The following is a 230,686-nucleotide window of genomic DNA, read 5'->3' as shown; positions in this document are numbered from 1 at the left end:
TGAAATCTTGCGTGAAAGACTCAAGCTCAGAAAACTGACTTCTGGCGGCTTTGACTTGTTTGCTGTCTTTGGCCGAACGCTCCAGCGCTTTAGGATCTGGCGTCATGATCTTTTTACTGATCCCGTTCACCCTGTCTATCTTGTATTCTTTGGTCTTAATACTTAACGGCTTTATCTGAGTCAGGCCATCTGGATAAATAAGTTTTAACTCTTGCTTTAGCTCGGCCTCGCGGGAAAAACCAAATGCGAAGGCGCCTTCTGGGGTCACCTTAATAGCTTTTCCGTTGAGATATACTTGAGTACCAGGCTCGACCATAGCTCGGATCAAGGCGCCCTGCTCCATCTTACCCGTCAGCTGAATTTGCGCAGATGCATTAAAGGTAAATAAGAGTGTTAGCGCAGCCAGAGGTGCGACTATCTTAGGTAATAAAGACATTTAATTTCCAGTTATATGTGATTGGACTCGTCGTGATCATTAATATACAGACATTAGCCTCAGTAAAAACAGCTCTTGAATATTCGCTATCGAAGATCTAGATGCTAGGTACGCGTTCTCCCTAAACCAATAAGCCTAAACTTAGGCAGCCCAATTAATGGCTGCCGAATTCAGCAGAGCCTTAACTTAAACCGGTTCACTTTAATCCAGTCTAAATCGAGTTGCCTTTTACTGAGATAGCCCCTTTGCCCACACCTTCATAAGCGATCACTTTAAATTCACTCTTAGGCGTTTTTTCAATCAAAGTATTAGCGATAAATTCAGCCAGAAGCTCAACCGTAGTGTCATGTGGAATGATTTCACATCGAGATTTCGGCATGGCGAGTTGGAACTCCCCCTGTGGTGCCTGATAACAGAAACCATAATGAGTATCTTCACTCACCTTTGCCTGGGGAGAAAGTGTTAACGAACTTAAGTTAACCACATCTTCTTTGGTACCCAGATAGATGTCTTTCCAACGCTTAGCCCAATATTCATCCCACTTAGGTGCCGCAATACCGTTTTCGAAAATATTGATTGGGCTACGGTGACCATGAGCTATACGTTGGCAGTTACCATCGTGCTTTTTAAGACCATGGGAGTAGTGATAAAATGGCGTTTCATGCATCTCATTACGCAGCGTTAATGTAATACCTTCGACATTATCCGGTAATACAGCTCTCAATGCTTTCTGCAAGAAGGCATTCACACTATCAAAATCGATAATTTCACTGGGGATCAAGGCGAAAGCTTGAGCCGGACATGCAAGGTGAATATCGCCCTGCAGGCTGCTAAAGTCCATCCAGACTTTGTCGCCTTGCTGTTGCCAGCGCACTTCACTGCAAGCCGTTGGGATAAGTAAGCGGTGATCGGCAACTTCATCGATTGTATTCTTGATGGTGCGTTTAACTTTAGAAAAGTCTAACACCATATTTTGCTCATCTAAGCCACCATCGAGCAAAACATCGACTATCCAGCTCTCCCCAACCATACCGCGAATAGGACATAGGTAAGAAAAATCGATTACGGTTAAATCTCTAACAAAAAGTTGCATTTAGGCTCCTAGATGGAAAAACAGTCCACCTTTTTTACGTCCATTCGGCAATGGCCAAAGGACTAAAATAGTGTCTCAAGACAAATTCACATTATCTTGGAGGTTTCTGCAAGTTTACATGTGATAACGCCAATTTTCGACCCGTTTATTACGACTAAGTGTAAACTTGGCGAGTATGCTTGATTTGTCATCAACATAAGCCTAATAATTCACTTCGAATCACTCGGTTTACTATTAACTTGCTCTTATAGTTTTTGTAAATAGCTTGTGAATATGGTTTTCGGTATATAGTTTTCCTGTTGTATTAACTTTTCGTGAGCTTATACCTGATTGATATTACTGCTAACTACACAGGAGGTGTATATGCCCGATTCGTTACTCAATCCCAGCGATACTCATCTGAGTCTCTTACAGCAAATAGACGCAGATATTTGGTACTACGATGGCCCTACAGTGTCATTCTATGGCATGCCCTATACCACTCGAATGACAATAATTCGCCTCGGTAATGGTAAGTTATGGGTACATTCTCCCTGTAAGTTGACGGATTCGCTACAACAAGAGGTCGACAGTTTAGGTGAGGTCTGCTATCTCATCGCCCCAAATAAGATCCATTATCTCTTTATTCAACAGTGGATATCCAGCTATCCAGATGCAAGTTCCTATGCGGCGCCAGGCCTATTAAAGAAATGCCCGGACATCCCATTTTCCAGCGAACTAATATCAACACCCAATGATGCCTGGCGTGATCAGATAGACCAGCTAATCTTTAGCGGGAGCCCTGCAATGGAAGAGGTCGTCTTCTTTCATAAAGCCAGTGGCACACTCATCTTGACCGATCTCATAGAAAACTTTCCAACTTCACACTTTAAACCTTGGCAAAACCACATAGCCAAGTTAGTAGGTATCTTAGCTCCGGACGGTCAGACACCCGCCGACTGGCGTATCAGTTTTATATTTGGTAAAGACAAGGCCAGAACATGCTTGAAAAAAATCCAAGCATGGCAACCTAAAAAAATAGTGATAGCCCATGGTGAGTGTATCTGGCAAGACGTACCAGCCTTCCTAAAGCGATCATTTCGCTGGCTGGATTAGCTACTCAGGAATTGCTCAGTTAATCCGTAAAGTCCAAGTGGCGATTAAATTCAGTCAACAAAAAAGGCGCTTAATAGCGCCTTTATCATTCATGGTGTCTGAAAATATGGAATCATACATTCACCATTTTTCAGCTAAAATATGAAAATTACTGGCCGCCTTTAGAACCTAAAAATTACTGACCGCCTTTCAAACGACGATCGAGTTGATCTTTAAGGTTAGCCGGTACGCCCTTTATCATTATTGTGTCTGAGAATGTTGAATCCTACATTCACCATTTTTCAACTAAAATATGAAAATTACTGACCGCCTTTCAAACGACGATCGAGTTAATCTTTAAGGTTAGCCGGTACGCCCTTTATCATTATTGTGTCTGAAAATATTGAATCATACATTCACCATTTTCCAACTAAAATATGAAAATTACTGACCGCCTTTCAAACGACGATCGAGTTGATCTTTAAGGTTAGCCGGTACGCCCTTTATCATTATGGTGTCTGAGATGGGATCATACATAACTCGCTCACCTAAGTGTGCTCCATCGAAACTCAGGGTCACGCCACCACCAGTACCGGAAAACTTCTTCAGTTGGCGTAAGGTTGGCTTGTCTCCAGGGAACTCATCTTCAAGTTCATAGTCGCCACCCTTGGCAAAATCGTAGAAAGATTCCATGCCACTATCGGCTAGCTCATCGGCAAGATCTTTTATCTCAATATCGGCACCGACATCACAACGCTCGGTACAGTAATTGAATACTTTCTCACGGCACTGCTGACCTTCATCTTTAGTCAATTCACTGCTGGAGACGAAGTCTTCGACGGCATTCATCAACTGCTTATTCTGAGCCTTAGTGTTAACGCCTTCTACACAACCCATAAAATCGAGGAAGAAGTCGGCAACCTTTCTGCCCGCGCGTCCACGAATAAATGAAATATATTTACGTGAACCTTCATCCGCCTGCCATTCGGTCAGATCGATACGCGCCGCAAGTTGTACATCTTTAAGATCTAAATGAGTATTTTGTGATAATTCCATATCATCGAGCACAGTCATAGACGACTTGGCATTCAGCAAAGAAACATACAGGAAGTCACTAGTCATATGGGTGTAACAAGCCAAAAGTAAGTAACCACCTTGGCTGAAATCGTATTTAGACAACTCTTCTTGCAATAACTTACCCGCTAAACCGGAAAATTCGACGAAGCCAAGTTGACCATCTCTGTACTCAGTTAACGCCTCCATAAACTTAGGGTTAGCCTCGCCATCTTCACCTGAGATGCCGAAATGTCCAAAACCTTTACCCGCCTTAGTGGTGTAAGTTTGATGTAATTCATCCAACATGGCTTCAACGGCTTCGCCGTTCAATAAAGGTTGGGGACGTAATCGACAGCTTAGCTGTCCGTCACTGTCTTGAATAATGGCATGGATGATGGCTTGTTCGACGTTTATGCTCATAGGTCTCGATAAAGATAATGGTTAAAAATGTGGTATCACCGATAGTAAGGTCACTGATCGCGCGACTCGAACCGCTTAAACAGTGCCTCATTTTCGGCTCAATCTTAATGAGCCTATATTGCCCCAATTGAAATCTTGCTTCAAGAATAAGATGATTAAGATGATTAGAACTCACAAGCTAATTCTCATAAAAAGAGTCATTAACCGTATTTGAACAAGTATAAGATGAATATTGCTATCAAAATAAGCCTAAGCAGTGCTTAGATATCGTGCTTAGGCTGAATTTCGGTTATCATAAGCGCCAAATATCTCGGTAAATGAAACACTTTTTTAATATGGCTATAAAATCAAAATATTCAAACACTCAAGTTGAATCTCTTATTGCTGAAATCAGTGCTGTGATGGATAAGCATCAAGCACCGACAGACCTAAGACTTATGGTATTAGGCAACTGCGTGACAGACCTTCTTGCACGTAAAGTGCCTCAGGAAGCCAGGACACAGGTAGCAGAGCAGTTTTCAAAAGCCCTAGCTCAGTCTGTTAAACGCTAATATAAGCCTTCATTCGTTGAAAATTAGCTGCATTTAATAAAAAATACATAAGATACTTTAGTATCTAATAAATAAGCACTTAAACCGTAAGCGGAGCCACATGGTCGAGCGTAAAAAAGAAATGGGGCGTGATCGCGTATCACGCTTAGTGAGTTGGGGACATTGGTTCGCCTTCTTCAACGGCTTTCTTGCCATGATTGTGGGCTTACGGTATCTCGATACGGTAGGTTATCCAGAGACTTGGATTGGCTGGGGTTACCTGGCCACCAGCACCTTAGGTCACTTTAGTTTCTTGGGCTTTATCGTTTATTTGGTGCTGGTATTCCCCGTCACCTTGTTGCTGCCCTATTCCAAGATTTTACGTGGCTATGCAGCAAGCGTTGCCACCTTAAGTTTATGTATCTTACTCTATGACACCATCATTTATGATGATTATGGTCTACACCTGAGTCCATTTGTGTTCGACTTGGCATGGGCCGACCTCAATGCCCTGCTTCGCGGTACCTCTTATATCATTACCCCCTTAGGGATCTTAGCCATTGAGCTCACTGTGGCCAACTTCCTTTGGAAACGGATCGAAAAAATCCACAAGGCACGTTGTGGTAATAAGGTCGTCGCCTTCGTGGGTCTATGTTTTATCAGCAGCCATCTGATCCATATCTGGGCCGATGCCGCAGATATCACGGAGATCACCCGTCTCGATGATGCTTACCCGCTCTCCTATCCAGCAACGGCCCGATCATTTATGGAAAGCCATGGCATAGACAGCTCGACTCAGACTAAAGTCAGCTCGTCACTGAGAAGTAATTTAAATTACCCCAAACAGCCTCTGCAATGTACTAAGACCAATGAAGTGCAGCCTAATATCTTGTTATTAACCATAGACAGTCTTAGAGCCGATATGGTCAATAGCAAGACCATGCCCTTCTTCAGTCAGTATGCTGATAACAACCAAGAGTTCCTTCACCACATAAGTGGCGGAAATCAGTTCAACAGCGGCATGTTCTCCATTCTTTATGGACTTCAAGGCAGTTATATCAACTCGAGTCGGTTGTCACAGGTCTCTCCACTATTGACTCAAGTATTGAAGCGACAGGGCTACCAACTTGGCCTATTCTCTGGCGAACATAGCAGTCAGATGCCTAAAGCCATATATAATGATTTTGAGCAGGTGATTTCGGCGCCAAATAGTAGCGATGCGGCTCAAGACATTGAAACTATCGCAGGATTTCAAACTTGGAAACAGGCACAGAAAAGCCCTTGGTTTGGCCTAATCAACCTCAGAGCTCCTGACAGCTATGATACCCCTATCGGATTTATGGGGATTGAAACCGTCCAGTCTGAACGAAAAATAACCCCTGCCCAACGAGTATTGTTCAATCAATATCGTCAGTCGTTATATTTTATTGATCAAGAAATTGAAAAAATCATCACTAATCTGCCGACTGATACCTTGGTCATTATCACTGGAGTCAGTGGTAAGTTATTCACCAGTAGTCTGGATGAGGCTAGAGGTGATCTCTCTCCTGCCAATGTTCAGGTTCCCTTAGTGATCCACTGGCCACAGTCACCTGCAAAAGACGTCAATTATCGTACCAGCCACTACGGCATAGTCCCTACCTTGATGACTCAAGTACTTGGCTGTACGAATCCAGCAACCGATTACAGTGCAGGTAGAAGCCTATTGCAACCCGATGCAGAGTCTTGGGTATATGTTGGCGATAATCGTATATTTGGCATCTATCAAAAATCTGAAATAACCGTGATCGACAGACACGGTAAATACCGTATCTATGATGAAAATTACCAGCAGCGCCTGCGCAAGAAGATGAGCGCACCTGAGCTAATCGAAGTCATGCGTGAAAGTCGTAGGATGTATAACAACTAAATATACACAGTCAGTGCAGTTTATAATCAGCTATTTGAGCCAGTAATGAGTGTTAATCGAATCATTACTGGCTAAAGAGCTTGCAAACTAAGCAGTTAGAACCAGATTATTGACGAATAGCTTGCAGAATCTTAAATGACTTGCTAAAGTTCTGCCTCACCTAAATAGCCCCTTTAAAAAAGATGTTTAGGTGTTCTTAGAAGCAGTATTAATTCTAAGAAAATCTCGGGATATGGCCTAGTCCGGTAAGGCGCTTGTCTGGGGGACAAGAGATCGCAGGTTCAAATCCTGCTATCCCGACCACATTAGAAAAGCCAGACTCAGCAATGGGTCTGGCTTTTTGCTGTCTTACAGATACACATAGTTTACTCTCACCTCGTTATCTCCTTCGCCTCCCCCAAAAAATATCCAAAGCCAACAACAAATATAGCTGGATAACACCTTTTTCAGAGCCATGAGTCAGATAAAAACGTCATTTTATGCATAGCAGATTGGTATAAGTCTTAGACCATGATATTTTACTGACAAAATTACTTATTGAGATGTAAATCATGCCAAAGGCAAGCGACGTTAAAAAAAATACCGCTATCGAATTCAACAATAGTGTTTATCTCATCAGAGATATTGAACGTTCTGTACCACAGGGACGCTCGGGAGGTAGCCTATACCGCATGCGTATGTACGATGTCGCTTCAGGTTCTAAACTCGATCAAACCTTCAAGGCCGATGACATGATTAGCCTTGCTGATCTGAGCCATCACGATGTCACCTTCTCTTATATCGATGGTGATGAGTATGTCTTCATGGATGTAGAAGATTACACCCCTTACCATTTTAACAAAGACACCATAGCCAATGAGTTGCTCTATATCACTGAAGACACTCAAGGCTTGCATGTGCTAACTGTCGATGGTTCACCCGTTGCCATCGAACTGCCTTCTCATGTCGACCTGGTCATTGTTGAAACTGACCCTTCTATCAAGGGAGCTTCTGCCAGTGCCCGCACTAAGCCAGCGACTCTCTCAACCGGACTAACGGTACAGGTTCCCGAATATATCGCCAATGGTGAGAAGATTAAGATCAACACCGCCGAACAGAAGTTTATGAGTCGCTCCGACTCTAAAGCTTAATGGGCCTAGATTAACAACATATGGACCTGCTATTTGACGCCAAATAACAGGTCTACTTGATTAACAATCAATGCTGGAGGAGTCGATTAATCGAGCTACTTATTAAACACTTCATTGAACACTTCATTAAAAAATTCATTCAGCATGGGTCAGAAATAGCTATCTACGCCAACAGCAAGACTCATGCATCAGCCCAGGTTTATACGGCTTAAACCTTGTATTCCCCCTCAGTTTCTAACGGCGTTATAAGCCACAAATCATTCGTTATCCCATCACGCGATCAGCATCAAAACAGCAATCATGTATTGATTTAAATACATCAGCTTGTTGCTATCATCTTCTATCAGGCATACAAAGATGAGCTTAAAGATAAAAACAGACTTAATTTAATGCATGTAGTTTTAATACCAGTAGTTTCAATGCCTGTTTCTATCTCAGTAGTTTCAAAGCTGGCAGCTTACGGTTCTAATCCTTCAATAAACTTATCTGTTCTAGAGATAAGATAGGGAAAGAATGGATTCCATTTCTGCCTTAATATCTCATCGGCCGATACACCAAGCACACCACGCTCGCCTCTAGTTGATGCAGCGCCTATCTGAACTCGCTTAACATAATCCACTCCTTGTGGACCATACAAGCTGTCTTCAATAGGAAAAGGTAGCGCAACATGAGACAGAGAATAGACATTCCTCGGCCAGCTCAAATTTAGAGCTTCAATTACAGGCTCGCCTTGAGAAAAATGGGTCTCAGCCACCACGTCCCGAATCAAATCTGCTGTCTCGAAATTATTGTGTACTAAGGTCAAGTCGTATTTAAGGTGTTTGGTATTAAATAAGCCATCGAAGTGCAACATAGGATCTTGTGCAATGAGCCCCATATTGATCTGAGTACGATTGATATCGAAGATAACCAGTTGATGATTATCCTGAGGTAGCTTTTGAAATAAACCCGAGAATACCGCCTGGGTCGAAACGGTATCATCAGCCAAGGATTGAAATGCCAACACAGATGGCAGAGACTTAAGTTGCTGCATTGACGTTTGATCTAACAGCAGCTGATTACGTTCTGCGAGTTGATAGACAAGATCGCCGGCGTTTACCGCAAAAGAGTTGTACTTAAAGGGATCATACTCTGTCTGAATACTGTTCCAGCTCAGCTTCTCTAATCCCAATAAGGTGCCTAATGTCGCCTGCCACTGTGCGCCCGCAGCCACAGGGGGTAGACCTATAGCCGGAGAGAGAAACACCATACCAGCATATTCAGCCGCCTCGTTCTTGGCCAATCGTTCTAGCTCATGATTCAATGCCAGTGCTGCCCCTGTTGAAAAGCCTATCACATACAGAGGCTTACCCTTTAGCTCACGTTTAAGATGTTCTGTGGCCAAGGAAACGGCCGCGGCCATGTCTTGCCATTGGATATTAACTAAGCCTGAGGGTATGGTGCCGTGACCGGGCAACCTCAAACCTAAGACATATGCCTTGTCCTTAAAATGCTTTGCGACATGGGATAAGGCGTATGGGGAATCAGACATACCGTGAAGCAATAACACACCGAAGTCAGCATCTGCTTTTGGCCACTCATAAGTGCGATTCCAGTCATGACGCCACTTTTGCGGGTCCGCCAAACTGCCGCGGACATAACGATTTAAGATTGACGGATGAGGTGCCTGCGTCTGATCATAGATCTTCTGTTCGACCTCTTCGAAAAGCGTATCTTCAAGAGCTAGGTAGTCAGAGAAGGTCTCTAGGCCCTGGGTACGTTTAAATTCGGACTTTAATTCTATTGTGTGCCAGATATCGAGTTCAGGTCTCGCGTTAAGGAACCAGACCCCTGCCACCAGCAAGGCAGCAAAAATCCCAAGTGATGCATAAAAAAGCGCCATGAGCAGGTGTTTCGTAGAGCCTATAACGATCGTTCTCATATCTGTTCCAGTATGCCTCGACACAAATAACCGGCACCAATAACCATAAAGGTGACAGCTTAAGTTGAATTTTATTTAATTTCGTTAACTTACACGGATTAACTAGGTAATATCCACCCATTCTAGTTTTGAACATAGGCAGCGCAGATAATGTCCAAATCCGTGTCTAGTATGCTTATCGGCAATGCCGACGCTCAGACCTGTTATTACCTTCCAAACGCCCCTACTCTACCCCAAGGGTGGAGTTACCGCCAAGAAGACGCCACGGCAACACTCATCGCGCTTAATGGCAATCATTGGCGCAAGATATTAACCATCATGGCCAAATTGTCCAGTCTAGATGCCGATTGGAAAAACTATCGGGATACTCAGCTACTCAAAGATGACGAGCAAATAATGATAGCTGCATCTGAGCTGTCATTAACAGCCAAGCGGCACATCATAGTCGGCGCTGAGTCAGCTGCTAAGTTAAACATTCATTACACAAGTACGTCGTTTAACAGCCTTGACGAGCAAGATAAACTACACGGGAATGGCTCAGGGGTTTTTATCTCGCCTTACCTGGACTACCGCCAATTTCCTAATAGCCTGATTGAACAGTTAAAACCTTATCTAAACAAATAATACCTAGGGATATAAATTGGCGAGTCTGTGACGATAAAATGAATGCCAATGAAAAAGGCGCTAGCGCGCCTTTTCGTTAAATAGAGCCCTATAGACGGTTTCATTTAGTCGTAAATACTCGGAATAGGTTTCCGCTTATGCTGGGTCGCCTTATAAATTCCAATGAGTCTGTCATCCACCAAGCTATCGACAGGTTTACCTTCCAAGAAGTCATCTATCTGATCGTAGGTCAAGCCCAGTGCAACTTCGTCTTCAAGTTGTGGCTTATCATCTTCAAGATCTGCCGTTGGCGCTTTATGCACTAATACATCCGGCGCTCCTAAGAAAGCAGCAAGCTTGCGTACCTGACGTTTATTCAGACCAAATAGCGGCGCTAAATCACAAGCACCGTCGCCCCACTTAGTATAAAAACCGGTAATATTCTCTGCACTATGATCGGTGCCAACCACTAGTCCACCCGTTAAGCCGGCGATTTCATATTGTGCAATCATGCGCATTCTCGCCTTTACGTTGCCTTTAACGAAATCGACCTTATTTTTATCACTAAGCTCAATTCCTGCAGCCTCAAGACCGGCTAAAGTATGAGTATGAACGCCGGCGACACCTTCATGTATATTGACCGTGACTTGCTTTGAAGGAGAGATAAATTGACAGGCTAATTGAGCCTCATCTTCATCTTGCTGGACATTGTAAGGAAGACGTACGGCAATAAACTGATAAACGCTCTGCTCTGCCTCATGGTTTAGTTCATCGACTGAGATCTGGCATAAACGGCCGGCGAGTGATGAATCCACCCCACCACTGATCCCAAGCACTAAGCTCTTACAATGGGACTCTTTGAGTTTCAATTTGATAAAAGCTACGCGCCTTTGCACTTCATATTCAGGTTCTATCGCAGCTTGAACCTTCATTTCACGTAAAATCTGTCCCTTCACAATCTGAACTCCAATCGAATAAGTGTATAGCAGATGAGTTTGATATTATGGGCCAAAATGCTGATTAATACAGTGTTATATTGCAACATATTTTGTTAATGCAATTTTTTACTAGCCTAGATTAATGCCCTGCAGCTAATATAAGATCAGGGCAGCGATATGCAGCCCCATGATCACCACAAGTGTGCTGAATATCCAATGCTCATGTACTTGTACTTGTACTTGTACTTGTACTTGTACTGGATAACAAATGACTAAAAAAGAGTGGCTAAGCTAAGTGACAGAAGAGAAAATTGAATATTGGCGTAACCCGATAGTGCCTGAAATGGAGCTGAGTACAGCCAGTTTCCGCCATTTTGAATTTGCTCAACATGTTCATCTCGACTATCACATAGGGGTCGTGACCCAAGGTGGTCAAAAATATCAGCACAAGGGAGAGAGTTATCATCTAGGTAAAGGCTGCATCTCCACCTTAAATCCCGATGAGGCTCATAATGGCCAAAGCCTTGCTGACGAAGGTTATCAAGCCAATGTCATGTCCATCCCGGTCGAATATGTCGCTCAGATCACCTCAGAGCTTAATATCAGCGAACAATTTTTTTCATCTCCTCTCTCATGGGCCCCGGATCTTTATCGTGCTTTTTTACATCTACATAAAAATCTCACCAGCCCCCATGCTATACAAGCCCAATTACAGCTAGAAACCAGCTTGATAGCTTTCGCCACTGAGCTTTTTGAGCGCTACGGCTCAGTTCAAGTCACGAGCCAGAAACGTCAAGCATTGTCCTATCGACAGATTACTGATATTAAAGCTCAATTTCATGACGAGATACATAATGTATTTCAACTCGAAGGCTTAGCCACTTCCGTCGGCTTAAGTAAATTTCAGTTTCTACGTCAATTTAAAACCGCCACAGGTATGACACCCCACGCCTATTTAAAACGCGTACGCTTAGAATATGCCAAGAAAGCCTTGGCAAAAGGCGAAGCTGTGATAGATATCGCCCAGCAAGTTGGCTTCTTCGATCAAAGCCATCTTAACAAGGCCTTTAAGCAAGCCTTTCTGGTGACTCCCTCCCACTTCCAGAAACGCGTCATCTAAATCACGTCCTATTTTTTATCTGAGTGCAATAATTTACAATACCTGAGTTCCTCAATCCCCCATGATAGCCACAAGTTATAAAATCGGATCTTAATATGGAACTGCATCTTCTTATCTCACTTGCCATTATTCACTCTGTCGCCTTGGCAAGCCCAGGCCCGGACTTCGCCCTAGTGGTAAAGATGGCTAGCCAGGAAAGTCGGCCTACGGCTATCGCATCAGCGGTGGGAATATCCGTGGCTATCTTGCTGCACAGTTTACTCAGCGTCACCGGGGTGAGTTTACTCATCAAGAGCTCAGACCTGCTTTTTGTCGCCGTACAATTAATAGGAGCGAGTTATCTTGGCTGGATGGGTATAGGTGCCATTCGCAGCACAGTCTCTCAATGGCGAAGCAAAGCGAGTTCACAACATCTAGATAATGATAATCACCTGGGATTATCCATCAAACAAGGGTTTTTCCAGGGACTGTACACTAACCTATTAAACCCAAAAGCTATGGTGTTCTTTATCACGCTGTTTTCCGCCATGATCACGCCTGATATTAACTTTATCACTAAGGTCAGCGCCGTGTTCATCATGCTAACCTTATCGTTAATATGGTTTATATTTATTGCCTTAGTCTTATCTAAACCCCTTATTCAACTGCGAGTAAAAAGAGCTAGCCCTGTCATTAATCTCGTCACAGGCATAGTGTTTATTACTATCGCAATTATCATAGTATCAGGCGTGATTTAAGCTTGTTTCGAGCAAGATGAAGAGCTCGACACTTTCATGGATAGCCTGCCGATGATGTCTCACACTTAATCGAGTCAATTCATCCAAGCTGAGCGAACCTAAGCGCAGAGACAGGTCATAAGTGATGTATTTGACAAATAAAACTGCATCTTAGAGTAGAAATGTGAACACCACCAAGGTTTTAGTATCCACAAATAGACTAGTCTCTGGGTATAAATTTCTTGTTCCTAGGAAGCTCACATGTGGTGGCGTATCATTATCATCTCTCTGGCTTTTTTATTGATCGGCGCTCACTTCATGCGTTATGGCTATATTCTTGCTTGCTCACTATTCGCATTGGCTCCCCTACTGCTTTTCATCAGACATAAATTAGCGACTCGCCTGTTACAAGTGACCCTGTTAATTAGCACCTTACTGGTATGGGGAGTGAGCGGATATGAATTAGTACAGATGCGATTAATTCTTGAACAACCTTGGCTCCGTTTAAGCGTGATTATATCCGCAGTGGCAGGTTTCACCTTGATCGCGGCAGCTTGTTGTAATGGCATTATCGCTAAACGTTTGAGGGCCAAAACACTATTCAACACCTCAAACATCATTAATTAGAATGCGTTGACTAAGTGTTTAAAACTAACTTAGCTACTTATTGCCACTGCAGGTCATCTGCTGATTCATATTCGCGGTTAATAAACGCCGGCTGACTATATCGACGACTATGTTGAGCATGGCGGTACACATCAACAGAAATAATGCCGAGCTGTAGCGGATCTCTGCAAAGCCACTGTCTATATAAAAACCTAAGGTCGCAACTCCTAACATGCCCAGTATCGCTGTCTCACGTAAGATAACTTCGAAACGATAAAACACCAGTCCCATAAGGTTGGGGTATATCTGAGGCAAGACCTCATAACAATATCCATCGAGCCTAGCATTATAATCTGCCGAGACCTCGAGGGTATCCGACTGCCGCACGGTTAAATAAGCGATCAAAGCCCCATTGTGAAGCGCCAGAGCTAGCATAGCCGGTAGCATAGATGGACCCAATAACATCATAAAAACAAAGGCAAAAATATACTCAGGCACAGACCGTAACACGAGCAAACAAAACTTAGTACAGTTCGAAAGTAAGGGGCCACTCAACCTTCTGGATGAAAGCGCTGAGCTCAACAAGGCTATGATGTGGGCCATGGCCAATGCAGATAATGCCAGCAGCAAGGTAATGGCTAAACCCGGTAAGGCTTGAGAGAAAAATAATCTATGTCCCCAGCTCAGCAGCTGATTGACTAGCTTGAGATCAATTTGACCCCAATGTTCAATATTCTGCAAGGCGGGAGGTAAGATATCTAGTGTAATGAAGCGCCATAGCAGCATGCCATCGACACTGGGGATATTAGGCAGAGTATATAAACTGGCCACAATATAAATTAAAATGAGCTTAGGTCGGCACCAATACTTTATGGTACCAATCAAGGCAATAAACAGCATTAGCAGGGCCGCACCTTCATGGTAATTACCCTGTCTGAAAGCCGTTTCCAGATAAAAACCTATGGTCGGCATGCCGATAAATCCCAGTACAGCGCTACTTCTCAGGGCACATTCGAATCGATAACGCACATAAGCTAACATTGAGGGCAATACATGGCTGATGCGGCCATAAAAGTATCGGCTAATGCTATCTGTATTGGCTGGCAAAGTTTGAGTCGTGGTTTGGGGGGCTTGTAACAAGATATCGTTAAATACCCTGGCAAAAGTTGCGCCGTAGGGTAAGGCAATAGCCAATACTCCCGTTATAGGCGACAAGCCAAATACCTGCAAAAACAGCAGAGCCCAAAATATTTCATGAATGGAACGTGTGACCGCACATAAGGCCGCAACCAAGCGGTTGGAATACAGGAAAGATAATGGCCCCCCGAAGAGCAAGCCAGCGACCACACCTAACAGAGCAAAAGATACCGTTTGCCACAGAGACTCCAGTAAGTACTCAGTGGCAAAAAAATCTGGGGTAATAAAACCCTCAGCCATTCTCAGCAGCTCACTCCAAGGGTCGAGAGAGATAACCTGAGTATCGGACAAGGAAAAACATAAGCCAGCAACGAGCCATAACAGCAAGGTGACCTTCTGCCAATAACTAAAAAATGAATAATGTCTGCTTGTATCCGCAGCCATATATTTTGGCTGGGGGTTAGGCATGGTTTAATCTATCTGACACTGAGCTAGAAACCGAGCCAGAGTAAAGTTCATCGATATGATTCGAGGTTATTTCTCCGTGGGCAATATCCAGTTTTAGTTGGCCCTGGCTCAGGCCGATAACACGATCGAAATGTGTTAACGCAGCTGACTTATCATGCAGCACCATGATCACAGTTTCATGACGGGCAAACACGAGATCCAATAGACGTTTGCCCATAATAGGATCTAAAGCCGAAAAGGGCTCATCACCAATAAAGATAGATTGCTCTTGGTATAAGGCTCTGGCTAATGCGACGCGTTGTCTTTGACCACCTGACAGTGTTGCAAGCTTCTTACTCATATGAAAATCGAGTTCGAGCTCCCGGCATAAATCATTGACTTCACTTAAGGGCTTCTTGAATGGGGCAATCAAATTGGCGAGGTTGTAAAGCCAGTGATGCCTAGCTAATGACCCCATAAAGACATTATGATACGTACTTAGGCTATCAACCAGCCCTTGTTTTTGTGAACAATAAGCGGCCTTATCTTTGAGCAACAGATAGAGGTGAGCCAACAGCGTCGACTTACCTGCCCCAGAGCTGCCTATGATAGCCACCTTCTCTCCGGCCTCGATAGTCAAAGAGAGTCTATCGATAGCCAGTTTGTCAGCATATTTAAGGGTCAAGTTTTCAAATGTGATCATAGCGAATAAAACTAGTCGATAAGCCCTATGGTTTTAGCAATATTTTCGATAGGTTGATAATCTGCATTATCAGCTGCTACAAAAGACGTTCTTGGAAAGCTTGCGAGAAGGTCCGGATCTTTCATATCAAGCAGGGCTTGTGTCAGCTTTGTCTTAAAGTCTTTACCAAATGTCTTATCCACCCCTTCCCTTACCGTCCACTGATAATCTGGGTACACAGGACTCTGCCAGATAACATCGACCTTATCCAGATCGACAATGCCTTTTGCCAATGCCATCTCCCACACCTTGTAGTTAACCGCGCCAACCTGATACGCGCCAGCCTGAACTTGAGCTATGGTGCGGCTATGATCACCGGAGAAGCCTATGCGGGTGAACACATCTTCGGCCTTTTTACCAAGATTTCTCTCGATAAAAAATTGTGGCATAAGACGGCCCGATGTTGAGCCTTTTGAGCCATAGGTAAAAGTATAACCATTTAAATTAGGAAAACTGTCAGATGGCATAATATCGACGGAATGATGTGCAATAAAGTAACTCTTAAAGAACTGATCTTCATAGCCCTGAGCAATCGCTTCGGAGCCAGGAACCAGACGGCGAGCCTGGACACCAGACAAACCACCAAACCAAGCAAGCTGAACTTGGTTATTTCTAAATGCGGTCACAGCAGCAGAATAAGATTTAACCGGAATATATTTCACTTCTACGCCTAATTTGTTCTCAAGATATTCAGCAACCTTGTCGAATCGTGTACGAAGCCGACTCTCATCTTCATCGGGAATGGCGGTGAAAGTAAATACAGTCGCAAGAGCACCGGAAGANAGTGTGCTTAAGAGAAGTAGAGCGACTATGTTTATTAGCCTCATTAGATGTTTCCTATCAGTAAAAATTGTGCGGAATTCTAACGATAATGGCCTAAGAAACAAAGTCATTTATTACAAAAATAAGGGACATAGGTTATTTACCTCCGTTTATCTAGCAAACAAGTCAGCTCTTATTAAGTTAGCATCGAGTAAAATATTGATAAATAAAGATATTGGAAATACACCTTTATCTGAGTAAACTGTTGTAAATAATTATAAAGGCATAAGATTATGAGAATTTTGGTTGTAGAAGACGATCCTATCTTGTCTCACCATTTAAAAGTGCAATTGAGTGAGTTGGGAAATCAAGTTCAGGTCGCATTGACCGCAAAAGAAGGATTTTATCAAGCTACCAATTACCCCATAGACGTTGCCATTATAGACTTAGGCTTACCAGACCAAGATGGTATGACCTTGATTAAAAACCTACGCGATAATGAGTTAAAGGCACCGATCCTTATCTTAACCGCCAGAGTCAATTGGCAAGATAAGGTCGAGGGGCTCAATGCAGGGGCCGATGATTACCTGGTCAAGCCATTCCAGAAAGAGGAGTTGGTTGCCCGCCTCGATGCTTTAGTCAGACGCAGTTCAGGATTTGTTAGACCCAAGATCAACTCTGGTGCCCTAGAATTGGATCTCGCTGCTAAGCAAGTCTCCATGAACAGTGTTCCCATGGAGATCACGGCCTTTGAATATCTTATACTCGAGTATCTGATGCGTCATTGCCATGAGGTTGTCGCTAAGCAACGTCTGTTAGATGTGATCTATGGCGATAAAGAGGGTGATCCAAACACCATAGAAGTCATGGTATCTAGGCTAAGAAAGAAACTCACTAAAGAGGGGCTGGATAATCCTATTGCCACAATTCGCGGTCAAGGCTACAAATTTGATTTACCATGCAGTTAAGGTTTAAATTTAAGAAACGTCTGCTAACTAGGATGTTTCTCACTTCCCTGTCAATTATTGCCTTAGTTGGATTCGGTTTAGCCTGGCTAGTCAATATCCTACATGCACAAGACAACTACAACGAAGAGACAGCTCAACTCATCGCTGAACTTCCTAGAGTCGCCGCCGAACTAAGAGTTAGTGGTCTACTCCCTGCAAGTAGTGACGACTGGCTAGAAGAAAACAATATCCCAGAAAGCTATATCATAGCCAGTTGTGATATCAAGTATAAACAAATTTGGACCTCATCCCAGGCCGTCAATAAAGGACTTTTCGACACCTGCGAACGCTTCAACGAAATTCGTCATGACTCCCCGCCCTACTATCTCAATCTTGCAGATAATAAGGGGTATTTTATCTATTTACTCTCATTAGACATATCTGGCAATCAATACAACCTACTGGTGATGAAAGATGCTGAAAAGCTCGAGAAGGAGTTAGACACATTTAGCCGACGCACTTATTTCAGACTCGCCATGGTATTTGCTCTGGCCCTAGTGTTGTTAATCAGTGCCGGTTACTGGGGAATGCGCCCTTTAACTCGAATGAGAGACGAATTAGACAGTGTCAGTAGCGGCAAGACTAAAGCATTATCACAAGATTATCCCGTTGAGCTCGAAGGTGTCACTCAAGCACTCAACCAGCTGTTATCTCAATCCAGTGCGCAACAGCAGAGGTATCAGAATGCGATGAACGATCTTGCCCATAGCCTGAAGACACGCCTTGCAGCTGTACACGCTATTACAGATGATGCCTCATTAAATAAACAAGAGGCAAGCGAGCGGATCATGCAGCAGGTCAGTCAGATGGATTTGCTGGTTAAGTATCAGCTAAAGCGTGCCATGCTGGGTCGTAAAGGACTGAAAAATGAGCAAACCTTAATTGCCCCTCTGGTCAATCAACTTTCGCAGATGCTATTTAAGGTTTACCGTGATAAGCAGGTACAATTTACTGCTTATATTCCTCAGGAACATGCTTTCCCCGGTGATAAGGGCGATTTAATGGAGCTGTGCGGTAACTTGATGGAGAACGCATTCAAACTGTGTATCAGTCAGGTGAGAGTCACAGCCAGTTATAGCGACGCCGGAGAGTTTGAGTTAATTGTCGAAGATGATGGGCCTGGCATCGAGGAAAGTTTGCGCCAAAGGATCATCGAACGAGGTGTCAGAGCCGACACACAAAAAGCGGGACAAGGAATAGGTCTTGCCGTATGTAATGAGATAGTCATCAGTTACAACGGTAAGTTGAGCATAGAAGCCTCTGAACTCGAAGGCGCTAAGTTTAGGATAACTATTCCGATTTAACTGCAGAAGTATTATCAATCACTAGACAGCTAGTGACTATGGATCTAGACGCGGGGGCTGGTACACGGCCCCCGTATTCATAGGCTAGCCTATAGGCGCATATAATTGTTCTGCCCGATTAAACATCACCCAAGAAGTCGCAATATATTTATCACCACTGATAGGCTTGTTGCCTCGATGTGAGTGGGTAAATCCCGCTGGCGCTATGACCATGGTGCCCTTCTTAGGTTTAAGTTTTCTATTTTGATAGAAAAACTCGGTTTCGCCTCCTTCCTCTACATCATTAAGATAAAACATATAAAGCACCACGCGATGCAAGGCTTCATTATACCCCTCCTGGGGAAACTGCTCCGAGTGCCAGTGAGGATAACCCCCTAGCCCCTTCTGATATTTCTGAACATTGATGGTGCCACTGCGATAAAGGTATTTAACTAATGCCTCGGATCTAGGCTCACCTAGACTCTGATAGTTGTCTGGCGTCAGCGCAACACCTTGCCCTTTATCATCAGAGACTTGCACCGACACCGCCCCCATCAATGCCAAGGAGTATTGATTGAAATACTTGGTAGAGAATTTCAATGTATAAGTTAGTAATTCATTTCTTATACCCTGTAAGTCCTCAAAACTGTCTAGAGTAAGGTCACGACTTATTTTCTTTTCTAGATCGACCCCCTGGCCGGTTCTGCCATCTGTGACCCCCTTGTGTTGTTCGAAACACGCCATCAGGCGGTCACATAAATCATCAGGAATAGCATTGGGGTATACTTCAATGAAGTCCATTTTTTTAAACTTTGTCTATTCAGTATTAAGTCTATGCTGACACATGGGTTAAGCGATTGTAAAGCGATTGAGTTAAATTGAAATATTACTATAACAATCAAGCGAGTTCTGGAATAATTGCCCTACAGGCATGGGGAATCGAATAAGAAGAATATGAACAAAAGCCGTAAAGTTGCAGTCAATCAATTACAAGTCGGTAATTTCATCCGCCTGCCAATTTCTTGGAAAGATCACCCCTTTCTATTCAGTAGTTTCAGACTCAAGCAGCAGGCACAAATCGAGCTCATAAAAAAATTGGCTATCGAATTTGTTTATGTGGATCTAGAGCGAAGTGATATTCCCCCTCTCACCGAAGAAGTCGCCAGAACGAAAGTACAGACACCACAGAAAGAAGATCTAGATTCGCTCACTATCGAAATGCAAAAAACCAAAACTGAGCGTATCGAAAAACTCAAACAAATGCGCAGGGACCTGCAGAAAACCGAGCAGGATTTTGACCGTTCCATCGCAAAAATGCGTAACTTGGTAGCCAAATTACGCAATCGTCCGCTAAATGCCATAGATGATGCCAAAGAGTTGATTAATGAAATGAGTGAGAAATTACTTAATTCGGATAACTTGGTTCTACATCTGATGGGCGAAGCCAAAGATGACGAATCGATTTATTATCACTCTCTTAATGTCGCCGTACTCTCCATGTTAATGGCAAAAGAGCTGGGCTGGGATAAAACCGACATAGAATTAGTCGGCATGGGCTCCTTGTTTCATGATACAGGCAAATTGAAAATCCCTACACAATTAGTCAGGAAGAAGACGCCATTAACGCCGCCTGAAGTTAACTTTATGAAGCAACACCCCGTCATGGGGGCCGACTTATTGAAACTCGCTGAAAACTTTCCCTCCGGCGCCATGCCGATCGTACTCAATCATCATGAATACCTAGACGGTTCTGGCTATCCAAGAGGACTGAAAGAGAATAACATCGATAAGTTGTGCCAGCTCGTGGCCGTTGTTAATTTATATGACTCTCTGTGTCACCCTGATACACAGATGAAGGCACGTACTCCTTATGCGGCACTGGGTCATATCTATAAAAATTTCAAGACTCAACTAAACCAAGAAGTAACAGGCAAGATGATTAAGATGTTGGGCATCTATCCACCAGGCAGTATTGTAGAGTTATCATCAGGACAATTTGCCATGGTCATGTCAGTCAACCTAGACAAGATATTGTTCCCCAGGATACTGGTCTACGATGCCATGGTTCCCAAAGATCAGGCCCCCATTGTAGACCTTGAAGTTGAAGGTCTTAGCATAGTGCGCTGTATACAACCTATGGCGTTACCCGAGAAGATATTCAAATATTTAAACCCCAGAGAGCGTGTCAGTTACTATATAGGTTCAGATAAGTAAGTTATTTTTCGATTTAAATGTCAAAAGATGGGATGGAGATGAAAGATACTGAATGTCTATGAAAAGAAGACTTAAGTCCTCCTATTGAACAAAATACTGGCATTATTATAATTAAAACCCAACACATTCCCCCTTGTTATTCGCAAGTTTTCTTGCCGAATACTAAACTATTCACTAATTTAAAGGTAACGCTATCTTCTGGGGGAGAAGCTATGACTGAATTACCTGACTTCGATAAACTCAGGTGGCTGGCAGAAAATGAGCCAGATGAACTCGAAGAACTTCAACAAACACTCTGTAAAGAAGCCATAGACAGCTGTCCGGAATCGAATAAAGAACAACTGATATCCATGCAGTTTCATTTGAAACAACAACTGTCACTCTGTAGCAATCCTTACCACAGATGCTATTTAGCCATTAAGATCATGAATGACAAGTTTATTGCCCTAAACACCATAATGAATAGCCCCGAAGAATTTCGACAACAAAATGCCAAAATTCTGATACTGCCGGCTAAAAAGGCTATCGACTAACAGACTAGAGCCAACCTTTCCGCTTGAAGAATGCATATGTTCCACCGGCACTGGCCAACATCATCAAAATGGCCATAGGGTAACCAAACTGCCATGCAAGCTCTGGCATATTAGTGAAGTTCATTCCATAAGCACTGGCTATCACAGTTGGCGGAAGGAAAATGACTGCGGCAACAGAAAATATTTTGATAATCTTATTCTGTTGCAATCCACTGAATCCCATAGCGGCATCAAGCAGAAAATTTAACTTATCAAAGATAAACTGACTGTGGGGCATCAAGGATTCGATATCTAGCAACATCTCACGCAAATCTTTAAGGTTATCGTCTGTGAGCTCGCCACGATAATATCTTTGCATGTAACGCAGTGAGCGTTGAGTATCCAGCAGACTCAATCGAATCTTACCATTTGAGTCTTCCTGCAAGGTAATGAGTTTAAATACCTCATCTAATTCATTATTTTCAAATACCTGCTCACTAACCCCATCAACAACCGAATAAATATCTTCAATAAGATCTGATAAGTAATCGACTTTAAGGTTAAACAACTCAAGGAACAGCCCTTGAGGTGTAGTGACTTTGATACGCCCCAGCCTTAGATAGTTTCTAAGCAAACGAATCAGGCCAACATCATCTTCTCTAATCGTAAGCAGGAAATCTTTACGTAAGTTAAATGAGACGTTAACGCCTTTTACGTCTTGGCCAACTCGAAGCGGGAACAAGGAATTAATATGCAAACCGTCGTTGTTTTGATAAAAACGTGCAGAAGCTTCAATTTCATTGATATCTTCTTCCTCTGGTACCTCTTCAACAGAGTATTTACTCAGCCATTCGCGTTCTTGGTCACTGGGTTTGAAAAGGTCTAGCCAGAGCGTATCCGGAGGTACAACATCCTGTATGTTCAATTCAGTAATCGCTAGTTCACGATTTTTATAGACATAAGCAGTTATCATGGTACCTCCTGAAAAACACTATATCGGATTTTTTTATGACATAGGGCAGGGTAAAAAACGAGACTATTCTACCTTAATCGACAAGATAAAAAAGCATTATAAACAATAATCTAGTCAAAAATCCCGTTACATAGAGTTTGCAATAATGACACGATCTTGATCCGATAAACGAATGTGGATACCCTCGACTGTGGTGAGCTTATTATTAAATATATCTTTCTTTCTCACATGATAAACACTTGTGCTGTCTTTTATCGGCGATACTATAGTCACTGTCACGACTTGGTTACCGTCTTGCCAATTCCAATACCAATACCCGGTGCTTCCGAGCATAGACACGGCTATCAAGCCCATAAAAATATAACGCAGCATAATGGACTTACCTTCAGCTTCGATTTCGGTTTGAGCAGGTAGTCGAGCAGGTTTTCTTAAGTAGAAAAAAGCGCCGACAATGACTAAGGCAGTGATCAGTATTTTCGTGAGCACGGCAACTCCAATAGTGAAATAGTCTGAGATTATAACGCCTTTTTGATACTGGAACTGATACAAATTACTAGCCGAACACCAGGAAATAGCGAATACGAATCCAACAATGGCATCTTCTGCGATAGCGATTACATTAATCGACTTAAAAGTGATATATATTTAGCCAATAGATCTAACCTCGGGACTCCCTATGAAGCACACTTTAGCCCTCGCAGTCATGTTAACTGCGGCCTGTTCACTGCCAGCATATGCAAACATTAGCCTTACTTTACCTAAGTCCGCGCAACTCCTAGTGGTTAATGGTGTCGTGATGGAAGACAAAACCTCACTTGATCTAAATGACGGTAATAATCAGATAGTGTTTAAATATAACACCAGCTTCTGGCAACAAGGTCAGCAACGCAGGTTTGCATCCGAAGCTGTTGTGCTCACCTTCTCAGGAACTAACCAGGAGTACAGTCTATCCCTGCCCAAGTTAAGATCCAGTGCACAAGCCGACAGGTTTAATAAGCAACCACAAATTATCTTAGAAGATGATAATGGCAAGAGTGTCGACCACAACAGCCATGTGTTACTCAAGGTAGGGTTACAATTAGGCCGTGACTATGCTCAAGAAGTCGCAAGCTATAACCAAACAGGTGCTATAGCCGCATTAACAGCATTGGTACCAACAGCAGATATAACCAGCCTGCCAGCTCCACAAACGACCTCTGTAGCAACAGCTGCAATACTCAATTCAGCAAGCGCTAACACCACAAATAATATAAAAATACACAAGGACCAGATCAATGTCGGTCAAATGCTGGATTTTTGGTACAGTCAAGCCGATGAAGAGACCCGCAAGGCCTTTAAAGACCGCATAAAACAAAACTAACAGCAGAGCTCATAGCCTAAAGCCAGTGGTCTTCTCTCTCTGGCTTGAAGCTGGTCATCACCATTCTACTAGCAGTAGTGAACCCGCTTAACTCTCGTATTGGATCGCGCCAAACTATCCTGAAAATGAAGCGAATGAGCAGGTGATAAATCTAATGCCGGATTGTCCTCGATAAAACCTAAACCTGCACGTTTTCCCATTAGATAATCATGCTCAAGCTGGGCATCTGCACTGCCTAAGATATGGCTGGTAAGTCTGGACTCTGGGAATATTTGTACTACCTCAACATCATCCGGTGGTGATGCGATAAACTGTAAAGAGTGCTTATAAGCGGCTTCATGGTGAACGAAATAATCCAGTGCCTTAGGGCAACGATTAGACGAGCAAATCCAGGATTTAAGCCGATTAACCCAAGGTGTATGAGCCGTGTACTCTTTGGGCATAGTACGGATAACCACTATCTTTCTCGCCCCTCGTTTGTAAGCTTCCTCCACGGGTAAAGGGGCCGACAAACCACCATCCACATGATAATCCCCCTCAATCTTGACTCCCTTACGATAAAGGTAAGGCAGAGCACTCGATGCCTTGAGCAAGGTTAACCAATTTGTGGCATTAGGCGTTGAGAACTCAGCCCGATAACTGGAACTATTTGTGGTGGAGATAAGTAAGTTGCGACTCTCTAGTTTAGTCAGACCATACTCGGTATTTAAACGAAATTGTGCATCACTAACCTGATCGAAATACCAGTCAAGGTCGACAGTATTGGCGCCTTTTAAGCCCCGTTTTATATTAAAGAACTGCGACTGTTTCGACAAATGAGCAATAGATGCCTGAGCAAACCCAACTTGCCCGGTCAGATAACTCGATAGGTTCTGCGCCCCAGCAGAGGTGCCTATCAGTAACTCAAATGGATTATATCCACTCTCTAACCAGCTATCGAGTACACCTGCGGTAAATATCCCTCTCTGGCCGCCGCCTTCGGCTATCAAAGCTGTATGTGCAATAGGTTCAGGCGTGTTATAGCGCTGAACAATACCTTCGTTTAAGGATGGATCATCGGCAAGTACAGGATCAATAAATGGCTTGAAATTGGAATTGGAAGCAATGGATAACGGCATAAGAAGACCTGAAAGTTAATTCCCCCACGGAACCCCATCAAATCTATAGATCTAGGCCTAACTTGTATAATTGATTATTTAAATCACCCACATAGAAGAACCCAATTAAGATTAACCAACGCTAAACAAGTTTGGATCTAAGGCTTGCCCAACTAGTTTATTATCCCTAAGGTCAATGCTGAAGAAAGAAGTATTGAAGCACTAAGAACAGCGATTTAGATATGTAAAACTGGACTAGCTTGGAACAATAAAAGAAGGCCTTCCAATGGCCTAGCTTAGAGCCTTTACACTCCCACCATTGCGGAGGTCGAACATATGGGGCGGAGAAATAAAGCTTTGGATACACAACATTAGTTATTTGGAACAAAGAGCGGAGCTGCCTTCCAATTCCAATGGTCCAGCTTTTTTCAGTTTGCATGACTTAGTCTCACATGGGGGTGAAATTACGGTGCTTTGAACACACAGTATTCAGCCATAATTGAACGCGGAGAAACTTGGTTTCGTAGCGGGGGAGCAAGCCACAGGGATGTGGTGAATGTCAGAAATGCATGGATGCAATTGCTGACCAAGCTCAGCGGCGGGGCGACCGCCATGGATGGCGGAAGTGTCGATATTGAAGGAGCATTTATCGACCGACATCGGGGGTAGGCATTCATGCCTTCCTAAGTCGATAAGTCACCTGCCTAAATTGACGTGGATATGGGTACCGGTAAGTTCGAGCTAAACAGCCAAAACTTTATTAAATCCCAGACGCAAAAAAGCCACCTTATTCAGGTGGCTTAGTTACTGTTAAATCAGGAGTGCGCCTGTTATAGAACAAAAGGTGGAGGCGCCTTCCAATGGTCCGGCTTCGAGCAAGCCCTCCGCGTTGACTCACAAGGATGTGAGGAATGTAGAAAATGTCTGGAACGTTTTTCTACCAACCCAGCATCAAGCTACGCTTGATAAGCGCAAGGACTTCACCCTACGACCCACAGGGACGTGGGAAGTGTCGAGATTGCAGGAGCAAATCTCTACCTAGCACATAAAAGGAAGCATGCTTCGCATACGCTATTTATGTCCCCATGTGAGAAGGTCATCTTTCCAGGCTAAAACGAAAAAATCCCCAACACAAAGTGCTGGGGATTTATCGACTCTCTTTAAGAGAAATTAGACGCCTGGAAATGGCCTAGGCTCACATGGGGGCGAAAAAGTAGCGCTTTGAATGCATAGCATTCTGCTGCTTTGTAGCGCGTAATGACGTAGTCATGAAGCTGGGGACCCCGCTCAGCGGCGGGGCGACCGCCATGGATGGCGGAAGTGTCGAGATTGCAGGAGCAAATATCTACCTATCACATGGAATGAACCTCACTGCGTTCGGGCTTTTACATTCCCCATGTGAGAAGGTTATTTCAAAAGCTGTTAAACGAAAAAATCCCCAACACAAAGTGCTGGGGATTTATCGACTCTCTTTACGAGAAATTAGGCGCCTGGAAATGACCTACTCTCACATGGGGGCGAAAAAGTAGCGCTTTGAATACACAGTATTCTGCTGCTTTGTAGCGCGTAATGACGTAGTCATGAAGCTGGGGACCCCGCTCAGCGGCGGGGCGACATAGGGGGTAGGCATTGCACGTACGTGCTTAAGTGGATAAGCCACCTGCCTACATTGACGTTGGATATGGGTAATAAAATCTATATTTAAAAACATCCAGACGCAAAAAAGCCACCTTAATAAGGTGGCTTAGTTACTTAATTAGGCGCCTGGAAATGACCTACTCTCACATGGGGAGACCCCACACTACCATCGGCGCGATTGCGTTTCACTTCTGAGTTCGAGATGGGTTCAGGTGGTGCCACAATGCTATGGTTTCCAGACTAATTTGGTAAATTTGAAAAGCTGTCTATTCAGAATCTTTTAAAATATTCTAAATAGCTTTAAATAAAGTAATAATTGGTTCGACTTAAATCAAGTTCGTATTCTTTTGTGCTTGTAAAGTAATCATCATTAACGCTACAAACCCATCTGGGTTGTATGGTTAAGCCTCACGAGTCATTAGTACAGGTTAGCTCAACGCCTCACAACGCTTACACACCCTGCCTATCAACGTCCTAGTCTCGAACGGCTCTTTAGAGGAATTAAATTCCTAGGGATGACTCATCTTAGGACTCGCTTCCCGCTTAGATGCTTTCAGCGGTTATCGATTCCGAACGTAGCTACCGGGCAATGCTATTGGCATAACAACCCGAACACCAGCGGTTCGTCCACTCCGGTCCTCTCGTACTAGGAGCAGCTTCCTTCAATCATCCAACGCCCACGGCAGATAGGGACCGAACTGTCTCACGACGTTCTGAACCCAGCTCGCGTACCACTTTAAATGGCGAACAGCCATACCCTTGGGACCGACTTCAGCCCCAGGATGTGATGAGCCGACATCGAGGTGCCAAACACCGCCGTCGATATGAACTCTTGGGCGGTATCAGCCTGTTATCCCCGGCGTACCTTTTATCCGTTGAGCGATGGCCCTTCCATACAGAACCACCGGATCACTATGACCTACTTTCGTACCTGCTCGACGTGTATGTCTCGCAGTTAAGCTGGCTTATGCCATTGCACTAACCGTACGATGTCCGACCGTACTTAGCCAACCTTCGTGCTCCTCCGTTACTCTTTGGGAGGAGACCGCCCCAGTCAAACTACCCACCAGACACTGTCCTCAACCCCGATTCAGGGGCCTAAGTTAGAACATCAAAACTACAAGGGTGGTATTTCAAGGTTGACTCCACAAAAACTAGCGTCTCTGCTTCAAAGTCTCCCACCTATCCTACACATGTAGGTTCAATGTTCAGTGCCAAGCTATAGTAAAGGTGCACGGGGTCTTTCCGTCTAGCCGCGGGTATACGGCATCTTCACCGCAATTTCAACTTCACTGAGTCTCGGCTGGAGACAGCGTGGCCATCATTACGCCATTCGTGCAGGTCGGAACTTACCCGACAAGGAATTTCGCTACCTTAGGACCGTTATAGTTACGGCCGCCGTTTACCGGGGCTTCGATCATGAGCTTCTCCGAAGATAACCCAATCAATTAACCTTCCGGCACCGGGCAGGCGTCATACCGTATACTTCCTCTTGCGAGTTTGCACAGTACTGTGTTTTTGATAAACAGTTGCAGCCACCTGGTATCTGCGACTCCCGGCAGCTTAGAGAGCAAGTCTCATCACCGCTGGGAGCGTACCTTCTCCCGAAGTTACGGTACCATTTTGCCTAGTTCCTTCAGCCGAGTTCTCTCAAGCGCCTTGGTATTCTCTACCCAACCACCTGTGTCGGTTTGGGGTACGATTCCTACTAACCTGAAGCTTAGAAGATTTTCCTGGAAGCATGGCATCAACTACTTCATCACCTTAGTGACTCGTCATCAGTCCTCAGTCTTGCAATTTAATGCGTATTCCCGGATTTGCCTAAGAATACAACCTACAACCTTAAACGCGGACAACCAACGCCGCGCTAGCCTAGCCTTCTCCGTCTCTCCATCGCAGTTAGTAGAAGTACAGGAATATTAACCTGTTTCCCATCGATTACGCCTTTCGGCCTCACCTTAGGGGTCGACTTACCCTGCCCTGATTAACATTGGACAGGAAACCTTGGTCTTTCGGCGAGGGAGTTTTTCACTCCCTTTATCGTTACTCATGTCAGCATTCGCACTTCTGATACCTCCAGGATGGGTTACCCCTTTCCCTTCAACGGCTTACAGAACGCTCCTCTACCGCTTGCTAGTAAACTAGCAAACCCATAGCTTCGGTGTATTGCTTAGCCCCGTTAAATCTTCCGCGCAGGCCGACTCGACTAGTGAGCTATTACGCTTTCTTTAAAAGATGGCTGCTTCTAAGCCAACTTCCTAGCTGTCTAAGCCTTCCCACATCGTTTCCCACTTAGCAATAACTTTGGGACCTTAGCTGATGGTCTGGGTTGTTTCCCTTTTCACGACGGACGTTAGCACCCGCCGTGTGTCTCCCGAGTAGTACTCATTGGTATTCGGAGTTTGCAAAGGGTTGGTAAGTCGGGATGACCCCCTAGCCTTAACAGTGCTCTACCCCCAATGGTATTCGCTCGAGGCGCTACCTAAATAGCTTTCGAGGAGAACCAGATATCTCCCGGTTTGATTGGCCTTTCACCCCCATCCACAAGTCATCCGCTCATTTTTCAACATAAGTCGGTTCGGTCCTCCAGTTGATGTTACTCAACCTTCAACCTGCCCATGGATAGATCACCGGGTTTCGGGTCTACACCTTGCAACTAAACGCGCAGTTAACACTCGGTTTCCCTACGGCTCCGCTATTCGCTTAACCTCGCTACAAAATGTAAGTCGCTGACCCATTATACAAAAGGTACGCAGTCACGGTCTCAAGAACCGCTCCCACTGCTTGTACGTATACGGTTTCAGGTTCTATTTCACTCCCCTCACAGGGGTTCTTTTCGCCTTTCCCTCACGGTACTGGTTCACTATCGGTCAGTCAGGAGTATTTAGCCTTGGAGGATGGTCCCCCCATGTTCAGACAAGATGTCACGTGTCCCGTCCTACTCGTTTTCATCTATGGTTAGTTTTCATGTACGGGGCTATCACCCTGTGCCGCTGAGCTTTCCAACTCATTCCACTAACACCCCATAGACTTAAGGGCTAATCCCCGTTCGCTCGCCGCTACTAGGGGAATCTCGGTTGATTTCTTTTCCTCCGGGTACTTAGATGTTTCAGTTCCCCGGGTTTGCCTCACATACCTATGTATTCAGTATGTGATACTCACTTATGTGAGTGGGTTTCCCCATTCGGATATCGTTAGCTCAAATGCTTGTTACTAGCTCGCCAACGCTTTTCGCAAGTTACTACGTCCTTCATCGCCTCTGACTGCCAAGGCATCCACCGTATACGCTTAGTCACTTAACCATACAACCCACATAGGTCTTTATCCGCTTGCCACTGAGCCACTATGCTGCGTTCATAAGTCGCACTTGTCAGTTATGTAGTAAACTACACGCCTTCCTCGTTTGCCTTATCGCCTTGCCTAGTACCACATTGACTGCGCTAATCTTATCTATTGCTCTCTGCTGGTAAGCAGGGAACGAGATGTATCGCAACTAATGGTGTTTACTTTCGCCAAAAGAATACTCTTGAATTGCATCACTGCAATTCGGCACTTAATTTAAGTGTTTGAGAACTCAATTATTTATTTATTTTTCGCGCTAATGCTATTAACCACTGTAATCGCCATCTCTTACGAGATATCTTTCACAATAGTCCCTTTCGCATTAACACTATCAGCTTTCCAAATTTTTAAAGAACGGGCTTAAAAAAGCCAAAGATAATTTTTCATTATCTTTGGCATCTCTATCCATGTTGCATGCCTTACTTTCTGCTGGAAAAGTAAGTCTACTTTGTTAATCAGAACCTTTCTGACAACAAGCAAAGTAAATGGTGTATCTACAAGAGAGCTGTTGAACCTAGGTTCTTCACAATCGAGTAAATGGTGGAGCTATGCGGGATCGAACCGCAGACCTCCTGCGTGCAAGGCAGGCGCTCTCCCAGCTGAGCTATAGCCCCATTTACATGCAGTTGAGAAAATATAACGTGACCAAATCGAGTAAGCCAAGGCTTAAAAAGATTTGGCGAAGCCAATTCGAGTGAGACAAGGCTTGTAGCGAGGACGTTTAGCCTGCTAAACGACGAACTACATAACGCAGTATCACGAAGAATTGGTGGGTCAGAGTGGACTTGAACCACCGACCTCACCCTTATCAGGGGTGCGCTCTAACCAGCTGAGCTACAGACCCATTTATACTTGCAACCTTATTTATCGCTTATTGCTTTAAACAAGAGTACGTCGTCTAAATAGACACGTATATTTCTCTTTCTTCTATCAAGTAATCTGTGTGAACACTCAAACGTATTTTCATACTTCATGTATTGAGTTAGTCGTATAGGTAAGGAGGTGATCCAGCCCCAGGTTCCCCTAGGGCTACCTTGTTACGACTTCACCCCAGTCATGAACCACACCGTGGTAAACGCCCTCCATTCTCTCCGAGGAAAGACCGGTTAAGCTATCTACTTCTGGTGCAGCCCACTCCCATGGTGTGACGGGCGGTGTGTACAAGGCCCGGGAACGTATTCACCGTGACATTCTGATTCACGATTACTAGCGATTCCGACTTCACGGAGTCGAGTTGCAGACTCCGATCCGGACTACGACCGGCTTTGTGGGATTAGCTTGACCTCGCGGCGTTGCGACCCTCTGTACCGACCATTGTAGCACGTGTGTAGCCCTACTCGTAAGGGCCATGATGACTTGACGTCGTCCCCACCTTCCTCCGGTTTATCACCGGCAGTCTCCCTAAAGTTCCCACCATTACGTGCTGGCAAATAAGGATAAGGGTTGCGCTCGTTGCGGGACTTAACCCAACATTTCACAACACGAGCTGACGACAGCCATGCAGCACCTGTCTCATAGTTCCCGAAGGCACCAAGCTATCTCTAGCGAGTTCTATGGATGTCAAGAGTAGGTAAGGTTCTTCGCGTTGCATCGAATTAAACCACATGCTCCACCGCTTGTGCGGGCCCCCGTCAATTCATTTGAGTTTTAACCTTGCGGCCGTACTCCCCAGGCGGTCTACTTAATGCGTTAGCTTGGGAACCCAGTGTTCAAGACACCAAATTCCGAGTAGACATCGTTTACGGCGTGGACTACCAGGGTATCTAATCCTGTTTGCTCCCCACGCTTTCGTACCTGAGCGTCAGTCTTTGTCCAGGGGGCCGCCTTCGCCACCGGTATTCCTTCAGATCTCTACGCATTTCACCGCTACACCTGAAATTCTACCCCCCTCTACAAGACTCTAGTTTGCCAGTTCAAAATGCAATTCCCAGGTTGAGCCCGGGGCTTTCACATCTTGCTTAACAAACCGCCTGCGTACGCTTTACGCCCAGTAATTCCGATTAACGCTTGCACCCCTCGTATTACCGCGGCTGCTGGCACGAAGTTAGCCGGTGCTTCTTCTGCGAGTAACGTCACAGTAAGCAGTTATTAACTACCTACCTTTCCTCCTCGCTGAAAGTGCTTTACAACCCGAAGGCCTTCTTCACACACGCGGCATGGCTGCATCAGGCTTTCGCCCATTGTGCAATATTCCCCACTGCTGCCTCCCGTAGGAGTCTGGACCGTGTCTCAGTTCCAGTGTGGCTGATCATCCTCTCAGACCAGCTAGGGATCGTCGCCTTGGTAAGCCATTACCTTACCAACTAGCTAATCCCACCTAGGTACATCCAATCGCGAAAGGCCCGAAGGTCCCCTCCTTTCCCCCGTAGGGCGTATGCGGTATTAGCAGTCGTTTCCAACTGTTATCCCCCTCGACTGGGCAGTTCCCTAGGCATTACTCACCCGTCCGCCGCTCGACAGCAAAGTAGCAAGCTACTTTCTGTTTCCGCTCGACTTGCATGTGTTAGGCCTGCCGCCAGCGTTCAATCTGAGCCATGATCAAACTCTTCAATTAAAGTTCTTTTGATGCATCCTCTTTCGAAGATGACATCGGCTCAATGAATTATACTGTTTTTCAAAAGTCACTCTCTATTGCTAGGTAGTACTTTCGAAGTTACATATTGCTATGGTCACTCAGTGGTTCATTGAGTTAAATTTTTGATTGCTCATCCTTTACTAGAAAGAGTGAAGCAATTTCGAATAACTCAACACCTGTGAGTGCCCACACAGATTACTTGATAAATTGTTAAAGAGCTTTTGCATCATCTTTCATATGCTGCCGTGACGCTAGGTCGTTGGCTTTCATTTACCTTGCAAGACGTTTCGCCTTGGCTTGGGCTGCGTATTCTACTGATTTCGGTTTTATCGTCAACCCCTTTAATCCGATAGTTTTCAAAAAACCGCTCAAGCGCTCACATATCAAACAATACGTTCAAATCCCGACCTAATAACATGGCTAACCCCAGTTTTAAAACAGTAAAGCCCCAGTAAAACACGTGGTTTTACTGGGGCTTTAGTTAGCTTGTGCTTAATACCCAGCTCTATTTCTCGGTAAATATCACCATGGCTCTTCTGTTCAGTGCATTAGCCTGGAGGGTGTGCGACTCGATAATGGGTTGCAACTCGCCAAAATGCTCTACAGAATATTCATACTCGCCTTGGGTTAATTGCCCTTCGAGATAATCTTGAATAGTTCTAGCTCTTCGCATGGACAGGTTTTCATTATAAGCATTGCTGCCTTGGTAATCCGTATGTCCCTTGATCACCAATTTCCCGTCCAGTGAGTTCACCAGAGCAATAAGCTTATCCAGCTCCATCTTATCTTCATCTTTGAGCAGACTTGAATCAAAGTCAAAATGGGAGATAAGCGAAATAAAGACCTTCTTATTTGGCGGCAGTATCTGTTTAATCTCGGTCACAATTTCTGCTATCAAAAACTTCTCTACGTTGATCCCGGCAAACTTATCTAGGTTTTCCTCACTGACATAAGTCTGAGTCGAGCAAGCAACCAGACTTAAGCCTGTTATCAATACCAAAGCCGTTTTCTGCATTGATGCTTTTGAGACTAACTTTTTCGACAAAGTACTCAGTGAAGAGATGCTTAATGTCGACATTAAATGGTTGAATATTGGCATAACGGATCCTCCTTAGATCTTACCGACAAGATTGATAAACACGCCCTTTGCGTCATAATCATCTTCATGGACCAGGTCATCTTCAAAATTAGAGAAGTTATAGCCAATGCCAACCTTAAAGTTGTCACTAAGCTCTTTATTCACCGAGACTAAAGCACCTTGCTCTAAAGCATCCATAGAATCATCTTTCTTCCAATGATATTCCCCAGTTACATCCCAGTCCTTCATCACAGAGTATGATGCCGAAAGCCCGGTCAGATAGATTTTAGATTCAACGGGGAAGAGTTCGCCTGACTCACGCTTAAACTTCTCTTTTTTATGCTTATAGGCAACTTTGGCACCGACATCGACTCTTGCATTGACAGAATATATGCCTTCAGCTTCAACGATATGACTCTCTTCATCTGTATAGGATACATCTCTATCTAAACTGTCAAAATCTTCCAGGTATGTATAACGACTCAAGAAATTCAACTTATCGTTATAGACAGGGCGGTATGCCAGACCCACATAACTTTCAACAAACTTAGCAACCTGCTGCTTAGTGGTCTTATTCTTAGTTCGTGAATAATTCACCTTGGCGTACAAGGTGTATTCATCGGTAAGGTGATGAGTATAGTGGTTGGTCGTCACATACTGCTCTATCTCCTCTTCGCCCTTATCCACACGGTATTCAAACTTAGTACCCAGCTGATAGTTATCCTGATCAAAGTCGATATAGGCCGTATAGCCAGTACGCTTTACATCTGTTTCATCGCGGTAATCGATATAGCCTTGCTGATAGCCTATGCCTGCACGAATGTCTTGGTTCACATCATAGTCCAGACCTGTTGAGTCGATGCGGCCCTTGCCGTTATTCTCATCGACAAACTTATTCTCCAGATAACCGTCCAGATTACTTGTCAGGCTGGCCCTCTGCCCTATGATGATATTATTACTGTCTTCATAATCATCTTTTACTAAGGTCAAATAAGTGGAGTGATCATCATTGATATCATAGTTGATTGTGGCCTGAGCCGAATCTCCACGATCACCTGTGGTGTACTCACCTAGTAGTGACAAGTCTTCGGTTATCTTGGCCTCACCACCGATAGAAGCACTGTCGTTTTCATCGAAGCCATCGCTGCTATCTATGGTTTTCTGCGCCTTGATGTAGATATTATTACTATCATCGAATACATATTCTAGGCGGGCACCTAGCAAGCTAGCATCACTTTCTTCATCATTCTGATTCAGCTCTTGGATCTGTTGACCAGCAATACCTAGCTTAATATGATCAGTCAACATGACCTGAGCTTCTAGCTTCACATCTTGAGTATCTGTGACCTTTTTACCCGTTTGGTCAGTCTCCTCTATCGTTTGGAAACTGGCCAGCAGTTGCGACTCCTCTCCAGTCTGTAATCTTAACTCTGTGCCTAGGGAAGTCTGGGCTAAGTCGTCATTCTGACTTGCATAGGAGTAACCACCATCCTTGTCCTTATACCAGACACGCAGATCGTTACCCACGGCGCCGAAGGTTTCTGGCATAAAGTCATACAAGTTAGCGACACCGGATATGGAGATAGCATCGCCCTTACGAGTCTTACCGACCCGGCTAATCTCTTCGAATGTCAGGCCACCATCATCGGAAACGAAGTTACTGTCGGCCTGAGTGCCTTCACTGTGACTAAATTCCGCCTTTAGAAAGCTTCCTTCGGTGAGTTTAAAGGTCAGATCCGCCGAGCTTAACTGATAATCCTGATTTTCCTTCTCCTCCTCCACATAACTGGCACCTATACCAATATGATCGTTAACCCAACCTTTTGCCCTGCCGCCCATGGCCATCTTTTCCAGCGCTTCAGTGCCTCTAGGAATATATTCATAATCCACAGCCAGATAGTTTTTCAGATCCCCTGAAGGTGTATTCGAGATAACGCTACCAAAGCTGTCACCAGCAATGGCTGATAGCGGGCGTGTCAGGAGTATTCGTCCTTGATAGGCATCAAACTCGTAATCACGCCCCTCTTGAAGTATGACCTCATTGACGATTCGGTTGTTGCGGTCATCCACCTGACGTACCACAACCTTGTCACTACCTGGGAGTACCTCTCCGTGGCGTAGGAAATAGAGACTCAGGCCTGTGCTACGAAACTCATCGTGGGAATATAGACTGTCTGCCTGTGAGGCAAATCCAACTAGGTTGAATCTGTCATCACCAAATTCTGTGGTGCTTCGTGTACGGTAATCCCCTCTGAAACCATAGAGACTACGATTGTATTGAGCATTCTCGGTACCCGAGATCCCGGTATTATAGTTACCCCACAAGACGCTGGATTTATCGTATTGCACATCCAGATAGACCTTGCCCTTGGTATTGACCACCTTCTGAATATTGGCATTGTCACCATAGTTACCGTAATAAAGCTCATCATCGTCCTCGAGAATATCGAAAACTGTGGTGGTATCCGAGGCGAAAGGATTCTTGAACATATCTTTCAGTTCTTGATCTTTGGTATCCACATGGGCCACCACTCTCAGCTTGTCACCAAACTTACCTTCGCCGAAATAGGCCAGGCGCCCTCGATTATAGATGTCCCCTTTATATTGGTCGTTAACACCCAACACATCTTTATTGCCCGAGACACGATTCTTACCGACATACAGATCAGCCAGAGCCGTTTGAGCATAATAGGTATCGGGAATACGAACAAACAGCTTATAGTTTCTCTCATGACCATCGTCATACTTCACCTTGACCGGAAACATATAGGCATCCGTTGGCAGATACTGTTCCACATAGAGGCGATTATCTTCGATGGTGTACTCATCTTCGCCAATAAAGACGCGATCGACTCCCTTAAGGCCCGTGCCCATCAATTTTGCCATGCCTGCCGAGGTGGGAATATTATGGCGCAGTAATTTCGCTACGCCGTAACTGCGTGAGCCTTTATCCGTGTCAGTATCACCAGAGCCAGTTCCTGTGGTGGTGGCTTGCTGATGATCAAACTTATCCATCTCCACCTCTTGTGAACCACGGATAAGATCTGTCACCCCTATTGAAGTCACATCCATGTTGCCATCCTTGTCCCACAATTTTAGGCGGTACAGGAGTTGTTGACCCTTCTTCATCTCATAGGGAATATCTGTAACACCATCCCACTGAACATCGAATTCATTACTTAAGGTATCACCGGTTAATACCTTGAGTGGCTCGCTCAAGTGAATGTCCTTACCGCGATACACTTCAAGCTGCCAACGTTTGATGTAATAGCTATAGTTAGTCACTAGATTAAAACTAACCGAGTCACTTATCTTGCCCTGATCGACTTCGATGGCATCGCTGACAGACAATTCGAGTTGTGGGTCGACCTTAGTGATGTCACGGCTAGCCCAGATGGCACCTTCATCCAGATAGATACGTGAATTATCTGTCTGCTCATGAATGGTCTGTTTAAGATCTGTGGACTCAGATTGAATCAATTCCAGAGCCAGATCCTCTGGCTGAGCTTGTTTATCCGACTCAGGCGCTTTAACCCGTTGAGGCTCTGTACCTGGCTGAATCACCTCTGTGTACACAAAGTTGGCAGGAGTGTTAATGTCCGAAATTTGCTTAGCCGGAGCTTGCTTACCCGAAACTTGACGGTAGGAAGTTCGACTAACCGAAGTTTGACTCGCCGGAGTTGGCTTAGCCAAAACTTGACGGTAGGAAATTCGACTATCCGGTACTTGATTGTCCGAAGCTTGCTTAGCCGGAGTTTGACTGTCTGGAGTTTGATTAGCCGACACTTGATTGTTCGAGTCGACTCCTGCTTGTGCCATCAAGGGCAGGCAAGTGATGATCATTAACGATAAATGATTTAATTTAAATTTTTTCACGCATATATTCCTTTAGCTTTCCACCCACAAACTCGGCAGGCTTCCAAGCCTAAATCCGGGGGCGCTTAACAACAAAGAGCCGATGGAAGTGATCCCATCGGCATACTTGATGTTGGGGTGGTTACTTATTCCGTATCTTGGCTTTTCGTGGCTGATGCCTTAGAAGCCGAGTTGTCAGTGGTTTTAACACTGGCTGCTTGCACGCTGAAATTGAATTTAGCTAATCCATAAGGCGAAATACGTTTAACCTTAGGATTCTCGCTTATCACCTTCATGCCTGTAGGCAGTGAATCACTATCAAGTTTTACCAGGAAGTTGCGACCCTTCTTGTCCGTTACCCACTGATCTGGTACATGGTAACGACCAAACTCATCTGTCTCTATCTTAATACCTTCAGTAGTGATCAGACGTGCTCCTGGAATACCATCTTCATAGACACCTATGTTATCTATGACTATCTCCCACAGGTAACGCGGCTCTACAGCCTTGATGCGATACAAGTTACGGGTAACATTGATAACTTCCGCCGACAAGCCAGTCTTCACGTCTCCGTTTAGGCTACGAGTCACTTGTCCCTCAGACGAAAACTCGATTCGTGTTCCCTCTCCAGTGGTGAGAGTTAACGGGAATGAATCAGGCGTTCTGGTCTGGAAACGAATTACCGCAAGATGAGATTCATCTAAAGTGCGATTGCGTGACTGTCCCATCAATTTATCTATTTCGATTCCAGATTGAATCGGCGCCAAGATCTTAGCACTAGCATCATCTAAGTCATCGACAGGCTCAAACTTATCCGTCAGCTTTAACTTGGTCGAGTCGGCCACATAAGCGTCTCTTGGTAAGTCGGCCATCACCTTGATGTCGAACGCACCTGCATCGGCTTGATATCCATCACCATTAATATCCTCGAACACCTTACCTATAATAGAGGCGGTATCGAAGAGTTTATCACCCTGAATCTCAACCGTCGCAGTGGCAATATCAGAGACATTAACGCCCTTGATCTTCGCCTGAGCCGTGTTGATATATTTACCGAAGGTCACTCCAACTGAGACCTTAAGCAGATAACGGATCCGCAACTTTTCGAACGGTTCAAAATCGACATTGGCAAACCTGAGTTGACCTGACAGTGTTGGTTGTTTAGTGAGAACCACATCGTCTTGAGTATCGAACTTGCCATCTATACCACTCAGGGTCATCTCTGTGGTATCGAGCTGATAACGGAAACCAGCGGGCAACTTATCGAACACGGCCACATCCTTGAAGTAGGATTCATTGTCGTTATCTATGATGATTTCATATTCTATCACCTCACCAACCTGAGCCGTGTTTTTCGAAGCCTGCTTAGTTATCTTAAGCTCGCCCTGATTGTCCGGGATCTTCTTGATATGTGTGGTCGCATCATCTTGAGTCACTGTGCCGTTTTGCTCAGTCACCACAAAGGTGTTAGTCACATCATCATCCAGATGCTTGGCAATGGTCGCGCTGATCACCAACTCAATCCGACTTCTTCCCTTAGACTTAAAGTTTCTCTGAATATTCAGATTATGCTTGTTGAGCTGATCACCCTTGAGAGTAAACTGGTCAACCACACTGCTGCCCTCATACTCAGTTCCCTCTATGCTCCAATCGGTGAAGACATCGATTCCCTTTGGACTATTCAAACCAGCAATATCATCGAACAAGTTAACCAAAGGCGCGTTGCCCTCACCAATATTGACAGCACTCAAGTGATAGATAACTTGGGTATCGCTGTCGATATAGTTGGTTTTCTCTACGGTTTTCTCTACCTGCATCTTGGCACCTACCGGCGGAAGATCCAGATATGATAATTTGTCTGCACCTCCAATCCCATCAATACTCTGATTCACTTTAAGAGACTTATGATAAGTTGAGCCGAGGAAGAAACCATATACGTCGATATTGGTCAACATATCCAGATCCACTGTGGTCGTGATGGTGAAATCCACACTGCCACCCGGGGCGATATTGAGCTTAGTCGCGATATCCTCGTTATCGGTAAATTCACCGCTTGTGGTGTTATTACCGCTTGTTGCTGCACTTATGGTCCAACTGTCGAATGCCAATCCCTGTTCTTGATTAATCCAAGTGCCCGTAGATTTAGCAAACTGGGTCAAGAGATAGACATCTTTCGCCACGCCCTGACCTTCGTTTTTCAACACCAGGTGATATTCAACTGGCTCGCCGGGTACATAATATTGCGCACGAGTGAACAGCTCTCCCACGACATTAGCCACAGCGGTTGGAACCAGATTACTTTCAACCTCTTCGCCATCTACCTGGGCGATATTTTGAATATCTCCCACGGCATTCTCATTCACAATGCCACTGACATTGAAAATAATCTCACTGCCAGGTGCGATATCCACCTCATATTCACTGTTTGAGGTAGGTTTAGCACTGCTGCCCTTGCCTATCTCGCTCGGGGTGAAACTCAAACTTCCTGGTACGAATGCCGCACCCAGAGTTGAATCGGCGTACTCAACTTGTATCGCCGACATATCGTCAGACACTAGCGTATCGAAGATATAGTTATTAGAGGTGTTCTTCATGGTAAGAGTGAAGTTGAGAGTCTCGCCGGGTACATATTCAGTTTCCACACTGACTTTTTCCGACTCAAGCACTGCAACATCTGGGTTAATGACAACATTTGATTCCTGATGAGCACCATCGAACTTGATATCTGCCGTGTTGCTTATCTCGCCAACGGCATCGTCTCGTACGACTGCGTCTACGGTGAACACTAAAGTATCTTTCGGTGCCAAATCGATCATGACCTCGATATTAGTATTGTTCGCACTATCACTTCTCTTACGTGATTGGCTCACCACGCTGGTATTACTATCACCAGACTGGTAACTATATTCCCATGACTTAAACGCTCTCTCCTCGACGCCATCTATGGTCAGCACCTTAATCTCTTTGATCATATCTTTGAGATTAACTTGATGAGCGAAAGCATCGGTTTGGTTGGTTAATGTCAGGTGATAGGTCACCTTGCCACCATCTTGATAAACGGGAGAATCTACGGTTTTGACTAAGGTAACAGTCGCCTTAGAAGGAATCGATAATGCCTCATCATTGAGGTCATTAGCCGATGCCTTGTTGAGCACCTCGCCTAGGGCTGTATCTTTAAGCTGCGCCTTAATGACAAAGGTCAAACTGCTATTGGCGGCAATATCGGCATGCGCCACTAATACACCACCGTCTAGAGCCATCTGTACCAATTCATCAGTGCTATCGTGAGTGACTTCCAAAGAACCAGGCACAAAAGCCTGGCCATTGAGGCCACCGGCTAGATCGGTATTGATACCGGCAATAGCATCTTGGATCAGTACATCATTGGCCCAACCTAAGCCTCTGTTTTCGATAACTAAGGTATAAGTCAGCAGATCACCAGGTAAATAGTTTTCCTTATCCACCGACTTGGTGAAGATAAGATCTGCATCCTCGGGCAATATGCTCACGCCCGCAGTTTCCTCGTCCGCCGTTACCGTGTTGACCACTTCTCCTAGAGCCGAAGACTTCATCTTGGCTGTCAAGGTGAACACCACCTGACTGTGAGGGGCTATATCCAGACGTGCACTGAGTTTATTGGGCTCAGTACCCAGTACAATCAGTTCAGGTTTACTGGTATGGCTGACCACTAGGCTAGCATCGACAAATGGCGTGCCCATCTCTCCACCAGCAAGCTCTGTGGTGATAGCATTGAGGTCATCTTCAAGCTGGACATCATGAGCCCAAGCGTCGCCGGCATTGATTAGCGTTACCGTATAAACCACATCTTCATCCACCAAATAGGTAGGTTTAGATACCGTTTTAGTCAGGCTTAGAATCGGATTAGCCACAGGGGTTATCATCACATCTGAGGTTTTACCATCGGCAGATGCCTGGTTAATTACCGGACCCAGAGCAGTATCCACGAGCAAAGCCTTAATGGTAAAGACCAGATCCGTCATTGGCGCGATATCGGCACTGGCTTGGAGCTTATTATTCGCCACCGACATAGTAACCAATTCAGGTCTAGTATCATGGTTTGCCACCATAGAATTCGCCACGAATGCCAAACCTGAACTACCAGGAATACCGCCAGCAAGCTGAGTGGTTATCGCGGACATGTCATCTACAATGCTGACATCGTTGGCCCAAGCCTCTGTCGTGTTACTCACAGTCACCTGATAAGTCACCATTCCACCAGGTATGTACCTCACATGACTGACGGTTTTCTTTATCTCCACCTCACTCGGAGCCGGATTAATCTTAGCTTCGGCTTCATTGCCATCGGCGATGGCTGTATTGACTATCTCTCCTAGCACTGTGTTATTAAGCTTGGCGCGAATGGTGAAATTCACTTCAGATTTAGGCGCGATATCGACCTGAGCCGTGAGCTTATTATCTAAGATTGTCATCTCGATAAGATTAGGCTTACTGTCACTGGTCACGCTCAGGCTATCTTTGACAAACGCGTCAAAAGTCACGCCACTGGCATGCTCTGTGGTTATCTTGCCCAGATCGTCAGACACCTGAACATCATTGGCCCAAGTATCGGCGTTATTTTTTACCGTAACTGTATAGGTAACTAGCCCTCCAGGTAGATAGATAGGGTTATTGGCCAGCTTAGTTATCTGCACCTTAGGGGTATCTTGAGGTGTTATCACGGCCGAGGCATCTTGATCTCCAAGATTGGCTATGTTGGTCACTTCTCCTAAAATGGTGTCTTGCAACTTAGCTTCTAGGGTAAAGCTCACTTCACTCATGGGAGCTATGTCCATGGTCGCGCTGAGGCGATTATCCTTAACCTGCATCTTCACCAATTCAACAGTACTGGTATTGGTCGCCGTTAATGTGCCTGGAACAAATGCATTGACCATGGCGCCACCCGCCTGTTCGGTCATGATACCGGCGAGATCGTCAACCAATTCCACATCATTTGCCCATGTCTGGCTGGTATTAGCCACTGTCACGGTATAAGTGATGAGTTCACCTGGCATATAAGTAGGCTTGCCAACGGTTTTGCTCAACTTAACTGTTGCCACAGGTGGATTAATCGCAATCTCAGAGCTAAGCTCATTTGCCTTGGCGATATTGACTATCTCCCCAAGAGCCGTGTCCTTAACCTCGGCGCTAAAACGGATGTTGATGACCTGGTGCGGAGCGATATCGGCGGTGCCGATAAGCTGGTTATCTACAACTTTTATATCACCTAAGTCTCCTGGTACCAATGGCGTCGAAACTACAGAGTCCAGCACCATGCTCGACGGCACAAATGCCTTGTCGGTAATGCCGCCAGCAAGTTCCGTTTCGATATCGGACAACAAATCAGATATCTTCACATCATTTAACCAACCGTCACCACGGTTCTCTAGTTTGATGTTATAGCCGACCCTGTTTCCAGGAAGATAAGTAGGACTATCTGCGGTTTTCAAGATGAGCAACTCACCTTCAACCGGCGTATAAATCGCGTCATCCATTAAGATATTATTACCCTGAGTGACCTGGGTCATATTATCTATGTCGCCTAATATCTCTGGCTTAACGGTACCAAATAACTGCAAGGTCACAGAGTCGCCAGGGTGGATATTGAACTCATTGAAATAGCCTTCACTATTATTGAGCTCCTTACCGGCAATAATAGTGGTCAGGCTAGAGCTGCTTGTTACAGTTACCTTGTCCCACTTATCAAATACCCGCACCTTGTCAGTGCTTCCCGCGGCAAAAGCTGTGGTTTTGTCCAGAAGGTTAGCCAGCTCAGTATTGAGCGCATATCCTGAACCTATATTCTTGATGACAACTTCAAAACCTATGCTCTCCCCTGGTGCATAGACAGCGGGTACCTTGATGGCATGTTCATCTAAGCTGATTTTTGCAGGCAAGGGCTTGATGTTACCTTCGATAAGCCCAAAGTCTTTGTCATCTATGCTTGCGGTATTGGTGAATTCTCCTACAGCGCTGTCGTTAACCTTGGCGCTGATATCGAAAATGATGCTGGTATTCACCGGCGTCGCAGACGAATCTCTGGCGGCAATTCTTATCTCAGTATTGAGCTTACCCGGTGTGCCTAAGCTAGCTGGTATTTGTGAGTTAACCTTATCGCCCACCACTCTGGCACTGATCACTATATCGGTCAGTGCAGGCTGCATGGTGCCATCGGCCGTCATGACCATGATGGCATTAAGATCATCCTCCACCGGCACGATAGCGATAGAATCTGAGGTGTTAGTGATCTCGATTTGAAATCTGACCTCACTTCCCGGCGTATAATTTGGCGTATCTGTATGCTTGCTTGAGGTGATACTCATCACCCCAGAGTTGAGATCCACATGGGCAACATCTGCATCGTTAACAAACAGAGTATTGCGCACTAAACCCGTTACATCTCCAGCCACTTTACCTGTGACAAAAAAGCTCAAGGTTTCTCCCGGCGCGATATCCCCATGGGCATTAAGAGGCACATTGCCACTGATATCACCAGTCACAACGGACAGGACAGGAGCAAACTTTGGATCTTGCTCTACAGACCATGCAGTAAAGGCCTTCTGGCCATCGGCGGAAACGATTTTGTCGATAGGGTCAGTGATTAGCAGATCATGGGCAAAACCTTCACCACTATTACTCACCCATACGCGATACTTCACCTCACCCTTAGGCGCATATTCGGTTTTATCATTTCCATCGGCCGAGGTCTTGATGACTTCCTTGCCATAGGTCAACTTAGGCGCAAAAGGTGGGATCACTTGAGTGGCGTCGGTGTTACCGTCCACCAGCAGATGGTTACTGTCTACATCACCGGTTGCCGTGTCTTTGATCACAGCTGTGATGCGTATGGTTATCTCATCTAAAGGTCCGATATCTGTGATGAAATCGATATCGCTATCGGCTGAATTTACAGGTACCTGAGTGTCGGTACGGCTATCGCTACCAGAGGCAACTTCATACTCGACACGCCAGCTGCTAAACGCCTGACCACGACTACCACCGGCAAGCAAGGTCTTGATGTCGCCAATCTTGTCCTTAATAGCCACATTGTTGGCCCAGGCATTGTGATTGTTGGTGATCTTGATGGTATATACCACCTCATCGCCGGGGCGATAATGGCTATTGGCCTGATAAGGCTTACCACCAATACTGGTGATAACCTTGCTGTGGCTGATATCTTTTACCTGAGCCTTAAGCGTTGCATTCTTCTTTTCGCTGGCTGCTTCCACATGGTTCCTGACCTCGCCCAGCACGACATAATCCAACTTAGCCTCGACGCTGAACTCGATAGCTTCATTGGGTGCCAGATCAAAATCCGTGTCGATATTTATGTTGTCACCATCACTGAAACCGCCAATGTTAGTGACTCGGCCCGGAGTATAATGCGCCGTGACCTTCCACTCAGTGAACGGCTCCGCCGTAACCCAAGATCCAGCTGGTAAGGTGTCTTCCGCTATTTCCGATTTAATATTTTTGAGCATATCTCTAATATGCACCGCATAAACCGTGCCCCAGCCCTTGTTTTCCAGCTTAATCTGGTAAAAGACCTTATCTTCGGGGGCATAATCGCTCTTTCGACTAGTGAACAAGGCATCCGAATAGGCAATTTTACTCAAGCTAAATTGAGCTTGCTGCATCACAGATATTTCACTGTTTTTAGTGGTTCTTCCCGCGGTTACACTATTATGAAAATCACCAACTACCTCTTGATTGATCTTGGCCGAGATGTAGTACTCGACATAGCCACCGGTGCCAATATCCACTAAGGTATCGATATTATTATTGGCAGTGAATACGCCATAATTGGACACCATACCACCATCGGTTTTAGCCTTAATAGTCCAACTCTCGAACACAGGACCTGTATTGCCGTCGAACCAAGCAGCTGTCACGCCTTCAAGATCATCAACGACCTTTAGCTGTTGTATGCTGCCCTTACCACTGTTTTCCACGCGGATCTTATAGGCCACATAGCCACCGGGAGTGTATCCCTCACCGCTGAGCTTGTTGTGACTTGCATCGAAATAGCCAATGACTTGCTTAGTCAGCTTATAGTTTTCTGTGCTCTGGGAGTGACTGACACTGGTAGTATCGTTATTAACTTTAAGTACGTTGGTTATCTCACCTTCGGCTCTGTCTATGACTTTAGCCACCACGGTATAAACAATCTCACCGCCAATTGGCAAGTTAATCTCGGTATCAAGATCGTTATTATCACTATAAGAACCAGCATTGTAATACAGTTCAAACTCAGGCTTTGCCCCAGTCGCGGAATTTGTCGCGATTGGCTTTTGCTTAACCTTAGTGAAAGACCAAGATTCATAGGCCTTCACCGAACGCCCCTTGATATCATCGACCATCACCTCGCTCAGCAAATCCTGAACCTTGATGCCTACTGCATGTCCCTTACCCGTGTTCTTGATCGACAGGCGATAGGTCAGAGTCTGACCCGGCTGATAGTTTTTATTGTCCGACTCTTTACTGTAATCCCAGTTAGGTTTAAAGGGCTTAACCACTAGCTCGCCATTGATGATGTCACCGGCGGCGTCATCTCGTACCACACCAGTAATGGTATAAACCACCTTGTCACCTGGGCCAACATCTATCGTGGTATCTAAGTTTTTGTTGTTTTCCACCTGACCGTCTAATGTGCCATCGGTCGTGCCATCGCCATTGAGAGTGGTTTTGGTGACATCAACATTAAACTTGTCATTGAAAGGATGGCCTTGTGTGTGTTTGCCGTCTTTATCTATCAGATCGACACTGAGATTTTCCAGCTCATCCAGAATGTGGATGTTGTTGTAATAACCTAACTTGGAACTTGCGGTGATCTTATAGGTAATGGTATCTCCTGGCTTATACTTAGCCGGGAAGACTTCACGCACCACTTCTCCACCTGACATTTCTCTGTGGTTTTCTGCCTCGGCGCAACCGGCATCATCACCATTCTCGCGGAACAGACACACACGGTTAGTCACAGTTTCATCAACCACGTTATCTTTGATGATGGCTTTTATGGTGTAGACCTTAGATGAATTAGGTGCCAGCGTTATCACCTCGTCGAGATCGGCACTTGTGCTGTTTTTCGCTAAGGTTTTACTCGTTGACTCTATGGTCCAGCTTTCGAACGGGCTACCGACAATATCGGCAAAATGATTATCTTTATCGTTCGCTAAGGTCGACTCGATTGCAGACATCCCATCGAATACCCGCAAGTTTTCAACCAGAACATCGCTGTCGTTTCTCACCGTGATGGTATAGGTCTGAACTCCCCCAGGCCTATAATGCAACGGTGATGACTCCTTGTGTATATCGACACTAGGCAGTTCTGGATCTGTGATAGGAAAAATATCCGCCGATGACTCACTGTCTCTGTTATCCAGAGGCTCATGAACCTTTACCGTGTTTGTCACCTGACCGTGTATGTTATTAACCACGACTCCTGTGATGACGAAGACAATTCTTCCCCCTGGGGCGATATCCACCTTGGTATCGATATTTTTATCATCCGCAACCTTACCGCCCACGATGCGACTACCTATACCAAAGGACTCATCTTTTACAGTCCAGTGGTTGAACAGGCCTAGGGCGGCTATATCATCTTTTACATCTGTGTTATTAGCATATCCTGCACCGATATTCTTCACGGTTATCGTGTATGAGACTGTATCTCCAGGCGTATAGTTTGTCTCAGAAACCTGCTTATCTACCACTAGATTGGGTAATCTATAATAACTTTCTGCCGATGCAGTCTCAGTTTTATCTACGACCACATTATTGACTATGTGCCCCCAGACGATATGGTCCTGAGTACGTTCAGGTATTTTGGCCTCTATGGTGTAGGTGAGCGTGCCCCCCGCCGCGAGACTGAACTTGGTGTCTAGATTAACATTGCTTGAGACATTACCTGGTAAGCCCGAGTCTTGATTGGGCCTACCGTCAAGGGCGGCCGTGATGGTCCATGACTCGAACGCTGGCGCCATCTCCCCCTTCTGATGCAGAAGTTCGGCCTGAATGCCGGCAATATCATCGAATACCGGGATATCTTTAGCGTAACCGGCAATATCGGCATTGCTTATTACTATGGTATACCTAAGAGTATCGTCGCCTTGTGTGTAGCGAATTTTATCCACGGTTTTTTCCACGGAAAGATCGTACTTGTAAGGTTCGGCGCCAACATCAGAATAGGCACTGCCGTCAACCATTACCTTGTTTCTGACTATACTTGTGATGGTGTTCTTGGTGGTGGCCACTATGGTATAAGTGATGGTGTCACCGGGGAACACATTGGCATGGGTATCGAGATCATTATCTGCAGCAATGCTTCCGTCAAGATCTGGGTTACTGTGGCTTGATGGTGCGCCACTGCTGTCGGTGACGCTGGTAGTGATAGTCCAACTTGTAAATGCCGAACCTGTGACGCCATCTGCTGTGATGGCCGAAATTGCATCGACTACAGGTACATTATGCAGGTAACCTTTACCCGAGTTTTTAATGGTTATTGTGTAGGTTAAGTCATCACCGGGAGCAAACTCACGTTGATCAACCAGCTTCTTCACCTCAACCTTACCATCTGGCATATTGATACCAGAGCCGTCTTCGGGAACGGTATCATCACAACTTGGGTTATCTATTATGGTTCCGATAGCATCAGGATTAACTAACACATCCAGTTGATAAACCACCTTACCTTTTGGCGCTAAGTCTAATACTAGATCGATATCACCTGTTTTTTCGACGCCAAAGGCGAAACTGCCGGGATCGCTGCCCTCCACATCGACACTCTTGACGCTGAGCTTCCACTTCTCAAACGGTGAACCAGTAGAGCCATCCACAAGTTCTGTGGTGTTACAGGTCGCAATCTTATCAGTTAAACTAATATTATCCGCGAACTGAGTCGCGTTAGTGTTACTCACCTCAATGGTGTAGCTTACCCAATCGCCCGGCATATATTCAGTGCCATTGGGTGACTTGTGGGCGGTGAAATCTTTGATGGTAGCCAATGCGGTCACTGTGGCACTCGCCGTTTTCTCGACAGTAGAATCTGAGTTTACAGAGGCTGTATTTGTAATATCAGATATGGCCACGGCCTTAGATGTGGCAGTGATAATATAAGTCACCGACTCATTCGGGTAGAGGCTGATCAGATCGTTAAGGTCATTATTCGATGATGTGCCGCCTGAGGCCATAAATTCAGACAGACTGTGAGAGCCAAGATCCTTCACCTCTATCTGCCAAGTCTCAAATGGACTAGCAGTAACATTAATGTGGTTATATTCAGCCAAATCGTTATTAGCCAGATCGACGACTATGTCATTTATCTTGTCTTCTACCTGATAATGATTCGCTATACCTAAGCCAGTGTTTTCAAGCTTTATCGTATATGTGAGTGTATCTCCGACCTGATAGTCTGCGGTTGGGCTTACCTGCTTGGTGATAACCACATTAGCTTCTTCAGGCTCAATAACGACTGGATTCGAAAGTGTTGAGTCATCATGGGCCGTAGCCTCGGCGTAGTTAAGAATATCGCCAATTAATGTGTCTGCGACTGTGGCCGTAATTCGATATTCGACCCAGCCTCCCTTAGCGACAACTACGTCCTTAGCCTGTAAATCTGGGCCATGGGCATCAAATACCCCGCCACTAGAACCCTTACCTTGAGTCGTCGCCGTAATATTATCGATAGAGCTAAAGGCCGGTATAGTATTGCCTTCCATGTCTTCGGCTGTGATACCAGATAAGTTATCCTCAACAAGGGCATGACGAATCTTCCATTGACCCGTGTTACTCACCTTGATGGTAAAACTGACCTTACCGCCGGGGGAGTAAAGCAAATTGTCTGCACTCTTAATCACGTCGAGCTCATAAGGTGCTCTCGGGGTCGTGACCGAATTGGATTCAAGGGAGAGAAAACTTGATGTTAATTGAGCGGTCACCTCTATCTCTTGTGCGGCCGTGGGGCTTACTTTAGCCTTTATGTGGTAAGTCACCACTCCACCTTCGGCTAACGTGACCTGCTTAGCATTCAAGTCTCCGTGGGAATTGAACTCCCCGGCTTGAGAGCCTACCGTTGCCGTCGCATCGACAGACACACTCGTAAAGGCATCAACAGGGTTGCCATTGATGTCAGACGTCTTGATATCAAGCAGTCCGGCTGTCACCGAGAGTCCCTTCACCAGCTTGCCGCCGTTATTAGTGACGACTAAGTCATATTTCATTATTAACTCGTTATCATAAACCTTGGAGCCGGTCGATAACTCGAATGTAACGAGATCACTTGCACTTGCCACTGCGGGTATTAACCCGAGCGATATCAGCAGAGATCCAATAAATAAAATTCGCATCCTTGAAAACATAAATTAAATCACCACCAATAAAATAGATAAGTTTAAGATGTTAAAAACACCGAAAGAGATACACCAAGAATATGAGACAGAGTAATTATTAATGGCTCGGTACTCAAACCTAGCTAATCTCAATAAAAGCCAAATAACATTAAAGAGGGAAAAGTAAAGATACGCAGATCACACTTTACGTTTAATCAAGAAGAGGTGGTTGCGCACTTGTTACTATTCAGATAACAAAAACGAATTAAATCCACTTCCAATCAGTTTTACCGATTGGGGATAATCTAACATTCCGATTAAGTGGAAGTGGACCTAACTTGCCAAACAACAACCACCGCAACACGCAGACCCTTAGGCGCAACAAAAACGCAGCACTCCCAAACAAAGAAGATCAAAGATTGACAATTCAAGGGCGTATGCCTGCCAATTTTAAACAAAACGCAACAATAAAATCGGGTGTAATATTGAGATACAAATATCCAGCATATGTTATTGCTTTGCTACTCAGACATATGAAAGTTTATAAACTAAAATTTCATCAACAACAGGAATAAAGCACTGTTTAAATTAACAAAAAACCAGTTACCCCCAAATGTTAAATTTCAACACCACATAACGATTATTCAATACACTTATCACTTCCGGTTAAACAAGTAGCACAATAGATAATGCCGGTGAATATAGATAATTAAGCAGACTTATGTGAGCGCTTACATGTTAACCTTTAGTCTACAAGTGCCTGTAGAAAATATATTGAATGCAGGTTTAGTTAGAGGAATTGAACCACTTGTTTGATAAATATATAAGCAAAAGACATAGAATAAATTAGACAGAGCGTTAGCCATAAGTGTTGAAGATAAGGGCAAGCTAGAGGGGAGACAGAAGTAAAGCCATTAGTAGAGCTAGAGGGAAAGCCAGAGAATAGTAATCCGCCACAGCTAATCACTATACTCAAACAAAAATGTTGGGCTAATATCCAGACCTCAAGCTCCTAAGGTTCGCAGGAACTTGAAGTCATCAATTACCGAGTCGATGATGCCATTGACTCGATGCACCAGCCAAACTAACAGCTTTTAAGGTATGCAGGTACATCGGCTATAGAGTCGAGCACTATCGTCGCGGCGGCAATGGCTTCATCTGTGACTGACTTGCCGGTGCGAACCAGAATTCGAGTGGGGATACCAGCCGCTTTAGCTGCCAACATATCATCTCGCTTATCTCCGACCATAACTGACTGACTCAGATCTATACTAAGAAATTCAGCCGCGGTTAACATCATGCCGGGTTTTGGTTTACGACAATCACAATCTTGCTTGTAATCACCTAAGCCCTTCTCGGCGTGATGGGGGCAATAATAAATGCCATCGAGTTCGACGCCTTTATCGGCGAAGTTCCAATCCATCCATTCGGTTAGGCTATGAAATTGATCTTCACTATACATGCCACGCGCAATACCCGATTGATTGGTTACCACAGCCAGCTTATACCCCATCTCTTTAAGAGAGCGACACGCATCGAATACACCTTCTACGTACTCAAAGTCATCAACCTGATGCACATAACCATGATCGATATTGATCACACCATCTCTGTCTAAAAAAACTGCTGGGCTCACGTGTTTAACTCCTAAGTCTGATTCCAGACATTATCCCATCCATTGCAGCAGATTGCACCGCGAACTTATCTATTTATCTTAAGAATATTTACACTGAATAAAATATACAAACATGCTAACTTCACTTATATGTTACAACCTGGAGCAGCCAAGAAACACTCAAGACTCATGGCAGGCTCAAGTAAGCTACCAGAGGCTGTTTACAGAGAGCTTATCCCAAGGTGAATTCACATAAACACACCAATGAAGAGACAAATAAAATGAGCTGTGATTTATACCAAACAAGAAGAAAAGCCCTATACGACCAACTGCCCGAAGGCAGTTTTGTCATTCTTGCTGGCTATAGCCAGAAAGTTCGCAGTAAGAACATCAAGTATCATTTCAGGCAAGACAATGACTTTCTCTATCTGACCGGCTTTGCCGAACCCGATGCCGTAGCCCTACTCTGCTCCGATAAGACTAAAGATTCAGGCTTTAATTACAGCTTATTTTGCCGCCCTAAAGATAAAGCCCAGGAAGTCAGTTTCGGAGAACGCGCCGGCATCCATGGAGCCATCACGGATTTTAATGCCGATGAGGCTTATGATATTGCCGAATTAGAGGCTGTACTGCTCTCACAGCTTGCATCCCATCAACACATTTTCATCTGCGATGAGCTGGGCCGCTTCTCAAGTCGAGTCATGGACTGGATGAATCATCAAAGAAACACAGCCTCATTCGATACCATAAAACAGCACCTCAGCGTGACTCCCCTGGCCAAAGTGCTTCATCCGATGAGAGTAATAAAGAGCCCAGATGAGATAGCTAAGATCAAAGCCGCAGTCAAAGCGTCTACCGACGCTCATATGACCGTGATGAAAGCCTGTAAACCTGGGATAAATGAAGCGGAACTCGCAGCCACCTTTAACTTTACCATAGCCAAATATGGCGCTACCGATGTGGCTTATCCCAATATCGTCGCCTCGGGCAACAATGCCTGTTGTCTGCATTATGAAGAAAACTGCTGCACAGTCGAAGACGGTCAGATACTGCTTATTGATGCCGGCGCCGAACTCGCTCACTATGCATCTGATATCACCCGCAGTTATCCGGTAAATGGCACGTTCACAAGGGAACAAAAAGCCATTTATAGTCTGGTATTAACCGCCCTAGATTCAGCCATAGCACAAGTTAAACCCGGCGCTAGCTGGAACCGCCTCCATGAAACTTGCATGGAAGTGATGGCCAAAGGTTTACTGGAACTTGGTCTGTTAAGCGGTAATATTGATGACATAATGAAAAATGAAACCTATAAACGTTTCACTGTTCACAAGACAGGTCATTGGCTTGGCATGGATGTTCATGATGTGGGTCCCTATCACGATGAACAAGCCCAGTGGCGAAAACTTGAGCCTGGTATGACATTTACCATAGAGCCAGGGATCTATATCCCCCTATCGGCAACCGATGTCCCCGAGGGCTACCGTGGCATGGGAATACGCATCGAAGATGATATATTAGTCACCCAAACAGGCCATGAAAACCTATCGGTAAAGGTGCCACGCACCATTGCCGAAATAGAAAATATTATGGCAAAGTAACTTATTATCATCGAGCGGAACAAAAATATTTCCGCTCGATGCCGAATTCATACATATATAAGACAAACGCTCTCAGTTATCCAGGTTACAAGGTGTAGCCAAGTTCAAACCACCACTTTTGTGTGCCCTAGCTTATTATTTGGTTATTTGGTTATTTGGTTATTTGGTAGCTTATATTTACGACGGATTTCATTTACCAATCTATGCCTTGAACTTTTAAGTCGTTCATGTGGTGCAAATAATGAACTCACTGAATCTAAGAGATTAACAGCTAGAGTTAGCTTATTCATCTGTTGAGAGGTTAACTCATTGAACTCTGAAATCTCGTTAATTTCAAGGATTGAAAACTCTTTAGCTGCAATATCTTCAGGTAAGCCTGTTTGGGTACATAAACCATAAATACCATTCAAAAAGTTATTCCACTCTTCTTTAATGTGCTCATCCAGTCCACTTTTTAGTTTATAACTAATAGAATAGTGACCTTGTTCTTTAAGGTTTTCAATTGCTATCTTATAACGATTATAAAATATAGCGTAAATAGATTCAGGGGATTTTAATGATTGAACAATCGCTAACCAAGAAGCATAACCTTTAGCATAATACTCAATTTCTTGCTCATCATTATGAACACCGAAGAATGAATCACTTTTTACATTTAGCGTTAACTTATAAGAGCACTTTGGCATTAGCCTATCATTTTGATAGCTTAATAATTCTAGTTCGGTAACTTTTGAAACATCGAGCAATTCCTTTTTGGTGAAGAAATTATCATTCAGATATTTTATAAGTTCCATTAAATCTTACCTCCATTAGATGTTACCTCCATTAAATAACACCGAAATTCAATATAACTAAAATTGAATTCCCTGCGGCTCATTATTAATCAATGGCTCACCGTCTTTGAAAATACATTAATAACAAGGACACCCGCTAATATTAATACCATACCGATTATGGCGGGAGCATCTGGTATTTGTTTGTAAATTACAGCACTGATTGATGCTATTAAGACTATTCCCATGCCTGCCCAAATGGCATAAGCGATACCCACAGGCACAGTTTTTAATACCAAGGATAAGAAGTAAAATGCAACTGCATACCCAATAACACAAACCGTACTAGAGGTTGAATGAGAAAAACCATCTGATGCTTTAAGTGCTAATGTTGCGATAACTTCTGCACCTATAGCTATAGCCAAATACCAGTAACCCATACTCTTAACCTCAATAAAATTATAACGCCAAGCTAACCGGCGGCATATTGGCGCCGTTATTTTTGCGCTTCAGCCTTCAAAAAATCGACAGTAAATCCGTTCAATTGAAGTTTTTAATAGCATTGTTTGATCAGTTAAATTTCTTTTGTAATTCTTGCATAAATTTACCAATCAAGACGATAACTAGCGCACCGATTAGAACAGGTGTAACTAGAAAAAACCAGCCCAAACTTTGACCGGATAGCATAATTAATAATGGATTAGCGCCAGCAGGTGGATGAGTTGTTTTTGACATTAACATTGCACTCACACCTATTCCCGTAGCTAAACCTAAGGTTAACGGCGACACCTCAATAAAATGCACAAAAAACAAACCTATAAATGCAGTGATCAAGTGACCAAATACTACATTTTTGGGCTGCGCTAAAGGACTGTCAGGCAAACCAAAAACAAGCACTGCAGTGGCCCCAAATGGAGCCATAATCAGTACAACATTTGTCAGATTTGTATCCAGAAATGAGAGTAGACCAATCGCAATAGAGGCCCCAAGTCCAGCGATTAAATGTGGTATAAGTTTGTTCATATAAATTCTCCCTCCTACAAAGTAGACAGACCTGTCTACCGCCATCATAGTAGACAAATCTGTCTACACTTGTCAATATAGTTAAATAACGGAGGTATGTATGAGTAAAAAACGCCAACTATTAATCGATACAGCTTTAGACCTTTTCTACATGTATGGAATAAATTCCATCGGGATAAACGAAATACTCAAAGTTTCAGGCGTAGCAAAAAAAACACTTTATAGTCACTTTGAAAGTAAAGACGCATTAATACTGGCTGCACTTGAACAAAGACATTTGATTTTTATTGACTGGCTAGAAGATAAACTTCAAAGAGCAAATACAGATGAAGACCTTGTATCTAGGTTATTTATAGCATTAGAAGCTTGGATAGCTAATACAGACCCTAAACTTGGTAGCTTTCGTGGCTGTTTCTTTATTAATACATCAGCGGAGTTTAGTGAACCAAGTAGTGATATCTCACTTTATTGCCGTGATCATAAACGGCAGGTTCATCAAGTTATCACTAAATTTATGCCCAATAGCGATCCTCTTTTTATTGATGCCGTTTGTATTATGCAAGAAGGCGTTATTACTGCAGCTTATGTTGCTAATGATCATACAGCAGCGAAGAAGAGCATTGAAATCCTTAAAAAGCTAAGGCAGAGTTTTTAGTACTCACACGTTAATAATCGGCGCTAAGCCTAGTTCAACATGTCAGTGCCCCAATACAAAACGCCCTACTAATTTCAACGAATGAGTAGGGCGAATGATGGGCTGTGAATTGGTAATAAGTTACAGCTAACACCTAATTAAATTTAAGGGTATTTACAATTGTGCACCTAGTTTATGGTGACAAATAAAGCGGTAGGTTTTATTTGGGTCGGCTTCGATTGGTGTTTCTTCAAACGCATCTGCAGCCCATGTACCATACTCAACAGGCTTACCTCTTTCGCTGATCACCAGCCATTCAGCACTCTCGAAACTTGACCAATTTCGAATGATACTATCTTCACTGTTACTAAAAAATGCAGCTTTAAGCACTTTATTAGGTACAACACCTCCCGATGTTCTTTGGCAATACTTAATAGCTTCATTAGGTGTTAACTTGATCCCTCTCGCAGCATCAGTTTCTTTACCAAGGAAGGTATCGTATATAACAGACTCTGCAGATAGAAATTCTCCTCCAGAGATAATAGTAAACTCGCTTGCCAGAATCGGACGATATAAACGATATTTGTTGCCATCAACATCGACGTTATATTCCTTCATGGGTTCAAAAGCGACCTTGTTGCCGCCTAGAGGAGCACCCGAGACATTCTCGTATTTTTCATCATAAGTCACTTCTTTACAGATATCCTGCTCATCACCATCTATATCCGTCGCTTTAACACAGAACTGAACAGGTCTATACCGAGTAAAGACAATAGAGTCATAGAACACGCTTCCTTTCCAGGAATTGAAAAAATTGCTCTTAAATGACATGGAATACTGAAACTCACTACCTTTTGCTTGCCACCATGACTGCGTAAATTCAGGGTAGTAAAAATTTTCAATAGCCAACTCACCACCTGGCGTCAATGAACCTTTAAAGCTGATTGTAGCCAAACGTTGCGCTTCACAAGCTGTTTTGCCTTTTGTGCCTAGTTCGTCATATGGCGTTACACAGAAGTAAATCGACGGTGTTGCCTTATTGATTAGACTCGCTTGTTCAACAATACTTGCACTGAGGCGGATTGTATCTCCTTCTGTCAGCGCAGGGCTATGGTCAGCATCAAGCTTCCACTCCAGAAGGCTTTTTCCTTCTGTATCATTGTTACCATCAAAGTACCTGTATTCACCTTTCAGCCTATAGCCTTCAATGTTAATCCCTCGAATGGAGACACCTGAGACAATAGGTGCAACGGGATCTTTCTCTATAACGTATACATCTTTTGAACACGTTTGCTCACTGGCTTTGGGACTTCCTGTTTTAGCATACACAGTGACACAGGCTTTAATTGATTGATTAACAACCTGGGGAGAAACAAGCAAGGATTTGGCATTTCCAACAATTGACTCCTTACTGTACCAGCGATATTGCCGACGAACAGAGTCTTCTTTATCATCATCAATATCGATGTAAACAGCTTCAACTGTGATCGTTTCACCGACTTTTATTTCATCTGCGCCGAAATTTAAAGAGAGCGAATCCACTGTTGGGGCACTGCCCATTGCCGCACGAATTGGTGCTGTTTTTTCAGAACAAGATTTATCATTGCTACTAGAATCATAAGTGGTGCAAACGTGAATACGTAAACCTTCGTATTTTTTTGTTAAAGCCAGAGTGCCCACTCTAATATCAGGGATCTGTACATCGTCTTTATACCAGTGATACGTCAATTCTTGGATACTGCCATCAACAAGTACGGTAAGCTCATGCCCTACTCTGCTTGCTTCTGATACGAAAAGAAAAGAGACCGTGGGAATGTGTATGATTACTCGACTATCAACGTAGGCAGATTGGCTACATACAAGATCACCTTTCAGTCGATTACCTGCATTGATAGGCAGTACACAAAACTTAACTTCACCTCCTTCAAGGGATGTATCATCAAGAAGTAATCTATCACCATCGGAAATTTTAGTGCCATCACCTTTTAGCCAGTAAGTGGTAGAGGCATCACTTTCACTCTTGTCATTGGCTTCAAACTCATATTGACCTCGCACTAGTTCACCAATTCTAGTATTGCCATCGATTGTTACATTGTAGGCAAAAGGAAGAATTGTGGGTTTTTTCTCTCCGCCACTGCCGCCACCACAGCCAAATAAGATAAAGCTCAACAATGAGCACAAAATCATTTTGTTATACATAGTATTTGTCATTAATTTGTATTTTTTGGTATATGTCGTAACTGCAGTTTCAGAATATAGTGACTATTGAAATGCACACTATATATTCTATAAACGAGTAAAACAGAAATAAACATCGTGAATAATGGCGAGACGATAACCTATCAACCACATCATTAACAGAACATTAAACTATACAAGCGTTTGATAACGATTAAATAATGCGCCGCGATAACCATAACCGATTGAAATGACTACTTGCCTGCGTGCAGTCTTTATTAGGTTTTTCTTTATGAAATAAGCTAAAAAACGAGCAGCACATTTTAATCAACTCACATACCTTCCCTATTGGGAACAAGTTATCAATGTGCTACTCGCCTATAAGCACAACCAATAAGATAATTAGCAGCTCTGAAGTTAGTAAAATGGTGAAACTGAGTGGTTTTAAGAGAAGTTAATGACATCTAGGCAGTGCTAAACGACTCAATGTATATTGAGCCTTTGTTAGCAGAAGAAATGATTGAGACTATCAACTAGCTTGAAGATATTGACAAATTTTAGAGATATTCCGTCGTCGTTTATCTAAAAGATAATTAAGAATGGATAGCTTGAAAATTTAAGGATGAGTGGCTTGATTAATTGGCTTTAATAACTTCCTGTGTATTTTTTGAGGACAAATATCTCATCATTAATCAATATAGCGGCCCTGTCATTGGCAATTAACTGAGCCGAATAACCACTTCTGCCAACATTAACAACCGATGACGGAAATTGAAACTTACTCGATTCTCCACTCTCTATTATCTCTAAATAAAAATCGTTAGTATCGAGTTCGCCATGCTGTATCAGCACCCTGTCGTCTACACTGTCTAAGATAAAGCATACCGACAAATCGTCTAAGATATGGGATAGCGGACAGTATCTGGTGTTAGTACCGCTGAGATAAAGCCAGAAAAATATCGCAAAAAATAAAACACTACTTATTACAGCTGCAAATAGGTATTTAACAATTATCATAGGTCATCTCGCATATTAAACTGTACGCCTTTAACTTAAGACATGTTACTCAGCATGATTTCTTACTGGCAAATTCCAATAAGTATGGGTGGATTAGATATTCTATACCACTTCGTAGGTGCGGAAATCATTTGGCCCTGCCCACGTTATTGCTGGGAAAGACCGGTGAAGTAACCTTTTATCTTTAAGGCTTTGTACTATTGCAGCTGGAGTCCGGGCGGCTCATCAGTAAATGCATACCCGTTCTCAATGAGACCAATGATAATACTCACCAGTTCTTCGTCTGTAGAATATGGCAATGAAGCATCTTGGTCAGAAACACTAACCTTGCCATTTACGATTTGAGTTACGTAGTTAATATCCATGCATCCCAAAGAGTGCTAACACCCCATTAAGAGGCTTTTGATAGTTGGCTAAAATGTGTAGCGAAGCGCAACCCAACTAACTGTTAAAAGTCCTGCTTGAATGGCTTATGATGTAATCACTCCGACCAAACTGCGAACTCATTGCCATTTGGATCACTAAAGTGAAACCTTCTCCCACCAGGAAAAGAAAATATAGGTTTAACTATCTTACCACCTGCTTTCTCAATATTATCTTGGGTCGTTTCAAGTAAGTTACTATACAGAACTATTAGGGGACTTCCATTTTTAGTAGAAACAACTAAATCGGATTTAAAAAAACCGCCATCAACGCCTTGAGCAGCAAAACTACTATAATCTGGGCCATAGTCCACAAATGACCAGCCGAACACGTCACTAAAGAAAGTCTTTGTAGCTTCAATATTCTTTGCTGGAATCTCAATATAATTTATTTGATTGTTTTTAGTCATTTCAGTGCTTCCATCCTTAATATCAGCTAAGTTATTTGCACTTGTGCTAGAGATAAATAAAGATAGCACTAGTGCTAGAATATATTTCATAAATCTTCCTGATTACATAACGCCCTCGTTAATGGGCAAAATATTGTTGGTTAAAATGATGATGAACGAAATACAGTAAACTGTATGCGATCCTGATTTAACAGCTTGTAATACTTCCGTTTAATACAAGTGAAAGCCATCGTATGGGTTTGCTTTTAAAAATTCAAGCCGCATGGCTAAATTACCCACGTGTAATTCCAATTTATGCCCGTTAGGATCTAAAATATAGAGCGAGTCACCCTCACTTTTATTCTGTTTCCATTGCTTAATTCCAGCGGACATCAATTGTGATTTTAATTTGGGGAAGTTTGAGGCTGAAATATCAAAGGCAATATGAGTGTAATCTTGGTTGGGTATAGGTTCATCGCAAGATAAACAAAACCAAAGTTTACCTAATGATAGATAGGCACCTTTGTTCCATCTTGCGTGAGGTTTCATACCAAGAAGATCCACATAAAAGGCAAAGGATTTATCTAAATCATTTACTGCCATTGTGATGTGATTTAGTCCGTTTAGCACCAGCTAGCCTCAGTCAACAAACGCCCCAATAAGGGGCTAAGTAATAGTTGGCTAAAATGAGCGAGGAACGAAGCGCAGCCAACTGTTGCGTGTTCCGTCTTAATTAGCTTGTTTACATAACTATTTAGATATAAAAGACTTAGCGTAACCAAATAAGCGGTTTTTAACTTGAACAGTTAAACCTAAACTTATGAGGGCTGATGAAAAAACTGAGATAAACATAATACTTTTGAAAATTTTAGCGCCTGTGAACAATGCAAAAAGTATAAGTAATGCCACATATCCTATGCCTATTAAACCTAATAAAAGACACATACCTTTAATATCGTTATTCATAACATTCCCTTGTCGATTCATATAAATTCTATGAAGATATAAACCTAAACTTAAAAACACACTCATAATATTGAGTATTGCTAACGCTTTTCTAATCGGATAAAATGATTGGCTATAATCGCGAACCGATGACCAACTGTTTAGTTCCGTTTAAGCAATTTGTTATACAACATATTTATTGAACAGAAAAACCATTCAAGAGATTATTAATCTCTGTTTTGTATTTATTTACTAAACTTGCGCCAGTGTATACTACAAACTGAGTAGAGCCAGAAGAGTCCGAAAAGTAGTAACCCATATATTTAAATTTGATTCCTTTCATTGTGCCAATCATTTCCATGTATATAAGTTTCATTCCATTTACAACTCTATATTCTTTCTTTACTACTTTGGTATCAGGGGCTGCTTCTCTAGCGTTGTCGAAAGCAATTTCAACCAATTTTTCCAGCTCAATTTCAATACGTTCTGTTATAGCCATTCCATATAAATCTCCAGCTTTAAGACCTAAATTATATTCAATAGCGGCATCATCACTTTTACTTTTAACAAATGCCCACTCTTTAGTATTTAGAGCAAAAGCTGAGTTATTTTTCTTACTTTTCAGAACAAATTTTGAGTTAGTCGGCTTATTGAAAACAGTAGGGTTTGTGTTTATTTCGATATCACGAGAGGCTTTGTCATCTTCATAAAGCCAAGTTCCATCGCCATTTAGAATCACAATATCGCCTTCTTCTGTTACTGCTTTTTGAACAGCACTAACATTAAAAGCAAAAAAACATAATAATAACGTAATAGATAATTTCATAACGAACCTTTTTTTGCATAATATCTGTATAATATTTATGTGCACGCCTTGCGCATTTACCCGCTTGGACCAGTGAACACGCGCATAGCTAATCATCTAATTATTAATGGCTTTTAGCCATTGACCCTAAAACACTTTCTGCAAAAACGAGAATGCACATTTCACTTGCCTCGCATTGAATTGAATAGCCAGCAAAACAAGTAAGTTAATGCTTTATCCCATTGAAGTTACATGCTTTAACATTTTTTAACAATAGAAAAGCGTGCATAAAGGCCAGTTCAGCATCCTGCTTCTCGTTCGTTAGCTTGAACCTATGCTTCACTCACCGACTCACGAACCTTCTAAAATAAAGAGTGCATATACCCAGCACGCCAGCCAATAGGTAACATGGAAGAAGCGAGCTTAGATCACATACCCCAACAGCAAAAATCACTGAATTCCGGCTCAAAAGTTCTGCCGGAATGACGCAGAGTATCGACCAAAACAACATGAAACGAAATGAACCAAGAGAAACCAAGAGAAACCAAGAGAAACCAAGAGAAACCAAGAGAAAAATAGCACTCGTCTTCATGGGAAGACGAGCACACTTTATTGAAAAACACCTGACTTTCAATGCTAAATACAAGCAGATTTAGTTAAACCTATCGATGCGATAATCACTCAAATCAATTTCGGTTTGCTTACCAGCCATCTCTTGGCTGACCAACTTAGCTGTGATTGCTGACCAGGTCAGTCCCATGTGCTGATGACCAAAAGAGAAGAATACATTCTTGTGTTTATCACTGCGACCAAGCACTGGAAGGCTGTCTGGCATAGAAGGTCTAAATCCCATCCAACGTTCACCATCTGTAGCAGTTGCATCGGCAAACAGCTCAGGCAGTAAGGCCTTACCGTGAGGAAATAAGCAGTCTGCACGAGCCTCAACTAAGGGGGCTTTAAGCCCTCCAAACTCAACCGTACCGGCGAGTCGAGTGCCATCAAGCATAGGTGTGATGATAAATTTTCGATTATAGGATGCCACCGGCCGAGACAGGGAACTCTTCTGCGGCATCATCAGGTGATAACCTCGCTCGGTTTCCAGGGGCACGTTGTGACCTAACTGCTTGGCAAAAGGTTTGGACCAGGCACCAGAGGCTATCACCAGCTTATCGACCCAGTGCTGCTCGCCCGAGCTTAAGCGGATTGAAACATTGACCTCATTCATGGGAGAACAATCGATAGCAACCAACTCATCTGTGATGATCTCTCCACCAAGGGCGATAAACTTATCGGCAAAGGCTTTACATAAACGATATGGATCTTGGGTGTGGCCCACATGGGTGAAATACAGGCCATGACTAATATTACTGCTCAAGCTAGGTTCTAGCTGCCTGACCTCCTCTCCCGAGAGTAAACGCACGTGTACCCCAGCATCTGCATAGTGATGATATTCCTTGGTGACTTCATCGAGAGGAGTACCTTCAAAAACCAGTAAACTGCCATTGAGTGTCACTAAGTCTGAGCAGTCACAAAAATCGGTTAATTCTACTAACGCCGCAATAGATGCCTGATTTAATCGCTTAATGGCTTGGCCATTGTGCGCCCTCTTACCCGGCAACATGTTCACTATAAATCGCATAAACCAAGGTAACGCTTTGAAGAAATAGGCAGGTTGAATGCGAAATGGCCCAAGGGGGTCAAGTAACATGCCAGGCAACTTAGGTAACATGCCTGGATCGGCTAAAGGAAAAACCTGCTCACTGGCAAAATGACCGGCATTACCTTTAGATGCGCCGGCGGCAATGCCCTCTTTATCTAAAATTCGGACCTTGTGCCCAGCTCGCTGTAACTCAATGCCAGTCGCTAAGCCTATTATCCCAGCGCCTACAATAGTCACGGTTCTTGTTACTAAGCTATTTGTGTTATCACTCATTTTTAATCTCTTATCAGCGTGTCTATTATAAGCAGCATCATTTAACGTAACATAAATCCATTTTGAAACTGATCATCAGGATCTATGATGAACTGATGGCGGCCGGTGATATATGAACGGCCTGATACTTGTGGTATCACAGCACGCTTGCCAAAATATTCATTTTCTACAGTGGCACTTACGATCATCCTACCATCGACAATACTTTCTATCATCAGCTCTTGATTGAGCTCAACCTCTCCCTTGGCATACAGGAGTGCTATGCGGCCAGCAACCCCGGTACCAGTGGGCGATCTGTCCACTTCACCGTCGGCAAAAATACACACATGACGGGAATGAGCTTGTTTATCTGTGACCTTTTTAGAGGTAAAAATAGTGCCATAGAGAAAACTTAAATCCTCTTCGATTGGGTGTACTAAGGGATGAGCAGCCATCACAGCTTGCTTTATCCGCCTACCCATATCGATGAGTTGCGCCACATTTTCTTGACCACATGAGATCCCATGGGCATCTGCATCCACATAGGCATAATAAGCCCCCCCGAAACCTATATCATAGTTAACACTACCGAAACCATCCACCATCACAGTGCACGCTAAAGACTCAGCCCAAGAAGAGACATTTAAAAAGCTCACATGGATCTTGCCCTGACTATCTCGGATAGCCTTGGCGGTGATCAGTCCAGCAGGTGCATCGATTTTAATCAGTTTTGATTCAACGCCTAAACTGATAGCGCCCATTTCACAGGCAACCTTAACTAGAGCAAGAATGCCATGACCGCACATGCTGCTATAGCCTTCATTATGTAGAAACAATACGCCGAAATCGGCACCTGGCGTAACTGGCCGGGTAATCAGCGCCCCATACATGTCCGCATGCCCTCTTGGTTCATGCATGAGTAAAGTGCGGTACCTGTCCAGATGACGTGTTACATATTGACGCATCTCAAGTATGGTTTCGCCTTTGATCTCAGGATAACCTGAGATAATTATCCGCAAAGGCTCCCCTTCGGTATGAGCATCGATTGTTATGAATTGTTGACACTTTTCTAATAATTCAGCAGGGAGATAATTCAAATTCAAGGCCTACTCCTTCCTTATATTTTGCATGCAATATATAGTATTTATCGACAGCAAGGATAATTAAAATCTAATAGGGGCTTTTATTCCCCTTAAAATTGTATACAATATACTATAACTTCTCGGAACAAGCCAAATTAAGCATACGTTTTTCCGGTTAATTACATCTTTTATATGAAGCATTAATAGCTCAAGAGGTCTTAAACATGAAAGTAAATTGGCAAGGTGTTTTTCCAGCAATCTCAACTCAATTCAACGATGATGGTTCAATTAACTATGAATCCAATGCCCGCATGCTTGAAGATCTCATCAGAGACGGTATCGACGGCATCATTGCTTTAGGCACTATTGGTGAAAATGCCTCATTGAGCCCTGAAGAGAAGCGTGAATTTATTAAGCACACAGTTGAAACAGTGAATGGCCGAATCTTGGTACTCACAGGCTGTACTGAAAACACGGCAGAACAAGCTAGCCTTTATGCTCAAGATGTTGAGAAACTAGGTGTAGATGGTTTAATGCTACTTCCAGCTATGGTTTATCGTGGTACTGACCGTGAAGTTGTAGCTCATTTTCAGACAGTGGCTCGCTCGACTAAATTGCCTATCATGATCTACAACAACCCTGTTGGTTATGGCATAGACATCAACTTAGAAATGACAGCGATTCTTGCAGAAGAAGAGAACATAGTTGCCATTAAAGAATCCACAACAGATACACGCCGCCTAACTGAGCTGCAGAGCCGCTTCGGTGATCGTTTCAGCATACTTTGTGGCGTCGATGACATCGCCCTAGAAAGCATATTCTTAGGTGCAACTGGCTGGATTTCTGGCCTGACCAACGTATTCCCACGTGAATCGGTCACCCTATTTAAGCTTGCTCGCGCCGGTCGCATCGAAGAGGCCCGCGAGATCTACCGTTGGTTTATGCCTCTACTTAGATTAGACACAATCCCGACGTTAGTGCAGTGCATCAAGTTTGCAGAACAACTACTTGGCCGTGGCAGTGAAAATGTCCGTATGCCACGCATGACCTTGATTGGTGATGAGCGTGCCATGGTAGAGAAAGTGATTAAAGAAGCGATGGACACTCGCATCAATCTAGACAAGTACAACCTGGATTAATTTTACACCTTAGTATTCTTATACTAGAAATCGCTAAATGTTGATGACCCCTGGTGACTTTGATTGACTCGAGTCAAGCTTAGTCACCATTATCAAATAAAAATTAAGGGTCAGAAACCACGATTGAAGCAAACGGAGTAAAGTAAAGATGTTAAAAGGCACTTACTTTTGCGTCGATGCTCATACATGCGGAAATCCTGTACGCTTGGTCACCAGTGGCCATCCGGATCTCAAGGGCCGCACTATGAGTGAGAAGCGCCAGCACTTTCTCAAAGAATATGATTGGATCCGTAAAGGATTAATGTTCGAACCAAGAGGCCACGATATGATGTCGGGGGCTTTTTTGTATCCGCCATGCAGTGACAACGCCGACGCATCAATCTTGTTTATCGAAACCAGTGGCTGCCTGCCCATGTGTGGACACGGCACCATAGGTACCATCACAGCGGCTATCGAATCAGGCCTGTTGACGGCCAAAGAGCCAGGTAAACTCGTTATAGATGTACCTGCGGGCCAGATCCGTATCGAATATAAGCAGACAGGAGAAAAAGTCGATTGGGTCAAGATCTACAACGTCCCAGCTTACCTTGCTCATCAAGATGTTATCTTAGATATCCCGGAACTTGGCACCCTAAAAATAGATGTATCTTATGGCGGTAACTATTATGTCATCGTCGAGCCCCAAGCCAACTTCCCCGGATTAAGAGAGTGGACCGCTGCCGATATTCTCAGGTGGAGCCCTATCGTCCGCCAGATTGCCCATGAGCAGTTAACCTGTGTGCATCCTGATGACCCAACAGTATCTGGTATCACCCATGTTCTCTGGACCGGCGAAACGATCAGTGAAGGATCCGATGGTGCCAATGCAGTATTTTATGGCGACAAGGCCATAGACCGCTCTCCTTGCGGGACAGGTACCAGCGCTCGCTTGGCTCAGTTATATGCCAAGGGAACGTTAAACGTTGGCGATAAATACACCCATGAAAGCATCATAGGCAGTCAATTTATCGGCTGCATCGAATCAGCCACTCTTGTTGGTGAACACAAGGGGATCATGCCGAGTATTCAAGGCTGGGCCAGAATCACCGGCCAAAACTCAATAACCATAGATGACAGTGACCCATACGCCTTTGGCTTTCAAGTTACTTAACCCCATAACTTAACATCAGTTTGTTTCTGGACACCATCTAAGAAGCAAACCAAATAGGGAATAATATGACAGATTTAGTTACTTCAAAAATTACTGGCCAACACTTTATTAACGGCGCTTGGACTGGTGATGCCAATGCATTTACTAGCTTTGATCCAGTAACAAACCTCAAGCTAGACTGGCAGTTTGCCAATGCGAGTAAAAATGATATAGATAGTGCTGCTAAAGCGGCCAAGTCGGCATTTGTTCAATATCGAGCCAAGACTCCAGTGCAAAGAGCCGATTTTCTGGATGCCATCGCCAGTGAACTGGAAGCAGATATAGAAGCCATCACCATGGCGGCAAACCGTGAGTCAGGACTGCCTATGGCACGAGTCCAAGGCGAAACTGGCAGAACCTGTAATCAACTGAGACTGTTTGCCGGCACATTGCGTGAGCCACTGGATCCTAAATTTATCGATTTAGCCAAGCCTGACAGAGCTCCGCTACCAAAAGCCGACAGCCGTCTGAGCGTATTGCCAATTGGACCGGTTGCCGTATTTGGTGCATCAAACTTTCCATTAGCATTCTCAACCGCAGGTGGTGACACAGCATCGGCATTAGCCGCAGGTTGTCCGGTGATCGTTAAGGGCCACCCCGCTCACCCAGCAACCAGTGAACTTGTTACCCGCGCTATCGAAAAAGCCATCATAGCCTGTGATATGCCTGCCGGAGTATTTAATCTGGTTCAAGGCGCTATGCCACAAGTCTCAACTGATCTCGTCACCCACAGTGCCATTAAAGCCGTTGGTTTTACTGGTTCACTCAAGGTGGGACGCATTTTAGCGGATCTCTGCGCCGCACGTCCCGAGCCGATTCCATTTTATGGCGAATTAGGCTCGACTAACCCACAATTCTTGCTCAACAATATATTGACTGCAACCGCAGAGCAGATGGCACAGACCCAAGTCCAATCTATGATGATGGGTCATGGTCAGTTTTGTACCAGCCCAGGCGTTGTTGTTGCAGTTAAAGGTGAAGCACTTAACCGTTATCTCGCGACTATGTCTGAGACCATAGCTGCACTGCCGGCGGCGGCCATGCTCACCCCAGGCATAGCCTCAACCTATCAAGCCCAAGTTGAAGCCTTGCTTAAAGACACCAGTGTTGAGTTAGTTGCTCAAGGTCAATCGGCTCAAGCGAGCCATTTAACTAGACCTACGGCAGTACGCGTCAATGCCGACGATTACCTGACAACGCCAGAGCTTCAGCAAGAGATCTTCGGCCCTTGTGTAGTAATAGTCGAATGTGAAGATACAGCTCAGATGCTCAATATAGCGACTGAATTGGAAGGTCAGCTCACGGCGACTATTCACGGGGATGAAGCTGAGCTTGCAGACAATCAGTCATTAATTGAGGCGGTGGCTTTTAATGTTGGCCGTATCATCTTCAATCAAATGCCCACGGGAGTCGAAGTCTGTCACTCGATGAATCACGGCGGTCCTTACCCTGCAAGCACGGATAGCCGCACAACGTCCGTAGGCAGTCAGGCCATGAAACGCTTTGAGCGTCCAATATGTTATCAGAATATGCCCGCCTCATTACTCCCCGATGAGTTAAAAAACAGCTCAACTAAAGTCATCAGCTTTTAATACTTGCTTGAAATCTGAAAATAAATAACGGGAAACACAGTTTCCCTTTATTTTAACCCGCTTTAGCGGTAATCTTAGATGGACGAATATAGAATAACGAAAAGATTTAAACGGGAATTATGAGCCGATCTACACCAATTATCCATAAAACACGTACGCAAGTCGTTGTTGAGGTGCTTAGGGAAAAAATTCTTTCTGGCGATATAGCTGCCGGAGAGCCCCTTAGACAAAGTGCACTAGCCGATGAATTAAATGTCAGTCGGATCCCGGTTCGTGAAGCCCTATTGCAACTTGAAGCCGAAGGTTTGGTCAAATTTGAGGCGCATAAAGGTGCAACAGCCACCGAACTTTCTGTCGAGCAAGTCACTGAGTTATTCGAGCTTAGAGCCCTGATTGAAACCGATCTGTTGGCTAAAGCTATTCCAAACTTACAAGATGAGCACCTGCTTCAGGCCGAAAAAGTACTCGATGAACTCGAGTCAGCATTCAAAAAAGAAGATGCTGTAGCGAGTTGGAGTGAGCTCAATACTCAATTCCATACTTGCCTTTATCAGGCTGCAGAACGCCCACACACACTAGATGTGGTTCACGGACTCAATACCAATTGCGATCGTTATATCCGATTGCAACTCTTACTCGCTGGCGGAATACCGCGTGCGGAGCAAGATCACCGAGAACTGCTTACCCATTGTAAAAACAAAGACATCGACAAGGCCGTCCAGCTTTTGCGCGCGCATATTTTGCATGCGGCTGAAGCAATACGCGAGCTCGTCGCACAACAAGTGGCATAAGTCACAGTTGTAGAGATTAAGAAGCGCTAAGCTAAGTTAATTATGTTTGATGAGGCAGAGCTCAGGTTCTGCCTTTTTATTTGAGAGAAAGCACATGCAGTACGCAACGATTACAGGTTGGGGAAAATGCGTTCCACCAGCCACATTAACCAACGATGACCTATCCACTTTCATCGAGACTTCAGATGAGTGGATCAAATCACGTACCGGCATAAGCCAACGTCATATCAGTCACGTGAATACCTCTGCGCTGGCTTCAGTTGCTGCCCAGCATGCACTTGCTGCTGCAGGCATAGAGGGTAGCGAGCTGGATATGATTATTCTTGCTACTGCCAGCCCAGATACCTTGATTCCAAATATTGCCTCTACGGTTCAAGCCGATGTAGGTGCGACCTGTGCGGCGTTTGATATCAATGCCGCATGCAGTGGCTTCTTGTATGGCATAGGTCTGGCGAGTTCTCAGATTAAAAGTGGCCAGTGCAAGAAGGTATTGGTTATCGGTGCCGAGCGCTTGTCATTCTATTTAGATTGGGCACGTCGTGATACAGCCGTGCTGTTCGGTGATGGTGCCGGTGCCGTCGTATTAGAAGCGACAAATGAAGCTATCGGTGTCTTAGGCTACGAGCTGAGCAACGACCCTGCCGGACGCGACATACTCAAGTCACAATTTGGCACGGCTATGGACAGATTCGAAGCTTCATCATTAGACTTCTACATCGAGTTTAATGGTCAGGAGATCTTCAAACGTGCCATCGCTGGTATGAGTAAGCTAAGTACTAAGGTACTGGAGAAGTGCGAGATATCTAAAGATGATATCGATTTGGTTATTCCTCATCAGGCTAACGAGCGTATTATCGATACCCTCATCAACCGCATGAAGATCCCGAAAGAGAAAGCCTTCATAAACATAGCTAACTATGGTAATACCTCGGCAGCAACCATACCTATCGCCATCTGTGATGCTTTAGAACAAGGTAAGATTAAGCCAGGCCAGACGATTCTATCTTGTGCCTTCGGCGCTGGACTCACCTCGGCTGCAGCGTTAATCAAATGGGGTGACAGAGTCACACCTATCAAGCAAAGCGACGCAGACTTGCCACCTTGTGATAAAACAGGTATCGAACTGGTCAGCAAAGCCGTTAAACACTTCTGTGGCTAACCGCTAACTAATATTGTCAATATTAGTGCGCAATATCAGCTTCAACGAAAAACACCAGCCTAGGCTGGTGTTTTTGTGTATAAGGACTTCACTAATAAAGAATTATCCCCGCCAGTCAGAGTCAGGGGATATCGATCGGCAGCAACTGCTAGTTCCCTACTAATACCTAATAAAATAAGGCCTAGTTATAACCACGCACATAGTTCCAGGTCACATCGTCGCTCATGTTAGACTCGGCATTATATGCTTGGTATTCTTTCTTATTGGCACTCGCCATTGAAAACTCACCAAAACCTTCTATCTGATCATTCAGGTGATTATTTTGATCATTCTTTAAGACTATTTTTTTTGAATTATTCATAATACATCCTTTAAATACCCAGGTGTTTGACCACGAAGTCAGCTTGAGGAAAATTTAGCGTTTCTCTCTTATACCAATAGGTACCAGGTACTAAATAATTCCAACTGATAAAATAATTAGACAATAAACTCAGTGTTTGTAAGTATCTAACAATAAAACTTAAGTGTTAGTACCTAACCAACAATACATTATCGTATAAAATATTCAATAGTCCATTTTAAAAGTTTGTATTTGAGTATTTGAATAGTCACTCGAGCCAAGCTTCAACATCTAATGCAAATAGGCATAAGGCGATGGGTAATGGGCATGAGCCATGAGTAATCTGCCATGAGCCATAAGTAGTGACTCATGGCACTGAGTAATCAACCAAGATAAATAATCTGAAATGCGGAAGTTAATGTCAGCAATTAGAGGCAATGGCAGTGACACCTTGCCACCACCACTGGCTTTTACTATGAAGGGTTACAAGTTTACAGCGCTCTTTAACGCTATAAGCCAAGCTTCCACTCAAATGCGTTAAACACCAATCTCACCGCCATCATCTTTACGTATGAACACAGTGGCCGAGCGCGGCCTAATAATCTGCCCCTCTGGGGTCTCAGCTGTAGCGTCCATGTTATAAGGCCAATTTCCAGGATGCTGAATATTCAAGAAGCAATTTTTCTGATCTGGGGTAAAGGTAAGCCCTGTGATCTCACAAGCATTTGGTCCCACGAAGAAACGTCTCAGCTCAGCTTGGTTATCACCATGTATGATGTCAGCCTTACCGTCCTTATCGACGAGTTTACTTGGGATCACAGCCAACATCTGATCATTGGTCTTATCTTTAACTTCCATCGAGCCACTGTTATCGGTTTGTACCCAGAGTATGCCACGAGCATCGAATGACAGACCGTCAGGACATGCGAACTCATTAGACTCGGTCAGGCCAGACAGGTTGATATCATTCGCGCCATCCGATGGTGCGCCAAATACAAATATATCCCAACTAAACTCATCACTGCCATCGACATCATTCCAGCGAATGATATGACCAAAATCATTGGGTGCTCTCGGATTTGCAATATTGGGCTCTTCTCGTGCCTTGTTATTGGTTAAGGACAAATAAACGCTACCTGTAATAGGATCCACTGTGGTCCACTCGGGGCGATCCATGGGAGTAGCTCCCACTCTATCGGCCGCACCGGCCGTATTGAGTATGATATCGGCCAAAGAGTCGAAATCATCCCCTAGCGTGCCTCCCTCTTGCTTCGGACTATCTAAAGTCAAAGGCAACCATACACCTTTACCTTCTTCATCGAATCGAGCCACATACAAGGTTCCCGTATCCATGTACTTTTGGCCCACAGTCAACCTGTCTGTCCGTTCGGCATCCGCCGGATCCCATAAAGCTTCGGAAACAAATTTATAGAGATACTCATTGTTGGTATCGTGTCCCATATAACAGCTTAAGCTATGGCCCTCTTTTAACTTGCCATAGGCGATACCTTCATGACGAAAGCGACCCAGTGCCGTACGTTTAACGGCGACAGACTGAGGATCGTGAGGGTCTATCTCGACGATATAGCCGTAACCATTGGCTTCATTTCGATAATCTTCCAGCGAGTTATTCCCCGTTGGCGTAATATTGAACCGAGAAAACTCACTTTCTTGCTCACTTTCATCTCCGGCAAGATCTTCCCAAGAATACTTGGTGTGCTTATCATCCTTTTTCTTGATCCCGATTCTTATCTGCTGCTCAGACCGCGTATCCCTATTGATAAAGTAACCAGGCCAGTTCTCTTCACAGGTCAGATAGGTTCCCCAAGGGGTAAAACCATTACCGCAATTGTTAGAAGTACCCCGAGCCCTCTTTCCTTTTGGAGAGAAAGGCGTGATTAGGGATGCATGACCAGACAAAGGTCCCGCTATTTGCAACTCAGTGGCGGCAGTAATGCGGCGATTGTGGGGATCATTTTTTATCACTCGCCACTCACCAGCAAGCAAACTGATACGTACAACTGTGATGCCATGGGCATTTATCTCTTTTCTTATCTCTTCGGCGCTGTTTCTTAAACCTGAGATTGGATCTACACTCGCTCCATTCGGGTGCAGTGCTTCTTGCTGAATATACTCATGGTTAATACACATGAGACCATCGGTTGAAGATCCATTCAGGGGATAGAAATGCATACCATCATGGTTCTGTCCGACAGAGTTAGCCTGATCTAACGCTGTATTACTGCCATCACTCAGCCACTCCTGAGCCATATCGTTGAGCGGTGTCCCCCATGGTGCCAACACCTGAGCCGAGTACCCTTTTGCAACCACAACACTGTCTTTCTTAGCGCAGGCAATGGAGCTAAAACCTAATTTAAGTTCAGGTATCGGATCAGGCTTAGTATCACTGCTAAAACACCCAGTGAGGCCGACACTGCTAAAGAGTGAAAAACCAGCGGTGCCTAAACCGGTTTTTAACATACTTCTTCTCGAAATATGCTTATCTAAGATCCTTGAAAAGGCTTCATTATTGCTTTTGTTATATACAGTACTATTGTGGGTTGCTTTACTCATAATATCCTCAGTACGACTAATTGCTGACATATTTTGAGCTGAACTCTAACGAGAATAGATGACACTAACATGACGGATAGAAAACAGACTTATGACCATGGCGCGATTTTAAGCCAAACTGAATAGATGTCACATGAAGAGGATTATGGTTTAACAGGTACAAAAATGCCGGTTCAAACTGAACCGGCACTTTCATTTAACAAGAGTATTTAACAAGCGTATTTAACACGCCTAGGCTAACTAACCTTAGCGAGCTCGATGCCATTACGTTTAGCGATCACTTCGGCCATGATTGAAATCGCAATTTCCACCGGCGTTTTACTGCCTATGTCTAAACCTATGGGGGCATGCAAGCGTGATATATCTTGCTCGCTGTATTCACCTATGCGCTTTAAGCGTTCAATTCGCGTCGCCGTGGTACGTTTTGAGCCCATAGCACCTATGTAGAATGCATTGGACTCCAGCGCCGCCATCAAGCCTAAATCATCCACCCTAGGATCGTGTGCTAAGGCTAGCACCACTGAGCAGGAATTCACATTTTGCTCAACAAACTGATCCGGTGATTGCCAGCTAACGTCTACGCCGCCGTTGGCTGAAGAATATTCCCAGTCGCCGGCAAGTTGTTTACGAATATCACATATCTTGACTGTGTAACCCGCAAGGCGTGCGAGTTGAGCCACATGCTGACTCACCAGACTTATCCCCAATAGCAAGACATTCCAGGCTTGAGAATAGTGCAATAATACTGAGTTATCTTCCACTGACACGGCTTGGTTTGAAGACTGATCTTCAGCTTCAATACGGCTTATACCAGACACAAGATCCACCCGCCGGCAATAGCTTAGGCTAGATTGCTCGGCCTTAAGCCAAACCAACAGCTGATTTATCGAATCTTGATTAGGCTCCAGCTTCTCAATCAACAGACGAATAGTGCCACCGCAAGGAAGCTCGAATACACTGCCCTCTTTGTTATGGTGTTTGCCATAATCGAATAAGCAGGCAGGCCCGTTAAACTCACCTTGGTTAATCATCTCGAGGAATGCCTCTTCGAGACAGCCCCCAGAGATAGAACCGGCGCGAAACTGGCCGTCGGTCGCAAACAAGGACCCTATGGGTCTTGGCGCAGACCCATAAGTGCTCACAACGGTGCAGAGCCATACCTGACGGCGCTCATTGAGCCAGTCAGATATTGTGTCTAATACCGAAATATCAGTGAGCTGCATCGGCAATGCTGTCCTCAATCTGATCCACCCACTCCTGAACCTGAGACTCAGTTAAATCCGATGGCTGCTTAGTCCATACCTTACGTATGTAGTTAGTCAGCTCAGTTAACTGCTTAACACTCAATGTGTCACGATAAGATGGCATGGCATAAAAACCATGAGTATAGCTGTATCTCTGCTCCTCTACGCCATTGAGCATCACAGACAGGGTATTGATTGGTACTGCCTTGTCTATGGTGGCATTAGCAATCAATGCCGGACTCACATTGGGCTTACCTTCACCATCGATACCATGACAACCGGCGCAATAACCTTTATAAAGATCATATCCTGGATCTGATTTATCATGGCCATTAAAGGTATCGCTCTTAGCAGTAATTTCACCGTCATTATCCAATAAATAGCTGGTCACAGCCGACATATCATCGTTAGTTAGGTGACTAAAGCTATGGAAAACCACGGGATACATGCCAGCAAACACAGTACCTTTTCTCGAATAACCTTTACGCAGCACGTCATCGAGATCTTGCTTAGTCCAGCCCTGACGGTTTAGCTCTTTCGGGGTAATATTGGATGCCAACGCACCACCGATAAGCTCACCCTCAAAGTGCCTGGACTGATCCATGGCGAACATAGCATCTCTTGGAGTATGGCACTCACCACAGTGACCCAGGCCATTAACTATATAACTGCCTCGATTCCACTTCTCGCTCTTATCAGCATCTGCCTCGAAGACCTTCGAGTCATGGTTAACTAAGTTCCATGCCTTAAGCCCCATTCGAATATTCGTTGGGAACATCAGGTCATTATCCCTGTTTTCCTGTTTGACCGGCTTAGTGCTCATAAAGTAACGGTATAGGGCCTCTATATCTTGATCTGTCAGCAGATGATAAGAGGTGTAAGGCATGGCAGGATAGAGATTTCCCTTAGGCGCTACACCGCCACGCATCGCATCGGTGAAATCTTCCAGGCTGTAATGACCTATGCCAAACTCTTTGTTTGAGCTGATATTGGTGGAATAGACGATACCAAATGGGGTCGTAAATGGCAGGCCGCCACCATTGGCCTGACCTTCATCTATGGTATGACAAGCGGTACAGTCACCAAGTTTAGCAAGATACTTACCCTGCTCAACGAGGTCATTCTGCGTGGCATTGGCTGTTAGAGGCAAGGCCAAACACAGGGCCGATAATTTGAGTATATTGACATTCATCTTCATGGGCGTGTGAGTCCTTCTGTCGATAAGATTAACTCTTTCACTGCCTTGTAGTATTTAACATACCCGGTGCAGCGACAGACGTGATCGCCTAAGGCTTTCTCGATAACGGTTTCAATCTCAGACACTCGAATTGGCATGAGTTTTAATCGCTCTACCAAGACAGTGGTTTCATTGACGAAGCCTGAGGTACACCAACCACACTGGAAGGAGAAATTCTCAATAAAAGTCTCCTGTACCGGAGACAGCTTAATGATCTCACCAAATTCATTCGCCTTGGCGTGACCTTCGACAGTTCTTATCTTCTTGCCATTGAATCTCGACACACCATTGATACAGGTACGCACGGATTCACTGGTGCCATCTTGGTTATCTATGATCACAGTACAAGCATGACAGACACCCACACCACAACCGAATTTGGTGCCAGTCATATTCAGATGTTCATGAAGAAATTCAATCATCATGACATCGTCACTGGTCTCAATTGGACCTATAGCCTTGTTGTTAATACTCAGTGAAATTATGCTCATGATAATGCCTTCTTAATCTCTTTCTTACTGATAGGTAAATGATAAAAACGTGTACCTATTGCCTGATAAACGGCTTCCACAACGGCCGGAACTATGGGGATCATCACCACTTCAGCCATACCTTTGGTTGGATCTGATTCCGACAAGGGCGGCAATATAGTATGGGTTAAATTCCATACCCCTACATGCTTAGCCAGAGGAACCTGATAACGGTTAAGGTTCCAGGTGCCGTTACCTGCGCCCTCCTCACCCAATGGCAAATACTCATGCAGCACATGACCAAGTCCCATGACTAGGCCACCTTCTATCTGGCCTTCTACCAGTTTTTCAACGATAACCCGGCCACATTCCAGCCAAGTATGGGTCGCTAATATCTCGACCTCGCCACTGCCTTCCTGTACGGCTATTTCACATAGAGTGGCACACGGCGCGTAGTAAGTGACCATGGCATTATTCATGGTGGTGCTCGGGTAGTTCACTCTGCTTCTGTCGAGTAAGTGATAGCCTGTATCACCCATCAAGGCTTGCTTAGCTTTACTCGCACCACTGCCGTATTGGAGCGCTAAGGCATCGATGGAAAGCTTGTTGCTTTTTCCTGCGATAACGAATTCACTCTCGGCCCAAGACCAGCGATTGAATGCATGGACCATCACTCCAGTCACAAGTCCCATGGTGTGGGCTTTATGAGCCAGAATATCGATAGACAGTGGTGGGTAACCTGCCGCCGTTAATTTACCGTCAATCCAATGGGCATTGTTAACATCGGTAAAGTCAGCAGGCGCGTGGTCATTATTGAAAAATTGTGTTCGCCAGATCTCAATTGCTGCGGGCCATAAGCCCTGCTCTAAGATGATCTTAGCGGCAATATTTGTGGTGTGACTCTGAAAGTATGAAGATTGAGATGCCGAAGAGGCCATCGCGATAGATGGCGTCCAACGAGGATCTTTCTCCATCACATCTTGCTTATCTTGCGAGATTAAATAGGGAGAATCTGTCTCTTTAAGCTTCATCACATCCCAAAGCGTCACCTCACCGAGGAAGACTTCATCGGCCATGTTACCCAGATACTGCTGAACAAGGGTTCCTTGAGAGGTGTCAGTGCCGGTTCCCATCTCCATGGAAGCGAGACGAACGACAATCTTGCCTTCTTTAGTGATAGAAATCTGAGTCGAAGGTGCATTGGCCCCGGTACCATAATCTTTGGTCACTATGCCAAAACCTACGCCATATTTTTTACCCGGATTACTTGCTTCAAACTCTTGTTTTTTCTGTTCGCGGTTAACCCAAATATCGTGCTTTTGCGCCAGTTCCAACATCTCCTGATAACGCAGTGCCCCATTGGGAATTGCGCCCTGAGTGTTACGATAACCAGGCTGCATGATGTTGGCGAGCCTGAGGTCGAATGGGTCGACATTAAGTTTCTCTGCCGACTCGTTGACCATCATCTCCATGGCAGACATAGCTTGTAAGGTGCCATAGCCTCGCATCGAACCACAATCAGGATTCTGTGAAGCATAAGCCACGGCTGTGATATCGTTTTGTGGCAGATAGTACACACCTTGCAGTGCACTGGCCCCCACCATAGTCACAGAGCCGGTAAAGTTTAAGCGTCCACCGCCATCAATCACCATATCTGAGATTAATGCCTTAAATTTAAGGGTTTTCTTATCGATGGCCAGCTTATGATGCATCTTAAACGGATGACGTTTTAGACCCGCCTGAAATTGCTCAAATCTATCGTTGGCGATATGCACTGGCTTATCACTTAACAGAGATGCCATCAGGCCATAATAAGGAAATATGGAATGATCCTTTGCGCCGAAGCCACCACCTATGAAGGGCGAATGCACGACTAGCTTAGTGATCTGATGTTTATACTTACTGTGTTCAATCATCTCACCGGCTTGCAGATAAAAATCATGGGGAGATTGTATGGTGAGCACAGTATGTAGAGTGCCACTGGCGCGGTCGAACCAACCGTTGAATGCTTCTGGCTCCATCATCATGGGCTCGATAGACTGAGTCTGATAATCTTGCTCAAAGATAAACCAGTCCTCTTCATCCATCTGCTTCGCCATATCATCGGCATAATAGATGGCGCGCTGGGCCGTTGAACCAGATTTGTCACTATCTGTAGGCCAGACTGCCTGATGGTCGACATAATTAGGGAAGAAGAGTCCATCGCTCAAGGTACTGTAATTATCCACGCCATTGGCACCATTTTTCCCCTCAGAGCGAACGATACGCCAACTGGCTAAGGGATCTTTACTCTCGCTGGTTAATGACGTTTTCTCACCATAAATAATGGCGCTCTCGCTAAACTGCAGCCTGAGCTTAGCGGCTTTAAAGGAAGTAAAATCACTAAATATCAACAGGGCAACCGCGTGACCTAAGTAATCAGGCGTTTGACCTTTGGCTAACAACATCTTATCGCCGAAAAAGCCCGGTAATTTAATGCCAGCCTCTTTAAGTGTTGTAGATGTGATCACCAGACTTGGTTTAGCACTTTCCGGGATTGCTGAAAGGTTTATGCCTTCGAAACGGTGATCGGCTTTATTAGCACGTAAAATAAATCCATAGTGCTGAGTATCGGGCCAGCCATCCATGTCCATGGCGCGGTAATCGCGGCCATAAATCTTCTGCCCGGTGACTTTAGCGATACCGTCTAGACGAAATTTAGGTTTACCCGTCCCTTTCCACTGCTCCATCAAAGCATCAGAAACCATTGCTGCATTCGCCTTGCCTGCGTTAAACAGCATAGGCGCACTGTACACGGCGACTCCGCCCACCACACATTGCTTTATAAATGACCGACGCGAAAGATCGAATCTAGACATAGTCTTTCCTTTTGTATTTATTTTTTTCAGGCGTGCCGAATCCATCGAATTAACTGTAAAAATTAAAAACGGAAAAATCTTTATTCGGAAAAGTTCATCATGAAACTGACGGTTAATTTTCTATAGGATTGGCATCGTACATACTCATGCTTAACATTAGGGATCTAAGTTAGAAAACATCGAGTACTAATTCAGTATATTGATATAAATCACATTTGCCAGTAAAAGGGCGACATAAAACCAACATCACTCAATCAAGATGAATAACACTCATCAACTTTGCATTGATTTACATCAAGTTTTAATGATTTAGTTAACAAAATGATTATCAGTTTTATTGCATAAAAAAATGCCAGTCATTTCTGACTGGCATTCAGCGGTAACACTCAGACTGCCCTTGGGCATAGAGGCTTAGATGCTGGCTAAAATCTTAGATACAGAATCCTTAGCATCGCCAAAGAGCATCTCGGTATTCTCTTTGAAGAATAATGGGTTCTGAACTCCGGCATAACCAGTCGCCATAGAGCGCTTGAAGACCACTACGTTATCGGCATTCCACACTTCGAGAACCGGCATTCCTGCAATCGGACTTCCAGGCTCTTTCGCAGCGGGGTTGACCGTATCGTTAGCACCGATAACCAGCACCACATCGGTATTGGCAAAATCATCATTGATCTCATCCATCTCCATCACTATGTCATAGGGAAGTTTTGCTTCGGCCAACAAGACATTCATGTGACCAGGTAGACGACCCGCGACAGGGTGGATAGCAAAACGCACTTTGACACCACGGTCACGCAATTTTTTGGTGATCTCTGCAACCGGATACTGAGCCTGAGCCACCGCCATACCATAACCTGGGGCTATGATAACTGTGCGCGCATTTTTCAGCAGCTCAGCCACATCTGCAGCTTGAGTCTCACGATGTTCACCTAGCTCACCGTCACCGATAACCACAGTTCCGCCAGAGGTACCAAAACCGCCTAAGATAACTGAGATAAATGAACGGTTCATCGCCTTACACATGATGTAGGACAGAATGGCGCCCGAGCTACCCACCAAGGCACCCGTGATGATCAGCAGATCATTACCTAACATGAAACCAGCTGCAGCCGCGGCCCAGCCAGAATAGGAGTTAAGCATGGAGACAACCACTGGCATATCCGCGCCGCCGATGGCCGATACCAGGTTATAACCGAATACAAACGAGATAGCCGTCATCAATACTAAAGCTGATATGGCATCTGTTTGCATGTAGTAGATACCCAATACCACTGAGGCAACTAGCATGGCCAGATTAAGCCAATGGGCTCCAGGCAGAGATTTAGGGGTACTCTTCACTAAGCCACGAAGTTTAGCAAAGGCGACGATTGAACCAGTAAAGGTGACACCACCGATAAAGATACCCAGGAAGACTTCCACATCGTGAATAGTCTTAGCCACGGGATCTATGTTCCCAGTAACCGCATCCATCAAGATACTGTGATCTAAGGCGCTGGAAAAACCTACCAATACGGCAGCCAGACCCACGAAACTGTGCAAGATAGCCACAAGCTCTGGCATCTCAGTCATCTCGACTTTTAATGCTAAACGGATACCTATCCCGGCACCTATAGCCATGGCAACAGTAATGATCCAACTATTACCACCAACTTGAGTACTCGCCAGGGTCGCCACTACAGCGATAACCATACCGATAATACCCAAGAGGTTACCGCGCTGTGCGGTTTCTTGTTTACTTAAGCCTGCGAGACTAAAGATAAACAGGACTGCTGCGATAAGATAGGCAGCACTTAATAATCCTATAGACATTTTGATCTTTTCCCTTAGTCTTTACGGAACATTTTCAGCATGCGCTGAGTGACGGTGAAACCACCGGCAATGTTGATTGAGGCGATCAATATCGCAATCCCCGACAATACCAATACAGCGGTATTGTCACTGTTCATCTGCACTAATGCACCTACCACTATGATGCCACTAATGGCGTTGGTCACACTCATCAATGGTGTATGTAGTGAATGGCTTACGTTCCACACCACGTAGTAACCCACGATGCAGGAAAGCACGAATACGCTGAAGTGCTGAATAAACTCAATCGGGGCCGCGTTGGCAATCATACCAAACAAGCCAGCAGCAACTAGGGCAAGTCCAGGCTTTACCCAAGGGTTCTTAGGCTTAGGCTCAATCACTTCGGCTACGGCTTCTTCCTTAGCTTTGGGCTGAGCGCTGACTTGGATAACTGGTGGCGGAAAAGTGATCTCCCCTTCCTTCACGGCAGTCAAGCCGCGGATAACTTCGTCATCGAAGTTAATCTCATAGTTACCGTCTTTCTCAGGCACCATGATTTTAAGCAGGTTAACTAGGTTAGTACCATATAGCTGACTGGCTTGAGTCGGAAGACGACGGGATAGCTCGGTATAACCGATAATGGTCACATTGTTAACCACTGTGACTTCACCCGGTACCGTGAGTTCACAGTTACCGCCGTTAGCCGCAGCAAGATCGACAATCACACTGCCAGGCTTCATCAGGTAGACCATGTCTTCAAGAATAAGCTTGGGAGCGGGCTTACCAGGGATCAGTGCCGTAGTGATAATAATATCGACATCTTTGGCCTGCTCGCGGAAGAGTTCCATCTCGGCATCGATAAATGCCTTGCTCATCACCTTGGCATAACCATCACCAGATCCAGACTCCTCTTCGAAATCCAGCTCCAGAAATTCGGCGCCCATGGAGTTAATCTGCTCTTTCACTTCGGGACGAGTATCGAAGGCTCGCACTATGGCGCCCATACTCCCCGCGGCACCTAAGGCTGAAAGACCAGCAACACCGGCACCGATAATCAAGACTTTTGCCGGCGGAACTTTACCCGCGGCGGTGATTTGTCCAGTGAAGAAACGTCCAAAATGATTCGCAGCTTCGATAACGGCGCGATAACCATCGACGTTGGCTAAAGAGCTACGGGCATCGAGAGATTGTGCACGTGAAATACGTGGCACCATATCCATAGCCAGTAGATTAATACCTTTAGCCTTAAATTTTTCTAACAGGTCAGGGTTCTGAGCCGGCCATACAAAACTTGCTACCGTAGCACCAGGTTTTAATAAATCTGCCTCGTCAACACCCGTATCACTATTGATAGTCGGTGCATTAACTTTCAGTATAAGATCGGCTTGAAATGCATCTTCAAGGCTAACAATCTCGGCGCCAGCTTCTCGATACGCCTCATCTTTGAAATTAGCTAGTTCTCCGGCACCGCTTTGTACCACAACACTGAAGCCTAATTTCTTAAGCTGTATCACAGTGGCTGGTGTCGCGGCTACCCGGCTCTCCTGCGCGAGGATCTCCCTTGGTATTCCGATTATCATAGTGTCTTCCTGGTATCAATAGTGATGTTTTCTAATGCTGATCCCTAAGATATAAACTCAGTCATGGAATAGCGAATATTTTTAGTTCGTTTTAGGTATAACAAATAACGCATAGGGTTAATTTCTGCTCGCAAGGGCTTAAAACTCACAATCAGGCGTTTTGCTAATGTTCACAAAAACAATCAACAATACCAAGATATTGGGCTTGTGGGTCAATAAATTTGCAGAATTGCAGCTGAGGTCAATTAAATTATTCAGAACCCTTGAGGCTACAGGGCCGCTTATCTCTATCGGATATTAGTTATTTACATTAGTTATCAACTTCATCCACATGTAGCGAATACTTTTAAAGTATTCAACCTTAGACCCTTCGACTAATACTTAGATGATTAACATCTAGATGATGATTGTTTCAATATTAAAACAATGCATAGGTTCACTGAATTTCTTTATCGAATTGACCCTATTCCTGATAGCTAAAAATAAACCCGTTCCAGTTGATAATCTTGCTCTCTTTCATTGAACCAGGCTAAAAGCCCAGCCCACTGGCTAGCAAGAGAAGAGATTAATTCATATCAGGCCTGCTTAGATCTCAAGATTAGATTTCAAGATTAGATTTAATTTCTACCTGTGGTGAGTATTCAAAATTAACAAAACATCCTACTTGATAAACACTAACTCTCCTACCGTCAATCCTTCACCCTGGGCAATGGCGCAGATCTGAGCCAATAGGAGTTCACCGCAGGCTAAAGCATCGACCAAGGCATCATGAGCCCCATAAATAGGTAAGCCATATCGAATACGGCAAGCGCCTAATCTAAGAGAGCCTGTTTGCAACACCTCTTGTTTACGCAGTAAACGTCTGCGCTCGACGGCCAAGGTATCGATAGCCAGTAATGTCACCGGTTCCCCTTTGACTCTGGAGATGGCATCTTGCAGGAAGCTTATATCCAGAGGAGCATGATGTGCCACCAGCACCTTTCCTCTGGTTTGAGCCAGAAACCAGCTGATGCCATCTTCTATCTCAATCGCATCTTGCAGATGCCTATCTAAGATCCCGTGTATTGTCGCACTCTGGCCCACGCTACCATGGACTCGAATGAGTTTATGCTGGGCTCTGTCTAGCTTGAGCATGCCAGCCTCTATTGGAATTATCCCTATGCTTAATATCTGATCATGATTAGGGTCCAGACCTGTCATCTCCAGATCCAGTGCCATCAAATTCGCCCGATAAACATCTTGACCCATTAACGGCATAAGCTCGCGGTAATACCCCTGCATCTCCTGTGAACGGCTTTTAAAAGCACGCCAACATAGCCTGGACCTTAACCAGCAGTTTAATAACTTAGCCATTGGCACTTAAAAAACTCCGAGTACATTTACGTTTAATATCAGATTCAACATCATCAACTACTTCATTAATCACCTCATCAATCACCTTAAAAACTCCGGGTAAATTTAAGTTTAATGCCAGATTGGGCGTCATAGACCACCTTAAAAGCATCCCTAAGCTGATGGCGCACCAGAGAAGACAGATGCTGAGGCTTAAGATAGTTAGTGATCTCTTGTGAGTGCTTATCTTGATAGCCTTGATTAGATAGGCGCATATGGGCGATGAACTCATGGGCATCGGCCAGATTAAGGCCATCTTTGGGATTAATGATATTGAGTTCCATCAATAGACGGATCCTTTTTGCCGTATTCACCTCCTTGATCCCGGCCGACAAGGCATAGACTCGGGCGATATCATTAATAAGCGCATTGCCCTTATGCTTCAGATCTATGCCCTTGACCTCACGGCCATCACGCTCTAAAACAAACTGTTTGAAGAAGCCCAAGGGCGGTGACTCAGTAAGGGCATTCCCCGCCATCCCGGCAAGGAAGATATCATTGCCCTTAGTATTCGATAGCACAGTATCTTGCAGGTTATCGAATAAGGATTTTGGGCCGTAGACAGGACGCATATCGAAGAAGATGCTGGCGTGCATCAACGCCTTGGGATCCGGTGTATTAACCCAAGTTTCAAATTTATGTTGCCACTGGCTCAAGGTGAGACGCCACTGCGGATTTTGCGCCATTATCTCCCCAGGGCAATAAACATAACCACACAGATCAAGTCCAGTGCAGACAGATTTAGCCAAGGCCTCAAAATAGGCCGCTGCGGCCTCATCGGGTTCATGGGCGAGTAACAGACCATTGTCCTGATCGGAACAAGCAGCCTGATCTTGTCGCCCCTGAGAACCAAACGCCAACCAACAAAATGCCATGGGCGCCTCACCCAGTAACTGCTGATTCAGCACAATAAGGCGCCTGGTCAGAGCATCCGTCACCGACGTCAGTATCCGGCCAATCTCTTCGGCTCTAGCATCGGCACTGATCAGGTTTTGCAGCAACAAGGAGATCTTTTTGCTCACCTTAATAAGACTCTCGACTGTATCTTGTCTCTTTATCTCACCGATAAGCAGTAAAGGTTGAGAGCTTTGGCCACGCAATATATCTGTGCTGGTGAGGATCCCTATGGGGACGCCCTCCTCCACTATAGGCAAGTGATGAATGCTCTGCTCACTCATGAGTAGCATGGCTTCAAATACTAGCGAGCTCGATATCAATGTTATCGGCCCAGGGGTCATGGCCTGATGCACAGGTAGATGAACACCTTGCCCTTCGGCCAGCACGCGATTTCTCAAGTCTCTGTCGGTCAAGATCCCCACCAGGCGGTGATTATCCATGACCAGCACCGAGGAGACCCGCGCCAAGCGCATCTTTTTAGCGGCGTCACCCACCGAAGCTTTACTATCGATCACCAGAGGCTGCGTCGACATCAAGGTGTTTACCCGACTCGTGGTCGCCAGCTCTTTTGCCTTTAATCTGTCTTGATGACGAAGTCGTTTCGCGAAGGCCCGATTGAAAAAACGATCGATAAAGAAACGATCGAAGTGGCGATTTTCACCACGCAGGTCATTGAACGTATCGGGATCTAAGTGATAGACCAGGCCATCTTCTAATATTTGTACCCGATTACAGATTTTCTCACCGGACAGCAGCGAAAGAAAACCAAAATAATCCCCTTCACCGAGCCTGTCGACTAACTCGCCATCATCATCTCGCACCTCAAATGCCCCACTGCGCACGATATAAAGCTGGGGATGGCTTGCATCTAAGGGAACTATCATCGATGCCTTGCTGTAATAGCCAATAGTTAAGCTTCTACAGCAACGCTCGAGGGCGGCTTCTGTTAAGCAATCAAACGGCGCCAGGGCCTTAATAAACTGAGATATTGGCTGTAGCTCACTTGCATCCATAAACTGTCACCAGAAAACCGAAAGAGACTGATAACAAAACTATACCCAGATCAAAAAAATATGGGTATTCGACCAATGGCGACAACGAAGGTTTTCAAGCAGTATTCATCTGGGGGAATTTATAAAAGAAATTAATTTAACAGCTTAGCTTCGAGTTGGTTTCTTAAAGCCTCTACTGCCGAGGTTAAACGTCTATGCTCCGGCATGTTATTTATTCTGTTTAGGCCCTTTTTATAGGCTGTTTCGGCATCAAGATATTGTTTCTGCTCTTGATAGATATCTCCTTTCTTAAGTTGCCAACGAGGCAAGCTATTAATGTCACGGGGTAATAGCTCGATAACCCTCAACGCCTCTTTATGCTTACCTTGTGCAAGATAACTGTCGACCAATAAGTCCACTAGACTTACGATAGGACCTAGCCGATTAACACCTTCATTGAGCCCCTCTATGACCAAGCTTTGGCCATCACTTTCTATCTGCCTTGCCATATTCGCACGCTCTATATATTGATCCGGCGTGGGACGCGGTAACAAACTCATGAAAATATCCATCTCATCCATCGCCGCCCTATAATCACTAAGTTCTATATAAGTGCGCGCCAGATTGAGCCTGGCCGACTCATAGCTGGGGTCGAGTTTAATCACCTTAGAGAGTAACCTATAGGCCTCATCTGGCATCCCGGACTGCAGCCTCATTCTCCCCATGTAATACCAGATATCCATACGCAAATTGGCATCATGTGTATTTTCCATGGCACCTTGATAATCTTGCCAGGCTAAATCCCAGTGTTGACTCTCACTATGAAGCTCTCCGCGCTGCAGTAATAGCTGGGCAGTATGAGTCTGAGAGGCTAATTGGCTATTTAAATCAGCAGCTAGCAAGTCGTTTATATGCTGCACTCGAACATCTAGCTGGACATGGGCACACACAAGTGCCGAACAAAACAGGCTGTAACTGAGACATAAGCAAGTTAATATCTTCATCACTCATTTTTCCATCAACTAATTTTCATTACTTAAGTTTTCATCATTAAGGCCTTCATCATTAAGGCACAGTCACAGAGTTTGAGGTCATTACACCGTTGAAACTATCTGAGCCTCGCTCAATATCTGACACGGTAAAAAAGAACATATCGCCGCTCAGGGCCGACTCTTTCGTCAACTTGAGAATTAAGGTTCCAGCTGAGCTTGTTGTACCAGAATCAGCCAGATTTGAGCCATCGGCTAAGGTCCAGTGGCCGCTCACCAAGGCTTGTGATGCATCATTTCCTAAATCATCTTTCACACTGATTTGGGCGATAACATCATAAGTTCGCCCTTTTTTCTTAAGAGACAAAGACACATCATCGGCGGCTAACACTGTGGGGGGAGAGATAATCGTTGTCACCGACACTTCTACTGACCAAGCAGATTCATCTACGCCATCGCTTGCCGAAATGCTGTAGTAATAAGTGGTATCTGGAGTAATTTCGTTGTCTTGATAACTGGTTATAGATGATTGACCTAAGAAGCTATAGCCACTACCTGAGCTTTGCGAGCGGTAGATAAAATAGTGAGTTGCTTGAACCACAGTATTCCAATTAAGTAATATCTGGCTGGCATCGAAACTGCCTGAAAGCTCCGTAGGCGCACTCAGTCCGTCACAAGGATTAGCATCTGAGCCGATACAGTCACTGGTCTCAATGTTGTCAGCTTCTTGATAACCATACCCAGTGAGGCTAACTGAGTTTACCGAGAAGATAAATTGCCCGCTTTGGCTCTTGCTCACGTTACTTGAGCCAAAGCTTGCCTTGCCCCCACTCGTTGTTACGCCTGTCACAGATAAATTAGACAGACCCGACCAAGTGCCCGACACACTGACATTGTTAACTGGTATACCCAAAGCATCTTCCACTAACACGTCCACCCTTGCCCTGAGTTTCTTCTTGTTAACGAATTCTATCGCCAAACCAATGTCTTCCACGTGAAGTGAAGCAGCCACAGCTTGAGTCGTCACATCTAGCCCTATGCTAGGTTCAGACTCATTGTTGGCACCATCAAATGCGATAACCTTATAAATGTAACTTGTCGAAGGAGTTAGACCACTGTCATTAAAACTGGTAATAATCGGTGTCGCTATCATCACATCATCACGGAAAACCTTGTATCCGCTAACGGCTAGATTATCACTCGATGCATCCCAGATAATCGACGCGGTATCTGTACCGAGCGACATCAACAACAAGTTTTCAACTTGAGTGGGTGGCACTGTATCTCCTTCAGGCTCAGGAAGTGAATAAACCAAGGTGAGTTTCGGATGAAAGTTGCTCGATTCTCTGGAATAAAAGTCGGCGCCATCGCTGGACGAAGTATTGGCTATGATAAAACCATGATTACTCGATGAGCCATCGACCCAGGACTCGATAACATCAAGCCCCGCCTCATTTAAATTAACGATGAATAGCCCGGTTGCTGGGCTAATAGAAGCCAGAGACATTGGGGTGCGATCTCCTCCCCCTTGCCCACCGGCAAGCTGCCAAACATTGCCAGCAGAATACTGAGACCAAGTCACTTCGGCTTCACTCCAAGGCACAGAAAGAGCAAAAATATCATAGCCACTGGATGTTGGATTAAACACATCTAAGCTAATCGCTGCCGACTCTATGTTGGCATTAGCTGGGATCAGATCTACATCCCAGCTAATCAGAGTCGACAAGTCTTTACCGTTACCATCATCACCGTCTATATAGAGATTGGTGTTGGCACCATAGTTAGTCGTTATGTTCAGCTCGCTGATATAGGCATCACGAGTACCGCTATAACCAGGTTCTGGGCTAACGCCATCCTGAAACTCTATGGTGATCAAGTTAATATAGGTAAACATCTGCTGAGTATTGGTGACAATAGTGTTGAGAGAGAGGTCTTGAATGCCATTCATGGTCAAGGTGTAGACTTGTGATGCCACCAGCGCCGATGTCGTTAGAGTCACTTGGCGTTTATTGGCACTCAATTGTGCCGATATAACACTTGCCCCCTTATCCAGTTGGTAATGGGAAATATCAGTCGCGCTCCCTTGGGTCAGATTTTCAGAAAAATTCAGTTTCACAGTCATAGAATCTAGCGTCTGAATTGACGTCACTGTTGGCGGTAAGACATCCGGCCCCTTAGTCAGGGTAAACTCATCCTGAATGGCATTTGTATTGTCGATAAAGGTGGCCGTCATCTCATTATCCAAGACCTCTAAAATAACCGAGCCCAGCAGATTGATCGAAGCGTACATGGCAGGATGATTGAGCGCACCTCCAGAAATCTTACCCGAGCTGCCCGCAACCAGATAAACGGCGCCATTATTGGCTTGCTGGATCTGGGCTATTTTTTGATAACTGCCATCTCCCGTTTTATTACCATCACCCGCGTCTAGCTTCATCGCTTCGGTGAAACTAGACGAATGACCATAGTGATTGTCGATAAGGTATGAGCGCTCATAGGAATGGCTGTGTCCGGATAACACAAGATCGACGCCGTATGATTCAAGAATTGGCAGAGCATTTTCCCGCATCTCGATTAAACGGCTCTCTGAGTCTGAATCATGGGAGCCTTTGGTATAAGGCGGATGATGCCAGTAAGCCACTATCCAGGGCTGACTAGTGGCCTCCAAATCGTTAACCAACCAGGTCAACATGGCGCCATTACTGGATCTGTCCGTCTCATATGACTCTAAACAGACAAAGTGGATCTGACCATAATCGAATGAGTAATAGGCCTCGGTGCCCGAAGGTACACCGCCCGCCTCACCATTAGTGGGCAAGGTAAAAATATCATAGTAAGGCCCTTGCTGACTGGCAGAGTCGGCAGTGGCACCATCATGGTTTCCCAAAGTTGACCAGAGCGGAGATTGTTTTAACAATTCAGGATAGATATCGAACACAGCTGCCTGATACTCACTATCAGTACCCGTTGAATAGGCATTATCCCCCAGCATGATCCACAGATCCGTATAGCTGCTGCCAGTGCGGGTCTTATAAGCATCCCGCACGGCTCTGGCATTGCTATTGGCCGTGCCTGAGTCACCGATGATCCACACCCGAGTGAGCCCAGTGTTACCGACACTTGGCGAGGTAAAGAAAAAGTGTGTGCTGTCGCCACCAGTGAGAACGCCGCCTTGATTATCCAGCACCGCATAATAGTAGCGAGTATTGGGCGCTAGGCCACTTAAGGTGACACTGTGATCGGTTTCATCTAGACCTGTAGCATTACCGGCTAAATTACTGAGTTCGGTGCCGAATTTGACAACCGATGGCCCAAGAATATCTGTCCTCCACTTGACCGTCATTGTGTGTTCAGTCCCTAGCTGAAGGTAGGGACCTCGGGTTAGCGTCTCTGCCATCACGCCAGATGTGAGGCTGATAAGCAGTAAGCAGAGGCATACTAGGCCATTAGCGCAATGCCTGTTAGTAAGAGAGGGAGTAAACAAAAATAGGACAAACATACCAGACCACCAAATCTTGCTGACTTGTAGCATTTTACTTTCAGCTATAAACGGCAGCAGTGCTATGAGCAATGTGGTAAGTATATGCCTTAATATCAGGCACTGCCTGAAGTCGCGGGGATTTTAAAACCTGAAACAATCACATGACTAGGGATAAATGAAGCAATAAGACGGGGTTATTTACTGAAGAGTAAAAAGAAAAAAGAGTGAAACCGCAACCGATTTCACTCTTTTTATCACTATTTAGTATTTTTAGAAAAAGTACTAAATATTAGTCCGACTAACGCTTTAGATTAGCAGACTTGTTGACGTGAATTTTACCGTGGAAAACCGTACCTAAGATAACGATATCTTTGATCTTCATAGTATCAATTTTAAGCGGATTAGATTTTAATACAGTAAAGTTAGCAGCCTTACCTTCTTTGATTGATCCAATCTTGGTCTCTAGGTTTAGTGTTCTCGCCGCAGTGATGGTGATCGCCTTCATCGCAGTATATGCATCGATACGTTGATCTTGAGATACCTTGCGATTTTCAGCTGTCACTCGGTTTACCGCAGTCCAGGCTAATGTCAGAGGTTCAACTGGAGCCATGGCAAAATCAGAGTGGAAAGATACAGGAATATCTCTGTCAACTAACTTCTTCACCGAAACCAAAGAATTGGCACGCTCGGCTCCGAGTCCATTCTCGGCATACTTATCCGCTAATGCCCATAAATAGAATGGGTTAACCGAAGCTTCCATGCCCAATCTCTTCATCTCATCGGCTTGTTCATCGGTAAAGTAGCCCATGTGATGTAAAGTGAAGCGGTGATCCTTTCTCGGATATGCCTTCTGATCAAGCTCGTTAAAGTCCATTACCTGCTGAATGCCTAAATCACCATTAGCATGTACATGAATTTTATAATCGTTATTCCAATACATGCTCAACTGCTCTTTAAGCAGATCAAGCGGCGTCATCCACTCACCAGTATGGCCATCAGGATAACCATCTTCCATCTGCATTAACAGTGAGTATATTGCACCATCGGCATACAATTTTACCTGCTTAGGTAGGAACTCAATATTCTCAGTATTGTAGTTAGCGGGCAGAGTTTCCATCACCTCCATCGCCTTCTTATTATCGTTACCAGCCATCAGAAATATCTGAGTACCATTAGGGATCAGATAAACATCATAGGGAGGCTTCTTGTCCATTTCATTCTTCAGTAGCCCATACTCCATCTTGAAGTCTGAACTTGGAAATCCTGGCTCGGCTATGGTAGTGATACCATTCTTCTGAATAAGTTGAGTCATTTTCGCCAAGCCTAATTTATAGGACTCGGGAGCAAGCAAGAAACTACTGATTTTAGGCACTAAGGCTAACCAACCGCCCTCATAGAAGTGACCTTCTTTCCAATTAACCTGAGGATTGCCCTTAAAATCTGATTCCTTGATGCCGAACATCTCAATGGCTTTGTCATTGAGGAAGATCTCATGGAATGAACGATGAATAACCGCAACTGGCTTATCGGGAGATAGCTTATTAAGTATGTCGCGATTCAACTCTCCATGCCATAACTGATGATAACCCCAGACAAAATACATCTTGTCGGCCTTAGCATTGTCTTTGATAGACTGACCAAGACGCTTAATATACGCCTCTGGAGTCTTAACACCTTTTTTCACACCATCTGGAAGCACCCAGTCATGGGGCGCTATGACTTCATTGGGTAACATAATTGCCGCAATTGAAGGATGAAGATGAGGTTCGACGAAGCCTGGCATCAAGGTATTACCCTTAAGATCGTGAAGCTCAGCCTTGCCTTCGAAACGCTTGAAGGCCTCGGCTTTAGTGCCGACGAAAATAATTTTTCCTTCGCGCTCAACCACGGCCTCGGCGTACTCAGGCTTATCACCATTCATGGTCAGTATATCACCGCCGAAGAAGATGGTCTGATGTAGCTCATAAGGTAATGTGACAGCAGTTTGCTGCTCAGTGGCCGCCTGCTGAGTGGCTTTTGGAGATGCATCTTCCTGATTGTTACAGCCGGATATGACCATAACTAAGGCTAATGCCAAAATACTTTTATACATAAGTGTCTTCCCTTACGTTTGGGTAACTTCTGATTTGAGTAAGAATAACGATGCCACTATTGTTGGCAATATCCTTACTCACTATTTGACGACTTGTCTATTTACATAGCATTTGCTTATTAGCTTCCAGGCCGTAACCTTAGGAAAGCAATAACCCAACATAAGCAATAGCTTAAGTAAGGCGGTTCGCATAATAGCACCAGATATAGGTGCTGTAGAGCACCACAACTCAAAATTGAGTGGCCGATCAAAGTTTAGTTTTTGCTAAGTGTAGTCGAGTCTCTATGATTTAAACTTGGGGTAGCAATAAAAAAGAGCGCCTAAGCGCTCTTCTTTATTGATGTGAAAACCAGAATTATATTAACACCTTACTAGTGATCTTGCGCCTCACCTGCCCCCTTAGGGAAACGGATAGACTCAACCATACTGACCACCTCTGCTGGTACTTCTCTTGTTACCTTGCTGACGGCGAAGGCCACGGCGAAGTTAATCATCATACCTAGCATACCTATACCTTCAGGAGATATACCCAGGAACCAATGCTCTGCATTGTTCATCTCAGGATTCATAAACTTGAAGAAGGCGATATAGCCAGCGGTAAATAACAGACCCACAACCATACCTGTGATTGCACCTTCTTTATTCATGGTCTTAGAGAAGATACCCATGATGATTGCAGGGAAGAGTGACGATGCCGCCAGTCCAAAGGCGATGGCCACTACTGCTGCGACAAAACCAGGTGGATTAATGCCGAAGTAACCCGCCATCACAATACCCAGCGCCGCCGCAATACGGGCAAACATCAACTCCTTCTTATCTGAGATATGCGGCATCAGGTTCTTCTTGAGTAAATCATGGGAAACCGATGTGGAGATAACCAACAAGAGACCCGCTGATGTCGAGAGTGCAGCCGCTAAGCCACCCGCAGCCACAAGGGCGATAACCCAAGCGGGTAAGTTAGCAATTTCAGGTGTCGCCAGAACCATGATGTCACGGTCAATCTTCATCTCATTTTCAGCACCCTTGGCATAATATATTTTACCATCTTGGTTCTTATCATCCCAGGTAATGAGACCTGTCTTTTCCCAGTTCTTAATCCACTCGGGAGCCGTTTCATAGGCAACACCGCTAGACTCAGGACCGTTAATGGTTTCAATCATGTTCACACGAGAGAACGCCGCCAGAGCAGGAATAGTAGTGTACATAATGGCGATAAAAACCAGCGCCCAACCCGCAGATACCCGTGCATCTTTCACTCTAGGTACGGTAAAGAAGCGCACTATCACATGGGGCAGACCCGCAGTACCAAACATCAGAGCGCCAGTAATAAAGAACACATCAATCATGCTCTTAGAGCCTTCGGTATATTGCCCAAATCCGAGTTCTGTGGACAATCCATCGAGTTTATCTAACAGATACACCCCAGTGCCATTACCCGCGGCGTCTATAAGCTCAGATCCGAAACCAATTTGAGGAATAATATGACCTGTCATCATCACAGAGATGAAGATAGCCGGCACCATAAAGGCGAAGATAAGTACGCAATATTGCGCAACTTGGGTGTAGGTTATGCCTTTCATACCACCGAGTACGGCGTAGAAGAAGACCACGGCCATGCCTATGTAGACGCCGGTTTCAACTTCCACCTCTAAAAAGCGGGAGAACACCACGCCCACACCGCGCATTTGACCCGCTATATAGGTGAAACAGATGAAGATGGCACACACAACCGCCACGGTACGTGCAGTTTGTGAGTAATAACGGTCACCGATAAAGTCAGGCACGGTAAACTTACCGAACTTTCTCAGGTAAGGGGCCATACACAATGCCAGCAGCACATAACCACCGGTCCAGCCCATCAGATACACTGAGCCGTCATAACCAGTAAATGACACAATACCCGCAAGCGAAATAAATGAGGCTGCCGACATCCAATCTGCCGCCGTTGCCATGCCGTTCATGACAGGGTGAACCCCGCCCCCTGCAACATAAAATTCTTTTGTCGAACCAGCTCTCGCCCAGATCGCAATTCCGATATAAAGGGCGAATGTTGTGCCCACAATCAAATAAGTTAACGTTTGTACGTCCATCTCATGGCTCCTTATCTTGGTCCGGTTATCTCGATCCAGTATTAGTCTTCGTGAACATTGTATTTTTTATCTAATGCATTGGCTTTCGCCACATAGACAAAAATCAACGCCACGAACACATACATGGCACCTTGTTGTGCAAACCAGAATCCCAACTTGAATCCCATGAAATGAATTTCATTTAGTACATCCACCAGTAAAATGCCGCATCCAAAAGATACTGCAGCCCATATAGCTAATAATTTGAGTACTAGGCGTAAATTCTCGCGCCAATATCCCTCTGCCTTGTCTTTGCTTTCAAAACTCATAGCGACTCCCCTGTGCTGATTTCTTATGTAAAGTCACAGTTAATCTATCAAGGCAGAGCACAACAACAATCGCGACCTTAGTCTAACGCTAACGGCAACTAAGTAAGCGACAAATGTTAAAACACTTAGTAAACAAATAGATAAAAGTTTACGCGCACGTAAACCAGGGCTCATTTCAAGGCTAAACCTTAGACTAAGGTAGGAGAGTTTTTGATTGAGAATACTTAAATCAATGAGTAGCACACCGGCTCAAATGAGATACCTAACCAAAATTATTGGCAGTCTGCTTGTTAACTGAATTCTCAACTTTAGTGACTCAGATTCGCTATGGATAAGAGCACTGACTAGAAAGTTTAGTATTCTTCCCTCCCCTTTGAACAGCAATTCACTACGACCACTTTATTGTTTATTTCCTTTATTTCGTGATGCCCGTCTATGTTTATTGGCATCATGCGTAGTACTTTAGTCTCAAGCATACCTATTTATAGGTACAAGACGCTACGGGAAGGGCATATTTATTTGCTCCCTGAGCGGGCCTTGATGATCAACAAGACTGAGACTAAGAAGCAAGACGAAATAGGATCATAGGTTAGCGCCAAAGTTTCGAACAACTTCGACCTCTCATTTAAAACTGGGCTCCGCGGGCGACAATTTGCTTATTAACGTCCGCACCTCTTTCCGTAAAAATTTTGTCACTACTTATCCATATTTCAGAGACTATTGAATCAAGAGTCTCTTTGAACAGAGGTACATCATGCAAACTTTATTTACAGCTAAAAAAGTCTATGCCGTCGACGAACAGTTCATAGTTCACAATGCCATAGTCATCGAAGACGACAAGATTCTAGCCGTTGGCAACTTCGAGCAGCTTTCAACCCAATTCCCTGCTGCCACAGTCAACACAGATTTTGCTGAGCAGTACATCTATCCAGGCTTTATCGAACCTCACCTACATTTCGTTTCAACCGCAGCTATGCTGGGCGGTGTTGTACCACTAAGCTTCACCGAATGGACCGTGGGCGGCAAGGTCTATCCAGGCGTGCGCGATCCTGAGACTTATCGCAACAAATTAATAGAGATCATCGCCCAAGAAGCCGACCGCGAACTACTCGTTGTCTGGGGCCACTACGAGCCACTGCACGGCGAAGTCACCATGGCTATGCTCGACGCTATCTGCCCTAGCCAACCCTTGTGCATCTGGGGTGGATCTATACACAAGGTCACTATGAACAGCGCCTGTGTTGAAAAGTTTAAGGTTAACGAACTTGACGACAAAATGTTCGGTAAGCTAGTCGATGACAAGGACCAATCGACCGGAATTCTCATCGAACAGGCGATGATGTACATCTGTAAGACACAGATGTTCCCTATCATTGCAACTCAAGAGAGTCTTTTTAAAGGGCTAAACGACGTATTGACAATGGGCCGCCGTAAAGGTGTTACCACGGCGATGGACATGGGTATAGGCTTCACCGGTCTAGAGACCGAGCTGGCCATCCTCAACGCCGCAGATAGTATTCCAGGTATGCCACGCTGTCGTAAGGCCTATATGATGAACTTCCAGAGCGCCTATACGTTCAACGACTGCGATCATGACAAGGCCTTTGCCTTCGTCGATGAGCATTACCGCAGCAACCAAAACAACCCTATGGTCATCCCGCTTCGAGCTATCAAATTCTTCGCCGACGGCGCCGTTTCGGATTACGAAATCATGCTGAAAGAACCATTCAAAGACGGTCGTAGTACTGGTCTATTGTACGATTTTGAAGACTGTAATGCCGATACTATGCGTGCCGATATGCAGCGTTACTGGAACAAAGACTACAACATCTGTGTTCACACCCAAGGTAACCTCGCCCACTCTATGATGCTCGACAACATGTTCGCAATGCAGGAAATTAAGCCTGGTCGTGATGGTCAGATGTTTATCCAGCATCTAGGTCTCACCGACAACGATTTTTATGAGCGTATCGACAAAGGTGCTGTTAAACCTTGCGCCTCAGTCACCCCTTACTATAGCTACCACTTCTACACCTCGTGGAAGAAGGAAGATATCCTACCTGATAGCTGCTACCCAATGATGCAGCGTGCCCGCACGGCAATCGATCACGGTATGATGGTCAGCACCAACAGCGATATCCCGCTAATGCCGACTAACCCTATTTTAGCCACATTCATCTTGATGACTCGCCTCAATAAAGAAGGCGATGTGGTACTTGGCGAAGAGGCTATTACCCGGGAGGAAGGCCTACGCGCCATCACTTCTGTATCGGCCAAGCAACACTTGTTGGATGACCGTATTGGTTCACTAGAAGTCGGTAAACTCGCCGATTTCACCGTTCTCGACTTCGACTGGATGGAAGACGATCTTCGCCTACTTGAAGAACTAGACGCCCATGCTGTTTTTGTTGGCGGTCTACCGGCCTAAGTGATATCGCAGCTAACCTAGTCGATATCGATTAAAACATAAAAGGGACGCTTATCGCGTCCCTTTTATCTGTGTAAAACCAAGAAATAATAAAAAATATAACCAAGACATCCATTATAGATATATAACCAAGACATCCATTATTATTCCCCGATTAGATATATAACCAAGACATCCATATAACCAAGACATCCATAATTATTCTCCGTTAGATGGCCTGCCCTTGTTCAAAGTAGAAGTGCCATTAACTATGACTATGCCAGTCTATATTGATTTCCATAAAGTCACGCCGATACTGGCTTACACCTCAAACAATACATCACTGCGGATGATGTATTTAACCCCTTGAGTAATCGCCACTGAGCTATGTATACAGTGCAATGGATGCATACCATGAGGAAAACACAATATGCTACCCGCTGGAGTTCGAACGTCGATATTAGTAACGGGATCACCTGCTTTGGCAGGTTGACTCGTATCTCTAGCATTGACTAGTATAACCAAGACATCCATTATTATTCCCCGATTAGATATATAACCAAGACATCCATATAACCAAGACATCCATAATTATTCTCCGTTAGATGGCCTGCCCTTGTTCAAAGTAGAAGTGCCATTAACTATGACTATGCCAGTCTATATTGATTTCCATAAAGTCACGCCGATACTGGCTTACACCTCAAACAATACATCACTGCGGATGATGTATTTAACCCCTTGAGTAATCGCCACTGAGCTATGTATACAGTGCAATGGATGCATACCATGAGGAAAACACAATATGCTACCCGCTGGAGTTCGAACGTCGATATTGGTAACGGGATCACCTGCTTTGGCAGGTTGACTCATATCCCTGCCATTGACTAGAAAACAATATAACCTATAACCAAGACACCCAATAACCTATAACCAAGACACCCAAAATTATTCCTGTCAGTTCGATTGCTACCGCTAGGCTTTTCAGCCCAGCGTCTTCCGATGCGCTCATTTGTTACCTTAAAAAAAGAAAATAAATGGTCATGAATCCGACGAAAAACGCACCCATAATCCAGAAAATAAGCCATTCAGATTGTAAAAACCTCTTCATTTTTCTACCCTTTTAAGTTATGGGGCTGCTACCCCCTGTGTTAGTGTTTACAGAAATTTAGGCTCTACGCGTGGAATGCTTAAAAATCTGCCACTTCAGGAGCAAAGCGAGTCATACCCGTGGTATCCACGAGTAATCGTTGAAATAGCTTAGCAAGAATATAACCAAGAAAGATATAATCAAGACACCGAAATTATTCTCCGTTAGATGGCCTGTACCTACTACGGCCAGATAAATTCAAAGCTGCATCAACTTTAATATGCAACTAAACCCACTTATTACGCCAAACGATACTCAAATACTCCATCATGAGTGAAATTTTGACTACCCCTTTGAAAATAAAACATCAAAAATCCCAAACAAGGGTTTGGTTATGTATGAAAAGATGACTTTAAATTGGGTATTTGGGTCTTGATTAAGCGCTATCTAGCCATCGATGACAGTTGGCAGCACCTTGCCGGCGCTTGCGCTCAAGATGTTCACAATACGCTGTTAACTCTTGAGTGTTGCCCACTGGCCCTTTGAAAATTTTGGTAAACTCTGTGGTCAGTTTTATCCAGTTTTCTTGTGGAATATTCAGTCTATTTAAAATATTAGCCGATTCTTGGCTCATAGAGCCTCGCTTGTCGGCGCTGACTATTCGTCCAGTATCATCAACAAGTAGCAGATAATCTTTAACACTGAACATGAGCCCTTTGGGCATGCCTTTACTCTCATTACCCATAAATGGCAGCAGTGATGTTGGCTGCTCGCCTTTCATGGCAGCGTGGATGCGTTTTTGAATACTAGTGAAGTCTGAGGTTTCCGGTGTTTTAGCCATCTTGGCGCGGATAGGGTTCAAATCTACATAAGCCATACAGGCAAGTACTGCAGCTTCATCAAGCAGAGCCTGGGACTTAAACCTTCCCTCCCAGAAACGGCCTTTACACTTGTCCTCTGCATTAGCTCTACGAGCGATAGGTTCGTTGAGTGCCCGCATAAACCAAGAGATATCCATCAGCCTTAAGCGGTACTCTTTTACTCGTTTATTGATAATGTTTTGTTGATAGGATTCAAGTGCTTCACCTTTAACAAAGTCGTGATTAAGGCTATCGCCTTTAAACAGCTTTTGCCATTGAGTGACCACTTCTATATCTGACCAATGCTTAGCTAACTCCACATCAATACGTAACACCAGATGTAAATGATTACTCATCACAACGTAAGCACAGATATCAATGGCAAACACAGATGCCAACTCCAGTAGTCGACTTTCAACCCAAGCGCGTCTATGCTCATAGGATTGACCAGTATAATGATCAATTCCACACAAAAAAGCCTTTCTAACACAACGAGATATGCAATGATAGAATAGCGTATCCTCTAAACTGACTAACGCTTTTCTTGGTGTAGGCATAACAATCCCTCCTCAACAACTCTGACTTAAGTTTAGTCAAGGGATCTTAATCAGACAATCTTGGGTGTCTTGGTTGTTCGCCTCGAATATGGACTTGCATCATTTGTGAATCGATATCGCCGACACGCAAAGACACCGCCTCCCCGAGCCGTAATCCCATACTGTAAAGGGTCAAAAAGCAGACTTGATAACGCAGTTGGCGGGTGAGACTAATCACGATAGCGACTTCTGCTGGAGTCAGAATATCGGGCAAGCGCTTCACTTGGGGCGGTTTGACGATGTTGAGCCACTCCCAACTGTGGTTAAGCACGTAACGATAAAAAAACTGTAAGCCATTACGGTCTAACTTCACGGTGCTCCAGGAGTGTGAATCGATTAAAGAAGCAAAATAGCGCTTCAAATCATCGGTTGTGAGATTATCGGGACAGCAGTCAAAGAATGCTGCAATGCGCCTTACAGCACGACTGTATGCGTCGATGGTTGCGGGTCGCTTGCCTTGCAGGGTTAAGTTGGTAAGATGTTGTTCATAAAGAAAATCAAAGCGTTGTTGTTCGGATGTGTTCATGACAATACTCCTAGTATTAATGGCCTAACAAGGCCTGCACTAGTAAGTATTTAGGATGAGAGGATAGAGATGGTTTTATCTTTCTGCCGCATAGCGGCTTCGTTCAACAAGTTACTCAAACGGACGCTAAACAGTTGGCTAGCACTCGTTCCTCGTACATTTTAGCCAACAATTTTAGCCCCTTATTGGGGCGTTATGAGTCTAAAGGAATAAAATGAGCGCTGGCATTCCCTTATTTCTATCGACAATATTATCTATGTTGATTTTGATTGTATGGACATTGAAAGGTAGTGGCTCGAAGAAGGTGCGCGTATTAACATCAGGATTGGTGTTTGTATTACTTATATCTTGTTGGGTTGTACTTTTAAGTTATGGTGTCTTTCACCCTGCTGGTTCTTGGGGAATGGCATTAGGTTTCTTAATTGCGCTATTCTCGCTTCTCATTCCTGCAATTGGGAACCGGCTAGTCCGTGATAGCAACTCATAACAATACGCTTAAATGCGTTCCGGCCAAAAAGACGGCCTCCACTGGACGTGCTAGACGCACGCCTTTTAGCTAAAGCGTTAGTGTTACCAATCATGAATACAGAAGTAGAATTCTTAGCAATTAAATACGCTGCAGGATTGCTGCATACAAATGACATACTCGAGTATGTAAATGCTCAACTCGATAATGGTGTCTGGTCGGATGTCTTCCTTGAAATATTGGATTGTGATCCAAAAGGTTGGGGAGATATTTCAGAGCTATTTGAAAAATACCTAAAGGAGATAGGCAAAGTCGTTCCAAATTTAGAAGACGCGGTTCGAAGCCTCGTTGAGCATCATGTAGAGTTGATTGCATCAGGCACTGTAATTCCCTACGAGCAGTTCAGAAAATTACTCGATGATATCGACAGCTATGATTACTACGGTAAAACGCTAGAATATGTAGGTGATAATCTAGGTATTCACCATATGTATGGTTGGTATCATGAAGATTACAGTACAGCTGATCAAATCAATGAAGGAATACTTAAAGAAAGTAGAGTTTGGGTCGCAAAGTATGAAATTAATTCCTTACGATAAATTTAAAATTGACACACTTAATTCACCGGGAAAGGTGCTTTTAATAATCTCTGAGAATATCGGGCCTAGAAACCTTTTTAGTTTAGTAAGCGCTAGAGAATATAATGGTTCAGTAACAAAAAACGGATTCTTAATAAGTAAAAACATATATTATAGAAATTCATTTCTTCCATTAATAGAAGGCAAAGTTAAGCCTTCAATTAATGGTTCACATATTATTGTTACTATGAGGCTACACGCATTAGTCTTGTGCTTCATGTTTGTTTGGTTTTGCGGTGTTGGTATTGGATGTGTAGCTGTTTTATCTCATTTAGATAACTTTTCATTTCCCTTGTTAATACCATTCATTATGCTGTTTTCTGGCATAATTATAGTGTCGGGTGGCTTTTGGTTTGAGGCATCTAAACAAAAAACTAAGCTTGTTGAATTGTTAACCAAAAACTAATCGGGTAGCCGGAGGTATCTAGCTTCCAGCCCCCACACCACCCTGCATGCGGCTCCGCACAGTATAATACACCGAAATTATTCTCCGTTAGATGGCCTGCACCGACTACAGCCAGATAAATTCATCGCTGTATCAACTTTTATTTGCAACTAAACCCACTTATTACGCCAAACGATACTCAAATATTCCTTATGATATAACCAAGACATCCATAATTATTCTCCGTTCGATAGCCTGCCCTTGTTCAAAGTAGAAGTGCCATTAACTATGACTATGCCAGTCTATATTGATTTCCATAAAGTCACGCCGATACTGGCTTACACCTCAAACAATACATCACTGCGGATGATGTATTTAACCCCTTGAGTAATCGCCACTGAGCTATGTATACAGTGCAATGGATGCATACCATGAGGAAAACACAATATGCTACCCGCTGGAGTTCGAACGTCGATATTGGTAACGGGATCACCTGCTTTGGCAGGTTGACTCGTATCTCTAGCATTGACTAGAAAACGAGTAGCACCGCCCTCAAAGTCTTCACTGAGCAAGATTAACAAGGTCATTTGGCTAAATCGGTCGGGGAAAGCATTAGCAACAAGCTCATTATCTATGATCCGGCTACCAGGCCAAGAACCGTCTGAGTGTGGTTTAAAAAAGTCATCTTGGCTATAACGATAAAAACGAAAACGAGCGTTAATGCCTAGGGCTTTGCTGCCGCCGAAAATGCCCTGTTTATCATGCATTAAATGTTCAATACGCTGCCAAATAGTGCCATCTGTTTGCTCGTCTACGATCCAAGTTAGGCTATCGTTATGGCGTACGCTGCGAGGCAAGGACACAGCAGCATCGGGAAGATATCCAAGTTGCTCACTGATATTTATTAGTCTTTGGCATTCCACTTTAGACAAGACATTAAATAGCTGAAATGCACCGGGTACGTTCGCTAGTTCGCGGCGCTCAACCTGGCTAATATCGAAATCATGACTCAAATTTGCAGGATTTTGATCTTGGTTCCCCCAGGCTGGTAATGATGGGTGCTCGGCTCCCGGCTCTAACGCTGCAACAAAAAAATTAGCGTTTGTATCGTTATCTTGATTCATATTTATCTCTTATGGCCTATGGCTTATGGATAGTGCTTTAGCTCAAGTGAATGCCTGATGGCGGTCCACTTGAATTAATGAGTGGCCTTACTTACTGATGACGCGTACCTGAGCAAATTGTCGATGACCTGCGCTAGTGCCGTGAAAGCCAAAACCACTTTGCTTGGCACCGACCCAAGGCCCTGCCCCACCTGCACCTTGGTTAACTCCCACCATGCCCGCTTCCATTTGTTCGGCAACGGCGGCCGCTCCTGCACCACCAAATACCGCCGCACCTAAGCCGTAGGGGCTAGCATTCGCACGCTCAACCGCCTCTGATATATGCTTATAACGGCTAATCGCGACTATCGGGCCAAAGGTTTCGTCACGCTCTAAGCACATGTCAGGTGTGATATCTGCAACAACAGTAGGCTGTATAAAAGGCGGCTCATAGTCGGCTGCGCCTAACAGGAATCTAGCGCCTTTTGCCTCTGCATCTTTAAGCTGAGAAATGACAGCTTGATGCTGTTTCTGGTTCACAATCGGACCTATATTGACGTTATTTTGATCCCACGCGCCGACTCGATAACGTCTGGCAAGTGCGACTACCTTCTGCTCAAACTCATCTGCAATGCGTGTATCGACATATACCCGCTCAGTTGAAGTGCACATCTGGCCTGCATTTTCAAACGAACTGGCTACCGCAAACTGCACCGCTTCATCAATATCTGCGCTAGCCATAACAATCATAGGATCGTTACCTCCTAGCTCCATGACTAAGCGTTTTAGTGATGACGCGGCGCTGGCCATTATGTGTTTTCCAGCTGCGAGCGAACCAGTAAATGCCACCATATTGATATCGGCATTGACTAGCGCTTTGCCGGTAACGGCGTCGCCATGGGCAACTTGTAACACTCCTTCAGGTAAGATCTCATTGAGTGTTTTTACAAAAAGATCCGCCACCAAGGGGGTTTCTTCTGACGGTTTCAACACCACACTGTTACCAGCCATTAATGCCGGAAGCAGCAAATTATTTGCCATTGCCAGCGGATAATTCCAAGGAGAAATAACCGCGACGACACCTAAGGGGCGATATTGCACCTGAGCCCCATGTCCCTGGGGCTCAGGTGCAAGTGCGTGGGCTATCTCTTGGCAAAAGTAATCGCTATTTTGAATAGTGCCACCGACCTCATAACTGGCTCTGCGATAGTCTTTTCCCATCTCTTTACTGATCAAAAGTGTAAGTGCCTCTTGAGCTTTAACTAGATGTTCATATGCCAAGGTCACTTTCTGTTGACGCTCATTTAGGGACAAGGCAGCCCATGCCTTTTGGGCATTCTTCGCGTGTTTAACCACAGAGGGAATTTGTTCGGCGGTAGTTATCGGCACTTCACCCAGTGCTATTCGATTAATTGGATCGTAAGAGATGAGCATTGACATCAATTGGCTTCCTTAAAGATGCATTACCTTGGGCTAATGCATAACAATTTATCATTGGTTCTTGTACTACATTTTGCTAGAGTGGAGAATTAAAGCAACCAGTATACTTTTAGTAACCAGGCTAGCTAGATTGGGATAAACATGGAAAATACTTTAAAAACAAACAACAAGATTAAAAAAATAAATCTAGAAAGTTGCGAACAGCCCTGCCTGATTGAACGAGGTATGCGAATATTAGGCGGAAAGTGGAAGGCTTCAATTCTGTGGCACGTGAAAGATGGGCCAGTGCGTTTTAATGAACTGTCTCGAATGTTAGGGGGTGCGAGTAAGAAAATGGTCGATCAGCGACTTAAAGAATTAGAAAAACAAGGGCTAGTGACCAGAGAAGTGATCTGTACTCGACCGATTGCGGTCACTTATGAGATCACAGATTTTGGTCGTACCGCATTAGAGATATTAGAGAAACTTAAAGATTGGACCGAAGAGAACCAGCTCTAAAACTATGTGGGCTAGATAACCAGTCTCACTACTCACCACACTTTTAGATTAAGCCCTGTAATGAGGCGAATATAAGGCGCGTCTAATCAAAGTGAAATACACCCATTACTAATCAACTAATATACCCAGCCAATAATAAACAATCTATGAACATCTTACCCGTAAACCCTATCAAACGAGTTAATGTCATACTCAAAGTCAGTAATATCGGCAAAGGCAATATAATAGGGGAAGATGAAATCGAGGCTGTACTTGTTAACCCCATTTATAACAAGTCTGTTATCAGAATAAATAACCAACTATCAGTAACTTGAAAATACTGACAACATATATAAATGCCATCATCGTTTATCTTGATGACTCGCCTCAACAAAGAAGGCGATATGGTACTTGGCGAAGAGGCTATCACCCGAGAGGAAGGCCTAGGCGTCATCACTTCTGTATCTGCCAAGCAGTACATGCTAGATGATCGCATTGGCTCCCTTGAAAGCGGAAATTTGCCGATTCCCCCCCTTCTTGTCTTCGACTGGATGCAAGACGATCTTCACCAACTTGAAGAGCTAGACACCCAAGCTGTTTTTGTTGCAGGTATGCCAGCGTAAGTGATATCTCTACTGACCTAGTCAATATTGTCTAACACATAAAAGGGGACGCTGATCGTGTCCCCTTTTTTGTCTGTAAATATTAGATATGCCTTTAACAGCACAAATTCATAATTAATCGACGCTAATTTATCGTCATTTAATACCAGCTACCTAATATAACTATCTTCTATCAAGATGGTTTTTATGAACAAAACTCGATAGCTAGGCTAAAATAACTTTTTGCCATACAAAAAGTCACTAGATTAATTAACCTACTTTTTGAGCTGGCCAGCGAGTTCGAAAAAATAGCCTCTATACCGACTGGATAATTAAGATTAATCACTGTCATAAACACCAGCAAGCATGACAAGCCAGCAGGTTGCCATTTTGTTTCAATTACTTTTATTCATTATAAATGGCTATTCCACCGATTAATCCCCATACCTATCTTATTGTATATAAGAACTATTACCTACCTCCCCTGCATTTTAACAACCCAAGAATAGAACCAATTAATTAACAAATATTTAAAGAGTACCTCCTTTGCCATATTGATAATATAACTCATTATCATTACGATCTGATTTTTTGAATTAACCAAGGGAATAATAAGTAAAATGATAAAAACCTTAGCATTGATAAATGCAATAGGACTTAGCATATGTGCTAGCAATGTCAGCGCCGCGGCTATGATATTAGAATCTAAAGCAATAACAGAGTCGGTTAACATTGATGGCCTGCAAGAATCTGTTTGGGATAGTGCCAAGGTATTAAATGTTAAGGTCAACGAAACACCTTACAAACCAAACAATGGTTACAACGGAATCAAAGAAACCTTAGTTGAAATGCGTTCGGTTTATGATGCTAAGCATGTTTACTTCCTACTAAGTTATGCCGATCCAACAAAAAGTCTAGCGCGTTTTCCTTGGGTAAAACAAGAAGATGGCAGCTGGAAAAAGATGATTAAAAAAGATCAGACAGGCCATGACAATACTTATTACGAAGATAAAGTGGCACTCATTTGGGATATAAACCAAAAGGGATTCGCTAAAAAAGGCTGTACTAAATCTTGCCACCTTCCGGAAGATGGCTTGCTAGACGGCGTTAAAGATACCTCTGCGGGACGTCATTACACTAAGCCAGGTGAAACACTTGATATGTGGCATTGGAAAAGTGCACGTACCAATGTGATATTTAATATGGATGACCAATATATAAACTCTGATCGTAGTGAAAGTAAGTCATGGGGTCGTCACGGCGATACCAACACGGGTGGAGGTTATAAAAATAACCATAATGCCGATAAAACTGCGCCAGCTTACATGAATAAAATGGCCAGTGATGAGCATAAATTCTGGGTACTCGATTCAATGAAAACCAAATTTGTCGATACCTTTAAACCTGGTGATGTCATAGGTGGTGTTGTGGCTAAGGCTTACACGGGCTCTCGCGCCGATATTACAGCTCGAGGTGAATGGAAGGACGGTTACTGGACACTAGAAATCAAACGTTTACTGGTCACAACAGGTGAGAAAAGTAACCTTCAAGATGTACAGTTTACTGATTTATCTGAAAGTTATGCTTTTGGCTTAACGGTATTTGATAACAGCCAAATCAATCACCTGTTCCACAAAAAAGCAATCAAGCTGAAGTTTAAATAATATAAGCCGCTTTAAGCGCCTGCAGGGGCGCTGTTTATTTTCTAACCGCAGTGGAATAGAAGCATGTTTAATACAGGGGTAAATCCCGCTCCAACAAGCGATAAACTCAGTTTTTTAAAAGCAGCTCTACATGCTTTATACTTTGTGACTAGCTTAAAATTCTGGTTAGCTATGCTTGCACTAGTAAGTTTGCTGGCTTGCATGAGCTATCAGTTTTATTTGGGCTACAGTTACGAGTCAAACGAAACCACCAATCAATACCTGCGTTTTGCCCGAGCCACAAGTTACGCCATTTTCGTTTTACTGGCAGTTTTATCTCTACCCGTCATGCGCAATAGCATTACTTTTATTCGTTCTAAACCCATCGCCAAATATTTGCCTCTGAATAAAAATCGTAAATTGCACCATTACCTGGCCCATGTATTCATGTTGCTGGTTAGCATTCACGCCAGCCAATACCTGTTTTACTACGACAGTTTGGCTACCGATTTTACCGATACCTTACTGGCCAAGGAAAGTGATTTGGTGCGTAGCATGCAAACCACTATGTATGAATTTGTTAGTGAAGATGAATCGATAATTCTGGTGGCCGATTGGATAACACAGGGTGCCAGCCATGAAGCTTACTTATCCGAGATAAAACCCTTTTTAAAAGAAGACTGCACTTCCTGTCACAGCAAGGGGTCATCACAAACCTGGGCGGTACCGGAACTGAGCTTAACTCAATATGGAGAAGTACTAGAGTGGACCAACTCGGGTCTCACCTCCAAGCAATTTCGGATTAATATCAGCGGCTTGTTAATGTTTGTTATCACCCTATTGATTTGGGTAATGGCCCTACGTGTGGTGCGTAAAAGGCTATACCAACACTTCCAAAAAGTTCACCGTTTAGCCTACTTAATGGTGATGCTAGTCTTACTACACTTACCACTTAACAGTGCTTGGTTAGTCCCCATGTTGGTGCTAATAGTATTAGAAGTTTATTTGTGTCGTTATCGCAATATCTATCGAAACTGTCAGGCCGTCATGACCCCCTTAGCCAAGGATGTTATCCGCTTAACCATTGAACGGCCTGAGGGCTTTGTCATTAATGCCGGATATTATGTACAGATCCGCATTCCTAGTATTAATAAACATGAATGGCATCCTTTTTCATTAACTGGGCCGCGTCCAAAAGAGCAGCAACTGGTACTAAAAATACGCTTATTAGGGGATTGGACCAAACAATTAGCGAAACAAGTAAAGTCATTTAATGATGTCGATATAAGAGGACCCTTTGCCAGCCCGGCAAGGATCACACTGCACAGTAAACACTCTTGGCTAATGGCAGCAGGTATTGGTATAACACCCTTTTTAGGCGTATTACGCCAACACGCGTTACATCCTAAGCAAGATAAACAGATCCAACTCTTGTGGGTGGTCAAAGAACTCCAGTTATTAGCTTGGTTAAAGCCGCTAATAGAGCCATTGGCGCAACAGTCTACACTTAGGTGCAATATCCAGTTATATTTAACCTGCGATATTGAGCCAATGCAGTTACCCGATTGGTGTCATCACCTATCAGATAATTTAACCATAAGTTTAACCATGGGGCGACCCAACTGGTCCGAAATTAGCACGAAAATGGGCAAGTATGATATTAAACCCGACTGTTATACTTGTGGACCTAAGTCTTTTAGCAAACAAGTCGCGCGTTTATGTCGTAGTAATAAGCTTAACTTTATAGAAGAGCAATTCTAAACCTATGTACAGAACGAGGGCAGCAGATCATCTGCCTGAAGGCTACGGATAAAACCATTGGCGGGCTCTGCCCTACCACAGTCTAAGTTATCTGTCGCTAACTAAGGTTTTTATACCTTAGTGAGCCTTCGACTCTTAACTGATCAAACGCTTATTTGATGAGAGTTATGGCCGCTAATATAGCAGAACCAATTGAAGCGAACTTTCCCATGGGGCTAACGAAGATAAAAGTGAACTGACTAGCACTTTACTCGGTTTATCATGAGTAGACTGGCTTGCTATTGCTTCAACAAGCTCACTAGCCTCATTTTTCTTTCTCAGAATTCAGAACTCGATTAATCTCAGAGCGCAATGATATTATATGCTCGCTAACATCGCCGTTATTTAGAATACTGATTGAGTTCCTACTGAATGGTTTACGCTTTAATTTAACCCATTAAGCTTGTCTGTGATTTTTTGGATGGCTTTTTCTACTTCAGGCAATCCTAATTTTCTGTGCTTTATTTGATAGCCTGCAGGCAATAGTGAACCAGCTTCATTAAATCCAGGATCAACAACTTGATAGGTTTCAGTCTCACCATTAATCATTATTCTCAAGATCAAATCGCCAGTTTCAATTAAAACATCACTCCGTTGGATATAGATTATTTCTGATTGAACGCTCACTTCCACGTTTTCGTATTTTTCGCCATTGGTCTTTAACACTTCAACAGTGTCATTCATAAAATTTTCGAACATCTAAACTCCTTGAGTTAATTAAACGCCTCGTCAACATCAAGCCAGCAACTGGCGAGTAATTTGCTCAGAAATACCATGACAAGCTTGGTGAATCTAATTGATTATGCTCTTTGGGAATTGCACGGCTAATAAAGTTAAGCTTTAAAATTCATTTAGTTCAACTTCTTGAACACCAGGCCTACACTTCACGGAAAAAGTACCGGTAACAAAAATGTCTTCATCCCTTAAGGCTAGGCCCTACTTTTTTACTTAACTTTACATAAAATAAACTAAGCCCAGCCTGTGTTTCCCTAGTTGAATACAATAACCTAATTTTAATAATAGATTCTATATACTGACCGTTATTTTATTGAAAATATGGTTTTAAACTAACTTTACCTAATGGCTAGTTAGAAACACTATTTAAGCTCTTCTCACTAGCAGTTCTATCTTTTTATGAGCGGTCTATAAATCATCTGAGGGCATATTCTTTAGCATACATGCTTTACGTTTTGAGGAATGAAGCTCCATCTAGATATGAGTTACCACAGGCGGACACCCCTGAGAGATAGGAAAAGAATAGCTAACGTCTTAAAATTATACTTTCATAATCTAACTTAGAAATAATCTAACTTAAAATAAAAAAGCCCGCTATGATTGCTCATCATAGGGGCTTTATTAAGCGCTTAATAAAAACTAGCTAGCCTTTTTAGCTGCTTTGAGTGCTGACAGGTAATTAACCAAGTCAGCCAACTCTTCCGGTGTTCTGGATTTCGAGACTATGAGATATTTACCATTGACTAACAATGAAGGTACACCACGGATCCCCGCTAATTGAGCTTGAGTATCATAGTGAGAGATGGCTAACTTTGCATCCACCGAGTTCATGGCTTGTTCTACTGCACTTGCATCGGCGCCTTGCTGGACAAAGAATTCCTTAAGCTGTGCGGATCGGGTGAAAGGACCCTCTTTCTCATGGATACGCTTAAAAATATTGCCATGGACTTGGCGGGTCATTTTAAATTTCTGTGCCAGATAATAGGCTTGCTGGCTTAAAACCCAGCTTGAACGTCCGCCGCCAACTGGCGTACGCACAAAATCAATTTTATCACCTAGAAGCTCCACCGCCTCTTCGAAAATGGGATCCTGACGGTAGCAGTGTGAACAGTTATAAGAGAAAAACTCCCTCACTACCGGGGATTTAGCCTCGGGTATTCCTTTTACTTGCACATAATCCACGCCTTCGACAAAGTCCTTGGCCACAGATTCGTCACTGATGACCAAACTTGCCATAAGGATAAAAAAGCCTGTAAACGACCACTTGATAACTTCCATTGTATCTCCTACTTTTTATAAAATTTATGTACAAAATCTAGCTAAAATTCTACTTATAAAACCATTCATTGGCTGAAACCATAGCCGGTAGCTTGTTTATCACAAAAACATTCAGCTAACCCGATTAGCACTTATCCAACATGTCTAAGGGGGAGTTATGGCGGTAATTAAAGCCTAACTCTTTGGTGATTTTACTGCCATCGATGATTTTTGCTACTTGGACTTCTTCGCCGAAAGTCGGCGCCACTAATGACAGGCACTTGGCTGCTTGGGAATAAAAATCAGAGCGGCCGGGATGAGCCGATGCACATAAGTTATAGATAGGCGATAACGGCTCCTTAGACAGTAGACAGGAAACTGCGCCGATACAATCATCTAGGTGTACTAAATTTACCGGCGCATCCGCCCCGGGTAAGCCGGTCTTTCCCGCAAGGAAACGCCCAGGATGTCTAGCTGGACCCATAAGTCCCGAGAATCTCAGTACGCAGGTAGGATAATCTTGTAAAAACAGGCTTTCGGCCTGAAGTAAAATGTTGCTGGATGGCGAATGAGCCACCGCATCACCCTCGGTCATGGATTGCCCAGTAGCAGGATATACCCCAGAGGTACTGATAAATATGACTCGCTGGTATACATGGTCGGCCATTAACGATTTAAGGTAGACGAGTCGTTTAAGATAACCATTGGGTTGCTTTCTAAGAGATGGGGGAATATTGATCACTAGAGCATGAGTATGCAAAGATGCTTTAAATTCAGACTCTAATTCAGATGTTAACTCGACACCGTTCTGAAATAGCTTATCCGTTTCGACACATTGTCCATTAAATTTATGATGGTCAAGATCTAAGCTAAAGCCCTGGATGCCCTCTTTTTTCAGCTTATTGGCAGCCTCTTTATCTCTCTTACTACCACTGACTTGGTAACCCTGTTTGACAAGCAGCTTAGCTAAAGGGAGACCGAACCAGCCACAACCGACAATACTCACTGTGTTAATCTTCAAGCTATAAACCTATAGTTAAAATCGACTCATCTCATCATAGAGTGAACCCGATTAATTAACTAGTCGTTATACTCATTGATATTAAGCCTGTGGCTAACTCGGTACACCACTGAAATAAAAACTAATGCCCATATCGGCCTGCAAAGACTTCATAGCCCCTTCCGACAGCTCCTCCAGCTTTAATACTTTTTCGACTAGCACTTTTTCCTTGGTCAAAAATCGTAAGGCAGGTTCGCTACCATCTGGGTTACAGGCCCAAACCTGAGGTTGCTTAACCTCTTTGGTGGTCATCATCACCTTACCCACAGACTTATCCGATAGCTCGACTATTGTGCCGGGAGGATAGATACCCAAAATTTTAACCAGCACAGCAATTAACGACTCTGCGTGTTTTCCCGCCCTATTTTTAAACAAATAACCCAATGCCACCTGGGGGGAACGTACATTTTCGGCCCAAAGCTGTCTGTCGTAATCGTTGGCGAGACTCACGACCTGAATCACCATAGGTATCTTGTTACCTTTAAGACCATCGGGGTAGCCGGTACCATCGATAAACTCATGATGATGGAGCACAATATTCAACACAGCTTGATCATATAACCCAGATTTATTCAGCATGTCATAACCGAAATTTGGGTGCATCTTCATAAAGTTGGCTTCATGCTCGGTTAAAGTCCCTTTCTTACGACGAATAATATCCGGGACTTTTAATTTGCCAATATCATGATACAAGCAGCCTAAAGCAATATCTCGCATATCAGACTTTGGCATTTCCAACGCCTTGGCTATCATCAAAGCCACTACGGCCACCGAAATGCCATGCTGAGTCACACTAGCATCGGACTCACCAGCACTCACCAATGCCAGGAATGGCTTATCTATTTCCAACATGTGATCTAGCATCTCTTCGACTAACGTTACTGAGCTGCGATAGGCACCTTCGGGGTCACTGCCTATCTTACTGAACGCAGCCCGACTCTCATTCACACATAGCACAAATCTTTGTTGGCTGAGTCGAAGCGATTTACGAACAAGGGCCTTAGGATCTACCTCTTTGACGACTTGTTTAACTTCCTTTTCAACAGCCTCTTCTTCAACCTCTTCGGGTAATAGCTCAGCTCCCGCTAACACGATCACATAGGGAACCCCTAGGCTCTTGATCAGCTCTATTTGCGCTTCTTCTTTAATTTCGACACGATTAAACAGGAAAGGATGATTCTTCCACGAGAGAGGTAACTTAACAGTGAGCCCAATTTGTAACTTAGATAGGGGTAAATGTATCTGTTCGGCTTTAGCCACCCAATAAAACTCCTTCGCAACGCCCTTCGTGACCAGATGGTCTGGTTAAATGATCCTACTGTGCTCAGTCCCACTAACAAGTTAAGTATAATACGCTTACTGAAAACCCACTGAACTTAATGACATAACTATAGAGCAATAACTAAAAACCATAAGTAATTAATGGGAGAAAATTGTTAAAAATAGGGGTGAGCATCTGCCAGAGCCAACTTATGCCTTAGCGTTAACGCTAATACAAGTTAATCACACTAGAGACACAGATTTAGCCCTATATTCCCTTGCTATTCAATCTGGTAACACTAAAAAAAACAAGGTGTATTTACCTTAGCAGAAGAATTTTGCCCCTTAATTGGCTTATAAATATTAGGCATAAGATATAACAAACTGGCAACATTGCATCATTGTATACAATATTCTTTATGCTATAGTGACTGAGTTCTTTAGGAAGACGTGGACACCCCGATCACATTGACTTAAAGAGTGTTGCTGTCAATTGTCCTTAATATCAGAGCTATTATCTAAATTATGCTGTCGCTTATTGTTGAGAGTAGAGATGATAGATTTGACAAGGTATTTTGTTAACATTCCTGGATCGAAATACGATTTCGCTGTTCGTATTTCTGCTCTTACTTAATAGTAAAAGTGAAAGATCTTTAGGCGCTGCCCATGCAGCGCCATTTTTTTGCCTAAAATTTATGAACTGCTTAATAATCTATTACTCTAGTTATCAGAGACCTTTATATCTGCTTGTTCAACTTCTTCATCCTTATCCCAATCGGCAAAGTAATAGGTTAAGCGCTTAGACTTAAACAGGTAGAGCAGGCTCCAAAATAGCAGCATGGCATCCAGCCCAGTGCTCCAGCTATAGAGGTAATAAGAGTTAATTGTCCGCTCGACCAACAAGGCACCATCTATGACAAGCAACAAGAGTAACAGCCACTTCAATTGAGTAAACATAGGCCTGAGCCAATCAGGTTTACGTTTACGCTCGGCGATGACAACGCCATAAATGACTAAGGCGCCGAAGCCCGCCACTAATGCCATGATAAAATCTGACTTTTGCGGATAAAACATGGCTACCAGAGCCGCTCTATCGCTGGCTTGTGTCAGTGATGCGATAAAAATACACCAACCCCGTGCGATAAATACCAGTATCAAATAGAGATACAAGGGGGGCTTAATATGGCCCTTATCATCGAGCCAGGTGATATTACTAAAATCCACGCTGTTCCTATTATTTTATTTATACAATGTCTTAACACTGATATGGTGCCAAAAAAGTCTTTTTCAATAGCTGGGTAATAAAGCATAAAAAACGCCATCAGAGATGGCGTTTAAAGGCGTTAAAAAGGTGAGTTGACATTATTCCCCGGCGAGCACCGCGAGCAAGCCCTCTTCATCCAGTATCTTTATACCTAGGTCCTGAGCCTTGGTCAGTTTAGATCCTGCCGCCTCTCCCGCCACTAAACAGCTGGTATTTTTAGACACGCTACCTGCGACCTTAGCCCCTAAAGCCTGTAACTGGGCCTTAGCATCGTTGCGGTTAAGCTGCGTCAAGGTGCCAGTTAACACCCAGGTCTGTCCTTTAAGCGACAAAGACTCTTCAGCGACCTCTTCAATCGCGGGCCAGTTCACCCCTGCTTGGATAAGACTATCCACAACCGCTAAATTATGTTCCTGAGCGAAGAAATGGGTCAAATGCTGAGCCACAATAATACCGACATCATCAACCTTGATAAACTCCTCGGCATTGGCGGCTTTAAGCTTATCTAAACTCTTAAAATAGCTCGCTAGATTAGCAGCGGTTGCTTCACCGACTTCACGTATTCCAAGTGCATAGAGGAAACGGGAAAATGTTGTCTGTTTTGCCACCTCGATGGCCTTAACCAAATTGGTCGCCGACTTAAGTCCCATGCGGTCCAACATGGTCATGGCCGATGCTGACAGCTTAAACAGGTCTGCGGGGCTCTCGACTAATTCCTTATCGATAAGCTGCTCGACAACTTTATCGCCCATGCCATCGATATCTAAGGCTTTGCGAGAAGCGAAATGCTTGATTGCCTCTTTTCGTTGAGCTTCACAAAACAGTCCACCGGTACACCGAGCAACCGCCTCGCCTTCAAGACGCTCGACCAAACTGTCACACACTGGGCATGTTGTGGGGAATTCTATCTCACTGGCATCATCCGGGCGTTTGTCAGCCACAATAGCCACGATTTGTGGGATCACGTCGCCAGCGCGGCGAACAATGACAGTATCCTTAATTTTAACGCCTAATCTGGCGATCTCATCGGCGTTGTGCAGCGTCGCATTCGATACCGTGACGCCGCCAACAAAGATTGGTTTTAACCTGGCCACTGGGGTCACGGCGCCAGTGCGCCCGACCTGAAAATCAACGCCTTCGAGTAAAGTCATCTCCTCTTGTGCCGGAAACTTAAACGCTGTTGCCCATCTAGGCGCCTTGGCAACGAAACCTAACATGGCTTGCTGGTCAATATTATCGACCTTGATCACCACGCCATCTATTTCATAGGCTAATGAACTGCGGCGAGTCATGATATCTGTGTAATAAGCGATAACATCCTTGACGCTATCACATTGCTTCACCTCGGCGCTAACCGGGAAACCCCAAGATTTAAGTTGCATCAATTGGTCATAATGATGATCGGCCAATTCCCAAGTTTCAGGCTCAACCACACCGAGCGCATATGCGTAGAAACCCAGTGCTCGACTAGCAGTTATCTTGCTATCTAATTGACGCAAACTACCAGCCGCTGCGTTACGTGGGTTAACAAACTCTTTCTCGCCTTTGGCTCTGGCACGCTCATTCAGTGAATCAAATGCTTGCTTAGGCATGATCACTTCACCACGTACCTCCAATAGCGGCGGAAAGTTTTCGCCCCGCAGCTTCATTGGAATAGAGAGTATGGTACGGACATTCTCGGTAATGTCTTCGCCGGTTTTGCCATCGCCCCGGGTCCCTGCTCGCTCGTAGATACCATCTCGGTATAAGATGCTAACAGCCAGCCCATCGAGTTTGGGTTCGCAACAAAATGTCGGCGCGGTATCCGTTTTGTCATTAATTCGATTATAAAAAGCTTCAAACTCTTCATCACTAAAGACATTGTCCAGGCTGAGCATAGGTTTAAGGTGCACTACCTGATCGAACTTGGCCAGGGCCACACCACCCACTCTCTGGGTCGGTGAGTCAGGAAAACAATATTCTGGGTGCGCTGTTTCCAGTACTTTTAACTGCTTAAGCAAACGGTCATATTCAGCATCTGGAATGCTAGGAGCATCATCAACGTAATAGCAATAGTTATGGCCATTTAAGATATCGGTAAGCTCGGCTATCTCTTGAGCCACTGCTTGGATATTGAATGAAGCATGGTCTTGAATCTTGTCATTTTGCATAAGTAGGTCCGGATAAACATGAGAAAGGCCGCAAAAGCGGCCTTTCTAAAATCAATGAGTCTGTTGGGCGATATTTAAGAAATTTGAGCTCGAATACGCTGCAGATAGCTTTGCTTGGTGGTTTCACTCCAGGCATCACGTCCGCCATCGAGTACTTGACCACCTAAATCGTCTGCAAGCTGCTGTGCAGAATTGAGCATAATCGAGAAGTTCATCAAGGGATCACCATGACAAGGTAATGTCATAAATAACACCACACCTTCGGTGCTGAACTGTTCCATTTCATCTGGATTGAAAATACCAGGTTTTACCATGTTCGCCAGCGAGAATAACACCTTGCCTGTGCCAGCATTATCTAGATGACGATGGAAAATATTCATGTCACCAAACTTAAAGTTAAGCGTGAGCAAACTCGGTAACAATTCGGCGCCATTTAATTCCTGACCTTCTGCAGCAACGACATGCAGCACCAATACATCCCTTGGTTCGACTAAGGTCTCTTGCTCTACAACCTCTGGCTCTATTTTAGCCTGAGGTTTTATTGCGGTTTTTATTCTAGGTTCAGTCACAGGTGTAGCATAAGTAGGTGTAGATTTAGGTGTCGCTGTCTCTACCAATGATTCAGCCTCAAGTACGGCACTTTCACCGTCAAACTGAACACTTTGAGCCAGTACAGCTTCTTGTCCGAGTCCAAGTTCCATCTGATTGAGGTCTTCAGAATCTTGAGCTGATAATACTGGCTCTTGTCTCTGGCGATTCATCTTCTGTTTCGGCTGATCTGACAATGAAAAATGGCTCTCATTCTCTACCGAATTAAAATTCACCGCCTCAGTTAAGGCTTCTTCATCTAGACTCTGTTCTTTTTTAAAAACCCTGACTTGACCAATACCGTCGACATCAAAGCCTTGTGAATCCCGACTTGGGGACTCCTCTTTGTTTAAGCCAGTAATGGCGCTATTTTTGATTGATTTAGGTTGTTGCTTTCTAATGGACCAAAAACCATGCACAAGTACGGCGATAATAGCTATTGCGCCTAAAACGAATAATACAAGTTGCAAATTTTCCATTGGGTACCCTGTCTTTCCTATGTTATCCAGCGTCGGCCAGTGCCACCGCTTCATCAATATCAACAGCAACTATGCGTGAAACTCCAGGTTCATGCATAGTAACTCCTATCAGTTGGTCAGCCATTTCCATCGTTAACTTGTTATGGCTGATAAAAATAAATTGTACAGTCTGAGACATCTCTTTCACTAATCGACAGAATCTATCGACGTTTGCGTCATCCAAAGGCGCATCAACTTCATCTAGCATACAAAATGGTGCTGGATTAAGCCTAAATATCGCAAATACCAATGATAATGCGGTTAACGCTTTTTCTCCACCAGAAAGAAGGTGGATCGTACTATTCTTTTTCCCTGGCGGTCTAGCCATAATGGTCACTCCAGCCTCGAGTAGATCATCATGGGTCAGAGCCAACGTGGCACTGCCACCGCCAAAAACCTTGGGAAAGAGTATACCCAAATCTTTATTCACTTTATCGAAGGTATCTTTAAAGCGACTCTTGGTTTCTTTATCTATCTTACGTATCGCCTCCTCCAGACTGGTCAAGGCCGAAGTAAGATCTTCATCTTGGCTATCTAAATAGTTCTTACGTTCACCTTGCTGTTCATATTCTTCAATAGCGGCCAAGTTAATAGCGCCTAGATGAATAATTTGAGCTCGGATCCTTTCAAGCTCTCGTTGACGAACCTGAGAACTCTTTTTCAGATCTAGCGAAGATTTGACTTGCTCCAACTCAATATCTTGCTCTTTAAGCTGCATCAGTTGGCTATCAGCCTGACCTTTCAAACCTTCGCGACGTAACTTTAACGTGCTGATAGACTGAGTCAAGTCTTCTGTCTTGCCAAGCTGTTGTTTTTTCTTTATTCCTGAGCTATCACACGATTCTTGCAATTTAGTTTGCTGCTGACGCAACCTAGCAAGTTCGACCTGCTTAGTTTGTTGCTGTGCCAGTGCCTGACCTAACTGCTCTTTTAAGCTGCTTAACTGACCATCTTCACTGGCCACATTTTGCTCAACAAGTTGATGTTCAAGCGCGGATTTAGCTAAGGTCAGCTCTTCGATACGAACGCGCTGCTGATTGATGGACTGCTCATTGAGCGCCAGCTTAGTCGTTAATGTCTGGCATACCTGGCTCAAATCACGATCTGCTTGTTGCACTTGCTGGTATTTATCTTTAAAGACACCTACCGAGTCGACTTGTTCATCAAGCCCTTTAACTAAGCTAGTTTGCGCTTGCTCACCTTGCTTCAGGCTAGATTGTGCATTATCTAGGTTAGCAAGAACACTCACCTCATCCTCTTGCTGCTTATTAAGCAGTACTTTTAGTCGGGCAAGTTCAGAGACCAAGTGCTCTCGGCGCTGGCTTAGGTCTTTATTTCGCTGTTTGTCCGCTTCTATCTGCACAGTCAATCTAGCAATGGAGACATTGAGCTTCTGCAGAGTGTCAATGCCCGATGCCAGCTCTATTTTTAACGGCGTGATATTAGCGTCTAAACCATGGCCTTGATTGTTAAGTTCACTAAGTAAGGCTTCACTATCATCAATACTGACATCTAACGCTTCTTGCTCACGTTTAAGTTGAACCAAGGAGCCTGAATCTGTGCCCTTTTTGATCACGAAGCCTTTACCTAACAGGTAGCCATCCGCAGTCACTATACGTTCGTGCTCACTAATCCCAGACACTAGCTCTCTAGCCTGTTCCAGCGTTTCGGCCCATCGTATCAGACTCAACCAAGGTGAGAGGTTGGCATTACTGCTCATTCCATGCCACTCTTGAGATATAAGCCCTTCAAAGCCAAACTCACCTTTCTCCACACCCGCTGGCATTTTCAGTAAACCGTCGAATATCAGCTCTACCGCTTTCTCCCAACCAGGCTGAACATTAATAAGCTGCCATAGGGCTTTAGCACCCGATTGATTCTCGTCATCGAGCAGTAGCTTAGTAATTAAGGCCAACCGACCTCGCTCTTCGGCGAGAGATTGACTCAAGGCTTCCTGTTTAGCCTTGAGATTAACTTGGCTTTGTAGAAGATCGGTTAGCTTCTGATCCAATTCATCATTGATCTCACCTTGCTCCATGGCATCGATTTGCCACTGAGTTAATCGACCAAGATTATCTTGTCCAATCTTGACATCTTCTTGTTTCAGGAGCCCCGCAGCATCTTGCTCTATGCTAGAAAGCTGAGCCCTTGTCTGCTCCAACATAATGCCTTGATGTGACAATTTACCCCGTGATACTTCATAGGCTAATCGATAGGAGGAAACTTTTTCTTTGTGTTCGGATAACAGAGTTCTTGATTCAGCGGCTTTAAGCTCATGTGCACTCAAGTCGGCAGTAACTTGGGTCAAAGACAAATGAGTCTGTTCTATCTGAGGCCGTTTGAGAACCAGCTCCTCACTCAATGCCTGCTGACTTGTCTCATCAGAAGATAATTTATCTTTATGTTGGTTCAGCTTATGAACGATACCCGTAATGCGTTGCTCAACATGTGAGTCTTGTTGCTGACGATGCTTAAGTTCTTGCTCAAGTTTAGCTATCTGGGTACCTGAGAGGTAGAAAGACTCGACGCGTTTTTGTTCTTCACCATCTAATTCTACTAGCTGTACATTGAGCCGAGTCAACTCGAGTTCGGTGCGCTCTTTCTCAGCCTCCACCTCCGCCTTAGCTAACTCGAGACGATTCACGTCTAAGGTCAGTCTCTCGGTTTGATGGATAAGCTCGAGATAGCGACTCACGAATAATTCTGAGTCTAACTGACGCTCAGACTGCTTCAGCTCACGATATTGCTTCGCCTCCGAGGCTTGCTCAGCTAATTTCTCTAACTGGCGACCCAGCTCATTACGAATATCACCGAGACGATCTAAGTTCTCTCTGGTGTGACGGATGCGATTTTCGGTTTCACGTCGGCGCTCTTTATAACGAGAGATCCCCGCAGCTTCTTCGATAAACACCCTGAGTTCTTGAGGTTTAGACTCGATTAATCTTGATATCGTCCCCTGCTCAATAATCGCATAGCTTCTCGGGCCAAGACCCGTACCCATAAACAGATCGGTAATGTCTTTACGACGACACTTCTGACCATTTAAGAAGTAGCTGGAATCTCCATCACGGCTAACTTGACGTTTAATGGCAATTTCTTGATAGCTGGAGTATTCCCCCATTAATCGACCATCTAAGTTCTCGAAGCTCAGCTCGACACTGGCCACAGATACAGGACGACGAGCCGTCGAGCCATTAAAGATAACGTCGGCCATAGAGTCGCCACGTAAATGCTTAGCCGAGCTTTCGCCTAATACCCAACGCACGGCATCTATGATATTAGATTTACCACAGCCATTAGGGCCAATGATGGCACTTAGGGGATTTAGAAAGGGGATCTTAGTTGAATCGACAAACGACTTAAATCCAGCAAGTTTTATCTGTTTGAGTCTCATGGTGCCAGTTAGGTCGTTTCTGGGAAAAATAAACTAAATTTAATTTTACCGAGCAGAGCTTGTTTAGAGTTGGTTTTATGGGGCTATTCTACCAAAACAGGCAGATTTTTGTCACGTTTTTATTGAGCCATGGCCCATTTACTGCTTGTCTTCATCATGTGGGTGGATGACAATCTTATTAAGTTTACATGGAACGGTGATCGAATCAATTTATGAACCCCAAAACAACCCAAGCAACGACCAAGAGCGGAGTTAACTATTTCCTCGATGGATTTAGTCTGATCAAGACTAAAGGGCTAAGAAGCTTTGTATTTATTCCCTTAATGATTAACCTGCTTGTCTTTGCCAGCGTTATCTATTTTGCCATAGGTCAATTAGATAATGCCTTCACCTGGTTATCGAATCAGCTTCCCGACTACTTAAGCTGGCTCAATTTTATGCTCTGGCCTCTGGCCGTGATCACCTTAGTGGTGCTGCTGTCTTTTCTGTTCAGCTCTGTCATGAACTGGATTGCCGCACCTTTTAATGGCCTACTCGCCGAAAAAGTCGAGCAACACCTCACAGGCAAAGATCTCAATACCGGCACAAGCTTAGATCTGGTTAAGGATCTACCTAGGATCTTGGGCCGAGAATGGATAAAACTCAAATATTATCTGCCTAGAGCCATTATCTGCCTGATATTGTTCTGGGTTCCCTTTGTCGGTCAAACATTTGCCCCCATAATCTGGTTCATGTTTAGTGCCTGGATGATGGCGATACAATACTGTGATTATCCCTTCGATAACCACAAGGTATCCTTCCCCGACATGAAATTCGCTCTCAATCAAACTAAGGGAACGAGTTTCAGTTTCGGCGCCGCCGTTACCCTGTTCTCTATGATCCCCATAGTTAACTTTATCGTAATGCCAGTGGCTATCTGTGGCGCGACAGCCATGTGGGTAGATAAGTATCGTGAAGCTTATAAACACCCGGAAATAGCACCGGATTAACGTCTCCGGTTAACGTTGCGATTTAAGGCTTTATTTAAGGTTTTTATTTAAGCCTTGGATTTAAGGTTTAGTTTCATTTGGCAACTGAGTGTTTGTGCTAGCTTGATGCTAGATGCCAGTTAGATGCAGTGAATAACTGCACTTTTACTTTGAACCAGGGTGAGCTGTGATTCAACTCTGACGTGGGAACGGTTACTGCTGTGATTGCTGCGAGTACAGTGCAAGGATGCACAAATGTCATCAAGGCAGGTATGCCTAGAACGGCCAATATCTCTAATTCTTTGCTGAACAAAAACCTGTTACTTGTCGGATAACAAGTTTCAAGTATCCTTTTTGATTGTTTCATTGGGCTTAACGGGTACTTGTTAGCGTACTCAGTATCATAGCTTAATGTTTATTCATCACCTGCCGTGGGCTTAAGTGCAAACACTTCTGTGAGGCGCCGTGAACACTTCCCTGTGGGCTCTGCCAAAACGTCCATGTTTTGGAAGCTCGCAGCCGTGTTCACACCTGTTATTGTTTAGAGAAAGCTCATTCTTCGATTTATGATTTTACTGATTAGTAACTCGTTTTTGGACATAAATTAGCTAGTCACTAGCTCTTACTCCAAAGGCATTTTAAAAACTGAACAAAGCGATTCACCACGGAGAACCCTGAGGGACACGAAGAAAGACAACAGCTAAAGCCTTTGGAGATCTTCATCTTTATCTCCGTGTTCTCCGTGTAAGCGCAGCACTCCGTGGTGATAATACACTTAGTTTAAAGATGTGCCGGTCCTATCTTTCTTTCAACTCGTTTTTGACAAAAATCAGTTAGAGCATTGGGTCTGGTTAAGCTGACATTGATGAGTAAAATTGTCTTCAGTTATTCTAAGGGCCTAATTCGCTCCAGCCCCTTTCCTTTATACCATTTTTATTTGTTGCTAAACTCTGTGACATGCCAAAGCTCACCTGACGGCCCCCACAGATACACGACTTGACCCCAAGGTTCCGATTTAATTGGCTGATACTTTATATCGAATCCATCTAAATTCGATATAGTTTCAAAGGCATCGTTTATATCTACAACAGAGAGTTGCAACATTAAGTTTTTAGCTAAATCTTCGTTGTAGAATTTTTGTAAAAAGAAACTAGATTCACCATTTTGAAATAAAGATAAATCATCGGTGACATGATCCATTTCAAAGCCCAATGCTTGATAAAAGGATTTAGAAACCTCGTAATCCTTGCTAGGAATAAAAACTCTAATATCATCAACTTTCACCATATTCTCCTTTGCCAACTAACTCCCGCCTCAACTGCGTAGCAAGCTGGAAGGCATTTGTTAGCTAATTCTATCAATTTTTGTCTTGTCCTTAATTATGCCTAATTGAAAAAGTTCAAGCGCGACATTTTTTAAGGTTTTAGTCTCTTCTGGAGAGCGATCTTTATTTAAAACAAGATTATAGTATGAATTTTTCATTTGCTTTATTTCTTGATCTTTTTTTCGACAATCAATACACCTTGTACAATGTGCATCTATATAGAATCCAAGTTCTTCAAACCAGTGTTTTTGTTCTAAGGCATAAAAAATAAATGGCCTTTTACAGACTTCACACAGCTCCTCTATATCCACATACTTGGTACGAGGATATACAGCATAGTATTGCTTGTCTGTGTCAGGGAAATACTTAACACTTTGGTATCTCCAGTGAGCACTGTTTATCTCAGATGAAGAAAAATTGTACTCAGAGACAACTGGCTTGTTTCCGTATCGTGGGTGATTAACAAAATCCATAGTATTAGAAGCTTCTCCCATCTCTAACCTCAGCTAACGCCCTTCTAATAAGTGAACCATGTGCTGGCGGGCGATATTCACAGTAAATGGCATGACAGCCTTGGAGAATCTTAATTCAGAGGCTTATTAACTTACGTCACGCTATATCTATCATAGGTTTAGCGACAGTGACACCGATAATTAATAACATCAAATGAAAACAATAGACTCAGAGCGAATAACATCAGATGTTTTGCAACAAGCCCCATACAAATACTGACCACTCTTAAGGCCTAATCGGCATTCATGACAATCATTAATAAACACATGACTTCGCCATGTTCACCATCTAGTTGAGGTATTCACACATGCTTCGCGGGAAGATAATAATCAACAAAGCAATATTTTCAACAGCTTAAATAAAGGACCAAATAGGAAATGTAATCAGACTTGATTCTAATGCTGACAATTTTTGTAACATTTCCCGACCAGTTAGCACTTCGCATAAACGCCACCAGCTGTCACAATCCGCACACATAAAAATAACATAAAGCCAGTAGTAGTCACATTATGCCATCGACCGCGATATCTAAAGCTCTGCTCTCTACCCTTCTTTTAGTGACATCAAGCTGCGCGTTTTCCGTTTTTTCAGGGACGAGTGAGCAATTTCATATCGATATTGTGACGCTAGAACAAGGCGCAACCATAGATGGACGGCTCGATGAGCCCCAGTGGCTACAAGCCTCTATTACCGAGCTAAAATATGAGACCAGTCCAGGGGAGAACATCGCCGCTCCCGTGGCGACTCAGGTCAAAATTTTTGCCACTGAAACCAGCTTATTTGTCTCCTTTGTGGCTCAAGACCCAGATTCCTCTGCCAGCAGTAACCTTATCCGCGCCAATATCACCGACCGCGACTCCCTTTGGGGCGATGACTTGGTGGGTATTAAGCTAGACACCTTCAATGATGAGCGCCTCGCTTATCAGTTTTTCGTTAACCCCTATGGCGTACAAATGGACTCCATAGAGAACGAGCTTACCGGTCAAGAGAGTAATGCCTGGGATGGGATTTGGCACAGCAGTGCCCGAAAAACACCTCAAGGTTATCTTGTGGAGATGGAGCTGCCCCTAAGACTGTTTAATTTCGATAGTAGTCTGGACATCCAGACTTGGGGGATTGAGTTTATTCGTTTTTATCCAAGAGATAAAAACCACAGATTGTCCAGCCACTCCATTGACAGAAACAATAACTGTCAGCTCTGCCAGTTAGGCACATCGACAGGCCTTGAAGGTTTAGAGTCAGGCCAAGATCTGCAGCTCACGCCGTCACTGGTGATGAACAGAAGCAGTCAAAGAGACTTAGACCCAAGCCAGGAATGGAAAAGTGATAACAATATAGAGCCTGGGCTGGATATTCGCTGGGGGATCACCCCAAATACCTTGCTCAGTGCCACCATAAACCCAGATTTTTCACAGGTCGAAGCCGATGCGGGTCAGCTGGATATTAACAGCACCTTCGCCCTCTTCTACCCCGAGAAGCGTGCCTTCTTCCTCGACAACAAAGACTACTTCGATACTCAACTGCAACTGCTGCATACCCGAAATATTGTCTCACCGGATTACGGAGTCAAGCTCACCAGTAAGGTCGATAACCACACCTTTGCCCTGATGGCCACCAACGATACTAAGACCAACTTTCTGGTGCCGGGTAACTTGAGCTCAGATATCGCCAGTATCGACGAAGAAAGCCATAACCTTGCAGGCAGATACCGAGCCGACTTTGGCAGTGAGCTTTCTATTGGCGCACTGGTCACCGCCAAACAAAGTGAGCAATACCATAACTATGTGGTCAGTGGTGATGTGAAATATAAGCCCACACAACACGATACCTTAACCGCTCAATATGTATTTTCAACCACTGAATATCCCGTTGATCTGTTCAAGGAGTTCTGTTCGCAAGATACCTGTCTGCCGGACAATTCATGTGAACTTGGCGATTGTGGCACCAACGAGCGCGTGTTGCGTACCAAACTAGACCAAGAGATCAGTGATGATTTCTATCGACTGAAATACATCCATAAACGCCGCAACTGGTATGCCTTTACCCAATATGAATCGGCTGGTGACGATTTCAGGGCCGACTTAGGCTTTATCAGCCGAGTCGATGTGACTAAGTTTGTCGCGGGGGGAGGCTATATCTGGTACCCCCTTAATTCAAGCTTCAGCCGTATTGAACTCCGCGGTGATTGGGATATCAGCCACAATCAAGCAGGCGAGCTAATCGAACAGGAGGCAGAAGCCAAAATAGAGTTTGAAGCCTCGATGCAAAGCTACACCGCCATTGGCTTTATAAATCGAAAGCATGTAGGTAGGCGACACGATGCTTCTACTCTGGCAATCGAAGGTAACACTCAGATGTTTACCGAAAATATCGGCTGGCTCTATTCCTCGTTTACTCCCGCCAGGCAAATAAGTCTCGAACTGGATGCAGAATACGGCGACAGCATTGATTATAGTAATGACAGACTAGGCACTCAGCTGTTAATCAATCCGGAAGTTGAATGGAATATCACCGACAGCGTGTCTCTGGAACTATCCCATATGTATCGCAGATTAGATGTGAATGAAGGCAACTTGTTCACCGCTAACTTAACAGACGTGCGCCTCAGCTGGTATTTCAACATCAGCAACTTCATTCGCATTTCCAGTATCTACACAGATATTCAACGGGATCCAAGTTTATACCTCTATTATACGCCCAAAGAGAGTCAACAAAATCTGGGCAATGAGGTCCTATACGGTTACAAACTCAACCCACAGAGTGTTTTCTATCTGGGTTACTCTGACGGTATGCAGTCAAATAACAACATAGACACACTCACAAGAGACGAGCAGACCTACTTTATGAAACTCAGCTACGCTTGGTTACTCTAACTTATCGCTTATATAAGGTGTCCACTTTAGGGGGTCACATCAAACTTATGCTTATGGCTTATAACTTACGGCTTACGACTGATGGATGACTTGTGACTAAGTAGAGTAAGCGAGCGGATTTAACAGCTAAAGAGCACCAATTTTGGTGCTCTTTTTCCTATGCCCTATATTGCAGAAACACTGATTCTGAAATGACATATTCACTCCAATCAAAATACTTACATCCAACAGAAATCAAACTCACTTAAGATATTTCAATCGTCTAAAATTAAACCAAAATTGCGACAAAAGTTAGGGTTGAAACTAATTACCTGCAAAATATTAAAATATTTTTCTTCATTAGCACCTAAAATTCAACATTACGTTTACCCAATAACAAACAATACCTTACAACACCCCTAGGTCTTAGCGTAAAGCCAGATGAAATCCGTGAGTCAGTTCTCACTTTGGAATTAAATTTGATAGTTACAGCTCTAACCATTAGAGTTGTAATTAATTGAACGTTCAATTAACAAATTTAAAACACGGGAATTTGCTTTTTTATGCCCAGGTCGCCAATGAAAGCTGTACGACAACAGCAGTTAATAGACGCAACGTTAATCTCAGTTGAACGTCATGGTTTACATCACACCACAATTAATACCATCAGCGATTTGGCCGGCACATCATCCGGACTCATCAGTCACTATTTTGGTGGTAAACAAGGTCTGATAGAGGCGACACTCAAGCATCTTCTCGATGAACTAAAACAGGCTTTATTGAGTCGAACCTCAGGTAAGAAATTAACCTCAATCGAGCGTCTATTGATGATTGTTGAAGCCAACTTTACCGAGTTTCAACGTTCGACCCCAGCCACTAAGACCTGGTTGAGCTTCTGGTCCCAAGCAGTACACGAGCCAGGATTAGCTAGGCTGCAACACATCAACAGCCAACGTCTGTATAGCAACTTACTGTTTTCATTTAAGCAATTACTGCCTGAGTCAGAGGCGATAACTGCTTCAAAACAGACCGCGGCCATGATTGATGGATTTTGGCTACGCAGCGCATTAAGTGCATCCCCCGAGCAAGAGTTCGAACAAGCTCAATTATTATGTAAAGCCTTTATTGAGGCTGTGATCAACCAGTATAGAGAACATCAATGCCTTTAGTTATTTATCAAAATTATGTCCACGGACAACCTCTCTCCAATGACACAGGTGAAACCTTTGAAGTCATTAATCCAGCTAGCGGAGAAGTCAGCTATTTAGTTGAAGTCGCAGATGAAAAGATTCAGCAAGCAGCCATAAAAAGTGCCAAAACAGGTTTTGCCATCTGGTCAAAGATGACCCCTATGGAGCGAAGCCGCATTCTATTGAAGGCCGTGGCTATTCTACGTGAACGCAATGACGAGCTTGCGGCTATCGAAGTACAAGATACAGGTAAGCCTTGGCAGGAAGCGTCTGTTGTCGACGTAGTCACAGGAGCCGACTCCATCGAGTTTTTTGCAGGTCTGGCCCCAAGCATCGAAGGCAATCAACAGCAAGTTGGCGATGATTTCTATTACACTCGCCGCGAGCCTCTAGGTATTTGTGCCGGTATTGGCGCATGGAACTATCCCTTGCAAATAGCCTGCTGGAAATCGGCACCGGCACTGGCATGTGGCAATGTCATGATTTTTAAGCCGTCTGAAGAGACCCCCCGTGGCGCACTTAAACTGGCTGAGGTTTTCACTCAGGCAGGCGTACCCCATGGCGTGTTTAACGTTGTCCAAGGTGATGGCCGAGTCGGTGCCTGGCTAACCACCCATGAGGATATCGCCAAGATCTCCTTCACCGGTGAAGTCGGTACAGGTAAAAAAGTGATGGCTGCGGCAGCGGGCTCACTCAAACAGGTGACCATGGAGCTAGGTGGTAAGTCACCTCTGATCATCTTTAACGATACCGATGTCGACAATGCGGTATCTGCGGCCATGTTAGCTAACTTCTACACTCAAGGTGAAGTCTGTACCAATAGCACTAGGGTATTTGTTCAGGAAGAGATCTATCCAAGCTTTATCGAAAAACTGCTTGAGCGCACCCAGAAAAATATAGTTTGCGGCGATCCTATGGATCCAGCCACGAACTTTGGCGCACTCATTTCAAAAGACCACCAAGCAAAAGTGCTCGAGTATATCGAGATAGGCAAGGCAGAAGGCGCACACCTGCTTACGGGCGGCCATGCCTTACAGCCAAAGAATGCTCTCAATGGCTTCTTCGTCGCCCCGACAATTTTTACTCAGTGCACCGATGAGATGACCCTGAGTAAAGAGGAGATCTTCGGACCTGTAATGTCGGTGCTGACCTTTACCGATGAAGATGAAGTGATCAGGCGCGCCAACGACACACGTTTAGGCTTAGCCGCCGGTGTGTTTACCCAAGACATCACCCGCGCCCACCGCGTGATCCATCAACTCGAGGCGGGGATTTGCTGGATAAATGCCTATGGTGCCTCCCCTGCAGAGATGCCGGTTGGCGGATACAAGATGTCAGGCATTGGCCGTGAAAATGGCAGCGAGACCCTGAAAGCCTATACTCAAATTAAAGCTGTGTATGTAGGTATGCAGCCACTAGAAAGTCCGTTTTAAGACATGAATATGACAAATACCCAGACACAAAAACAATCCGAGTACGATTACATCGTAGTTGGCGCAGGTAGCGCAGGTTGTGTATTAGCCAACCGCCTATCGGAAAATCCAGCAAACAAGGTGCTCTTATTAGAGACAGGTGGCAGTGATAGAAGCATCTTCATCCAGATGCCTACAGCCCTGTCGATCCCAATGAACAGTGCCAAATATGCATGGCAATTTGAGACCGAAGCCGAGCCTCATCTGGACAATCGCCGTATGCATTGTCCTCGCGGCAAAGTATTAGGTGGCTCATCCTCAATTAATGGCATGGTCTATGTTAGAGGTCATGCTCGTGATTTCGATGAGTGGCAGCTAAGCGGCGCAAAAGATTGGGATTATGCCCATTGCCTGCCCTACTTCCAGAAAGCCGAAACCTGGGCCTTTGGCGCCGATGAATACCGTGGAGATGCGGGACCTCTGGCAGTTAATAACGGCAACCAGATGAAGAACCCTTTATATCAGGCCTTCGTCGATGCGGGAGTCGATGCCGGATATTTGGCAACTGCGGATTATAATGGTGCTCAGCAAGAGGGCTTTGGCCCTATGCATATGACCATCAAGAATGGCGTACGTTGGTCTACGGCCAATGCGTACCTTAGGCCTGCGATGAAACGCAGTAACCTGACGGTAATCACCCATGCCTTGGTGCATAAGGTGTTATTTGAGGGTAAAAAAGCCATAGGTGTACGTTTTGAGCGTAAAGGCAAGATAACCGATATCCAGTGCAACAAGGAAGTGGTGCTGAGTGCAGGCTCCATCGGCTCGCCACATATTCTGCAGTTGTCCGGTATTGGTAAAGCCGATACCTTGGCTAAGGCAAACATTGACCTGGTACATGAGTTACCTGGAGTAGGCGAGAATCTACAAGATCATCTCGAGTTCTATTTTCAGTTTAAGTGCCTTAAACCGATTTCGCTCAATGGCAAACTCGATCCACTGAATAAGCTATATATTGGTACCCGCTGGATCTTAAATAAATCTGGTTTAGGCGCCACCAATCACTTCGAATCTTGTGGCTTTATTCGCTCTAAAGCAGGTTTGGAATGGCCCGATCTACAATACCACTTCTTGCCTGCTGCTATGCGCTATGACGGCAAAGAGGCCTTCGCTGGACATGGATTCCAGGTTCACATAGGTCACAACAAGCCAAAGAGTCGTGGAGCGGTCAAAGTTGTCTCCAATGATCCCCATGCGGCCCCGAGCATTCAATTCAATTACCTGTCTCATCAAGATGATATTGAAGGCTTTCGTGCTTGTGTACGTTTAACTCGAGAGATCATCAATCAGCCCGGACTCGATGAGTACCGTGGCGAAGAGATCCAGCCAGGCATCGGGGTTCAAACCGATACAGAAATCGATGCCTTCGTGCGAAGCTCGGTCGAGAGTGCCTATCACCCTTCCTGTTCATGCAAGATGGGTGAAGATGACATGGCTGTAGTGGACTCAGAAACCAGAGTTCACGGCGTCCAAGGGCTTAGGGTGGTTGATTCATCAATTTTCCCCACCATTCCCAATGGCAACCTAAACTCACCCACTATCATGGTGGCCGAGCGCGCGGCCGATCTTATTTTGGGTAATACACCGCTTATGGCCAGTACGGCACCCGTCACCTTAGCCGATAATTGGCAAGAAAAACAAAGGTTAAAGTCACCAAAAAGATAACCTCTGATGACTTGTTAACCCAAGTCATCAGGACACAGGGTAGTAAGGCCAGCCTGAGCCCTAGCGGCTAAATGGCCCTATTTAACGCCAAGTTCAATTTATCAATCCTTAAATTTTGTAGCATCGATGTTTAAGGCTTGAGGGATTCTTACGAGTTTAATACCTTGTTCCTTGGCATGTTTTAAAAAAAATAAGGAACTAAATCTATGTTGTACCAGAATATTAAGACAGGAGAACAATAATGACAATCTGGCTTACTATCGGGATATTATTTACCTTCGCCGCTATCGCTTTTGTTATTTACCGTTGGGGTAATGTGGAGTGTATCGGTGTCACCCCAGTTCGTACTTTTACCTTTATTGCCATACTGTTTACCTCGGGACTCGACGTGGGACTTATCATGTTCCCGCTCACCGAATTTGCCGGATATGCGGATGTCGCCGCGAGTCCGGAATACGGTTTTAGCAATCCACTGGCCATAGAGTTTGGCTTCTGGGCATTTCTGATCTGGGCATTTTACTTCTTAACTTGCTTCTATTTCTGTGTGATAGAGCCGAGAGTTAAATTCTTTGAGATCCCACTGATTAAGTTTATCAATAACCTGGTCATTATTGGTACCTGTGCCTTCACCGCTTACCTGTTACTGACAAATCTACCTTGGTATCTGCCGGGAATGGGTGATGGTGAGACTATCGTCAGCAGTTTCTATCTGATTGTCTTCGCCGTGATTGCCACAGCGGTATATTCCAGTACCAGTATCCGCTACGTTCGAACCCTGAGCTTAGCCAGTACTTGGATGTTCTTAGGTTTGATCGTGATCATGTGGGCCGGCGCCTTCTTATCAGACGGTTCGAGTATCGGTGAGTTTGTTACCACCTTTGCCATGATCGGTGATTACTTCGGCAATCTGCATCACTTTGTGTTGCCTATGAATGATTACCATGAATTCTATCTGTTCTGGTGGTTCGCATGGAGCATCATGATTGGTCAGTTTACCTCACGCTTTGTGGGCGGTATGAAGACCTATCAAGTCTTGATTGCCATGATGGTATTCCCATCTATCCCAATCGCAATCTGGTTCACTGTGCTCTATTACTACAGCGCCAACGATATCGCGACCACAGGTTTTTATAACTTAGCTATGGTCCTGGTGGGTATCACCTTTGTGATCAATTCACTGGATTCACTGATCCGACTCTACACAGACAATCTAAACTTAACTGTGCAACGTTTGGGTAAGACCAAGTACATCATTGGTAACCTAGTGCTAATGAGTGGCTTAACCTTGCTGTTCCAACTGGATTTCTTGCAAATACAGTGGGTTGGTGCGGTAGCTATTGGACTGATTTTAGGTTGCTTCGGATATATCTTAGCCAAGAAATATAAGCAAGTGGCGGCCATCAAGCAGTCACCGAAAGAAAACAAGATTGATTTTAATAAAATTGAATTAGCTAACTAATAAGCTGAAATTGAAGAAAGAGAAGATGATGAACAATACAATAAAACAGATCGCATTCCTGGGACTAATCGCCCTACCTACAACAGCGATAGCAGGCGTAAGCTCGACAGTCACTGCTGTATCTGATTACACCTTCAACGGTGTGAGCCAGACTGATAATGGCCCAGCCTTACAGGCTAGCCTGGACTATGCAGCAGATTCCGGTTGGTATGTAGGCACATGGGCCTCGAATGTCGACTTTGGCTCAGGTGACGATACCTGGTTAGAGTTAGATTTCTATGGCGGTAAGTTCTACCAGCTGACACAAAGTGTGTCTTTGGATGCCGGTATCGCTTATTACACCTATCATGGTGACTCGGGCTCAGATGAATATCAGTACCCAGAGCTATACACCAAGTTTGGTTATGCTTCATCAATCGGACAGAGTGAGCTTAACTTCTGGTATTCATGGGATTATTTTGGTGTCGATGCAGGTCATTACATCATGATGGCGGCGCATACATTTACTATTGCCCAAGGTCACGATATTCGTGTCGTTTTTGACCGCTCAACCTCTCTCGATGAAGACAAGTGGGCATGGGATGGTGATAAGGCTTATAACCATTACCGCGCCGAGTATATGACAAGCTGGACAGGTTTCAACTTTAACCTAGCAGTAGAAAATACCAGCATGCACACGGATAGCAGCGATACCCGTGCGGTAGTGTCTGTGTCGCGCACCTTTAATTTTTAACTAGGCCTTGCTCAGCAAGTTTACTTAGTCGATTAGTCATGCAGAATAACGTTTAAACGTTATTCTGCATTTTTGATATATGAGTCTCACTGAAGATTCTGTTAAGGTGTTAAAAAAGGGGAGGATTATGGAAAAATACGAACAACTATTAATTTCACTGCGCCGGGTTATTCGGGCCATCGATATACATTCCCGTCAGCTGAACAAACAATCCGGATTAACTGGCCCTCAACTCATGGTTATGCAGAACATTGCCCATTTAGACGCTCCTCTCGTTAAAGAGATAGCCCAAGAAGTTGCCCTGAGTCCAGCCACTGTGACCACCATTATCGATAGACTCGAGAGCCGTAAATTGGTGATTCGAACTCGCAGCGAAACCGATAAACGCAAAGTTCATCTGTCATTGAGTGAAGCAGGACAAGCGTTACTGAGCGCAGCACCCAAGCCCCTTCAAGAGCATTTTATTACCCGCTATCAAAATCTCGAAGGGTGGGAACAAAGCCAACTGCTGTCGTCCGTTGAGCGCATCGCTTCTATGATGGATGCTCAGGAGCTAGATGCGGCCCCCGTATTACTGGTTGGACAAATTCAAGCCGAAGACTAGCGCTACGGCTTACTCAAAAATAAAGTGAGCCTAGGCTTCAATACAGACTAAATTTCGGCCCGACTCTTTGGCATCATAAAGGGCCTTATCGGCTCTTTGGATCAGTTCATCCAGACTATCATCTGCAAGCCCCGCAATACCTGTGCTCACAGTGATGAACATGTCCCCTTTCGAAGTGGCGATAGGCTTCATCTCCAGTTGAGAGCGAAACTTATCCATCAAGGCAAAAACTTTCTCTTCATTCAAACCTTTAAATGCCACGGTGAACTCCTCACCACCGAATCGAGATACGGTAAAGTGTTGACCGAAGAAGTGCTTCAGGCGAGCCGAAAATTCGACTAACACCTCATCACCCACATCATGACCATGGGTATCGTTGACCCTCTTAAAGAAATCAATATCCAGCAAGGCAACCGTTAGGGTTCCCTGCTTCTGTTTAATCTGCTTAATTTGTTCTTCAAAGAGGCCGAAAAAATAACGTCGGTTATAAACACCGGTTAAGTAATCCAAATTGGCTTGATCCCACAGCTTACGTAGCATATCCAGAGAGTCCAAAGTATTGAGCACACGACAGTGAAACTCTTCATGGACGAAGGGCTTCTGCAAAAAGTCATTAGCACCATTTTTAATGAATCGAGCAGATAAACTCTCATCAGAGTCACTGGAGAGGCCAATAATTGCTAACTCTTCCCGACTGAACTTTTCTCTGACCTTCAAAATGAGACCAAAACCATCCAATCCCGGCATGTTGTAGTCGGTAATAAGCAACTGCACATCCGGCTGATTCTGTAATATGTCCCAGGCTGAATTACCGTCATCGGCTTCGATGACTTGATAGAGGTGCTGCTCGAGTAAACTTCTGACAAACTTTCGGCTCACCATAGAATCATCGGCAACCAGAACCTTGACGTTTTTATTGCGCTGGAGGCGATGAACTAAGCGGACGACGTATTCATAACTGAAACGATTTTCTTTTAAGATATAATCGACAATGCCAAGTTGTAACAGACGCTTACGCTGCTCCGAGTCCAGACTTCCTGTGAGTACAATACAGGGGGTTTGTTTCGAAAGAACCAACCTGACAATCTCCCCTTCCTGGGCATCGGGCAAATTCAAGTCTGTGATCGCTAAAAAATATTCTTTCTGTTCTAATAATAATTTTGCCGACGCCAGATCCACCGCGAAATCAACTTCACAGTCTAGCTCCTGAGCAATAAGATGCTGTAAAATACGGGACACAACTTTACTGTCCTCTACAACTAAAATACGCAATCTCTTCTCCTAAAACTTAAATTTATTCTATTTATGCTCGTGTTGCTCACCGAAGAAATATCATGTCTTATCTCTCTTCGTTGAAGGTGTTTATGACAGGAGATTCCTTTCTCTTTTATATCGACGATCCAGTCTTTGGATTATGCCTAACACTTATCAAGCCGAAAATGTTTTATCGCATCTATTAAAGGTAGCACTTTAGCTCTGTTTGCCATAAAAGATTTACCGAACCTTTGTCGATAAGTTTGTGCAAGCCATGCCTTATCGACCGTTACCGCTAATTATTGAGTATTTTTAGCAGCTTCTATCAAGATTTAATCAGTGACTGACTATCACTCACAGGTGTGATTTTGGCTCTCTTGAGATCTATCACCACAGTGGCCGAAATTTTATCTTGTATTGCCTGCCTGTTTGCATCCCAAAATATCTGGAGAAATCCGAGTAGCCCGGTCGCAAACCCAGCGCCATAGCCACCATAACGACCAAATGCATCCCATAGGGAGAGCTTAGTTCCATCAAGCTGGATAACTCTGATCCTAAATAGCTTCTTACCCAAAGTTTGTCCGTCAAACCAGGCAGTAAACACGGTAAAGTAAAAAGCCGCCCAGCCAAAGCCTAAACCTAAATCATTGAGTATCCCCATGACCCAGGAAATTAGGCTGTAGTCATCTGCTTCGTCATCCGATTTTGGGTCTAATTCTTGTAACTGGCTCAGTTCATCAGATTGGCTCAACTCATGCAATTCTTGCATACCATCCGCTAGGTTCAGCTCTTGTAACACCAAGGGATTGGTCAGGACTTCCTCTGCGCCGGATTGTTCAGCTCCCTGGGGCGGGAGTAATTCAGCCTCCTTAGTAACAGAAGCCTCATTTCGCTGATTTTTATCTTGTCTATTTAACGCTAGCTTATTTAAATCATCCAATTCGGCCAGATCTTGCGCTATGTGCTGCCTCAGGCTTGCCTTATCGGCGTTAGATAAGTCGATATCTTCTATGACATTCTTGAGTATCGATGCTTGTTCCGAAAATGGCAGTGCTGATGCCCTTAGAGCTGGCACTAACTTAGCTAACTCAATCTCGGCACAATCTAAAGTTAAACAAGTGCTAAAACCTATGATATGAGGCACATAACCGATAAACTGACCGACTTTTTTGATACTCATATCTGTGGTGGAAAAATCTGACTCTGTATTTAAATCATCATCATCAGTTGAGGATAAGAAGTCTCCTAGTGTTACCCAAAGCATCATCACCAACATGGCGAGATACAGGCCCCATTTAAACAATCTTCCCAGTTCACGACTCTTTTTTTGGATCAGCAGAGTCAAGCCCACAAATAAGATAAACACTAAGCCTGCCTGCTCTGCAAGCACTGAGATCAACAAGCCATCAACAAGGATAGCTAGGCCTCGCTTCATCGGTGTCGCTAACGGGGTATAGAGCACTTGAGGCGCAATCTCGAAGGCAAAAGGAGTGACTATTGACTTAGGATCTGTCTTTGGATCAATTTTTGAGGCGTAGGCAGATTTTGTCTCGTGAGTGGCACTTGTCATAGTTATCCGCTTTTATTTATTTTTTAGTTTATGCACAAGTGCACTTATGCCAATGTGAACAAAAATATTATGTCTAAATTAGCTAAATACCTCTATATTAAACATCTTGAATTTAGTCGTTAATACAAGCGCTAATCCATATTAGATACAATAGGTTAACACTTTAACCCCATTTGCGACCCAAGATTTAATACTCAATTAATGATGTTTAATAACTAAATGGAATAACGAAGAACAAACTAAGATTTCTATTGCCACTAAAGGCGATTATGATTTACTTGTATATTCACAGGAGCAAGCAACCAATGAGCAAAATTTTCGAAGACAATTCATATACCATAGGTAACACCCCTCTTGTTCGTCTAAAACGTGTGAGCAAGGGCAATGTTTTAGCTAAAGTAGAAGCCAGAAATCCTAGCTTTAGTGTTAAGTGTCGCATCGGTGCAAATATGATTTGGGATGCTGAGAAGAAAGGTTTGCTGACTCAAGGCAAAGAGCTCATTGAGCCAACATCGGGCAATACAGGTATCGCCCTGGCTTACGTTGCTGCCGCTCGCGGTTATAAGCTGACTCTGACTATGCCTAATACCATGAGTCTGGAACGCCGTAAGCTACTAAAAGCTTTGGGCGCAAATCTAGTGCTTACCGAAGGTGCTAAGGGCATGAAGGGCGCTATCGATAAGGCCGAAGAAATTCGTCAATCAGCTCCTGAAAAATATGTACTGCTACAGCAATTTGATAATCCGGCTAACCCAGAGATCCATGAGAAAACAACCGGTCCAGAGATCTGGAATGACACCGACGGTGAAGTCGATGTTGTTGTGGCGGGCGTGGGCACTGGCGGTACCATCACAGGTGTGAGTCGTTATATTAAGAATGCTAAGGGTAAGGCAATCACTTCTGTTGCTGTAGAGCCAGCTGATTCACCTGTTATCGCCCAAACTCTTGCGGGTCAAAAAATACAACCTGGACCACATAAGATCCAAGGTATAGGTGCAGGATTTATTCCTGGAAACTTAGATCTGGAAATGATCGATCGCGTAGAAGCTGTGACAAACGAGGAGTCAATTGAAATGGCTCAGCGTTTAATGAAAGAAGAAGGCATCTTAGTAGGCATCTCTTCTGGCGCAGCGGTAGTGGCTGCCAATCGCATTGCCGAGCTTCCTGAATTTGAAGGCAAGACCATAGTCGTGATTCTACCCTCAGCTGCCGAGCGTTATCTCTCATCAGCCTTATTCCAGGGTGAATTTTCTGACGTTGAAAACGTTCAGTAAGCGCCACTGACACTCGAATAAAAAACCGGATCTGATATCCGGTTTTTTTATGTCTTCCAGTTACGAAACAATACCTCTGATGATGTTTCGAATCGTCACACTGAATATTTTTTCAAAATCGGGTCCAGGTTCCCCTTTATCATCTCGAACGATAGATTGATATTCCAGCAGCTTAATCAAGCCTATTATTTGGTAAGCATCCGCCAACGAGTTGCTCGAATCCAGCTGCTGGAAAAAACCTTGAACCGTCGACAATAATGACTCATCTAAGCGCTTTATCGCACTGGCAAGTTGTTTATTCCTCAGCGCTTCCTCATGAAAAGCCACCTCCAATATTCGATCGTCTCTGCGAGACACTTGCTCTCGGATATGGGCACTGATAAATAGCGTTAACTTACTCACTAATAACTCTGTATCGTCACTCGCTTTATAATCGCCTTCACCCGCCCCTAGTCTGACACTGCTAAGCTGTTTGAGTAACTCGAAGCTGCGGATTTCTAATTCCTTATTCATCCATAAGGTCTTTTCGGCAAAGTAGGTTAGTGAGTCGCTAATAAGATCTTTGATGTCTTTAAAATAATAGGTCGTAGACGCTAAAGGTACATCGGCTTCTTTCGCCACGGCGCGATGGCGAACCCCACGGATCCCCTCTCTAACGATGAGCCTTAAGGTGGCTTCTAAAATAACCAGGCGCCTCGCCTCGCCATCACTTCGGCTTGTTTGACGTCCCACATAGGTCAACTGATGAGTCATCACGGGTTCCCCTGCTCTCAAGCCAGTTAATTATGCTGGCAAAGCATTAAATAATAGACACTAAGTTTAACATTTTTACTCGTAATAATTTAAGTCACTGGATATTTTGTTTATTCATTTGTTTTATTTCTTTTTGTTTATCAATCTAACAAAACAAAAAATTCCGTCTAATCTTATAACAAGAGAGCATATTTTCAGATGCTTAGGCATATCACTGACTAAGTATTCTCACTTCAACATTAAGTTAACACCACAGACCGGACTACTCAGTTGCATAAAGGAGCGAGCTATGGAGTCGATTAAAATTGCTGACTACATGAATAGACATCCAGTGACATTTACAGCGCATATGCCAATTGCAGAGGCAGTAGAACTCTTCTTGCAGAACCAACAGATTGGTGGACCCGTCATTGATGAAAATAGGAAGGTCATAGGCTTTCTATCCGAGCAAGACTGCTTAATCAAGATGCTCGAAGCCACTTATCTCAACGAAAATCATTGTGATGTGGGAGATGTGATGCATGGCGATCCTCTTACTGTGAAGAAGGAATCTTCTGTACTGGATTTAGCGCAGCAGATGACCCACCACAAACCTAAAATTTATCCCATAGTCGATGAAGAGGAAAAATTAATCGGCGTCATTAATCGCTCAGCGGTATTAAAGGCCATAGACGATCACTTAAGAGCCATGTATGAGCGGGGACATAGCCGATTGGTTTAGCGTTTCATCTGACCCCCTTGGTAAAAAGAGTCTGGATGGCAAGTCGTGCCCCTTAAACTCTTCAATGCTGTCAGCCGTTCCAAGCTTGGGAATACAAGTCACGAATTAGAATAATAACGTTTAAATAACTAATATATTTAACTCTTTTTTAGATTCAACTTTTTGAACTCATTTTTTGGTCTATGCTTTATCACAACTAGGGCATAGCCTATAAAATTAAGTTTTTTTGGGATAAGAAACAAAGGATAAGGCGCTGAGTTATGGTATCTGCGAGTTTTATTTTCTATGTTTTAGCCATAATCACAGTCACCATGACCATGATTATTGTGTCTCATGCCTTAAACCCCAGAGGTCATAAGAGAACCAATGCCTACCCCTACGAATCTGGCATAGTCCCGGTCGGTGATACCAATATTCGCTGGAACGTGAACTATTTCTTAATCGCCATCTCCTTCGTTATTTTCGACATCGAAGCCGTATTTCTCTACCTCTGGTCTCTGGTGGTGGTAGAAACAAGTTGGCCTGGCCTATTCACAGCCAGTTTGTTTATCTTAGCCCTGTTGATTGCCTTGATTTATGAGATCAAACAAGGCGCCTTCGATTGGGGAATTAGCAAAGAGGGGGATTCTTGATGCGATGGCAATTAAGCAAACCTAACCTTGACGACACTCAGTCAATCCCGACCACCTCCATGAGCATGCAGGAGGTCGTAGAGAAAAACCTGTTAGTCACCCGCTTAGAAGACCTAGTCGCCTGGGGAAGGAGTAACTCTTTATGGCCATTTAATTTCGGTTTATCTTGCTGCTACGTCGAGATGGCAACCTCTTTCACTAGTCGTCATGACATAGCCCGCTTTGGCTCAGAAGTCATACGAGCCACGCCAAGAGAGGCCGATCTTATTGTCATATCCGGTACTGTATTTCTTAAAATGGCCCCGGTGATCAAACACCTTTATGATCAGATGTTGGAACCCAAGTGGGTGATCAGCATGGGCTCATGTGCCAATTCAGGCGGCATGTATGATGTTTATAGCGTGGTCCAAGGCGCCGACAAGTTTCTCCCCATAGACCTTTATGTTCCCGGTTGTCCCCCAAGACCCGAAGCCCTGATGTACGGATTAACCTTGCTGCAGGAGGCCATTAAAAATGGCGCCCCAAGACAGAGAAGACCACTCAACCGCGTCATAACCCCACAAGAGATAGAATCTTTTGCCTGCCGTAACCTGCGAGATGAAAAACATGCCTTAAGAATCGCTAGCGATAAACTCACGCCGCCAGACAGGGTATAAAAATGACTATCATGACCAAGGATATGGCAGCAATACCCACTCAGACGCTCAAACTGGGGCTCACATTAACCATGCTCCCTGAACTGGAACATCTTCTGGGAGACAGTGCCATTGAGCAGAGCACGGTGGACAATATTCTCACCCTCTGGATAGATAAACATCAGCTTATTCCCGCCTTAAGCCTGCTCAAATCGCTTCCTGAGCCGTTCAATTTTTTGTTCGACCTCTATGGCGTAGACGAGCGTCTTAGATTAGATAAAGCCCTGCTGCCGGCGAAAGACTTCACCTTGGTATATCAAGTCCTGTCCATAGCAAGAAATCAAGATATTCGCCTTAAGGTCACGCTTGAGGATAATGAACATCAAGCCAGTATCACTTCCATCTGGCCCTCGGCAAACTGGTATGAGCGTGAAGCCTGGGATCTGTTCGGTATCGTTTTCGATGCACACCCTAACCTGCGCCGTATCCTATTACCGCCTACTTATCAAGGTCACCCCCTTCGCAAAGAGTTCCCCTGCCGCGCCACCGAGACTGAGCCATTCACTCTCGATGATGACAAGCTCGCCAGAGAGCAAGATGCCCTGAGATTCAATCCTAAAGAGTGGGGCATGGATGAAAGCAGCGATGATAATGATTATCTGTTTCTCAATCTGGGCCCGAACCATCCCAGCGTACACGGGGTATTTAGAATTGCCCTGCAACTCGATGGCGAGCAGATTATAAATTCGGTACCCGATATCGGTTACCACCATAGAGGCGCCGAAAAGATAGCGGAGCGCCAGACCTGGCATGGCTTTATTCCCTACACCGACAGAATTGACTATTTAGGTGGGGTGATGAACAACTTCCCCTATATCTTGGCCATAGAACAATTAGCCGATATTCAAGTATCCAAGCGAGTCGAGTGTATCCGGGTCATGCTGGCCGAGTGTTTTCGCATCTTGAGCCATATGTTGTTCTTCGGCACGTTTGCCCAAGATGTCGGCCAGCTGTCACCCATCTTTTACCTGTTTATCGATAGAGAAAAACTGTTCAGCATCATAGAGGCCATCACAGGTGCTCGCATGCACCCAAGCTGGTTTAGGATTGGTGGTGTGGCTCAAGACCTGCCCCAAGGCTGGCATATCATGATGCAAGAGTTCGTCGATTACTTCCCGGCAAAACTCGATGAATACGAAGTCATGGTGATGCAAAACAGCATACTCAAAAATCGCGCCGTGGGTATAGGCAAGTATGACACCCAGCAAGCCCTCGAATGGAACATATCCGGCGTGGGCATAAGAGCCACGGGTCTCGAGTGGGACCTTAGAAAATCCCGCCCCTACTCAGGTTATGAAAACTATCAGTTCGACATTCCGACGGCTCACAATGGCGATGCCTATGACAGATGTCAGCTCAGGGTCGATGAGATGAGACAAAGCATAAACATCATTCAACAATGCATAGATAATATGCCACAGGGGAATTATAAGGCAGACCATCCGCTAACCACTCCACCAAGAAGCGACAGGAGCAAGCAAGATATCGAAACCCTGATCCAACACTTTATGAATGTAAGTTGGGGGGGAGTGATGCCCAAAGGTGAGTCAAGCTTTGCCGTTGAAGCCACTAAAGGCATCAACGCTTATACCCTGATATCGGACGGTACTAGCTCCAGCTATCGAACTCGGATCCGCACCCCATCTTTCCCCCATTTGCAGATGATCCCGACCCTGGCAAAGGGGTTAATGGTGGCCGACTTGATAGTGATCTTAGCCAGTATCGATTTTGTTATGGCCGACGTGGATAGGTAGGGCTGATATGACACGGAGCTATGAGCAGCTATTAAGGATATCTATTCAGGAAGTCATGTCCGGTGATCTGCCCTCAAGCGGCGATGCTTCAACCGATGAGCAGGCAGACAATCACACCCAAGCTACATATACGGCACCAGATAATAGCCATACTCAAAATGTGCTTCCAGTTCAAAGCACACGGACAGAATCCGCGTCCCCCAGCTCAGAGACTTCAAATGCGCTAGCCAAGATTACAAACAGGCAAGCTGTCGATAACTCACCCCAACTGAGTCCATGTGAAATAAAGCAGCTCGATAAGCTGCTGGCATCGGCCCCATATCCGGCAGCGGTCTCCATCGATGCACTCAAGGTGATTCAACAACAAAGAGGCTGGGTGAGCGACACCAGTTTATCTCTGCTGTCTGCTTATATTCAGGTGTCTGTTGCTGAGCTGGATTCTGTCGCCACCTTCTACAACCTGATATTCAGACAAGCCGTTGGTGAGGTAGTGCTTCACCCCTGTGATGGGATCAGTTGCGACTTGATGGGCGGGGTCGAGGTACGCGCAGCCATTAGCCAGAAGTTACATATTAACCCCGGCGAAACCACGCCGGATAACCGCTTCACCCTCATTCCTCTTCCTTGCCTGGGGGCATGTGATAAAGCCCCGGTAATGATAGCGTCAAAACACGTTTACCCACATCTAACCCTGAATAAAATAGCCCAGTTAATCGATGAACTTGATGGAGATAAAAAATGACCTCTCCTCTCAATCCCTTGACTCGCTTCATTACCGATAAAGCTAATTGCTGGCAACTGTCTGAGTATTTAAGCCATGGCGGATACGATGGATTAACCCGGGCTATGAAGATGAGTTCAGATGAACTGCTGGACACCATCAAACAATCAAACCTGAGGGGACGCGGTGGAGCTGGCTTTCCAACCGGACTCAAATGGAGCTTTGTCCCTCGCGGAGCTGATGCTCCTAAAGAAAAATACTTAATCGTCAACGCCGATGAGATGGAGCCTGGTGCATTTAAAGACCGCTGGCTGCTGGAGCAAACCCCACACCAGATCATCGAAGGCCTGCTCATTGGCGGCTTAACCTTAGGTGCGACTCAAGGCTACATCTTCCTTCGAGGAGACTACTATCTGGCCGAGGAGAGGCTGTTACAGGCGATAGAGGAATGCAAGCAACACCAGTTACTCGGCCGGGACATCTTAGGGCGAGGCATTCAAGGACAAGCCTTTAACTTCGAGATACATATCCATTCCAGTGCCGGGCGTTATATTTGCGGCGAGGAAACCGCACTGATCAACGCCATGGAGGGCAAGCGTGCGACACCAAGGGCTAAGCCCCCCTTCCCTCAAGTTGCCGGACTTTGGGGAAAACCTACCATAGTCAACAATGTTGAGACCTTCTGTAACCTGCCCCACATCATCAATTTCGGCAGCGACTGGTTTAAAGCCCTCGGCAAGGGACAAGATGCTGGTACTAAAATTTTCGGTGTCAGCGGCAGAGTAAAACGTCCCGGACTGTGGGAGCTTCCCATGGGCACATCCATCAGAGAGATCATCGAGCACCATGCGGGCGGCATGTGCGATGGTTATCGGCTCAAGGGTTTTCTTCCCGGCGGCGGCTCCACAGATTTCCTCCTCGAAGAACACTTAGACGCCCGCATGGATTATGACGAAATTGGCAAGTTAGGTAGCCGCATGGGCACAGGAACCATCATCATCTTGGACGATCAATATTGCCCCATATCTATGGTGCTCAATCTGGTGCGCTTTTTCGCTCAGGAATCTTGTGGCTGGTGCACACCTTGCAGAGAGGGGCTGCCCTGGGCTGTTTCCTTACTCGAAAAAATTGAAAGAGGAGAAGGTGAACTCAAAGATATTGAACAGCTAGAAAATCTGTGCGACTTCGCCGCCCCGGGCAACACCTTTTGTGCACTTGCCCCTGGCGCGGTGGAGCCACTCCAGAGCGCCCTTAAATTTTTCAGACAAGATTTTGAGGCACATATCAATCATCAATGCTGCCCCTATCATGACGAGCTAGCCCCAAAGCAGACTGCCACAACAGAGACACACAGCAGGATAAATGCCAACCGAGTCGAGGGGACGTGATGAATACCCTCAACACTGAGACAGACATGGTCAGCATCACCATAGATAACCAGGCCTACCGAGTCTCGCCAAATGAAAACCTGCTGCAAACCTGCCTGACACTTGGGTTAGATCTGCCCTATTTCTGTTGGCATTCGGAGCTGGGCTCAGTGGGCGCCTGTAGACAATGCGCGGTAAAGCAGTATCAAAATGATGAGGACAAGGTTGGCCGCTTGGTTATGGCGTGTATGACTCCAGTATGTGATGGCATGGTCATCTCTATGCAAGATACTCAATCGACACAATTTAGACAGACCAATATCGAAGCCATCATGACCCAGCACCCCCACGACTGCCCTGTGTGTGAAGAGGGGGGCAATTGTCATTTGCAGGATATGACCGCCATCAGCGGCCATATCAACCGACGTTACACAGGCAAGAAACGCACCCATCTGAATCAATATTTAGGTCCCATGCTCAATCACGAGATGAACCGTTGTATCGGATGCTATCGCTGTGTCCGCTTCTATCGGGACTACTGTGGTGGGGACGACTTCAATGTGTTTGGCTCGAAAAGCCATCTCTATTTTGGCCGGGCTACACACGGCGCCCTTGAAAATAGCTTTTCAGGTAACTTGGCCGAGGTCTGCCCGACCGGGGTGTTTACCGATAAACCATTTTCCGAACACTACATACGTAAATGGGATCTACAAACCGCCCCAACGGTCTGCCCCCACTGCAGCCTAGGCTGCAACATCACCGTGAGTGAGAGAGAACGCAAGGTTCGCAGAATAACTAACCGCAGGCATGATGAGATTAACGGCCACTTTCTGTGCAATCTTGGCTTGTTTGGCTATGAACATGTCAATCACAGTGAGCGTCTCGATGCTCCCTTGCTGCGTAATAACGCCAATAAAAATTCCGTTATCCTTACCAGTAATGCTGCCAAGCAGCATCTAGCCAAGCTCCTCTGTCCAGCGGACAAGGATAACCAAGGAGGCTATCTAAGCCAAGCAACAGGAAAGTACATTGCCATAGGCTCCGCCAGAACACAGATAGAAAATAATGCCGCGCTGATGAAACTTGTGGGTCAGGATAATTTTTATCTGGGCGTACCAGACCAACAAGTCCAGATGCTGCACATGCTATGCAGTGCCTATCAGAGCAATCGAGTCAGTCCATTCTCCATCAAACAAGCTCAGGCTAGCGACGCCGTTCTGATAATCGATGAAGACATTAGCCACACGGCGCCCAGACTCGCACTCGCCATCAGGCAGATGAGCCGTAACCTAGGGATAAACAATGCCGCGAAACTGGGCGTCCCCTATTGGCAAGATGGCCCGGTGAGGAATATAGCGCAAACCAGCCGCTCACCTTTAGCGATTATCGCCAGTGACACCTGTCAATTGTCCAATTTGGCTACTGAGGAAGTCATCATTGCCCCCCATGAGCAAATGCTCTTGCTCCAAGAGATACAGGATCTGCTGGCGCACAAGCTTGAAGAAACGCAGAGCCTTGACGAAGCAAAGAGCCTTGATACATCCAATCCCCCCACCGACTCAACATCAGACTTAGATAGCGAGAATTCAAACTCATATCCAGTCTCGGCCCAGCGAATCGTCGACGCCCTGTTAACAGCCGACACTCCCATGGTGATCAGCGGCCTTCAGAGTCAAGATCCGGCTCTGTTGAGTGTTAGCCTTAACATTGCAAGTTTACTCAAACGGCTTAAGCCCCATGCTGGTTTTTATGGGGTGACCAAGCAGGTAAACGATCTTCATTTTGGCCTGCTCATCAAGGATGAGACTGGAGAGACGAATTATCAGGGTATCGACTCTTTTATCACCAGAGTCATGGGCCAAGAGGGAGAAGACTCAATGCATAACGCCCCCGATACCTTGATTATTTTAGAAACAGATCTCTATCGCTATATGGAGGCTGAGCAACTAGAAGCCGTATTGGATGCGATAGAAAATATTATCGTCATAGATCAAATGCTAACCCCAACCGCTCAGATGGCAGATCTGATATTGCCAAGCGGCTCTTTTGCCGAATCCCAAGGTTGTTACCTCAGCTCAGAAGGAAGATTACAGCATGGGTTTGCTACCATAGCTGGGCTTAATCAACGCATGATGCCCTGGGTCTGGCTCGCTGAACTAACAGATTTATCCACTCCGGCAGACTGCCATCATTGGTTATCTCAGCATTTCCCCATACTGGCCCCCATAGAGACATTTTCTGAGCTCGCCCATATCAATCTAGGCTCCCAGTTCCGTATCGCCGGCCAACCAAAACGTGCCAGTGCCAGAACCGCGATACACGCCGTTCGTGATGTCAAAGAGCAGATGCCCATATCGGCTTCAGGCACTCCTTTTGTTCAATCTATGGAAGGAGTCGAGGGGTTTCGTCAGAGTCAGGTACAGATGATCACAGTCTTGCCCGCTAATGCCTGGTCACCTAAATGGAACTCAGATCAAGGCGCCAATCGTTTCGGCAATAGCAGCAATAAGAGTCAGTCACCCTGGACCTTGGGGATCAAGATTTTCTCTCAAGTATCCCCATCGAGCGAGCCTGCTTACCCAGACGTTCTTCAAACTGAGCAAAAAAACGGGCAGCAAACTAATGTGAGTCGACAGGAAACCAATAGCTCAGAGCCAACAAGTGCCAGCATCCGCTTAATGCCTTCGGCAAACCTATATGCCGATTTTGAGCTGGCTAGCTATTCATCACCAATACACTCCATGAGCCCTGAACCTTGCCTAAAAATCCACCCAGTCCTTGCCGCCTCGTTGAAACTAACCGAAGGAGAGCAAGTCCAGCTCCAAGGTGAACATGGCGCCGCCCGGCTTATGTGTACATTCGATAAAAATATGTCTCCCGATGTCGCATTAGTACCCAACCTGATATTCACCTTGCTGGGGCAGCGAGCCAAGATAATCTCACTCAAGGAAATGGGGGATCATGATGACGCTCTATGAGGTATTACTGGTGCCCACCAGCGTTTTGCTGCTATTGCTGCTGTCCGCTGCCTGGTCTACCTGGCTCGAGAGACGATTACTCGCTGTCTGGCAAGATAGACTGGGGCCGAACCGGGTAGGTCCTATGGGACTATTGCAAGTGGTTGCCGACATGATAAAAATCTTCACCAAGGAAGATTGGGTCCCCCCCTTCGCCGATAAGGCCCTGTTCGTTATCGCGCCGATGATCTTGATGATAATGACCTTGCTCGGGTTCGCCATCATACCTTTCTCCCCCGATATTCAGATAGCCAATTTCGATAATGCCTTGCTGTTTATCCTGGCGCTGAGTTCACTGTCGGTTTACAGCATTATGCTCGCTGGTTTCTCCTCCAACAGTAAATATGCCCTATTGGGCGCGATGCGAACCGCGGCGCAGATGCTTTCTTATGAGGTGTTTATGGGGCTGGCTCTGATGGGAGTCGTCATCATCACAGGCAGCTTTAGCCTCAACGATATAGTGGCCGCTCAGGAAAACCACTGGTTTATTCTCAGTCAGCCCCTAGGTTTTATGCTGTTTCTTATCGCGGGCGTGGCGGAGAGTCACCGTGCTCCCTTCGATCTTCCCGAGGCCGAAACTGAGATAGTGGCAGGATTTCATACCGAGTATTCCAGCATGAAATTTGGCATGTTCTTCATTGGTGAGTATCTGGGCGTCATCTTTGTCTCGGCGCTCATAACCACTCTCTATTTTGGTGGCTGGCAAGGGCCTGTGCTGCCACCTATTATCTGGTTCCTGCTAAAAACAGGATTCTTTGTGGTGTTCTTTATTCTACTGAGAGCCGCCATACCTAGGCCCAGATACGATCAACTGATGCGACTGGGCTGGACGGTATTATTGCCGCTTACTTTACTCAACCTCTTGTTAACCGCCCTATGGCAGTTAACATTTGGTTTCTAACGGGAGAGTGGATCATGCTTAGCCAGATAAGAACCTTGATAGCCATCTTGAAACATACCTTCACCCCCGCCTATACGGTCCAGTATCCGGAGCAAAAACCTTACCTATCTCCCAGATATCGAGGCCGGATAGTGCTGACACGAGATCCCGATGGCGAGGAACGTTGCGTCGCATGTAATCTCTGCTCTGTCGCCTGTCCCGTCGATTGTATCTCGGTAGAGAAAACCGAGAAACCCGATGGTCGTTGGGAGGCTAAGACCTTCACCATCAACTTTTCCCGCTGCATCATGTGCGGCTTCTGCGAAGAAGCCTGTCCGACCCACGCGATTCAACTCACGCCTGATTTTGAGATGGCGGAATACGACAGGCAGAATCTGGTCTACGAGAAGCATCACCTGTTGATTTCTGGCCCGGGAAAGTATCACGAATATAATTTCTATAAGGTCAGTGGTAAGGCGATAACGGGCAAGGCTAAAGGTGAGGCCATCGACGAGCAAGCTCCCATCAATGTCAGGAGTCTGTTGCCATGATTGACATTATATTTTGCATCACAGCTGCCGTCGCCATCATATCGGCGCTTCTCACCGTTAGCGCCCATAACGTGGTGCATGCTTTGCTGTACCTGGTCACTATGATGTTGGCCATCGCGCTAATTTTCTTCCTGCTGGGCTCACCTTTTGCCGCTGCACTACAGATAATTGTCTATGCAGGCGCCGTCATGGTGCTGTTCGTATTTGTCACCATGATGCTCCACCAAGGTGAGCGCAGTTTGGTAGCAGAGCGGCAACTGTTTAATCCTAAGGTGGCTAAAGGTCCCCTGATATTATCAATGCTCTTGGTCATAGAACTCACCATGATATCCCTAGGCTCGGTTGGCCTACATCAAGAAATACTCACTAGTCCATTACCTGTGGAACAGACGGTGAAACAGCTGGCCATCCAGCTCTTCGGCTCCTATCGAGTCCTGGTCGTGTTAGCTGCCATTATGCTGCTCACCGCGCTCGTCAGCGCCATCCATATCACCAAGCAAGGCAATAAGTCCCATTCAAAATCATCAAGTTCTACCGAATTCACCCCAGATGTCAGTGTCAACTACATCACCAAGCAAGGCAGCATCCCACATTCAGCCACGGATACTGAAGCTAAGCCAATACACAAGTCAGGTTCAACCAAGGACCCTGATACTACAGCTGAACTAGCACACGGCTCAGATTCTATTGACTTGACTGCAGACGTCAGTGTCAACTACATAACCCAGCAAGCCAGCATACCGCATTCACCGTCAACCCAGACCCAGACCCAGGATACCGAAGCTGAGCAGGCACTCAACTTAAATAATACCGAATTGACCCCGAATGAGATTGAACCCAGCCTGTCACTAACTAGCAAAGGCGGGGGTGGGCACAGATGATAGAAATCACTTGGATACTGGTATTAAGTGGCGTGCTGTTCGCTATCGGTCTATTTGGCTTACTGAGTCGCCGAAATTTACTTTTTATGCTGATCTCCCTAGAAATTATGCTCAATGGCGTCGCCCTGATATTTGTTGCCGCCTCAAGTCTCCATGGCAATGTCGATGGGCAAGTCATGTATCTATTCATACTGACTCTGGCCGCCTGTGAAGTCGCTGTTGGCCTGGCTTTGGTTATTCATATTTATCGGCAACAGCAAGATCTTGATGTCGATAAACTCACTAAGCTGAAGGGGTAAATTGATGAATAATCTCTTGATGGCCATTCCTTTGCTTCCCCTTTGCAGCGCAGTAATATTAATTTTATGTCAGCCCAATGAGCGGTGGACAAGAATACTAGGGGTTAGCTCTGTAAGCCTGGCAGGTCTGTTAGCCCTTATACTCAATGTACAAGTCTGGAATGAAGATCTGTTTATCATTCAGGCTTCCTTGGGTGAGTGGCTGAGTATTGGCTCTTCTGTATTAGCATCTTCGGAGTTAGCCTCTCAAAGTACAGCTTCACTAAACTTGAGCTTTGGCCTATATCTAGACCCTCTATCTCTGGTGATGATAACCATCATCTGCTGTATCGGCGCCCTGATCCATATCTACTCGGCAAGTTATATGATCCAAGATGCCGACCAATGCCGCTTCTTCGCTTACTTAAATCTGTTTGTGTCTTCCATGCTAATTCTGGTGCTTGCCGATAATCTGGTGCTCCTCTATCTAGGATGGGAAGGCGTGGGCCTATGTAGCTATCTTTTGATCGGCTTTTGGTATCAAAAAACTGACAATAACAAAGCCGCCAACAAGGCTTTTATCATCACTCGCATTGGCGACACCGCCATGTTAATCGGAATTATATTGCTGTTTTATCAGTTTGATACCGTCAACATTCAACAGATACAGCAGCAATCTCAAACATTTCTACTCGCTAATATCCCGGGTGAAAACCCGTTAATTGTACTTTCTTGCCTACTCTTATTTGCCGGAGCCGCAGGAAAGTCGGCGCAGATGCCACTACACTCCTGGTTACCCGATGCCATGGCGGGCCCAACACCTGTCAGTGCGCTCATTCACGCGGCAACTATGGTGACCGCCGGCATATACTTGATCGCAAGAAATGATGCCCTATACCAACTCGCCCCTCAGGTATTGATGTTTATCGCCGTTATTGGGGTATTGACCCTACTGCTTGGCGCGACTTCGGCACTGTTTCAAACGGATCTTAAACGTATATTGGCTTACTCAACCATCAGTCAACTTGGCTATATGTTTTTAGCCTTAGGCGTAGGCGCCGCATCTACGGCAATCTTTCATCTGATGACCCATGCATTTTTCAAGGCCCTACTGTTTCTCAGTGCCGGAGCCTTGATCTATTGCATGAACCATGAGCAAAACATAATGAAGATGGGCGGCTTGAGTAAGAAGCTGCCTTTACTGACCCTGAGCTTTGCCATAGGTTGCGCCGCCCTGGCCTCTTTGCCCATGACATCAGGATTCTTCAGCAAGGAGTTAATTCTAGAACAGGTGGCATTGGCAGATCAGCCACTCCTTTGGTGGGGAGCCCTGATAGGCGCATTATTTACCTCGCTATACAGTGCCAAGTTGTTCTTTATTATTTTCATGGGAAAGCTTGGTCATGGGCCTAGCCATAAAACCCCGGCGGTGATGGGGGTTGTCCTTATTGTCTTGATGATTCTAGCTTTATTCGGCGGCATTCAGCCACAAGGGGTCTTACACCAGTTTGGCGAATTAACCCTTGACTCATCTTCAAGCCTGACGCCTCTGGAACATGGGTTACCTATCCTAGTACCGTTAATCGGTGTGATCTTAGCCTGGTTTCTATTTGGTCAAACAAGAGGGGACAAACCCGTTAATAGAGTAGGTTTAGGCCGTTTTATAGGTTCAGGCTGGGGCTTTGATACCTTGCTTGCCAGTGTATTTATCACACCTTTTAAAAAACTCACTTACCTCAATCGCCATGACATTATCGATGCTAGTTTTCGAGCCTTAGAGACCATTAGCTATCGACTCCACCTGATGTTCAATCGGCTGCAGACAGGGCAACTTAGGAGTTACAGCGCCAGTCTGATTTTATTCAGCATCTTAGCGATCGCTTGGGGAGTCATAAGATGACGTTATCTTTGTTAATCTTAATACTACTCCTGGGCGGACTGCTTGCCTGGTACAGTCAGGCCTTTAATCCACACTTGCCGCGCAGAATATCTCTGTTGACACTCGTTGCCAGCTTAGTCTATTTAGGGGGGCTGACATTAACCCGTCCACTTGCCCTAAGCAGTCAGTGGCTTTTCGATGAGCGCCATGTCTGGATTGACAGGCTTAACATTACGGCTCACTTTTCCATGGATGGATTAAGCCTTGTTTTGATATTACTGACCTTATTGATGGGGATCGTCGCCCTCTCTTCGGCCTGGAGTGAGATTGAAAAACATCAGGGATTTTTCTACTTCAATTTTCTCTGGACCTTAGCCGGGATCATAGGCGTTTTTCTGGCGATGGATCTGCTGCTCTTCTTCGTTTTCTGGGAGGTCATGTTGGTTCCCATGTATTTTCTTATTGCCATATGGGGACATGAAAACCGTCGATATGCCGCGCTGAAATTTTTCTTGTTTACCCAGGCCGGCGGCTTATTGATGCTCATGAGCATCATAGCCCTAGTGGTATTTCATTATCAGCAAACAGGCCTTTTAAGCTTCAACTACCATGTGCTCATTCTCACGCCCATCACTTCCCCGATGACCATCTGGATCTGTTTAGGTTTTATTATCGCTTTTCTGGTCAAGCTGCCCGCCTTTCCTTTGCACCCCTGGTTACCCGATGCCCACACCCAAGCCCCCACTCCGGCGAGTATTATATTGGCGGCAATACTTTTAAAGACAGGTGGTTACGGCATCATACGATTCGTACTCCCCCTGTTTCCCGACGCGGTGCAGTTTTGGTCGCCACTTATGATGAGCCTAGCCGTTTTGAGCATCATCTACGGCGCCTTGATGGCTTTTTCTCAACATGACTTGAAACGCATCGTGGCCTATTCGAGTGTGAGCCATATGGGCTTCGTACTCTTAGGTTGCTTTAGCCTCAACATAATTGCACTTCAGGGCGCCGTGATGCAGATGCTCGCCCATGGTCTAAGCAGCGCAGCGCTGTTTATGATAGTCGGCCTGATACAACAAAGATTTAATAGCCGAGACCTGCATCAATTTGCTGGCTTATGGCGCTATTTACCACAACTGAGCGCCATGGGGCTCTTCTTCGCCATCGCATCGCTAGGCATGCCGGGCCTGGGCAATTTTATCGGGGAGTTTCTCGTACTGGTCGGCGCGTTAGACCAGCACGCTAGCTTTACCGCTCTAGCCTCCTTGGGTTTGATACTTGGCGCAGTGTATTCCCTGCGCATGATTCAAAAGAGTTTCTTTGGACCTTTTAGCTCAGCAAACTTAAGGCCGCAGAATTTAGCCACCGAGACAGCCCCTACAAATGACACAGAAGATCAAGCAAGCCTTCCAGTGGCTGAACACCCAAAAGCACCAGGCCCCTTAAGCCCCTATCCAGATCTTAGCCTGAAGGAGAAATGGACGCTCATGTCGATTGCAGCAGGCTTGATACTCTTAGGCCTACACCCTCAACCACTATTGGACATGCTAGAGCAGCCATTAACCCAAGTGCTCGCGCTATACGCCATAACAGGAAGTGCATTATGAGTATTCACTACCTTCCGGCCAGCATATTGTTGAGCACCATTTTGATCTTGCTACTGAGTATTTCCTTAAAACGCTCGCACCTGCATGCTTTTTTGATCACTGGAGTGGGGGTAATTGGCGCCGCTCTGGCTCAAATCTCCTTGATTGACGCCCCAGTCATGTCTGAGCTGCTATTTATTTTCACTCCGGTCAACGCCTTCATTTCAGCTGGGTTATTAGTCATCTTAGTCTTTCTCTGGTCCCAGCTTTATCATTGGCTAGATAAGTCAGATAACACCTATGAAGAGTATTACCTGCTGTTATTAACCGCCAGTCTGGGCGCAGTGTCCATGATTTTCAGTCAGCATTTCGCCAGTTTTTTCCTGGCCTTAGAGCTAATGGGCCTCTCTTTCGTCGGGCTTATCGCTTATTCAAATAACAATCCTAATAGTCAGGAAGCTGGCATAAAATACCTGGTGCTATCGGCCGGGGCTTCGGCCTTGATACTCATGGGAGTCGCGCTCATCTATCTGCAAACGGGCAGCCTGACATTCGATTCAGTGTCGACAAGCAAGATGCTATATCTAGTGAGTTCACCACTGAATTTAACCACTACTGGGATGATTTTTATTCTTATAGGCCTTTGCTTCAAACTGTCTCTGGTACCTTGTCATCTGTGGGTGGCTGACATTTTTGAAGGAGCCCCCCTGCCTACTACGGCACTATTGGCTATTGTGTCAAAATTGGCAGCTTTTATCGTGTTATGGAGAATGTTCAGTTATGGTAACTGGCATACAAATAGCACAATTTTAGACGTCATTGCCCTAGTTGCAGTCGCATCTATGCTCATGGGTAATTTGTTAGCACTCCAACAAGATAGACTGCTACGAATATTAGCCTTCTCCTCTATCGCTCATTTTGGTTACTTGCTGATTATTTTGTTATTACTCGAGAGTAATAACAGCCTACTCGATGATATAAGCTTTAATCTCGAAGCGATGATTTTTTATCTACTCGCCTATATGATCACCTTAACTGGCACCTTCTCAGTGTTAATGCAGCTGGAAAAAAACACCTCAATCAGCCAATTAAGCGGCCTTTTCTGGCGGCAACCTCTGCAGGCAACATGTTTAAGTGCACTTATGCTATCTTTAGCCGGGATACCATTAACGATAGGGTTTATGGGCAAGTTTTATCTTGTCACTGCCGCAATCTCCGGTCAGCTTTGGTGGCCAATAGGTTTCTTGGTGATTGCCAGTGTGATCGGCCTGTACTTCTACCTGAGGATCATCATGGTCATGCTAGGTAAGGCCAAAAGCTCCTCACTCCCATATAAACTCCCCATGAGAGACAGACTCACATCTTGGTTAATCATAGTGACAGTGATCGGTATGGGTACTTTTCCAAGTGTATTTTCCGACATGCTCGAGGCGGTAACCCACTGATAGACGTTATTATCGACAAGTACCGACTTCATCACAAGTTAATGTAAAAGTACAAATATACTCGGATAAATCATACTGTTATTTTCTTCCAGCATGATAGAGTGAATTGCGATTTTACTTATATAACCGAGTCTACATTTACTATGCCTTTCTATCAGTCTCCACAGGATATCAGTGCTTTCGATGCAAAATTTGAAGCGCAAAAAATTGCTTTCGCCCCTATCAGTTTTCAGGTAGCACGCTGTTTACTCAAATTTGGCATATTAGAGCAGATAGATGCCTCGGGTAAATCTGGCTGTTTACTCGAAGATATTCAACAGAGCACCCAGCTCTCTGAATATGCCGTGAGTGTATTACTGGATATGGGCCTGAGTATGAGGCTCGTTTGGCAAAGCGACACTCATTATCGACTCGATAAGATAGGTTACTTCCTTTTACACGATGATATGGCCAAGGTTAACCTGAATTTTGTCCATGATGTCTGCTACCAAGGTGTATACGAGTTAGAGGCATCACTCGTCGAGGGCAAGCCAAAGGGGCTAAAAGTATTCGGTGATTGGGAGACTATCTATCCAAGTCTTAGTGAATTACCCGAGCAAGTAAAACAGAGTTGGTTCGAATTCGATCACTACTATTCAGATCATGCTTTTGGCCCATTACTGCCCTTAATATTTAAAAACCAGCCTAAACATATTGTCGATGTTGGCGGTAATACCGGTAAATGGGCCTTGGCATGTACTGGTTATGATAGCGAGGTTAACATCACCATCATGGATCTCCCTGGCCAGCTTGCGGTCGCCTTAAAAAATGCTGAGGATAAAGGTGTAGCCAATCGGGTCAAAGGGTTCGAATGCAATCTTTTAAATGAATCACAAGCTTTCTGCCGTGAAGGCGACCTTTATTGGATGAGCCAATTTTTAGATTGCTTCTCCAAACCACAAATTTTAAGCATTCTAAAACGTACCGCTCAGAGTATGACAATGGCAAGTGAGCTGTGTATCTTAGAGACTTATTGGGACAGGCAGCCATTCGAGGCTGGCGCATATTGTGTCAATGCCACCTCTATCTACTTCACCGCTATGGCTAATGGTGACAGTAGAATGTATCACTCAAAAGATATGCTGAGCCTTATCTCCCAAGCCGGACTATATGTCGATGAGGATATCGACGACATTGGGCTAGGGCATACCTTGTTACGTTGTAAACTCAAACCAAGCTAGTATGTAACCTATATAAGTCAGAGAACATGGATTCAATTAAATTGAATCCATGAATCATTAGAATCAAATATTTTTAAACAATCTATTCCCTTAACATTGAGTCATCACTTATTAATTAGGGAGTAGAGATGAAATCTACCTTTAAGCACCTGTCTCAACGAGCCGCTCGTTTACCTAGCCCTATGGCCGGATTGGCACTCGCTATCGCTAGTCTAGGTTGGGCATGGGAGAGCATGCTTCCTACAATGGACGGTCGGAGCCAAATCATCAGCTCAGCTATTGCAGCAATCTTGCTTACCAGCCTAGTGATTAAATTTGTACTTCATCCAAAGGTTTTATATAAAGAGCTCACCCATCCTGTCATAGGCAGCGTGATCCCAACGTTTGCCATGGCGCTCATGATAATCTCCAACGCTCTGGGTCAAAAATTACCAAGCTTGGGCCAAGTTGTTTGGTTGCTGGCCATACTTATCCATCTGGTCTTCCTCTGCATGTTTGTCTTTTATAGGGCTGTGGACTTTAAGTTAGAACATATGCTGCCTAGCTGGTTCATACCGCCGATTGGCATCATAGTCGCCGCGGTAAGTTTTCCAAGCTACGCCGATTCAACCAATCAGAGCCTACACTGGATTGCCAACGCCATATTAAACTTCGGCATCTTGTGCTACCTCATCATGTTACCAATCATGCTATATCGCCTGATATTTTGCGCCCCCATTGCCGATGCAGCTAAACCGACCATAGCCATACTTGCCGCTCCCGCCAGTTTATCATTGGCCGGATACCTGACAATTAGCACTCAGCCTTCTATTGTGGTTGTGGCACTGCTGCTCAGTATTGCAGTCTTAATGACGTCGGTTATCTATCTCGCCTTCTTTCATTTGTTGAGGCTCCCCTTCTCACCTGGCTATGCTGCATTTACCTTCCCTATGGTTATAGGCGCAACAGCTCTGTTCAAAACTTACTACTGGCTTACTAAAACCTATGGCGCTAATCAATTTACCAGCCTTATTCAACAAGCAGCTGAGGGAGAACTGCTTATCGCAACGGCTGTGGTCATATATGTCACATATCGATATTTATCACACTACAAGCCAAGGAGTTGGAAGGCTTAAGTATCACCAATAACGCCGCCCAATCCCCCCATCAAATGTCCCTCGTCAAATGCCCCGTCAATAACCTATCACTTTATTACGAAAACTCATGTTAACAGCCGTCTAAATTGATGGACTGCTCTTTGTTCTAATAGAACGCTAATGCTTACGACTCATTAATCCTAAGGATCGCTTATTTACATATAAGACCAATATGTAAAATCGTTCATATTTAAAGCATCCATTAACAAGCCTGACAGAAACAAGAGCGTGACCTTAATCACAACTTGGTCATATATGTTTCAGTCAGGCGTCTATTTTCAACATTAAAGGTTGCCAGGATGTTGCAATCAAAACCAAAGCAACACAGATACACAATCAACATCGCTCACTTAGCGAACAGAATCTCTTAATAACCCAAAAAAAAGCCCCTCAAGAAAGCGCAACTTATTGATTAACATTATTTCGGCACTCAGATTGTTAACAAATATAGCCATTAATGTTGCAAAGGTAACGCTAGGCAGACTTATTCTATCGACTGTAGGCACTATTGCAGATGTTACCACTATGTGCTTATATCCCCCGCGACAGCGATATTCGTTAACCACTGCCAACCCTTGTTAACAAGAGTAACCAGTAAGAAAACGATCGCCATATAAAAATTAAACACCAAAGTTATTAAAAACATAATAAGATTCAGGGAGAATAAAATGCTGCCAAACTCAAAAATGGCTAAAGCCGTGCGTTTCGCACTAATCAGTGGTGCTGCAACAGCCGCATTAACTGCGCCAGCCGTATTTGCTGCAAGTGATGATGATAAAGTAGAAAGAATTCAAGTAACAGGTTCACGTATTAAGCGTACCGATATGGAAGGCAGTACACCTGTCAACGTATTAACAGCTAAAGATATTGAAGATTCAGGTTTATCAACAATCTCAGAATTTTTACGTAATACCGTTTCCGTAGGTGGTTTTAATGAATCATCAACACTAAGCCAAGCTGCCGGTGCATCTAGCATTGGATTAAAAGGCTTTGGCTCAAGTTACACATTAATCCTATTAAATGGTCGTCGCCTACCCAAGAATGCTGCTGGTGGTGTCTTCACAGATATTAACCAAATTCCAATGGCAGCAGTATCAAGAATTGAAGTTTTGACTGATTCTGCATCGGCAATTTATGGCTCTGATGCCATTGCTGGCGTGATCAACATCATCACCAAAACTGATTTTGATGGTTTCAATTTTAAAGCTAAATACGGTGCAGGAACCAAACACCAAGATGGTGATGAATTCCAAATGCAAATGGTCGTCGGTACCTCTACAGACGATCTAAACATCATGTTTGCTGGTGAATATCTGACAAAAGAAGCCATTCAATTTAGTGACCGTAAAATGGGCAACTCAGCCTATGTAGCCGGTGCTGCAGGGCATGAAGGAAGAAGTTCATATGGTATTCCAGGTTTCTTAGACATATATATGCCTAAGTTGGATGATGCTGGTCAAATCGTAACCGGTGACGATGGCAAGGTTGTATATGCAAACCCAACGCTTCCATGGTCTGACTGTCAAGAAAGTAATTCATGGGGCGGCTGTAAGTACGACTTCGCACCTCTGTATCAAGTGGCGCCAAAGACCAACAAGGTGACCATGTTCACCTCGTTTAACTATACTCCAACCGACGATCTTGTTCTAAATGGCCAATTTAGATATACACGAATGGAAACCATTACCTCTAACGGTGCCTCACCAGGAATCGTAGATGTGTCTGACAGTCCATATCTTGAAGATTTTATCCGTAATGATATCTATAAAAATGACCCGGCCACTGCTGACTTTTTCATGAATTCATTAAACGATGAGAGCTTAGCAGGCACAAGTGCCTCAGTTGGTCGTCGCTACTTGGATTTTGGCAACCGTGAAAAAGACAACGTCAATGACTCATTTGAAGCCGTTTTCGGTGCTGAATACACAATCAATGATATGTGGGGCACTCAATTCGATATTGGTTATTCAACCAGTACAGGTCGTCAAGTTGGTCGTAGTGGACAGTTGTTAAAGAAAGAGCTTGCTAACGCTTTTAATAACGGCGCTTTAAATCCATTTGCCCTAAACGATTGTAGCTCTACAGAATTGAAAGCGACATGTGATGGCCTTATGGCATCCATTCACAGAACAGGTGAATTTAGTTTATTTCAATCAAGCTGGTCAATGAGTGGTGGCTTCGAAGATATACTTCCAGCTGGCGATATAGGTACGGCTTTTGGTGTTGATTATCGCACCGAAGAGTACCAAGATAGATCTGATCCAGCTAGCGTTGCCGGCCAAGTGATTGGTGGTGCAGGCTCTAATGGTGGTGGCGATTCAAGTAATGTCGGTATTTTTGCCGAAGTATCTATACCTCTTCTGGACGAGCTAAACTTAGATTTGGCTGTACGTCATGATACAGCAGACTGGGGACTTTCAGATGCAAGTGAAACAACCTACTCTATTCGTGCAGGTTATCGCCCAATAGATACACTATTATTACGCGCAAACTATGGTACAGGATTTAAAGCTCCTGATTTAGACAACTTGTTTATGGCTGTATCATCAGGTGTCACTAAAGGCGTGGATACTCGTTTGTGTAATCAGCAAATTGCAAACGGTGGTTCATCAAGTGCTGGTGACTGTACTAAGCAAGAAATAAATTCACACGGTGGTGGTAACCCACTATTGGAACCTGAAGAATCTACATCATACGGTTTTGGTTTCGCGTACAATATTACCGATGATTTATCTCTGACTATGGATTACTGGAGCCTTGAGCTAACTAACATAGTTGGCAGCTTGTCTCTGCAAGAGATTTTAGATGATGAAGCCGCTGGACGTAATACAGAATTAGTAGTTCGACACAATGGTAAAGTAAGAGGAGATAAGCGAGGTTATGTCCAAACTAACTTACAGAACTTAACTCAAGAGTCTGCGACAGGTATTACTTACGATCTAAAATACACTCATGAATTTAGCTTTGGTTCGATAGATACAGGCATACATGCTGAACAGTTTCTGTCAAAAGAATCACAAACATCTGCGATACAGCCTCTTTGTGATGGGATCGATGACGGTTCTGAGCGTAAGTGGGATGGTAATGCACACTTAAGCCTAACCACAGGTGATTGGGTTAACACATTGAGTGTTCGTTATTTACCTGGTTACAGTGCTTATAACAAATATGATACCCAGAATAAAACCTGTAATCTGATTGGCGATATTGTTGAAATTGACGAAGATGGCAACAAGACGACTAAACCATATCATCATGCCAGTTACACTCAGTGGGATCTTGTTAGCACATACCACATCACCGGTGCTCAGATAGTTTCATTCGGCGTTCGTAACCTGTTTGATAAGCAACCTTCATTCAGCTCTTGGGATGACTGGCCTTTCTATGATCAAAGTATATACAGTAACGTAGGTCGCTTTGCTTACCTGCAATACGAATTAAAGCTTTAATCACACAGCTCCGACGTTATAACTAGAATAATCGGTATCGAAAGATACCGATTATTCATTCGCTATGAAGATACAAGTCTTAACTCATCATTCAAATCACAGAGACTAGATTGTGCACATCAATTATGATGCTGAACAAGCCTAGCGGCATAATCTCTTTAACTCCCTCCCCCGACTAAACTAGCAATTTGCATGCCTAAAGTTCCCCTTGATTAGGCTGACCTATACAATTGTTACCTTGCTCCCAATTTTATAATTACCCATGCTTACATTCCCCACAAGGAGTGCTGTCATTTTCAGACTATGCTAATATCGAGCGGTAAATTGGTCTTACCAATTGAAACTGGTAAGATGTGATGAATCTCAGTGAGCTTGCAGCTAAACACCGAGTATTGGGCAAGAGGTCTAAACCAATGCCGATGTTCAGCCTAAGTTAAAAAATTCTGTACTTAAATGACATCATGTTGAGTTTTAGGCCGACAATTAGACCAAGGTCACGAAATTTAATTACACGTTTTTTATACTAGATTTATCAGGAATCACTTTAGATACTACACGGTCTCATTGACTAAGAATAAAGCTCATATTGGTTTACATAACCGATACAAGGCAATTAAAAGGCGAACCATGAAAAATAGTCCAAGTCCGTTTGATGCTAATACCCCAGCCGCCACCGCACTGAAAGTGGAAGATGCTGCGGTAATTAAAGTCAATCGAGACACTATGTCTACGCTGATCCTAGCGATGACAGCCGGCATGTTTATCGGTTTAGCCTTTGTCTTCTATGTCGTTGCTACGGCCGGAGGCAGTGTCCTTCCATACGGACTCAATAAACTCATTGGTGGCCTCTGTTTTAGCCTAGGTTTAATGTTAGTGGTGGTCTTAGGCGGGGAGTTATTTACCTCTACCGTATTAACCATCACAGCCCGCGCCAGCAAGCGCGTCACCACTAAGGCATTAATGCGTAACTGGGGACTCGTGTATCTGGGCAATTTTATCGGTGCCATGCTCTTGGTCGGTCTCATGATCGCCTCGAAACACTATGAAGGCGCTCATGGCTTACTCGGTTTAGGTTATATGAAAACCGCAGTCGCCAAGCTACACCATACATTTTTGCAGGCATTCGCCTTAGGCATCATGTGTAACATCATGGTGTGTCTGGCAGTTTGGATGGCCTACGCAGGCAAAACCGTCACCGACAAATTACTTGCCGTGGTATTACCCGTCGCCATGTTTGTCGCCGCAGGCTTTGAGCACTGTATCGCTAACATGTTTCTTATCCCCATGGGTATTTTTACTAAGCAAGTCGCAACAAGCGAATTTTGGGCAAATGCAGGGATAGACCCTAGTCAGTTTGCCGATCTAACTTGGAGTCAGTTTATACTCCACAATCTCATACCGGTCACTTTAGGCAATATAGTGGGCGGCGCTATTTTCGTAGGACTCACTTATTGGTTTGTTTATCGTCGCCCCGCACTCGCGAAAGCACAAAACGATAATCAAGTTTAATTTCTAAACAGAAGGTATTTGCGCTATGACCGAAAAAACTGAACAGTTTGCCAACGCATGGGAAGGATTCACCGCCGGGGATTGGAAAACCCAAGTCAATGTTCGTGACTTTATCCAGGCAAACTACGTCCCTTATGAAGGCAATGAATCATTTCTAGCCGAAGCAACCCAAGCGACCACTAAGCTTTGGGACAAGGTGATGGTTGGCATCAAACAAGAAAACCAGACTCATGCACCAGTGGATTTCGATACTGAAAAGGTATCGACCATCACGTCCCATGAAGCCGGTTACATCGAGCAATCACTCGAAACAATTGTGGGTCTTCAGACTGAAGCACCGCTAAAGCGAGCCATGTTGCCAAACGGCGGCATCCGCATGGTAGAAAGTTCTTGCAAGGCATACGATCGCGTCCTTAACCCAGAGATCAAATACGTCTACTCTGAGCTCCGTAAGACTCATAATCAGGGCGTGTTCGATATCTACACCCCAGAAATCATGGGCTGTCGTAAATCAGGCATACTGACAGGTTTACCGGACGCCTATGGCCGTGGCCGTATTATCGGTGATTACCGCCGTATCGCCCTTTACGGTATCGATTACTTGATGGCCGACAAGTTTGCCCAATTCGGTTCCTTGCAAGCGCGTTTCGAAATCGGTGAAGACCTAAGCGCCACCATGCAACTTCGTGAAGAGATTGCCGAGCAGCACAAGGCATTGGGTCAGATGAAGCAGATGGCCACCAGCTATGGCTTCGACATATCTAGACCTGCAACCAATGCTCAAGAAGCCATTCAGTGGACTTACTTCGGTTATCTAGCCGCAGTTAAGAGCCAGAACGGCGCCGCCATGTCTCTTGGCCGCACCTCAAGCTTCCTCGATATTTTCATCGAACGTGACCTTAACAATGGTACCTTGACCGAGCAGCAAGCTCAGGAAATGGTCGACCATTTCGTGATGAAGCTACGTATGGTTCGTTTCCTACGTACTCCTGAATACGATGAACTATTCTCTGGTGACCCTATTTGGGCTACTGAGTCTATCGGCGGCATGGGCCTGGATGGCCGTACTCTGGTCACTAAATCTAGCTTCCGTTTCTTGCATACCCTGTACAACATGGGGGCAAGTCCTGAGCCAAATATCACAGTATTATGGTCTGAGAAACTACCATTAGACTTCAAGAAGTACTGCGCTAAGGTCTCTATCGACACCAGCTCAATCCAGTACGAAAATGATGACCTAATGCGCCCAGACTTCGAGTCTGATGACTACGCCATCGCCTGTTGTGTTAGCCCTATGGTAATCGGTAAGCACATGCAGTTCTTCGGTGCTCGTGCAAACTTAGCCAAAACCATGCTTTACGCCATCAACGGTGGTGTGGATGAGAAGAGTAAGGCCCAAATCGGTCCTAAGTCCGATGCCATCACATCTGAATTTTTAGATTTTGATGATGTTATGAATCGTTTGGATAAGATGATGGACTGGCTAGCCACTCAATATGTCACTGCACTCAACGCTATCCACTTCATGCATGACAAATACTCTTATGAAGCTGCCCTAATGGCACTTCATGACCGTGATGTACGCCGTACTATGGCATGTGGTATCGCAGGTTTATCCATTGCCGCCGATTCTCTGTCTGCGATTAAGTTCGCCAAAGTTAAGCCAATCCGCGACGAAAATGGTATTGCCGTCGATTTCGACATCCAAGGTGATTATCCTAAGTTCGGTAACAATGATGCGCGAGTCGATGACTTAGCCAGTGACTTGGTCGAACGTTTTATGGCGAAAATTCGTCATATGAAGATGTACCGCAATGCCATACCGACTCAGTCTATCCTCACCATCACCTCGAACGTGGTCTATGGTAAGAAGACAGGTACCACACCGGACGGTCGCCCAGCAGGTGCACCATTCGCCCCGGGTGCAAACCCTATGCATGGTCGTGACGAGAAAGGCGCCGTAGCCTCTCTGACTTCAGTGGCTAAACTGCCATTTGCCCATGCACAAGATGGTATCTCATATACCTTCTCTATCGTGCCAAATGCACTAGGTAAAGATGATGATGGTCGACGTACTAATCTAGCGGCACTGATGGATGGCTACTTCTCTCATAACGAGTCACGTGAGGGTGGTCAACATCTGAACGTCAACGTGATGAATCGTGAGATGCTCGAAGATGCCATAGTCAATCCGGACAAGTACCCTCAGCTCACTATTCGAGTCTCTGGCTATGCAGTTCGATTCAATGCCTTAACACCAGAACAGCAGCAGGATGTTATAACCCGCACATTTACTAAGGGTATGTAATGAACTTATCTGGTATAGATGAGTCCTAGTTCTAGCTTCTATGATGTCAGGCTGCAAAGGTAATTAAACCAGCGCAGCCTGACTCATTAAAATGAGGAGAAATAATGACAGTAAAAGGTCGGATCCACTCACTGGAATCCTTTGGTACCGTTGACGGGCCAGGCATAAGGTTTATCGCTTTTATGCAAGGTTGCCTGATGCGTTGCCAATACTGTCACAACCGAGATACTTGGGATCTTCACGGTGGAAGTGAAGTCGAAGTTAAAGAGCTCATGGAACAAATTATCAGCTATCGCCCCTTCCTCGAAGCGAGCGGCGGCGGTGTAACCGCCAGTGGCGGCGAAGCGATATTACAAGCCGAATTTGTCTCGGAACTATTTGCAGAATGTAAGAAAGAAGGCATTCATACTTGCCTGGATACCAATGGATTTGTACGAAAATATACGCCAATCATAGATGAACTTATCGACAATACCGATCTGGTGCTGCTCGATATCAAGCATATTGACGATCAAAGACATATAGACCTGACTCAGGTCAGCAATCACCGCACCTTAGACTTCGCTCAGTATCTGAATAAGAAACAACAAAAAACTTGGATACGTTATGTGGTTGTAGGTGGTTTTACCGATGATATTGGGGCGGCACAACGCCTGGCTGATTTTCTCAAACCCATGACAAATATTGAGAAAGTGGAGCTACTGCCCTATCACGAGCTAGGAAAACATAAATGGGAAGCGATGGGAGAGACATATCAACTGGATAATATCTCACCACCATCGAGCGAAACCATGGAACAGATTAAAAAGGTCTTTGTAGACGCTGGGATTAAGGCCATCTACTAGCGGTAATTGAGGATATAGGCTTAGGTATTAACGATAAACTTATAGCTCTTCCCAATAACTTTGATCTAATCGTTCGAATGCCGCTTTTAAAATAAGAGCCATATCGAGATAACACGCTCTCGGACCAAGGGGACTATGCTTAACCCCCATGCTGGAAAGTTTATTGGTCAGTTGCTGGCACCAATCGAGCAAAGAAAGCGGCAAGGGATGGCGAGCACGCCAGCCGAGCCAAAGCAGACCTTGTACAGGAAGGCTGATAAAAAATAGCGCAATTGTGATTGCCTGGGGCAAGAAGTCCCAACCATGGATATAAACTTGACTCGTTGCAGCCAAGAGAGCAAGAACCGGCATCAAGGTCACCGCGACTTGAGTCGCCTTGATGACCCGATATTCGGGAAAGTAAAAACTAAGTTGTCTGACCATAGGCCAAGTCTTCATATACCGACGACCATCGCCCAGTGTTTTGATAACTTGAATGCTCAACTAATACACCTATTTTTATGGATACTGCTTTTACCATAGCACATGCTGCAATAGAGCCCCAAGGCCTTGCGATAGCTAATAAGCAGTTTCAGGCTCCGACCCCGGAGCACTTCTAGCGACTTCGGCTTTTTATGCCAATGAAGTCATATTGTTCAGTGATAAATAATCACAGCATTACAAAAGGTTTAAACATGTCAAACAAACTGGTATTGGTACTTAATTGCGGTAGCTCGTCATTAAAATTTGCGGTTATAGACGCCTCTACGGGCAATGACCAGATCTCAGGTCTTGCTGAATGTTTTGGACTCGAAGATTCTCGTATCAAGTGGAAGGTCAATGGTGAGAAACAAGAAGCCCGCTTAGGTGCCTTCACTGCTCACCGTGAAGCAGTAGAATATATCGTTAATAATATCTTAAGCGCACATCCAGAAATTGCCGAACAGATCTTGGCTATCGGCCATCGAGTCGTACACGGCGGTGAGAAATTCACTCATTCTGTCATCATAGATGAGTCTGTAATTCAAGGCATCGAAGATTGTGCAGCCCTAGCACCATTGCATAACCCAGCTCACCTGATTGGTATTCGCGCCGCCCAAGCCGCCTTCCCAGCTTTGCCACAGGTTGCCGTGTTCGACACAGCTTTCCATCAAACCATGCCAGAGAAAGCCTTTATCTATGCTCTGCCATACAAGTTGTATCGTGAAAACAGCATTCGTCGTTATGGCATGCACGGAACCAGCCACCTATTCATCAGTCGTGAAGCAGCTAAGGCTATCGGTAAGAATATCGAAGAGACCAATATTATCTGTGCTCACTTAGGCAACGGCGCCTCGGTCACAGCCATCAAAGGTGGTAAGAGTGTCGATACATCTATGGGACTCACGCCTCTTGAAGGCTTAGTCATGGGTACACGTTGTGGTGATCTCGATCCGTCCATCATACATCATCTAGTTAGCCATCTAGGTTACACCTTAGATGAAGTTAACAACATGATGAACAAGCAGAGTGGCTTGTTGGGAATTTCAGAGCTAACTAATGATTGTCGCGGCATAGAAGAGGCTTATCAAGAAGGCCATAAGGGAGCCACCTTGGCCCTAGATATCTTCTGCTACCGCTTAGCAAAATACATAGCCTCATATACAGTGCCACTAGGTCGCCTGGACGCCTTGGTATTCACCGGCGGCATAGGTGAAAACTCAGATCTTATCCGAGCTAAAGTACTTAGTCTGTTAGAAATCTTCAGCTTTGAAGTTGATGATGAGCGCAACAAGGCTGCACGTTTTGGTAATCAAGGTCAGATCACTACAGACAATGGCCCAATCGCCATGGTTATCCCAACCAACGAAGAGTGGGTCATCGCAGAAGATGCTATGAGCCTGCTGAAGTAAATGAATATAGGCTGATTCGAGGCGATATTTATTGCCTCGAATCCGTCATACAAGTCATAGATTAAGCTAAACCGTTCGGCATGATAGATACAAGATCATGCCTTTTAGAGCGTCACCAAGAGGTTGTTATGTCTCGCAATATTATGTTAATCCCCATAGGTACAGGCGTAGGTCTTACCTCTATCAGTTTAGGCCTAGTTCGTGCCTTCGAACACCACGGTGTTAAGGTTCGCTTCTTCAAGCCTATCGCTCAACAGCGTCCACAAGACTCGGGACCTGAGCGTTCAACCACAGTTCTGAGTAAGTCACCTACGGTGAACCCACTCGAACCTTTCGAAATGGCTCATGCAGAAGCCTTAATTCGTGGCGATAAGACTGATGTCTTGATGGAGCAGATCATTGCTCGCGTCAGTGAATCAACCGATGACACAGAAACCTTGGTCATTGAAGGTATCGTACAGACCCGTAATCACCCTTTCTCTGCTGACGTCAACTATGCCATAGCTAAGGCTCTGGATGCCGATGTCATCTTCGTCGCCACACCAGGCAATGAGACAGCCACGGCCTTAATGAACCGTTTAGAGATAGCCCATATTACTTGGGGCGGAAAGAAGAACAAACGCATCATAGGCGCCATAATCAATAAGATTGGCGCCCCTGTAGACGAAGAAGGACGCACACGTCCAGATCTTTCAGAAGTATTCGATAATCAAGAGATTCAGCGCTCTGATGCTTCGAACATGTTCCAACTACCGGGTAAGAGCTCACTGCGCATATTAGGCAGCGTGCCCTACAACCTAGATCTGGTTGCGCCTCGCGCCTCAGATCTTGCTAAGCACCTTAGGGCTAAGATCATCAATGCCGGCGATATGAACTCTCGTCGTCTGCGTAAAGTCACCTTCTGTGCTCGCAGCATTCCCAACATGGTCACGCACATCAAGACTGACTCCTTGCTTGTTACATCAGGGGATCGCTCTGATGTCATCGTAGCCGCTTGTCTGGCCTCTATGAATGGTGTCAAGATTGGCGCCCTGCTACTAACAGGCAGTTATGAGCCAGAGCCAGAGATCATGGCTCTATGTGAACAAGCCTTCGAAACCGGACTACCGGTATTCTTGATCGATACCAATACTTGGCAGACATCGCTCAATATCCAGCGCTTCGATCACGAAGTTCCTGTGGATGACGCCGTGCGTATTGAAGAAGTTCAGGAGTTCGTCGCCGGTCATATCGATCAAAATTGGATCGACTCTGCCACCAAGAACTCTCCTCGTGAGCACCGCCTATCGCCACCGGCATTCAGATACAAGCTTACCGAGCTGGCAAGAGCCGCACACCGCACCGTAGTTCTACCCGAAGGTAATGAGCCTCGTACTATTGAGGCTGCTAGTATTTGTGCCGAGCGCGGAATCGCTAAGTGTATTCTTCTTGGTAATAGAGAAGAGATCGAGCGTATTGCAAGCCAACAAGGCGTGACCTTAGGTGAAGGTGTCGAGATAATCGATCCGGAAACTGTCCGTGAACGTTACGTGGAGCCTATGTTGGATCTGCGTCGTCATAAAGGTCTTACTGAAGTTGTAGCTCGTGAACAACTGGAAGACAACATGGTACTGGGTACCATGATGGTCGCTCAAAATGAAGTCGATGGTATCGTCTCCGGTGCCGTTCACACCACAGCCAATACCATACGTCCTCCTTTACAGCTGATTAAGACTGCACCTGGGGCTAGTTTGGTCTCGTCTATCTTCTTCATGTTGATGCCGGATCAGGTATTAGTCTACGGTGATTGTGCCATCAATCCAGATCCTAATGCCGAGCAACTTGCCGACATCGCTATCCAGTCAGCTGAATCTGCTGCCGCCTTCGGCATCGAGCCTAGAGTGGCTATGATCAGCTACTCTACTGGTGATTCAGGTACTGGATCCGATGTAGATAAGGTACGTGAAGCAACACGAATCGCCAAAGAGAAGCGTCCGGACCTTATCATAGATGGTCCACTTCAATACGATGCAGCTGTAATGCCAAATGTTGCTCAGTCTAAGGCACCTAACAGTCCTGTTGCTGGCAAGGCAACAGTATTTGTATTCCCGGATCTCAATACGGGTAATACCACATACAAGGCTGTACAGAGAAGTGCAGATCTGATCAGTATCGGTCCTATGCTCCAGGGCATGCGCAAACCGGTAAATGATCTGTCTCGTGGTGCTCTGGTAGACGATATCGTTTACACCATTGCTCTGACGGCGATTCAAGCAGCACAAGGTGATCAAGCTTAAATCCCAGCAGATTAAGACAAAAACCTCTCTAGCCACAGGCTAGAGAGGTTTTTTTAGATAAGAAGGGAAGGATATTCGAAATGGTGTCGATAAATCACTCAAAACAAAAATGCGACACTTTTTAACCAGCAGTTTAAGTTCATATTAAACATGAACTTAAAAGTTATGCATCTAGTCTTCAACATACTTGTCCACAGATTCTGTGGATAACCAGTAAAAGTTATTCATTCAGATATGACTGAATAATGCCTATCTGTCAAGAATTAAAATGCTTAATAGGTTTAATACTAGTCATCAGCCTTGCCTTGCTGCAATAGAATAGCGATACTGGCTCAAACCTTACTCGATACATAAAAATCAATCTTTATGAAAATTATCGCCCTACTTAGTCTTCTCTTTCTTGCTGGCTGCAATCCTGATAGCTCAGATAGCTTATCCATCAGAACCCCAGAACAGGTTTCTCTCGGCTTCTTTCATGCCATCTATGTAGAACGGGATGTCAACAAGGCCAAACAATTTGTCAATGAGCCGATGAAAGAGATACTCGGCCACTACTACATAGCTTCAGCGGTACAGAGGCATGTCCTCAACCTCTCTATGACAGAAGTAACCATGGAGATCGAAGAGATAGATATCGATTTTTTCAGAAAGTTCACCGACGATATTACCGTTATCGTAAAAATGCAGGGGCTTAAAGCCGGTGCAGCCTGGATAGACGATAGGACCATACGACTGCATAAAATCGACTCTCAATGGGTCATTGTCGAAGTGCTCCCCGAGAAAGGTAATCTTAACTAATACCAATCGATATAAAGGTGTGGTCATTCAGCGAGAGTTTAGCGCTTCAGAAGCAAGGCAACGAGCTTAAACATAGTGACCCTAGATGTGACCCTAGATTTAAGCTAGTTAATGCCGTAAATACCGCTTGGTATTAATCAAAAAATGGACAAAAAAATAGCAAGCTAAGCTTGCTATTTTTATTCTAGCGACAGCTAGATTAACTCTCGAATTGAGGATTGTTCCTTAATCCAAAAACGCATCTTCATCCTTCTCAACAGGCAAAGACTCTATCACTTCATCTTGTACTTGGTAGTATGCGCTTTCGTATTCTTGAACTTCCATAACAACTCCGAATCCAGTTTGTAAGGTCTGAGGCATGTCATTACTTTGATGACATTTTGCCATTATAGGAAGTGGCAGATGTTCTACTGACTTCTTGGCCTAATTATATCAGGAATCCACAAGCAATACATAAAACTTTCAGTTTGGTTTCACTTGAAAGCTAAAAGTATCGAAAAAACCGTAAAAACAGCAACAAACCGTTACCGCAACTGAAAGACTTTCACCCCTTTATACACTTGAGGACTAAGAGGTAGGTTTTAGCTGCAAAAAAATCTAGGCTTCTATCCCCGAACTGCTATCAATTAAGGATACCTATGAATATTTGTGGGAACCTCGTTGAGTTTTATGGAGGACGGAAAAATGAATGCGCTTGTTGAATTTGAAGCAGGAAGACTCGTTGACCTATTTGGTCAGGGGGACACTCTCAACATATTCATGTTTATGGATATGATGAACATGCCTATCGATGTACAGGATAGGCTATTCTCTGAGATATCGGCCTTAAAATATATAGATAAGGCAAAAGTCGAGCATATTATAGAATCCCATGGTCAATCGACTATCCATGAAAAACTGAATTACTGATTTGAGCTAGACTGGCTAACTCAGGAGCATCTCTTAGCTAATTCGCAATAATTAAATACCAGTTGTCATTTGGAACTGGTATTTAGTATTTAGTCTCTTGTTTCTATGCCTCTGACTTAGGTGGTTTACGCCGATACTTGAGCACTTTAAGCGCTTTATCTTTACTTATATCCGCGAAAACACTTGGATTAACCAGTTGCTCAACAAATTCAAGTGTCGGGCTAAACTCTTCAACTTGATTCATCAGAAATTCAATACTCAATTCTGGCGCATTGAGACACAATAAAACCTCACCGTCTTCGCTCAATAGCTCTGGCAGACGTTTCAACAGTCTAGAATAATCCTTAGTGGCGACAAAACTGCCTTTTTGGTTACTTGGCGGATCGGCAATAATCATCTCATAGGGACCAAGCTTGGTTAACTTACCCCAAGACTTAAAGATATCATGGCCAAAGAAACGTGCCCCAGCATGAAACCCATTGAGAAGATGATTCTGCTTACCAATGGACAAGGCCCCCTTGCTCATATCGATATTAACCACGCTGTCACAACCACCTTGCAGTGCAGCCACAGAAAATGCACAGGTATATGAAAAAAGATTGAGCACCTTCTTGCCTTGGGCGTGTTCCCTCACCCATTGACGGCCGTTTTTCATATCGAGAAATAAACCATGATTCTGCCCTTTCAGCAGATGAACATGATATTTGGCTCCGTTCTCCAAAACAGTATGCTTTTCAGGAACGTTACCTTCTATCAAATCTGTTTGTGTACGTCCGCCGCTGCGATACTGATAAACAAGGTTGAGCGCTTCATCACCTTTAAGGGCTTGCCACCTCTGTTGAATCAATTCTACCGACTTATCTAAAGTATCAGACTCTAGGGGCTTAAAACTGGTTAACAGAAGCACTGGCGGGTACCAATCCAGACAGATGTGTTCAGCTTCCGGATATAAGCCACCCCGACCATGAAAAAGGCGATTAACCTCCTCTCCCAGAGTCATCTTGTTTAATTCATCAAAAAATAACTGCATGTCACTCACTTGTCGAAATTACTTTCTTTATAAAAACAACAAAGCCACGTAAATGTGGCTTTGTTAGTACTCGAGTCTCACCCATAAGATTAAACGGTCTGAGACATATCCTCTTTCTCATTATCGTCCGGCTTTACATCATCATCATCAACATCATCGGCCAACAATATCGCTAGCCAACTCCCTCCCGGACTCGATTCCAGGGCGATTTTGACAATCATGGTTAAGGGTACCGATAATAACATGCCTACAGAGCCTAATAGCCAGCCCCAGAAAATTAATGACAGGAAAACCACTAAGGTAGAAAGACCTAAGCCTTTACCCATGTACCTAGGCTCTATTAGGTTCCCCATAACCATATTTGTGCCTAAATAAAGTAGAGCCGTTGCCCCAGCAGCTGCTGGACCTAATTGAATAAAGGCCAATAGCACAGAAGGAATGGCGGCAATGATTGAACCTATGTTGGGTATGTAATTAAACAGAAAGGCGATGACCGCCCATAACAGCACATAATCCACCCCGATAATAGCTAGGCCAAAACCAACAACCACGCCCGTAGCCAGACTCACTAGTGTCTTAATCACCATATACTGATTGACCGAGTGCAAAAACTTATCTATCTGCTGCATTCTCATCTCGGGATCATCCAGAGCAAAATGTAGCTTCTTAGGTAAAGTCTGAGACTCAAACAACATAAACACCACTGTGAGTATGATTAAAAACAGATTAGCCATCACCCCCCCGACTCCAGTGAGCATATTAGTGGTCATGGAGAGTGCAATACCCGGATCGAAATAGGCCAAGATCTGCTCTTTGGTGATGATGATATTGAGTGCCTGTAGCTTTTGGACTATCCAACCAAATTGATCCACCAGCTGATCTCGATATTGCGGCAGCTGATTAGAAAACTCGTTGATTGAACTGCCGACAATTTGCGCTAGCCACAGACCCATCATGACGATAAACACCATCAAGATGAGAACAGCGAAAGATCTTGGTACTTTAAAGCGTGTCATTGCGCCAATAACCGGATTACAGATCACGGCAATGAATGCAGAAAGCACAAATGGAACCACAATTGGGCTTGCCGTCTTAATACCGGCTAAGATCACGACGATAAATGCCATGATAGCGAACCCTTTATAGGCAACGGATTGGGCATCAACTCTTGGCATATAAATATAATCCTTCATGATTAACTAATAGATTGATAGGCTTAGTAATAGATAACTCTTAATAATAATTAATTTCAGCATGGAGCAATGACTAGTATGAGACCAGAAATCGCGATCATTCGCATCAAAAATCTACGTCTTAGGACATTTATCGGTATCAAGGACGATGAAATTCAGAACAAACAAGATATCTTAATCAATGCTGAAATCCATTACAGCGCCGCTAAAGCTCGTAACAGCGACAATATGGATGATGCATTGAATTATCGCACAATGACCAAAAAGATCATTGAATTAGTTGAACACAATCGATTTTCATTATTGGAAAACCTAACCGGTCAAGTACTCGACATCGTTAGTGACCCACGCTTGGGTCGAGTTTGCCAGCATAGAGATAGACAAGCCTCACGCACTTCGTTTCGCTGACTCTGTGTCTCTTTGCCTTTGCTACAGTAAAAATAATAATATATCTGCATCCTAGTCCCTAAGAGCTGCTCCGATTAATGATTGCCATAAACTAAATCGATATTGATAAACGAGAACCTGACCAATCAGGTTCTTGTCATCGGCCGCAACCTTGATTTACATCACGAGTGACACTGATTATCCAGCCTCTCAAGCTGAACTCAGTCCAACTAAGTCCAAGCTTGCAGAACAAGACCCGCCCAATAATTTAGCCGGAAATAATAGCTAGACGAGTTAATCCCCAAGCCTTTAAGAGCCGAAAACATCATGGATATAAAGGCTTTGTGCTGGAAAACAAATCACTCTGCTACAATTGAAGCTAAGACTAATCTCATCCTTAGAAATGCCGAACCATGAAAATATTGATCACAGGTGCAACAGGGTTCATTGGCCACCAGCTTGTCAGAGTCTTGAGTCATGAACATAAACTGACAATTTTAACCCGCTCTCCCGCTGCGGCTCATCACCAACTCGGTGCAGAGCATCAATACCTTGGTAATTTGACGTCATTATCAGATTTTAATGAATTTGACGCTGTGATTAATCTTGCGGGTGAGCCAATTGCCAATAAGCGTTGGTCAGACAAACAGAAACAATTGATCTGCCAGAGTCGCTGGGACATAACTTCACGTATTGCTGAGTTAATTAAAGCCAGTGATAATCCACCTCAGGTATTGATAAGCGCTTCTGCAGTAGGTATCTATGGTCGACAAAGCGCTCAGCCCATCGATGAGACCTATGTATTAAGTTCACTCGATGACAGCACTACCCAAGACTTCCCCTTAAGAATTTGCTCTCACTGGGAGGAGCTTGCCCTGTCGGCTCAATCTGACAACACCAGAGTTTGCATTATGCGTACCGGATTAGTACTCGGTTTATCCGGCGGTGCGCTAGCAAAAATGCTCTTGCCGTTTAAATTAGGCTTAGGAGGCCCCATAGGAACAGGCCAGCAAGGGATGAGTTGGATCCATCAAGACGATCAAATACGTTTAATCAGTTTTTTACTGAACCAGACACAATGTCAGGGGATTTTTAATGCCACCGCCCCCACTCCCGTCAGTAACTATAAATTCTCTAAGCTATTGGGCAGAGCGCTGAAACGCCCCGCATTAATGCCAATGCCTGCCATTATTTTAAGGCTGCTGCTAGGAGATATGTCAGAGTTATTAACCCAAGGTCAGTACGTACTTCCCACTAAGGCTGAGGAAGCGGGATTTAAATTTACCTATCCCGAGTTAGAGCAGGCATTTGCTTCACTGATAGATTAATACCCAATAATACCGAAAGGGAAAAGATGAGATCATTGCCAACTCAAATCTTGGGCTCTGGCCTCAATGGCCCATAAGATATCGTACAGCCCACTTGTGTTGAAGGTATTGGCAAGCCAAGCTGGAATACTGCCCGCTGGATCGGTATAGAGCCAATACGTCGCTTGAGTTCGTCCATCTTCTCGAGCACTGAGAGACCAACTGCCATCACAAACCACTAAACGCACTGTGCCCTTTAAAGGCTTAGGCCCGAACTGATTCTTCTGGGTCCAATAACGATAATATCGCCCCTTCTGTGTGTCCACTTCATTGACGACCAGTAAGGTATAATCTCTTTGACTCACAAGGGGCGGATTAACTCTATGGTAGACGTAAGCTCTATCTGTTCCCTCTTGCTTAACGACCTTGATTTCATCCATATAAGGCAAGAACTTGGTGTAATGTTCAACTTGGGTGAGCGTTCGCCATACCTGTTCGATAGGCGCATCGATTATCGCCTCCAGCTTCAACTCTTTGATCGAGGTTCCCGGTACTTCTCGAGTCCACACGACAGCTTGCCCCCTCACAGAAGCTTTATGCCAATTATTCCCGGGAGCGGCTTGTATCCTTTGTGATTCTGCATGTATCTCATAAGAGAAAAGAAGACCAGCGATACATAACAACAAAACCAGTTTCACAGAGGTCATACCATAAATTCGAGAGTCACTATTAAATGTCATAACTAAGAGTATAGATCTAGCGCCTCAATAGCAGAAACCCACTAATACCCATCGACAAATCTGTTGCACCAAACGATGTGACTACTCACTCCATCTAAATAGGATAAAAGGCGAAACCTTAAGGTTTCGCCTTCATTCAAAGCGCGAATACTAACCCGCTTTGAGTAGTTCACTACAGGATTTCTTCAGCAACTGTCGGCAACGCCACACACCTAAGAGTGCGACAGTGACGGCACCACACAAGGGCGCTAGCCCCCACCAAGGCCAGTGCATATAGACATTTAGCTCGAACACCTGAGTCTTGAGCAAGTATAGAATAAACTCGGCGACAATCACCGCCAGCAATCCGGCTAGGGTGCCCAGCAAGGCAAATTCGAGTCCGGTTGCCATCCTCAATAACCAGCCTGAAGCCCCGAAGGTTCGTAACACGGCCAGCTCTCTTTGCCTGCTCGCCATACCCGCCTCGGTTTGCGCTATCATGACTAGGCTACTGGCCAACACCACCAGCACAAGCACTAAGGTGAGGGACAAAGAGACCTGATCGATTATCTGTCGCAACTGTTTAATCATGGTGCCCACATCTATGATGGATACCGTGGGAAACTGCTTGATGATGTCCAGAATGACCTTGGACTTGTTATCATCGAGATAAAAACTCGCCATAGATGTATAGGAAAATGCCCCCAGCGACTCCTGAGTGAAAATCATGAAGAAATTTGGCTGCATGGTCTCCCAATGCACGGCGCGAATACTGCCAACCTTGACGATTAAGGTCTGGTTATCGATGATATAGGTCAGACTATCGCCAATCTTAAGATCCAAGCGCTCCGCAATACCCGACTCAACCGACACCTCGTCAGGGTTAACATTAAATTCCCCTGCTAATATCTCGTTATTTGGCGGTACTGTGTCTCGCCAAGTGAGGTTTAGTTCACGTGAAATCCCTTGCCTGCCCTCGACGCCAGCCTCAACCTGATCAGATGTGAGGAACTTCTCACCATTCACCGCCGTTAAGCGGCCTCTGATCACAGGGTAGATATCTGTGGTTTTAACCGTATTGGTTGCCAGGTACGTCTCTAAGGGGCTGACCTCATCGGGAGCTATGTTGACTAAAAAATAATTGGGCGCATTTTGTGGCAGCTGCTTCTGCCATTCATTGAGCAAGTCTTGCCTCAGGGCGAAGATGGTCAACAATAACACTAGGGCGCTACTGAAACCCACCAGCTGTATGGCATTTTGTTTAGCCCTACGTCTCAAACCCGCCAGGGCTAACTGCAATGGATTTGTGGTTTTCATGCCCACGCCATGACCCATACGGATCATGAAAAAACCTAGCACACTCAAAAGTAAGCCCAGTAAGAGTACACCGGCGACAACCGTCAGGGTCAATACCAAGCTGCCAGAGTAGAGGTAGCCAAGCAGCGCCATGGCCGTCAGACTCAATAATAAGTGAAGCCACATTCCCAGTTGCAATCCCTCTAATTGACGCTGCAGAACCCGCAGGGGCGGAATAGATAATAACCTCATCAAGGGGTAAGCTGAGAACATGAAGGCGCTGATAAAACCCGTTGCTAGACCCAGTAATATCGGTCTGGAGAAAGGCGGAGAATAGGCGGCGATATCAGGCGGAAGGAAAGAGGTGATGGCCATATCTAAGACAAAACCACCGACTAATCCCAGTACAACCCCGAGCAAGGTCACCAGTAACAAGTGCATACCAAACAAGGTACGGATCTGTTTACCCGAAGCTCCGAACGTCTTAAGCATGGCAACAACATCATAATGACGTTGGCAATATCTCTGTGCGGCTATGCCGATTGCCGCACAGGCCAAGGCAATACCCAATAGGCTGGCTAGCAAGAGGAAGCGTTCCGCCCGTTTAACCGCATCGGCAATGGGTGAGTCACCAGTTTGCACATCGATCCAGCGCTGACTGTTGTTGAGAAGAGGTTTGGCAAAGGCTTCAAACTGTTTCAGTTGCGTCTCACTGCCGGTAAACTGCGCCAGGTAGGTCACCCGACTTCCTGGCTGGATCACACCTGTTCCTGCCACGTCCGCCATGCGCATCAAGACCACGGGCGAGGACGCAAATGGGTTAAAACCGGCATCGGGTAAGCGTGCGATCTCCTCACTCAAGGTAAACTGAGCATTACCTAGCTCTAAGGATTTTGGGTACCCCAACAAGCCACCTAAACGAGTTTCAAACCAGATCTCTCCCAATCCAGGTAGGGGCTTTTTGCTATTTGAGTTAAGCTCAATCTTGCCCTTGAGAGGGTATCCTTGCTCCACGGCGCGGACAGTGACTAATTGAAATTTATCCTCCGCAAAGACCATAGAATTAAACTGTAAGCTGGAAACTCGCTCCAATCCTATGTCATCGGCTTTATTGATAATCGACTCATCAAGTTTAGTCGGTGAGTTAATGATCCTATCGGCAGCAATAAATTTTGATGCTTGGCCATTGATGGCTAACTGTAATCGCTCACTGACTCGCGCTAATCCTGTCACAGATAATACTGCAAGAGTGATAGCCAAGACGATGAGCACTAGTTGCCCCTGCAAGAGTTCTCGTTTAAACAAACGCCACGCCAGACTTATCTCCATTAACTCGCCTCCGCCTTCGTTAGCTCACTCTCTATTATGACTACCGCAGGTTTTGTGGCATCTGACAGCTTATTCCTAGCCTCTGTCAGTTCACCCGAGTCCATCAGTAACTGACGCTCACATCGTTTAGCCAATACTAGGTCGTGAGTCACTAACACCAGAGTCGTTTCGCACTCACGGTTAAGCTCAAACAACATGTCCGCCACCTTCTTACTATTAGCCGCATCCAGGTTTCCTGTGGGCTCATCGGCAAATAACACCTTGGGCTCACAGATAAATGCCCTGGCGATGGCGACGCGTTGCTGCTCACCACCAGAAAGTTGATTAGGAAAGTGATTCAACCTATGACTCAGCCCCACCCTCTCCAACATGGCCTTAGCCTTATCTTTAGCCTTAGGTATTCCGGCCAACTCGGCGGGTAACATGACATTTTCCAGGGCATTGAGTGTATCGACCAACATGAATGACTGAAAAATAAAACTGACCTTCTGCTTGCGCATTGCCGCCTTCTTCTCTTCATCTAAATGCTGTATGGCAACACCGTCTAAAATGATCTCACCGGAACTTGGAGAGTCTAAGGCCGCAAGTAAGCCCAGCAAGGTCGACTTCCCCGACCCTGATGGCCCAAGAATGGCGATACTCTCTCCATGCTTGACATCCATATTGATGCCGTTGAGGATAGTAAGCTCTCCCTCTTGGGTAGCCACTGACTTAACGAGATTCTTTACTGTGATAGCACTGATATCTGACATAAAACCCTTCTATTCAATCTTACTTAGACGCTTGCTGACTCTGCTGACCTTAACCTACCTGTTCGTAAGCACTCAAGTATTAGCCGCTCCTATATTAATCCTAGGAGATAGCTTAAGTGCAAGCTATGGTATCGATGAAGATAAAGGTTGGGTCAACTTGTTAAGAGCTAAACTACCAAAACATGAGATCATAAACGCCTCTGTAAGCGGTGACACCTCGGCGGGAGGATTGCGTAGACTCCCCAGCCTGCTTGAATCTGGTAAGCCTAAGTTGGTCTTGATCGAATTGGGTGGCAATGACGGATTACGCGGATTTACTCCTCAACAACTGAAAGAAAATCTTACAAAAATAATCATATTATCTAAACAAACCCAGGCTCAAGTGCTCTTGAGTGAAGTCATGGTCCCGCCAAACTATGGCCCTAGATATGCGCGTATGTTTGCCGATGTTTATAATCAGCTGGCTGAGGAACATGAAATAACCCTTATGCCCTTCTTTATGAAAGATATCGCTATCTATCCCGAATTGATGCAAAGAGACGGAATTCATCCCAATGCTCAAGCGCAGATGCAGATAGCCGACTTCGTGCTACCTTGGGTGACTAAAATTTTAGAATAATTCCATCTTCCTGGTGGCACCGAATTCCCCCCTCATTATTTCAAGCACTGTTTTAAACTTTCAGCTATTTAACACTAAAACAGTGCTCTAGCTCCCGAAAAAACAATAAACCTCACAGGTAATTGCCCACTGGAAGCATTTTCTATAGAATGCGCGAAATATTTAGAATACGTTCATTCAGGGAACCAACGATGAAGAGCCCATTCAACAAAATTACCTTTTATATCAGTGCCGCAGGACTATGTTTACCATTATTTTTCAGTGCAAATGCTGCCGCAACTAGTCCACAAAAACCTCAAATGACTCAGTTGCATCCTGGGGATCTCTATCCACCAGCGGATGCCGATTTTGACTGGATACAATTAACCTCTAATGAACTCCTTAAAGGTAAAGTTAAAAACCTTTATGATGATAAATTAGAGTTTGAAAGTGATGAACTAAGTACCTTGTATATCGACTGGGCAGATATTAAGGTCCTTCAGAGCGAAGGAGTTGTCAGCATAGGTTTTACCGATTTAACGACTAAGACAGGTAAACTCTTGGTTAAAGGTGGCAAAACTTTCATCGATGGGGAAGAGTTTGATAGCACTCAAATAATGACCATTATCGCTGGTAAGCAGACCGAAGCCAATTACTGGTCTAGTAAGGTTTCACTGGGAGCAAACCTAAGATCGGGTAATACAGATCAAGTCGATTATAGTGCCATTGCCAATACACGCCGACGCACCACAGAGTCAAGATATAACCTTGACTATATAGGTAACTATTCGAAAACTGATGGTGATGAAACCATCAATAATCAAAGAATCAACACCAACTTTGACTGGTACTTATCTAAGCAGTTCTATTTACGCCCTGTCTTCGCTGAAATCTATATTGACCCTTTCCTTAACTATAAATATAAGGCAACACTTGGTTTCGGTGTCGGTTACGACATTATCGATTCACCTAAAACAAACTGGAGCATAAGTGGCGGTCCTGCATACACTTATACTAAGTTTGATAATGTGTTAGAGGGACAGAGTGAAGATGAGAGCAGTGCGGCTCTTGTGGTTGAAACCGTTTACGATACTGAAGTCACAGATGATATCGACTTCAACACTCTCTACCGAGTGAACTACGGAAGTGATGCATCAGGCGGTTACACTCACCATGCATTAGCCGGATTCTCCATCGCGCTGACCGACATGTTTGATTTAGATCTTTCTTTTGTCTGGGATCATATCAATAAACCACAGCAAAATGCCGATATGAGCTTCCCTAAACAGGATGATTATCAGTTCATCATAGGTTTCGGTATCGATCTCTAAATACCAATCGGTATCAAAATAAATACTGACTAATCAGGCCGCATCGCGGCCTTTTTTATACCCAGAATAAATCAGCGATCTCATCATTGTTCCATTCAAACGCAATTGTCATTCCCCTTCGCTAATACCTACACAAATACCAACACCAAGAAAGGCCATTGGATTAGCCCAATGCTAACCGACGGGGCTGCGGGTTACTCGGCGAACAACATTGGCGATTATAATGAAGCGTTAAATCCATTCAGGATCGAGTAAAAATATAATAGAGAAGGCCCATATAATCAGCTGAAATATGGATATTTATCTGCACTTTTTGTATAAAAATCTACAACAAATCATTATTTCTGTCGCGCTCGCCTTAGTAGCAAGGAGTCAATGACAAATATATACAGGCTAGCGTAAAAACAATAAATAAGTTCATGTCCAAGCTAGCTGTTTAGTTAGTCCCTGTTTCACCCTGTTTTATATAGATAAAAAAACAAACACTTGTTTAATTTTTATTCCCATCCAAATAACACCCAATTGTTATGAATTTGTTGGCCGGATTTCACATTGTATATATGGTACGTCCGTGCAATCTAGGGGAGGAATAATAAAAATAAGCAGGAGACGCTATGTTCAACAAGAAACCATCTTGGTTAATCCCATCATTAGTGGCCAGTGCCATCGCGCTAAGTATCTCAGGTTGTTCATCTGATGATGATCCCATTGTCGAAGAAGATAAAAGCACTGTCGTACCAAGCCCTGAATCATCCCCAAGTTTTCCCCAAGGCGCAATCATGATTGAGGCCGGCGAGAACCTCACCATACGTATTCAGGAAGCCCTGATCAATGCACAAACCGGTGATGTCATCGTACTGCCAAAGGGCAATTTCAAGATAGCATCTACTCTGCTGTTCGATGGCGATGTGGACGGTGATGGTACCTATGCTAAGAACATCACCATCATGGGATACGGTATGGATGAAACCGTATTAGACTTCTCTGAGTCAATTTCCGGTGATGGCATCTTCGTACAAAATGCCATCAATATCATTATTCAGGATATGTCAGTTAACGAAGCCAAGAACAATGGTATCAAGCTTAAAAACACTAACGGCATTATCTTACGCCGACTCGCTACTGTGTGGGAAGGTGAGTTAGATGAAGGCAACGGAGCCTATGGTCTCTATCCTGTCGAATGTGAAAATATCCTCATCGAAGATAGCTATGTCCGCGGCAGCGCCGATGCAGGTATCTATGTAGGTCAGTCTCAATATATCGTGGTTCGAAACAATATCGCCAAGGAAAACGTGGCGGGTATCGAAATTGAAAACTCTAAATACGCCGATGTATATGGCAACGAAGCCATGGGTAATACCGGCGGTATCTTAGTCTTCGACTTGCCGATCAACAATCATAGATATGGATCCAGTGTCCGAATTTTCAATAACAAGATTTATGACAACAACACCAAGAACTTTGCCAACGCCTCAGCCAATCCGGCAGGTGTTCACATCGTTCCCCCAGGAACCGGTATGATTATTCTGTCTACCGATAATGTCGAGATCTTCAACAACGAAATAACCAACCACGATACTATGGCAGTCACCATTGCCAGCTTCTTTATCGCCGAACCTGACATGGGCGCTTTTGTGGCGAGTTACGCTCAGGAAAATCAACCGATCCAGGATGGCTGGAGACCCACCCCAAGAAACATTTACCTCCATGATAATGTGATCACAGGCTATGGTAAAAAACCCAACGGTTATCTTATCGACGATATTATCACTGCGTATCTGTTAACCCACGGTCAATTCCCAGGCGTGCTCTATGATGGCCTCGGCGAGATGTTATCTAATAATGGCACCGCGGCTTATTTAGGCCTACAGGAAATGCCATTTGCCACAGACGGCAGTGATAATGTCTGTGCCAGTAATAATGGTGATGTATCTATAGGTCGACTCTATGCCAATGACAACACAGATGTCAGCATTGCAGATGTCTTGTTTGAATCGACACAAGCCGAACTACTTAAATGTGCTCAGGTCAGCTTACCGGTTCATACGGTAACATTTGGGGAGCAGATATTTGGTTGTGGCGTCGATGATGATGTCGCAGGCTGTGATGGTGGCATCCTAATCGGTGGTGGCGGCAGTATAGGTGAAGGTGAAGGCGGCCTAGTCGGTGACGGAGACCAGGCTCTGTGTGAAACCACAGGCTCTGAGGTCAACTGGGATGCTTTACTGGGTGCAAATTGCCCCAAGCTATCGGATTATAACTTGTTTGCCGATACCAAAGATCCCTCTACTGGCGCAAACTCAGGTGGCATGCCTTACGACATGAACACCCAACTATTTACCGACTATTCGAGCAAGTATCGTTTCGTCTTTGTCCCTGAAGGAAAAATGGCCAGTTACTCGGTTCAGGAAAGCATGGACTTCCCTGTCGGCACAGTGATCAGCAAAACCTTCGCCTTACCGGCCAATACCAGTCAACGTGGCATTGTAAATGAAGATATAATTGAAACTCGTCTACTTATTCGCCGTGATACCGGCTGGACAGCCCTGCCCTACGTATATAACTCCGAGCAATCTGATGCTGTACTGGCCAAGGCTGGAGCCATTCAAGGTAAGCAAATCGTCCATAATGGTGAAACCTTAGCCTTCGATTACGTCGTTCCCAGCATGAATAACTGTAAGCAATGTCATCAGTTCAAGCTTGATGCCGACAGCCCAGCGGTGTTCGTACCAATCGGTCCTAAGGCGCGTCACCTGAATAAAGACTATGCCTATGCCGATGGCACCATGAACCAGTTACTCAAGTGGCAGTCAGCAGGCATACTCCAAGGTGTTCCCGACGTGGCGACTATCGATACTGTGCCAGCGTATTCAGATGGCGATGAAACAGGCTTAGCGTCATTAACCGATGTACAGCTGATGGCCACGGCCAAGGGCTATCTGGATGTGAACTGTGCTCATTGTCATCGTCCCGAGGGCAATGCATCCAACACAGGTCTTACACTGGAATATTGGAGACCTTACTCTGACGGTCACGGTACCTGTAAATCTCCAGTCGCCTATGGCGGCGGAGAGCTGGGTTACGATATTGTGCCAACAGCACCGGAGAGCTCTATCCTACATTTCAGAATGGAGACTAATCTCCCGGGAGATCGTATGCCTGAGATTGGCCGAGGTCTGTCACACGGTGAAGGTGTTGCGCTTATCCATGAGTGGATCAAAAGGCTACCTGTAGCCACTTGTTCACCATAACCGCTGAGTTTCAGTATAAAGTATTACTCAAATAAGGCCGGCTAACCCCGGCCTTGCTTTAAATAAATAGGTATAACTCCTGACCTTTTACCATCACAGTTATAGGTGTCACTATGCGCAGCTCAAGCCTGCTATTGTTAGTCATCACACTGATAACTGCCTGTGGCAGATCAGGCAGTTACTCAAATGCCCAACAAGACTCAGTAACAGATACAGCGACAACGCCCACTCCTCCCTCGCCAACATCAGTATGTGAACTCGGCACCAGTAGCATCAATTGGGATGCCCTGTTAACGGAAAATTGCGATAACTTAGCCCAATACGGACTATTTATCGATCCAAGCAGGCCAACATCGAGCCCTGTATCACCAGGGATCTTGTACCAATTATCAAGCCAGTTATTTACTAACTACGCCAACAAGCATAGGTTTATCTTCATTCCAGAGGGTAAGCAGGCCAAGTTTCACCCCAGTGAAGCCTTCGACTTTCCCATAGGTACAGTACTGGCTAAGACCTTCTCCATGCCCTATGACACTCAAGTCAGCGGCGCCGAAAATGAAGTATTGATTGAGACCCGATTACTGATCCGCAGAGCAACTGGCTGGACGACCTTGCCCTATCAGTGGCAAGACGGCAAAGCGACTCTGATTCAAACCGGGGGCGACATCCCTCATACCTTAAACCATCAAGGCAGGACGGAAAGCTTCGATTACCATGTTCCTAGCCGCGCGGAATGTAAGTTATGCCACCAACTAAATCGTGACGGCACTAGCCTTATCAGCCCCATAGGACTAAAAGCCCACCTACTCAATCACGATATCCAGCATCAAGGTCAGTTCATAAACCAATTAACCCTGTGGCAGAACCTTTCCATGCTGGCAGACTTACCCAATACTGATGACATTGCCAGTGGGACCGCTACAGAGATAGCTCATGCTCCTAACCTATTCAATACCGATGCAGACCTTACTCTTAGGGTAAAAGGCTACTTAGATATCAACTGCGCTCACTGTCACAGGGCCGAAGGCTTTGCCAGTATCTCTGGACTCAGGTTAGGCTTTAATGTCGACCATACCAGCTATCAATATGGCTTATGCAAACAACCACCAGGCTGGGATGGCGGCCCCAGGGGGTTATCTTACGATATCGTTCCCGGAGATGGTGAACACTCGATATTAGCCTATAGACAAGAGCTGAGTGAGCCTAAAGACAGGATGCCACCTTTGGGCCGCAGCTTAATTCACACCGAAGCGGTAGAGCTAATAATAAGCTGGATAGACGCTCTGCCTCCATCCTTAGGCAACTGCCAATGGTAAGACTCTAGGCTGGATCTTAGGTCACTGGACCTGGGTCTTCTCATCGTTCATTGTGAGTTGTGAGTTGTGAAATTAAATAAGCTTCTCATTCAGGCGCAGGAAATGACCGGGTGGATGGCCCAGCCAATGTTTAAAGCTTTGTCGAAAGTGGCTAACTTCACCAAAACCCATCATTTCGGCTATCTGCTCTATGCTCTTATGACCCGATAAAATCAAGCCGATGGCAGCCTGACAGCGAACCTGATCCACCAACTTCTGATAGCTGGTACCAGATTGTGAGATTCTACGACGTAAGGTTCGACTACTGATATTCTGGCTACTCGCCATCTGTGCCATATTGGGGCAATCGGGAAAAGACTGACGCAGTTCATCGAGCAAGACTTGGATATAAGAAACCTGCTGGTTTGAAGTGGTATTGCTATTAGTTTTGTCGAAACGATAAATGACTGGTAGTGAGAGATACTTGTGATCTATGGTCCATTCATTAAATTCAGCATCAAATATCACCTCAGCCCCAGTGACCGAAGATAAGAACTTGGCGTCTCTTTGGCTTTCAGTCAAAAATATTTTATCGGCTAAGATGGCTTGACCGGCCAAGCCTTTACCTACTGTCAGCAAGCCGCAAACGCTGTGCTGAAATTGGCATGAGTATCGTTCAGGTTTGATTTTCCCAGTGTTTAACCAGCGAACGTGCAATTTGCCATCTTCATTACTGATTAAGGTATCGGTAAAGCTGCCAACAAGCTCAGGATGGGTCAGTACAAACTGCAAACAATCGCCGATAGTCTCGCAGCGACTAAAAAAACTCAGTAAAAAATCTAAATCCTTCACCGAATATTGAGAGCCCACTTTGGCACCTATTTCAGCGTCTTTAGTATATGTTTGCAGAAACTCCATGGCGAAATCAGCTTGCCACACATAAATAACTTGCTGATGCGCTAGCGCTTGTTCACAGACTCCGATTTGAGAGCATAAGAGCGACAGCCCTTCTTCACCATAATGTTGGCGGAGATAAGCCAGTATATTGCGTAACTGATAGGCCGGATAAGATTGATCCCCTACCATCATGTTCGGCTTATAACTCTGAGCCTGTTTCATTAAGAACCTGCTTCTTTTTATTATCTAGAGCTATTTTGTATAAGATTTATCATGAATTTGACAGTCATTTTTAAATAATTGACCATTAATATGAGTCAGAAGTCCTAAACATACCTGTCACGTCATGATCTAATCTTGGCTGTGTATCCAGAGTGACTCCGTTTAATCATTTAAAAATGAAAAAGCCGACACTTAAGTGTCGGCTTGAGGGGGTGATAAATAAATGCTATTTACAGCTTCACACTCGCTTGTAGATAGAAGTAACGGCCCAATGTATCGTAGGTATACGGGTCGGTATTGGCATCGTTATTACCCGTGTAATAAGGTGCATCTTCATCAAGTAAGTTGTTTACACCGGCTGATATTGTCCAGCTATTCGATAGAAAGTACGAAGCTGAAATATCATGGTAAACAATGCTATCCGTTGACGGCGCATAACATGCTGATGGGTCACTTTGACACGCATAGCTATCCATTCCTGAGATGTAACGCGCTTGATAACTTCCTCCCCAGCTATCTCCTTCTACACCTAAATCAAAGTTGGTCTTATATTTAGCAAAACCACCACTGCCTGAAGTAATAAGCCCTGCATAATCGATAGCTTCTCCCAGAATAATCGACTCATTTTCAAGTAAGATAGTGCTGTCCAGACCCGTTCTCCAAGCTAGTCCAACAGCGTCAAAAGTATATGCCAAGTTGATATCTATACCTGAGGTATTTTCAGCACCTATGTTTTGCAATTGGTTGTTAAAGGTGATGCGATTACCGCTGCCCATCTTAATATCAGCCGATTGACATAAGCTAGCCCCAGTGTTGATAGGCTTACCTTGTGCGTCCATACATTGGTCAACAATATACTGCGAATCAACTAACGCTATTGAGTTAGTGACCGAGATATCATAGTAATCCGCTGTAACCGAGAAACCATCAAACCATGAAGGAGAATAAACGAAACCGGCGGTAAAGGTCTCAGCTTCTTCTGGGGTCAAGTTCGGGTTGCCGCCACGAGTCACTTCGGCTTGAGCTTGGCCAACTGGATGTTTAATTTGATCAAATGAAGGTGACTTGCCTGAATAAAGCTCATCTACCGACGGCGCTCTGAATGCTGTTGATGCAACACTTCTAAGCATAAGATCATCAGTTACACGCCAAGTTAGACCTAGCTTCCAAGTACTGTCACTACCAAATGTGCTGTAATCGAAATACCTCATAGCTGCACTTAAATCAACTTGCTCGGCAAACGGAAGGCCTGACAATAAAGGTATGGCCAATTCTATGTAAGCTTCGCTAACATCATATTCACCACTCGTTGGCTCAACCTTAGGATCATTGGCCATGCCTTGGGAAGATAATGAATCAGGAATAAACCAAGCTTTCTCGGTTCTATGCTCAAGACCCGTAGCAAAACCTAAATAACCCGCAGGCAACTCCATTATTTCACCGGATAGATTACCCGAAACGATGAACATTTCACTGCCACCAGAGTTAATTCTGGTATATAAATATTCGTTCATATTCTCTTGAGACCAAGATGCTTGATCAAGAGGATTAAATGTCCCGTCTTCTATGCCATCATTAACTGAACCCATGTTTATTAGATTAGCTAAACGGTCAACCGAATCATTACGACCATAGTTAATGGAGGTATCCCAGGTCCAACCATTTTCTAGCATGCCATCGACCCCAACAACGACACGTATAGTATCTACGACTTGAGCAAACTCGCGATTACCAACATCAGCCATACGACGTCCGTAATCAATTGAGTCTCCATATTCGTAACCACTGCCTGTTAAGCTGTCACCCATCTCTTCTGTATAAGTGAATGGATCAGTCCAAATTGGCTGTGGCGCCATCTGCTGTTCTGACCAGCGTTTTGAATACATGGCTTCACTAAACAAGTTGATAGAATCTGTAAGTTCAAAATTGCCAAGAGCGGTTAAATTTACACGCTTCATGGGTGTATAGAGGTAACTTAATGCATTGTAGTTATATCTATCATCATCGCTAAACTCATGCCAAGAGCCATCTGCATTTCCTTGAAGGCTATCACGGCTTTCAAATATTTTATCGCCATTTTTATCTACTTCACCCGTATCATAGGAACCCCAGATGTGTCCCCCTGGAGTGTATGAGCTACCACCACAATAAAGTTCAAGATTGCCACTTGTATTGGTACGTTCATAGTAGTCGCACTGGGTTGACTTACGGTCGGCCATACTTGCCTCACCACGGTCCATAAACTGTAAGCCCATAACGACATTACCGCGATCAAAACTCCCCCCCATGGTTAGGTCAAAACTGGTCTCTTGAGCATCGCCCTGTCCAGATATACCTGTTTGCACATTAGCTTCTAAACCTTCGAAGTCATCTTTAAGAATAATGTTAACCACACCGGCAACGGCATCAGAGCCATAAACAGCCGATGCACCATCTTTTAAAATCTCGACGCGCTTAATCATGGATACAGGAATGGTATTTAAATCAACAGTAGAAGCAGCACCTGTACCTGAGTTAACCATACGACGGCTGTTAACCAAGACTAGAGTACGCTGAGAGCCTAAGCCCCTAAGGTTGATGGATGCATCTCCTCCAGAGCCATTATTGATACCCGGGTTGGTCATGGCTCCGCCGGTCGCTGTCATCTTCTGTAATACTTCATCGATAGATGTTGCCCCAGAAGCTCGGATAGCACTGGCATCGATAATTGTAACCGGACTGGCTGTTTCCATATCCGTTCTTTGGATCCGCGAACCTGTTACTTCAATTCGTTCTACTTTCGCATCATCACCTTGCTCTTGAGCAAATGCTAAACCAGAAAATGCAACTGTTGAGCCTGCTGCCGCTAATAAACCGAACCGTACTGCTTTTGCTGTTAAGGTCAAAGTGTTCATATATTCCCCTTATCACCTCACCGTCATGAATCATTAATTAAAAATTTAAATGAATTAATCTGGCAAGATGACGAATTTATTATTATTAATGTTTGTTATTTTATCTAACCGGTAAAGTTAACTAACATCTACCTCTGGTTTAATAATGTAAAAAAAGCGATCTCGGGTCAACATGTGTAACAAGGAAATAAGCTCAATGATAACAATTGATACAAGTGTAATTAACCTACATTATTAACTAAATAAACGGATAGGTAATAATCCCTTTAGATATAGACACTTAGTGAGTGTAAGAATAAAAATTTAATGAATTCAGAAATGAACATTAATAACATGGCAAGATACAAGCTGAGACATTTGTTATTACCAATCGCAAAATGTTGCGGCAGTTATTCGCTGAATATAAAAAGATAAAACCAAACATTAACCCAGCATTAATTTAGAATTAAAATAGCCATAAATAGTTAGATGAGATTGGATTTATAAGACGGGATATATATAGATCAAATAATGAAACATCCAGTTCCTCCTAGCCAATTGACCTAGCCAGCAGACCTTATCTATATAGTGTCATAAGTTATATTTGAAAGATAAGTTTAATCGTTCAAATAACATCCAGCATAGTGACCAATAAGCAACTTCAAACATTACTAATATAATTGAGAATGTAATGACTCATATTGATGTGCCATTTAAAGCAGGATTCAGGAATAATTCTACCTATAGCGATAAAGCCGAGATCGAATCAAAATGATGCTAGGTAGAAGATTGCTAACGAATAAATGAGGCAATAAAGGGACTTAAAAGAAAGGATGTTAAAGATTTATAAAGGAAGAGCCACTACTCAGTCTGTTGACTGATAAATTAACGTGATCATAGATAATTTCAAATAACAAAAAAGGAGCCATCAGGCTCCTTTTCAACTTTACTTAGCGTCGAATTAACGAGTGCGTGGGCAAAGCTCTTCAGTGCTGAAGAAGTAAGCTACTTCACGCTCAGCAGAAGCAACTGAATCAGAACCATGAGCGGCGTTCTCATCGATGCTTTCAGCGAAATCGGCACGAATAGTACCAGGAGCTGCATCAGCTGGATTAGTAGCACCTAAGATGTCACGGTGAGCTAGAACTGCGTTCTCGCCTTCAAGAGCCTGAACCATGATAGGACCAGATGTCATGAATGATACTAGAGCACCGAAGAAAGGACGCTCGCTGTGCTCGGCGTAGAAGCCTTCAGCTTGCTCTTTGCTTAGGTGAACCATTTTAGAAGCGATGATTTTCAGGCCAGCAGTTTCAAAACGGTTGTAGATAGCGCCAATGTTATTTTTTGCAACAGCATCGGGCTTAATGATAGAAAAAGTACGTTCGATAGCCATGAGAAGCTTCCTTCATAATAAACAGTTTTAATTTTCGCGCGGATTATACGAAATTTGAAACAAAAAACCTACCTTTATAGCCCGATGATTACAATATTGCATTAAGTTTATCCAGCTTCACTGCTATCTAGGGTCATTCATAAGCTAACTACTACACTTATCTATACATCTTAGACTGCCGAATCTCACTTCTCGGCTATCCAACAAGCCTGAACTGCTTCCAATATGCGTTCATTACAATGTTCAGGATCATCATCGAAGGAGTCCAGTGCCAAGATCCATTCACGCAAATCGGTAAATAGAATCCTTTCAGGATCGGTATCGGGATACTTCTCCAATAAATCTAAGGCAATATCGAGTGAATCAATCCACTTTAATGGCATATCTAGCCCCTTGAGCCGATTTGTGATGACTAGAGTATAGCTGGCATCTCATCCCATAAAAAAGCCAGTCTCGAGAGACTGGCTTAGATACTATCAAACAGACACAAGTGCGATTAAGGCTAGTTAGCCTCACTCACCATATTAACTGTGTACTTAGGAATATCGACGATCAGATCGCAATCAGGCACCTTGGTCTGGCAAGATAGACGGCTTTCAGGCTCGAGCCCCCAAGCTTTATCTAACATGTCATCTTCAAGCTCATCACTTTCAGCTAGCTCATCGAACCCTTCACGAATGATCACGTGACAGGTTGTACATGCACACACTTTTTCACATGCATGTTCGATGTTAATGCCATTTTTCAAGGCAACGTTAAGTACGGTTTCACCAACATCAGCTTGAACGACTGCACCATCTGGACACAGCTCTTCATGGGGTAGAAATACAATTTGTGGCATCTTTTTTACCTATTGATTACCAATTAATCTATTGATTATTTGTCAAATATTGTCAACCGACTGGCCTGTAAATGCCAAACGAATAGAGTTATCCATACGCTTAGATGCAAAATCTTGCGTGCAAGCATCTAATGCCTTAATGGCTTTTTCAATGGCATCGGTATCATCAAGAGCTGCAACTTGAGCAAGCTCAGCCATACTCTTCTCGATAGCAACACCTTCATCTGCAGATAACAGATCGGCATCTTTTCTTAAAGCTGCGGTCAGGGTCTCTAATACCCGAGCCGCCTCTACTTGCTGCTCTGCGAGCATGCGTCTGGTGATATCTTGCTTAGCATTGGCCATGGAATCTTTCAGCATGGCACCGATTTCCACATCAGTTAGACCAAATGATGGTTTAACCTGAATGCTGGATTTAACTTGAGTAGACTTTTCCATCGCTGTGACACTGAGTAAGCCATCGGCATCGACCTGAAATGTCACTCGAATATGAGCGGCACCGGCAGCCATCGGCGGTATGCCTTCCAAGGTGAATCTGGCTAAAGAGCGGCAATCATCCACAAGCTCACGTTCACCTTGAACCACATGGAACGCCATCGCTGTTTGGCCATCTTTAAATGTGGTAAATTCTTGCGCCTTGGCGATCGGGATAGTGGTGTTACGAGATACCACCTTTTCCACGAGTCCCCCCATGGTTTCGATTCCAAGAGACAGAGGTAACACATCCAGCAGCAGGAGATCGGACTCAGGTTTATTACCAACCAAGATATCCGCTTGAATAGCGGCACCTATAGCAACCACTCTATCAGGGTCTATAGATGTCAGCGGCGCCTGTCCAAAAAAGTCGGCAACAAGTTCTCTGACCATAGGCACTCGAGTCGAGCCACCCACCATAGCAATTTGAAGCACTTCATCGATTTTAATCCCAGCGTCACGCAAAGAGCGACGACAGCTGCTTATGGTTTTCTTTACCAGTTTACCGATTAATGACTCAAACAAGGCTTTGGTAACTTTATGCTCTAATTGACTGCCATCCGCTAACGTCAATGAAGCTGTGACCTCAGCATCCAAGGTTAGTAGCTCCTTGATACGTCTGGATTCGATAAGCAATTGCCTGCTAATCGTCGCCGAAGGATTAACTAGCTGCCATTCATTTAATAAATAGTGATGCAAGAGGTGATCGAAGTCATCTCCTCCAAGTGCCGAGTCACCTCCGGTGGCCAAGACTTCAAACACACCTTTATTCAGGCGTAATATGGAGATGTCAAAAGTGCCACCACCAAGATCATAAACGGCAATCACGCCTTCCTGACCTGAGTCCAGACCATAGGCTATCGCTGCAGCCGTTGGTTCATTCAATAGACGTAAAACCTTGACACCCAATAGCGCTGCAGCATCTTTGGTTCCCTGGCGTTGAGCATCATCGAAATAGGCAGGTACTGTGATCACTACCCCTTCAAGCTCTCCACCTAAGGTCTTTTCCGCCCGCAAAATCAGCGGCTTTAAAATTTCAGCAGAGATCTGCACCGGATTCACCTGACCTTGTTTAGTCACAAACAGGGGTAGACCATTTTCACTGGCTTCGAATCGATATGGGAGATCTTGACTACCGGACTGGATGTCGCTGAGGCTACGTCCCATAAAACGTTTAACTGAGATGATGGTATTTTGCGGGTCTTGTGCCGAATAGGATTCAGCTTCGACGCCAACTTGTATGGCATCATCTGTATAACGTACAACCGAAGGCAAGGAGTGTCTCGATTGCTCATCGGCCAAGGTGTTAGCTGCGCCACTGCGAACCGCGGCCACTAACGAATTTGTTGTACCTAAGTCGATTCCGACAGCCAACCTATGTTGATGTGGTACTGTGCTCTGTCCAGGCTCTGCAATCTGCAAAAGGGCCATAAAATTCCAACCTAAATATTAGCCATTGCGAAAAGGATAGCTAAGCGAATAAAAGAGTAAAACGACTAGTCAAACTGTGCATCTTCGATGCGTTCCAACTCGACTTGTAATTTTGCCATAAATTTTAATTTACGGATAAGATCTGCTGCGGATGCGAGATCCGACTCCGAATGACTGAGCAATAAGCCTGCTAAATTTTGGCTGATACTGTCTGAATACTCATTAAAAGAGTCATACAGCTCGGCTATCATAGCATCGGGATCTTCACAGTGCGCAATGTCTTCTAATGATTCTCGCCATTCCATCTGTTGCATCAGAAATTGCGTATCTTTCACAGTGGTAGACTCATGGCTGAGATCTATACCAGCAAGAGCCAAGATATGCTCCGCTCTCGACAGGGGATTTTTAAGCGTCGAGAAACCGTCATTAACTTGGGCGGTTCGTTGAACCGCGATACGCTTATCTTGTTCACTGGAATTAGCAAACTTATCGGGATGAACCGCCCGTTGCAGTTCGTGATAACGATCTGCAAGAAGAGCGGTGTCAATATCAAAGGAGGGCGTGAGACTAAACAACTCAAAATAGTTCATGGCTTAATTCTTTCGGTTAGTTAGACTGTGAAGCTTTCGCCACAACCACACTCACCTTTTGCATTAGGGTTATTAAACTGAAAACCTTCATTGAGCCCTTCTTTAACGAAGTCCAGCTCTATGCCCTGAAGATAGATGAAACTCTTTGCATCGATAATGATTTTAACATCTGCGACCTCGTAGACTTCATCATCGTCATTTAAATCATCGACGAACTCGATAACATAAACCATGCCTGAACATCCGGAGGTTTTAAGCCCCAGACGTAAACCAATCCCCTTACCGCGGTTGCTCAGAAAGCTTTTAACGCGATCGGCGGCGGCCGGAGTCATTGAAATAGCCATCTTAACTCCGGAAATTACTTAGCTTGCTTTGACTTATAATCTTCAATTGCTGCTTTAATGGCATCTTCAGCCAAAATAGAGCAATGAATCTTCACTGGAGGCAATGCAAGCTCTTCAGCGATATCTGTGTTCTTAATCGCGGCAGCTTCTTCGATAGACTTGCCTTTGACCCACTCGGTGATAAGTGAGCTAGATGCGATAGCACTGCCACAACCGTAAGTCTTAAACTTGGCATCTTGAATCATGCCCTTGTCATCGATTTTTAGTTGTAACTTCATCACATCACCACAAGCAGGTGCGCCGACCATGCCGGTCACAACTGATGGATCATTTTTGTCGAAAGAACCTACGTTACGTGGGTTTTCATAATGGTCGATTACTTTTTCACTATAAGCCATGATAATACTCCAAAATCTTTATTCGTTGATATGAGAATTAGTGGTGTGCCCACTCTACTGTGCTCAAATCAATACCATCTTTAAACATCTCCCAAAGTGGAGACATCTCTCTCAAGTCATCGATAGACTTATTAATTGTATCGATAGCGTGGTCTATCTCTTCTTCGGTAGTAAAACGACCGATTGAGAAACGGATCGAGCTATGAGCCATCTCATCATTCAAGCCAAGCGCGCGTAATACATAGCTTGGTTCCAGACTGGCAGAGGTACAAGCAGAACCCGATGATACGGCAAGATCTTTCAATGCCATCATCAAAGACTCACCTTCAACGAAGTTGAAGCTCACATTGAGGCTACCGCAATAACCTTGTGCTTTATCGCCATTGATGTAGGTCTCTTCGATATGCTTAACGCCATCCCACAATCTGTCACGTAATGTTCTGATACGGGCATTATCTGATGCCATATCGGCTTTAGCCACGGCAGCAGCCTCGCCCATACCAACAATTTGATGGGTTGCCAATGTTCCGCTGCGCATACCACGCTCGTGTCCACCACCGTGCATAGTCGCTTCGAGGCGAATACGCGGCTTACGGCGCACATACAAGGCACCGATACCTTTAGGTCCATACATCTTATGAGCCGAGATTGACATCAAATCAACCTTAGTCTTCTGCATATCTATTGGTAACTTGCCCGCACTCTGAGCTGCATCAACATGAAAAACTATCTTCTTGCTGCGACAAAGTTCACCTATGGCGTCGATATCCTGAATGACACCAATTTCATTGTTTACCTGCATGATGCTGACAAGAATAGTATCGTCACGCATGGCCGCTTCAATTCGCTCAAGAGGAATGAGTCCGTTTGACTCAGGCTCAAGATAAGTGACTTCGAAACCTTCGCGCTCTAGCTGGCGACAAGTATCCAAAACCGCTTTATGTTCAGTCTTACTGGTGATGATGTGCTTACCTTTCTTATGATAGAAATGAGCAACACCCTTAATAGCCAGATTGTCTGACTCGGTGGCACCTGAGGTAAATACGATTTCACGAGGGTCAGCATTGATCAAGTCAGCAACCTGATTTCGAGCGATATCAACCGATTCTTCAGCCTGCCAGCCATAACGATGGGAGCGAGACGCAGGATTACCAAAATTGCCGTCCATAGTCAGGCACTGCATCATTTTCTCTGCAACACGTGGATCAACCGGCGTTGTCGCGGCATAATCTAAATAAATAGGAAGCTTCATCACACACTCCGTACAGCGTAGCCTCAGAGAGGCAAAACTAAGTACAAAAAATAATATAAAAATACAAAGTTAACTTATAGGGTTACTCTTTGTTCCTGTTGCATTGTGTCTTGCTTAACTGAAATGAATTGAACATCTCGTTTACTCATTAAACCAGCAAGACTGATCCCATTTAAGAAATCTGAAATTTGTTTGCTCAAGTCACCCCATAGGGAATGAGTGAGACAACGGGTTCCATTCTGACAATTCCCTTTACCTTGACACCTAGTTGCATCGACTGACTCATCGACGGCGCGAACGACCATACCGACTGAGATATCGACAGCATCAGCACCCAAACGGTAACCACCACCGGGTCCTCTGACACTAGAAACAAGTCCATTTCTTCTTAGTTTGGCAAAAAGTTGTTCGAGGTAAGAAAGAGATATCCCTTGACGCTCAGAAATATCGGCTAAAGGTACAGGTCCTGACGTAGAGTGTATAGCGACATCTAACATAGCAGTGACTGCATACCTGCCTTTTGAGGTAAGTTTCATAGCGACCATGGCTCCCAATAATGCATAGGGGAATTCAAACATACCCGAGTAATTTAGTCAAGTATAAAACCTAGTAAACTAGTCAAGTATTAGCGGGATTGTATTGCCAAATAATACCCTTTCATTTCACTAGGGTATTTAACCCTTTTATGTCTCAATATTCAATCAAATATTTGGGATTTTTGTCACTAAAAATCAAATAATGGGATCGAACTCATTGATAGCCTTCTCCCGCTGTTTAGCCGCAGCCAGCTCAGCATCACTAAAATCTTCAACATCGAGTTCGGGCAATTTATCGGTACAGACACTACCGCCCATATTTTGTACCGCTTGGCAGACTTCCTGGACTTTTGAGTCCATCAGATGCATATGATCCAGCATCTGCCCGATGGCATTAGCAACCGGATCTGGATTATCAGGAGATACGGCATAGGCATCGAAACCGTATTTTTTTGCCATCTCGCTACGTCTTTTACTCTGTTCTTTACTGCTGACATCAGGCGTTGAGACTATGCGACCGGGTATACCTACGACTGTGGTATCTTTAGGCACATCTTTCACCACAACGGAATTAGAGCCCACACGCGCACCATCGTGCATAGTGATTGGACCTAACACCTGAGCGCCGGCACCGATGACCACATTATTTCCCAATGTAGGATGACGTTTACCCGCTTGCCACGTTGTGCCGCCGAGCGTCACACCGTGGTATAAGGTGCAATCATCACCAATTTCAGCGGTTTCTCCTATCACCACGCCCATACCGTGATCGATGAAAAATCGATGGCCTATAGTGGCACCAGGATGTATCTCTACACCGGTTAGCCAGCGAGAGAAAGTGGATAGACAACGTGGAAGCAAACGCCATTTTCGCCTCCAAAGCTTATGACTCACCCTGTGGATCCAGATAGCCTGCATGCCAGGGTAATTGAGTAAGACTTCCAGAGTACCGTGAGCCGCAGGATCACGATGATAGATAGAGTTAATATCATCTTTTAATCGAGCAATGACTCCCATCGTTTCTATTCCTTATACTTATGTATCGTCTTTTGGTGCCATCTTCTTATCAATCGAAGTCAACATACCTCGCAAGATATTCATCTCTTGTCTCTCTAGTCTTGCACGGCTAAATAGGCGACGTAACTTGGTCATGACTTGACCTGGATGTTGCTTCACGATGAATCCAGTACCTAATAAGGTTGATTCCAAGTGTCCAAAGAAGTTTTCACGTTCCTTGGCAAACGGATACTCGATTTTTTCTTCAACATAATCTGCTGGGCGGCCTTTTTCAAACTCACGCTTCTCATGCTCCAAATGAGCGACACGCGCCTCATAACAGATGATCTGCACAGCTTGAGCTAGATTCAAAGAGGTGTATTCTGGGTTGGCAGGAATAGAGACATGGTAATTGCATTTCTGCAACTCTTCGTTGGACAAGCCATTATTTTCGCGACCAAATACGATGGCAACGGGACCATCCAGTGCTGATGCGACTAATTTCTCGCCCGCTTCCCTAGGTTCAAGCATAGGCCAGTCTAAAGTACGGCTACGCGCGCTGGTAGCGATAACCAGACTACAATCGGCAATAGCTTCGGCAACGCTGTCCACTATCACCGCATGTTTTAATATATCTGACGCACCGGCTGCCAGCGCGACAGAGTGGCCATCGGGTTGGACCTTAGGTTCAGCTAGATATAAAGTAGAGAGCCCCATGGTTTTCATTGCTCGGGCGGTAGAGCCAATATTACCAGGGTGGGATGTGCCGACGAGTACTACGCGAATGTTACTAAGCATGAAACTACTTAATTTTGATGATTAAACAATAAAAAGATATTAACACAACCGACTTTGTTTGCTTAATACAAAAATCGGTATTTGATATATCCACTTTTTGACGTATAATGCGCCCCGATTATTATATCTGTTCTTTAACATCCAGGGGATTGCAATGCATCCGATGCAGACTATTGCCGTGCGCGCTGCCCGCGCTGCCGGCCAAACGATTATACGTGCTTTTGCTGAACTCGATAAAATCGAAGTGACAGCGAAAGGAATAAATGACTACGTGACAAACGTAGACATAGAAGCTGAAGCGGCCATTACATATCAGATCCGTAAATCTTACCCTGATCACACTATTATTTGTGAAGAAGGTGGCGAGAACAAAGGCGAGAACAAAGATTACATATGGATCGTTGACCCTCTGGATGGCACTAACAACTTTGTTAGAGGCATTCCTCATTTCGCAGTATCTATTGCCCTTCAATACAAGGGTAAAACTGAAGTTGCTGTAATTTATGACCCAATCCGTGATGAACTGTTTAGTGCAGTACGTGGTAAGGGTGCTAAGTTCAATGATTTCCGTATGCGCGTATCTAAGCATAATGACCTTAAGGACACTATCTTAGCCACAGGCTTCCCGTTCAAAGCCAAGCAACACACTGAAACTTACATGAAAATCTTCGGCTCATTGTTTACTCAATGTGCAGATTTACGCCGTGCAGGTTCTCCAGCCCTAGATCTTGCTTATGTTGCTGCTGGTCGTGTAGATGGTTACTTCGAAATAGGCCTCAAGCCTTGGGACATAGCTGCTGGTGATCTTATCGTCAGAGAAGCAGGTGGTACGGTTACAGATCTTACAGGTAATCACGGCTATATGACTTCGGGTAATATCATAGCTGGCGCGCCTAAAACTACATCAGCCATAGTTAAAACTGTTCGCCCTTTACTGAGCGATGCACTTAAACGTTAAGCTTAGCGTTTAAAAGAACAGATTAAAAAGCCATCTATTAGATGGCTTTTTTTGTTTCTGTCACTCAGATACCTATCTCGTTAACCATTAAGATCTAACCCCTTTGCTATTAAGGCTACAAGTCCCCTTTTTAATAAAATGCTAGCGTTCATGTGAATCGACTAACCAAGATAATTCACTCGTTGCCGCCATAGCTGTTCCAGCCACTAAAGCCCATTCAATATCTGTAAATTTTGTTTTTAGAACAAAATTCATGCTACTTTTAAATAGCTTGTTTTTTATTCAAAATAAGGATTTTTGATGCCTGATAATACTGAAGAGTTAGATGAACGACGTACCTCACTGCGAGTCGACCTAGAAGCCGAGCGTATTCTCTTATCTTGGCAAGATGACCAGGGCCTGAACCAAACTGATGATGGGATCTGCATCGACTTAGCTAGACGCGGTGTGTTAATTGAATATAAAAATAATTTTAAAGTGGGTGCTCTTCTCACTATAACCTTTAATCCAGATAATGATAAAAAGCATACGGTCAAAGGACAAGTCTGTCGAACCAGCAGCTGTAACCCTAAAAGTTTCCATATCGCAATGCAGCTTATCTAAGCGTCATAATCGGCAGAATTAAATAGTCTGTTCTATACTTAACGCATTTGATAATCAAAGATAATAGGTGCTAAAAGAGATGGAGATACTTTTATGATCTTGCTTGTGGGCGGAGAAAAAGGTGGAGCAGGGAAAAGCTGTATGGCCCAAAATCTAGCTGTTCATATCACTCAAAAATACCAAGCGAATGTGTTGATGATCGATTGCGATCCACAGCGCACTACCTCAGATTGGATCCAGGCGCGAAATGAAGACCCTGAACTTCCAACGATTAACTGTATTCAACTGTACGGAAAAATCCGTAATGATTTACTGAGTCAAGATAAACACTTCGATTATGTCATCGTCGATTGTGGTGGCCAAGATAATTTGGCTATGCGTGCGGCCATGTCTGTCGCAACCTATGTCTTACTGCCTCTAAGACCCAAACGCAGAGACTTAAAGACCTTGCCCCACATGGAAGATATGCTAAGTACCTGTAAGATGGTGAACCCCAAAATGGTGGCAACCATAGTGATGACTCAATGTCCCTCCCTACCCAGCCAATTTAAAAGAATTTTCGAAGCAAAAGAAGTCGTAGAATCATTTGGTTTACGTGTATTGAATTCAGTGACCTTCAACAGAAATATTTACGATGATAGTGAAGAGCTCGGCTCATCTGTCATTGAAATTGAGCCTGATGGCAAGGCCGCCGCTGAGATACGTGCCATCGCAGATGAACTTTTTGCTATAGAACCAGAAAATTGCTATGAGCTTAACTGATCTTAAAAGGCGAAAGAAGAAAACACCTAAAACTCAGGTCTCCGTCGAGGACTTCATCGAAGATGCTAATAAATATGCCTTTGGTCAACCTAGTGTTGTCAGCCAAAGTAGAATAAAACTAAGCAGAGTTAAGCATAAAGGCTTAGATAAACACTCAACCAAAATTTATAAACATGCCACTTTCTCTCTCACCGAAGATGCAATCGGGATATTAGACAAAATTTCGGCTGATAAAAAAATAGCTAAATCACGACTCATCAGGATTTTAATTTATGATTTTTCAGTTAAAAGTAAAAATGAACAAAGCACAATTATCGAATTAAACGATGACTAATATCTATTAACTCATACCTTCAACAAGCCAATAATTTGCACTTTGTTTTATTCAAAAATTAAGCCCTTAATGGGAACAGATTCTATCCGCAGCAGTCTTTATGCCTGCAGTAGATTCAATAAACTTTCCCTTCTTTTCCAATAACACAATTAACGCATCGGCATTCATGTCGCTCGCTGAGCAAGTGTGATAGCGCGCCGCCCCACCAAAATGTTCCTGCATCAATACTTTAAGATCTGCTTTGGTGATTGCTTTATCTAATGTAAGCATCAACTCCATCACTCGATGGCCATGAACTGATTCACACATAATACTACTTTTAAAAACTAATAAATAAATGCCTTTATACTCAACATTTGAATTTCAAACTTTGATCAATAACACAAGAAGAATAAATAATATCAAGGTGTGATGTTCTGCGGCGTTGACCGCCTCTGAGACAAACCTATATTGGTGTGATACGAAATGCTAAGGCGCCGCTGACCAGATGGCGGTGATGGACTAACTCTGCTGATTTACCCAGTAATAATAAGCTCTACGGCTGCTCTAACCTATTGATGACTAATGACTGCTTGCTACTCAGCTCACAGACATTAGGTGCAGGCTTAGCTTTAACAGGCTAGTGACTAAGCTTTCAATATTTCCGGAATAATTTGAATACTGCCGAGATCACTGGATAACCAAACTTCCCCATCACTGATATTATATTGCAGCTCCATATTGCGAGTGACCAAGTCTCCCATCTGCTTCACGGCCTCTTCAGGGATATTCCAAACTTTAAGGTTTTTATATCTTTCTAAGGCTTTTTCATTTTGCTGCCACCATATAGGAACGGCTCGTCCACCATAGGTAAATAACTGTACTTGCTTCGACCTGCCACTGGCTTTTCTTAACCATTTCTCATCGCTCTGGCCAAACTCAATCCAAAGTTCAATATCGCCCACTAAGGACTTTTCCCAAAGTTCAGGTTCATCTTCGACGCAAAGTCCCTTGCTGAACTCTAGTGACTCACTGGCATTCATTGCAAAAGCCAACAGTCGGACCATCATGCGGGAATCGGTTTCCGAAGGATGTTGGGCTAATGTCAGCTGATGATCGTGATAATAGCCACGATCCATATCGGCGATCTGCAGAGTAACTTTATAAACGGTAGCTTTTGGTGCCATAACTTTCATATCTCTCAATTAATTGGCGCTAGTGTAACTCAATCTCCCGTCTAATGAGCTATGTCGATATGAATTCCATAAATATACTCACCTAACAAAATATTAAATTATCCCAGCCCTTAGATGTTTCGCCATAGGGAAATGAGTTTTAAGCTGGCTCACAGTCTCTTTATCAGCATACATAAGACAAGCTTGTCCACTCTCGTATAACTTAGTCAATTCACTCAGACTGGGTAAATCACCGCGTTCAGCATCTCGCCTGACAAATTCATTGAGAATGAAGGGCAGCTCTTCAGCACTGAACACATGATCCAGTTTCTGCATCAATGGCATTGCAGCTATGGGTAACAAAGAGACTTGAGTCTCATCATCGATAAGTAAGATCACTCCAGCTGTCGACAAGCCTTGAAAGCCGTTATCGTAATGAACGTGAGTATCATCATCAAAATTATCACCATTGGCTCTGAAGAAGTGTTCCCAAAATAACTTACGTTGCTTAAATTCGGGTAACTTTAGCTGTACTTCTTTACGTTTTTCGGCAACAAAATCAAACAAAGGCGTGAGAGATTGAGGCAACCAAGACTCTAACCTGGCCCTGAGTTCTCGAGCAAAAACAGGTGCAGCACCGGCTGTGCTTATTGCGATCTGTAGGCGCCCCCTGTCGACTATCGATGGGGTGATAAATCGACAAAGTTCTGGGTTATCTACAACATTCACCCAGATCCTACGACTATCGGCAATACGTGCTAGCTCTGCATTGAGCCTGTCATCTGCAGTAGCAAGATAAACTAAATCAACCCCACGGATATCATCAGGTGTCACACCACGCTTAATCAATGTGATACGTCCCTGCTGAGCATACTTAGATACCTCTATTGAGATGTCTGTGGCAATAACAAGAATCTCAGCATGGGTTCTAGCCAATAACTCCAATTTTCGGCTGGCCACATCACCAGCGCCGACCAACAAGACTTTAAGTTTGGATGTATCAACAAATAAGGGAAAGTACTGCATAGAGGATTAACTCCTAACCTTGTATAAATGGGAATAGTATCGGAACCCAAGTCTCATGGAAATCAAGGGACTAGAGTATATCCCATTAACTGTCATTGATGTGCGGCGGGTGATTCACAGAGAAATAAAGAGGCAATAAACTTCATGAGGAGACTCATACCTCCCAGCCACATTGCCAACACAAGTCAAGACTAGGCTCATTCATGCCGTGGCACTTGATACAACGCCAATGAGGAGACTCACACCTCCCAGCCACATTGCCAACACAAGTCAAGACTAGGCTCATTCATGCCGTGGCACTTGATACAACGCCAATGAGGAGACTCACACCTCCCAGCCACATTGCCAACACAAGTCCAGACTAGACTCATTCATGCCGTGGCACTTGATACAACGCCATTGAGGAGCTTCAGCATTAAGATCCAGGAGTTGAACTTTAGCGAGTTCGTATTTAGATTCGCTGACCCAAAGCTGGACATTTTGCAGATCCACAGGCAGATCGCCTGTCCCGCCGAGTAACGCTTCGCCACGAAGCTCTACGGTTATGCCACTGGTTTCTAACAAACCTTTCCACCTATGGGCTTGTAATAAACTGCCACCCGCAACCATTTTACTGCGCTCTTCCATGTGATCCCTTACAACTATTGCTCTTCTGGCAAATTTTAGGTGTGATATATACGTTAACGAATATATGAGTGAACATCCTACTGCTAAATTAGCGAGTCTGTCGAGAGTAAATGCGGCCAAGCTAGATAACAAAATGTATTCAATTATTTTAGTTCGAAATAATATTCATCTATCACAAAAGCTTGTTATCTTTTTATCAGGCAATAAAAAACCACCCGGAGGTGGTTTTCTTTATGCTTTCTATAAGTTTCAAAATTCTTCTAAACGGCCATTAAATTCTTAATGACCACCTAGTTAGTTTCAAAAATATCATGAACGGCCATCATATTCATAATGACCATCTAGTTAGTTTCAAAAATATCATGAACGGCCATCATATTCATAATGACAATCTAATTAGTTTCAAAAATATCATGAACCGCCATCATATTCATAATGACCATCTAGTTAGTTTCAAAAAACTTAAGGCATCAATGGATCTTGATCTGCGCCTTCTTTTTCGATTTCGACAGGCAACATATGCTCACGATTGATCCCAAGCTTAATCGCTAGGAAACTCGCCACATAAATAGATGAGAAAGTACCAACGAAGATTCCCATCAGCAGCGCGGTTGCAAAACCGTGGATCATGGTGCCACCCTTAAGGAACAAGGCGATAACCACAACTAAAGTAGTCGCTGTTGTAATTATGGTACGGCTCATAGTCTGAGTGATAGAGGTATTCACTACCTCTTCCGGCCCACCTTTACGCATCTTAAGGAAGTTCTCACGAATACGGTCAAATACCACTATCGTATCATTGAGAGAGTAACCGACAACCGTTAAGACACCAGCCAGAACCGTCAAGTCGAAATCCAACTGCAACACAGAGAACACACCTAAGGTGATAATCACATCGTGTGCCAATGCCACTACCGATCCCATGGCTAAACGCCATTCGAAACGGAAAGAAACATAGATAAGGATACAGATAAGTGCAACCAATACTGCTAGGCCGCCCTGTTCTGCTAACTCTTTACCAATCTGAGGCCCAACCATCTCGACGCGCTTCTGGATAACCTGAGGATCAAGCTTATTCCCGGCCTCCATAACGTATCCAACTTGAGTATCACTCTTAATGTCAGCCTTAACAGGAAGACGAATTAAAATATCGCGACTCGAACCGAAATTCTGAACCACTACACCTTGCATCTCATCACTGCTTAACTCGGCACGTAATACCTCTAAGTTAACCGGTTTTGAAAACTCCAGTTCAACAACAGTACCACCGGTAAAGTCCAATCCCCAGTTGATCCCCTTGGTCGCTAACGACGCCAGCGAGCCAAGTACCAGTATCAAAGATAAGATACTGATAGGAACCGCATGGCGCAGGAAGTTGACCGTGCCTTTTATCGATAAAATCTGAAACATAATCAACTTCCCTTATATAGACAATTTCTTCACGCGTTTACCACCCCAAACGGCGTTGACGATGGCACGAGTTCCCACAATAGCGGTAAACATTGACGTCGCTATACCTATCATCAGAGTCACAGCGAAGCCTTTAACCGCTCCTGTACCCACGGCAAACAAAATAAGTGCTGTCATAAAAGTGGTGATGTTAGCATCTGCAATGGTTGAGAATGCATTGCCATACCCTTCATGAATAGCTTGCTGCACGCTACGACCGTTTCTTAACTCTTCACGAATACGCTCGTAGATAAGAACATTACCATCCACAGCCATACCTACGGTCAATACCATACCGGCAATACCAGGCAGAGTTAACACTGCGCCAGGGATCATCGACATAACACCGACAACCATGACTAGGTTTGCCGTTAACGCCAAGTTGGCAATCAGACCAAAAGCACGGTAATAAACAAGCATGAAGATAAGCACTACTGCCATTCCCCAGATCATTGCTTCCATACCGTTTTGGATATTCTGCGCTCCTAGGCTCGGACCTATGGTACGTTCCTCTACAATAACAACCGGTGCAATTAAGGCACCAGCACGAAGAAGTAAGGCTAGGTTTTGCGCTTCACTATGATCCAGTCCAGTGATTACAAAGTTACGTCCCAGACGTGCTTGAATCGTGGCAACTGAAATGACCTCTTCAATCCTCTCAAGCTTTATGCTGCCATCGGGGTTTTTAGCACCATTATCTTTATACTCGATGAACAAGGTGGCCATTGGCTTACCAATGTTATCCTTAGTCACATTCGAGAAGATAGAACCGCCCTTGGAATCTAAGTTAATGCTAACCTGAGGACGACTGTATTCATCGAAACTCGGCTGAGCTCCTTGAATATGGGTACCAGACAACATCACCTCTTTATAGAGCGCGACTTGGCCACCTTGACGACGATCGTATATCTTGGCATTGGCAGAGATTCGACCACTGGCAATAGCTGCAGCATCGGCTTTCTCATCAACCATATGGAATTCGATTGACGCGGTAGCGCCTAAAATCTCTTTCGCACGGGCTGTATCTTGCACGCCAGGTAACTCGACTATGATGCGTTCGGCACCTTGACGTTGTACAACTGGCTCCGCCACACCCAACTCATTCACACGATTACGTATAGTCGTGATGTTCTGCTGCAGTGCTTCCTCTTTAACTTGCTTAAGATAGGTTTCACTGAGATTGGCAATCAAGTAGTAATTACCATCCGATGAGCTATCGGTAAACACCATGTCATTACCGCGGCTCTTCAAGAAACGCTCAGCCTTAGCTAAGTTGTCGGCATCACGGAACTTAATCTCTATGCCTTTAGCACTTTCACGAATACCGGCATAGCGAATACGCTCACCGCGAAGATCGGTTCTAAAGTCGGCCATTTTAGACTCGACCATTTTACGAACAGCTTCGCCCATTTTCACTTCCATCAGAAAATGAACGCCACCACGTAAATCTAGACCCAACTTCATTGGGGAGCCGCCCATAGCCTCAAGCCACTCAGGCGTCGCTGGCGCTAAGTTTAAGGCGACGGTGTATTTGTCCCCCAGCGCATCAGCTATTGCTTCCTTTGCTAGTAACTGTTGATCACCATCCATCACGCGAACAAGCAATTGACCATTTTCAAGCTCTGAACGCTTAACCGTAATATTCTTACTGGTAAGCACATCATTGACTGCCGACTGAGTCGCCACAGTCACCTCAGCTCCACGAGTACCAACTACCTGAACCGCATAGTCTTCACTGTAGAGATTGGGTATTGCATAGAAAAAACCGACTGCGATGATGCAAATCACCATCACATTTTTCCACATTGGGTATTTATTTAACACACCATCGCCCTCTTGGCTTAGATAGACTTAATAGAGCCTTTAGGCAATACTGCCGCGATATAATCCTTCTTGATCGTTATTTCAGATGTTTCATTGATTGCTAGTAGCACGTAATCATTTTCTTCACTGATTTTAGCAATCTTGCCCAAAATACCACCACTAGTTAGAATTTCATCACCTTTACTTAATGAACCCATTAAGTTTTTGTGCTCTTTTACACGCTTAGACTGCGGACGGAAGATCATGAAATAAAAGATCAGACCAAAGATGACCAGCATGAAAATAAGTTCCATGGTGCCACCCGCCCCTGTCGTTGGAGCATCGGCTGCAAACGCGCTTGAAATAAACATAATATTCTCTTCTAGTTAGTATAAAAATTAATCGGTTAATTTTGGAACTTCGGGAACTTCACGACCTTGATTGGCATAGAACTCTTCAACGAAGCTGTCTAATGTACCTGTCTCGATCGCACCGCGCAAACCTTCCATTAACCTTTGGTAATACCTGAGGTTATGAATGGTGTTTAAACGAGCACCTAAAATTTCATTACAACGGTCTAAATGGTAAAGATATGCCCGTGAATAGTTCTTACAGGTATAACAATCACATGTAGCATCGAGTGTGGCTGTATCATCGCGATGACGCGCATTGCGGATCTTAATCACACCTTCTGGGGTAAACAGATGGCCGTTTCTTGCATTACGCGTAGGCATGACACAATCGAACATGTCGACACCACGACGTACACCTTCAACCAGATCTTCTGGCTTACCGACTCCCATTAAGTAACGCGGTTTATCGGCAGGAATTTGAGGACAGACATGCTCCAAAATACGGTGCATGTCTTCTTTAGGTTCACCGACGGCCAAACCGCCAACGGCATAACCATCAAAACCTATATCGACTAATCCTTGTAAGCTTTCATCACGCAGGTCTTCATAGACGCCGCCTTGAATAATGCCAAACAGGGAGTTAGGGTTTTCTAGTTTATCGAATTCATCACGTGAACGTTGAGCCCAACGTAGTGACATCTGCATCGATTTACGTGCTTCATCCTCAGTCGCTGGATAGGGTGTACATTCATCGAAAATCATCACCACATCACTGCCCAGAGAATTCTGTATCTGTATCGACTTTTCCGGGTCTAGAAAAATCTTCTCACCATTAATGGGTGAACGGAAATGCACACCTGCTTCGGTGATCTTACGGATATCACCTAAACTGAATACCTGAAATCCACCAGAGTCGGTTAAAATCGGACGTTGCCAGTTCATAAAGTCATGAAGATCGCCATGTTTACGCATGATCTCTTCACCCGGGCGTAGCCACAGGTGGAATGTATTCCCCAGCAGGATATCGGCGCCACTCTCTCGCACCTCTTCTGGTGTCATACTTTTTACTGTGCCATAAGTGCCCACTGGCATGAATGCCGGTGTTTCTACTGTGCCACGGTCAAAAATCAAACGTCCGCGTCTAGCACGTCCATCGGTTGTATCTAATTCAAATTTCATGATTTTACCTCGCCAGATAAACAGTCTGACTCACAATTGCCCGTACCTAGAAAATAATCGGTACAAGCTAACATTAAAACTAGAGATAAGGGCAAACAACTGAGTATCAACCCTTATCCTCAAAATATTCAAAATAAAGCAGAAAAAATACCCACCTCATCTGTGGGTGGGTATTTTAAAGCAATTTTCGGGATTAGTTCGCTTTTTTAGTCACAAACATGGCATCGCCATAGCTAAAGAAGCGGTATTTTTGAGCGATTGCGTGTTGATAGGCGTTTTTTACCTCATCGAAGCCTGCAAAGGCACTGAGTAGCATGATTAAAGTCGACTCTGGCAGATGGAAATTTGTCACCATGGCATCGACCACCTGAAACTTATATCCTGGATAGATAAAGATATCCGTGTCACTGCAAAATGCTTCCAGTGCTCCCTCGCTCGCCTTAGCTGCACTCTCTAAAGAACGAACAGATGTGGTGCCGACGGCAATAACGCGTTTTCCGTTTGCTTTAGTTTGTATGACTTTGTCGACAACATCTTGAGAAACCTCGGCCCACTCAGAATGCATCTTATGCTCGAGAATATTATCAACTTTTACAGGCTGGAAGGTTCCCGCACCCACATGCAAGGTGACGAAAGCCGTATCAACCCCCTTATCGGCTAATGCTTGTAAAATAGCATCATCGAAGTGTAATCCTGCCGTTGGGGCGGCTACAGCCCCAGGAGTCTTATTATAAACGGTCTGATAACGCTCTTTGTCTGCGTCTTCATCGGGACGATCGATATAAGGTGGCAAAGGCATATGCCCTACCTCTTCGAGTACTTCGAGTATGGTTTTATCCGACACCAACTTGAGTTCAAACAAGGCATCATGACGGGCAAGCATGATCATCTCATAGCCACCATCTAAACAAACAATCGAATCAACTTTAGGAGATTTAGAACATCGGACGTGAGCCAAGATGCTTTTATCATCGAGTATACGCTCGACTAATAATTCCAACTTGCCACCGGTCTGCTTCTTGCCAAACAGTCGCGCCGGGATCACTCGGGTGTTATTGAACACCATTAGATCGCCAGGATTGACCATATTAAGAATATCGGTGAATTGTTTGTCTGTGACCTGACCTGTATTACCCTCTAATGAGAGTAGTCTTGAAGAGGTACGTTCTGGGGTAGGATAGCGAGCAATCAGCTCGTTGGGTAGTTCGAATGAAAAATCAGTCACACGCATGGTTAGTCTCTGCTTAGCATAAATCCGGCGCTAGTCTATTAACAGAGACAGATAAGATCAAGGATCAGTTACTGCTTTTACCATTTTCTAGGGTGCTGGGCTGCTCATCAATAGCAAAATCTTCCTTTCGGTAACTATGCTGCTCGTAGGGAATATCTATTTGTACACGCTTGCGCTGTATTTGTTCTTTCTTGGGAAACACTTTAGAAAACCAGTTCCACATCGTCCTTGATCCTTAAACCGATAATTGATGATAATACAAGCAAAAAGATGCATATCCTTAAGAAGTCACTTTAAAACCAATTTAAATTGGATAAAAACTATCTAAGCATCTAAACCCATGATAACGTAAAATTTGTGTTATAACCAAGAAAATTAACAGAACGTCATGAACTTCCTTGCCCACCTACATCTTGCCGATAACAGTAAAACCAGTCTAGCGGCAAATCTTGCCGGCGATTTTGCCAAAGGCAATATCGACAATTACCCTAAACACCTACAGCAAGGAATTTGGTTACATAGACAAATAGACCAGCTCACTGACAGCCACGAACTGACTAAGGACTTAATCGCTAAGTTTCCCAAAAGTTTAACCAGAGCCGCGCCTATTATTGTCGATCTAGCTTTCGACCATATGTTGGCTAAGTATTGGGAAGAGTATCATCACCTCACTCTTCGACAATTTGCCGGAAATGCTTACGATGCCTTAGATGCATGTGAACAATTACCAGAAAAGCTCAAACTACTTGCTCCTAGGATCCGCAGCGAAAACTGGCTTGAGGCATATAAAAGTAAGAAAGGTCTCCACCAAACCATTCATTCTGTCGCTAAGCGGATCTCTAAACCGGAAATATTCCAAGGTGCTACCCAAGCGGTCGATAAGCTGGATATAGAGATAGAGATTGCTTTTAGAACATTCTATCCACAGCTGATGGCCTACAGCCGAATTTGGGCTCGTAAGACACCCGCAGAATATTTATAACTGATTTTAGGGCTTTAGGGCTTTAGGGCTTTAGGGCTTTAGGGCTTTAGGGCTTTAGCATTATAAACTCCACGAGAAAATCAGGCTTAATAATTCTCAACAGGATCGCTTTTTGCTAGAATTCGCCGCTACAGGAGAACTCATGCAAATATTCACTTACGCTCCCCCTTCGGTCCCTTGGTTAGATATACGCTATCAAGACCGGGATATACTGGTTATCAACAAACCTTCGGGTCTACTGTCCAATCCTGGTCGTGCAGCCAATACCTACGATTGCGCGCTTACTCGTTTACTTCAGAGATACCCTGAAATAATACTGGTACACCGTCTAGACTGTGCGACTTCTGGCATTATGGTTTTTGCCTTAAATAAGAAGGCAGAGTCTAATATCAAGACCCAATTTCAGAACAGAATGAGTAAAAAAACCTACATTGCTGAGGTTCTCGGACAATTGAATCAAGATCAAGGAGTGATCGATTTGGCAATGAAAGCAGATAAAATCCGGCCTCCACTGCAAGAGATTGCCGAAGATGGCAAAGTATCTAAGACCTATTACAAGGTGTTGGAGCGCAGAGAAACCAGTACCTTAGTAGAGTTAAAGCCGGTTACTGGAAGAACACATCAGCTCAGATTACACATGCTAGCTTTAGGTCATCCAATACTAGGTGATGAATTTTATGGTGATGCAGATGTGATAGCGGCATCTAACAGACTGAAATTACATGCAATGTCATTGACCATAGCTCATCCTTTTTCAGGTAAAGAGATGACATTTAAGAGTTTTCACCCTTTTCAGTAGGTCTAGATACTACTAATAGCTATAAGATGGGCAGTACCCAGATTAGACTTGGCTATCAGAGACATAAATGTAAGCCCTTCACATTTATGTCCTCTCAGGTTTTATTGCCCATTTATTTGCAATCTACTTATGCAGCTTTAGCGGTATAGAAGCATTCACTGGAATTACAAAATTGCAGTGAATTATCATCAGATAATAAGAAATACTCGCCGAAGAAATTTCCCCCCTCATCTTCGAGTTTTAAGCCTGCATCAGTTTCTATACACATCATGACATCCAAGCTATGGCAACCATCGCTTGACCAGATCTCTAAGTAAATATTGTCAGTCTGTCTATACAAGATTAGCTTGTCAGTGCTGCCATTACGTTCATCGAGCCAGCGACCGATTACTTCACGCCCATCTGAATCTTTATCTTGCCAACCTAAGCGTTTTCGCTTATCTACTACTGACATTTCAATCACCTTGAGTAATTCTCTGCATTCTGTAGGGCGATCTGGGTATTGTATGATTTCATCCATTGAGCTCATGTTCAATTAACTCCATTGAAACTAGACATGTTAATGACCTGTGTACATCCTGAGTTAAACTGATATTAAATAATTACAATCTACTTAAACTCAGTTTAGCTTAACAAGTGTATAAAAGTGTAACCCATCTACATTATAAAAATGCGATCTTAATCACTTTTCATGCATAATATTAGCGAATGTTTATCTAGCAGGTTATTCATTCAATTTTATGTATCTAGACCTACATAATAGGAATGACAAAGAGAAGAAGTGAGCTGCGAGATACTCACCCAATAAACACTTTTAGACTACACTTGCTCATAAATAGCCCTTCGTTAGAACCATTAGCACCCTAAACTGACATCTGCTTCCTAATACAAAGCGGTTATCAAGCATAAGAGAGGCGGTCCAATGACTTATACTCATTACCTAAATCAAAAAAGGTACTTATGCCTAGATGGTTTAAGGTGCCTGAGTATCCTGGCCGTCATTTGGCATCATGCAGGCTATCCCTATTGGGATCAGCTACGACTCGCGAGTCAGGGATTTCACGGAGTGACTCTTTTTTTTGTGATCAGCGGATTCTTAATCACCTCTTTGCTCCTTAAAGAGAAAAGAAATAATGGTAAGATCGATCTTAAGCAGTTTTATATCCGCAGAACCCTGCGTATTTTCCCCCTTTATTATGCTGTATTACTCGTTTATATTTGTCTGGTGCTCGTTCTTGAGCCAGAAACCAGGGCGGGAACCGCTTTTCTGGATAATCTCAAATATTTTGCCACCTACACGTCCAATGTGTTTGTTCCTTTTGTTGCAGAAGAACGGATCATCTTCTTCTTCGCCTGGTCTCTGGCTGCAGAAGAGCAGTTCTATCTTATCTGGCCAAGCATAGAACGTATGCTCGCACCCAGCACATCAATCCCCATGCTGATTCTGATTATTCTCGCCAGTCTTATTTTGCAATACGCAGGTATAAACGGCGATCATATCTATTTAAGAGTGTTAGAAGTCATTGCCATTCCTATCTGTATTGGTGTTGTACTCGCACACACATTAGCCAACAAGAAGAGTTATCAGATTATATCTCTGGTCATTACCAGACCCGAGTCCAGCATTATATTTCTCACCGCCACCATTACATCACTGGCTATAGAGGGAGTACCATTAATACTGGTGTATATTTTGATGGCATTATTAATCGCTTCCTGTGTCACTTGCACCCGACCTATGATTTATCCCCTATTCGAAAATAGACTGGTTAAAAAAATCGGACAGATTAGCTATGGTATGTACCTGCTACATATGTTGGCATATAACCTTGTAGCCAAATGTGTGGCTCATTTTGGTATAGATTATTGGCCAGTGACGTTTTCTGCGACGATTATTCTCACCACCTTGCTCGGGTTAAGCAGTTTTCACTTATTCGAACAGCACTTCTTGAAAATGAAAAGAAATTTCAGCTGAAAAATCTATCCAGATAAATCAAGTTGACCCTGGAACCTCTTATTCTGGCAAGGTCCATGCAATAACCCAGTATCCCTAAATCAAAAAGGATGCCTGGTATGCAAAAGGCACATTCTGCAGTCACTCACTCGCATAGTCGTATGCAAAATACAAATACCCACACATTACATATTGTCTGGGTAAATAAACATGCCGACTTCATTGGGGGGGCAGAAAGGTATATCTACGATACTGTGAAGGCTTTAGCGGAAAAAGGAATAAAATCAACCTTACTATATCAATTAGATGGAGAAATTCATCCCAGATTTACCCATGTCTTTAATAGTGCCTACCCCATCACTAAGCTCAGTGAGCAATTAAATCATCACAGCCCCAATATTATCTACCTTCATCAACTAGACCAGATACAAGACATAGACACTTGTGTGCAGAGTGGTATTCCCAGCATTCGCTTTTTTCATGACCATAAGCTCTTCTGCCTAAGAGAGCATAAATACACCACCATAGGCCATAACACTTGTCAGCGAAAAACAGGCCCAGGCTGCTATGTCTGTTTAGGTTTCATTGGTCGCAACAGCCAACATAAATTAACGGTAAATCGGCTGGGAAATTTAGTTGCACAACAAAATAGTAATCGAAACTTAGCCGGGTTTATTGTTGGATCCGAATATATGTCTCGGGTGTTGATACAACACCAATTCGAGCTTGATAAGACCCATGTGATCCCATTATTCACCAGTTCCAATACTTCAGTTATCAAGCTGTCTCAGCCCAGACACTCGAGTCAGTTACTCTATGTAGGCGCTCTGGTACGGGGAAAAGGAGTCGATGTCTTACTGCGGGCTATGGCTAGCTTGAATATGGAAGTTAATTTACTCATCTGTGGAGATGGCCCTCAAAGAGATGAGTTACAACGACTCAGTCAGACACTTGGAATTGATCATCTAGTGAAGTTTAAGGGCTACTGTCGCTCAGGTACATTGACCAAACTCTACCAACAAGCTTCGGCCTTGATCATCCCTTCTCGCTCGCCTGAAACATTTTGTTTGGCCGGCATTGAGGCTCTTTCCCACGCCTGCCCCGTTATCGCCACCAGTGTAGGCGGGATTCCTGAGTGGTTACAAGATGGGATAAACGGCAGGCTGGTCGATAGCAACAACATCTTAGCTCTCGGCGGCGCCATTCGGGACCTACTCCAGCACCCTGACACGACCCAGAGAAATGCTGCACTTGCTCAGCAACGCATAGTGCAGCAATACACCATAGATAGGCATACACACCAGCTTATCCAGGTTTTTAAGCATCTGCTTAAAGAAAATTTGAATCAAGCCATGACAGCCACTCCAATGGCTGGGGGAGACAGGCATGCTAACCATTAACAATGTCACCCTGCTACAGGATCCAGCGGCTGAATCCATTTGCCAACATATCCTAGAACATGTGTGCGACACCATAATGGAATTTTTCAATAAAGACCAAGTTTGTGCATTAGTCCTATTAGGCGGTTATGGCCGTGGTGAAGGAGGGCTCATTCCACACCCTGTTAGTGGACAACTTTATCCCCACAATAATTTCGACCTACTACTGATCCTAAACAGGCATAACAACACAGACCCTAGACTAGAGCAGTCAATCAATCAGGCATTACAAGCTATTCGTCACCAGGCTGATTTAGGCATTGATCTCTCTTTTACCACGGTCCATAAGATGAAAAAGTCGGCATGCAGGGTTATTTGGTATGACATGCGACACGGTCACCGGACCTTGTTGGGAGACCCGGATTTCGTGCCATCATTAACCCAACATACCTTAGATAATATCCCAGCTTGGGATGTACGAAACTTATTGATTAATCGGGGAGCACTGCTGTTGATAAATCGCTTCTTGTTAGCACAAAGCCAACCCGAACGGTATAGGTCCACCGTCATTAAGCACACCATGAAAGCAATCATAGGCTACGGGGATGCACTCTTATTCTCACGAGGTAGATATCATTGGTCTTATGCCGAAAAACAACAACGTATGGCAAATGAACACGCCATAGACCCAAAATTCAAACAACTCTATCTTCAGGCTATGAGTTTTCGTTTTACCCCAAGTTATAGTCGGTTTAAGGATATTAACCTGGCAAATTGGAACGAAACCATAATAACAGCCTTACAGCCAATTCATCTTAGCTGTGAGCGAAAGCGTCTGAACAAGCCTGAGCTCACCTGGACAAGCTACCTTAAATCCGCAGCAGACGATGCCTTCTGGCATAGCGAGGATAAGTTTAAAAATCTTGTGAAGCGGCTTTGGGGGCTAAGCACCGCCGGATATCCCATCATAGAAGGACCTTCCCCTTGGACTTATCAGGCATTGACCCAAGTGGAGAAACTGCCATTGTGCTTTCCTTATGTGCTCTATCGACAAGAGCCGCTAACAGAATATTCTCCCGATCCCATAACCCGACATTACCTTAAAAACTGGCAGGACTTTATGGACGTCAATCTGGGTAACCTACTTGACGGCTATGGCTTATCTTTAGAGGACGCCAATATATGATTTATCTAAGCGCGGATATTCATCACGCCAGTTTGCATACGGGCAACCAGCAGCACTGTGATATTTCAGAGCTAAACACCGCCAAGTTATTTCTCAAGCGTATCGAACAGGCCCAGGTCAAGTTAACCTGTTTTGTCACTGGTCGTTGTTTCCTTGAAGAATGGGCCGACACCCAAGTGCTATGTCAAAGCGACTGGGTCGACATTGGCGGTCATACTTGGAGTGGCTTTACTCCACAAATCTGGCACCGCATCTGTAACAAACTTTTAGCTAGCTATAACGGCCCCTATTGGTACCAGTATTTAGATACCCTAAGCACCATAAAGATCATCGAGAGCAAAACTGGAAAGCGGATCACCTGTTGGCGCAATCATATGTATATGCACGGTCCACATACAGACAAGATTTTAAGCCATCTCGGGATCAAGCTTTGCTCCGATGGGGTAAAACGAGATAATTTCCAGCCCTTGCCATCCAAATATGGGGTTTACAATTACCCTATCAACATCATTCCCGACCATGAACACCTCTACCACGCAGAGCGCAGTCCTCAGTGGGTCGAGCACTGGCAAAAGCGTTATTCATGGTCCGATGATTTTGGTAGTGAAAGCTATTATATCCAGGAGTGGACCGAACTTGTGTTACACCAACTAAAAACCTGTGAGGCCCAAGGGCGCGATGCCAATATATTGATCCACCCCATCACCATGTACTTGTGTGACAAATTTCAATGCTTCGACAAGATACTCGACTACATAAGTACCAGAGAGACGGCCTGGCTATGTGAAGCCATCCCGGCCTCTCAATCCTCACCAGCCTATATAAAGGATACAGAGGACACTTCTCATGCATGAATCAACCCCGATAGCGCAAGATAAAGCCAAGCTAACCCTACAAACCCCTGATTTTAACAAGGCCAAAGTCGCCATCATCATGCGCTCAAAAAATTCTGCTTGGGTCATTGCCAATACACTTGCAGCACTTGCCTCCCAAGAGCATCAGCATTATGACTTGATCCTAGTAGATTCAGGATCGACTGATGGGACTCTGGAGATTGCCAGTTTCTATGATTGCCAACTTATCCAGATTGAACCAGAAGATTACTACCCAGGTAAGGTGCTCAATCAGGCCATTGAACAAACCCAAGCTGACATAGTTGTTTTTTTAAACTCTGACGCCGTATTACTCAGAGACGACTCACTCTCGAATCTACTGGACGCATTTGATGATCCCGACACAGTCGCGGCCTTTGGTCGCCAAATTCCCCGCCCCGAGGCTCATCTATGGGTGAGACGCGATTACGCCACCAGCTTTCCCGCATCCAATAAAGCGCCCTCCTGGATAACCCTGTCATTACCCTTTGCCGCCATTCGGCGCCAATATTGGCAGCAACATCCTTTCTACCTCGATGCTTGGGCATCTGAAGATACTGAGTGGGGCCACTGGGCTCGAACGAATGAATACAAGCTCGCCTATGTTCCCAAAGCCCTAGTCATGCATTCTCATAATTACAGCTTAAAACAGCTTTACGGTCGACGTTTTGTGGAAGGAGAAGCCGATGCCTTTATCTATCACAAGAGTAATAAACTTATCCAGGCCATCGCCAGCTTTAGCAAAGGTTTGCTTCGAGACTGTTACCACCACATCATCTCGAGGGACATAGCAGGACTTATCGCCACTCCCTGTCGACTGTTTGTCTACCACTGGGCCTATTATATTGGTTTGCGCTGGGGGAATACCCGGGTTCGCCAGCAGATAAAAAACAACCAGGCAGGACAACGTGCTGTGTTATCCCGTTACCAGTAATCGTATATCTGTTCACACATCATAGTGAGCTGCACTTTATGAAAACTAGCTCCTTGCAGCACTTTAGCTTCAGCGAAATGGATTAAGGGACCCTATATGCAAAATCGTGACAAGTACCCTATCGCTCAGGTCATGCGTCGATTCCATATGAAAGACTGGGGAGGAATGGAAGGTGCTGTATGGAATACCAGCTTAGGTTTACAGCAACACCACCAGATAAAAAGCCATATTCTATGTACACAAGCACTCAACCGAATCCCAGCCGAGATGATTGAGAATATTCCCATCGAGCGTTTTCGCTACTACTACCCTTATCTGGGCTTGACCAAGGAAAAGAAGCTAAAATTGGATAAGAAAGGCGGTAATCCCTATTCTTTCTCCCTTAGCCAAAGGTTATTGAAAGGTGAATTCCGTTTATATCATTGCCATACAATGCAACGTATGGCAGCTATGGTGCGCTATGCAGCCAAGCGTCGTGGATTACCCTATGTTATCTCCTTACACGGCGGTCAATTTGCAGTACCTAGGACCGAAATAGACAGCCTGATAAAACCGCTAAAAAACACCCTCAATGCCGGTAAGGCTATCGATCTACTGCTTCAACCACAGAAGGTTCTGGCCGATGCCAGTGGCATCATCTGCATTGGCTACAATGAATACCTTGAAACCCGACTGCGTTTTCCCGATAAGCCGGTCATTTACTTACCAAATGGGGTCAACTCCCGCTATTTTTCAACCCCTGTCACCTTGGATGTACGCCAACATCTGCATATACCCAAGAGCCGACAGTTACTGCTATCGGTCGGGCGCATCGACAGTCAGAAAAATCAGTTGATGCTTATCGACTTACTCAATCGACTGCATGCCAGCGGGGATGATCAGTATCAATTGATATTGGCTGGCCCGGTGATCCAATCAAGCTATCTGAGTCTATTACTCAGTAGAATCGAACGCTATAAACTGCAGGCTTATGTCACCATCATCCCAGGCATAGAACCCGATAACCAGTTACTACCGGCACTATATCAGCAGTCCAGCTGCTTCTTACTCGCTTCCACTCATGAGCCTTTTGGCATTGTGGTATTGGAAGCATGGAGTGCCGGTTTACCTGTCGTTGCCAGTCGTATCGGCAGCTTAGTTCACCTGATCAGGCACAATGATGATGGCTTACTTTTTAATCCAGATAACCTGGATTCACTCCAAGCCAACGTCAGTAAAATATTAAACTCAGTATCCTTTGCAAATCGCCTGATAAAAAGCGGGCTTGCTCGAGTTGACAGCGAATACTGCTGGTCCCGAGTTGTCTCCCGTTTACAGGCATTTTATCGAACCGTAGAGGACTGGCATTACAGCCGCTAGCAAAGATACAGGGCAAGATCTCTGTCAACTGACTCTATATTTAGGCTATTTCAAAAGAGGAATGAATATGCATCTTCTATTTAGTGCTTGCGGCTTCGATCACGGACAATCAGGGATATCGCAATATATGCAAAACGTCGCGATAGAGTTGCTCAAGTTGCATCATGTTACTGTGCTAATCAATAACAGCGATCGTAAATATTGGCCCATTGTGCACCCCAGGCAAGAAATCGTGGTACTGCCCAAGTTTTTAAACCACCCCATGGCAAATATGGTTTATCACACCTGGTTACTGCCTCATTGGGTCAAGCAGCAACTAAAAACCACCGATTTTGATGCCCTTATCCTGCCCGCAGCGAACCGCCGTGTATTGAGTCATTATCCCTTGCCTACAATCGCCACCATTCACGATTTGTCCCAATGTCATATCGCTAACAAGTACGACTTTCTGCGTATGCACTACATTCGCCATCTGGTCCCTAAATTCCTACAACCCAGAGTGAGTCCCTATCGCCCTCACTTAGTCGCCGTGAGTGACAATACCCGTAAGGATATGGAAAGGTTTCTGCATATCCCGGCCTGTAATATCAGTGTGCTTCACAATGGTTACGATAAAATTCAGTTCAATGAGCAACCGCCTCAAGATCACGCCCAGCGATTAAAGCGCCTCAATCTAAAAGCCAATTACCTCTTATATGTCTCACGTATCGAGCATCCGGGTAAGAACCATATCGGTCTCATTCAAGCCTATGAAAAGCTCCCTGCCAACATACGTCACAAACATCCTCTGGTGTTTGTCGGTAGCGCCTGGTCTGGTGCTAAATTGGTTTTTAAACGAATAGCCGACTCACCGGCGGCCGACACGATTAAGGTGCTGGGGTTCGTAGATTCCAGTGATCTTCCTAGCCTATATCACGGAGCTGCAACGACAGTTATGCCCTCGCTTTATGAAGGATTCGGGCTTCCCCTGGTGGAGGCCATGGCTTGTGCAACACCTGTGACCTGCTCTAACCGGGGTGCTATGCCCGAGGTTGTGGGGAGAGCGGCCCTTTGTTTCGACCCGGAAAACCCAAGCAGCATAGCTCAATGTCTGGGAAAGATACTCACACAACCGTCTTTAAAGCAGCAGTTGATCCAGCTTGGACTCGAACGGGTAAAAGCCTTTGATTGGGGTTTTCACGCCAATCAATTACTCAGCACATTAAGCAGCCGACATGGAAAAATAAACACTTAAGCATTTAAACGGACTCAAGATTATCGAGACAAGGAAATCAGTATGAAAATACTCTTTGTAACGCCTTATATTCCCTATCCGCTCAATTGCGGAACACACCAACGTGTGTTTAATCTACTTAAGGCTATCTGCAACGAGCATGAAGTCATCTTGTTTAGCCTCACCCATAACGACGAAGAAGTCACCAGAGGCAATGAATTACGGTCAGTCTTACCTTTAGACCAACTCTACACTCGGCCCATAAGATTGAAACCCTGGCGGTCCTTGTCTGAGCGATTATTTGACCCTACACCCGATACCATGCACCGCTGGTTTGACACTGAAGCCTGTCATGCACTCCAGGAGCTGATCCAATCTAACGCATTTGAACTGGTGCATTGTATTGACACCTGTATGACCCAATATTTTCAAGTCATAGACTGCCAATGCCCGTTAGTTAACGACCATAGTCGGGTCGATAGCGAATTTCAATTGGAGCAACTGCCTTACTTATCAGGTTGGAAACGACGTCTGTCCGCCATCGAGAATATCCTTAAAACCCGCGTATTTGAAAGGCGACTCAATACTCGATTCCCGCTACATGTAGTGTGTTCGACGGAAGATAAGAACTATCTGCTACGACACCTACAAGCGACTCCCCCTCCTTTGGTATTAGAGAATGGTTTCGACAGGCATTATTTTCATCCACAACAGAAACCCGTTAATAGCCATCCAACCTTAGTCTTTACCGGCACCATGGACTACCCACCTAATGTGGATGGCATGCGCTGGTTTATGCAGAAAATATGGCCGCTGATATTAGCTAAGCTCCCTAACGCCAAATTACTTATCGTAGGTACCAGACCAACGGCTGAAGTCTACAGTTGGCAGGATGGTGAGCGAGTCGTAGTGACAGGTGAAGTGCCTGATATTCGTCCCTATTACGCCATGGCTGACGTCTATATTTGTCCCCTTCGTATCGGCGGTGGTACACGATTAAAACTGGTGGAAGCCCTAGCCATGGAGCGACCTGTAGTCAGTACTCGGGTGGGGGCACAAGGCTTGGCATTATGCGATCAACAACATATTTGCTACGCCGACAATGCCTCCCAATTTGCGAATAGTATTTTTAAAACCTTAGAGGACTTAAGGTTCTCACTCAAAATATCGACTCAAGGCGCTGAGTTTGTTAGAGAAAATTATAACTGGGAACATTTGGCACGACGATTGAGTAGGTATTATCAGGAGAATTCCAACAAGATCTGGAGCAAAGCCCATGAAGAAGAAACTGACTCTTTTTACATTTATTGATGCATTTGGCTGGGAGATATATCAGCGCTATGGATTTCTTGAAGGGATAATTCAAGATGCACATCCACTACAAACTACCTTTGGCTTTTCATCTGGAGCCGACCCTTCCATCCTCACGGGGCGCTTTCCTGACGAACACACTCACTGGTCATGCTTTAACTACAACCCAGAAGCATCCCCATTTAAAGCCTTCAAGTATCTGGCACTGCTACCAAGTTCAATTTTCGACCGTGGCCGCGTACGCCACTGGTTGAGTAAGGCCATGGCCAAGGTATACGGCTACACTGGCTATTTTGAGATGTATTCGGTGCCTTTTGCCCATCTGCCCTATTTTGATTATCTGGAAAAGCGCGACTATTTCGTCCCCGGTGGCATCTTGGCCACAGATACCATATTCGACTGGTGTGTAGACAAAAAAATTCCTTATTACTGTTCGAATTGGCGTCATAGTGAACAAGAGATCTTGGCAAGTAATCGCCATGAAATCGAAAAAGGTGAGAGCCGATTTAACTATGTCTATCTGCCCAGACTCGATGGCATCATGCACCAACATGGTACCAAGCACCCCGCAGTTAAAAAGCACATAGCTTGGTTAGACCAGCAAATACGCTCCCTGTATGAACTGGCACAAGGCCAATACGATGAAGTGGCACTTTACATCATCTCCGACCACGGCATGAAAGACGTCACCGGTGATATCGACCTCATCCCTTCTATAAAGGCGACCGGACTTGAGTACGGTAAAGACTATGTCGCCATGTACGACTCCACCATGGCACGATTTTGGTTTATCACCCTGAATGCTGAAACCATCATTCGCAAAGTCCTCGAAGAACAAGACCACGGCACTATCGTAGAAGACGATGAATTGAAGCAGATGCATGTCTATTTCGACGACCATAGATTTGGAGAACTGATGTTTTTAATGGAGCCAGGTATGTTGATAACCCCATGTTACATGGGACTTAAATCCATTCCTGGAATGCATGGCTATCACCCAGGAGACAAGGATTCATATGCCATGATAGCCGCCAATAAACCCATTAAAGCCAAAGTAGAAAGTATCACTGATATTCGCGGGATAATCGAGTATGAGCTTGGTATCTGAATTCTCTACAGCAGATGACGATCAAACAGAAACCAATGGTCTGAATATTGACTTGAGCCTGCTTTGGTCGCAACTGAAAGGCAAAATATGGTTGCCATTTATGGTCGCCATATTGTGTGCTGCCTTAGCCTTTCTCATGGCCAAAACATTCATTCAAGACAGTTGGAAAGCCAACACCATCATTATTCGCCATCAGAAAAACATGTCATCACAAGCGGACATCCCTTACCTGTATCTGCAAATTGACTTCAATACCATAATGCAAACAATATTGGTCAGGGACCATCTGCTGAGGGTCATCGAACAACTGGAGCTGTCACTCACTCCCCAAGACTTATACGACAGCATAGACATCAGTCGAGGTAATCGTTCTGATATTATCAACATCACCGCCACCTGGCAGCAGCCAGAAATGGCGGTCAAGGTGTCGAACACCGTCAGTGCAGTATTTCTTGAGTCCTATTCAAGCGTACAGAACTCAGCAGCACGAAAAGTAAATAGTTACTTCCTCAAGGAACTTTCTACCAGCCGAGAAGCACTCATTACAGCGCAACAAGCGGAAGCAAATTTCAGACAAAAGCACAATTTAGTGTCATTTAATGAACAGATGATATCTAACTATCATAAAATACAGACTCTGGAAATTAAATACATTGAAAGCCAAGTTTCCACCAGCGAAAAAAGAGCCAAGCTGAAGGCGACTATTTCAAAGCTCGCCACCATACCCAAGGAGATCCCCCTGGAAACTGTGGTTGCAGGTGCCGCTCTGAGCCGTATTAGTGAACTGCGTGAGACACTACAACTACTAAAACTCAGATATACCTCCCAGAATCCCAAAGTCATGGCAATGGAACAGAAAATAGCCTCCTTTCAAACTAATGCTGATGACAAGGTGCTCACTAGCCAGACAGATACTAAGATCTATGGCCAAAACCCCCTCTACCTGGAACTTGAATTGGAGAAGATTCATTATGAGTTTGACCTCTATGTCTCAGATCAGGCATTAGCCGATTATCGCCTAGCCATCAATAATACCAAAGACAGCCTGTTACGCTTAAATGGACTAAGACAGGACTACCAACGTCATAGAGATCAGATGATTGAATATCGTAACCTGGTCAGCACGTTGGAAGGCCGAGTCACCGACTCGAAACTCGCCCTCGAATCGAATATCAGTGACTTTGAAATCATCGAAGATGCACTTCCTCCCAAGTACCCTGAGCGCTCATATCGAAAACTCATTGCTGGTGCAGCCGGTGCCTTAGGTTTTACCATTAGCACCTTGGTTCTGCTTGCTAGAGTTGTTTTTGACCCGAGTGTGAAGACACGTAATGACATAGACCCGACACGTTTAATCGGTATTCTTCCCGATAAAGATACCGTCGAAGACTGCCACTATTCAGCGCGTTTCAGGGTTTCTTCTGTATCTAGAGCAACTAATAAGTGAGACTAACCAGCAAAGTAAACTGATCACCTTAAGTGGCACCCACGAGCACGAAGGTAAATCCACTATAGCCAATGCCCTTACCGAACTTTATCTGCATCAGGGAAAGCGAGTCCTGTATATAGAGTCTGTCGAAGAAAGTGATGGTGTCGATGAAGCTGTGCTTAACCCGTTCATCTACGGACAAGAGAACCCAATGGCACCCCCTCACCATAGCTCATGGCATCGACCATGCTTACTTCGTATACGACCAAAAGATTTACTTAAACTACCTGGATAAAGCCGGTTTCAACATCACTCTCGACACCATATCCCAGAACTATGATGTGGTTATCTGGGAGCTGTTTCCTGCCCAGCGTCATTTACAACTCTACAGCGTGATCAACAACTCACCCGCGGCGATTATATTGATAGCAAAAAGTCTGTTCACACGAAAAGACAGCCTCAACCGGGTAACTAACTATTTGAACGAAAAGAATATAAAACCCATTGGGATCTTACTCAATCAAGTGCCTAAGGATATCTACCATGCATAACTTTATCCTGTTCAACAAAGCATTCGCACTGACTTTTTTATTATGCGGCTGTACCAGCCTGGGCCTGAGTAAACAGCCACCCCAGGAATTACCCATAGAGTTACCACAAATTGCAGACGTAGAAACCTTAGATGAGCCCCTGCATATTTCTCAACAGCGCATCAAGCATGAGTTGACTCAATTGCACCTTGTGAAGCCAGGTATCTATGAGATTTCAGCCGGGGATAAATTTAATATTTTTGTTTATGGCGAGCCTGATTTAGACACTGAAGTGGCGATAGTAAAACTCGATGGCAGTCTGACCTTTAAGCTTATCGGTGATGTTCAAATTGCAGGCAAAACCGTGCCACAGGCCACCGCCCTAATAGAGGAAAAATTACAGCGTTATATTAATTTTCCTAAGGTGACGCTGATGCCCTATGACATGCGCAGTGCATCCATCACTATCATAGGAAAAGTCTTTCACCCCGGCGTATATTTCTTCGATGGTTCACTTAAGGCCGCCGAAGCCATCGGCCTGGCTGGCGGCTTCTCCACCGGTGTGTTTGACGACAATACCATCGAATTGGCGGATCTTGAACACTCATACATCCAAAGGGGAGAAAAGCTATTACCCGTTAATTTATCAAAGCTTATTCATAAAGGTAACATGCATCACAATGTTCCCTTGATAGATGGTGATTACGTCTACATAGCTTCCTCCATGAATCAGGAGGTCTTTATCACAGGAGAAATCAATAAACCCAGTTATTACGGCTACAGTGAACACATGACCCTAGGGCGATTGGTATCGAGAGCCGAAGGCTTATTAGATAACGCTAACAGTCATATACTGGTTATCCGCGGCAATATCAAACATCCCCGAGTCTATAAGGTCAACATAGACAAGATTTTCCGAGGAGAAACTCGCGACTTTATGATCCAACCCAATGATTTGGTTTATGTGCCCAAGAGTATGATTGGCTCATGGAATGTATTACTCGCCCAGTTAATGCCAACTCTTGAAGCCGTCTTGGCCGGATTTTTGGTCGACCGAGGCTATCACCAATATCAAAAAATACACTAAGGTAAGCGGCCATGCATACGCTTAACTTGCTTATATTACCCCCAGAATATTCTGCTGATGACACCTACCAAAGTAACGCAGCAGATAAGCAAACTTGGGTTAAATTAACTCGCTTCCCCTTCGACAAAATATTACAGGCGATAACACCTGCCAATGTCATAGTTCAGGTCAGAAAATCTTTATATGCTAATCCCCTGCTACTAAGCACAAGTCCAACTGCTGATGACACCTGCCAAGGTAACAAGTCTGGTAAGCAAGCCTACACACATATCTTACTGGCGATGATAAATACCAAGCTCATCATACTGGGAGTATGGAGATGACTGAGTTTAAGTACCTCATCTTCTTTATGACCTTAATCGTAGGCGTGCCTCTGGGGTATCTGTGCTGCCTGCGCTCAAAATCCTGCGAAAAACTGGTGTTCTTTCTGGTGATATTCTTTACCTGCGACATGCTAGATATCAATTTCGTCTCCATAGAGACCTATCGCGGCACGACCAGAGGCTTTGAATTCGGCATGGTGGATATTTCCCTGTATATCCTGTTGGCTTTAGTGATTAAACGCCGGCATCGTTTACCCATCGACTGGTTTCCAATTGGCTCTACTCTCTACCTGCTGTATTTTTCTCTTAGCCTGTTATCCACCATTAATTCAGATATAGGTATCTATTCGTCCTTCGAAATTCTAAAAATGTGTCGTATGTATATCTACTTTTGGACCATAGCAAATTACTTGAGAAATGAGCAGCAGCTACACTGGCTTATGATCAATATCGGCATCATTATCTTCTACATTTTTCTCTCGGTAATGAAGCAGAAATACCTACTCGGAGTGTTCCAATGTACCGGTCCCTTCAGCCACCAAAACTCATTGGTGATGTATATTTCGATTTTCGGCGCCATGGCCCACGCCTATCTTCTCAATGTTGCCGGGAGCCGAAGTTGGCTGTGGTTCACTATTTTTGGCATGGCTTCTATCTGCATACTCGCCACCTTATCTCGTGCTGGATTAGCCCTATTTATTCTCAATAGCCTAATGGTATTTACCATCTCTATGATGAGTAAACAAAGTGATACTAAGGTCAGAAAACGCCACTTAATCTTACTCATCATCTTACCGATTGCCGGCACTCTGGTGTTAATCAAGGCTTCAGACACCATCATTGAACGGTTTATCTCGGCTCCGGTAGAATCTAAGCTATCCCGAGTTCAGCTCGCTAAAGCGGCGGTAAACATGGCCAACGATAAGGTCCTTGGCGTGGGGTTAAATAACTTTGCTCTTAAGATTAATCCACCCTATCCCTATTCGGCCCACATCCCTATGTATGACAAGGATGACCCCGATGAAACACATGGTCTGGTGGAAACGGTTTATCTTATGGTCGCAGCAGAAACAGGCTGGCTAAATCTCGCGGTTTTTATCACATTTTTACTCTTCTTCTATTTCAAAAATATCATTAACTATTTCCGCTTCAAAGGCTCTCAGAGTCGATTCATCTGCATAGCCTTGATTGCTGCACTGACCTGCATCTACCTGCAATCGACCTTAGAGTGGGTACTCAAACAGACCAATAACTTTTATCAGCTAATGTTGGTATTTGCAGTCATTGCCACCATGGACCGAATGACCCGAACAGGAGTGACCAATGGACAAGCCAAGCGAAAGAGATGCTAATTATTTTTATCAGCAACTCACTCCCAGTGTCGAATCCAGCTTATCTCGACAACAACGTCAGGAGTTCCTGCAAATATTAAATCGAGCCGTGTCTGTCCCCAGTAAAAAGCTACTATCACTCCAGCTTAGCTTTTGGTTATTTCGACATTTCTATCTGGTGGTGTACTGGGGAATCGATTCACGATCCAGAGAACGTAACTGTGCCATACCTATGGTCAGCGGTTTACTGGCCAACGGCACCATCATTCTTTCCAAAGGCTTATGTATCTTGCTAGCTGGTTTGATCACTTTCTGGGTGGCATACGAAATCAAATCCTTGCTTGGTATAGATCTATTTGAAAACTTTCATCTTTTAGATTTAATTAGGTCCATATGATGACAAAACTCAATATCCTAATTATCACTAATTTCTATCCCCCCTACCACATCGGCGGCTATGAACTGGCCTGCAGAGATACGGTGGAATACTTACTCAATAAAGGGCACCAGATAAAAGTATTAACGGGGAATAGAGGTGAAAACACTCACAATAGCGAGCACAATAAGAGTTATGTTCATCGGGAGCTGGGTTATATCGATTATGATAATCCAACTTATCGCCAACAGAGACAAGTTGAAACTGCTAACTACCAGATCTGCCAACAATACATTAATCAGCTATCACCTGACCTTATCTACCTCTGGAATCAGCAATATATCTCATTGGCTCCATCATTGGCCAGCCAACACAGTGGTATTGCCAAACTCTATGAAGTCGGTGACTTTTGGCCCGCGGCTTATATTCGACCAGGCTTTATCAATGCCCTCAAACGTAAGCTGAAATCTTGGCTCCCTGGCCTGATTGGCGGACAATTTGATTTCGGCCCTTGTATCGCTTGCTCCCACTGGTTTGGAAAGGCCATCCAAGAGCAACTCGATGCCAGGGATGTGCAAGTAATACACAATGGTACTAAACTGAATTCTGAGCTAGGTGCTGAGCTTATAAGCCCCAAAAAACCACTGACATCTTTCCTGTTTTGCGGACGTTTATGTCAAATAAAGGGAATTGAACAATGCCTGCAGGCATTTTTTTTATTGTTAGCTAAGATGCCAAACAGACACCTTAGCTTAACCTGTATCGGCCCGATAGATCCTGAGTACAAACAGTTTATGATTCAGGAAATCCATCGATTACACCTGAATAAACAGGTGCAGATATTAGCTCCCACAGACGACATGCACAGTGTTTATCAACAACACCATGTGTTATTGATGCCTACTTTAATGCCCGAGCCTTTTGGTCTGGTCATCATAGAAGCTATGGCTAATGGTTTAGCCGTCATCGCCAGTGACCGCTATGGGCCTGCCGAAATAATTAATCAGCAAAAACTGGGGATACTCATCAACCCATATGATCCCCAAGCCATAGCGAACGCCATGGCACAACTCATCGAGGACCCGGCCCGTTATGACGAAATAACTCAAGCTGGCTATCACCATGTCGACGCCCATTTTAGGCTAGAGAGTGTTAAGGCGAGAGTGGAACAAGCTCTACTCCACACGGTAAAGGAGCACGCACTATGTCTCGCTCCAAACAAATAATTAAGTTAACCATCTCAAACTACTTGGCCACTATCATCAAGTTTGTGGTGATGATCTACCTGACCCGGGAGATGTTTCTGCTGTTACCCAAGGAGTCCTATGGATTCTGGGCCTTACTCTGGTCAATATTTGGTTACTCTGTGCTGCTGGATCTAGGCTTTGGCATCGCATTACAGAAGAAGACCAGTGAAGTTTTAGAGCATCAGGACTGGGATAGCTATAACCGCACGGCATCCACATTATTTGGTACTTATTTCTTATTAGGCTTTGTCATCGTGTTACTTACCTGTCTCAGTGCCCCATTTCTTCATGTGATTTTTGTGTTTGAGCCGGATCAACAAGTCTTATATACCCAATGTTTTTTGTTTTTTGGCATAGGTACCGGATTGCTCTTTCCTTTCGGCATATTTATGGAAGTGTTACGCGGCGCCCTATGTATTCAGGTGCGAAATCGTATAGAGGTTCTCAGAGACATAGCAAACTGTATAGCCCTAGTGATAGCCCTCAGAGTGAATGCTGATATACGAGTGCTGGCCGTTATTGCCGTCACCAGTCAATGCTTGGCGAATATTGCCATGTATATCGCCACTAAGCGCGCTTTACCGCTTCTGCGTCTCTCCTGGCGTTTATACAGCCCGAAAAAGATGGTTGAATTGATGAGCTTCTCGCTCTGCGCTTATGTGATCACCATTAGCAATCTGATTGTTTTCAGAACCGACCAAATTGTAATATCAGCCTTAGCTGGAGTCGGCTTGGTGGCTTATTACCACGTGACTACCCGCTTAGCCGAGATATTCCGCTTACTCTGCTCCCAGATCCATGACCTGCTTGCCCCTATGTCTTCGAGGTTAAACGCACAACAAGATAAACAGGCATTGAGGCAACTCTTGCTGGGTAGCCAACGCTTCGTCTGTCTTATCGTAGTACTACTCATAGTGCCTTCATTGTTTTTTGTCGAAGATCTGCTGCGGATCTGGCTCGAACTTGATAACCAGCAAACCCTTTGGTGTGCCCGGATCCTATTGATTAATATTGCCATCCAGGTAATTTACCGCAATACCACCAATCAAATCTTACTCATGTGTGGCTATCAAAAACCGTTAATGTGGATAGGCGTGGTTGAGTGTATTGCAAACCTGAT

179 protein-coding genes, 3 tRNA genes, 3 rRNA genes and 3 pseudogenes (2 of these 188 cut by a window edge) are annotated in these 230,686 nt (G+C 44.6%); 92 read left to right on the top strand and 96 right to left on the bottom strand.

The genetic code is table 11. The features are described 5' to 3' along the window. Nucleotides 1–436 carry the 5' portion of a M23 family metallopeptidase gene (locus SVI_RS08240; RefSeq protein ID WP_013051032.1) on the bottom strand. It extends 401 nt beyond the left edge of the window, so the window shows 436 of its 837 coding nt (coding positions 1–436); the start codon lies at nt 434–436; the stop codon falls past the left edge of the window. A 211-nt stretch (nt 437–647) separates the two neighbouring features. Further along, entirely contained in the window at nt 648–1,529 is an 882-nt protein-coding gene (locus SVI_RS08235) for a 6-carboxytetrahydropterin synthase (protein ID WP_013051031.1), read from the bottom strand. 363 nt (nt 1,530–1,892) lie between these two features. Between SVI_RS08235 and SVI_RS08230 the strand changes: the two genes are divergently transcribed. After that, a complete protein-coding gene (locus SVI_RS08230) occupies nt 1,893–2,624 on the top strand; it encodes a DUF4336 domain-containing protein (RefSeq protein ID WP_013051030.1) in 732 nt (243 codons plus the stop codon). Between the two features lie 423 nt (nt 2,625–3,047). Here SVI_RS08230 and yejK read toward each other — a convergent pair whose 3' ends face one another. After that, entirely contained in the window at nt 3,048–4,079 is a 1,032-nt protein-coding gene (gene yejK / locus SVI_RS08225; RefSeq protein ID WP_013051029.1) for a nucleoid-associated protein YejK, read from the bottom strand. A 335-nt stretch (nt 4,080–4,414) separates the two neighbouring features. Here yejK and SVI_RS08220 point away from each other — a divergent pair, with 335 nt between their 5' ends. From SVI_RS08220 to efpL, 4 genes are all read left to right on the top strand, one after another. After that, nucleotides 4,415–4,630 (top strand): YejL family protein, encoded by a 216-nt coding sequence (locus SVI_RS08220; RefSeq protein WP_013051028.1) that lies wholly within the window; start codon nt 4,415–4,417, stop codon nt 4,628–4,630. 100 nt (nt 4,631–4,730) lie between these two features. Beyond that, nucleotides 4,731–6,518 (top strand): DUF3413 domain-containing protein, encoded by a 1,788-nt coding sequence (locus SVI_RS08215; RefSeq protein ID WP_041419802.1) that lies wholly within the window; start codon nt 4,731–4,733, stop codon nt 6,516–6,518. A 226-nt stretch (nt 6,519–6,744) separates the two neighbouring features. Beyond that, nucleotides 6,745–6,821, top strand: a tRNA-Pro gene (locus SVI_RS08210). Nucleotides 6,822–7,069: 248 nt separating this feature from the next. Continuing rightward, complete coding sequence (gene efpL, locus SVI_RS08205; RefSeq protein WP_013051026.1) at nt 7,070–7,648, top strand: elongation factor P-like protein EfpL; 579 nt, start codon at nt 7,070–7,072, stop codon at nt 7,646–7,648. A gap of 457 nt (nt 7,649–8,105) precedes the next feature. On the opposite strand, the gene SVI_RS08200 is transcribed toward efpL, so the two are convergent. Continuing rightward, nucleotides 8,106–9,569: an alpha/beta hydrolase gene (locus SVI_RS08200; protein WP_041419801.1), complete on the bottom strand. Its 1,464-nt coding sequence runs from the start codon at nt 9,567–9,569 to the stop codon at nt 8,106–8,108. Between the two features lie 150 nt (nt 9,570–9,719). On the opposite strand from SVI_RS08200, the gene SVI_RS08195 reads away from it, so the two are divergent. Beyond that, nucleotides 9,720–10,193: a DUF6942 family protein gene (locus tag SVI_RS08195; protein WP_013051024.1), complete on the top strand. Its 474-nt coding sequence runs from the start codon at nt 9,720–9,722 to the stop codon at nt 10,191–10,193. Nucleotides 10,194–10,297: 104 nt separating this feature from the next. Here SVI_RS08195 and nadE read toward each other — a convergent pair whose 3' ends face one another. Beyond that, nucleotides 10,298–11,128, bottom strand: coding sequence for an ammonia-dependent NAD(+) synthetase (gene nadE, locus SVI_RS08190; protein ID WP_013051023.1), 831 nt, complete (start codon nt 11,126–11,128; stop codon nt 10,298–10,300). Between the two features lie 277 nt (nt 11,129–11,405). On the opposite strand from nadE, the gene SVI_RS08185 reads away from it, so the two are divergent. The 3 genes from SVI_RS08185 (at nt 11,406) to SVI_RS08175 (ending at nt 13,573) form a co-directional block, all read left to right on the top strand. Next, nucleotides 11,406–12,230, top strand: coding sequence for an AraC family transcriptional regulator (locus SVI_RS08185; protein ID WP_013051022.1), 825 nt, complete (start codon nt 11,406–11,408; stop codon nt 12,228–12,230). Nucleotides 12,231–12,325: 95 nt separating this feature from the next. Beyond that, the gene (locus SVI_RS08180; protein WP_013051021.1) at nt 12,326–12,967 is read left to right on the top strand and encodes a LysE family translocator; all 642 of its coding nucleotides are present in this window, start codon (nt 12,326–12,328) and stop codon (nt 12,965–12,967) included. 240 nt (nt 12,968–13,207) lie between these two features. Next, nucleotides 13,208–13,573 (top strand): hypothetical protein, encoded by a 366-nt coding sequence (locus SVI_RS08175; protein ID WP_041419800.1) that lies wholly within the window; start codon nt 13,208–13,210, stop codon nt 13,571–13,573. 33 nt (nt 13,574–13,606) lie between these two features. Here the strand turns inward: SVI_RS08175 and SVI_RS08170 are convergent, their stop codons facing one another. Genes SVI_RS08170 through SVI_RS08160 form a run of 3 tightly spaced genes read right to left on the bottom strand, consistent with a single transcriptional unit; the run spans nt 13,607 to nt 16,705 of the window. Further along, nucleotides 13,607–15,157: a PhnE/PtxC family ABC transporter permease gene (locus tag SVI_RS08170; protein WP_013051019.1), complete on the bottom strand. Its 1,551-nt coding sequence runs from the start codon at nt 15,155–15,157 to the stop codon at nt 13,607–13,609. After that, entirely contained in the window at nt 15,150–15,839 is a 690-nt protein-coding gene (locus tag SVI_RS08165) for an ATP-binding cassette domain-containing protein (RefSeq protein WP_013051018.1), read from the bottom strand. The genes SVI_RS08170 and SVI_RS08165 overlap by 8 nt, the downstream gene beginning before the upstream one ends. An 11-nt stretch (nt 15,840–15,850) precedes the next feature. Further along, the gene (locus tag SVI_RS08160) at nt 15,851–16,705 is read right to left on the bottom strand and encodes a putative selenate ABC transporter substrate-binding protein (RefSeq protein ID WP_041419799.1); all 855 of its coding nucleotides are present in this window, start codon (nt 16,703–16,705) and stop codon (nt 15,851–15,853) included. Between the two features lie 228 nt (nt 16,706–16,933). Between SVI_RS08160 and SVI_RS08155 the strand changes: the two genes are divergently transcribed. Next, complete coding sequence (locus SVI_RS08155; RefSeq protein ID WP_013051016.1) at nt 16,934–17,608, top strand: response regulator; 675 nt, start codon at nt 16,934–16,936, stop codon at nt 17,606–17,608. Next, complete coding sequence (locus SVI_RS08150; RefSeq protein ID WP_013051015.1) at nt 17,599–18,951, top strand: ATP-binding protein; 1,353 nt, start codon at nt 17,599–17,601, stop codon at nt 18,949–18,951. Before SVI_RS08155 ends, SVI_RS08150 begins: the two co-directional genes overlap by 10 nt. An 84-nt stretch (nt 18,952–19,035) precedes the next feature. Here SVI_RS08150 and SVI_RS08145 read toward each other — a convergent pair whose 3' ends face one another. Beyond that, entirely contained in the window at nt 19,036–19,731 is a 696-nt protein-coding gene (locus tag SVI_RS08145) for a 2OG-Fe(II) oxygenase (RefSeq protein WP_013051014.1), read from the bottom strand. A gap of 153 nt (nt 19,732–19,884) precedes the next feature. On the opposite strand from SVI_RS08145, the gene SVI_RS08140 reads away from it, so the two are divergent. Both SVI_RS08140 and SVI_RS08135 read left to right on the top strand, forming a co-directional pair. Then, complete coding sequence (locus tag SVI_RS08140) at nt 19,885–21,144, top strand: HD-GYP domain-containing protein (RefSeq protein WP_013051013.1); 1,260 nt, start codon at nt 19,885–19,887, stop codon at nt 21,142–21,144. A 212-nt stretch (nt 21,145–21,356) separates the two neighbouring features. Next, nucleotides 21,357–21,677 (top strand): DUF3135 domain-containing protein, encoded by a 321-nt coding sequence (locus SVI_RS08135; RefSeq protein WP_013051012.1) that lies wholly within the window; start codon nt 21,357–21,359, stop codon nt 21,675–21,677. A gap of 4 nt (nt 21,678–21,681) precedes the next feature. Here SVI_RS08135 and corA read toward each other — a convergent pair whose 3' ends face one another. Both corA and SVI_RS08125 read right to left on the bottom strand, forming a co-directional pair. Beyond that, nucleotides 21,682–22,629 carry a magnesium/cobalt transporter CorA gene (corA, locus tag SVI_RS08130; protein WP_013051011.1) on the bottom strand — a complete coding sequence of 316 codons (948 nt, stop codon included), beginning with the start codon at nt 22,627–22,629 and terminating at the stop codon, nt 21,682–21,684. Nucleotides 22,630–22,755: 126 nt separating this feature from the next. After that, a complete protein-coding gene (locus SVI_RS08125) occupies nt 22,756–23,115 on the bottom strand; it encodes a hypothetical protein (RefSeq protein ID WP_013051010.1) in 360 nt (119 codons plus the stop codon). A gap of 190 nt (nt 23,116–23,305) precedes the next feature. Here SVI_RS08125 and SVI_RS08120 point away from each other — a divergent pair, with 190 nt between their 5' ends. After that, a complete protein-coding gene (locus SVI_RS08120; protein ID WP_013051009.1) occupies nt 23,306–23,989 on the top strand; it encodes a DUF2057 domain-containing protein in 684 nt (227 codons plus the stop codon). 68 nt (nt 23,990–24,057) lie between these two features. On the opposite strand, the gene SVI_RS08115 is transcribed toward SVI_RS08120, so the two are convergent. After that, nucleotides 24,058–25,107, bottom strand: coding sequence for a patatin-like phospholipase family protein (locus SVI_RS08115; RefSeq protein ID WP_013051008.1), 1,050 nt, complete (start codon nt 25,105–25,107; stop codon nt 24,058–24,060). Nucleotides 25,108–25,560: 453 nt separating this feature from the next. Between SVI_RS08115 and SVI_RS21420 the strand changes: the two genes are divergently transcribed. After that, nucleotides 25,561–25,755 carry a hypothetical protein gene (locus SVI_RS21420; protein ID WP_013051007.1) on the top strand — a complete coding sequence of 65 codons (195 nt, stop codon included), beginning with the start codon at nt 25,561–25,563 and terminating at the stop codon, nt 25,753–25,755. Nucleotides 25,756–26,354: 599 nt separating this feature from the next. Next, nucleotides 26,355–26,615: a hypothetical protein gene (locus SVI_RS08110; protein WP_041419798.1), complete on the top strand. Its 261-nt coding sequence runs from the start codon at nt 26,355–26,357 to the stop codon at nt 26,613–26,615. A gap of 233 nt (nt 26,616–26,848) precedes the next feature. Here SVI_RS08110 and rrf read toward each other — a convergent pair. The 9 genes from rrf to gmhB form a co-directional block, all read right to left on the bottom strand. Further along, a 5S ribosomal RNA gene (gene rrf, locus SVI_RS08105) occupies nt 26,849–26,964 on the bottom strand. Between the two features lie 157 nt (nt 26,965–27,121). Then, nucleotides 27,122–30,026 (bottom strand): 23S ribosomal RNA (locus tag SVI_RS08100). Nucleotides 30,027–30,604: 578 nt separating this feature from the next. After that, nucleotides 30,605–30,680: transfer RNA gene (locus SVI_RS08090), tRNA-Ala, on the bottom strand. Nucleotides 30,681–30,833: 153 nt separating this feature from the next. Continuing rightward, nucleotides 30,834–30,910, bottom strand: a tRNA-Ile gene (locus SVI_RS08085). Nucleotides 30,911–31,061: 151 nt separating this feature from the next. Further along, a 16S ribosomal RNA gene (locus SVI_RS08080) occupies nt 31,062–32,620 on the bottom strand. The 16S, 23S and 5S rRNA genes sit together here with 2 tRNA genes alongside, the layout of an rRNA operon. 526 nt (nt 32,621–33,146) lie before the next feature. Continuing rightward, nucleotides 33,147–33,740: an OmpA family protein gene (locus SVI_RS08075; RefSeq protein ID WP_013051006.1), complete on the bottom strand. Its 594-nt coding sequence runs from the start codon at nt 33,738–33,740 to the stop codon at nt 33,147–33,149. Between the two features lie 12 nt (nt 33,741–33,752). Continuing rightward, nucleotides 33,753–37,595, bottom strand: a complete 3,843-nt coding sequence (locus SVI_RS08070; RefSeq protein ID WP_013051005.1) for a hypothetical protein — start codon at nt 37,593–37,595, stop codon at nt 33,753–33,755. Nucleotides 37,596–37,720: 125 nt separating this feature from the next. Further along, nucleotides 37,721–49,810: a DUF11 domain-containing protein gene (locus tag SVI_RS08065; protein ID WP_172634431.1), complete on the bottom strand. Its 12,090-nt coding sequence runs from the start codon at nt 49,808–49,810 to the stop codon at nt 37,721–37,723. Nucleotides 49,811–51,002: 1,192 nt separating this feature from the next. Continuing rightward, on the bottom strand, nt 51,003–51,554 hold the full coding sequence (gmhB, locus tag SVI_RS08060; protein ID WP_013051002.1) for a D-glycero-beta-D-manno-heptose 1,7-bisphosphate 7-phosphatase: 552 nt from the start codon (nt 51,552–51,554) through the stop codon (nt 51,003–51,005). Nucleotides 51,555–51,814: 260 nt separating this feature from the next. On the opposite strand from gmhB, the gene SVI_RS08055 reads away from it, so the two are divergent. Continuing rightward, nucleotides 51,815–53,134, top strand: coding sequence for an aminopeptidase P N-terminal domain-containing protein (locus SVI_RS08055; protein ID WP_041419795.1), 1,320 nt, complete (start codon nt 51,815–51,817; stop codon nt 53,132–53,134). Between the two features lie 143 nt (nt 53,135–53,277). On the opposite strand, the gene SVI_RS08050 is transcribed toward SVI_RS08055, so the two are convergent. The 3 genes from SVI_RS08050 to SVI_RS08040 form a co-directional block, all read right to left on the bottom strand. After that, nucleotides 53,278–53,928, bottom strand: a complete 651-nt coding sequence (locus SVI_RS08050) for a DUF6058 family natural product biosynthesis protein (RefSeq protein WP_013051000.1) — start codon at nt 53,926–53,928, stop codon at nt 53,278–53,280. A gap of 89 nt (nt 53,929–54,017) precedes the next feature. After that, complete coding sequence (locus SVI_RS08045; RefSeq protein ID WP_013050999.1) at nt 54,018–54,347, bottom strand: DMT family transporter; 330 nt, start codon at nt 54,345–54,347, stop codon at nt 54,018–54,020. A 130-nt stretch (nt 54,348–54,477) separates the two neighbouring features. Continuing rightward, a complete protein-coding gene (locus SVI_RS08040) occupies nt 54,478–54,930 on the bottom strand; it encodes an HPP family protein (protein ID WP_041419794.1) in 453 nt (150 codons plus the stop codon). Between the two features lie 100 nt (nt 54,931–55,030). On the opposite strand from SVI_RS08040, the gene SVI_RS08035 reads away from it, so the two are divergent. Continuing rightward, the gene (locus SVI_RS08035; protein WP_013050997.1) at nt 55,031–55,585 is read left to right on the top strand and encodes a TetR/AcrR family transcriptional regulator; all 555 of its coding nucleotides are present in this window, start codon (nt 55,031–55,033) and stop codon (nt 55,583–55,585) included. A gap of 153 nt (nt 55,586–55,738) precedes the next feature. On the opposite strand, the gene SVI_RS08030 is transcribed toward SVI_RS08035, so the two are convergent. The 8 genes from SVI_RS08030 to SVI_RS07995 all read right to left on the bottom strand — a co-directional run bounded on the left by SVI_RS08030 (nt 55,739) and on the right by SVI_RS07995 (nt 64,335). Next, nucleotides 55,739–57,763: a hypothetical protein gene (locus SVI_RS08030; RefSeq protein ID WP_013050996.1), complete on the bottom strand. Its 2,025-nt coding sequence runs from the start codon at nt 57,761–57,763 to the stop codon at nt 55,739–55,741. A 624-nt stretch (nt 57,764–58,387) separates the two neighbouring features. Beyond that, a complete protein-coding gene (locus tag SVI_RS08025) occupies nt 58,388–58,759 on the bottom strand; it encodes a hypothetical protein (protein WP_013050995.1) in 372 nt (123 codons plus the stop codon). 481 nt (nt 58,760–59,240) lie between these two features. After that, nucleotides 59,241–59,591, bottom strand: a complete 351-nt coding sequence (locus SVI_RS08020) for a VOC family protein (protein WP_013050994.1) — start codon at nt 59,589–59,591, stop codon at nt 59,241–59,243. Between the two features lie 210 nt (nt 59,592–59,801). Then, on the bottom strand, nt 59,802–60,200 hold the full coding sequence (gene fos / locus SVI_RS08015) for a fosfomycin resistance glutathione transferase (RefSeq protein ID WP_013050993.1): 399 nt from the start codon (nt 60,198–60,200) through the stop codon (nt 59,802–59,804). A 120-nt stretch (nt 60,201–60,320) separates the two neighbouring features. Next, entirely contained in the window at nt 60,321–60,536 is a 216-nt protein-coding gene (locus SVI_RS08010) for a hypothetical protein (RefSeq protein ID WP_013050992.1), read from the bottom strand. Nucleotides 60,537–60,711: 175 nt separating this feature from the next. Then, nucleotides 60,712–61,341, bottom strand: a complete 630-nt coding sequence (locus tag SVI_RS08005; RefSeq protein WP_013050991.1) for a hypothetical protein — start codon at nt 61,339–61,341, stop codon at nt 60,712–60,714. A gap of 631 nt (nt 61,342–61,972) precedes the next feature. Further along, nucleotides 61,973–63,253, bottom strand: a complete 1,281-nt coding sequence (locus SVI_RS08000) for an NAD(P)/FAD-dependent oxidoreductase (protein ID WP_013050990.1) — start codon at nt 63,251–63,253, stop codon at nt 61,973–61,975. Between the two features lie 41 nt (nt 63,254–63,294). Then, nucleotides 63,295–64,335 (bottom strand): proline racemase family protein, encoded by a 1,041-nt coding sequence (locus SVI_RS07995; RefSeq protein WP_041419793.1) that lies wholly within the window; start codon nt 64,333–64,335, stop codon nt 63,295–63,297. Between the two features lie 203 nt (nt 64,336–64,538). Here SVI_RS07995 and dapA point away from each other — a divergent pair, with 203 nt between their 5' ends. The 5 genes from dapA to SVI_RS07970 all read left to right on the top strand — a co-directional run bounded on the left by dapA (nt 64,539) and on the right by SVI_RS07970 (nt 70,184). Then, entirely contained in the window at nt 64,539–65,453 is a 915-nt protein-coding gene (dapA, locus tag SVI_RS07990; protein ID WP_013050988.1) for a 4-hydroxy-tetrahydrodipicolinate synthase, read from the top strand. Between the two features lie 148 nt (nt 65,454–65,601). Beyond that, on the top strand, nt 65,602–66,603 hold the full coding sequence (locus tag SVI_RS07985) for a 4-hydroxyproline epimerase (protein WP_013050987.1): 1,002 nt from the start codon (nt 65,602–65,604) through the stop codon (nt 66,601–66,603). A gap of 65 nt (nt 66,604–66,668) precedes the next feature. Next, on the top strand, nt 66,669–68,234 hold the full coding sequence (locus tag SVI_RS07980; protein ID WP_013050986.1) for an aldehyde dehydrogenase (NADP(+)): 1,566 nt from the start codon (nt 66,669–66,671) through the stop codon (nt 68,232–68,234). Nucleotides 68,235–68,353: 119 nt separating this feature from the next. Continuing rightward, a complete protein-coding gene (locus SVI_RS07975; protein WP_013050985.1) occupies nt 68,354–69,025 on the top strand; it encodes a GntR family transcriptional regulator in 672 nt (223 codons plus the stop codon). Nucleotides 69,026–69,119: 94 nt separating this feature from the next. Beyond that, the gene (locus SVI_RS07970) at nt 69,120–70,184 is read left to right on the top strand and encodes a ketoacyl-ACP synthase III (protein WP_041420271.1); all 1,065 of its coding nucleotides are present in this window, start codon (nt 69,120–69,122) and stop codon (nt 70,182–70,184) included. A 181-nt stretch (nt 70,185–70,365) separates the two neighbouring features. On the opposite strand, the gene SVI_RS07965 is transcribed toward SVI_RS07970, so the two are convergent. The 15 genes from SVI_RS07965 to SVI_RS07895 form a co-directional block, all read right to left on the bottom strand. Continuing rightward, nucleotides 70,366–70,545 (bottom strand): hypothetical protein, encoded by a 180-nt coding sequence (locus SVI_RS07965; RefSeq protein ID WP_013050983.1) that lies wholly within the window; start codon nt 70,543–70,545, stop codon nt 70,366–70,368. Between the two features lie 516 nt (nt 70,546–71,061). Then, nucleotides 71,062–73,098 (bottom strand): PhoX family protein, encoded by a 2,037-nt coding sequence (locus SVI_RS07960; RefSeq protein ID WP_041420270.1) that lies wholly within the window; start codon nt 73,096–73,098, stop codon nt 71,062–71,064. A 236-nt stretch (nt 73,099–73,334) separates the two neighbouring features. Continuing rightward, entirely contained in the window at nt 73,335–74,321 is a 987-nt protein-coding gene (locus SVI_RS07955) for an XdhC family protein (protein WP_013050980.1), read from the bottom strand. Further along, a complete protein-coding gene (locus SVI_RS07950) occupies nt 74,308–75,540 on the bottom strand; it encodes a cytochrome c (protein ID WP_013050979.1) in 1,233 nt (410 codons plus the stop codon). Before SVI_RS07950 ends, SVI_RS07955 begins: the two co-directional genes overlap by 14 nt. Next, the gene (locus tag SVI_RS07945) at nt 75,537–76,070 is read right to left on the bottom strand and encodes a (2Fe-2S)-binding protein (RefSeq protein WP_013050978.1); all 534 of its coding nucleotides are present in this window, start codon (nt 76,068–76,070) and stop codon (nt 75,537–75,539) included. Before SVI_RS07945 ends, SVI_RS07950 begins: the two co-directional genes overlap by 4 nt. Then, nucleotides 76,067–78,907 carry a xanthine dehydrogenase family protein molybdopterin-binding subunit gene (locus SVI_RS07940; protein WP_013050977.1) on the bottom strand — a complete coding sequence of 947 codons (2,841 nt, stop codon included), beginning with the start codon at nt 78,905–78,907 and terminating at the stop codon, nt 76,067–76,069. The genes SVI_RS07945 and SVI_RS07940 overlap by 4 nt, the downstream gene beginning before the upstream one ends. A gap of 411 nt (nt 78,908–79,318) precedes the next feature. Then, nucleotides 79,319–80,719 (bottom strand): Re/Si-specific NAD(P)(+) transhydrogenase subunit beta, encoded by a 1,401-nt coding sequence (gene pntB, locus SVI_RS07935; RefSeq protein ID WP_013050976.1) that lies wholly within the window; start codon nt 80,717–80,719, stop codon nt 79,319–79,321. Between the two features lie 14 nt (nt 80,720–80,733). Next, a complete protein-coding gene (locus tag SVI_RS07930; RefSeq protein ID WP_013050975.1) occupies nt 80,734–82,278 on the bottom strand; it encodes a Re/Si-specific NAD(P)(+) transhydrogenase subunit alpha in 1,545 nt (514 codons plus the stop codon). Between the two features lie 660 nt (nt 82,279–82,938). Then, the gene (locus SVI_RS07925) at nt 82,939–83,631 is read right to left on the bottom strand and encodes a 3'-5' exonuclease (RefSeq protein ID WP_041419792.1); all 693 of its coding nucleotides are present in this window, start codon (nt 83,629–83,631) and stop codon (nt 82,939–82,941) included. Between the two features lie 86 nt (nt 83,632–83,717). After that, the gene (locus SVI_RS07920) at nt 83,718–85,580 is read right to left on the bottom strand and encodes a DUF294 nucleotidyltransferase-like domain-containing protein (protein ID WP_013050971.1); all 1,863 of its coding nucleotides are present in this window, start codon (nt 85,578–85,580) and stop codon (nt 83,718–83,720) included. Between the two features lie 131 nt (nt 85,581–85,711). Beyond that, nucleotides 85,712–86,563, bottom strand: coding sequence for a tetratricopeptide repeat protein (locus tag SVI_RS07915; protein WP_013050970.1), 852 nt, complete (start codon nt 86,561–86,563; stop codon nt 85,712–85,714). 61 nt (nt 86,564–86,624) lie between these two features. Continuing rightward, complete coding sequence (locus tag SVI_RS07910) at nt 86,625–90,047, bottom strand: DNRLRE domain-containing protein (RefSeq protein WP_157608669.1); 3,423 nt, start codon at nt 90,045–90,047, stop codon at nt 86,625–86,627. A gap of 280 nt (nt 90,048–90,327) precedes the next feature. Next, complete coding sequence (locus tag SVI_RS07905) at nt 90,328–92,121, bottom strand: amidohydrolase (protein WP_157608668.1); 1,794 nt, start codon at nt 92,119–92,121, stop codon at nt 90,328–90,330. Nucleotides 92,122–92,492: 371 nt separating this feature from the next. Beyond that, entirely contained in the window at nt 92,493–94,211 is a 1,719-nt protein-coding gene (locus tag SVI_RS07900; protein ID WP_013050967.1) for a sodium:solute symporter family protein, read from the bottom strand. Nucleotides 94,212–94,252: 41 nt separating this feature from the next. After that, nucleotides 94,253–94,519 carry a DUF4212 domain-containing protein gene (locus SVI_RS07895; RefSeq protein ID WP_013050966.1) on the bottom strand — a complete coding sequence of 89 codons (267 nt, stop codon included), beginning with the start codon at nt 94,517–94,519 and terminating at the stop codon, nt 94,253–94,255. A gap of 754 nt (nt 94,520–95,273) precedes the next feature. Between SVI_RS07895 and SVI_RS07890 the strand changes: the two genes are divergently transcribed. Continuing rightward, nucleotides 95,274–96,947, top strand: a complete 1,674-nt coding sequence (locus tag SVI_RS07890) for an amidohydrolase (protein ID WP_013050964.1) — start codon at nt 95,274–95,276, stop codon at nt 96,945–96,947. Between the two features lie 300 nt (nt 96,948–97,247). Here SVI_RS07890 and SVI_RS07885 read toward each other — a convergent pair. The 4 genes and pseudogenes from SVI_RS07885 to SVI_RS07875 all read right to left on the bottom strand — a co-directional run. Continuing rightward, nucleotides 97,248–97,442 (bottom strand): annotated as a pseudogene (locus SVI_RS07885) (oxidoreductase); the annotation flags it as partial. 177 nt (nt 97,443–97,619) lie between these two features. Beyond that, nucleotides 97,620–97,817: pseudogene (locus SVI_RS21415) on the bottom strand (oxidoreductase); the annotation flags it as partial. 632 nt (nt 97,818–98,449) lie between these two features. Then, the gene (locus SVI_RS07880; RefSeq protein ID WP_013050960.1) at nt 98,450–99,430 is read right to left on the bottom strand and encodes a transposase; all 981 of its coding nucleotides are present in this window, start codon (nt 99,428–99,430) and stop codon (nt 98,450–98,452) included. 46 nt (nt 99,431–99,476) lie between these two features. Beyond that, nucleotides 99,477–99,995: a tyrosine-type recombinase/integrase gene (locus SVI_RS07875; RefSeq protein WP_013050959.1), complete on the bottom strand. Its 519-nt coding sequence runs from the start codon at nt 99,993–99,995 to the stop codon at nt 99,477–99,479. Between the two features lie 579 nt (nt 99,996–100,574). Between SVI_RS07875 and SVI_RS07870 the strand changes: the two genes are divergently transcribed. Together SVI_RS07870 and SVI_RS07865 are read left to right on the top strand one after the other, a co-directional pair. Continuing rightward, on the top strand, nt 100,575–101,060 hold the full coding sequence (locus SVI_RS07870) for a hypothetical protein (protein WP_013050957.1): 486 nt from the start codon (nt 100,575–100,577) through the stop codon (nt 101,058–101,060). Continuing rightward, nucleotides 101,038–101,505 (top strand): hypothetical protein, encoded by a 468-nt coding sequence (locus tag SVI_RS07865; protein WP_041419790.1) that lies wholly within the window; start codon nt 101,038–101,040, stop codon nt 101,503–101,505. Before SVI_RS07870 ends, SVI_RS07865 begins: the two co-directional genes overlap by 23 nt. 317 nt (nt 101,506–101,822) lie before the next feature. Here SVI_RS07865 and SVI_RS07860 read toward each other — a convergent pair whose 3' ends face one another. Beyond that, nucleotides 101,823–102,608 carry a 2OG-Fe(II) oxygenase family protein gene (locus SVI_RS07860; RefSeq protein WP_013050955.1) on the bottom strand — a complete coding sequence of 262 codons (786 nt, stop codon included), beginning with the start codon at nt 102,606–102,608 and terminating at the stop codon, nt 101,823–101,825. A gap of 87 nt (nt 102,609–102,695) precedes the next feature. Then, nucleotides 102,696–104,027: an aldehyde dehydrogenase family protein gene (locus SVI_RS07855; RefSeq protein WP_041419789.1), complete on the bottom strand. Its 1,332-nt coding sequence runs from the start codon at nt 104,025–104,027 to the stop codon at nt 102,696–102,698. A 141-nt stretch (nt 104,028–104,168) separates the two neighbouring features. Here SVI_RS07855 and SVI_RS07850 point away from each other — a divergent pair, with 141 nt between their 5' ends. From SVI_RS07850 to SVI_RS07835, 4 genes are all read left to right on the top strand, one after another. Next, complete coding sequence (locus tag SVI_RS07850; RefSeq protein WP_013050953.1) at nt 104,169–104,525, top strand: winged helix-turn-helix transcriptional regulator; 357 nt, start codon at nt 104,169–104,171, stop codon at nt 104,523–104,525. A gap of 335 nt (nt 104,526–104,860) precedes the next feature. Continuing rightward, nucleotides 104,861–105,127 (top strand): hypothetical protein, encoded by a 267-nt coding sequence (locus SVI_RS07845; RefSeq protein WP_197532052.1) that lies wholly within the window; start codon nt 104,861–104,863, stop codon nt 105,125–105,127. A 599-nt stretch (nt 105,128–105,726) separates the two neighbouring features. Continuing rightward, nucleotides 105,727–106,770 carry an ethylbenzene dehydrogenase-related protein gene (locus SVI_RS07840; protein ID WP_041419788.1) on the top strand — a complete coding sequence of 348 codons (1,044 nt, stop codon included), beginning with the start codon at nt 105,727–105,729 and terminating at the stop codon, nt 106,768–106,770. A gap of 201 nt (nt 106,771–106,971) precedes the next feature. Further along, nucleotides 106,972–108,510: an NADPH oxidase family protein gene (locus tag SVI_RS07835; RefSeq protein ID WP_172634430.1), complete on the top strand. Its 1,539-nt coding sequence runs from the start codon at nt 106,972–106,974 to the stop codon at nt 108,508–108,510. Nucleotides 108,511–108,933: 423 nt separating this feature from the next. Here SVI_RS07835 and SVI_RS21040 read toward each other — a convergent pair whose 3' ends face one another. The 8 genes from SVI_RS21040 to SVI_RS07795 all read right to left on the bottom strand — a co-directional run bounded on the left by SVI_RS21040 (nt 108,934) and on the right by SVI_RS07795 (nt 120,775). After that, the gene (locus SVI_RS21040) at nt 108,934–109,248 is read right to left on the bottom strand and encodes a hypothetical protein (protein WP_013050946.1); all 315 of its coding nucleotides are present in this window, start codon (nt 109,246–109,248) and stop codon (nt 108,934–108,936) included. A gap of 675 nt (nt 109,249–109,923) precedes the next feature. Continuing rightward, nucleotides 109,924–110,520: a thiol:disulfide interchange protein DsbA/DsbL gene (locus SVI_RS07825; protein WP_013050945.1), complete on the bottom strand. Its 597-nt coding sequence runs from the start codon at nt 110,518–110,520 to the stop codon at nt 109,924–109,926. 166 nt (nt 110,521–110,686) lie between these two features. Beyond that, nucleotides 110,687–111,562 carry an SDR family oxidoreductase gene (locus SVI_RS07820; protein ID WP_013050944.1) on the bottom strand — a complete coding sequence of 292 codons (876 nt, stop codon included), beginning with the start codon at nt 111,560–111,562 and terminating at the stop codon, nt 110,687–110,689. A gap of 93 nt (nt 111,563–111,655) precedes the next feature. After that, complete coding sequence (locus SVI_RS07815) at nt 111,656–112,861, bottom strand: HD-GYP domain-containing protein (RefSeq protein WP_013050943.1); 1,206 nt, start codon at nt 112,859–112,861, stop codon at nt 111,656–111,658. Between the two features lie 720 nt (nt 112,862–113,581). After that, a complete protein-coding gene (locus SVI_RS07810) occupies nt 113,582–114,085 on the bottom strand; it encodes a DUF2919 domain-containing protein (protein WP_013050942.1) in 504 nt (167 codons plus the stop codon). Between the two features lie 138 nt (nt 114,086–114,223). Then, nucleotides 114,224–116,275 carry an NAD-dependent DNA ligase LigA gene (gene ligA / locus SVI_RS07805; RefSeq protein ID WP_013050941.1) on the bottom strand — a complete coding sequence of 684 codons (2,052 nt, stop codon included), beginning with the start codon at nt 116,273–116,275 and terminating at the stop codon, nt 114,224–114,226. Between the two features lie 74 nt (nt 116,276–116,349). Then, entirely contained in the window at nt 116,350–117,342 is a 993-nt protein-coding gene (gene zipA / locus SVI_RS07800; protein ID WP_013050940.1) for a cell division protein ZipA, read from the bottom strand. Nucleotides 117,343–117,364: 22 nt separating this feature from the next. After that, a complete protein-coding gene (locus tag SVI_RS07795; protein WP_013050939.1) occupies nt 117,365–120,775 on the bottom strand; it encodes a chromosome segregation protein SMC in 3,411 nt (1,136 codons plus the stop codon). Between the two features lie 212 nt (nt 120,776–120,987). On the opposite strand from SVI_RS07795, the gene cysZ reads away from it, so the two are divergent. Then, nucleotides 120,988–121,764, top strand: coding sequence for a sulfate transporter CysZ (cysZ, locus tag SVI_RS07790; protein ID WP_013050938.1), 777 nt, complete (start codon nt 120,988–120,990; stop codon nt 121,762–121,764). A gap of 912 nt (nt 121,765–122,676) precedes the next feature. On the opposite strand, the gene SVI_RS07785 is transcribed toward cysZ, so the two are convergent. Both SVI_RS07785 and SVI_RS07780 read right to left on the bottom strand, forming a co-directional pair. Beyond that, on the bottom strand, nt 122,677–123,030 hold the full coding sequence (locus tag SVI_RS07785; protein WP_013050937.1) for a VOC family protein: 354 nt from the start codon (nt 123,028–123,030) through the stop codon (nt 122,677–122,679). 57 nt (nt 123,031–123,087) lie between these two features. Next, on the bottom strand, nt 123,088–123,561 hold the full coding sequence (locus tag SVI_RS07780) for a zinc-ribbon domain-containing protein (RefSeq protein ID WP_013050936.1): 474 nt from the start codon (nt 123,559–123,561) through the stop codon (nt 123,088–123,090). A 528-nt stretch (nt 123,562–124,089) separates the two neighbouring features. Here SVI_RS07780 and SVI_RS07775 point away from each other — a divergent pair. The 7 genes from SVI_RS07775 to SVI_RS07745 all read left to right on the top strand — a co-directional run bounded on the left by SVI_RS07775 (nt 124,090) and on the right by SVI_RS07745 (nt 133,555). Then, nucleotides 124,090–126,453, top strand: a complete 2,364-nt coding sequence (locus tag SVI_RS07775; RefSeq protein WP_013050935.1) for a carbohydrate binding family 9 domain-containing protein — start codon at nt 124,090–124,092, stop codon at nt 126,451–126,453. 542 nt (nt 126,454–126,995) lie between these two features. Then, nucleotides 126,996–127,601, top strand: coding sequence for a transcriptional regulator BetI (gene betI, locus SVI_RS07770; protein WP_013050934.1), 606 nt, complete (start codon nt 126,996–126,998; stop codon nt 127,599–127,601). After that, nucleotides 127,592–129,055, top strand: a complete 1,464-nt coding sequence (betB, locus tag SVI_RS07765) for a betaine-aldehyde dehydrogenase (protein ID WP_013050933.1) — start codon at nt 127,592–127,594, stop codon at nt 129,053–129,055. Before betI ends, betB begins: the two co-directional genes overlap by 10 nt. 9 nt (nt 129,056–129,064) lie before the next feature. Continuing rightward, on the top strand, nt 129,065–130,759 hold the full coding sequence (gene betA / locus SVI_RS07760; RefSeq protein WP_041419786.1) for a choline dehydrogenase: 1,695 nt from the start codon (nt 129,065–129,067) through the stop codon (nt 130,757–130,759). Between the two features lie 241 nt (nt 130,760–131,000). Beyond that, nucleotides 131,001–132,218 carry a BCCT family transporter gene (locus tag SVI_RS07755; RefSeq protein ID WP_013050931.1) on the top strand — a complete coding sequence of 406 codons (1,218 nt, stop codon included), beginning with the start codon at nt 131,001–131,003 and terminating at the stop codon, nt 132,216–132,218. Between the two features lie 28 nt (nt 132,219–132,246). Further along, nucleotides 132,247–132,951, top strand: a complete 705-nt coding sequence (locus SVI_RS07750) for a TorF family putative porin (RefSeq protein ID WP_041419785.1) — start codon at nt 132,247–132,249, stop codon at nt 132,949–132,951. Between the two features lie 127 nt (nt 132,952–133,078). Then, nucleotides 133,079–133,555: a MarR family winged helix-turn-helix transcriptional regulator gene (locus SVI_RS07745; protein ID WP_013050929.1), complete on the top strand. Its 477-nt coding sequence runs from the start codon at nt 133,079–133,081 to the stop codon at nt 133,553–133,555. Nucleotides 133,556–133,585: 30 nt separating this feature from the next. On the opposite strand, the gene SVI_RS07740 is transcribed toward SVI_RS07745, so the two are convergent. Beyond that, complete coding sequence (locus SVI_RS07740; RefSeq protein ID WP_013050928.1) at nt 133,586–134,827, bottom strand: diguanylate cyclase; 1,242 nt, start codon at nt 134,825–134,827, stop codon at nt 133,586–133,588. A 307-nt stretch (nt 134,828–135,134) separates the two neighbouring features. After that, entirely contained in the window at nt 135,135–136,379 is a 1,245-nt protein-coding gene (locus SVI_RS07735; RefSeq protein WP_013050927.1) for an RDD family protein, read from the bottom strand. 305 nt (nt 136,380–136,684) lie between these two features. Here SVI_RS07735 and cysK point away from each other — a divergent pair, with 305 nt between their 5' ends. After that, the gene (cysK, locus tag SVI_RS07730; protein WP_013050925.1) at nt 136,685–137,653 is read left to right on the top strand and encodes a cysteine synthase A; all 969 of its coding nucleotides are present in this window, start codon (nt 136,685–136,687) and stop codon (nt 137,651–137,653) included. A 60-nt stretch (nt 137,654–137,713) separates the two neighbouring features. On the opposite strand, the gene SVI_RS07725 is transcribed toward cysK, so the two are convergent. Next, a complete protein-coding gene (locus SVI_RS07725) occupies nt 137,714–138,406 on the bottom strand; it encodes a TetR/AcrR family transcriptional regulator (RefSeq protein WP_041419784.1) in 693 nt (230 codons plus the stop codon). A gap of 289 nt (nt 138,407–138,695) precedes the next feature. Here SVI_RS07725 and SVI_RS07720 point away from each other — a divergent pair, with 289 nt between their 5' ends. The 20 genes from SVI_RS07720 (at nt 138,696) to pflA (ending at nt 165,280) form a co-directional block, all read left to right on the top strand. Continuing rightward, nucleotides 138,696–139,127: a CBS domain-containing protein gene (locus SVI_RS07720; RefSeq protein WP_041419783.1), complete on the top strand. Its 432-nt coding sequence runs from the start codon at nt 138,696–138,698 to the stop codon at nt 139,125–139,127. Between the two features lie 260 nt (nt 139,128–139,387). Continuing rightward, nucleotides 139,388–139,759 carry an NADH-quinone oxidoreductase subunit A gene (locus tag SVI_RS07715; RefSeq protein WP_013050922.1) on the top strand — a complete coding sequence of 124 codons (372 nt, stop codon included), beginning with the start codon at nt 139,388–139,390 and terminating at the stop codon, nt 139,757–139,759. Between the two features lie 59 nt (nt 139,760–139,818). Next, nucleotides 139,819–140,415, top strand: coding sequence for a NuoB/complex I 20 kDa subunit family protein (locus SVI_RS07710; protein WP_172634459.1), 597 nt, complete (start codon nt 139,819–139,821; stop codon nt 140,413–140,415). A 2-nt stretch (nt 140,416–140,417) separates the two neighbouring features. Further along, nucleotides 140,418–142,208, top strand: coding sequence for an NADH-quinone oxidoreductase subunit C/D (gene nuoC, locus SVI_RS07705; RefSeq protein ID WP_013050920.1), 1,791 nt, complete (start codon nt 140,418–140,420; stop codon nt 142,206–142,208). Between the two features lie 7 nt (nt 142,209–142,215). Continuing rightward, a complete protein-coding gene (gene nuoE, locus SVI_RS07700; RefSeq protein WP_231847785.1) occupies nt 142,216–142,950 on the top strand; it encodes an NADH-quinone oxidoreductase subunit NuoE in 735 nt (244 codons plus the stop codon). Continuing rightward, nucleotides 142,947–144,317 (top strand): NADH-quinone oxidoreductase subunit NuoF, encoded by a 1,371-nt coding sequence (gene nuoF / locus SVI_RS07695; RefSeq protein ID WP_013050918.1) that lies wholly within the window; start codon nt 142,947–142,949, stop codon nt 144,315–144,317. Before nuoE ends, nuoF begins: the two co-directional genes overlap by 4 nt. Then, entirely contained in the window at nt 144,317–147,274 is a 2,958-nt protein-coding gene (nuoG, locus tag SVI_RS07690) for an NADH-quinone oxidoreductase subunit NuoG (RefSeq protein WP_157608666.1), read from the top strand. The genes nuoF and nuoG overlap by 1 nt, the downstream gene beginning before the upstream one ends. Next, nucleotides 147,258–148,214, top strand: coding sequence for an NADH-quinone oxidoreductase subunit NuoH (gene nuoH / locus SVI_RS07685; protein ID WP_013050916.1), 957 nt, complete (start codon nt 147,258–147,260; stop codon nt 148,212–148,214). Before nuoG ends, nuoH begins: the two co-directional genes overlap by 17 nt. A gap of 14 nt (nt 148,215–148,228) precedes the next feature. Then, nucleotides 148,229–148,744 (top strand): NADH-quinone oxidoreductase subunit NuoI, encoded by a 516-nt coding sequence (nuoI, locus tag SVI_RS07680; protein WP_041419781.1) that lies wholly within the window; start codon nt 148,229–148,231, stop codon nt 148,742–148,744. Beyond that, on the top strand, nt 148,741–149,625 hold the full coding sequence (locus SVI_RS07675; protein WP_013050914.1) for an NADH-quinone oxidoreductase subunit J family protein: 885 nt from the start codon (nt 148,741–148,743) through the stop codon (nt 149,623–149,625). The genes nuoI and SVI_RS07675 overlap by 4 nt, the downstream gene beginning before the upstream one ends. Then, entirely contained in the window at nt 149,622–149,924 is a 303-nt protein-coding gene (nuoK, locus tag SVI_RS07670) for an NADH-quinone oxidoreductase subunit NuoK (protein WP_013050913.1), read from the top strand. Before SVI_RS07675 ends, nuoK begins: the two co-directional genes overlap by 4 nt. Before the next feature lie 4 nt (nt 149,925–149,928). After that, a complete protein-coding gene (nuoL, locus tag SVI_RS07665; protein ID WP_013050912.1) occupies nt 149,929–151,803 on the top strand; it encodes an NADH-quinone oxidoreductase subunit L in 1,875 nt (624 codons plus the stop codon). Beyond that, on the top strand, nt 151,800–153,389 hold the full coding sequence (locus tag SVI_RS07660) for a complex I subunit 4 family protein (protein WP_041419780.1): 1,590 nt from the start codon (nt 151,800–151,802) through the stop codon (nt 153,387–153,389). The genes nuoL and SVI_RS07660 overlap by 4 nt, the downstream gene beginning before the upstream one ends. Beyond that, entirely contained in the window at nt 153,386–154,813 is a 1,428-nt protein-coding gene (locus tag SVI_RS07655) for an NADH-quinone oxidoreductase subunit N (RefSeq protein ID WP_041419779.1), read from the top strand. The genes SVI_RS07660 and SVI_RS07655 overlap by 4 nt, the downstream gene beginning before the upstream one ends. 143 nt (nt 154,814–154,956) lie before the next feature. Then, nucleotides 154,957–156,033, top strand: coding sequence for a methyltransferase (locus tag SVI_RS07650; RefSeq protein ID WP_013050909.1), 1,077 nt, complete (start codon nt 154,957–154,959; stop codon nt 156,031–156,033). A 128-nt stretch (nt 156,034–156,161) separates the two neighbouring features. Further along, nucleotides 156,162–157,148 (top strand): TDT family transporter, encoded by a 987-nt coding sequence (locus tag SVI_RS07645; RefSeq protein ID WP_013050908.1) that lies wholly within the window; start codon nt 156,162–156,164, stop codon nt 157,146–157,148. A 689-nt stretch (nt 157,149–157,837) separates the two neighbouring features. Continuing rightward, entirely contained in the window at nt 157,838–160,618 is a 2,781-nt protein-coding gene (locus SVI_RS07640; protein ID WP_013050905.1) for a TonB-dependent receptor domain-containing protein, read from the top strand. A gap of 627 nt (nt 160,619–161,245) precedes the next feature. Then, entirely contained in the window at nt 161,246–162,127 is an 882-nt protein-coding gene (gene focA / locus SVI_RS07635; protein ID WP_013050904.1) for a formate transporter FocA, read from the top strand. 25 nt (nt 162,128–162,152) lie between these two features. Then, the gene (pflB, locus tag SVI_RS07630) at nt 162,153–164,435 is read left to right on the top strand and encodes a formate C-acetyltransferase (protein WP_013050903.1); all 2,283 of its coding nucleotides are present in this window, start codon (nt 162,153–162,155) and stop codon (nt 164,433–164,435) included. A gap of 104 nt (nt 164,436–164,539) precedes the next feature. Then, nucleotides 164,540–165,280, top strand: coding sequence for a pyruvate formate lyase 1-activating protein (gene pflA, locus SVI_RS07625; RefSeq protein WP_013050902.1), 741 nt, complete (start codon nt 164,540–164,542; stop codon nt 165,278–165,280). 39 nt (nt 165,281–165,319) lie between these two features. Here the strand turns inward: pflA and yfbV are convergent, their stop codons facing one another. Further along, complete coding sequence (gene yfbV, locus SVI_RS07620; protein WP_013050901.1) at nt 165,320–165,763, bottom strand: terminus macrodomain insulation protein YfbV; 444 nt, start codon at nt 165,761–165,763, stop codon at nt 165,320–165,322. A 191-nt stretch (nt 165,764–165,954) separates the two neighbouring features. On the opposite strand from yfbV, the gene ackA reads away from it, so the two are divergent. From ackA to SVI_RS07600, 4 genes are all read left to right on the top strand, one after another. Then, complete coding sequence (gene ackA / locus SVI_RS07615) at nt 165,955–167,151, top strand: acetate kinase (RefSeq protein WP_013050899.1); 1,197 nt, start codon at nt 165,955–165,957, stop codon at nt 167,149–167,151. Between the two features lie 128 nt (nt 167,152–167,279). Beyond that, nucleotides 167,280–169,427, top strand: coding sequence for a phosphate acetyltransferase (pta, locus tag SVI_RS07610; protein WP_013050898.1), 2,148 nt, complete (start codon nt 167,280–167,282; stop codon nt 169,425–169,427). 366 nt (nt 169,428–169,793) lie between these two features. Then, nucleotides 169,794–170,225 (top strand): nuclear transport factor 2 family protein, encoded by a 432-nt coding sequence (locus tag SVI_RS07605; RefSeq protein WP_013050897.1) that lies wholly within the window; start codon nt 169,794–169,796, stop codon nt 170,223–170,225. 684 nt (nt 170,226–170,909) lie between these two features. Then, nucleotides 170,910–171,134, top strand: a complete 225-nt coding sequence (locus tag SVI_RS07600; protein ID WP_013050894.1) for a hypothetical protein — start codon at nt 170,910–170,912, stop codon at nt 171,132–171,134. Nucleotides 171,135–171,237: 103 nt separating this feature from the next. Here SVI_RS07600 and SVI_RS07595 read toward each other — a convergent pair whose 3' ends face one another. Together SVI_RS07595 and SVI_RS07590 are read right to left on the bottom strand one after the other, a co-directional pair. Next, complete coding sequence (locus SVI_RS07595) at nt 171,238–172,164, bottom strand: class I SAM-dependent methyltransferase (protein ID WP_041419778.1); 927 nt, start codon at nt 172,162–172,164, stop codon at nt 171,238–171,240. 89 nt (nt 172,165–172,253) lie between these two features. After that, nucleotides 172,254–173,339 carry an AI-2E family transporter gene (locus tag SVI_RS07590; protein ID WP_041419777.1) on the bottom strand — a complete coding sequence of 362 codons (1,086 nt, stop codon included), beginning with the start codon at nt 173,337–173,339 and terminating at the stop codon, nt 172,254–172,256. A 96-nt stretch (nt 173,340–173,435) separates the two neighbouring features. On the opposite strand from SVI_RS07590, the pseudogene folX reads away from it, so the two are divergent. Together folX and SVI_RS07580 are read left to right on the top strand one after the other, a co-directional pair. Beyond that, nucleotides 173,436–173,820: pseudogene (folX, locus tag SVI_RS07585) on the top strand (dihydroneopterin triphosphate 2'-epimerase). A gap of 337 nt (nt 173,821–174,157) precedes the next feature. Next, a complete protein-coding gene (locus SVI_RS07580) occupies nt 174,158–175,072 on the top strand; it encodes a TIGR01777 family oxidoreductase (protein ID WP_013050889.1) in 915 nt (304 codons plus the stop codon). 32 nt (nt 175,073–175,104) lie between these two features. Here SVI_RS07580 and SVI_RS07575 read toward each other — a convergent pair whose 3' ends face one another. The 3 genes from SVI_RS07575 to SVI_RS07565 form a co-directional block, all read right to left on the bottom strand. After that, on the bottom strand, nt 175,105–175,749 hold the full coding sequence (locus SVI_RS07575) for an START domain-containing protein (protein ID WP_408005167.1): 645 nt from the start codon (nt 175,747–175,749) through the stop codon (nt 175,105–175,107). Nucleotides 175,750–175,941: 192 nt separating this feature from the next. Then, a complete protein-coding gene (locus SVI_RS07570; protein ID WP_013050887.1) occupies nt 175,942–178,395 on the bottom strand; it encodes an ABC transporter permease in 2,454 nt (817 codons plus the stop codon). Beyond that, the gene (locus tag SVI_RS07565) at nt 178,395–179,147 is read right to left on the bottom strand and encodes an ABC transporter ATP-binding protein (RefSeq protein WP_013050886.1); all 753 of its coding nucleotides are present in this window, start codon (nt 179,145–179,147) and stop codon (nt 178,395–178,397) included. The genes SVI_RS07570 and SVI_RS07565 overlap by 1 nt, the downstream gene beginning before the upstream one ends. A 31-nt stretch (nt 179,148–179,178) precedes the next feature. Here SVI_RS07565 and SVI_RS07560 point away from each other — a divergent pair, with 31 nt between their 5' ends. From SVI_RS07560 to SVI_RS07545, 4 genes are all read left to right on the top strand, one after another. Next, nucleotides 179,179–179,766 carry an arylesterase gene (locus SVI_RS07560; protein ID WP_041420260.1) on the top strand — a complete coding sequence of 196 codons (588 nt, stop codon included), beginning with the start codon at nt 179,179–179,181 and terminating at the stop codon, nt 179,764–179,766. Nucleotides 179,767–179,957: 191 nt separating this feature from the next. Continuing rightward, nucleotides 179,958–181,076 carry a DUF481 domain-containing protein gene (locus SVI_RS07555; protein ID WP_013050884.1) on the top strand — a complete coding sequence of 373 codons (1,119 nt, stop codon included), beginning with the start codon at nt 179,958–179,960 and terminating at the stop codon, nt 181,074–181,076. 614 nt (nt 181,077–181,690) lie between these two features. After that, nucleotides 181,691–184,327 carry a parallel beta-helix domain-containing protein gene (locus SVI_RS07550; protein ID WP_041419776.1) on the top strand — a complete coding sequence of 879 codons (2,637 nt, stop codon included), beginning with the start codon at nt 181,691–181,693 and terminating at the stop codon, nt 184,325–184,327. A 113-nt stretch (nt 184,328–184,440) separates the two neighbouring features. Further along, entirely contained in the window at nt 184,441–185,643 is a 1,203-nt protein-coding gene (locus SVI_RS07545) for an SO2930 family diheme c-type cytochrome (protein WP_013050880.1), read from the top strand. Between the two features lie 72 nt (nt 185,644–185,715). Here SVI_RS07545 and SVI_RS07540 read toward each other — a convergent pair whose 3' ends face one another. From SVI_RS07540 to trmJ, 13 genes are all read right to left on the bottom strand, one after another. Then, a complete protein-coding gene (locus SVI_RS07540; RefSeq protein WP_041419775.1) occupies nt 185,716–186,741 on the bottom strand; it encodes an AraC family transcriptional regulator in 1,026 nt (341 codons plus the stop codon). A gap of 230 nt (nt 186,742–186,971) precedes the next feature. Beyond that, nucleotides 186,972–189,635, bottom strand: coding sequence for a TonB-dependent receptor plug domain-containing protein (locus SVI_RS07535; RefSeq protein WP_013050878.1), 2,664 nt, complete (start codon nt 189,633–189,635; stop codon nt 186,972–186,974). Between the two features lie 940 nt (nt 189,636–190,575). Continuing rightward, nucleotides 190,576–191,007: a nucleoside-diphosphate kinase gene (ndk, locus tag SVI_RS07530; RefSeq protein WP_013050876.1), complete on the bottom strand. Its 432-nt coding sequence runs from the start codon at nt 191,005–191,007 to the stop codon at nt 190,576–190,578. 185 nt (nt 191,008–191,192) lie between these two features. Beyond that, complete coding sequence (gene iscX, locus SVI_RS07525; RefSeq protein ID WP_013050875.1) at nt 191,193–191,390, bottom strand: Fe-S cluster assembly protein IscX; 198 nt, start codon at nt 191,388–191,390, stop codon at nt 191,193–191,195. A gap of 119 nt (nt 191,391–191,509) precedes the next feature. After that, on the bottom strand, nt 191,510–191,848 hold the full coding sequence (gene fdx / locus SVI_RS07520; RefSeq protein ID WP_013050874.1) for an ISC system 2Fe-2S type ferredoxin: 339 nt from the start codon (nt 191,846–191,848) through the stop codon (nt 191,510–191,512). 42 nt (nt 191,849–191,890) lie between these two features. Then, on the bottom strand, nt 191,891–193,753 hold the full coding sequence (gene hscA, locus SVI_RS07515) for a Fe-S protein assembly chaperone HscA (RefSeq protein WP_013050873.1): 1,863 nt from the start codon (nt 193,751–193,753) through the stop codon (nt 191,891–191,893). Between the two features lie 65 nt (nt 193,754–193,818). Further along, nucleotides 193,819–194,343: a co-chaperone HscB gene (hscB, locus tag SVI_RS07510; protein WP_013050872.1), complete on the bottom strand. Its 525-nt coding sequence runs from the start codon at nt 194,341–194,343 to the stop codon at nt 193,819–193,821. A gap of 20 nt (nt 194,344–194,363) precedes the next feature. Beyond that, the gene (gene iscA, locus SVI_RS07505) at nt 194,364–194,687 is read right to left on the bottom strand and encodes an iron-sulfur cluster assembly protein IscA (RefSeq protein ID WP_013050871.1); all 324 of its coding nucleotides are present in this window, start codon (nt 194,685–194,687) and stop codon (nt 194,364–194,366) included. Nucleotides 194,688–194,701: 14 nt separating this feature from the next. Further along, the gene (iscU, locus tag SVI_RS07500) at nt 194,702–195,085 is read right to left on the bottom strand and encodes a Fe-S cluster assembly scaffold IscU (RefSeq protein ID WP_005497959.1); all 384 of its coding nucleotides are present in this window, start codon (nt 195,083–195,085) and stop codon (nt 194,702–194,704) included. 37 nt (nt 195,086–195,122) lie between these two features. Beyond that, the gene (locus SVI_RS07495) at nt 195,123–196,337 is read right to left on the bottom strand and encodes an IscS subfamily cysteine desulfurase (RefSeq protein ID WP_041419774.1); all 1,215 of its coding nucleotides are present in this window, start codon (nt 196,335–196,337) and stop codon (nt 195,123–195,125) included. 74 nt (nt 196,338–196,411) lie between these two features. Continuing rightward, nucleotides 196,412–196,873, bottom strand: coding sequence for a Fe-S cluster assembly transcriptional regulator IscR (gene iscR / locus SVI_RS07490; protein ID WP_041420258.1), 462 nt, complete (start codon nt 196,871–196,873; stop codon nt 196,412–196,414). A 195-nt stretch (nt 196,874–197,068) separates the two neighbouring features. Further along, nucleotides 197,069–197,890, bottom strand: a complete 822-nt coding sequence (cysE, locus tag SVI_RS07485; protein WP_013050868.1) for a serine O-acetyltransferase — start codon at nt 197,888–197,890, stop codon at nt 197,069–197,071. 18 nt (nt 197,891–197,908) lie between these two features. Beyond that, complete coding sequence (gene trmJ / locus SVI_RS07480; protein ID WP_013050867.1) at nt 197,909–198,667, bottom strand: tRNA (cytosine(32)/uridine(32)-2'-O)-methyltransferase TrmJ; 759 nt, start codon at nt 198,665–198,667, stop codon at nt 197,909–197,911. Nucleotides 198,668–198,821: 154 nt separating this feature from the next. Here trmJ and suhB point away from each other — a divergent pair, with 154 nt between their 5' ends. The 4 genes from suhB to SVI_RS07460 all read left to right on the top strand — a co-directional run bounded on the left by suhB (nt 198,822) and on the right by SVI_RS07460 (nt 201,324). Then, complete coding sequence (gene suhB / locus SVI_RS07475; RefSeq protein ID WP_013050866.1) at nt 198,822–199,625, top strand: inositol-1-monophosphatase; 804 nt, start codon at nt 198,822–198,824, stop codon at nt 199,623–199,625. A 300-nt stretch (nt 199,626–199,925) separates the two neighbouring features. Continuing rightward, nucleotides 199,926–200,228, top strand: a complete 303-nt coding sequence (locus tag SVI_RS07470) for a PilZ domain-containing protein (protein ID WP_013050864.1) — start codon at nt 199,926–199,928, stop codon at nt 200,226–200,228. Nucleotides 200,229–200,321: 93 nt separating this feature from the next. Beyond that, nucleotides 200,322–200,990: an AAA family ATPase gene (locus SVI_RS07465; protein WP_013050863.1), complete on the top strand. Its 669-nt coding sequence runs from the start codon at nt 200,322–200,324 to the stop codon at nt 200,988–200,990. Beyond that, on the top strand, nt 200,977–201,324 hold the full coding sequence (locus SVI_RS07460) for a hypothetical protein (RefSeq protein WP_013050862.1): 348 nt from the start codon (nt 200,977–200,979) through the stop codon (nt 201,322–201,324). Before SVI_RS07465 ends, SVI_RS07460 begins: the two co-directional genes overlap by 14 nt. Nucleotides 201,325–201,390: 66 nt before the next feature. Here the strand turns inward: SVI_RS07460 and SVI_RS07455 are convergent, their stop codons facing one another. From SVI_RS07455 to SVI_RS21690, 10 genes are all read right to left on the bottom strand, one after another. Beyond that, the gene (locus SVI_RS07455) at nt 201,391–201,633 is read right to left on the bottom strand and encodes a YecH family metal-binding protein (protein WP_013050861.1); all 243 of its coding nucleotides are present in this window, start codon (nt 201,631–201,633) and stop codon (nt 201,391–201,393) included. A gap of 317 nt (nt 201,634–201,950) precedes the next feature. Next, nucleotides 201,951–202,490, bottom strand: a complete 540-nt coding sequence (locus tag SVI_RS07450; RefSeq protein ID WP_013050860.1) for a YaeQ family protein — start codon at nt 202,488–202,490, stop codon at nt 201,951–201,953. A gap of 102 nt (nt 202,491–202,592) precedes the next feature. After that, nucleotides 202,593–203,504: a precorrin-2 dehydrogenase/sirohydrochlorin ferrochelatase family protein gene (locus SVI_RS07445; RefSeq protein ID WP_013050859.1), complete on the bottom strand. Its 912-nt coding sequence runs from the start codon at nt 203,502–203,504 to the stop codon at nt 202,593–202,595. Nucleotides 203,505–203,828: 324 nt separating this feature from the next. Further along, nucleotides 203,829–204,131, bottom strand: coding sequence for a putative signal transducing protein (locus tag SVI_RS07440; protein ID WP_013050858.1), 303 nt, complete (start codon nt 204,129–204,131; stop codon nt 203,829–203,831). Between the two features lie 462 nt (nt 204,132–204,593). Continuing rightward, a complete protein-coding gene (secF, locus tag SVI_RS07435) occupies nt 204,594–205,541 on the bottom strand; it encodes a protein translocase subunit SecF (protein WP_013050856.1) in 948 nt (315 codons plus the stop codon). Nucleotides 205,542–205,553: 12 nt separating this feature from the next. Then, nucleotides 205,554–207,404, bottom strand: coding sequence for a protein translocase subunit SecD (gene secD, locus SVI_RS07430; protein ID WP_013050855.1), 1,851 nt, complete (start codon nt 207,402–207,404; stop codon nt 205,554–205,556). Nucleotides 207,405–207,421: 17 nt separating this feature from the next. Next, nucleotides 207,422–207,754: a preprotein translocase subunit YajC gene (yajC, locus tag SVI_RS07425; protein ID WP_013050854.1), complete on the bottom strand. Its 333-nt coding sequence runs from the start codon at nt 207,752–207,754 to the stop codon at nt 207,422–207,424. A gap of 27 nt (nt 207,755–207,781) precedes the next feature. Further along, nucleotides 207,782–208,915, bottom strand: a complete 1,134-nt coding sequence (tgt, locus tag SVI_RS07420) for a tRNA guanosine(34) transglycosylase Tgt (RefSeq protein WP_013050853.1) — start codon at nt 208,913–208,915, stop codon at nt 207,782–207,784. Nucleotides 208,916–209,108: 193 nt separating this feature from the next. Further along, nucleotides 209,109–210,146 carry a tRNA preQ1(34) S-adenosylmethionine ribosyltransferase-isomerase QueA gene (queA, locus tag SVI_RS07415; RefSeq protein ID WP_013050852.1) on the bottom strand — a complete coding sequence of 346 codons (1,038 nt, stop codon included), beginning with the start codon at nt 210,144–210,146 and terminating at the stop codon, nt 209,109–209,111. A gap of 64 nt (nt 210,147–210,210) precedes the next feature. Further along, nucleotides 210,211–210,369, bottom strand: a complete 159-nt coding sequence (locus SVI_RS21690) for a hypothetical protein (protein ID WP_013050851.1) — start codon at nt 210,367–210,369, stop codon at nt 210,211–210,213. A gap of 165 nt (nt 210,370–210,534) precedes the next feature. Between SVI_RS21690 and SVI_RS07410 the strand changes: the two genes are divergently transcribed. Beyond that, nucleotides 210,535–211,128 (top strand): acyl carrier protein phosphodiesterase, encoded by a 594-nt coding sequence (locus tag SVI_RS07410; RefSeq protein WP_013050850.1) that lies wholly within the window; start codon nt 210,535–210,537, stop codon nt 211,126–211,128. Nucleotides 211,129–211,270: 142 nt separating this feature from the next. Beyond that, nucleotides 211,271–211,927, top strand: coding sequence for a pseudouridine synthase (locus SVI_RS07405; RefSeq protein ID WP_013050849.1), 657 nt, complete (start codon nt 211,271–211,273; stop codon nt 211,925–211,927). 127 nt (nt 211,928–212,054) lie between these two features. Here SVI_RS07405 and SVI_RS07400 read toward each other — a convergent pair whose 3' ends face one another. Continuing rightward, nucleotides 212,055–212,456 carry a hypothetical protein gene (locus SVI_RS07400; RefSeq protein ID WP_041419773.1) on the bottom strand — a complete coding sequence of 134 codons (402 nt, stop codon included), beginning with the start codon at nt 212,454–212,456 and terminating at the stop codon, nt 212,055–212,057. Between the two features lie 393 nt (nt 212,457–212,849). Here SVI_RS07400 and SVI_RS07395 point away from each other — a divergent pair, with 393 nt between their 5' ends. The 17 genes from SVI_RS07395 to SVI_RS07315 all read left to right on the top strand — a co-directional run. Then, the gene (locus tag SVI_RS07395) at nt 212,850–213,902 is read left to right on the top strand and encodes an acyltransferase family protein (RefSeq protein ID WP_013050847.1); all 1,053 of its coding nucleotides are present in this window, start codon (nt 212,850–212,852) and stop codon (nt 213,900–213,902) included. Nucleotides 213,903–214,000: 98 nt separating this feature from the next. Next, the gene (locus SVI_RS07390) at nt 214,001–215,281 is read left to right on the top strand and encodes a glycosyltransferase family 4 protein (RefSeq protein WP_013050846.1); all 1,281 of its coding nucleotides are present in this window, start codon (nt 214,001–214,003) and stop codon (nt 215,279–215,281) included. Continuing rightward, the gene (locus tag SVI_RS07385) at nt 215,268–216,446 is read left to right on the top strand and encodes a hypothetical protein (protein WP_013050845.1); all 1,179 of its coding nucleotides are present in this window, start codon (nt 215,268–215,270) and stop codon (nt 216,444–216,446) included. Before SVI_RS07390 ends, SVI_RS07385 begins: the two co-directional genes overlap by 14 nt. Beyond that, the gene (locus tag SVI_RS07380) at nt 216,443–217,300 is read left to right on the top strand and encodes a polysaccharide deacetylase family protein (protein WP_013050844.1); all 858 of its coding nucleotides are present in this window, start codon (nt 216,443–216,445) and stop codon (nt 217,298–217,300) included. The genes SVI_RS07385 and SVI_RS07380 overlap by 4 nt, the downstream gene beginning before the upstream one ends. Beyond that, nucleotides 217,293–218,252, top strand: a complete 960-nt coding sequence (locus SVI_RS07375; RefSeq protein WP_013050843.1) for a glycosyltransferase family 2 protein — start codon at nt 217,293–217,295, stop codon at nt 218,250–218,252. The genes SVI_RS07380 and SVI_RS07375 overlap by 8 nt, the downstream gene beginning before the upstream one ends. 96 nt (nt 218,253–218,348) lie before the next feature. Continuing rightward, nucleotides 218,349–219,611: a glycosyltransferase family 4 protein gene (locus tag SVI_RS07370; protein WP_157608665.1), complete on the top strand. Its 1,263-nt coding sequence runs from the start codon at nt 218,349–218,351 to the stop codon at nt 219,609–219,611. 67 nt (nt 219,612–219,678) lie between these two features. Beyond that, nucleotides 219,679–220,845: a glycosyltransferase family 4 protein gene (locus tag SVI_RS07365; RefSeq protein ID WP_231847780.1), complete on the top strand. Its 1,167-nt coding sequence runs from the start codon at nt 219,679–219,681 to the stop codon at nt 220,843–220,845. A gap of 42 nt (nt 220,846–220,887) precedes the next feature. Beyond that, nucleotides 220,888–222,135 carry a glycosyltransferase gene (locus SVI_RS07360; RefSeq protein ID WP_013050840.1) on the top strand — a complete coding sequence of 416 codons (1,248 nt, stop codon included), beginning with the start codon at nt 220,888–220,890 and terminating at the stop codon, nt 222,133–222,135. Beyond that, nucleotides 222,101–223,243: an alkaline phosphatase family protein gene (locus tag SVI_RS07355; RefSeq protein ID WP_013050839.1), complete on the top strand. Its 1,143-nt coding sequence runs from the start codon at nt 222,101–222,103 to the stop codon at nt 223,241–223,243. The genes SVI_RS07360 and SVI_RS07355 overlap by 35 nt, the downstream gene beginning before the upstream one ends. Next, on the top strand, nt 223,227–224,690 hold the full coding sequence (locus tag SVI_RS07350) for a GumC family protein (protein WP_013050838.1): 1,464 nt from the start codon (nt 223,227–223,229) through the stop codon (nt 224,688–224,690). The genes SVI_RS07355 and SVI_RS07350 overlap by 17 nt, the downstream gene beginning before the upstream one ends. 149 nt (nt 224,691–224,839) lie before the next feature. Beyond that, nucleotides 224,840–225,223, top strand: a complete 384-nt coding sequence (locus tag SVI_RS07345) for a hypothetical protein (protein ID WP_041419772.1) — start codon at nt 224,840–224,842, stop codon at nt 225,221–225,223. Continuing rightward, nucleotides 225,216–226,289: a polysaccharide biosynthesis/export family protein gene (locus SVI_RS07340; RefSeq protein ID WP_049791043.1), complete on the top strand. Its 1,074-nt coding sequence runs from the start codon at nt 225,216–225,218 to the stop codon at nt 226,287–226,289. Before SVI_RS07345 ends, SVI_RS07340 begins: the two co-directional genes overlap by 8 nt. Before the next feature lie 11 nt (nt 226,290–226,300). Continuing rightward, nucleotides 226,301–226,612 carry a hypothetical protein gene (locus tag SVI_RS07335; RefSeq protein WP_013050835.1) on the top strand — a complete coding sequence of 104 codons (312 nt, stop codon included), beginning with the start codon at nt 226,301–226,303 and terminating at the stop codon, nt 226,610–226,612. Beyond that, a complete protein-coding gene (locus tag SVI_RS07330) occupies nt 226,609–227,964 on the top strand; it encodes an O-antigen ligase family protein (RefSeq protein ID WP_013050834.1) in 1,356 nt (451 codons plus the stop codon). The genes SVI_RS07335 and SVI_RS07330 overlap by 4 nt, the downstream gene beginning before the upstream one ends. Next, entirely contained in the window at nt 227,936–228,340 is a 405-nt protein-coding gene (locus SVI_RS07325) for a hypothetical protein (RefSeq protein ID WP_013050833.1), read from the top strand. Before SVI_RS07330 ends, SVI_RS07325 begins: the two co-directional genes overlap by 29 nt. Continuing rightward, complete coding sequence (locus SVI_RS07320) at nt 228,337–229,545, top strand: glycosyltransferase family 4 protein (protein WP_231847779.1); 1,209 nt, start codon at nt 228,337–228,339, stop codon at nt 229,543–229,545. Before SVI_RS07325 ends, SVI_RS07320 begins: the two co-directional genes overlap by 4 nt. Beyond that, nucleotides 229,524–230,686: the 5' portion of a lipopolysaccharide biosynthesis protein gene (locus SVI_RS07315; protein ID WP_041419771.1), read on the top strand. The gene runs 373 nt beyond the window's last position; only the first 1,163 of its 1,536 coding nucleotides appear in the window; it begins with the start codon at nt 229,524–229,526; its stop codon lies off the right edge, out of view. Before SVI_RS07320 ends, SVI_RS07315 begins: the two co-directional genes overlap by 22 nt.

Origin of the sequence: Shewanella violacea DSS12, from assembly GCF_000091325.1 — a bacterium.
Classification (GTDB): domain Bacteria; phylum Pseudomonadota; class Gammaproteobacteria; order Enterobacterales; family Shewanellaceae; genus Shewanella; species Shewanella violacea.
This window is presented reverse-complemented; position numbering and strand designations above follow the sequence as displayed.

Excerpts from the sequence above, each read along its gene's own strand:
- SVI_RS08155 (WP_013051016.1), top strand. The coding sequence starts at position 16,934 with ATGAGAATTTTGGTTGTAGAAGACGATCCTATCTTGTCTCACCATTTA.
- iscX (WP_013050875.1), bottom strand. The coding sequence starts at position 191,390 with ATGCCATTAAAGTGGATTGATTCACTCGATATTGCCTTAGATTTATTG.
- SVI_RS07445 (WP_013050859.1), bottom strand. The coding sequence starts at position 203,504 with ATGCAGTACTTTCCCTTATTTGTTGATACATCCAAACTTAAAGTCTTG.
- SVI_RS07380 (WP_013050844.1), top strand. The coding sequence starts at position 216,443 with ATGATTTATCTAAGCGCGGATATTCATCACGCCAGTTTGCATACGGGC.
- SVI_RS07410 (WP_013050850.1), top strand. The coding sequence starts at position 210,535 with ATGAACTTCCTTGCCCACCTACATCTTGCCGATAACAGTAAAACCAGT.
- pta (WP_013050898.1), top strand. The coding sequence starts at position 167,280 with ATGTCTCGCAATATTATGTTAATCCCCATAGGTACAGGCGTAGGTCTT.
- SVI_RS07895 (WP_013050966.1), bottom strand. The coding sequence starts at position 94,519 with ATGAGTTTTGAAAGCAAAGACAAGGCAGAGGGATATTGGCGCGAGAAT.
- trmJ (WP_013050867.1), bottom strand. The coding sequence starts at position 198,667 with ATGCTTAGTAACATTCGCGTAGTACTCGTCGGCACATCCCACCCTGGT.
- SVI_RS08145 (WP_013051014.1), bottom strand. The coding sequence starts at position 19,731 with ATGGACTTCATTGAAGTATACCCCAATGCTATTCCTGATGATTTATGT.
- SVI_RS07470 (WP_013050864.1), top strand. The coding sequence starts at position 199,926 with ATGCCTGATAATACTGAAGAGTTAGATGAACGACGTACCTCACTGCGA.
- SVI_RS07980 (WP_013050986.1), top strand. The coding sequence starts at position 66,669 with ATGACAGATTTAGTTACTTCAAAAATTACTGGCCAACACTTTATTAAC.
- SVI_RS07330 (WP_013050834.1), top strand. The coding sequence starts at position 226,609 with ATGACTGAGTTTAAGTACCTCATCTTCTTTATGACCTTAATCGTAGGC.
- SVI_RS08235 (WP_013051031.1), bottom strand. The coding sequence starts at position 1,529 with ATGCAACTTTTTGTTAGAGATTTAACCGTAATCGATTTTTCTTACCTA.
- SVI_RS07645 (WP_013050908.1), top strand. The coding sequence starts at position 156,162 with ATGAAATCTACCTTTAAGCACCTGTCTCAACGAGCCGCTCGTTTACCT.
- pflA (WP_013050902.1), top strand. The coding sequence starts at position 164,540 with ATGACAGTAAAAGGTCGGATCCACTCACTGGAATCCTTTGGTACCGTT.
- betA (WP_041419786.1), top strand. The coding sequence starts at position 129,065 with ATGACAAATACCCAGACACAAAAACAATCCGAGTACGATTACATCGTA.
- SVI_RS08170 (WP_013051019.1), bottom strand. The coding sequence starts at position 15,157 with ATGCCTAACCCCCAGCCAAAATATATGGCTGCGGATACAAGCAGACAT.
- SVI_RS07325 (WP_013050833.1), top strand. The coding sequence starts at position 227,936 with ATGGACAAGCCAAGCGAAAGAGATGCTAATTATTTTTATCAGCAACTC.
- SVI_RS07360 (WP_013050840.1), top strand. The coding sequence starts at position 220,888 with ATGAAAATACTCTTTGTAACGCCTTATATTCCCTATCCGCTCAATTGC.
- SVI_RS07745 (WP_013050929.1), top strand. The coding sequence starts at position 133,079 with ATGGAAAAATACGAACAACTATTAATTTCACTGCGCCGGGTTATTCGG.
- SVI_RS07650 (WP_013050909.1), top strand. The coding sequence starts at position 154,957 with ATGCCTTTCTATCAGTCTCCACAGGATATCAGTGCTTTCGATGCAAAA.
- SVI_RS07590 (WP_041419777.1), bottom strand. The coding sequence starts at position 173,339 with ATGCCAAGAGTTGATGCCCAATCCGTTGCCTATAAAGGGTTCGCTATC.
- ndk (WP_013050876.1), bottom strand. The coding sequence starts at position 191,007 with ATGGCTATCGAACGTACTTTTTCTATCATTAAGCCCGATGCTGTTGCA.
- SVI_RS07795 (WP_013050939.1), bottom strand. The coding sequence starts at position 120,775 with ATGAGACTCAAACAGATAAAACTTGCTGGATTTAAGTCGTTTGTCGAT.
- SVI_RS07595 (WP_041419778.1), bottom strand. The coding sequence starts at position 172,164 with ATGCAGTTATTTTTTGATGAATTAAACAAGATGACTCTGGGAGAGGAG.
- nuoH (WP_013050916.1), top strand. The coding sequence starts at position 147,258 with ATGATGACGCTCTATGAGGTATTACTGGTGCCCACCAGCGTTTTGCTG.
- SVI_RS07755 (WP_013050931.1), top strand. The coding sequence starts at position 131,001 with ATGACAATCTGGCTTACTATCGGGATATTATTTACCTTCGCCGCTATC.
- SVI_RS08035 (WP_013050997.1), top strand. The coding sequence starts at position 55,031 with ATGAGTAAAAAACGCCAACTATTAATCGATACAGCTTTAGACCTTTTC.
- yajC (WP_013050854.1), bottom strand. The coding sequence starts at position 207,754 with ATGTTTATTTCAAGCGCGTTTGCAGCCGATGCTCCAACGACAGGGGCG.
- nuoC (WP_013050920.1), top strand. The coding sequence starts at position 140,418 with ATGACTATCATGACCAAGGATATGGCAGCAATACCCACTCAGACGCTC.
- SVI_RS07465 (WP_013050863.1), top strand. The coding sequence starts at position 200,322 with ATGATCTTGCTTGTGGGCGGAGAAAAAGGTGGAGCAGGGAAAAGCTGT.
- iscU (WP_005497959.1), bottom strand. The coding sequence starts at position 195,085 with ATGGCTTATAGTGAAAAAGTAATCGACCATTATGAAAACCCACGTAAC.
- SVI_RS07405 (WP_013050849.1), top strand. The coding sequence starts at position 211,271 with ATGCAAATATTCACTTACGCTCCCCCTTCGGTCCCTTGGTTAGATATA.
- tgt (WP_013050853.1), bottom strand. The coding sequence starts at position 208,915 with ATGAAATTTGAATTAGATACAACCGATGGACGTGCTAGACGCGGACGT.
- SVI_RS07965 (WP_013050983.1), bottom strand. The coding sequence starts at position 70,545 with ATGAATAATTCAAAAAAAATAGTCTTAAAGAATGATCAAAATAATCAC.
- SVI_RS07955 (WP_013050980.1), bottom strand. The coding sequence starts at position 74,321 with ATGCAGCTCACTGATATTTCGGTATTAGACACAATATCTGACTGGCTC.
- SVI_RS07950 (WP_013050979.1), bottom strand. The coding sequence starts at position 75,540 with ATGAAGATGAATGTCAATATACTCAAATTATCGGCCCTGTGTTTGGCC.
- secF (WP_013050856.1), bottom strand. The coding sequence starts at position 205,541 with ATGTTTCAGATTTTATCGATAAAAGGCACGGTCAACTTCCTGCGCCAT.
- SVI_RS07715 (WP_013050922.1), top strand. The coding sequence starts at position 139,388 with ATGGTATCTGCGAGTTTTATTTTCTATGTTTTAGCCATAATCACAGTC.
- dapA (WP_013050988.1), top strand. The coding sequence starts at position 64,539 with ATGAAAGTAAATTGGCAAGGTGTTTTTCCAGCAATCTCAACTCAATTC.
- ackA (WP_013050899.1), top strand. The coding sequence starts at position 165,955 with ATGTCAAACAAACTGGTATTGGTACTTAATTGCGGTAGCTCGTCATTA.
- SVI_RS07545 (WP_013050880.1), top strand. The coding sequence starts at position 184,441 with ATGCGCAGCTCAAGCCTGCTATTGTTAGTCATCACACTGATAACTGCC.
- SVI_RS07335 (WP_013050835.1), top strand. The coding sequence starts at position 226,301 with ATGCATACGCTTAACTTGCTTATATTACCCCCAGAATATTCTGCTGAT.
- SVI_RS07915 (WP_013050970.1), bottom strand. The coding sequence starts at position 86,563 with ATGAAGATATTAACTTGCTTATGTCTCAGTTACAGCCTGTTTTGTTCG.
- SVI_RS07880 (WP_013050960.1), bottom strand. The coding sequence starts at position 99,430 with ATGCCTACACCAAGAAAAGCGTTAGTCAGTTTAGAGGATACGCTATTC.
- betI (WP_013050934.1), top strand. The coding sequence starts at position 126,996 with ATGCCCAGGTCGCCAATGAAAGCTGTACGACAACAGCAGTTAATAGAC.
- focA (WP_013050904.1), top strand. The coding sequence starts at position 161,246 with ATGAAAAATAGTCCAAGTCCGTTTGATGCTAATACCCCAGCCGCCACC.
- SVI_RS07675 (WP_013050914.1), top strand. The coding sequence starts at position 148,741 with ATGATTGACATTATATTTTGCATCACAGCTGCCGTCGCCATCATATCG.
- SVI_RS21040 (WP_013050946.1), bottom strand. The coding sequence starts at position 109,248 with ATGTTCGAAAATTTTATGAATGACACTGTTGAAGTGTTAAAGACCAAT.
- hscB (WP_013050872.1), bottom strand. The coding sequence starts at position 194,343 with ATGAACTATTTTGAGTTGTTTAGTCTCACGCCCTCCTTTGATATTGAC.
- efpL (WP_013051026.1), top strand. The coding sequence starts at position 7,070 with ATGCCAAAGGCAAGCGACGTTAAAAAAAATACCGCTATCGAATTCAAC.
- SVI_RS08150 (WP_013051015.1), top strand. The coding sequence starts at position 17,599 with ATGCAGTTAAGGTTTAAATTTAAGAAACGTCTGCTAACTAGGATGTTT.
- nuoF (WP_013050918.1), top strand. The coding sequence starts at position 142,947 with ATGACCTCTCCTCTCAATCCCTTGACTCGCTTCATTACCGATAAAGCT.
- SVI_RS07640 (WP_013050905.1), top strand. The coding sequence starts at position 157,838 with ATGCTGCCAAACTCAAAAATGGCTAAAGCCGTGCGTTTCGCACTAATC.
- SVI_RS07550 (WP_041419776.1), top strand. The coding sequence starts at position 181,691 with ATGTTCAACAAGAAACCATCTTGGTTAATCCCATCATTAGTGGCCAGT.
- SVI_RS07710 (WP_172634459.1), top strand. The coding sequence starts at position 139,819 with ATGAGCATGCAGGAGGTCGTAGAGAAAAACCTGTTAGTCACCCGCTTA.
- SVI_RS07495 (WP_041419774.1), bottom strand. The coding sequence starts at position 196,337 with ATGAAGCTTCCTATTTATTTAGATTATGCCGCGACAACGCCGGTTGAT.
- betB (WP_013050933.1), top strand. The coding sequence starts at position 127,592 with ATGCCTTTAGTTATTTATCAAAATTATGTCCACGGACAACCTCTCTCC.
- SVI_RS08140 (WP_013051013.1), top strand. The coding sequence starts at position 19,885 with ATGAACAAAAGCCGTAAAGTTGCAGTCAATCAATTACAAGTCGGTAAT.
- SVI_RS08165 (WP_013051018.1), bottom strand. The coding sequence starts at position 15,839 with ATGATCACATTTGAAAACTTGACCCTTAAATATGCTGACAAACTGGCT.
- nuoG (WP_157608666.1), top strand. The coding sequence starts at position 144,317 with ATGAATACCCTCAACACTGAGACAGACATGGTCAGCATCACCATAGAT.
- SVI_RS07925 (WP_041419792.1), bottom strand. The coding sequence starts at position 83,631 with ATGGCTAAGTTATTAAACTGCTGGTTAAGGTCCAGGCTATGTTGGCGT.
- SVI_RS07970 (WP_041420271.1), top strand. The coding sequence starts at position 69,120 with ATGCAGTACGCAACGATTACAGGTTGGGGAAAATGCGTTCCACCAGCC.
- cysE (WP_013050868.1), bottom strand. The coding sequence starts at position 197,890 with ATGGGAGTCATTGCTCGATTAAAAGATGATATTAACTCTATCTATCAT.
- SVI_RS07900 (WP_013050967.1), bottom strand. The coding sequence starts at position 94,211 with ATGGACGTACAAACGTTAACTTATTTGATTGTGGGCACAACATTCGCC.
- SVI_RS07540 (WP_041419775.1), bottom strand. The coding sequence starts at position 186,741 with ATGAAACAGGCTCAGAGTTATAAGCCGAACATGATGGTAGGGGATCAA.
- iscA (WP_013050871.1), bottom strand. The coding sequence starts at position 194,687 with ATGGCTATTTCAATGACTCCGGCCGCCGCCGATCGCGTTAAAAGCTTT.
- SVI_RS07775 (WP_013050935.1), top strand. The coding sequence starts at position 124,090 with ATGCCATCGACCGCGATATCTAAAGCTCTGCTCTCTACCCTTCTTTTA.
- SVI_RS08200 (WP_041419801.1), bottom strand. The coding sequence starts at position 9,569 with ATGAGAACGATCGTTATAGGCTCTACGAAACACCTGCTCATGGCGCTT.
- suhB (WP_013050866.1), top strand. The coding sequence starts at position 198,822 with ATGCATCCGATGCAGACTATTGCCGTGCGCGCTGCCCGCGCTGCCGGC.
- SVI_RS08120 (WP_013051009.1), top strand. The coding sequence starts at position 23,306 with ATGAAGCACACTTTAGCCCTCGCAGTCATGTTAACTGCGGCCTGTTCA.
- nuoK (WP_013050913.1), top strand. The coding sequence starts at position 149,622 with ATGATAGAAATCACTTGGATACTGGTATTAAGTGGCGTGCTGTTCGCT.
- SVI_RS08040 (WP_041419794.1), bottom strand. The coding sequence starts at position 54,930 with ATGAACAAACTTATACCACATTTAATCGCTGGACTTGGGGCCTCTATT.
- SVI_RS07960 (WP_041420270.1), bottom strand. The coding sequence starts at position 73,098 with ATGAGTAAAGCAACCCACAATAGTACTGTATATAACAAAAGCAATAAT.
- SVI_RS07920 (WP_013050971.1), bottom strand. The coding sequence starts at position 85,580 with ATGGATGCAAGTGAGCTACAGCCAATATCTCAGTTTATTAAGGCCCTG.
- corA (WP_013051011.1), bottom strand. The coding sequence starts at position 22,629 with ATGATAACTGCTTATGTCTATAAAAATCGTGAACTAGCGATTACTGAA.
- SVI_RS07725 (WP_041419784.1), bottom strand. The coding sequence starts at position 138,406 with ATGACTCATCAGTTGACCTATGTGGGACGTCAAACAAGCCGAAGTGAT.
- SVI_RS07570 (WP_013050887.1), bottom strand. The coding sequence starts at position 178,395 with ATGGAGATAAGTCTGGCGTGGCGTTTGTTTAAACGAGAACTCTTGCAG.
- SVI_RS07870 (WP_013050957.1), top strand. The coding sequence starts at position 100,575 with ATGAATACAGAAGTAGAATTCTTAGCAATTAAATACGCTGCAGGATTG.
- SVI_RS07440 (WP_013050858.1), bottom strand. The coding sequence starts at position 204,131 with ATGGAAGAGCGCAGTAAAATGGTTGCGGGTGGCAGTTTATTACAAGCC.
- SVI_RS07450 (WP_013050860.1), bottom strand. The coding sequence starts at position 202,490 with ATGGCACCAAAAGCTACCGTTTATAAAGTTACTCTGCAGATCGCCGAT.
- SVI_RS08055 (WP_041419795.1), top strand. The coding sequence starts at position 51,815 with ATGAGCTGTGATTTATACCAAACAAGAAGAAAAGCCCTATACGACCAA.
- SVI_RS08075 (WP_013051006.1), bottom strand. The coding sequence starts at position 33,740 with ATGCCAATATTCAACCATTTAATGTCGACATTAAGCATCTCTTCACTG.
- SVI_RS08010 (WP_013050992.1), bottom strand. The coding sequence starts at position 60,536 with ATGAATAACGATATTAAAGGTATGTGTCTTTTATTAGGTTTAATAGGC.
- SVI_RS08020 (WP_013050994.1), bottom strand. The coding sequence starts at position 59,591 with ATGACTAAAAACAATCAAATAAATTATATTGAGATTCCAGCAAAGAAT.
- SVI_RS07835 (WP_172634430.1), top strand. The coding sequence starts at position 106,972 with ATGAGCTATCAGTTTTATTTGGGCTACAGTTACGAGTCAAACGAAACC.
- SVI_RS07930 (WP_013050975.1), bottom strand. The coding sequence starts at position 82,278 with ATGATAATCGGAATACCAAGGGAGATCCTCGCGCAGGAGAGCCGGGTA.
- SVI_RS07735 (WP_013050927.1), bottom strand. The coding sequence starts at position 136,379 with ATGACAAGTGCCACTCACGAGACAAAATCTGCCTACGCCTCAAAAATT.
- SVI_RS07850 (WP_013050953.1), top strand. The coding sequence starts at position 104,169 with ATGGAAAATACTTTAAAAACAAACAACAAGATTAAAAAAATAAATCTA.
- SVI_RS07780 (WP_013050936.1), bottom strand. The coding sequence starts at position 123,561 with ATGGGAGAAGCTTCTAATACTATGGATTTTGTTAATCACCCACGATAC.
- SVI_RS08135 (WP_013051012.1), top strand. The coding sequence starts at position 21,357 with ATGACTGAATTACCTGACTTCGATAAACTCAGGTGGCTGGCAGAAAAT.
- SVI_RS07390 (WP_013050846.1), top strand. The coding sequence starts at position 214,001 with ATGCAAAAGGCACATTCTGCAGTCACTCACTCGCATAGTCGTATGCAA.
- SVI_RS08230 (WP_013051030.1), top strand. The coding sequence starts at position 1,893 with ATGCCCGATTCGTTACTCAATCCCAGCGATACTCATCTGAGTCTCTTA.
- SVI_RS08065 (WP_172634431.1), bottom strand. The coding sequence starts at position 49,810 with ATGAAATATGACTTAGTCGTCACTAATAACGGCGGCAAGCTGGTGAAG.
- SVI_RS08045 (WP_013050999.1), bottom strand. The coding sequence starts at position 54,347 with ATGGGTTACTGGTATTTGGCTATAGCTATAGGTGCAGAAGTTATCGCA.
- SVI_RS07350 (WP_013050838.1), top strand. The coding sequence starts at position 223,227 with ATGAGCTTGGTATCTGAATTCTCTACAGCAGATGACGATCAAACAGAA.
- nuoL (WP_013050912.1), top strand. The coding sequence starts at position 149,929 with ATGAATAATCTCTTGATGGCCATTCCTTTGCTTCCCCTTTGCAGCGCA.
- SVI_RS07385 (WP_013050845.1), top strand. The coding sequence starts at position 215,268 with ATGCTAACCATTAACAATGTCACCCTGCTACAGGATCCAGCGGCTGAA.
- SVI_RS08000 (WP_013050990.1), bottom strand. The coding sequence starts at position 63,253 with ATGAGTGATAACACAAATAGCTTAGTAACAAGAACCGTGACTATTGTA.
- SVI_RS07720 (WP_041419783.1), top strand. The coding sequence starts at position 138,696 with ATGGAGTCGATTAAAATTGCTGACTACATGAATAGACATCCAGTGACA.
- nuoI (WP_041419781.1), top strand. The coding sequence starts at position 148,229 with ATGCTTAGCCAGATAAGAACCTTGATAGCCATCTTGAAACATACCTTC.
- SVI_RS07825 (WP_013050945.1), bottom strand. The coding sequence starts at position 110,520 with ATGGCAAGTTTGGTCATCAGTGACGAATCTGTGGCCAAGGACTTTGTC.
- SVI_RS07975 (WP_013050985.1), top strand. The coding sequence starts at position 68,354 with ATGAGCCGATCTACACCAATTATCCATAAAACACGTACGCAAGTCGTT.
- SVI_RS07400 (WP_041419773.1), bottom strand. The coding sequence starts at position 212,456 with ATGAGCTCAATGGATGAAATCATACAATACCCAGATCGCCCTACAGAA.
- SVI_RS07910 (WP_157608669.1), bottom strand. The coding sequence starts at position 90,047 with ATGTTTGTCCTATTTTTGTTTACTCCCTCTCTTACTAACAGGCATTGC.
- SVI_RS08175 (WP_041419800.1), top strand. The coding sequence starts at position 13,208 with ATGTGGTGGCGTATCATTATCATCTCTCTGGCTTTTTTATTGATCGGC.
- yejK (WP_013051029.1), bottom strand. The coding sequence starts at position 4,079 with ATGAGCATAAACGTCGAACAAGCCATCATCCATGCCATTATTCAAGAC.
- SVI_RS07370 (WP_157608665.1), top strand. The coding sequence starts at position 218,349 with ATGCAAAATCGTGACAAGTACCCTATCGCTCAGGTCATGCGTCGATTC.
- SVI_RS07855 (WP_041419789.1), bottom strand. The coding sequence starts at position 104,027 with ATGTCAATGCTCATCTCTTACGATCCAATTAATCGAATAGCACTGGGT.
- SVI_RS07750 (WP_041419785.1), top strand. The coding sequence starts at position 132,247 with ATGAACAATACAATAAAACAGATCGCATTCCTGGGACTAATCGCCCTA.
- SVI_RS07660 (WP_041419780.1), top strand. The coding sequence starts at position 151,800 with ATGACGTTATCTTTGTTAATCTTAATACTACTCCTGGGCGGACTGCTT.
- SVI_RS07985 (WP_013050987.1), top strand. The coding sequence starts at position 65,602 with ATGTTAAAAGGCACTTACTTTTGCGTCGATGCTCATACATGCGGAAAT.
- SVI_RS08115 (WP_013051008.1), bottom strand. The coding sequence starts at position 25,107 with ATGCCGTTATCCATTGCTTCCAATTCCAATTTCAAGCCATTTATTGAT.
- SVI_RS07555 (WP_013050884.1), top strand. The coding sequence starts at position 179,958 with ATGAAGAGCCCATTCAACAAAATTACCTTTTATATCAGTGCCGCAGGA.
- pflB (WP_013050903.1), top strand. The coding sequence starts at position 162,153 with ATGACCGAAAAAACTGAACAGTTTGCCAACGCATGGGAAGGATTCACC.
- SVI_RS08030 (WP_013050996.1), bottom strand. The coding sequence starts at position 57,763 with ATGTATAACAAAATGATTTTGTGCTCATTGTTGAGCTTTATCTTATTT.
- SVI_RS07535 (WP_013050878.1), bottom strand. The coding sequence starts at position 189,635 with ATGAACACTTTGACCTTAACAGCAAAAGCAGTACGGTTCGGTTTATTA.
- SVI_RS07395 (WP_013050847.1), top strand. The coding sequence starts at position 212,850 with ATGACTTATACTCATTACCTAAATCAAAAAAGGTACTTATGCCTAGAT.
- SVI_RS07320 (WP_231847779.1), top strand. The coding sequence starts at position 228,337 with ATGATGACAAAACTCAATATCCTAATTATCACTAATTTCTATCCCCCC.
- SVI_RS07860 (WP_013050955.1), bottom strand. The coding sequence starts at position 102,608 with ATGAATCAAGATAACGATACAAACGCTAATTTTTTTGTTGCAGCGTTA.
- SVI_RS08215 (WP_041419802.1), top strand. The coding sequence starts at position 4,731 with ATGGTCGAGCGTAAAAAAGAAATGGGGCGTGATCGCGTATCACGCTTA.
- nuoE (WP_231847785.1), top strand. The coding sequence starts at position 142,216 with ATGACACGGAGCTATGAGCAGCTATTAAGGATATCTATTCAGGAAGTC.
- SVI_RS08005 (WP_013050991.1), bottom strand. The coding sequence starts at position 61,341 with ATGAAATTATCTATTACGTTATTATTATGTTTTTTTGCTTTTAATGTT.
- SVI_RS07365 (WP_231847780.1), top strand. The coding sequence starts at position 219,679 with ATGCATCTTCTATTTAGTGCTTGCGGCTTCGATCACGGACAATCAGGG.
- zipA (WP_013050940.1), bottom strand. The coding sequence starts at position 117,342 with ATGGAAAATTTGCAACTTGTATTATTCGTTTTAGGCGCAATAGCTATT.
- SVI_RS08195 (WP_013051024.1), top strand. The coding sequence starts at position 9,720 with ATGTCCAAATCCGTGTCTAGTATGCTTATCGGCAATGCCGACGCTCAG.
- SVI_RS21690 (WP_013050851.1), bottom strand. The coding sequence starts at position 210,369 with ATGTGGAACTGGTTTTCTAAAGTGTTTCCCAAGAAAGAACAAATACAG.
- SVI_RS07375 (WP_013050843.1), top strand. The coding sequence starts at position 217,293 with ATGCATGAATCAACCCCGATAGCGCAAGATAAAGCCAAGCTAACCCTA.
- SVI_RS07605 (WP_013050897.1), top strand. The coding sequence starts at position 169,794 with ATGAAAATTATCGCCCTACTTAGTCTTCTCTTTCTTGCTGGCTGCAAT.
- SVI_RS07845 (WP_197532052.1), top strand. The coding sequence starts at position 104,861 with ATGCCATCATCGTTTATCTTGATGACTCGCCTCAACAAAGAAGGCGAT.
- SVI_RS08180 (WP_013051021.1), top strand. The coding sequence starts at position 12,326 with ATGGAACTGCATCTTCTTATCTCACTTGCCATTATTCACTCTGTCGCC.
- SVI_RS08220 (WP_013051028.1), top strand. The coding sequence starts at position 4,415 with ATGGCTATAAAATCAAAATATTCAAACACTCAAGTTGAATCTCTTATT.
- hscA (WP_013050873.1), bottom strand. The coding sequence starts at position 193,753 with ATGGCCCTTTTGCAGATTGCAGAGCCTGGACAGAGCACAGTACCACAT.
- SVI_RS07940 (WP_013050977.1), bottom strand. The coding sequence starts at position 78,907 with ATGTCTAGATTCGATCTTTCGCGTCGGTCATTTATAAAGCAATGTGTG.
- SVI_RS08025 (WP_013050995.1), bottom strand. The coding sequence starts at position 58,759 with ATGATAATTGTTAAATACCTATTTGCAGCTGTAATAAGTAGTGTTTTA.
- fdx (WP_013050874.1), bottom strand. The coding sequence starts at position 191,848 with ATGCCACAAATTGTATTTCTACCCCATGAAGAGCTGTGTCCAGATGGT.
- SVI_RS08110 (WP_041419798.1), top strand. The coding sequence starts at position 26,355 with ATGAAGCTGGGGACCCCGCTCAGCGGCGGGGCGACCGCCATGGATGGC.
- SVI_RS07875 (WP_013050959.1), bottom strand. The coding sequence starts at position 99,995 with ATGAACACATCCGAACAACAACGCTTTGATTTTCTTTATGAACAACAT.
- SVI_RS07565 (WP_013050886.1), bottom strand. The coding sequence starts at position 179,147 with ATGTCAGATATCAGTGCTATCACAGTAAAGAATCTCGTTAAGTCAGTG.
- SVI_RS07455 (WP_013050861.1), bottom strand. The coding sequence starts at position 201,633 with ATGTGTGAATCAGTTCATGGCCATCGAGTGATGGAGTTGATGCTTACA.
- SVI_RS07600 (WP_013050894.1), top strand. The coding sequence starts at position 170,910 with ATGAATGCGCTTGTTGAATTTGAAGCAGGAAGACTCGTTGACCTATTT.
- SVI_RS07580 (WP_013050889.1), top strand. The coding sequence starts at position 174,158 with ATGAAAATATTGATCACAGGTGCAACAGGGTTCATTGGCCACCAGCTT.
- SVI_RS07355 (WP_013050839.1), top strand. The coding sequence starts at position 222,101 with ATGAAGAAGAAACTGACTCTTTTTACATTTATTGATGCATTTGGCTGG.
- SVI_RS07945 (WP_013050978.1), bottom strand. The coding sequence starts at position 76,070 with ATGAGCATAATTTCACTGAGTATTAACAACAAGGCTATAGGTCCAATT.
- SVI_RS07840 (WP_041419788.1), top strand. The coding sequence starts at position 105,727 with ATGATAAAAACCTTAGCATTGATAAATGCAATAGGACTTAGCATATGT.
- SVI_RS07905 (WP_157608668.1), bottom strand. The coding sequence starts at position 92,121 with ATGTATAAAAGTATTTTGGCATTAGCCTTAGTTATGGTCATATCCGGC.
- iscR (WP_041420258.1), bottom strand. The coding sequence starts at position 196,873 with ATGAAACTTACCTCAAAAGGCAGGTATGCAGTCACTGCTATGTTAGAT.
- queA (WP_013050852.1), bottom strand. The coding sequence starts at position 210,146 with ATGCGTGTGACTGATTTTTCATTCGAACTACCCAACGAGCTGATTGCT.
- SVI_RS07785 (WP_013050937.1), bottom strand. The coding sequence starts at position 123,030 with ATGGTGAAAGTTGATGATATTAGAGTTTTTATTCCTAGCAAGGATTAC.
- cysZ (WP_013050938.1), top strand. The coding sequence starts at position 120,988 with ATGAACCCCAAAACAACCCAAGCAACGACCAAGAGCGGAGTTAACTAT.
- SVI_RS07460 (WP_013050862.1), top strand. The coding sequence starts at position 200,977 with ATGAGCTTAACTGATCTTAAAAGGCGAAAGAAGAAAACACCTAAAACT.
- SVI_RS07890 (WP_013050964.1), top strand. The coding sequence starts at position 95,274 with ATGCAAACTTTATTTACAGCTAAAAAAGTCTATGCCGTCGACGAACAG.
- SVI_RS07865 (WP_041419790.1), top strand. The coding sequence starts at position 101,038 with ATGAAATTAATTCCTTACGATAAATTTAAAATTGACACACTTAATTCA.
- pntB (WP_013050976.1), bottom strand. The coding sequence starts at position 80,719 with ATGTCTATAGGATTATTAAGTGCTGCCTATCTTATCGCAGCAGTCCTG.
- SVI_RS07340 (WP_049791043.1), top strand. The coding sequence starts at position 225,216 with ATGCATAACTTTATCCTGTTCAACAAAGCATTCGCACTGACTTTTTTA.
- ligA (WP_013050941.1), bottom strand. The coding sequence starts at position 116,275 with ATGCAAAATGACAAGATTCAAGACCATGCTTCATTCAATATCCAAGCA.
- SVI_RS07655 (WP_041419779.1), top strand. The coding sequence starts at position 153,386 with ATGAGTATTCACTACCTTCCGGCCAGCATATTGTTGAGCACCATTTTG.
- SVI_RS07345 (WP_041419772.1), top strand. The coding sequence starts at position 224,840 with ATGAAGCTGTGCTTAACCCGTTCATCTACGGACAAGAGAACCCAATGG.
- SVI_RS08050 (WP_013051000.1), bottom strand. The coding sequence starts at position 53,928 with ATGGAACTTATAAAATATCTGAATGATAATTTCTTCACCAAAAAGGAA.
- cysK (WP_013050925.1), top strand. The coding sequence starts at position 136,685 with ATGAGCAAAATTTTCGAAGACAATTCATATACCATAGGTAACACCCCT.